Here is a 224379-nt window from a genome sequence, read left to right as displayed (position 1 = left end):
TGGGTCAAGGTCAACGGCGTGGTGGCGACCATGGGCCAGCAGGTCACGGCGGCCGACCGCATTGAGGTGGACAAGATTGCCCAGGGTTTCCAGGAGCAGCGCGTCACCATCCTGCTGAACAAGCCCATTGGCTATGTGAGCGGCCAGGCCGAGGACGGTCACACGCCCGCCGTGGCGCTGATCAACCCCCGCACCCACTGGCGCGATGACCCCAGTCGCAACCGTTTCTCTCCGCCGCAGCTGCGGGGCCTGGCACCTTGCGGGCGGCTCGATATCGACTCGGTGGGCCTCTTGGTGCTGACCCAGGACGGCCGCGTGGCCCGGCAGATCATTGGCGAGGACTCCGAGATGGAAAAGGAGTACCTGGTGCGCGTGGTCTACCAGGCCCCCGGTCAGGCGGTGCCACGCCACCCCGGCGAGCGCTCCGTGCCGCTGCAGGAAATCGACGAGCGTGACCCGGTCAGCACCAATGTGCAGGCGGTGTTTCCCAGAGAGTTGCTGGAACGCCTGCGCCATGGCCTGAGCCTCGACGGCGAACCGCTCAAGCCCGCCAAGGTCGATTGGCAAAACCCCGAGCAGCTGCGGTTTGTGCTCACCGAGGGCAAAAAACGCCAGATCCGCCGCATGTGCGAACTGGTGGGGCTCAAGGTGGTGGGTCTCAAGCGCATCCGCATCGGCCGGGTGACCTTGGGCAACCTGCCGGTGGGGCAGTGGCGTTATCTTTCGCCCAACGAGCGGTTCTGAGAGCCCCGGGCTCCCTGACATTTTTTTAACGGAGCCCTTTCATGCCCCCACCGTCCACACCCCGGCTGCGCAAGCCTGCTGCTTCTGCCCCTCCGGTCGACGGCGCCATTGCGGCGAAGGCCAACCCGCTGCGCCAGTTGCGGGCGTCCGACCTGCGCGGTGTCGCGCGCCTGGCCGCGCAGGCCACCACCGGCATCAGCCGGGTGGCCGAGGGGGTGCACCAGTCGGTGCTGGGCACGCTGGGGCTGCCGGGCGGTGCCCAGCCGGGTCGTACGCGGGGGCTGACCGGGTTGGTGTACCAAAGCATCCGGGGGGTAACGCAGCTGGTGGATGCGGGCCTGCAAGCCGGGCTGGCGCGGCTGGAACCGTTTTTTGCTCCGGCCACGCCATCCGACGCAGTGCATTGGGAGCGCGAGGCGGTCATCGCCGCGCTCAACGGCGTGATGGGCGACCGCCTGCAACGCGACGGCAACCCGCTGTGCACGCATATGGGCTGGTACCAGCACGGTCTGCCCCTGGACTTGCGCGCGCTGGCTGCACCGGGCGCCGCCACGGGCAAGCTCCTGGTGCTGGTGCATGGCCTGTGCATGAACGACCTGCAGTGGCTGCGCCATGGCCACGACCATGGCGCCCATCTGGCCGAGGTCCTGGGCTATACCCCTGTCTACCTGCGCTACAACACCGGCCAGCACACATCCACCAACGGTGCCGAGTTATCGGCCCTGCTTGCATCCCTGGTGGCTTCGTGGCCCGTGCCGGTGACGGAGCTGTCCATCCTGGCCCACAGCATGGGTGGGCTGGTGGCGCGCAGCGCCTGCCACCATGCCGCACAGGCCCCGGCAGGCTCCGGCGGCTGGCTGCCCCGGCTGCGCCACCTGATTTTTCTGGGCACCCCGCACCACGGCGCGCCCCTGGAGCGCGCGGGCCATTGGGTGGATGTGCTGCTGGGCAGCACCGCGTACTCACGCCCCTTTGCCCGCCTGGCCCAGTTGCGCAGTGCGGGCATCACCGACCTGCGCTACGGCCATGTGCTCGATACGGACTGGCAGGGGCGCGATCGCTTTCGCAAAAGCCCCGACCAGCGCACCCCGGTGCCGCTGCCTTCCGCAGTGGCGTGCCACGCGGTGGCGGCCACCCTGGCTGCGCGGCGCAGCCCGGTGGGCGAGCGGCTGGTGGGGGACGGGTTGGTGCCCTTGCACAGTGCGCTGGGCATCCACGATGATCCCGAGAGGACGCTGGGCTTTGCCAAGCCCCGGCAGGCGGTGTTCTACCGCCTGGGCCACCTGGACCTGCTGGCAGATGCGGGCGTGGCCCGGCAGCTGCAGGAATGGATGCAGGTATGAGTACCTGGGCGGCCTGCTTTTTGACGCAGGCGGCGCTTGCCAGGGGCCGGGGCGCGGCTACCATGTCGCGGTGCGCTACGTAACAAGGAGAATTTAGTGAGTGATGCGAAATATCGCCTGGTGACCCGCAGTGACTTTGACGGCCTGGTCTGCGCGGTGCTGCTCAATGAGCTGAACCTGATCGACGAGATCACTTTTGTCCACCCCAAGGACATGCAAGACGGCAAGGTGCCTATCACCAGCCGCGATATCACCACCAACCTGCCCTACGTGCCAGGTGCGCACCTGGTGTTCGACCACCACGAGTCCGAAACCATCCGCAACTCGGGTCGCCGCGACGAGAATCACATCATCGAGGCCCACGCCCCCTCGGCCGCGCGCGTGGTCTACAACCACTACGGCGGCAAGGCGGCCTTCCCGCGCATCACCGACGAGATGATGGCCGCCGTGGACCAGGCCGACTCGGCCCAGTACTCGCGCGAGGACATCCTCAACCCCCAGGGCTGGGTGCCGCTGAACTACCTCATGGACTCGCGCACCGGGCTGGGGCGTTTTCGGGAGTTCCGCATCAGCAACTATGCGCTGATGATGGACCTCATCCAGTATTGCCGTGACCACACCATCGACGACATCCTGGCCCTGCACGATGTGCAGGAGCGGGTGCAGCTTTACCGCGAGCATGCGGCCAAAGCCAAGGAGCAGCTGCAGCGCTGCGCCATCCGCATCGGCAAGCTGGTGGTGCTGGACCTGCGCGAGGAAGAGACCATCTGGGCCACCAACCGCTTCATGATCTATGCGCTGTTCCCGGAGTGCAACATCTCCATCCACGTGATGTGGGGGCTGCAGAAGCAGAACACGGTGTTTGCCACGGGCAAGTCCATCCTGGACCGCAGCAGCCACGTGCACATCGGCAACCTCATGCTGGAGTTTGGCGGTGGTGGCCATGCGGCTGCAGGCACCTGCCAGGTGTCCAACGAGAAGGCCGACGCCATCCTGCAGACCCTGGTGCAGCGCATCACGCTCGAAAACTGAGCGGTCTATCGCTCAGTCTTCGCCGAACAGGCCCCGGTAAATGGCGGCGCCCAGCAAGGCGCCCGCAATGGGGGCGGCCCAGAATACCCACAGCTCCGACAGCGCATAGCTGGGCCCAAACAGGGCGGGGCCGGTGCTGCGCGCCGGGTTGACCGAGGTGTTGGTCACCGGGATGGAAATCAGGTGGATCAGCGTGAGGCACAGGCCGATGGCCATGCCACCCACGCCTTCCGCCGCGCGCCGCGAAGTGACACCCAGGATCACGATCAGGAACACCGCCGTGAGCACGACCTCGGCCACCACGGCCGCCAGCAGTCCGTAGCCACCGGGTGAATGTTCGCCGTAGCCGTTGGTGGCAAACCCGCCAATGTCCGCCCCGGGCTTGCCCGTGGCGATGAGGTAAAGCACCCCGGCGGCCGCAATCGCGCCCAGCACCTGGGCCACCACGTAGCCGGGCAGCTCGGACACCTTGAACCGCCCGCCCAGCGCCAGGCCCACGGACACCGCCGGGTTGAAATGCCCGCCCGAGATGGGCCCCAGCGCGTAGGCCCCGGTCAGCACCGTCAGGCCGAAAGCCAGGGACACGCCCAGAAACCCGATGCCCAGCTGCGGAAACGCAGCCGCCAGTACCGCGCTGCCGCAGCCGCCGAAGGTGAGCCAGAACGTACCGAGTAACTCGGCAGACCATTTTTGCAAAGAGGTGGGCATGGGCTTGTCCAAAAAAGTAGGGGGCAGCTGCTGGCGCAGGCCCGCAGCCAATGCGGCATCTTAGGAGGGCAAAATGGGCTGAACAAGCGTTAATTGCGCGCAAATTGTCAACAATCCTCTTCCGGTTGCCGGGAGGGCGTTAAGCGCGTCAAAGCCGCATCAGATGGCGGAACTGCTGTCCATGCCCTCTCAGTCGCTGCTCACACTCCGCCGGTCTTGAAATCGCGCCATCCGCCCCGAGGTGAACACGCGCGAATGTCTTTTGCACCGCAGGTGCGCCCAAGACGTTTCTCAAGATCGCAAGAAGTAGCCCATTCCAAGACCAAGACACCATGAGCACAAAACAAACCCTGTCTTTCCAGGCCGAAGTAGCGCAACTGCTGCACCTGGTCACCCATTCGCTGTATTCCAACCAGGAGATCTTCCTGCGCGAGCTGATCTCCAACGCGTCGGACGCCTGCGACAAGCTGCGTTTTGAAGGCCTGAACAACTCCGCGCTGTTTGAAGACGCCCCCAACCTCGAAGTGCGCGTGACCTTCGACAAGGCCGCCAAGACGCTGACCATCACCGACAACGGCATCGGCATGAGCCAGCAAGAAGCCATCGACCACCTGGGCACCATCGCCAAGAGCGGTACCAAGGACTTCATGGGCCGTCTCTCAGGCGACCAGAAGGCGGATGCCCAGCTCATCGGCCAGTTCGGCGTGGGCTTTTACTCCGGCTTCATCGTGGCCGACAAGATCACCGTGGAATCGCGCCGCGCGGGCCTTGCGGCCGAAGAAGGCGTGCGCTGGATCAGCGGTGGCACGGGCGACTTCGAGGTGGAAACCATCACCCGCGCCCAGCGCGGCACCAGCATCATCCTGCACCTGCGCGACGATGCCGAGGAATACCTCAACGCCTGGAAGCTCAAGCAGGTCATCGCCAAGTATTCCGACCACATCAGCCTGCCCATCCTGATGGAAAAGGAAGAGTGGAAAGACGGCGAGCTGATCAACCCCAATGACGAAAACGGCGGCCGCCAGCCCGGCGGCATGGTCAAGACCGGCGAGTGGGAAACCATCAACAAGGCCAGCGCCCTGTGGACGCGCCCCAAGAAGGACATCACCGAAGAGCAGTACGCCGAGTTCTACAAAACCATCAGCCACGACCACGAGGCCCCGCTGACCTGGGCGCACAACCGAGTGGAAGGCAACACCGAGTACACGCAGCTGCTGTACATCCCCGCCAAGGCGCCGTTTGACCTGTGGAACCGCGACAAGAAGGCCGGCGTGAAGCTGTACGTGAAGCGTGTGTTCATCATGGACGACGCCGAGGCGCTGATGCCCACCTACCTGCGCTTCGTCAAGGGCGTGATCGACTCCGCCGACCTGCCGCTGAACGTGAGCCGCGAGCTGCTGCAGGAAAGCCGCGACGTGCGTGCCATCCGCGAAGGCTCGACCAAGCGCGTGCTCTCGATGCTGGAAGACCTGGCCAAGCACGACAAGCACGACACCGCAGCGGGCGCCGACGGCGTGACCGACGTGGTGGATGCCGACGACAAGGCCAAGGAAGGCAAGTACACGGCGTTCTACAGCGAGTTTGGCGCCGTGCTGAAGGAGGGCCTGGGCGAAGACTTTGGCAACCGCGAGCGCCTGGCCAAGCTGCTGCGCTTTGCCAGCACCACCAGCGACGCCGTGACGGTGGGCTTTGCCGACTACAAGGCCCGCATGAAGGAAGGCCAGGAGGCGATTTACTACATCACCGCCGACACCCTGGCCGCTGCCAAGAACAGCCCACAGCTCGAAGTCTTCAAGAAGAAGGGCATCGAAGTGCTGCTGATGACCGACCGCGTGGACGAGTGGGCGCTGAACTACCTGCACGAGTTTGACGGCACCCCGCTGCAAAGCGTGGCCAAGGGCGCGGTCGACCTGGGCACGCTGCAGGACGAAGCCGAGAAGAAGGCGGCCGAGGAAGCTGCCGAAGCCTTCAAGCCTGTGCTGGCCAAGCTGAAAGAAGCGCTCAAGGACAAGGCCGAAGACGTGCGCGTGACCACCCGCCTCGTCGATTCACCCGCCTGCCTGGTGGTGCAGGACGATGGCATGAGCACCCAGCTGGCGCGCATGCTCAAGCAGGCTGGCCAGCAGGCGCCCGAGACCAAACCTGTGCTGGAGGTGAATGCCGAGCACGCGCTGGTCAAGAAGCTCGATGGCAGTGTGCACTTCCACGACCTGGCGCACATCCTGTTTGACCAGGCCCTGCTGGCCGAGGGCGGCTTGCCTGAGGACCCCGCCGCGTATGTGAAGCGCGTGAACGCCTTGCTGGTATAAAAACTAAGGCCAAATCGGCATCTGGCGCTTGTCCATAAAGCGCTAAGTGCTATAAAAATAATAGTAAAAACCGGTGGTGCCTGGCACCACCGGTTTTTTTATGGACATTCCAAAGCCGCTCAATCTTCGGGCTGGGCCTGCTCCAGGATGCGGCTGTGTGCCTGGTTGCGTTCCTGCGAGGGGGTGTCGATCAGCTCCTTGAGCGCGCCCTCTGGCAAACGCAGTCCCTTGCGCCGGTCGTTCTTGACCGGCAGGTTGCGCCAGCCCGACAGCACCAGCCAGTCCCACAGCTCCCTGGGCAGCGGATGGGTGACGGCCATCTTGACCTGCCCCCGCAGGATCACGGTGCCCACGGCGGGCAAAGGCCCCACGGGAGCGGGCTTGCGCTTCTGGCGAATGGAGAGGAGCGTGCGAAACATGTCCTTCATGGGTGGGCCAACTCGCGGTAGATCGAAGATGGCGCAGCATAGCCCAGGGGCCCCCAGCCGGTCCACCACCCGTGCTGCCAACCGGGGTGGCGTGCACCCGTGGTGCAAACAATACGCAATACCGTTCGCAACCGTTAACGATTGTTGCCGCGCGGATTGCGCCCCCGTCCGTCGATAAATTCCAACCCAGCCTTGGTCCGTGGCGGCCACGGTACATCCACGCACTCCCTGCATTTTTTGCCAGCCCCTCGGGGCCTGGTGAGGTTGCGGCGTGGCCGGAAGTCGGAGCCATTCACCTCAGGAGTATTTTTGATGCTTTATCGATTGACGCGATCTTGGGAGGGCGCATGCGCCTTCTGGCGCGCGCGCACATCCAGTGGGCCCGCGCAGCCTGCTACAAGCCCTGCGCACAGCGCGGTACGCCGCTTTCGCTGGCTTTTGCTGGCGGGTGGCCTGTTTGCGGGTGCAGCCATGGCGCAGTCCGCCGACCTGGTGGTCAACCATGCGGATTCGCCGGACCCTGGGCCCGCAGGCGGCATCTTCACGTACACGCTGCGCATCGACAACAACGGCCCCAACGGCGCCACCGGCGTCACGCTGACGGACACACTCCCGGTGGGCTCCACGTTCGTGGATGTGGCCACCACAGCAGGCACCTGCAGCCAGGCGGCGGGTGTCGTCGATTGCACGTTGGGCAATATCCCGTTCAACAGCAACCAGACCGTGACCATCCGGGTGCGGCTGCCTTCCGCCGGGGTCTGGACCAACACCGCCACGGCTGGCAGCGCCACGTCCGACCCGAACACCAGCAACAACGTCAACAGCGTGCAGGACACCACCGCCACGCAGGCGGCCGACGTTGCGCTGGTGGCTACGCCCTCCACGGCCAACGTGGTGGCCGGCCAGGCCTACAGCTACGCGCTGCAGGCTGCCAACAACGGCCCGAACGCGGCCGATGGCAGCCAGCGCATTACCTTCACAGTGCCAGCCGGCGCGTCGATTACCTCTGTTCCGACAGGCACGGGCTGGTCCTGCACGCCATCGGGCGGCTATCCGCTGAGCAGCGGCAATGTGACCTGCACGCGCACGGGCACCCTGGCCAGTGGAGCGTCCGCCTCGGTGCTGACGGTTCCCGCCGTGTCCAACGTCAATGGCACGGTGACGGCAGCTTTTGCCATCGATGGCATCAAGCCCGACAACTCCGCCATGCCCGATGGCAACACCGCCAACAACACCACGTCGGCGGACGTGACGTCCACCTCGGGTGCCGACGTGTCCATCACCAAGACAGCCGCCAGCTCCAACGTGGCCCAGGGTGCCAACGTGGTGTACACGCTCACGCCGCGCCTCAACGGCGGGGTGTCGCTGGCGGGTCAGCCGGTCACCGTGACCGATACGCTGGGCGCCGGACTCAGCTTCGTATCTGCCGTCGGCACGGGTTGGGTCTGTGACGCCACAATCACCTGCACGCGCACCGAATACACCGGTGCCAACTTCAGCAACATGCCCACGATCACCGTGACCGCCACGGCCAACAGCGCAGGCACGCTGGGCAACACGGCCGGTATCAGCACGGGGCTGCCAGACCCGGTGTCCGCCAACAATTCGGCTTCGGTCAACGTGACGGCCAGCAACGACGCCGACATGCAACTGACCAAGACGGCCAGCATCAACCCCGTGGTGCCGAACCAGGCGTTCAATTACACCCTAACCGCGCGCAATACCGGGCCGCTGGCCGTGCCCAATGGCCAGACCATCACCATCACCGACCAAGTGCCGGCGGGCGTGAGGCTCGACAGCCTGGTCAGCGCGACGGGCTGGACTTGCGATGCTTTGCCGTTCACGGGCCCAGGCAACTGGACCTGTTCGCGCTCTACCGGACTTAACGCCAATACCAATGCCCCTGCCGTCACGGTGTCGGCCGTGCTGACAGGCACTGGCACCGCCACCAACAACGCCTGCGTGGCGCTGGGGGCGGGTGTGCGCGTGGACAGCAACGGTGCGAACAACTGCGTGGGCGTGGGCGTGACCTCCACGGCCACCGAGGCCGACCTGCGTGTCGTGTCCAAGACCGCTGCGCCCGACCCTGTGGTCGCGGGCCAGAACCTGACCTATGTCATCACGGTGGACAACGTCGGCCCGGCCGCTGCCACGAACGTGGTGGTGTCGGATACGCTGGGCAGTCTTGTGAACACCGGGGGGTTTCAATCTGCAGTGGCCTCGCAAGGCAGTTGCACGCCCAACGCTGTTACCAACGGCACCTCGCAGAACCTGAGCTGTAACCTGGGCACGCTGAACTCCGGCGCGCAGGCCACCGTGACCGTGGTGGTGCGCCCCAGCATTGCCGTCACTGGCCCGCGCAGCAACACCGCGACCGTGCGCTCTACCGACGTGGGCGACCCCAACCAGGCCAACAACAGTGGCAGCGTGACCAGCCAGGTCACGGCCATCGTGGATGTGACGGCTGCCAAGACGGCCACCCCGTCCACCGTTGCGGCCGGGGCACCCATCACCTTCGTGGCGACGATTGGCAACACAGGGCCTTCCACGGCACAGACCGTGCAGATGGTGGACACCCTGCCGTCCAATGCCGCCTTTATCGATGTGGTGAGCGTGAGCGGGGGCGGCAGCTGCGCGCCCATCGCCGCGGGCACGGTGGGCGGAACGCTCACCTGTAATTGGGCCAGCATCAATTCCGGATCGCAGCAGACAGTGAACTACCGCATGCGCCCCTTGGGCAGTGCAACGGGCAGCACGGTGGTCAACAGCGTGGCTGCAACCACGGCCACCGCCGAGTCGAACACCGCCAACAACAGCGCCACCACCAGCACCCCGGTCACTGCCGCGCAGCTGGACATCCTGGTGAACAAGGTGGACAGCTCTGACCCGGTAGACCTGGGCCAATCGACGACGTACACCATCACGGTGAACAACAGCGGGCCGTCGTTCGGAACCAATGTGGTGATGACCGACATCTTCCCCGCACCGGGCTCCTCGCCCACGGCCACCTTCAGTTACCAGGGCGCGCTCACGGTGAATGCAGGCGGCGCGTGCACCGAACCCACGATGGGGGCGACCAGCGGCACGCTGACCTGTAGCTTTCCGGGGCTGAGCAGCGGCCAGAGCGCCACCATCACCTACGTCATGCGCGCGGAGACCCTTACCGTCAATGGCGCCACCAGCGGCACGGCCTTCAACCAGGCGAGTGTGGTGGTGAACGAAACCGAGACCACGCTGGCCAACAACGTGGTGACCCATGACACCACCGCGCGCCGCTTTACCGTGGCCACGGATCTGGCACTGAACAAAACAGCGCCGGCAGGTCCTCTTACGCCCGGCGCTGCGCTCGCCTACACCTTGGTGGTCACCAACAATGGCCCGCTGGCCAGTGATGGAGCGCAGGTCGTGGACGTGCTGCCCGCCGGGGTGAACTTTGTTTCAGCGCCAGGTTGCGTCAACGCGGCCGGGACCGTCAGCTGCGGCGTCGGAGCGCTGGCGGTGGGGGCATCGCGCACCTTCACGATCAACACCACCCTGGCCACACCTTACACCGGTGCGAGTCCTCTGGTGAACTCTGCCACGGTAGATGCGCCGGGCGACACCAACCCCGGCAACAACACCTCCAGCGCCTCGACGACGGTGACGGGCAACGCCAGCAACATTCCGACGCTGTCGGAATGGGGCCTGATCCTGCTGGCTGCATTGCTGGGCTTGATGGCCTGGCAACACCCTGCCATGGGCCACCGCCGGTAGCCCGGCCGCCACCGCCGTCGCGATCACTTCGCTGCGGCGGGCTGAACGCCAAAAGGCCAGCACGCTGCAAAGCGTGCTGGCCTTTTTGTTGTTCAGGGAAGGAGCACGTGGCGCCTTGTGAGCCGTCGTGCGCGCGGCGTTTCAGCCGCGTGGGTCCGCCAGGGCCACCGTGTCTACCGTGTCCAGCCGGTACCCCATGCCATAGATGGCCGTGATCGCATAGCCGTGGGCCTGCTGCGTCAACTGCAGCTTGGTGCGCAGGCGCGAAACGTGGGTGTCGAGCGAGCGTGAAGGTGCTTCGCTGCGCTCGCCCCACACCGCTTCGCGCAGGTGCGCGCGCGACAACAGGCGGCCCGCGTTGCGGAACATGAAAAGGGCGAGTTCGTATTCCAGGTTCTTCAGCGCTAGTGTCTCGCCGTGCAGGGACAACAGCCGCTTCTCCGGATCGAACCGGTAGGGGCCGAAGACCAGCTGCTGGCCCATGGCCTGCGGGTATGCCCGCCGCAGCAAGGCTGCAACGCGGGCGACCAGCTCCCCCAAACGCAGGGGTTTGACCATGTAGTCGTCCGCGCCCCGGTTGAGCGCTTCGATCACGTCACGTTCTTCATTGCGGCGTGTGACCAGCAGGATGGGCAGTTGCTGGCCGGCCGTCTCACGCAGGCGCTGGATGACCTCGATGCCATCCATGTCCGGCAGGTGCCAGCCAGAGATCAGCAGGTCAATGGTTTCGTGCCGTGTGTCCTTGAGCAGGCTTGCACCGCTGGTATAGAAGTGGCACACATGGTGGTGGCGCTCAAGGGCGCCCCGGATCATGTCGGGCAAGAGGGGGTCGTCGTGCAGGACGGCAATGCGCATGGTGTCGGTCTTCGGGCGCAAGCGCCCTTCGCAAGTCAGAAAACGCCTTTCCAGTAAGGCGTCTCTGGATGTTGCGCGACATAGCGCCCCTGTGCACACGGGTTGACAATCGTTTGCAATGCCCGGGCGCTTCTGGCGCCCCTCCTGAGCACCGCAGCGGCCTGCACCACAACACACCGCAGCGCAGGCGGCGCAGGGGGCGTTCATCTCACGCCGCCAGGGGCTCTTCCTGCATGGCCTCAATCTGCTCGATCAGCATGTCCACCTGCCCGCGCCAGTAGTCGCTGGTGCCAAACCAGGGAAAGTTCACAGGGAAGATCGGGTCTTGCCAGCGGCGTGCGAGCCAGGCGCTGTAGTGGATCAGGCGCAAGGTGCGCAGCGGCTCGATGAGTGCCAGCTCGCGGCGGTCGAAGCTGCGGAACTGCTCGTAGCCGTCGATCAGCGCGCCGAGCTGGTGGGTGCGCTGGCGCCGGTCGCCCGACAGCAGCATCCACAGGTCCTGCACGGCCGGACCCATGCGCGCGTCGTCCAGGTCCACAAAGTGCGGGCCGCCGCGGCCCCATTCATCCAGCGGGGTCCAGAGGATGTTGCCGGGGTGGCAGTCGCCGTGCAGGCGGATCATGGTGGCATTGTTCAAGCCAAATTGGCCTGTAGCGCCAGTGGAATATGCGCTGGCAGCTATCAAATCAAGAGCTTTGTCGCACTGGGCCTTCCAGGCGGCTTGCATGTCGAGCGGAATGATCTCGTTCATCAGCAGCCAGTCGCGCGATGCCGTGCCGAAGGTGGCCAGGTCCAGCGTGGGCCGGTGTGCAAAGGGCTGGGCGGCGCCCACGGTGTGGATGCGGGCCAGAAAGCGGCCGATCCATTCCAGCACTTCAAAGTCGTCCAGCTCGGGCTGGCGCCCGCCGCGCCAGGGGCTGACGGAGAACGCAAAGCCATCGTGCTGGTGCAGGGTGGTGCCGTTCAGCACCAGCGGGCCCACGGCGGGCACCTCGGCGGCCATCAGCTCGGCGGCAAAGGCGTGTTCTTCGAGGATCTGCGCCTCGCTCCAGCGGCCTGGGCGGTAGAACTTGGCCACCACGCGCTCGCCGTCTTCCAGCGTGACCTGGTACACCCGGTTTTCGTACGACGACAGGGCCATGAGGCGGCCATCGCCGTACAGGCCCACGCCAGCCAGTGCGTCCAGCACCTGGTCGGGGGTGAGGCGGGCGTAGGGGTGCTGGTCGTTGGCGGGGTTGGTAGCGGTATCGGGGGGCAATGGGGTCATGCCCCATTGTCGCCGCCATGCCCTTCGCCGCCGGGGTGCGGGCTTTAAGCGGGCAGCATCGTCGCGATATGCCCTGCGCGCGGGTCGCCGCTGCCCGCCAGCACGCTGGCGAACAGGGTTTGCGTGGCCTGGGGGCCCGCATGGCGCTGCACCACCAGCCAGGGCTGTGGCCCCGACGACACGGCGGCGCTGAACTGGTTCCACGCCGCCACCAGGCGGTCGTTCAGGCCCTGGGCGCCCCAGTCGGCGTGGCGCTTCTTGACCTGGGCGGGCGCAAAGAACATCACCGGGCGCGGGCCGGGCAGCTGGCCTGCGCCGCCCAGGTCCTGCACGTGGCTGGCGCCCACCGAGCAGCTGTAGGCCAGGCCCGTGAAATGGGCGTGGATGCGCTGGCGCAGGCCCACGCTGCCCGCAAAGTCGATGTAGACGCTGGGTGTGGCGCCGTCGATCTGGTCCAGTGTGTCGTAGGTGACCACGCGGCTGTAGCAGCCCAGGCTTTCGCAAAACGCCACATTGCCCGGCGAGGTGAGGCCAATGACCTCGATGCCGTCGCGCTGTGCAAGCTGGAAGGCGGTGCCGTAGGCCGTTTTGCTCGACGCGCTGGACAGCAGCATGCGCTTGGCGCCAAAGAACTGCTGGTCGGCCAGAAAGTCGTCGATGAGCCACGAGGTGATGAACAGCGGCCGCAGCAGCGCCTGCACATCCTCGTTGTCGGCGCGGTACAGCCCGTCGGTGCTGGTGCGCAGGTAGTGGTTGTAGACCGCATGCAGGCCCGCGCGGTGCGGGGCGCCGTCGCTGAAGCCCGTGGGGTTGACACGCTGGGGCGACAGCACGGCCTGGCTGGCCATGGGCCAGTAGCCATACAGCCGCTCGCCCACCGCCACGGCCGGGTGCAGCGACTGCACCACGGTGCCGAAGCCCCACACGGGCACGATGCCCCAGCCGGCCTCGCCGGTGGGGAAGAACTGCCAGTAGTTCAGCATGTCGCCCAGCGCGGCATAGGTGATGTTGTTGGCCGTGAGGGCAAACGACTCGACCCGCACGCGGACCTGGCCCTCGGCCAGCGGGGTGTCGTCAGTGGTCAACAGGCGGGTGGTGGCCAGCTGGTCCTGGCGCACGAGAAGGGTGGTGGTGCTCATGTCGCGACGCTAAACCAAAGCGTGCCCGCGCTCAAGCGGCGCGCGCCGCCTGGGCGACAGGTGCGCGGCGTGGCGGTGCGCCGGAGTACCGGAATGCTGACGGGCTCAGTCCGCCGTGGGCTGGGCCAGTTGCTCGAAAGGCAGCGCCTGCTTGACCAGGATGACCGTGCAGGGCGCATCGCGCGCCACGCGCATGGGCACCGTGGCAAAAAAGCGCTGGGTTTGCAGCCCGTGGGTGGCGGCGCCCAGGATCATCATGCTCACGTGGTTGCTGGCCGCATAGCGCACCAGCGCCTGGGCCACGTCGCCCGCTTCGAGCACGTGGTAGCTCACAGCATGCCCGGTCAGGTCCAGCCCCTGGGCCCACTGGCGCAGGCGCGCCATGTGCTGGCGGTGCAGCGTGGTTTCGCTACGCTCGCTCTCGCTGGTGCTGCTGGCGCCGGGCGACACCACCGTCACGCAGGCCAGCCGTGCGCCGGGGCGGATGCCCAGGGAGCGCGCCACCGCCTGGCGCAGCGAATACAGCGTGGCGTCCGTCACGTCGGCATGGGGCACGGCCACCATGAGGATGGGCGTGTCCTCGATCTGCTGCGAGGGCAGGGGGCTGGGGGTGTAGTGCATGCCCGCTGCGCGCAGCCAGCGTCGCAGGTGCGTGCGCAGCGGCGTGCGCTCGGTCCGCTCGCCGCGTTCGGTGATGAGTACCTGCTCGGGGTTGGACAGGTCAAACGCCAGGTGCGCGGCCGAGGGGTAACGGCTTGCGGCCTCGGGCTCCAGGCAGCGCAGGATGACCTCCTGCAGCCAGGGCGGGATGCCGGCGCGGTGTTTGCGTGGCGGCGCGGGCGTCATCCACAGGCGCTGGCGCATGCCGCCGCTGGTGGTGGGGGCGCCAAAGGGCAGCTCGCCCGTGGCCAGCTCGTACAGCATCACACCGATGGCGAAGATATCGCTGCGCGGGTCGCCGCGCACGCCCACCACCTGCTCCGGTGCGATCCAGGCGGGCGAGCCCACGGCCTGGCGCATTTCCTCGGCCAGCAGGTCGGGGTAGTGCGCGTGGCACGACAGGCCAAAGTCCAGCAGCACGGCCGTGCCGTCTTCCTTGACAAGCACATTGGCAGGTTTGAGGTCCAGGTGGCACACGTTCTGCTGGTGCAGGCTGTGCGCGGCGCGCGCCGTGGCCGCGCCCAGGCGGGCGATGGTGGCGATGTCGCAGCGCCCGGGCGCATCCAGCCAGTGCTGCAGCGTCTGGCCGGGGATGTATTCCATGACCAGGTAGGGCAGCCGCACCAGGTCGCCCGCCGCGACAAAACGCGGCACATGCGGGCCGCTGAGCACGGGCAGGATCTGCAGCTCGACCTCGAAGCTCACGATGTTCTCGGCCCCGTCACCCGCCGTCATGCGCGGGATCTTCATCGCCATGGCAAAGCCGGGGCTGCGGTCGGCCTGCGCGTATGCCACGGCGTAGATGTGGGCCATGCCGCCCGCGTGGATGCAGTCCACCACGCGGAAGCCGTCGATCTCGGTGCCGGGCTCCAGCAGTTTCATGTCACTGGCCTTTTTCGAGGCGGTCGGCGTAGAAGCCGGGCAGGCCCGCCGCGCGGATGGCGGCGGCGGCTGCCAGGTGGTCGTAGGGCACGCGGTAGAACGTGATCTGCTTGGCGGTGTCGTCGAACAGCGCGTACATGGCGCGCGCATCGCCGTCGCGCGGCTGGCCCACCGAGCCCACGATGCCCAGCCACTGGCGGTGCGTCGGCACGGGCACGGGCACGCCGGGCTCGGGCGCAAAGCGCATCAGCTTGGCCGTGGGCGTGAGGAAGTACAGCACCTGCTCGTGCACATGGCCGCAGAACACATAGCGGATGGCGGGGTCGATGCCTTGCGCTGCGGTCATGCTGCGCTCGGCGGCGTTGGAGTCCTCCACATACCGCCACTGCGCGGGCATGTCGGCACTGGCGTGCACCAGCAAGGCGCTGCTGCCCAGCCGCGCCGTGAGCGGCAGCGACTGCAAAAAGGCGATGTGGCTGTTGCCGAGCTGATCGTGCGTCCATTGCGCTCCCAGCTCGCTGCGGTTGCGTGGGTTGGCAGGCGGGGCCAGGGCCATGGCGTCATGGTTGCCCAGCACACACAGGGCACCTTGCTGGGCCAGGTCGCGCACCTGCTCCACCACGGCCACGGGCTCGCCGCCGTACCCCACCAGGTCGCCCAGCAGCGCAAATTGTTCGGCGCCCTGTGCGCGGGCGTGTTGCAGGCAGGCGTCCAGGGCCTGGCGGTTGGCGTGGATGTCGGACAGCAGGGCGATTTTCATGTTGTTGTCTCCAACCCCATCATCGCGCGCATGGCTGAATGGCAGCTTGCAGGCGGCAGTACCTGCGTGGATTCAAAGAAAAAATAGCTGCCAGCGCTTATTGATCAAGCGCTGGCAGCTATGGTTTTGGTAGCTCAGAGGCTGCGCTGGGCGGCGGGTTTTTTGTCCAGCGCCAGCACCAGGCCCAGCGCAATGATCGCGGGCAGCGCCTGGCTGAAGAAGATCTTGGGCGCTGCGGTGGCGGCGCCAAACACCCCGGCCACGATCACGCAGGCCAGGAAGAAGATCTTGAACACCCGGGTGCCGGTGAACAGCCCCCAGAACAGGCCTGCCGCCAGAAAACCGTTGTACAGCCCCTGGTTGGCCGCCAGCGTGGTGGTGGCGTCGGCCAGCTCCTGGGTCAGGTTGAAGGTCTTCATGCCCAGGGCCTTGTTCCAGAAGAACATTTCGAGCACGAGGATGTACACATGCTCGATGGCCACCAGGGCCACCGCGATGCGGGGGATCAGCAGGCGGCCCATGGTCTTAGACGATCGTGATGGTCACGTCGATGTTGCCGCGCGTGGCGTTGGAGTAGGGGCAGACCTGGTGGGCTGCTTCCACCAGCTTCTGGGCGGTTTCCTTGTCCAGGCCGGGCAGGCTGATGGCCAGGCGGGCGGCGATGCCGTAGGCGTTCGGGATGGGACCCAGGTCCACTTCGGCGTCGATGGACACGTCCTGAGGCACGGGGATGCCGATCTTGCCACCCACAGCCTTCATCGCGCCGATGAAGCACGCTGCGTAGCCGGAGGCAAACAGCTGCTCGGGGTTGGTGCCGGTGCCGGACGTACCAGGCGAGGACAGCTTGACGTCCAGGCGGCCGTCATCGGTCTTGGCGGCGCCATCGCGGCCACCGGTCACGTGCGACTTGGCGGTGTACAGGACTTTTTCGAGCTTGGTCATGGTGTCTTCCTTGCGGTTGTTGCCCACTGGCGGGCGGTGGAGGGAATCGGTTCTTGCGTTGTCTGCAGGCCGTCAGCGTTGCTCGCTGAGCCGGTCTCGCAGCTGCTTGAGTTCGGTGGTCAAGGTGGTCAGCTCGGCAATCGAGCACTGGCTGCTTTGCAGCACGCACGGTGGAATGGCTTCGGCCTGGTTGCGCAGCGCGCGGCCTTGTGACGTGAGGGTGATGCGCACGCGGCGCTCGTCCTGCACATCGCGCAACCGGGCAATGTGGCCCTGCGCCTCCAGGCGCTTGAGCAACGGCGTGAGCGTGCCGGAGTCGAGGAACAGGCGCTCGCCCAACTCGGACACCGTCACGCCATCCTGTTCCCACAGCACCAGCATCACGAGATACTGGGGGTAGGTCAGGCCGAACTGGTCGAGCAGCGGTTTGTACAGCTTGGTCATCGCCAGCGAGGCGGAATACAGCGCAAAGCAGACCTGGTTGTCCAGCCGCAGGATGGCGGGGCTGGGAGTGTGGGGTGTGCTGTGGCTGGGCATGGGGTGAATTGTGGGTGTAAATTCAATTGCGTGCAATTGAATTGTGAAAAACTTTGTTAATGGGTGGGCTTGTGTGGGTGGGCGAGCGGCGCCGCGCCATCGGTGCTATTCGCGCGTGCCGCTCGCGCAGGCGGGGACGCTGTGCCCCTTTCACCCTCGGGAAATTGCTATCAATAGCAGAGCTGCTAGCGCATGATTCATATGCGCTATCGGCCGATTGGGCTTGAAACTTGGCATGTAGTGGTTCGGGCGACGACGAACCACCAGGCCCTCAGCGCCCGCTGAACTGCGCGGGCCGGCGCTCGACAAACGCGCGCACGCCTTCGGCCGCATCCTCGCTGTTGGCCAGTTCCTTCTGCACCGGGATGAAGTCCGCCACCGCAGCCGCCTGGCCTTGCTCGATGGCTTTGAGCACATTCAGGCGCGTGGCCACCACCGCGCGCGGCGCTTGGGCGGCAATGCGCTGGGCAATCGCCAATGCCTCGTCCAGCTCCTGGCCAGCCGGCACCACTTTCTGCACAAAGTTCAGGCGGTACGCCTCAGCGCTGCCGAACTCGTCGGCCGTCAGCAGGTGCAGCAGCGCATTGCCCGTGCCCGCGCGCTCGGCCATGCGCAGCGTGGCGCCGCCTGTGGCCATGATGCCGCGCTGCACCTCCATCTGCGAGAAGCGGCAGTTGTCGGCCGCCACCACGATGTCGGCGCCCAGCATCAACTCAATGCCCACGGTGAAGCAGATGCCCTTGACCGCCACCACCATGGGCTTGGTGCGGCGCCGGTAGCCGGGCAGGCCGTAGTCATGGGGCTCCACCAGGCCTTCGGGGATGGCTTTTTCGCCGCGCTGCATGTAGGCGCTCACGGCGGGCAAGTCCAGTCCGGCCGTGAAGTGGTCGCCCATGGCATGCAGCACACCGACGCGCAGGTCGGGGTCGTCATCCAGGCGGGTGTAGGCCTCGGCCAGCTGGCGGAACATGGGCGGCGTCCAGCCGTTGCGCTTGGCCGGGCGGTTGATGCCGATCAGCAGCACGTGGCCGAGCACCAGGGTGTCGATGCAGCCCTCGGGCGGGGGCGTGGTGGGGGGGATGTTTGTCATGGGCGCGGGTCTCCTGGCCCATGATTGAAAACGCTTCAAGCGTTGTGCGCCGTCTCAATCGAGACAGCGCAGCCGATTAACGCAAGCGGCCTCCAAACCGGCACGGTGTCTTACCAGTGCACCCGCGCAAGGGCCGCCACGACATGTGAATGTCGTATTCACTCCCTGCGCCGGGTGCGTCCCCCCTCTGGGGGGACGGCGCGAAGCGTCTCCGGGGGGTTAGTAGCTATACACGCCCTGGCCCGTCTTGCGGCCCAGGCGGCCTGCGGCCACCATTTCCTTGAGCAGCGGGCAGGGGCGGTATTTGCTGTCGCCAAACTCGGTCAGGTACACGTCCATCACCGCCAGGCACACATCCAGGCCGATCATGTCCGCCAGCGCCAGCGGGCCGATGGGCTGGTTGCAGCCCAGTTTCATGCCCGCGTCGATGTCCTCGGGCGTGGCCAGGCCCTCGGCCAGCACGAAGAAGGCCTCGTTGATCATGGGCACAAGGATGCGGTTGACCACAAAGCCAGGCGCGTTCTTCACGGTGATGGGGCTTTTGCCCAGGGCCTCGGCCAGGGCCTTCACGGCGTCGTGCGTGGCATCGCTGGTCTGCAGGCCACGGATGATCTCCACCAGCGCCATCATGGGCACGGGGTTGAAGAAGTGCATGCCGATGAACTTGTCGGCGCGGCTGGTGGCGGCGGCCAGCTTGGTGATGGAGATCGAAGAAGTGTTCGATGCGATCAGCACCTCGGGGCCCACCAGTGCGTCCACCTGCTTGAGGATCTTCAGCTTGAGCTCGTAGTTCTCCGTGGCGGCCTCGATCACCAGTTGCGCGGCCTTGAGGTCGTCGTAGCTGGTGGAGGTTTGGATGCGCGCCAGGGCCGCAGCCTTGTCGGCTTCGGTGATCTTTTCCTTCTTGATCAGGCGGTCCAGGCTGCCGGCCACGGTGGCCAGGCCTTTTTGCACTGCAGCATCCGAGATATCGACCATCACCACGTTGATGCCCGACACCGCACAGGCCTGTGCAATGCCGTTGCCCATGGTGCCTGCGCCGATGATGCCTACGGTCTGAATCGTCATATAGAGAGCCCTCTTCAAAGTGAAACGGATGGACGGAATGGTAAGGCGAATCGCACGACCGTTCGGTTATCGTGCGTCAAACCTGAACCAACAAGCCGCTGCGCAGCATGGCGGAGGAGACACAAAACATGTTTGACTACATCGTGATCGGTGGCGGATCGGCGGGCTCCGTGCTGGCCGGCCGTCTGACTGAGAACCCCTCCGTACGCGTCTGCCTGCTGGAGGCAGGGCCTGCCGACAAAAGCGTGCTCATCCACTGCCCGGCTGGGCTGGCCGTGATGGCCAAGTTCGAACTGAACGGCTGGGGCTTCAACACCACGCCGCAGGCCGCGCTGAATAACCGGCGCGGCTACCAGCCACGCGGCAAGGTGCTGGGGGGCTCCAGCTCCATCAACGCCATGGTCTACATCCGGGGCCAGCACGCCGACTATGACCACTGGGCCGCGCAGGGCAACCCGGGCTGGGGCTGGGAGGATGTGAAGCCTTACTTCGTGCGTGCCGAGAACAACGAACGCGGCGCCAACGCTTGGCATGGCCGGGGCGGCCCCTTCAACGTGGCAGACCTGCGTGCACCCAACCGGTTCAGCCAATATTTCACCGACGCAGGTGTGCAGGCCGGGCACCCGCACAACACCGACTTCAACGGCGCCACGCAGGAAGGTGTGGGCCTGTACCAGGTCACGCACAAGAACGGCGAGCGCCACAGCGCAGCCAAGGGCTACCTCACGCCGCACCTGGCGCGACCCAACCTGCAGGTCATCACCGGGGCGCATGCCACGCGCATCCTGTTCGACGGCACGCGCGCGGTGGGTGTCGAATACCGCCAGGGCGGCGCGATCAAGCAGGTGCGAGCGGGCCGCGAGGTGCTGCTGAGTGCGGGCGCGCTGCTGTCGCCGCAGTTGCTGATGCTGTCGGGCGTGGGGCCTGCCGCGCATTTGCAGCAACACGGCATCCCGGTGCTGCACGACCTGCCGGGCGTGGGCCAGCATCTGCACGACCACCCCGACGTGGTGCAGGTGCTGGACGCACCCGAGCTCAAGGACCTGTTCGGCCTGTCACTGTCGGGCATGGCGCAGACGCTGCGCGGCATAGCCGAATGGCGCAAGCACCGCACGGGCATGTTGACCACGAACTTTGCCGAGGCGGGGGGCTTCATCAAAAGCGACCCGTCCGAGCCCGCGCCCGACCTGCAGCTGCACTTTGTGATCGGCAAGCTGGTGGACCACGGGCGCAAGACCGTGTTCGGCCATGGTTACTCGGCCCACGTGTGCCTGCTGCAGCCCAAAAGCCGGGGCGCGGTCACGCTGGCCAGCCGCGACCCCATGGCCTTGCCTTTGGTGGACCCGAACTTCCTGGCCGATCCCGATGACATGGCGCGCATGGTGCGTGGCTTCAAACGCACGCGGGAGATCCTCATGCAACCGGCGCTCGCGAAGTTCGGCGCCAAGGAGCTGGCGGCCTCGGCCAGTGCGCGCAGCGATGCGGAGATCGAGCAGTTCATCCGCCAGTACGCCGACACCATCTACCACCCCGTGGGCACCTGCCGCATGGGGCCCGGGCCGCTGGATGTGGTGGATGCCGAACTGCGTGTGCATGGCCTCGCGGGCCTGCGTGTGGTGGACGCGTCCATCATGCCGCGCATAGTGAGCGGCAACACCAATGCGCCCACGGTGATGATTGCTGAAAAAGCGGTGGACCTGCTGCGCGCCGCGCCGTGAACGATTTCACGTTTGGCGCCCGGAACGCGATTTTTAAGGTTTTCAAAGGGTCTGTTTAAGGAGTTTTTAACAGGCAAAAGCGCGGCGAATTTCTACACTTCTTTGCATGGAAACGGGTGCATGGTGCACCCGGCCCGGCGCCAAAAAAAAAGGCGCTGAAAGAGCCCACCGGGGCCATGAAAGAACGTGATGAAGATTGATGCCCGCGAAATTGCCGCACTGACACAAGCCCAGCCCGCCGCCCCCCGCATGGATATGTACGCCAGCATCCACAAGGCGCTGCGCGCCTTCATGGCCGACACGCTGCTGGGCCTGGGCCGCATGGATGTGGACGACGACCTGGAGTTTGCCCACACCTGCGACTGCGTGATGCAGCTGCTGGACCTGTGCCGCGCCCACCTGCACCACGAGAACCAGTTCGTGCACGCCGCCATGGAGGCGCGCCAGCCCGGATCCAGCCAGAGCATTGCCGGTGAACATGTGGAGCACGAAGAGGCCATCACGGCCCTGGCAGACGGGGTGAACCACCTGATGGCCTGTGCCAAGCCCGCACGCCCCGCCGCCACCCAGGCCCTGTACCGCCAGCTGGCGCTGTTTGTGGCGCACAACTTTGAGCACATGCACGAGGAAGAGACTGCGCACAACCGCGTGCTCTGGCAGTGCTACACCGACGCAGAACTGGCGGGCGTGCACGACGCGCTGGTGGCCTCGATCCCGCCGCACGAAATGATGGTGGTGGCCCGCTGGATGGTGCCCTATATGTCACCCGCCGAGCGCACGGCCATGCTGTCGGACATGCAGCAACATGCGCCTGCCCCTGTGCTGGCAGCGGTGCTGGCGCAAGTGCAGCCGCACCTCACGCAGCCTGAGTGGACCAAGCTGATGCGCAGCCTGGGCCTGCCGGTGGTGCCGGGTCTGGTGCACTGAGTCTGAGAAATCAGTGGCGTGAAGGCGTCAGGCGTCTTCCAGCACCACGGGGCGCAGCACGCACAGCCGAAAGCGCCCGCGCCCCGTCTTTTCGATGTGGATGTGCGGGCAGTTCTCCTGCAGGCGGCGCTGCAGCAATAGCAGTCGGGCCTCCAGGTTGTCGGCCACATCGGGCAGGCGCAGGGCGGGGTCCAGCCGTAGTTCGCGGTTGGTGAAGTCCACACGCCCGCTGTGCTGGTGGTCGCGCAGCAGCTTCCAGACAATGGCGCCCGCCACCCCCTTGATCAAATAGTCGTCGTTGATGAACACGCTGTCGTTGGCCGCAAAGTGGCGCACCCGCAGCGCGCTGCCGCTCACCGGCGGTGCCGCTGTCGGAGTAGGCAGCGGCTCGGGCGTATCGGGCGCGGCCTGCAGCAGGTCGATGGCGGCGGCCAGCTGGCCCGCAATCGCCACCAGCAGGTCTTCATCCTCGAAGCCAAAGCGCATGTCCTCGGGGCTCTCGGCAAACAGCACGCCCAGCAGGCGCCCGGCCGACAGCAGTGGCACCGCCACCTGGCTGTGCGGCTCTGGCAGGCCGGGGTAGGGGATGTCCAGGCCGCGCAGCGGGGGCGCATCGGGTGTGGCATGTGCGTCCATGCTTTCGCGGATGGCATGGCTGTACAGGGCGGCGTGCGTCATGTGGCTGATGCGCACCGGCGTGCGCTCGCGCGCAGCCATGCCGATCACTCCCTGGCCCAGCCGGATTTCTGAACCCACGCCCGATGTGGCATAGCCGCAGCTGGCCACCGTGTAGAGCTGCTGGGCGCTGGCGTCCAGCATCAGCACCATGGCGTGCTGAATGCCCAGCTTGTCCTGCAGGCCCTGCAGCGCGCCTTGCAGCAATTCGTCCAGCCCCGAGCAGCGCGCGATGCTCTCGCTGCACAGGCGCAGCGTGTGCAGCAACCCGGAACGCGGCGCCGGTGCCGGCAGGCCTTCGCCCGCCACCGATTCGATGCGCTCCACAGCGTAGATGTCGGCCCCTTTGAGTTCAAACACCTCGGCCATGCCCGCATGCGACGCAATGCCCGCCAGCTGCGCGCGCATGCTCTCGAACACCGGGCCACTGTCCTCGGTGCGTTCGTACAGCAGGTGCAGGCGGTAGAAATGGGCGGTGAGCGGGTCCAGCACCAGCACGGACGCACGCGGGTTGCGCAGGATGTTCTGGCGGGTCTTGTTGAAGAACTGGAACGACAGCGCCACATGCCCGGCATCCACATAGACCACCTGCGAGATGTAGGCCACATTGGGGGTGCCGTCGGGGTCACAGGTGGCCATGATGGCGGGAATCGCCCCCTCCAGGCAGGGGCGGATGCTGTGCAGGGACGGCGCTGCGGTGCTCATGGCTGCGGCGTAGGTGGTGAGGGTGATGTGGGTGGCGAACACAACTCCGCGCCGGCGCGCGGGCCCGGTGTCTGGTCGAACGCGCTGGTGGGCGCGAAGCTCACGGCCACGACATCCTGCAGCGGTGCCGCCAGCATGGCGCCCACATACTGCGGCCCGTAACCGACCTGGCCCACCTCCTGCACCATGGACTGCAGGTAGGCCTGCAACACCGGCAGGTCACCGTCATGGGCCGGGCGCTGCGTGGCCCGGCGGGCCTTGAGCTGCAGCGTCTGGTGGGTGGACGGCACGCTGAACACCACGGCAATCTCGCCGGTGTGCGCAATGTCCTGCAGCAACTGTTCGGACTGGCTGCGCCGCAGGTACACCGTGACCTCCAGCCCATCGCCGCTGATGCGACTGCCCACGGCCCGCATGATGCTCGGCCGCAGGGCCGCATCGCGTGATGCCACGATGGCCGACACGCCCTTGGCCACCATGGCGATATGGCTGGGGCCTAGCAGCGCGGTCATGCCTTGAAGCGTTTGCGGGTCAGGGCCAGGGCCACCCAGAAGGCCACCACGGTGGTCACCACCAGCACCAGGCCGTGGCGCAGGGGGTGGGCAGGCCACTGGTCCATGAACAGCGGGCGTACCAGCTCCACGGCATTGGTCAGCGGCAGCCAGTCGGAGATGGCGCGCACGATGGGGGGCAACTGCTCGCGCGGGAAGAACACACCCGAGAGAAACATCATGGGCGTGAGCACCAGTGTGAAGTAGTAAGTGAAGAAGTCATACCCCTTGGCCAGCGCATTGAAGATGAGTGCGATGCTGGAGAACATCACCCCCACGAACAGCAGCACCGGCCAGGCCACCAGCAGCTTGGGGCTGTGGCTGATGGAGAGGGCCAGCATGACGCCCAGGATGGCGGTGACGGTGAATAGCGCCTTGAACGCCGCCCAAAGCATTTCGGCCAGCACCACATCGTCGAGGCTCACCGGCGCGTTCATGATGCCGTCCCAGGTCTTTTGCACGTGCATGCGCGAGAAGGCCGAGTACAGCGCCTCGAAGCTGGCCGCGTTCATGGCGCTCATGCAGATGGAGCCGCTGGCCAGGAACAGGATGTAGGGCACCTTGGTGTCGCCCGCCGCGCCGCCCACGTTCACCTGCCCCACCAGGGCCCCCATGCCGTAGCCAAAGGCCACCAGCCACATCAGCGGCTCGGCAATGTTGCCCACCAGGCTGGGGATGGCCAGCTTGCGCCAGACCAGCAGGTTGCGCATGAACACGGGCCACCAGCGCACGGACAGGCTGGGCGGGCGCCATACCGATGGCGGGGGCGGGGCCACAGTGGCCACAGAGGGCGGGTGAGCGGTTTGCATCCGCTTATTGTGCGATGTTGGCGGGCGGGCGCACAGTCCCCGATGTGTTCATCTTCGCCACCTGGGCACGGCCATTGCTTGGGTACCCCTATGTCCACCCACGTCCTGAACCTGCCCGCCGGTGCCAGTGCCCTCTGGCAGAACCGCCTGGGGCTGCTGCTGGAGTCCACGGGCGAGGGGGTGTTTGGCATTGATCTGGCGGGCAACTGCGTGTTCATCAACCGGGCGGGCGCGCAGATGCTGGGCTTTGCGGCCGATGAGGTGATGGGGCGCAACATGCACGCGCTCACCCACCACAGCCACCCCGACGGCAGCCCGTATGCGGACGGCGACTGCCCCATCTTCAATGCGTTCCGCCAGGGTCTGCCCTGTCGTGTGGACACCGAGGTGTTCTGGCGCCGCGATGGCTCGGCGTTTGCCGTGGAGTATTCGAGCCACCCCATTTTGGAAGGCGATCAGGTGCAGGGAGCTGTGATCGCTTTTGTGGACATCACCAGCCGCAAACGCGCCGCCGACGAGCTGCAGCGCGCGCATGACGACCTGGCCCGCGCCAATGACGAGTTGGAGCGCCGAGTGGCCGCGCGCACACAAGAGCTGTCGCAGGCGCTGGCGCAGTTGCGCGAGCTGTCGGCCTACTCGGAGCAGGTGCGCGAAGACGAACGCACCCGCATCGCCCGCGAAGTGCACGACGAGCTGGGCAGCCTGCTGGTGGCGCTGAAGATGGATGTGAACTGGCTGCACAAGCGCCTGGGCGAGCAGGGCGAGCGCACGCCCGAGGCCGCGGGCGACATGCGCACCCAGATGCGCTGCAAGTGCCAGAACATGAGCCGCCTGATCGAAAACGCCGTGGACAACGTGGGCCGCATCATCACCGACCTGCGCCCCAGCATCCTGGACCACCAGGGGCTATGGGCGGCGCTGGAGTGGCAGGCACAGGAGTTCGTGCAGTCGGCCGAACTGGAGCTGGCGTGGCAGATGGAGGTGCCTGCCACCTTGCACTTGCCCGAGCCTGCAGCCATCGCTGTGTTCCGCATCTTCCAGGAGATGCTGAGCAATGTGGGCCGCCACGCGCAGGCCAGCGCCATCGACATCGCCATCGACGTGCAGGACGAGATGCTGCAACTGCGCGTGCGCGACAACGGCGTGGGCGCCACCCGCCAGGCCCTGGAGGCGCCCACCGCCTATGGCGTGATGGGCATGCGCGAGCGGGCACGGCAGCTTGGGGGCCGGTTGAGCATCACCAGCGAGCCGGGGCAGGGCTCGTGCCTGCAATTGCTGATTCCTCTGGAGCTGTCATGAATTCCGTGGTTCGAGTTTTGATCGGTGATGACCACCGCATCGTGCGGGAGGGGCTCAAGCAGGTGCTGGGCGACCCGGCCAATGGCGTGCCCGAGATCACTGTGGTCGCCGAGGCCACCCAGGGCAGCGAGGTGCTGGAGCTGGTCGCCGCCCTGCAAGGGCCCACGAGAACACCGGGGCTGGACCTGGTGCTGCTGGACATCGCCATGCCGGGCATGGACGGTCTCGAAGTGCTGCAGGCGCTGCGCAAGGCCTGGCCTGCATTGCCGGTGCTGATGCTCAGCACCTACCCCGAGCGGCAATACGCGGTGCGCTGCATCCAGATGGGCGCGGCGGGCTACCTGCACAAAAGCGCCGATCCCGACGACATGGTGGCCGCCGTGCGCAAGGTGGCCGCTGGCGGGCGCTACCTGACGGAGGCGACCGCGCAAGCCCTGGCAGGTGCACTAGAACGCACCGGTGTGGTGCGTACCGCCCAGCAGGGCACGCCCGTCGGGGTGGATGCGCTCTCCTATCGGGAGCACCAGGTGTTCCGCCTGCTCACTGCCGGGCAGAGCGTGAGCGAAATTGGTGCGCAGCTCAAGCTCGCGCCCAACACGGTAAGCACCTACCGCGCCCGCATCCTCGAGAAGACCGGCGCGCGCAACGATGTGGAGCTTGCGCTGCTGGCACGTGGCGCACCGGCAGAGTGAATTCTGTGCGTTGCACGACCGATTTGTAGTGCTGGCCCTACACGCTGTAGACACCACACCCACGAATTCATGACAGCGGGCCGACACCGGTAAAAACTGGCCCGCGCTTTGCGTAACGCCTGGCACCAACTTCTTCGAGGTGTGCCATGTCCGAATTTTTCTCGCCCTACGATGCCGACCGCCCGTTGATGCTGAAATGCAGCTGTGGCCGCGACCACAGGGTGGCCGACCACCACGCCGAGGTGTCGGCCGATGCCGCCGCAGCCACTCTGCGCCAGCGCAGCGAGACCCGTGAGTTCGAGCTCTACAGCAACGAGTTCATCGAAGCCACGCTGGTCAAGGCGCTGTTTCCGCAAGACGCGGTGCGCCGCCGCTTCATCAAGGCGGTGGGCAAGGGCACTGCCATGGCGGCCATCGCGAGCGTGTTGCCTGTGGCCAGCATGCAGGCCATGGCGCAAGAGAAGCAGGGCGCACTGGAGAAGACCAACCTCAAGATCGGCTTCATCCCGATCACCTGCGCCACCCCGCTGATCATGGCCCACCCGCTGGGCTTCTACAGCAAGCAGGGCCTGAGCGTCGAAGTCACCAAGACGGCCGGCTGGGCACTGATCCGCGACAAGATGATCAACAAGGAGTACGACGCCACGCACTTCCTGAGCCCCATGCCGCTGGCGATCTCCATGGGCCTGGGCTCCAACGCCACGCCGATGAACGTGGCCACCATCCAGAACGTGAACGGCCAGGCCATCACGCTCAGCCTCAAGCACAAGGACAACCGCGATCCCAAGAACTGGAAGGGCTTCAAGTTCGCGATCCCCTTCGAGTACAGCATGCACAACTTCCTGTTGCGCTACTACCTGGCCGAGGCGGGCTTGAACCCCGACACCGACGTGCAGCTGCGCGTGGTGCCACCCGCCGAGATGGTGGCCAATCTGCGTGCGGGCAACATCGACGGCTTCCTCGGCCCCGATCCTTTCAACCAGCGCGCCGTGTTTGAGGAAGTCGGCTTCATCCACCTGCTCACCAAGGACCTGTGGAACGGCCACCCCTGCTGCGCCTTCGGCACCAGCACCGAGTTCATCCAGAAGAACCCCAACACCTTTGCTGCGCTGTACCGCGCGGTGCTCACCTCGGCCGCGATGGCGCGCGACCCGGCCAACCGCGAGCTCATCGCCAAGGTGATTGCGCCCCAGGCCTACCTGAACCAGCCCGAGGCCGTGCTCAACCAGGTGCTCACCGGCAAGTTCGCCGACGGCCTGGGCAAGATCCAGAACGTGCCGGACCGCGCCGACTTCGACCCCATGCCGTGGCAGAGCATGGCCGTGTGGATGCTCACGCAGATGCAGCGTTGGGGCTACATCAAGGGCGATGTGGACTACAAGCAGATTGCCGAAAAGGTGTTCCTCATCACCGATGCGAAAAAGCAGATGAAGGCGCTGGACCAGAAGGTGCCCGAAGGCGCGTACCCCAAGTTCAAGATCATGGGGCGCGAATTCGATGCCGCCAAGGCGAGCGAGTACGCAAAGAGCTTCCCCATCCGCAAGGCGGCATGACATGACTCCCGCCAAGAACCTCAACCTGCGCGCGGGCCTGTTGTCCGTGCTCATCTTCCTGGCCCTGCTGGGGATCTGGTACATCGCCACCGCTTCTTCGGGCGCGGGCAACAGCACGGCCGGCATGACCGCCGAGCAGATCGAGTACGCCAAGATGATGGGCAAGGACCCAGGCGCCAGCTCCAAGGGCAGCGGCTTCCCCTCACTGGCAGAGATGGGCCGTACCGTGTGGGGGCACGTGTCCAACCCGTTCTACGACAACGGCCCTAACGACAAGGGCATCGCCATCCAGCTCGCGCATTCGCTGGGCCGGGTCGCGCTAGGGTTCGGCCTGGCCTGCTTGGTGGCGATACCGCTCGGTTTCGTCATCGGCATGTCGCCGCTGCTGCGCCGTGCGTTCGACCCGTTCATTCAGGTGCTCAAGCCCATCAGCCCGCTGGCGTGGATGCCGCTCGCGCTCTACACCATCAAGGACTCATCCATCTCGGGCATCTTCGTGATCTTCATCTGCTCGGTGTGGCCCATGCTGGTGAACACGGCGTTTGGCGTGGCATCGGTCAAGCGCGAGTGGCTCAACGTGTCGGCCACGCTGCAGGTCAACCCGCTGCGCAAGGCCTTCCTGGTGATCTTGCCCGCCGCAGCGCCCACCATCCTCACGGGCATGCGCATCAGCATGGGCATCGCCTGGCTGGTGATCGTGGCGGCCGAGATGCTGGTGGGCGGCACGGGGATTGGCTACTTCGTGTGGAACGAGTGGAACAACCTGTCGCTCACCAACGTGATCTTTGCCATCCTGGTGATTGGCGTGGTGGGCATGTTGCTCGACCTGGCCTTCGGCCAGCTGCAGAAGGTGGTGACCTATGTGGAGTGATGTCGCCCAGCGCCCGGCTGTTCCAGCCCCTCTTGCCACTGACGCCCCGCAACGAAAGGCCTCTGCCGTGACCCAAGGCTTCCTCCAGATCGACCGGCTGAGCAAAGCCTTTGTGCCCGCCAAGCCCGTGTTTGCTGATGTGTCGTTCACGCTCGATAAGGGCGAATTCGTCTGCATCATCGGCCACTCGGGCTGCGGCAAGACCACCATCCTGAACGTGCTGGCGGGGCTGGACACCGCCACCTCGGGCACCGTCATCATGGACGGGCGCGAAGTGGCCGGCCCCAGTCTGGACCGGGGCGTGGTGTTCCAGAGCCACGCGCTCATGCCCTGGCTGACGGTGCGCCAGAACATCGCGTTCGCCGTGAAGTCGCGCTGGCCCGACTGGAAGAAGAGCCAGGTGGATGCGCATGTGGAGAAGTTCGTGGCGCTGGTGGGCCTGAGCCCGGCCATCGACAAGAAGCCCTCACAGCTCTCAGGCGGCATGAAGCAGCGCGTGGGCATTGCGCGCGCGTTCTCCATCCAGCCCAAGATGCTGCTGCTGGATGAACCCTTCGGCGCACTCGATGCGCTCACGCGCGGCACCATCCAGGACGAGCTGATGGCCATCGTGCGCCAGACGCAGCAGACGGTCTTCATGATCACGCACGATGTGGACGAAGCCATCTTGCTGGCCGACCGCATCCTGCTCATGAGCAACGGCAACGAGACGCCCGAGGGCTATCGCCCCGGCGGCATCGCCGAGGTGGTGGTGAACCCGCTGCCACGCGAACGTACGCGCACCAGCCTGCACCACCTGGACGGCTACTACGCACTGCGCAACCACATCGTGGACTTTCTGGTCACGAGAGCCAAAGCCCACTGATTTCCTGAATAACCCAGCACTGTCGTGTTGCCCCTTGGGGTGGCAGGGAGTGCTGCACCCTGAAGTTCCTGTTCCCTGTTCCAAAACCCATCCAACCGAAGGAGCCATCACCATGAACCGCAACGACGTTACCGAAAAGATCATTAGCACCAAGGTCGCCAAGGGCCTGCAATGGGAGGCCATTGCCAAGAAGGTCGGCCAGTCCAAGGAATGGACCACGGCCCTGTGCCTGGGCCAGATGACGGCCACGCCTGAGCAGGCCAAGATCGTCGGCAAGATCTTCGGCCTCACCGCCGAAGAGCAGAAGTGGCTGCAGGTGGTGCCCTACAAGGGCTCGCTGCCCACGCCAGTGCCCACCGATCCGCTAATCTACCGCTGGTACGAGGTGGTGAGTGTGTACGGCACCACCATCAAGGAGCTGATCCACGAAGAGTTTGGCGACGGCATCATGAGCGCCATCGACTTCAGCATGGACATCCAGCGCGAAGCCAATCCCAATGGCGACCGCGTGAATGTGGTCCTGTCCGGAAAATTCCTGCCGTATAAACAGTACTAACCCCCTGAGTCGCTTCGCGCCTTCCCCCTTTCTCTCGAATTGCTGCGCAATTCGGGAACGGGGACACCACCAGCGCCCGTCAGCGAAGCGCCGCCTGTGCGGCTTGGCGGCCCTTGCGCGGCGGTCGCTGGTATAGGCCGTGCTCGTTACACCGGCGTGGGCCTATGCATTGCGCCGAGTGGGGTAACGAAGACAGTCAGAGCACCTTGACGGCGCGGCCGATGAACTGGATGGGGCCTGTGGGCTTGCCAATCGGCGAGCCCGTGGGCGGTTCCAGCGTCAGCTCGAACAACTGATTGGGCTGCAGCGGCGGCAGCTTGTCCAGCGGGATCTGCAGGGGCTGACCGGGCTGCACCAGGCCCAGCGATACGGGGCCGCTCCAGCCGTCGGCCTTGGTCCAGAACTCCAGGGCCTTGTCGGCCGGTACTTCGGCCATACCCAGCGGAATCAGGCTGATCTGCCGGGGCGAGCTGGCCTGCACCACCCAGCCCGGAGCCTTGTCCTGCGGCGCGACCAGCACCACCATGAACTGTGGCGGCGCGGCCACTGGGGCGGTGCGGGTGACGAGCACTGCCGCGAGCACCGCTGCCATGGCAAAGCCCGAGCCGGCGAGGGCCCGCCACAGGCCCAGGTGGTCCCACCAGCGCACGGATGGCTTGCGCTCGGTTTTTGCGCGGGGTTGGGCGGCAACGGGTGTCGCAGCCGGCTGTGCGCTGGTGGCCTGCAGCGACTGGTCGATGCGCGCCCACAAGGCAGCGGGCGGCGCGATGGGCTCCGCCAGCTGGGTCAGCGGCAGCAGGCGGGCTTCCCATTCGGCCACCGCCTGTTGCAATGCCTTGTCGCCTGGCAGGCGTTGCTGCACGCCCTGGCGCTCGGCAGCGGGCAGGGTGCCCAGCACGTACTCGCCGGCCAGCACGCTCAGGTCTTCCGGCGAGGGGGTGGACGGTGTGTTGCGCACGTCGGTCATGCCATGCACTCCCGCAGCGAAACCAGGCTGCGCCGGATCCACGCCTTGACGGTGCCCAGCGGCGCGCCGAGGCGCTCCGCAATTTCTCCGTGCGAGCAGCCGTCCACATAGGCGTGCAGCACGCAGTTGCGGCGCGCGGGGTCCAGGGCCTCCAGGCAATGCTGCAGGCGGCCCAGGCTGGCGTTCAGCGCAAAGGTTTCCTCGACCTCATGGTGGGCCTGCACAGACATGTCGGCCTCCAGGGCTTGGGTGGTGGTGTCGTCCACATCAACGTGGCGGCCAGCGTCGCGAACGGCGTTCAGGGCCAGGTTGCGCACCACGCTGTAGATCCAGCCGCGTGCGCTGCCCCGGCGCGGGTCGTAGCTGGCGGCGCGGGTCCAGATGTTCACGCAGGCATCGTGCACGATGTCCTCGGCCAGGGCCCGCTGGCGCACGATGCGCAGCGCAACGCCCAGTAGCCGCGCGCCCTCCTGTTGGTACAGGCGGTGCATGGCCTGCCGGTCGCCCGCTGCGCAGGCGGCCAGAGCGGCTTCGTAGTCAAAATCGCCAGGGGTGTCGGGCACGGTGTGCAGGCAGCGGGGCCGCGGCTAAAGAGTGGGCGCATCGTAGCCGCAAACCCGCAGCCGCCTGGCGGTAGGGCAGGGGATTGCGTGTGCGTGGTTTACGCGGCCTTCCAGAAGATGTAGTCGGCCTGGTACTTCACGATCTGGCGCTCGCCCTTGTTGGCGGTGGTGCAGGCAGCAGCGGGTGCCACGCCGCCCTTGAGGGCCACACGCTGGATGAAGGTCACGCCGGTCATGGCGCCCGAACCCATAGCGGGGTTGGCCTTGACGAGCTGGTAGGGCAGGTTGCCCGTGCCCGATGGCGCCACGGCCAGCTGGGTGGCTGTCAGCTTGGACCCATCGCTCGACTCCCAGGTGGCCGGCGGGCCGTAGTAGGTGCCCACTTGTTTGCCACTGCGGTCATTCAGCACGGCCTTGGGGCCCACGAACACCCATTCGGTCTGGCCGGGCATGTTGGCCTTGTCGCGGCATTCGTAGGTGATCTCGCCCACGCCCACGGTTTCCATCGCCACCTTGTTGCCAGCCGGCACCTTGATGCTGTCGGGCAGGCTGTCCTGCGAATACATGGATTTGGAGGACGACGACATCATCGAACCGCAGGCGCTCAGCAGCACGGCGGCGGCAATGGCGCCCGTCAGGGGCAGCAGGCGGGAGATGGGGGACGTGTGGATGGTCATGGCGTTTCTCTCTGGTCTGTGGGTTGATAGGACAGCAGCAACAAGATGCGCTGCTGTAGGTACTACCCACGAAAACGCCGTTTGGATGCAGTGGATGCCAAAAATTTTTTGCCGATGCCAGCCCGGTCAAGATTGCCACCCGGGCCCGAGGCTGCCTCAATGCAGGGTCAGTGGCCGGGTGGTGGTCTTGACCCGCACCACGGCCGCCCGGTGCTCATAGGGGGTCACCGGTTGGCCCAGGATGGCGGCCGCCAGCGTGCGCGCCTGCCGGGCAATCGGTTCGATGTAGCGGCTGCACTGCCCGTCGATGCTGATGCAATCGCCCAGTGCATGGATGCGGGATACGCTGGTTTGCAGCGTGCCTGCGTCCACCGCAATGCCATGGGTCCAATCAAGCCCTGCACTCTGCGCCAGGCGGTGGGGGGGCAGTAGGCCTGCAGCCACCACCACTTCGTCCGCCGCAAAACGCCGCCCGCTGGTGGTGGAGACGCGGTAGCGCGAGCCCACGCGTTCCACCTGCTCCACCTGCAGACCGCCTTCAAAGCGGATGGACAGGTCTTTCCAGGCGTCCAGCAGCTGCGGGCCCGCCTGCTGGTCGTGCCAGCGCGCCAGTGGTTCGGTGGCCGTGTCCAGCAACGTGACGTGGTGGCCGCCCAGTGCCAGGTCGTTGGCCAGCTCACTGCCGACCAGGCCCGCGCCGATGATGAGCACGTCCTTGGGCTGCTCGCCCAGGTGCTGGCGCAGGCGCTGGTAGGCGTCCAGGTGGTTGATGCGCCAGCACAGGCTGGCGGGCAAGCCCGGAGGCAAGGCGGCCTGCGCACCGTGGGCCAGCACCAGGTGGCCGTAGCGCAGCACGCCCCGCGTGGTGCGCAATTGGCGGGTGTCGGCGCAGATGCGCACGGCATGGGTGTGGGCCAGCAGGGTGACGCCCAGGCGGTGCCCCGCATCGCGACCGGTTTCGGACACCAGGGCCAGCGGGTCCAGCTGGCGCGCCATGGCCACCGACAGCAAAGGCTTGTCGTACCGGTCGCCCGCGCAGGCCGTCACCAGGGTGATGGGCAGCGTGGCGCTGTGTTGGCGCAGGGTTTCGGCCAGTTGCCAGCCTGCACGGCCCGCGCCGACGATGACCACGCCCGGCTCGCCACGCACGCGAAGGGAGGCGGCTGGCGCTGCGCTGGCCTGCGCCCGCAGCGCCTCCAGCGTGGGTGCTTCGTACGGAGAAAAATCGGCCTTGGTCACTCCACACAGCGGGCAGGCCCAGTCGTCGGGTATGTCCGCCAGCCGCGTGCCCGGCGGCAGGCCGCCATCGGGGTCGCCGTCGGCCTCGTGGTAGACGTAGCCGCAGGCGTTGCAGATGTAGCTTTGCCAGGGCGCCTGGGTGGCCGCGTCGGCAAACGCATCGCACAGCGCCTGTGATGCCGCGCTCAACACGAACTCGGAGGCAACCGACGGCGTGGTGGCGGTGGGGAGGGCGGGCGTCATGCAGGCATCTCCTCGGTGCTGAGCCGGGCGATCTCCTTGCGCAGGTGCTTGATGGCGGGCGTGACGATGGCCACAAAGTGCGACTCGCGCACGCGCCGCTGCACGTCCGAGCTCATCAGGTAGCCGCGCGCGCCCTGGTGCATTAGGGCCGACTGGGCGGCGCGCAGGCACAGCTCCGCGCCGTGGGCGCGGGCGTCCAGCACGTCGATGAAGAAATCGGTGCTTGTGTCGAACGGAGTCTGGGCCAGTTGCATGACGCGTGCAGTCAGTGCATCCAGCTCGGCCTGCAGCCCGTCGGGCCGGTCTTCCAGGAACTGGTTGACGTGGCCCAGTTGGGCCTCCACCGCCCACATCGAGTCGATGGCGCCCTGCGTGATGCCCACGGCCATGCCACATTGCAGCATCACAAACGCAGCGCGGATGCGGGCGATGAAAGGCCGGGTAGGGTCGGCCATGGTGTCGGCCGTGCCGATGAAATGGTCCTTGAGCCGCAGTGCATAGGTGCCCGTGCCCTCCATGGCGGAGAAGCTGGGGCATTCGCGCATCTCCACGCCGGGGGCATCGCAGCGCAGCAGGAACATCACCTCGCGCTGACTGGCCGCACCGTCGGCCTCCACCACCGCCGCAATCGCGCCGCAGTAGTGGTCGGGCCCCAGGTTGCTCACCCAGGGCAGGGTGCCGTTGATGAGGTAGCCCCCCTCCACTGGCGTGGCCTTGAGCAGCAGGCTTTCGATCTGCGCATAGCTCTTCATGGGGTTGGACAGCGCCGTGCCGCCCATGCCTGCGCCGCTGGCGTGGCGCTGCAGCACATCGCCCATCAGCTCGGGGTTGCCCGATTGCTGCAGGTACAGCCCACACACCGCCTGGCACCACATCATGAAGCCGGTGGCGCCGCACACGCGCGAGGCCTCGGCCATGGCGCGGATGGCCAGGCCGTAGTCGGCCGGGCCGGCCGTGCTGTCCAGGTGCGCGCTCATCGCGCCCACGGCGGCCAGCTGCTGCAGCTCGGCGCAGGGGTAGTAGCCGGTGCGGTCAATCGCCTCCACCTGCGCGGCCAGCGGGCCCTGGGCGATCTGGCGCACAGCGGCCAGCAGCGCATCGCCCCGCAGGGCGCCGTCCAGGTGGAGTTGGGGAGGGAGGTCGGCGGGGTTCATGGGGCTCCTTGGGTGCGCGGGGAACGGTTGGTCAGGTAGGGGCGGCACACAAAACTCAGCGAAGCGGTTCTGGCTAGGCGCTGCGTCGCAGGCAGTACGAGTAGTACGACAAGACGCGGCAACGACGCCAGAAGAGTTTTGTGTGTCGCCCTCAGTCCGCGAGGCTGATCTCGAAGGGGATGGGGTTGCGCATGCTGTTGGCCACGGGCGAGTAGAAGTTGGCGTGCTGCACGATCTCGTCCAGCACCTCGCGCGGTGCATCGCCTTCCACCAGCACCTTCACGCGGATCGCTTGGAAGCCCATCTCCGGCGGCGTCTTCTGCAATGCGCCACCCGCACCCCAGGCGGCGGGGTTGCCGATGTCGCCTTCCATGAACACCTCGATCTTGCTGAGCTTGACCTGCTTCCAGGTGGCCACGGCCGTAATGCCCACGGCCAGGCAGCCGCCCAGGCCCGACAGCACGATCTCGCCGGGCGCAGGCGCCGTGTCCTGACCGAACAGGTGCAGGGGTTCGTCCACCACCACCGGCGCATGGTTGCCCACATAGCTCAGCGAGCGGTACTGCCCCTCCATCACCGTATGGACCTTGTTGGTACCCCGGCTGGCAGGGTTGTTGCGGCCCTTGTCGGCAAAGGCCATCAGCCCGTCGCGGTCGATGGGGCGCAGGTGCGTGTGCACGGTGGTGACGGGGGCAGAGGGTTCCAGCAGATCGGTGGACATGGTGTTCCTTGGAGAAAGAGAAGGGAATGCAAAAAAAAGGACAGGGTTCGCAGCGGGCCATGCCCGCTGCAACAACGCACGGGGCTCAGGCCGCCAGTGCCAGCGCAGGCTTTTTGGGGAACTTGACCAGCGGCAGCCCGCTTTCAATCGGCAACTTGTCGTCGCGCGACCATTCGTTCCACGAGCCGAAGTACATGCGCACATCGGCAAAGCCCGCCTGCTTGAGCGCCAGGAAGGTGTTGGAGGCGCGTGCGCCCTTGAAGCAATACAGGTACACCGTGTCCGCCGGGCTGATGCCCGCCGTGGCGCATTCGGCGCGCACTTCGTCGGGCGACTTGAACACCGGACCCTGGGGCGAGGGCTTCATGAAGCGGTACCACTCCAGCCACTTGGCGCCCGGCAGGCGGCCTTTGCGTGGAGCAAAGTCCTTGCCATAAGGGCTGGAGCTGTCGCCAATCCACTCGTCCACATCGCGCACGTCCAGCAGCACGGTGTCGGTGCCCAGGGCCTCGATCACATCCTCCTTGGTCAGCATCACATCGGTGGTGGCCAGCTGGGTGGGGAAGATGGCGGGCGTGGGCACCACGGCCTCGGTGGAGACGGGCAGCTCTGCCGCCTTCCAGGCCGAGTAGCCGCCATTCAATACCTTGACCTTGGGGTAGCCCAGCCAGGTCAGCAGGTAGTAGCCCCGGCACGACTGGCCGTAGCCGCTGTTGAGCGCATCTTCATAGAACACGGCCGTCTCTGCGCCCGACAGGCCGATGGCGCCCAGGTGCGCGGCAAAGGTGTCTTTCAGCTCCTGCAGGCCTTGGGGCGTGGAGGTGGCGAGATACGTGAATGTCTCGCGCAGGTTCACCGCGCCGGGGATGTGCCCCAGGGCATAGGTGTCGGCGTCGCGGGTGTCGATCAGCACCACAGGTTCTGCGGCTTGCAGGGCCAACAACTGGGTGGGTGAGATGAGGACGGCGTCGGAGGCGGTGGCGGTCACGGTGCTCATGGAAAACCTTTCGGTGCGGTGGTGGGCGGGATGCCTGCCTTCCTTATCGCAACAGGTGTGCCAGAGCGGGTGGAGATGGGTAAATTTGAATAGAAATGGCTGGAAGCGCTAGTGAAATATGCGCTGGCAGCTATTGATCTGATAGTGAGTGGGGTGTGGCCATGTGTCGGCAGCCAGGGTGAAGCAGACCGCGCCAGACACTGTGTCTACAAATTGTCGACACAGTGTCCGTCGTCACTTCAGACCCGCCTTGCGCAGCCGGTAGCTGAACTGCCGCAGCGTCAGCCCCAGGCTCTGCGCTGCACGCGACTGGTTGCCGTGGTGCTCGGCCAGTGCTGTCTGCAGCGCCACCACGCTGTGCGACTGGGCCGGCGCGTAGTCACGCACCAGCGGCGCCGGGGCAATGGCTGGGCGTTCTGCTGCCGCGATGGCTGCAGGAGGCTGTGGTGCGGGAGGCGAAGGCAAAGGCGCGGACGCAGCCGGCAGAAACCGGTCCAGCTCCGCCCGCGCCACCAGCGTGTCATTGGTCAGCAGCACCAGGCGTTCGATCACATTGCCCAGCTCGCGGATGTTGCCGGGCCAGGGGTGTTCTTCCAGCCGCGCCAGCGCGTCGGGCGAGAGGTTCACGTTGCGCTGGTGCGCCTGGTTGGCGCGGCTCACAAAGTGCAGCGCCAGCGCGCGGATGTCCTCGCGCCGCTCGGCCAGCGAGGGCAGATGGATCGGAATCACATGCAGGCGGTAGTACAGGTCCTGCCGAAAGCGCCCGGCCTCCACATCGGCCGCCAGGTCGCGGTGGGTGGCCGCCACCAGGCGCACGTTGACCTTGACCTCGCGCTGCCCGCCCAGGCGCACCAGCGTGCCCTCCTGCAGCGTGCGCAGCAGCTTGGACTGCAGGGCCAGCGGCAGCTCGCCAATCTCGTCCAGAAAGATGGTGCCGCTGTCAGCCTGCTCAAACCAGCCCGCGCGGGCTGTGCTGGCGCCGGTGAACGCGCCTTTCTCGTAGCCAAACAGTTCGGATTCGAACAGCGCGTCTGGAATGGCCGAGCAGTTGACCTTGATGAAGGGCCGATCGCGCCGCCCGCTGGCCAGGTGCACGGCGCGTGCGAACAGCTCCTTGCCCGTGCCCGACTGGCCCAGCAGCAGCACGGTGGCCTGGGTTTGCGACACACGCTCCAGCTCGCTCAAGGCCTGCAGCAGCGGTGGCGAGCTGCCAATGAGCCCGTATCGCGCGCTTTTGGTGTTGAGCGCATTGGCCAGCACGGCGTTGCGCGCCTGCAGCTGCCGCGTCTGCTCGGCCACCAGGGCTTCCAGCTGCAGCAGCTGCCCGACCAGCGTGGCCAGCACGCGCAGCACCGCCAGGTCGTCGTTCAGGTGGCGCTGGCGGCTGCGGATGCGGTGACAAGCCAGCACGCCGATGGGCGCGTTGTTGACCTCGACGGGCAGGGCGATGAAGGCCACCGTCTCGGGCGGCAGCTGGCTGCGCTCCACCGCGCGGGCCAGAAACAGCGGTTCGGCATCAATGTCCTGCACGATGGCAGGTTGCCCCGTGGCCAGCACGCGGCCGGTGATGCCCTCGCCCCAGGCGTACCGCCCGCGCTGCACCTCGGCCTGGGTGAGGCCGTAGGCGTGCTGGATGGAGGCGGTGCGCGGCGCGCCGGCTGGGGAGGAGGGAGCGTCGTCCACCAGCACGATGCGCCCCCGGTTCAGGCCCAGCAGTTCGCTCATCAGGTGCAGCATTTCGCGCAGCACCAGGCCGGGCGCCAGGCTGCGGCCGATGAGGCGCATCACCTCGCGCATCAGCAGCAGCTCCTGGGCGTGCCAGTCGGTGGGGCTGTGCGAGCGGGCCGTGCTGGAAGGGGAGGGCATGGGCGGTGGGGGCATGTCAGGGCGATTGCAAGTTCTGCGCCCGGGTGCATTAAAGTCGCCTGCGTCCCGCCATTTACCGACTTTTTCACCTTCTCGAAAGCCCCCACCATGACCACCCTCGGAACCCCTCTGTCCCCCCATGCCACCAAAGTCATGCTGCTGGGCTCGGGCGAGCTGGGCAAGGAGGTGCTGATCGCGCTGCAGCGCCTGGGCGTGGAAACCATCGCTGTGGACCGTTACGACAACGCGCCCGGCCAGCAGGTGGCCCACCACGCGCGCACCATCACCATGAGCGACCCCGCCCAGCTCAAGGCGCTGATCGAAGCCGAACGGCCCCACCTGGTGGTGCCCGAGATCGAAGCCATCGCCACCCCCATGCTCGAAGAGCTGGAAGCCGTGGGCACCGTGCGCGTGATCCCTACGGCCCGCGCAGCGCGCCTGACCATGGACCGTGAAGGCATCCGCGTGCTGGCCGCCGAAACGCTGGGCCTGCCCACCAGCCCGTACAAATTCTGTAATTCGCTTGAAGAGTTGCAGGCCGCGATTGATGGCGGGATTGGTTACCCTTGCATCGTCAAGCCCGTGATGAGCAGCTCCGGCAAGGGCCAGAGCAAGATCGACGGCCCGGCGGACGTCAAGAAGGCCTGGGACTACGCCATGGCCGGTGGCCGGGTGAGCCACGGCCGTGTGATCGTCGAGGGCTTCATCGACTTTGACTACGAAATCACCCAGCTCACCGTGCGGTCGGTGGGCGCCGACGGCCAAATCACCACCAGTTTCTGCGACCCCATCGGCCATGTGCAGGTGAGCGGCGACTATGTGGAAAGCTGGCAGCCCCACCCCATGCACCCCGCTGCGCTCGAAAAGTCGCGCCAGATCGCCAAGGCCGTCACCGACAACCTGGGCGGCCAGGGATTGTTTGGTGTGGAGCTGTTCGTCAAGGGCCAGGACGTCTGGTTCAGCGAAGTGAGCCCCCGCCCGCACGACACGGGCCTGGTCACGCTGTGCACCCAGCACCAGAGCGAGTTTGAGCTGCACGCCCGCGCCATCCTGGGCCTGCCGGTGGACACGAGTCTGCGCAACCCCGGCGCCAGTGCCGTCATCTACGGCGGTGTGGAAGCCCAGGGCATCGTGTTCGACGGCGTGGAAGAAGCGCTGCGCGTGCCGGGCACCGACCTGCGCCTGTTCGGCAAGCCCGAGAGTTTTGTGAAGCGCCGCATGGGCGTGGCGCTGGCGCGGGCTGAGAATGTGGACACGGCGCGTGCGAACGCCAAGCTGGCGGCGAGCAAGGTCAGGCCCCGCGTGGCCTGAAAGCCTGCGGCCGCTGTTGCGGCGGGCCGGTGCGACGACGGCGCTTCTGAAGGAGAAACCCCTGTGAGCCTGAGTGCGCGGATCCTGTGGCTGGTGCTGGCAGCCTCTTTGTTGCCTGTGCCGGCCCTGGTGTGGCTGCTGCTGGAGTTTCGGGTGACCACCACCGGACAGGCGCGCGACCGGCTGGTGGCCCGGGCAAGCATCATTGCCAGCAACCTGGACGACAAGATCGCTGGTACCGGGCAGCTCTTGTTTGGCCTTGGGCGCGTCCCCCTGCTGGCAGCGGGCGACAAGGCCGCCTGCTCTGATTTCCTGGCAGATGTCCTCAAGGAGCATCCTCAGTACACCGGCATCCTCACCATCCAGCCCGATGGCTCCTTGTTCTGTGATTCGCTGCGCAGTGGCCGTTCGCTGGACCTCCGGGATCGCAGTTACTTTCAGCGTGCGCTGACGGCCTCCGGGCCGGTGCTAGAAGCGGTCATAGGCCGCCTGACGGGCAAGGGAGTGCTGCAGGTGGCCTACCCGGTGCGCGATGCGGGAGGCGCGTTGCGCTTCATCCTGCTGGCCTCGCTCGACATGCAGGACTACGGGCAGGCCACGGTGCATGCACAGCGCTATGAGCGTATGCATCTGCAGGTATGGAATGCCGACGGTTCGGTGGTCATGGACTTCCGCCGGCCGGAGGTGGCGCCGCTGACCCTGGGGGACGCCGAACGCACTTTCATGTTGCAAGCGGTCGAAGGGCATGCCGTGATGGAGGGGGCCGATGGCGTGCGTCGCGTCTGGGTGCGCGCCCAGTTGCCGCGCGCACAGGGCTCGGATCTGCGTCTGGCCCTGGCCGTGCCCGAGGACGACCTGCGTGGCCCGGTGGAGCGCCAGTTCCGGAGCGCACTGCTGGGGGTGCTGGCACTGGCGGTCATCGTGTTCGTTGCTGCTTTTCTGCTGGTGGAATTTGCGGTGCGCCGCCATGCCATGCGCGCCATCCGCGCCATTGGCCGCATGGATGCTGGCAACTACGCCGAACCCATTGGTACACCCTATCCCCCGGGAGAGCTGGGGCAGGTGGCCCGGGCACTGGACCGGATGGCGGAGTCCCTGCTGCGCCAGCAGCAGTCCATCGCGCAACACACGGAGACGCTGGAGCGCCAGGCGCGGCGAGACCCCCTGACCGACTTGGCCAACCGCTACAGCCTCACGGAGCGGCTGGACGCGGCGTTGGACCGGGCGCGGGAGCAGGGCCACTGCGTGGCCGTTCTGGCCATGGACCTGGACCGGTTCAAAGGGGTGAACGACAGCCTGGGCCATGCCCGGGGCGATGCCTTGCTCAAGGAGGTGGCGGCCCGGTTGCAGGGTTGTGTGCGTCCTGGCGATGTAGTGGCCCGGCCGGGAGGGGATGAGTTTGTGGTGGTGCTGCCCGACCTGCCGGACCCGGCCGTGGTGGCGCCCATGGCGCGGCGCATTGTGCGGGCGCTGACCCTGCCTGTGGAGACCGGCACGTCCAGCTGGTTACTGGGCACCAGCCTGGGCATTGCGGTCTTCCCGCAGGATGGGGACTCCGGGGATCTCCTGCTGCGCAATGCGGATGTGGCCATGTACGACGCCAAGGACCTGGGTGGGAACCGGCTGGCTTTCTTCAGCCCGCACATGACGGAGGTGTTGACGGAGCGCCTGCGGGTGGAGGCGGGCCTGCGCCATGCCATCGAGCACGACGGGCTGCGCCTGCACTATCAGCCCATCATGGATGCGCGGACGGGGCGCGTGTCGTCGGTGGAGGCGCTGGTGCGGTGGGCGGACCCGGAGCGTGGGCTGGTGTCTCCGCTGCAGTTCATCGGCATTGCGGAAGAAACGGGGCTGATCGTGCCCCTGGGCGAATGGGTGCTGAACGAGGCCTGCGCGCAGGCACGCCGGTGGCTGGATGCCGGTTGGGGGGAGATCCCGGTGGCGGTGAACCTCTCGGCGCGCCAGTTCCAGGAGCCCGAGCTGGACCAGGTGGTGGACCGCGCCTTGCAAAGCACCGGGTGCCCACCCCGGATGCTGCAATTGGAGATCACTGAAAGCGCGATCATGGAGCCCGTGGAGGAGGCCCTGCAGACCATGCAGCGCCTCACCGCTCTGGGTGTGCAGCTGGCCATCGACGACTTCGGCACCGGCTATTCGTCACTCAGCCAGCTCAAGCGGTTTCCGGTGCGCAAGCTCAAGATCGACCGCTCTTTCGTCAACGACCTGGGGAGCAATGACCGGGGCGAAGCACTGGTGGACGCCATCGTGGCCCTGGCGCAAAAGCTGGGCCTGCGCACGGTGGCCGAGGGCGTGGAAACCGAGCACCAGGCACAGTGGCTGACCCGGCTGGGGTGCGACGAACTGCAGGGCTATCTGTTCTCGCAGCCTTGCGCACCGCAAGCCCTCGAAGGCTGGTGGCAGGGGCGGCTGGCAGACCGCCCTGCCGACCTCACTCCCGGATCTGCCGCCCCGTGAGCTTGAGGAACAGGTCTTCCAGATTGGCCGGCCGGTGCAGCGTGCGCAGGTGGCCGTGTGCGGCCAAGGCCTGCAGCAGCGGCTGGGCGTTCTGGGTGTAGAAAAACACGGTCTCGCCGCTGATTTCCACGCGGGCGGCCAGGGCGCGCAGCGCGGTGTCTTCGGCCATCTGGACGGCCCCCACGCCGAACACCTCCACCACATCCGGCTCCAGGTGCTGGGCGATCAGTTCGCGCGGGCGGCCTTCGGCAATCTTGCGGCCGTGGTCCAGCACCAGCAGGCGCGAGCACAGGCGCTCGGCCTCGTCCATGAAGTGGGTGGTCAGCAGGATCGACTTGCCTTGCTGCAGCAGCAGTTGCAGGCGCTCCCACATCAGGTGGCGGGCTTGCGGGTCCAGGCCGGTGGTGGGCTCGTCCAGCAGCAGCAGGCGCGGGTTGTTGACCAGGGCGCGCGCCAGCGAGAGGCGCCGCTTCATGCCGCCCGACAGCTCGCCCGGCTTGGCGTCGGCCTTGTGGGTGAGGGCCGCGAACTCCAGCAACTGGGGCACACGCTCGTCCATCACCGGGCCCTTCAGGCCGAAGTAGCGGCCGAACACGCGCAGGTTTTCGGCGCAGGTGAAGTCCGGGTCGAGGGTGTCGAACTGCGTGACCACACCCAGCTGCGCCTTGATGGCCAGTGCATCGCGGGGCATCAGCAGCGGGGCCGTGCCGGGCTGGGGCGTGAAATGCACTTCGCCCCCGTCTGGCGACGCCAGGCCCAGGCACATGCGGATGGTGGTGGTCTTGCCCGCGCCGTTGGGGCCGATGACCCCCAGGCATTCGCCGGGAGCAATGGCGAAGGACACGTCGTCCACCACCGTGGTCTCGCCATAACGTTTGCGCAGGTGCAGGGCTTCAAAAAGTGCGGTCATGGAGGGATTGTGTGCGACGAGTGCGTCCGTGGTGCTTGGGGACGGATTTTTGCCAGAATCTGCCGCAGGCGCTAGTGGGTATTGCGCCTGATGCTATCAAAACAGGACTGTTTGCCTCAGTCCGCCGCGACCAGCCGCCCCCGGCCCGCCGTCTTGGCTGCATAGAGGGCACCGTCGGCACGGGCCATCAGTTCGGCCAAGCCAGCTTCGCCCGGCTGCAGCACGGCCATCCCGGCGCTGTAGTCCAGCGCAAAGCCCAGCTCTGCCACGCTGACGGCATGCAGACGCCTGCGCAGTCGCCGGTCCAGGGCCAGTCCAGCGGGTGCGCTGTTGTGCAACAGCAGCACGCCAAACTCCTCGCCACCCAGGCGCCCGACCAGGTCGCCGCTGCGGCAGGTGTCGCCCAGCAGGCGGGCAAACAGTTGCAGTGCGCGGTCTCCGGCCTCGTGGCCGTGGGTGTCGTTGACCTGCTTGAAGTGGTCCAGGTCCAGCATCATTGCCGTCATGGGCAACTGGTGGCGTGCGGCGTGTGCCAGCAGGCTGCTGCCTTGGGTGGTGAAGCCTCGCCGGTTGAGCACGCCGGTGAGGCCATCGGTCATCGCCAGCGTGCGCAGCTTGTGTTCTGCCTCCGACCGCCACGCCACCAGCAGGGCGACGGTGCCCAGCACCAGGCTCACATTGGTGGCCACAGCAGCTGCCAGGTTGACGGGATGGGGCGTGCGAAAGCTCGGGTACTGGTCGGTGAAGGCGCCCAGCATGCCCCGCGCCAGCGTGAAAGCGGCCGACGTCAGCAGGCAGCCCATCAGCAGGCTGCGCCAGCGCAGGTTGGCCTCCACCACGGGCGCCAGGGTGGCGCGCGCAACGATGCACAAAATGGTGGCCATCAAAAAGTTGGCCCAGCCCACGCGCCAGGCGTAGTGCCCAAAACCCAGGGTGTAGCCCAGCGGGGCGGCAATCACCAACACCAGCAGCACGCGGCGCAAGGGGCGGGGGCCCAGCCATTCCTCCAGCGCCCGGTACAGCATCCACTGCGCGGCCGCGTTGCAGGCAATCGACAGGGTGGAGAGGGCCTGGTCCCACAGGGTGGCCGAGGCGATGATGGTCGACCAGGCCACCGCCTGCAGCAGCATGCTGGCCTGCATATTGCGGGCCGCGCGGCTCACGTCCCGGCCCATGATCAGCGGCAGCGCGGCCGAGATCATGAACAGGTTGGCCGCCATGACCGTCATGAGGGTGAGGAAATCCAGTGGCATGCGCAGCGGCCTCGGGCCTGTCGTTTACTGAAATGCGACCTCGGCAAAGCTGCGCAGCTTGCGGCTGTGCAGGCGGTCCACGCCGCCATTGCGCAGGATCTCGATGGCGCGCATGCCGATGCGCAGGTGCTGGTCCACCCGCTCGCGGTAGAAGTGGTTGGCCATGCCGGGCAGCTTGATCTCGCCATGCAGAGGCTTGTCGCTCACACACAGCAAGGTGCCATAGGGCACGCGGAAGCGGAAGCCGTTGGCGGCGATGGTGGCGCTTTCCATGTCCAGCGCCACGGCGCGGCTCTGGCTGAAGCGGCGCTGCGGCGTGTTGTCCGGCAGCAGCTCCCAGTTGCGGTTGTCGGTGCTGGCCACGGTGCCGGTGCGCATCACGCGCTTCAGGTCTGCGCCGCTGATCTGTGTGACATCGGCCACCGCCTGCTGCAGCGCCAGCTGGATTTCGGCCAGCGCCGGGATGGGCACCCACAGCGGCAGGTCTTCGTCGAGCACATGGTCCTCGCGCACGTAGGCGTGGGCCAGCACATAGTCGCCCAGCTGCTGGCTGTTGCGCAGGCCCGCACAGTGGCCCAGCATCATCCAGGCATGGGGGCGCAGCACGGCGATGTGGTCGGTGATGGTCTTGGCGTTGGCCGGGCCCACGCCGATGTTGACCATGGTGATGCCGCTCGCGTCCTTGCGCACCAGGTGGTAGGCGGGCATCTGCGGCAGGCGGGGTGGAGCGGCGCCCAGGTCGTCGCCAGCTTCGGCGCTCAGGCCCACACGGCGTGTGACCACGTTGCCGGGTTCGATGAAGGCAATGTATTCGCTGTCGGGTTTGGCCATCTCGGCGTGGCCCAGGCGCACGAATTCGTCGATGTAGAACTGGTAATTGGTGAACAGAACAAAGTTCTGGAACCACTCGGGCGCTGTGCCTGTGTAGTGGCGCAGGCGGTGCAGCGAATAGTCCACGCGCGGCGCGGTGAACAGCGAAAGCGGCTGCGCCTCGCCGGGCGCGGCCTGCCAGGTGCCGTTGGCGATGCCATCGTCCATGGCGGCCAGGTCGGGCAGGTCGAACACGTCGCGCATCAGCATGCGGCGGGCCTGTGTCAGCGTGCCCTCGATGTGGTCGTGCTCCGCAAATGAGAAATGGATGGGAATCGGGTGGGTGCTGGTGCCCACTTCCAGCTCCACGTTGTGGCTGGCACGCAGCAGGCGGAACTGCTCGGCGTAGTAGTTGGCAAACAGGTCGGGCCGGGTGAGGGTGGTCTCATACCGCCCGGGGCCTTCCACAAAGCCATAGGCCAGCTTGGTATCGGCCCGCGCCACGGTGGTGGTGTGCACCCGCACAAACGGGTAGAAAGCGCGCACCGGGCCCTCGGGCGTCTCGCCCGCCACAAAACGCTGCATGGCGTCGCGCAGGTGGCCAATTTGTTGCTGGTAGATGCGCTGCACCTGGGCCAGGGCGTCGGCCGGGTCGGTGTGGCGGGTGGGGGCGATGAAGTCGGGGATGAGGGGCATGCCGCTATTGTCCACAAGCCAGGGGGGCCAGTGGACAACTTGCCGCTATTGCGGTGGCTGGCGTTCCAGCCAGCTGCCGGTAGCCAGGGCATCCATGGGTACCGACACCACAAACCCCTGGATCACATCGCACCCCAGTTCCTTGAGCAATGCGATCTGCCCTTGCGTCTCCACCCCTTCCGCCACCGTCTTGAGCTGCAGGCTGCGGGCCATCTGGATGATGGCGGTGACGATGGCGACGTCGTCGGCACTGCCGGGGGTGTCGGTGACAAATGACCGGTCGATCTTGAGCTTGTCGATGGGGTAGCGCTTCAGATATGCCAGGGAGGAGTACCCGGTGCCGAAGTCATCGATGGAGATGCCGACGCCTAACGCCTTGACGGCGTGCAGGGTGTTCAGGGTCTGGCCAGTCTGGTGCATGAGCACAGACTCGGTCAGTTCGATCTCCAGGTATTGCGGTGCCAGCCCTGTTTCCTGGAGGACGGCGGCGATTTCAGCGGCCACATCCCGCTGGCGGAATTCGAGGGCCGAGAGGTTGACTGCCACGGGCACCTTGGCCAGGCCCTGGTCCTGCCAGGCTTTGAGCTGGCGGCAGGCTTCGCGCATCACCCAGCGGCCGATGGGCGTGATGAGGCCCCGTGACTCCGAGAACGCGATGAACTCGTCGGGCCCCACCAGCCCACGCTCGGGGTGGCGCCATCGCACCAGCGCTTCCAGGCCTTGCAGCGAACCGTCGGCCAGGCAAATTTGCGGCTGGTAGTGCAGCACGAAGTCGTTGCGTGCAATGGCGTCGCGCAGCAGGCGCTCCTGGTGCAGCACATCGAGGGCGCTGGCCTCCATGCTGGTGGCGTAGAACTGGCGGTTGCCGCGCCCGCTGTCCTTGGCATGCTGCATGGCCGCATCGGCGCAGCGCAGCAGCATGTCGGCGCTGCCACCGTGGTCCGGGTACAGGCTGATGCCGATGGACGGGGAGATGGTGAGCGGCAGCTGATCGACCGTAAAAACGCCGTGCATGGACTCCAGCAGCTTGTCGGCCACCATGGCCGCGTCATCGGGCGTCTGCACGTCGGTCAGCACCACCACAAACTCGTCGCCGCCGATGCGCGCGACCACGTCGGCATCGCGCACACCCTGGCGCAGTCGCTCGGCGACGTTGCACAGCAGCTGGTCGCCCGCATGGTGGCCGAGCGAGTCGTTCACGGTCTTGAAATGGTCCAGGTTCATGAACAGCACCGCCACACGGCCATGCCGCCGGCGCGCCAGCGACAGCACCTGCGACAGCTGCTCCATCAGGAAGTGCCGGTTGGGCAATTGCGTGAGGGGGTCGTGCAGTGCGATGAAGGCTTCGCGCTCCTGCGCTTGTTTGCGGGCTGTGATGTCGCGCACCACCACGATGCGGTAGTCGGCATGGTGCAGGGGCATGGTCTTGCCGACGACCTCGACGGGGATGGGATGCCCATCCTTGTGGCGGATGGTGACTTCGTACGGATCCTCCCGTCCGCTGCGGGTGTATTCCAGCGCGGTGGCGCGCCACTCGGGGCTGATGAAGTTGAAGATCGACAGGCCCAGCACTTCGTGCAGCGCAAATCCCGTCAAGCGGTACAGTGCCTCGTTGCCGTCGGTGATGATGCCGTCGCGATGGAACACGATGGCCTCGTCCGTGGCCTCGGTGAACTTGCGCATGCGTTCTTCGCTCTGGCGTACCTCGCGCTCGGCGCGCCAACGCTCGGTGATGTCGGTGATCAGCACAAAGGAGCCGAGCTGCAGCCCCGCGTTGCCAAAATGCGGGATCAGGTTGACCTCGATCATCCGCACCTCGCCGTTGGGCAGGGTTTGCTCGCGCGTGTATTTCACGCGCTCACCGTGTGAGCAGCGCTCCACGTACGGCTGGATGGCCTGCCAGGCCTTGTCGCCAATCGCCTCCTGCACGGTCAGGCCCAAGATGGATTCGGTGCTGTGGCCGTTGTAGGCGGCGTAGCCCTGGTTGGCGAACTGGCAGCGCAGGCCTGGGAGGTCGTAGTAAGCCATCAGGGCCGGGACCGAGTCGGCGATCAGGCGCAGCAGCGAGTCGCTGGAACCCCCTTGACCTGGCGTGTTGGCTGCGTTGGATGAGTCTGGCATGGACCGCTCGGTACGTATCTGTTTGTTATAGCCGATACACCTGACGGGGGCGTAAGGTAGTTGCCCGGATACCCCGCACCGGATAATCGGCCCATGACCTCCAAAGAAAACCAAGCCCGCACTGATTTCAGCGCGCTGGCCCTGAGCCCCGCCATGCTGGCCAACCTGCAGCAGCTGGGCTACACCACGATGACGCCCATTCAGGCGGCCAGCCTGCCGCCCGCCTTGCTGGGCAAGGACCTGATCGCCCAGGCCAGCACCGGCAGCGGCAAGACCGCCGCGTTTGCGCTGGCGCTGCTGGCCAACCTCAACCCCCGTCGGTTTGCGGTACAGGCCCTGGTGCTGTGCCCTACGCGCGAGCTGGCTGACCAGGTGACCACTGAAATCCGCCGCCTGGCGCGCGCCGAAGAAAACATCAAGGTCGTGACCCTGTGCGGCGGGGTGCCGCTGCGCGGCCAGATGCTGAGCCTGGAGCATGGCGCGCACATCGTGGTGGGCACGCCTGGCCGGGTGATGGACCACCTGGAGCGCCAGCACCTGACGCTGGAGGCGCTCAACACGCTGGTGCTCGACGAGGCCGACCGCATGCTCGACATGGGCTTCTTCGACGACATCGTCGTGGTGGCCAAGCAGTGTCCCAAAGAGCGCCAGACCCTGCTGTTCTCGGCCACCTACCCCGAGGGCATCGCCAAGCTGAGCGCCCAGTTCATGAAGTCGCCCGAGCAGATCACCGTGCAGGCGCAGCATGCCGAGGGTAAGATCGAGCAGCGCTGGTACGAGGTGAAGAACAGCGAGCGCCTGCATGCCGTGTCGCTGCTGCTCAACCACTTCCGGCCCGATTCGTCCATCGCGTTCTGCAACACCAAGCAGCAGTGCCGCGACCTGGTGGCCGTGCTGCAGGCCCAGGGCTTCAGCGCGCTGGCGCTGTTTGGCGAGCTGGAGCAGCGCGAGCGCGACCAGGTGCTGGTGCAGTTTGCCAACAAGAGCTGCTCGGTGCTGGTGGCCACCGACGTGGCCGCGCGCGGGCTGGACATTGCCAACCTGGCCGCCGTGATCAACGTGGACGTGACGCCCGACCCCGAGGTGCACATCCACCGCATCGGCCGCACGGGCCGGGGCGATGCCGAAGGGCTGGCGCTGAACCTGGCCAGCCTGGACGAGATGGGCAGCGTGGGCAAGATCGAACAACTGCAGGGCCGAGAGTCGCGCTGGTTCCCTGTGGCCGACCTGACACCGACCGGCAACGGCCCGCTGGTGCCGCCCATGGTCACCATCCAGATCATCGGTGGCCGCAAGGAGAAGATCCGTGCGGGCGACGTGCTGGGCGCGCTGACCGGCGAGATGGGCTACACCCGAGAGCAGATCGGCAAGATCAACGTGAACGACTTCTCCACCTATGTGGCGGTGGACCGTGCCATCGGCGCCCAAGCTGCCCAGCGCCTGAACCAGGGCCGGGTTAAGGGCAAGACCGTGAAGGCCCGCCTGGTGACGGGAACCCAGGACTTTGAGTAAAAAGCGCCGGATGCGCTAGTCAATCATGCGCCAATAGCTATCAATTTGATAGTGGATGCGCGTCCTGGACTGGCGGCATCAGCGCCGTGCTGCGGCAGCTTCCAGCATCCGCACCATCTCTCCAAAGCCCCGCTGGCGCGCCAGCTGCAGGGGCGTGTTGCCCTGCCGGTCGGTCAGTGCCTGGCTGGCCCCCGCCTGTAGCAAGGCTTGCAGTGTGGCCTGGTGGCGCGGACCGCCGTTGCCCAGCACGATGGACTCGATGAGCGCCGTCCAGTGCAGGTTGTTCACATGGTCCAGCGGCGCCCCGGAGGCGATCAACTGACGCACCACGCCGTCGTGCCCCAGGTGGGCAGCAGCGATCAGGGCCGTGCCGTCGTAGCGGCTGGTCACCTGTTTGGCGCTGGCGCCCAGCTGCAGCAGCACGCGCAGCGTGGCCTCGTCGTCGGCCACGGCGGCGATGGTCACGGCGTCGTAGCGGTCGTTCTCCAGCGCATTCAGGTCGGCCCCAGCCTGGGCAAGGGCGCGGATGGCATCGGCCTGCCGCGCATAGGTGGCCACATGCAGTGGCGTGCGGCCGTAGCCGTCGCGGGCATTCACGTCGGCCCGCGCTGCGATCAGCTGGGTGAGCCTGGGCACATCGCCCCGCGCCGTAGCGGCATGCAGGCCCTGGTAGGCCGCTGTTTCGGCCGCCGTGGGTGGCACCTGGGCCTGGGCCGGGGTGGCACAGGCCAGTGCGGCGGCCAGGGCGAAAACAAGATTCCACGGCTTCATGGGGGCCTCCGTTAAATGCTCAGTTGCCTGTGGTGGGGCTGGCTTATTTCAGCAAATCCTGCACCTTGGCGATGCCCGCCACCGCGCACTGCTCGTCCAGGTGGCCGCCGGGTGCACCGCCCACGCCCACAGCGCCGATCACTTCGTTGCCCACCTTCACCGGCACGCCGCCGCCCAGCAGCAGGTAGCCGGGGATGTTCACCAAGTTGGCCGCAGCGGGGTTCTTCTGCGCGCCTTCCATCATGGCCAGCGTGGTGTTCTTAGCCGATGCCGAGGTGTAGGCCTTGAGGCGGCTGGCTTCCAGCGTGTGGGGGCCGGCGTTGTCGGCGCGCTGCACAGCGCGTACGGTGCCTGCGCGGTCCACCACGGTGGCCGTGACGGCGTAGCCGTTGGCGGTGCAGGTGGCCACGGTTTGCGCGGCGATCTGCGTGGCCAGGTCCAGCGACATGTTCTTTTCGGTGCGCACGCCTTCGGCGCTGGCGGCGGTGGCGATCAGGGACAGGGTGAGGGCGGCGACGGTGGCGAGGCGGTTTTGCATGGTGTTCTCCGGTGTTTCTGGGTCGGTGCCACCCGTTGTGGCGCCGTGGGAGAACTGTAAAAATTGCCGCCGTTTTCGGCCATTCGGGCGGCTACGCGCGGGCCTCCGTAGAACTACGGAAGGCCTATGCCGGCCGATTCAGGATGCGGCATCCACCAGCGCCGCGTAGCGCCGGATCAGCTGCGCCAGCGACTCGGCCCCCAGCTTGGCGAACAGGTTGGCGCGGTGGGTCTCCACCGTGCGCGGCGAGAGTTCGAGCGCCCGGCCGATTTCCTTGTTGGTCAGACCCTCCACGATCAGCCCCAGCACCTCGCGCTCGCGGGCCGAGAGCTGCGCAAAACGCTCGCGCGCCTGCTGGTCTGCCTGGTGGCGTTCGCGCGAGCGCACATGCTGGCGCACGGCGTTTTGCAGGGCTTCGATCAGCACTTCGTCGTCCACCGGTTTTTCCAGAAACTCGGCCGCGCCAGTTTTGAAGGCGCGTCGGCACATCTCCACCGTGCCGTGGCCGGTGAGCAGGATCACGGGCTGGTCCACGCCCTGCGCCAGCAGTTGCTCCAGCACCGTGAGGCCGCTGATGCCCGGCATGCGCACATCCAGCACGATGGCGCCGATGCTGGCGCGGTCAAACCCGGCCATGAAGGACTGCGGGTCGGCCCAGGTCTGCACGCGCAGGCCCACGGTGCTGATGAGCAGCGAGAGGCCCTCGCGCACGGCAGCATCGTCGTCCACCAGGTGGATCAGGGGCGAGAGGGAGGGGGCGCTATCGGTCATCGGTGGGTGGTGCGACGTTGAGGGTCAGCACAAACTCTGCCCCCCGTTGGGCGGCGGATGGGGGCGTGGCCTCGGGCGCCAGGCTCAGCTGCGCGCCCATGGCCTGCGCCAGGCTCTCGCACAGCGTGAGGCCCAGGCCCAGGCCGCCGTTGCGTGTGGTGTAGAAGGGCTCGAACAGGTGCTGGCGTGCCTCAGGCGGGATGCCGGGGCCGTGGTCGCGCACCGACAGCGCCACCTGTCCAGCACCAGCCTGCGCCATTGCAAGGTGCAGCTGGCGTTCAGCGGGGGGCACTTGCTCCAGCGCCTGCAGCGCGTTCATCAGCAGGTTGTGGATGATCTGTTGCAGGGCCACGGGTTCGGCCAGCACCGGGGGCAGGTCTGCTGCGGCCAACACCTCGGGCACCACGCCGCGCTGTGCCAGCTCGGGCTCCAGCAGGTGCAGCACGTCCTGCACGGCGGTGGGCAGTGCCAGGGGCTGGGCCTGACCAGCCAGGTCGGGCCGCTCCACCAGGCGGCGCAGGCGGCCCACCACGGTGGATGCGCGGCGCGCCTGCTCCACGGCGCGGGCCATGGCGGTCTGTGCGGTGTCGAGGTCGGGTGGGTCGTCGGCCAGCAGGCGCTGGGCGGCCTGGGTGCTGGACAGCAGGGCGGTCAGCGGCTGGTTCAGCTCGTGGGCCATGCCAGCGGCCAATTCGCCCAATGTGTTCAGCCGCGCCACCTGGCCCAGGCGCAGCAGCTCTTCGGCCCGCTGGCGCGCCACGCGCTGGCGCCACAGTGCGCGGCCTGCGGCCCACAGCGCTGCGGTCAGCAGGCACCAGCCCAACATGCGCCACCAGGGCAGTTCGTGCATGCCCACGGTGCGGCGGGCCACCACGTCCAGCGGCTGGCTGGCGGCGGCCAGCAGTTTGTGAAAGTCGTAGGTGCGGATGCCCCTGCCCTGGTCGGCCTGGCCGGGCTGCACCACAAAGGCCGTGCCGCCCTGCTCCAGCGTCACGCGCACCGGGCTGGCGGCCATGTCCATGGGCCACTCGTCGGCGGGGATGGTGGTGCGCAGGTCGATGTGCAGCGCATAGCTGGCTGGCGTGCCCGCCAGCACCAGGTAGTAACGGCCTGCGGGCAGATTCAAGCCTGCCGTAGCGGCGTGACCGGTGCGCCGTGAGGTGGCCTCGGCGGCTGTCAGCTCGGCCTGCAGTGCGGGCGGCCAGTCGCTGTGGGCCGAGCGCTGCAGCACCGCCAGGATCTGCGGGTATACCGACGTGAGGCGGGGCAGGGGCGATGCCGCGTTGTGCAGGTCATCCACCGCAGCGGCTGGCTGCAGCAGCGCCAGCGTGGCCATGATGGCGTCGTGCTGCACAACGCGCTGGCTCAGCAGCCGGTGCACGATCCGCGCGTCGGTCTCAAACGCCGCGTGCAGTTGCTGCAGGCGGTCCACCACCAGCCAGCCGCAACCGATGCAGGCCACCGCCACCCACAACAGCAGGCTGGGCAGGTGCAGGGCGTGTCGGGGCAGAAGGCGGCGCCAGGCAGGGAGCATGCGCGGATTCTGGCATGGGGGCCTTAGAGCCTGTTCAACGTCTTTTTGGAGATCGCATTGGAGTGCAATCGGGAGGAGTGGATGCTTCGGATGCGCCGCATGGGCTCGTGCCCATGAAAGCAGCCGGGGCGCCAACACTCCGAGTTCATCGGCCCGATTTCACTCCAACCCTTCGGGCAAGGGCGTTGTGCGACTCCAAAAAGACGTTGAACAGGCTCTTAGCTGGGGCCTGCTGTTAAACGGCGCTCAGATTCTGAACAGGTTCTTAAGGTGGCTCTGGTGTAATTTCAGACTCGCCTGTTTCCGCTCCTTCGTCCACCCGCCATGTCAGCATCTTCTCCCGCATCCCACCCCTGGCTTTCACCCCGCAACCTGCTGTGGGCCTCGGTGGCCGTGGCGGTGGTCACCATTGCGCTCAAGACGCTGGCCTGGGTGGTCACGGGCTCCGTGGGTCTGTTGTCTGACGCGATGGAGTCGTTTGTGAATCTGGCCAGCGCCATGTTTGCGCTGGCCATGGTGACGGTGGCGGCACGGCCAGCCGATGACGACCACCCCTACGGCCACCACAAGGCCGAATACTTTTCCTCGGGCTTTGAGGGCATCCTCATCATGGGCGTGTCGGCAGGCATCCTGTGGGCAGCCGGGCACCGCTTGTTTGACCCACAACCCATCGAGCAGGTGGGCTGGGGCCTGGGCCTGTCGGTGCTCAGCTCGGCGCTCAATGGCTTTCTCGCATGGCTCATGTTCCGCTCGGCCCGCGAGTACCGCTCCATCGCGCTGGAGGCCGATGCGCGCCATCTCGTCACCGACGTGTGGACCTCGGCCGGTGTGCTGGTGGGCATTGCGGGCGCGGCCCTCACCGGGTGGTTGTGGCTGGATGCGGTAGCGGCCATTGCCGTGGCGCTGAACATCCTGAAAGAGGGCGTGGAGCTGGTGTGGCGATCCTCCCAGGGCCTCATGGATTCGGCGGTAGAGCCCGAGGTGCAGGCCACCATCGACGCCACGCTGCAGCAGTTTGTGGCCGCCCAGGCGCCGGGCGCTGTGCGGTTCGACCATGTCTCCACCCGCCGCGCGGGCCAGCGCCAGTTTGTGGACATGCACCTGCACATGCCCGCCGACTGGACCCTGCGCCACGCCGCCGAGCTGCGCGGCCAGGTCGAGCGCGCGCTGATGACCGCCGTGCCCGGCCTGCGTGCCACCATCGAGCTGCTGCCCACCGATGTGGAGGCGCATTTCGACGACCCCCGTGACGATGTGAAGGATGCCGTGAAGTGATCAGCGTATTGCAACGTGTGCGTGAAGCGCGTGTGGATGTGGACGGGCAGACCGTGGGCGCCATCGGCGCGGGGCTGCTGGTGCTGGTGTGTGCGGAGCGTGGAGACACCGAGGCCGAAGCCGACAGGCTGCTGGCCAAGATCCTGAAGCTGCGCATCTTTTCGGACGCCGCAGGCAAGATGAACCAGAGTGTGCAGGACATCGGTGGCGGCCTGCTGCTGGTCAGCCAGTTCACGCTGGCGGCAGACACCGCCGGCGGCAACCGCCCCAGCTTCACCCAGGCGGCTGCACCCGATGAGGGGCTGCGGCTGTACGGCTACCTGGTGGCCCAGGCGCGCAAGATCCATCCCGTGGTGGCCACCGGCCAGTTTGCAGCCGACATGCAGGTGCACCTGGTCAATGACGGGCCGGTGACGATTCCGCTGCGGATGCCGCCTGCAGTTCAACAAAATTGATAGCAGCTGACGATTGATAGATAGGCACTAGAGGCTATCTGGGTTCTGATGCTTGCGAAGAAACCAGTGGCGACACAGACAAAAACCGAAACGCCACTGACGCCAGCGCCAGCCAGGCCGCAATCGCCAGCATGACGGCCGTGTGGACATCCCTGCCCAGGTGCTGGGCGCCTGTGGCCACGATGCCGGTGAACCACTGCATTAGCGCCACGCCCAGGAACATTGCCATCGTGTAGGCCGACAGGGCCCGGCCGGTGAGTGCGGGCGGGTACGAGGCGCGCACGTCTGCGTACTGCAGCACGCCGTAGCCCGACAGCAGCCCCATCAGCAGGATCAGCACCACGCTGGCGGCAGGGTGCACCCGCAAAAATGCCAGCAGCGCGAACAGCCCGGCCATCAGCAGCGAGGCGTTGCCAATCCATCGCCGGCGGCGGCCAATGCCTGGGTCCAGCCGGCCCGCCAGACCGGGTGCAAACAGCGCAATCAACGACAGGCCCAGCGCGACGTTGCCGCTGTCCACCAGCGTGAGGTGGTACCGCTCCATCAGCAACGGCGCCAGCCACAGGCCCCGCAGCGACAAAAACGCGGCGTAGCCCGACATGCCCAGCAGCAGGATGCCCCAGGTGTGCGGCACCGTGAGCAGCTGGCCAAAGCCGAGCAGCGCCTGGCCCCAGGTTTCGCGCTGCGCCGGGGGCGGCACCAGCGGGGCAGGCTCGTGCACTCGCAGCCAGATCAGCAGCCACGACAGCCCGCTGAGCACCGCCAGCACGGCATAGCCTGTGCGCCAGCCGCCACCGTGCTGCACCAGCCAAGCCAGCGGCGTACCGGTGAATAGCAGGCCCAGACCGCCAACTCCCATCGCCACGCCCGACAGGTAGGCAAACCGGTCGGCAGGGAAATGCCGCGCAATGTACAGCGTGCAGGCCAGGAACGCGGGCGAGCAGCCCACGCCGATCATCAACTGGCCCACCATCAGCCACGCATAGCCGGGCGCTGCCGCCGACATCGCGGCCCCGCCAATCGCCAGCGGGAAAGCGGTCAGCACCGTGCGCCGCAGGCCCCACAGGTCAAGCCCCACGCCCATCAGCAACTGGGCCACACCGAACGACAGGCCGAACAGCCCGGCAAAGGCCCCCAGCGACCCGGGCGACAGCCCGAACTCGGCGGTCAGCCCCTGGGCCAGGATGGCAGTGGTGGTGCGAAACGCCTGGCTCAGCGCGAACCCGCTGAGCAGCGTGAGCAGCATGGCCCATAGCACGCGGGGCGGCGGGCGGCCGCTGCCTGCCGTTGGTGCTGGTGTGGGTGCCGGTACCGCCGCAGGTGTGGACCTTGGCGTTGGCGGCGAGGCCAAGGGGCTGCTGCTCACTGCCGCCAGAAGAACACCGCCGCCATCACCAGCCCGGTAGCCACGATGCCCCAGCGGAGCACGTTGGCAGGCAGCTTGCGCGCTACGCGGGCACCGCCATACCCGCCTGCGGTGGCGGCCACCATCATCATCAGCGCCTGCGGCCACAGCACGATACCGCCTGCTGCGTAGATGGCCACCGCAATCGCGGTGAGCAGCGCAGAGACCAGATTCTTCATGCCGTTCATGGCGTTGAGCTGGGTTTGCCCCAGCAGGCCGAACAGTGCCAGCAGCAAGATGCCCAACCCGCCGTTGAAGTAGCCGCCATACCCCGCCACGGCCAGCATGCCCAGGGCCGCCTTCCACGGCGCGGTGGGGCCATGGGCCGAGGCACCGGCCCACTGGCGCAGCCGGGGCCCCAGGGCAAACATCGCCGTGGCCGCCAGCAGCAGCCAGGGCACGACCTTGCGGAAGGTGGCATCGGGCGTGATCAGCAGCAGCGCCGCCCCGGCCGATCCGCCAATGAGGGCCAGCAGCACCACTGCCCGCATGGACAGGCCAGGCGGTGGTTGCATGTCTTCCCGAAACCCCCAGGCCCCCGCCATGTAGCCCGGCAGCAGCGCCACCGTGCCCGTGGCGTTGGCCACCACGGGCGGCACGCCGGTGAAGACGAGGGCAGGCAGGGTCAGAAAGCTGCCGCCTCCGGCAACGGCATTGAGGGCGCCGGCGACGAAGGCGGCGGTGAGCAGCAAAGAGGTTTCAAACATTCATCAATGGTAGGCGGTGGCGTGGACGCCGTTGGCGACAGCCTAGGTGCAACACCTTTGCCTGCAATGAACCTCTTCAGGGGTTTGCCCCCTCGCCAGTGAGGCTCCCACCGCCGATGTCATCAGTACAAATAAGCGGTGTCGGCTTTGATGGGTGCCGCGCCGTACGTGGCACGGCTGGTACCCACGGCCAGGGTGCGGGCATCACTGGACAAGGCGACGCTGGCACCGAAGCGCGCAAGTGTTTCCGATTGGGGAGCCTTGAGGTAGGCGCGATGGGCCCACGTAGTGCCGTCGCGGCGGTAGACATTGACGGACCCGGCTAAAGGCAAGGCTTCGTTGTTGGGGTTGCCATTGATGCCGGAGGCGTTGCTGGCTTCGTTGAAGTCGCCCAAGGCGAGCGTGCGGCCATCGGCAGAAAGCGACAACATCACATTGTTGGAAAAGCCCTGGTCGGCAAGCTTGACCGGCAGTGCAGGCTGCTGCGTCCAGGTGTCCCCCGTGCGAGTGAATGTTCGCAGCTGAACGTCAGGACCTGCAGAGCGGTCCAAGACCGCCAGTGTGCTTCCGTCCTTGGACATTGCGAAGGGATTGTGCGAACCCGGCTGCACACCGATGGTAGGAACGCGCCACACCTGTGTGGGTGCACTCCAGGTATCGCCGAGCTGTGTCAGGACCGAGATGTCCTTGTCGGTATTCGCCGCAAGCACTGTGCCGTCGCTGGACAGGGCTACAACCGCCCCGAAGCGAGCTATGGTTGGGTCAGCGCTGCTGCCTGGCAGGTGCGCCTGCTCGACCCAGCCGCCGTTCTTGCGGGCAAAGGTGTGAACGGCTCCCACGCCGCCCCCCAAAATGGTTTCGCCGGTGAAGGTGAGCCCGCCCAGCACGGCGGAAGTCCCCAGGGTGAAGTTAGCGCCTTCTTCAGGTGCTCCTACCGCCAGCAGGTTCCCGTCGGCGGACAGAGCCACGCTGAATCCAAAGTGTTGGGGGGTGCATGGAAATACGTATGTACCCGAGATGTCCAGGCGGCTGCAGGTCTCGACCTTCGCTGCCGTGTTGCGGGGCTTGATGTAGGCCCGTTGGATCCAGGTGCTGCCGTTGTCGATGAAGACATAAGCAGCCCCCGCGCCATACGCGTCGCGGTTGGTCGCATCTCCGTTGATGCCGCGCGCATTGCTTCTTTCCTCGGGCGCACCCACTGCCAGCGTGTGACCGTTGGCCGACAGCGCCAGGCTAGCGCCAAAGGCCATCTTTGCGGCGGGACTGCTGCCTTCCAGTCGCGCCCGCAGACCCCAGGCAGGGGCTGGCATGCCAATACCTGACTGGCTGCGGCTGAAGACGTACACCGCGCCCGCCCCTGCCAGGTCACCTGAACTGCCCTCGCGGGGCGAACCGACGGCCAGCGTTAAACCGTCGGCCGACAGGGCAATGGTGTTCTCGTAGGCCCCAAATCGCTTGGTCAGATCGCCGCCAGCAAGGTCGAAGCGTCCTATGGCCTGTGTGATGTCGGGTGTTACCGCGGCAGTGAACGGACCGCAGCCACTCCCGTCGCAGGCGCGCAGCCGGTAGCTGGCGTTCACCCGCTCGTGCAGTGGCACCTGAATCCGCACAGTGTCGCTGGTGACGTTATTGGCGGCGCCGGTGCTTTCGAGCGCCTCAGGCTTGGGGCCTGCTGCGCCATCAGGGTCCTCGAACAGTTCGTAGCGCGTTGCGCCCGGGGTGACGGCCCAGCCGAAGTTGTAGGTCTTGGGGCCGTAGCTCGCCACGCCGAAGCCGGAAGGGGCAGGGAGTCCGGCGGGCGTTGATTCGCCACTGCCGCCCCCGCAGGCCGCCAGAACGAGTGGCGCCGCCAGCAGCAATGCGCGATACAAGCATGGCAGGCACGAATTCGCTACGGGCGCAGGGGGTCGCTGGAAATGGATCACAGAGAAGACTCCTCAAAGAAAAGGGGGAGACAGGCGCTGCGCGCGGCGGGAGTGCCGACGGGTCTGCGAGACGCCCACTGGAGGAGTCAATCGTCGCTGATCAAAATGCCGCCAGGCCCCGGGAGATGTGAGCATTTTGTACCAAATGGTAAAAATTGCGCCACTGCCCTCGGCAGTCGGGATGGCGTTCAGGAGATCGCGTAAGGATCGGCGAAGCCCAGCTCTTGCAGGATGTCGGTCTCGTACGCCTCCATCTCCTCGGCGTCGGCCTCGCTCGTCTCGTGGTCCCATCCCTGGGCGTGCAGCGTGCCATGCACCAGCATGTGGGCGTAGTGTTGTTCCAGGCTCTTGTTCTGCTCCTTCGCCTCGCGCTCGATCACGGGGGCGCACAGCACCAGGTCTGCGGTCACCACGGGCTCTTGCGTGTAGTCGAAGGTGAGCACGTTGGTGGCGTAGTCCTTCTTGCGGTACTCGCGGTTGAGCTGCTGACCCTCTTCGGCACCCACGATGCGCACGGTGATCTCGGCGTCGGTGGCCAGCGCGTGGCGAATCCAGCGCGTGACCTTGTGGCGGGGCAGCACGGCCCGGTGGGCGGCAGCTTCATCAAAAGAGCCGAACTGCAGCGACAGGGAGAGTTGGTTTAAGGACATTTGAGGTGTTTTGGGCTACTAGTGCCCAATTTATAAGCGTAAGTAGCTATCAAATTAGGAGTTCAGTCGCGGGTACGGGCCGCTGCGGCACGGCGGGGGGCGTCGTAGGCGTCCACGATGCGGGCCACCAGCGGATGGCGCACCACGTCGGCGCTGGTGAAGTGGGTGATCGAGATGCCCTTGACGCGCTTCAATACGCGCTCGGCGTCGATCAGGCCGCTCAGGGTGCCCTTGGGCAGGTCGATCTGGCTGACGTCACCGGTCACCACGGCCTTGGCGCCAAAGCCGATACGGGTGAGGAACATCTTCATCTGCTCGGGCGTGGTGTTCTGTGCCTCGTCGAGGATGACGAAGGCGTTGTTCAGCGTGCGACCGCGCATGAAGGCCAGCGGCGCAATCTCGATGGCGTTGCGCTCAAACGCCTTTTGCACCTTGTCGTGTCCCATCAGCTCGTACAGCGCGTCGTACAGCGGGCGCAGATAAGGGTCCACCTTCTGCGCCAGATCGCCGGGCAAAAAGCCCAGGCGCTCTCCAGCCTCCACCGCCGGGCGGGTCAGCACGATGCGCTGCACGCTGCTGCGTTCCAATGCATCCACCGCACTGGCCACGGCGAGATACGTCTTGCCGGTGCCGGCAGGGCCGATGCCGAAGGTGATGTCGTGCGTGGCGATGTTCTGCAGGTACAGGTTCTGCGTGGGGGTGCGTCCGCGCAGGTCCGCACGGCGGGTGTTGAGGATGATGGCGTCGTCCGGGGCCTCCAGCAGTTCGCTGTCGCCCGCCAGCATCAGCTGGATATAGTCCTCGCCAATGGGGCGCTCGGCCATCTCATACAGTGCCTGCAGCAGCTCCATCGCCTGCGTGGCCTTGGCCTTGGGGCCGTCGACCTTGAACTGCTCGTGCCGGTGCGCAATGCTCACCTGCAAGGCCACCTCGATGGTGCGCAGGTGCGCATCGGCCGGGCCACATAGGTGGGTCAGCCGGGTGTTGTTGTGGGGTGTGAAGGTGTGGCGCAGGATCACGCGGATAATTCCAGTCAGGCAACGGAAAACAGCAAGAACGGCGGCGCGGCATGTCATGCCCGCGTCGTCAAAGGACATCAATGATAGGCAAATTGACCGGCACCCTGCTGGAGAAGAATCCCCCCGAGGTGCTGCTGGACTGCCACGGCGTGGGCTACGAAGTGAATGTGCCCATGAGCACGTTCTACAACCTGCCCGCCGTGGGCGAGCGTGTGAGCCTGCTGACACAGTTCATCGTGCGTGAGGATGCTCAGCTGCTGTACGGCTTTGCAACCGCCCCTGAGCGCCAGGCGTTTCGTGAGCTGATCAAGATCTCCGGCGTGGGGCCGCGCACGGCGCTGTCCATCCTGAGCGGGATGGGCGTGAGCGATCTGGCGCAGGCGATTACTCTGCAGGAGGCGGGCCGTTTGGTGAAGGTGCCGGGCATCGGCAAAAAGACAGCCGAGCGTTTGCTGCTGGAGCTCAAGGGCAAGCTGGGTGCGGACATGGGGGCTGTGCATGGCGCGGCCACCAGCGATGCGCAAGCCGACATTCTGCAGGCGCTGTTGGCTTTGGGCTACAGCGACAAGGAGGCGGCTGCGGCGCTCAAGGCGCTGCCAGCGGAGGTGGGGGTGAGTGAGGGGATCAAGCTGGCGCTGAAGGCGCTGGCAAAGTAGTCACGGTTGGCTTTCGTCGCGGCGCATTTCAGTGTTCAATGATGATTTGTTTGGGGCCAGGGGAAAAAATGAAATCTAATATGTTCGCTCGTTTGGGGTGGGGGTTTGCGGCAGCGGCTGCGCTGCTGGCGGGGTGTGGCGGCGGGGGCCAGGAAGGCCTTGCACAGACTTCCTCCGCCGTTCTGCAAGTAGATGGGTGGGTGCAGCCTGTCAGTGCCGACCAGGGGGTGTCCAACGTCAAGTCGCGCGGTATGCTGGCGTCCCCGCCTGTACCCTCATTGGTGAGCCTGGGCGCTTTGGCCGAGGCCAAGGCAACTCCCGCTGGCGGTGGCATCGGTCCGCGCCAAGTGGGCGTTGCGCGTGACGTAGCAGCTACCCGAGCCGCACCGCAAACATTGCGGCAGTTCCGTTGGACCCCCACTTCCAGCGGCGGTCAGGTGGCGGCTATCAGCTTCTCCGCCGAGGGGGCCTATGGCCTGCGCCTGGGGGTGGTCGCCCGAAAGCTGCCTCCAGGCGCTGTACTGCGTGTGTACAGCCAAGCAGATGCAGCCTCAGTTTTTCAGATTGCCGGGCATGAAGTGATGCAGCGCATTGAACGTAATGCGCAGGCGGGCGACACCTCGATCGACGGCCAGACCTGGTGGTCCCCGGACCTGGGTTCGCACGAGGTGACCCTGGAGCTGGAGTTGCCCGCTGGCGTAGCCCCGGACGCCGTGGATATCTCGGTGCCACGCGTCTCCCACATCTTCGAAAATCTGTCGATTCCCACAGAAGGTGAACTGACTGCCAAGATCAACGAATCGGCTTCGTGCCAGTTGGACGCCAGTTGCTATGAGGCCTATGCCAACCAGCGCAACGCCGTTGCCCGCATGATCTTTACGTCCGGTGGTGGGACCTATGTATGTACCGGTACGCTGCTCAATGACGCACAGTCTTCTGGCACGCCGTACTTTCTGACGGCCAACCATTGCATTTCCACCCAGACAGAGGCGTCTTCGCTGCAGACCGACTGGTTTTACCGTGCTCCGACATGCAACAGCCGCACCCTTTCCAGCGCAACCACCAAGCGTCTGAATGGTGCGGTGTTGCTCTACGCAACGGACGTTACCGACACGGCGTTGCTCAAGCTCAACGACACGCCGCCAGCGGGGGCCTTCTTTGCCGGGTGGGATGCCAGCACGCAGGCCACGGGCGCGTCGGTAGTGGGCCTGCATCATCCCCGGGGTGATTTGCTCAAGGTGAGTATTGGCGCATTGAACAGCTTGACTTCCTGCACGGCCACCAGTGGAACCCAATTCCAGTGCGTGGGTTCGTCGGGCAATTTCTATCGTGTGAACTGGAGCCAAGGTACCACCGAAGGCGGTAGCAGCGGTTCAGCTCTGTTCAAAGGCGGTACCCAGGTCATTGGGACACTGTACGGTGGCAGCGCAAGCTGCACCTCCATCTCGTCTCCCGAGTTCTATGGCCGCTTTGATGTCGCATACAACACGGCGCTGAAAAACTGGCTGTCGTCTGGCCAGCCGCAGACACCGTCATCCGGAGTGCGTGTGCCCGTCTACCGTTTTTTTAACGGCACCACGGGGGCCCACTTCTTCACCACCAGCGCAGCAGAGCGCGACAACACCGTCGTGAATTTTCCGGTGTTCAATTACGAGGGCATTGCGTTCTATGCCCAAGCGGCGCTGCAGTCGGGTAACAGTGCGGTGTACCGCTTTTATGGCCTCACCGGCGGGGCACATTTTTACACCATCAATCCTGCAGAGCGGGATAGTGTGCAACGCAGTAACCCGGATTTCCAGCTGGAGGGCATCGCTTGGTACGCAATGCCCAGTGCAGCAGGAGGTGGGATTCCTGTCTATCGGTTCTACCGTCTCTCGAAAGGCGTGCATTTCTATACGACCAGCCCCTCAGAGCGGGATTTCATCCAGGCCAGCATGCCTGACTACCGCTACGAAGGAGTCGCTTACTACGCCTGGGCGAACCAGTAAGTAAGCTACGGCAATGACCATCCAGACCGACGACTTCACCCCTGCCCCCGCCAAACGCGTCATCTCCGCAGTTCCCGTTTCCCCCCAAGAGGAGGCCATCGAACGTGCCCTGCGCCCCAAACTCTTGCAGGAGTATGTGGGCCAAGCCAAGGCCAGGGAGCAGTTGGAAATCTTCATCGGCGCGGCGAGGAAGCGGGGTGAGGCGCTGGACCATGTGCTGCTGTTCGGCCCGCCCGGCCTGGGCAAGACCACGCTGTCGCACATCATCGCGGCGGAGTTGGGCGTGAACCTGCGCCAGACCAGCGGCCCGGTGCTGGAAAAGCCCAAGGACCTGGCGGCGCTGCTGACCAACCTGGAAAAGAACGACGTTCTCTTCATCGACGAGATCCACCGCTTGTCACCCGTGGTGGAGGAAATCCTCTACCCCGCGCTGGAGGACTACCAGATCGACATCATGATCGGCGAGGGGCCGGCAGCGCGCAGCATCAAGCTGGACCTTCAGCCCTTCACCCTGGTGGGCGCCACCACGCGTGCGGGCATGCTGACCAACCCGTTGCGCGACCGCTTCGGCATCGTGGCGCGGCTGGAGTTCTACACGGCAGAGGAGCTGGCGCGCATTGTCCAGCGCAGTGCCGGGTTGCTCCATGCACCGATGGATGAGGAAGGTGGCTTCGAGATCGCCCGCCGCTCGCGCGGCACACCGCGCATTGCCAACCGGCTGCTGCGCCGGGTGCGCGACTATGCAGAGGTCAAGGGCGATGGGCGCATTACCAAACCCATTGCCGACAAGGCGCTGGCCATGCTCGATGTGGACCCGCAAGGCTTTGACGTGATGGACCGCAAGCTGCTCGAAGCCGTGATCCACCGCTTCGATGGCGGCCCCGTGGGGCTGGACAACATCGCGGCCAGCATTGGCGAAGAGGCCGGCACCATCGAGGACGTGATCGAGCCCTATCTGATCCAGCAGGGCTTCCTGCAGCGCACGCCGCGCGGGCGCATTGCCACGCTGGCGGCGTTCCGCCACCTGGGGGTTACGCCGCCGAAGGCGAGCGGGCAAGATCTGTTTGGGGTGTGAGGGGCGTGGCAGAGCTGGGCTCTGCGCGGGCTGTGCCCCGCAGCATGCCTGCCACGATCAGCGCCTGTGCAGCGTAATACGTCGCCAGCACCCAGACCTGCGCCATGGGCAGGGGCGTCACAAACCGGTTGGTGGCCAGCAGCGAGTCGCTGAGCATGAAAAATCCGGCGCCGATCGCGACACACAGCGAAGCGGCGTCGCGCAACACGGTGGCGCGGCCAATGGCCTGGGCCGCCATCAGCGCGATCACCAGCACATAGGCCGCGACGGGGGCGCGGAGTGCAGACGGCAGGCCGCCCGCCCACAGAAAGGCGTACATGGCCACGCCGATGCCCAGCGTGGCCACCAGCGCACCCCGGTGCGGAAACCACGCCTGTCCACTTTTGAACAGCGCCACATAAAACAGATGCGCCACCAGAAAGCTCACCAGGCCGGGGATGAAAAAGCCCTGGAACATGAGAAACACATCCCCCGCCAATGACCCGCCCAGGGCCGCGATCAGCAAGACCCAGGGAGTTTTTGCGCCTGGTGCACCTCTTGCGCTAGTCGAATATGCACTGGCAGCTACCAAAATAATAGCAATCGCGATGGTCAGCGGTTTGAACAGCCAATGCCATTGCGTGAACTCCAGCGCACTGGTGGCCGTGGCCAGTGCCGCGCTTTGCAGAATCAGCGCCATCAGCATGCGAAGGCGCCCCTGCATCACAGCGCCCAGCGACCATTGCACTGTCAGCAGCACGGCGAACCAGACGGCGTTGTGCGCCAGCGGCGCCGCATCGGCCTGCCACAAAAAGGCCGCCACGCCCCCGAGCAGCAGCACAAACTGCACCAGTGCAAACCATTGCACGGCGCGCGACATCGGTGGGTGGTAGAGCGCCATCTGCGCCATGCTGAAGGCCGGCTTGGGAAAGCGCTCCGCCACGTCCGCAGGCCGCCAGCCCGGCGGCTTGATCCAGACCTTGAGCTTGTCGAGCCAGCTGCGCGCGTGCCAGCTGTCGTGCGCCAGCCCCGCGTACACCTGGGCGTTGGCCCACAGTGGGTCCCAGCTATTGAGCAGGCCGCGCGTGCCATACACACATTTTTCCTGGTCGTCTTCGTCCTTGAAGGTGCCAAACAGTCGGTCCCATAGGATCAGGATGCCGCCGTAGTTTTTGTCCAGATAGGCATCGTTGACGGCATGGTGCACGCGGTGGTTGCTGGGGCTGCAAAACCAGCGGTCGAACCAGCCCAGGCGCCCCACCTGCTCGGTGTGCACCCAGAACTGGTAGAGCAGGTCAATCAGCGCCACGACGCCGAACACCAGCGGCGGAACGCCCGCCAGTGCCATGGGCACATAAAAGATCCAGCCCAGCAGTGCGCCCGAGCTGGTCTGGCGCAGGGCGGTGCTGAGGTTGTAGTCCTGGCTCTGGTGGTGCACCGCGTGCGCGGCCCACAGCACCGCCGATTCATGCCCCATGCGGTGCAGCCAGTAGTAGCAGAAGTCGTAGAACACCAGCGCCAGCAGCCAGCCGGGCAGGCTGGTCCAGAACGCGTCGTTGCGCCACAGCGCCACGTGCTCGAACAGGACGGTGTAGATGCCAATGCGCAGCAGCCGCGTGAACACTGCGCTGGTCTGGCTCAGCATGCCCAGGCTGATGCTGCTGACGGCATCGGCCAGGCGGTAGGTGTTGCGCTGGCGCTTGAAGCCAATGACCAGCTCAATGGCGATCAGCAGGAAAAAGACGGGTGTGGCAAGGACGATGATCTGGCTGGGGCTCATGTTGCCGGATTGTGGTCCAGCAGCCAGCTCACACCGGGGCAGGTGAACCCCTATAGCCCCGGCGTTTAGAGGGCTGCGCCTATGTCAGCGCTCCCCGTGCATCCACCCGGATGATGCGCTCCACCGTGCCGGCCGCCAAACCGCCGCGCACGCCGATCAAAAAGTCATGCAGATTGACCGTGGGGTCGCAATGGCCAGGGATGAGCCAGAGCATGTGTCCCAGGCTGGGCAGGCGGGCATCGGGAGCGTCCGCGTAGAGCAAGCCATGCTCGTCGCCCCCGTTGGCATAGCGCAGGGTGCGGTCGGCGGGCAGCAGGGCCACGGTGGGCAGGCCCGAGTCGATTGCATGGCTCTTGTGGCCTGCATCGCACACCGCGTGGGTGTCGCGCACCGACACCACCTGGGTCTTGACGTACAGCGCGTGCTCAAACGCGGGCTGGGCCGGGTCGCGTTCGTTGCGGGCGTAGTCGGCGTCCATGAACAAAAACGAGCCCGCCTGCAGCTCGCCAAACACGCCGCTGGCAGCCTCGTGCACCAGGGTGCCGGTGCCCGAGCCGGTGATCAGCGGCACGGCAAGGCCCTCGGCCTCAATGAGTTGGCGCGTGTGATAGGCCGCCTCCACCACCTTGGCGATGGCCTTGCGCCGACCCACGCTACTGGCCAGGTGCTGGGCGCGCCCATGGTAGGCCTGCAGCCCCGCAAACCGCAGGCGGGGGCTGCGCGACACGGCCAGAGCGAGAGGTACTGCGGCCTCGCCCGGCGGCACGCCGCAGCGGCCCTGGCCCACGTCGATCTCGACTAGCACATCAATGCCCGCGTCGCTGCCGTACTGCGCCATGGCTTCGGCCAGGCGTTCGATGCCATCGATGTGGTCCACGGCCACGCCCAGGCGACCGCCGCGTGCCGCCAGCAGCGCCGCCAGCCGCGCCACGCGGTGCAGCTTGGGCATGGCAATGACCTGGTTGGTGATGGTGATGTCATCCACCCCGCCAGCGGCCAGCGCCTCGGCCTCGGCCACTTTCTGCACACACACGCCCTGGGCGCCGGCACGTTGCTGCAGCAGCGCGAGTTCGGCGCTCTTGTGCAGCTTGGCATGGGGGCGCCAGCGCACGTGGTGCTTGCGCGCGAAGTCGGCCATGCGCTGGATGTTGCGGTCCATGGCATCCAGGTCCACCACCAGGGCGGGGGTGTCGATAGCGTCCACCCGCTGGCCGATGGTGGATTGCAATTCAGGCATGGTTTTCATCGCGCACGACAATCTGGTCAAGGTGTTGGGTGTCCGCCCAGCCGACGAGGGTGAGGCCGTCAGGCGTCCACAGCAGGCGGTTGATGGCGGCGTTGGAGAGTTGCCAGGTGCGCGGCGCCTGGATGTCCTGGCGCGTGGCCAGGCGGTACAGCACATCCAGCACGCCGCCATGCGCCACCATCACCACCTGCTCGCCCACATGCTGCTGCGCCAGCGCAGTCACGGTGCGCTCGATGCGATCACGCAAGGTGACGAGGGATTCGCCGCCCTCAGGCGTGTAGTGGGGATCGCGCTTGCGCCAGCGCAATGCGTCCTCGGGCAGTTCGGCCTCGATCTCGGCAAACGTGCGGCCCTGGAAGTGCCCGAAGCTGCGTTCGCGCAATCCCGGCTCGGTCTTCAACGGGGCGCCTGTGGTGTGGGCCACGGCCTGGGCGGTGGCGTGCGCGCGTTGCAGGTCGCTGGAGTAGATGGCTGCAATCGGTTCGCCCACCAGGGCCTGCGCGACCTGGGCGGCCTGCCACAGGCCGGTGTCGTTGAGCGGGATGTCCAGGTGGCCCTGGATGCGGGTGTCCACGTTCCAGGCGGTTTCGCCGTGGCGGATGGCAACGATGCGGGTGGCGTGCATGCAATAGACAGGCGTAGAGGGAATCAGTGTGAGGGCGGAACCAATGGCAGGCGTACTTGCCGTGGCCCCTCGGGCGGCTTCGGAAAGCCGTTGAGTGCGGCGTCGAACAGCACGCCATAGATGGCCGGATCGCTCACCCACACATCTTCGTGCACGGCGGAGGTTTCGTACACGACGGCCTGGGTGCTGGCGTCGCGCATCACGATGCTGACCGCGCGGCGGTGCAGGGGCGTGGGCTCGCCAAAACGCCACATGCCATGCACTCCCCAGCCCCGTCCATACCAGCCGCCCATGCCCCAGGGGCCGGGGCCGTAAGCGCCGTACGGGCGGAACGGGTCATAGCGCGGCACGGCGTCGGCCTGCACGCCCAGCTGCACCAGCAGGCGGGGCGCAGCATCGTCGCGCTGCAGGCCCGCGCGCGCCAGGGCCTGTTCGGCCAGTGTGGTGATAGTGTCGAACGAAGGGGCCTGCTGCGAAGGCAGGCGCTCAATGCGGTACGTGGCAGGTGCGGGCACGGCCGCCAGCGTTGAGAAGCTCTGCACCTGGCCCTCCACCACGCGGGTGGTGCTGCAGCCTGCGAGCAGGGTGACGGTGAGGCCCAGGAGCAGGGCGGGAATCCATCGGCGTTGTGTCATGGTCAGAGTGTCCTGAAACAAGGATCTCCGTGAGAGTGCCGCTGGCCCCGGCAGTTCACGACAGTTGCACCACCTGCACGCCGGGCAGCGATGGCGATGGCGCCGCAAACTCTTCCTTGTCAAAGGCCTTGTCGCCGTCTTCGCTGGCGATGCCGGTGGCCTTGGCGTTCTTGAAGTCGTACAGGCTGCCGTCCAGCAGGTGCGAGGGCACCACGTTCTGCAGGGCGTTGAACATGTTCTCCACGCGGCCGGGGAAGCGCTTTTCCCATTCGCGCAGCATCTCGCCCACCTGCTTGCGCTGCAGGTTCTCCTGGCTGCCGCACAGGTTACACGGGATGATGGGGAAGTTGCGGTGCGCAGCCCAGCGGGCGGTGTCTTTCTCGGCCACGTAGGCCAGCGGGCGGATCACCACATGCTTGCCATCGTCGCTGACCAGCTTGGGGGGCATGCTCTTCATCTTGCCGCCAAAGAACATGTTGAGCAGCAGCGTCTGCAGGATGTCGTCGCGGTGGTGGCCCAGCGCGATCTTGGTGCAGCCCAGCTCATCGGCCACGCGGTACAGAATGCCCCGGCGCAGGCGGCTGCACAGGCTGCAGGTGGTCTTGCCCTCGGGGATCAGCTTCTTGACGATGCTGTAGGTGTCCTCGTTCTCGATGTGGAAGGGCACGCCGGTGCTGGCCAGGTACTCGGGCAGCACATGCTCAGGAAACCCCGGCTGCTTCTGGTCCAGGTTCACGGCCACCAGGTCAAAGTGAATGGGCGCGCGGGCCTTGAGCTTGAGCAGGATGTCGAGCAGCGCATAGCTGTCCTTGCCGCCGGACATGCACACCATCACCTTGTCGCCTTCTTCAATCATGTTGAAGTCGACGATGGCCTTGCCGACTTCGCGGCACAGGCGCTTTTCCAGCTTGTGGGTTTCACGCTCGATCTTCATGCGGGCGGCGCCGCTGGCGGCTGCCTCTGCAGGCTCGTCGGCCCAGCCGACGGGGGCGGAGAGGGCGGGGTTGGTGGTCGGGGCTTCGTTCACTACGGTGCTCATGGGGTCACCACTGTCCTGTCTCGACGCGAATGGCCACTTCGCAGTCGTCAAAAATTTCGAGTTTGGCAATCTTCACGCGCACGCCCAGCACGCCGGGCAGTTGCATCAGGCGGTTGGCCAGCTTGCCGATCAGGCTCTCCAGCAGGTTCACATGCTCGGCCGTGCACTCGTCGATGACGATCTGGCGCACACGCCGGTAGTCCAGCACATGGCCAATGTCGTCGTCGCGCGGGGCCAGCGGCTGCACGCCCAGGCTCAGTTCGGCATCGACCTGGATGGGTTGCGGGTCGGTCTTTTCGTGGTCGAGGATGCCCAGGTTGGCATCGAAGCGCAAACCGGTGAGCGTCAGGATCTGCGTGCCAGTCATCTGGGAAGGGGTCTGTGTCATGGGGGGGGCTCGTTGTGTGCGCAAGCGCTGGGCTCACATCAACGAGAAATCGCGGTCAAACTTCATCAGGTGCTGGCCGCCATCGACCAGCAGCGTGGTGCCGGTGATGGAACGGTTCTCCAGCGCAAATTTCACCGTGGCGGCCACGTCCTCGGCGGTGGAAGAGCGGCCCAGGGGGCTGAGGGAATGCAGCTGGGCGAACTTTTCGTCGCTCAGCATATGGCTGGTCAATGTGAGGCCGGGTGCCACGCCCACCACACGCACGCGCGGCGCCAGGGCCAGCGCCAGCATGGTGCCGGCGGCTTCCAGCGCGGCCTTGGAGAGCGTGTAGCTCATGAAGTCGGGGTTCTGGTTCCAGAGCTTCTGGTCCAGCAGGTTGACCACGGCGCCCTGCGCGTCGGCCTCACCCGCCGCCACCCGGTCGGCCAAATGCTGGTGCAGGGCCTGGGCCAGCAGCACGGGGGCCGCGGTGTTGCTGCGCAGGTGCTTTTCGAGCGCGGCAAAGCCAAAGGTCTCTACGTTGTCGTGCTCGAACAGGGAGGCGCTGTTGACCACCGCGTCAACGCTGCCAAAGTGCGCCACCACGCGGGGCAGCAGGCCGCGCACGGCGGCTTCGTCATCAAAATCGGCCTCAAAATGGGCGCTTGCGCTAGTCAATCTTGCACATTCAGCTGCTGTATTGATAGCATCTTGCGCTGACGAGCGGTAGTGCACCGCCACCTGCCAGCCGCCGGCAGCCAGGGCCAGCGCAATGCTGCGACCCAGGCGCTTGGCGGCACCGGTCACCAGCACGGTGCGGGGGCGGTGGGGAAGGGGAGGGATGGACATGTGGGGGACAATGCGGGCCGTGACCCAAAGACCCGACAGTTTAACGACCGCCCTGCACCAGCACATCACCCAGGCCATTGCCGCCGAGGGTGGATGGCTGGGTTTTGATCGCTTCATGGCCTTGGCCTTGTACACGCCCGGCCTGGGCTACTACGCCAACGATTCCACCAAATTCGGTGCCATGCCGGAGTCGGGCAGCGACTTCGTGACCGCGCCCGAGATGACCCCACTGTTCGGCCAGACCCTGGCCGTGCAGGTGGGCGAGGCGCTGGCCCAAACCGGCACCGACGAGGTCTGGGAGTTCGGCGCGGGCTCGGGCGCGCTGGCGCTGCAGTTGCTGGATACGCTGGGCGACCAGGTGCAGCGCTACACCATCGTCGATCTGTCGGGCAGCCTGCGCGCGCGCCAGCAGGCCAAACTGGTGGCGCATGCCCACAAGCTGCGCTGGGTGGATGCCTTGCCTGAGAAATTCAGCGGCGTGGTGGTGGGCAACGAGGTGCTCGATGCCATGCCCGTGCAACTGCTCGCCCGCCACGGCGGCCAGCAGGGCGGTGTGTGGCATGAGCGCGGAGTGGCGGTAGCTCAGGACGGCAGTTTTGCCTGGGCCGACCGCCCCACCGACCTGCGCCCGCCCATCGACATCGAAGGCCCGCAGGACTACCTGACCGAGATCCACGCCCAGGGCGAAGGCTTCATGCGCATGCTGGCCGACCGGCTCACGCGCGGCGCAGCCTTCTTGCTGGACTATGGATTTGGCGAAGATGAGTACTACCACCCCCAGCGCCACATGGGCACCGTGATGTGCCACCAGGGCCACCTGGCCGATGGCGACCCGCTGGTGGCGGTGGGGCTCAAAGACATCACCGCCCACGTCAACTTCACCGCCATGGCACTGGCCGCGCAGGAGGCGGGCCTGAATGTGCTGGGCTACACCACGCAGGCGCATTTTTTGATCAATTGCGGCTTGTTACCCAAGATGGAGCAGTTACCGCAAGCCCAGCGGGCAACAGCGGCCAAATTGATCATGGAACACGAGATGGGCGAGCTGTTCAAGGTGCTGGCTGTGGGCGCGGGCGAGCCATGGGAGCCGCTGGGGTTCAGCCACGGAGACCGCTCGCACCGGCTGTAGGCGGCGCGATGGCGGCCTTGCCGTCCCGTCCTAGGGCAGAGATGGGAAGGCGTTGCTGCGCGGGTTCAGAGGCTCGCGGTCGGTTTGGGACTGCTTTGCGCGGTGTGCCTTGGGGGGGCTCAACGCAGCTGCGCTGCGTCGCCGCCTTGGTCTGCCGCTAGCGTCACCGCATCGCTGCGGTCCTTCAGCCCCACCCCCGTCAGCCCCAGTTGCCGCGCCTCCTGGCACAGCCACCACAGGCGCGCAGCGGCGGCGGCCGGGGGCAGGCCCTCGGGCCGCACGTTGGAGATGCAATTGCGCTGCGCATCGTGGCGCCCCACCTGCGGGTGCCAGGTGAGGTAGATGCCGAGGCTGTCGGGCGAGCTGAGGCCTGGCCGCTCGCCGATCAGCACCGCCACCAGGCGCGCGCCCAACAGCGCGCCCACCTCGTCACCCAGTGCCACGCGGGCCTGTTGGGCAATCACCACGGGGCCCAGCTGCCAGCCTGCGGGCGCCTGTTGGCAAATCGCGCCGATGAGCGGTGGCGCCTGCCGCGCCACGGCCAGGGACGAGAGGCCGTCGGCCACCAGCAGCAGCAGGTCCACGGGGCGGCCGCCGCTGTGCTGATCGCCCAGGTCGCGCAGCGCCTGCGCATCGGCGTCGCACAGGCGGCGGCCCAGGTCGGGGCGCAGCAGGTAGGTGGCGCGGTCGGGGGCGGCGCTGTGCACGGGGAGCGTCGCGCAGCCCTGGGCCTGCAGTTGGGCGGCCAGCGCTTCTGCGGCCAGCGGGATGTGCACGGCGTCGCGCGCCTGCGCATGGGCCAGGCCAAAACGCAGCAGCTCGGCCGTGGGCAGGGCTGCGCCCGCACGCCCCAGGGCCAGGCGCGCCTGGGTGTGGGCGCGCAGGTCGTCCCAGGGGTCGGGAGGGATGCCGTGTGGCGCTGGTTCGTGTGTCATGCGCCCAGCCTCCATTGCCGCATTTGTGCCAGCGCCGGGTGTTGATCGTGGGCAGGCAGCAGGCGTCCGCCTGCATCGGTGATGTGCATGCGCTGCAGCCAGGCGCCAAACTCGGGCGCGCACTGCAGGCCCAGCACCTCGCGCAGGTAGAGCGCGTCGTGGAACGAGGTGCTCTGGTAGTTGAGCATGATGTCGTCCGCACCCGGAACGCCCATGATGAAAGTCAGGCCCGCCGTGCCCAACAGCGTCATCAGCGTGTCCATGTCGTCGGAGTCAGCCTCGGCGTGGTTGGTGTAGCAGACATCGCAGCCCAGCGGCACGCCCAGCAGCTTGCCGCAGAAGTGGTCTTCCAGGCCCGCGCGGATGATTTGCTTGCCGTCGTACAGGTATTCCGGGCCGATGAAACCGACCACCGTGTTGGTCAGCAGCGGCGCAAACGCGCGGGCCACGCCGTAGGCCCGCGCCTCGCAGGTCTGCTGGTCCACGCCGTGGTGGGCGTTGGCCGACAGGGCGCTGCCTTGGCCGGTCTCGAAATACATCACGTTGTCGCCCAGGGTTCCACGCTGCAGTGAAAGCGCCGCGTCGCGCGCCTCCTTCAGCAGCGCCAGCGAAATGCCAAAGCTCGCGTTGGCCGCCTCGGTACCCGCAATCGACTGGAACACCAGGTCCACCGGCGCGCCTTGTTCCACCATCTGGATCGTGTTGGTCACATGCGTGAGCACACACGACTGGGTGGGGATCTGCAGCCGCTCGATCACATCGCCCAGCATGTGCACCAGCCCGGTGAGCGCGGCGATGCTGTCGGTGGCCGGGTTCACGCCAATCACCGCGTCGCCCGCGCCGTACAGCAGGCCGTCGATCATCGACGCCGCAATGCCGCGCAGGTCGTCCGTAGGGTGGTTGGGCTGCAGCCGCACGGCCAGGTGGCCCGGCAGGCCGATGGTGTTGCGAAACCGCGTGACCACGCGGCACTTGCGCGCCACGGCGATCAAGTCCTGGTTGCGCATGAGCTTGCTCACGGCCGCCGCCATCTCGGGCGTGATGCCGGGTGCCACGGCGGCGAGCATGGCGCTGTCGGTGCTGTGGGCCAGCAGCCAGTTGCGGAAGTCCCCCACGGTGAGATGGGCGAGGGGCGCGAACGCGGCGGCGTTGTGGGTGTCGAGGATCAGGCGCGTGACCTCGTCGCTTTCGTAGGGGATGAGCGCCTCGCTCAGAAAGCGCGTCAGGGGGATGTCGGCCAGGCACAGGCGCGCGGCCATGCGCTCCACAGCCGATGTGGCTGCCACGCCTGCCAGGGCGTCGCCCGAGCGCAGCGGCGTGGCCTTGGCCATCACTTCGCGCAGATCGCTGAACTGCCAGCGCTCGCCGCCAATGGTGTGCTGGTAGGCCATGGTGCGTTCTGCCCCCTGTGAATGCCTCAGGCCACTACGATGTGACAGCCCGCTGCCTGCAGTGCCGAGAAGGCGGGCAAGGACCGGGCACCTGCGTCGGTGACCAGCGTGCCCACGTCGGCCAGGCTGGCATAGGTCACGCGGCTGGCTTGTCCCACCTTGCTGTGGTCGGCCAGCAAGATCAGCTCCTTGGCCTGCGCAGCCATGGCGCGGGCCACGGCGGCCTCGTGGTGTTCAAAGCTGGTGGCGCCACTGTGCACGCTGATGCCCACGGGCGAGAGCAGGGCCACATCGGCGCGGTAGCGGTGGATTTCGGCCACGGTGGTGTCGCCGTGCGTGGCCTGCACGGCAGGGTCGGTGCGGCCACCGAGCAGGATCACGTCGTTGCGTGTGTTGCGCCCGGCGTCGGCTGCAGCGAGCTTGAGCGCCACGTTCAGCCCGTTGGTAATGATGGTCAGGCCCGACAGGCTGGACAACGCTTCGGCCAGCAGGGTGGTGGTGCTGCCCGCATCAATGAACAGCGTTTGCCCCGGCTGCAGCAGCTGCAGGGCGGCGCGGGCGATGGCGCGTTTTTCGCGCTCGCGCACCGCCTGGCGCACGGCCAGCGGGGGTTCTGGCTCTGGCCCCTGGGCCACCACGCCCCCGTGCACGCGCCGCAGAATGCCCTGCGACTCCAGCGCGAGGATGTCGCGGCGCACGGTCTCGCGCGACACATCCAGGTCTTGCGCAATGCGCTCCGTGCTCACCCGCGAGAGCGTGGACAGCAGGGTGCGGATGCGGAGGAAACGTTCTTCTTGCAGCATGGGGCGATGTTAGGCGGGCTTGGAGCCTGGGGCGCGTCGGACGCGGCGCTGCGTGCCAAAGTGCAGCAGCAGCGCCAGCGACCCCACCACCGCCATGATGCAGGTAGAGAACGCTGCCGCCTGCGAAGTCAGCCCCGCTTCATCCAGCCGCATCACCGTCACCGCCCCCATGGGCAGCGAGGGCGTGATGAGGAAGATGACCGCCGACAGCGTGACCATGGAGCGCATGAACAAGAACACCAGCACCGCCAGCAACGTAGGCAGCAGCGCGGGCAGGTACACATCGCGCAGCACGCGGGCGGTGCTGCCGCCCAGCACGGTGGTGGCGTCTTCCAGCGTGGTGGGCACGTTGCGCATGCCGGTCATCATGGTCATGAAACCCTGCGTGTGGTAGTGGTAGTAGTTGCACAGCGCCAGCAAGATGGCCGTGCCATACAGCATGCCCCAGGGCCAGGTGGCGGTGTTGAAGGTGAACACATAGGCCAGCCCCAGCACCAGCCCGGGCACGCCCACCGGCAGGGCCGACAGCGCCGTGGCCGCCTGCGCCAGCCGCCCCGGCAGGCGGCGGATGCCAAAGCACAGCACAAACAGCATCGCCGTGCCCACGCTGGCGGCGAGGGCCGAAACCCACACCGAGGTCCACAGCGGCGCATAGCCCCCCGCAATGGTGATGTCGTAGTGCTTGAGCGTGAGGTCCAGCCGGTAGGGCCACAGCCGGATGAAGCTGGCCACCACCACCGTGAGCACCAGGGCCACGATGCTGCCCGCAATGCCCATGCAGGCGATGAAGAATGCGGTATCGCGCCCCGGGCGGCGGGTGGGCGTGGGCGGCAGGGCCGATTCGGCACCTGCCCCGGCACGTTGTGCGGCCATGCGTTCGATGAACACCGACAACGCGGCGGGCGCCAGCAGCAGCATGCCCACCACCGCGCCCATGCCAAACCTCATCTGCCCGCTGACCTGGTTGTAGATCTCGGTGGCCAGTACGGCAAAGTTGCCGCCAATGACCACGGCGTTGCCAAAGTCGGTGATGGTGATGGTGAACACCACAAACCCCGCGCTCAGCAGGCCGTAGCGGGCCTGCGGCAGCGTGATGTCGCAAAACTGTCGCCACGGCGTGGCGCCCAGCACCTCGGCGGCGTCGTACTGCCGGGCATCGCCCTGGCGCAACGCGGTGCGCACGATGAGCACGGCCTGCGGCAGCGCATAAAGCACGTCCGCAATCAGCAGACCCCAGAACCCATAGATTTCGGGCCGCACGCCCAGCATCTTGCCCACGATGCCATTGCGCCCCAGCAAAAAGATGAGGCCCAGCCCCAGCACCAGCGAGGGCGCCAGCATGGGCAGCGCCAGCGCCCCGGCCACAAAGCGGCGGCCCGGCATGCCGGTGCGCTCCAGGCCAAACGCCACCACAAAGGCCAGCACCAGCGTGACGGCCGTGGTCACTGCGCCCAGCAGCAGGCTGTTGGCCAGGGCCCGCCACACGCCGGGGGTGTCGAGCAGCGCGGCGTAGTTGCCCCAGCCGATGCCGCCCGTGTCCTGCACCAGGCTGCGCCAGGCAATGGCCAGCATGGGCACGCCAAAGAACAGCACCAGCGCGGCCAGCGGCAGAAGCAGGCAGGCGCGCAGCAGCCAGCGCTCGCTGGCATGCATGGGTGGCAGTTGGGGGGTGACAGTGGTGCTCATGCGTGCACCCAGGCACAGTCCTGCGCGCCCACCGAGATGTCCACGCTCTGGCCCACCTCCCAGCTGCTGGCGCTGCTGGATTCGGCCAGCAGGTCCAGGTCGTTCCAGCGCAGTTGCACCCGCTGGATGCTGCCCAGGAACGTGGTGCCAGTGACGCGGCCCGCGCCCTGCGCGCTGGCCTGCAGTTGCAGCCGTTCGGGGCGGATGCACAGCAGGGCGGATTCGGGCGCCATGCCTTCGGGCGCATCGCCCAGCGCGGGCTGCAGCAGCCGGGCCTGGGCAGGCGGCAGCAGGTTGCTGTGCCCCATAAAGTTGGCAACGAAACGGGTGCGCGGCGCCAGGTACAGCTCGCGCGGTGAGCCCGCTTGTGCAATGCGCCCACCCTGCATGCAGACGATGCGGTCGGCCATGGCCAGGGCTTCTTCCTGGTCGTGCGTGACCATGATGGTGGGAATGCCAAGGCGGCGCTGCACCTCGCGCAGTTCGTGGCGCAGGTCGGCGCGCACGCGCGCATCCAGCGCCGACAGGGGCTCATCGAGCAGCAGCAGCGAAGGGTTCACCGCCAGTGCCCGCGCAATGGCCACGCGCTGCTGCTGGCCGCCCGACAGCTGCGCCGGGTAGCGCCCGCCATAGTCGGCCAGCTTCACCATGTCCAGCAGCTCGGCCGTCCGCGCCTGCACCACATCGGGCGGTGTGCGGCGGATGGCCAGGCCGTAGCCCACGTTCTGCGCCACCGTCATGTGCGGGAACAGCGAGTACGACTGGAACACGATGCCAAAGCCCCGGTCGCGTGCCGGCAGCGTGGCCAGATCGCGCCCACCCAGGGTGATGCGGCCGCCATCGGCAGGCAGCAGCCCCGCGATGATGCGCAGCAGCGTGGTCTTGCCGCAGCCGCTGGGGCCGAGCAGGCACACGAACTCCGAGGCGGCCACGGCGAAGTGGATGCGTTCGAGCGCGACCTGGCCGTCAAAGCTCTTGTGCAGGTCGGTGATCTGCAGGGACATGGTGTGTGGTCCTTGGGGAGTACGGTTCAGCGCAGCGGTTCGGTACAGCGGCTCAGCGGCCGATGGTCTTTTGCCAGGCGCCCAGGATCGCGTCGCGTTCCTTGGCGGACTTGGCAAAGTCCATGGGGTAGAGCACCTTGGAGAGGTCGGCGGGCAGGCCTGCCGCTGCAGCCGCCTTGGATTGCGGCACGCCGGGCACGGTGACGATTTCCTTGTACTTGGTGTAGAGCTGCGCCGCGCCGGGCGACAGCGTCCAGTCCAGAAAGCGCTTGGCGTCGACCTTGTTCTTGGAGCTGGCCATCAGGCCCGAGGCTTCCAGCTCATAGCCCGCGCCGTCGGTGGGGATCACCATCTTGACCGGGTAGCCCTCGTCCACCGACTGCATGGCCGCAAACGCCAGCGAGGTGCCAATTGCAAACTCACCCGCCCGCGCGGCCTTGCAGGGGCGGGAGCCCGACTTGATGTACTGCGCCACGTTGCCATCCATGGCCTTGATGAGCTTCCAGCCCTCGTCATTGCCGCGCGACTGGATCAGCGCGGCAATCTGCAGGTAGCCCGTGCCCGAGGACACCGGGTTGGGCATGACGACCTCGCCCTTGTAGACGGGGTTGGTGAGGTCCTTCCACGACGTGGGCATGGGCAGCTTCTTGGCCTTGAGCACCTCGGTGTTCACGCAGAACGCGGCCATGTAGCCGGTGGTGGTGAACCATTTGCCATCGGTGGCCTTGTCCTTGGCAGCCAGCTTGTCGCTGCCCTTGGGGCTGTAGGGCTCCAGCAGTGCGGTGATGCGCGGGTCCAGCGTGTTGGTCAGCGCCCAGCCCCAGATCACGTCGTGCTGCGGGTTGGCAGCTTCGGCCAGGATGCGCGCGCCCAGGTCGCCCGTGGACAGGCGCAGGACCTTCACATCCACATCGGGCAAGTCCTTTTTGGCGGCGGCCAGGTATTCCTTGATCTCGTCTTCTTCGAGCGCGGTGTAGGCCGTGACGGTGCCCGCCTGGGCGGCGGTCAGCCCGCAGGCCAAGGCGCCCAGCACGGGCAGCAGGCGCAGGTCGGCAAAGAGGGAGGAGCGTGTGCGCATGAATTTCTCCAGAACGGTGCGTTGCCAAAAAACAGTGCGGGGTCGCCGCAGGCCAGGGAATTTGTTCACCAAATGTGTGCCTTTTATTGCACTTGTGCAAATTATTGTTTTTGCACGAAAATACACAAGCACTAAATATGCCAACCCGTTCATGCCGAGCGGTAGGCCCTTCCCCATTGCCCAACCACTGCCCGCACCTCTTTCCTTGCACATTCCCATGAACACTTTGCCAACCCCCGTTTCCCCCTTCCTGGACCTGGCGCACGCCCTGGCCGATGCGGCCCGTGTGCACTCGCTGCGGTACTTCCGCACCCCGCTGGATGTGCTGACCAAATCGGACGAGAGCCCGGTCACCATTGCCGACCGCGAGGCCGAGGCCGCGATGCGCGCGGTGCTGCGGGCGCAGGCACCCACGCACGGCATCCTGGGCGAGGAGCATGGCCGCGAGCGGCTGGACGCCGAGTACGTGTGGGTGATCGACCCCATCGACGGCACCAAGAGCTTCATCACTGGATCGCCGCTGTGGGGCACGCTGGTGGCACTGCTGCACCAGGGCCAGCCCGTGCTGGGGCTCATGGATTTGCCGGTGCTGGGTGAGCGCTGGACGGGGCTGGCAGGCCAGCTGACGCAGTGCAATGGCCAGCCTGTGCGGGCCAGCGGGTGTGAACAACTGGCGCAGGCCCGCATCTACACCACGTCGCCGGATGCCTTTGGTGCGGCCGACTGGCAGTGCTTTGATGCGCTCAGCCGCCAGTGCGCGCTGCGGCGGTTTGGTGGCGACTGCTACGCCTATGCCCAGCTGGCGGGCGGGCATGTGGACCTGGTGGTGGAGGCAGGGCTGCAGCCGTACGATTACCTCTCGCTGGTCTGCCTGGTGGAGGGCGCGGGCGGGCGCATTACCGACTGGCAGGGCCGCGCGCTCACGGTGGCATCGGATGGTCGGGTGGTGGCGGCTGCCACGCCGCATTTGCATGCCCAGGCGCTGGCCCAACTGGCCGAAACCGCCATCGCCTAGTCGAATGCGGTGGCGCCTACACTGGGCGCACCATGTTCCGCTGGCTCCTCGTTATTCTCCTGGCCCTGATGTTCATCAGCTGGCTGTCGCCGCTGCTGCGGCGCATGGGCTTTGGGCGGTTGCCCGGGGACTTCCGGTTTCGCTGGCTGGGGCGCGATTGGGATGTGCCGCTGGCGTCCACGCTGCTGCTGAGCTTTGTGGTCAGCCTGATCACCAAGCTGTTGTAGGGCCGCCATCACCGCGGCCGCTGCGCCTGCTAGCCCGCCGTCTGCAGCGCGTCCAGAAACGCCTTGCGCCACCAGTGCACATCGTGCTCCCTGATGCGCGCCATGAGCTTCTGGTGGCGCGCCTGCCGTTCGGCCAGCGGCATCTGCAGGGCCTGCTGGATGCTGTCGGCCATGCCCTGGGGGTCGTAGGGGTTCACCAGCAGCGCCTCTTTCAACTGTTCTGCTGCACCTGCAAACCGTGACAGCACCAGCACGCCGGGGTTGTCCGGGTCTTGCGCCACCACGTATTCCTTGGCCACCAGGTTCATGCCATCGCGCAGTGGCGTGACCAGGCCCACGGCAGCGGCGCGGCACAGGCCCGGCACACGTTTGCGCGCCACCATGCGGTGGATGTAGCGCACGGGCATCCAATCCAGTTCGCCGTAGTCGCCATTGACCGAGCCGCACAGGCCCTCCAGTTCCTGGCGCAGGTCGGCATAGGCGTGTACGTCGTCGCGGCTGGGCGAGGCGATCATGATCATCGTCGCACTGTCGCGGTTTTCGGGGTAACGATCCAGCAGCTCGCGGAATGCGCGCACGCGGTGCGGAATGCCCTTGGAGTAGTCGAGCCGGTCAATGCCCAGCAGCAGCCGCCTGCGTGAATACTCGTCGCGCATGTTCTCGTAGGTCTCCACCGCGTCGGGGGCGTGTGTGAGGCGGGTGAATTCGTCCACGTCGATGCCGATGGGAAACGACTGCACCACCACGGTAGCCCCAAAGGCGCGCACGCGCTTTTCGTCCACCTCTTCGGCGCTGCCCTCGTTGCGCACGTAGCGCGTGAAATGCGACACGTCGGCCTCGCTCTGCAGGCCCACCAGGTCGTAGGCGAACAAAGAGCGCATCAGCCACTCGTGCTGCGGAATGGCCGCCATGATGAGCGGCGGCGGCATGGGAATGTGCAGAAAGAACCCGATGCGCTGCTTGCAGCCCATGGCACGCAGCTCGGCGGCGAGGGGAATGAGGTGGTAGTCGTGCACCCAGATCACATCGTCATCGCGCAGCAGGGGCAGCAGCTTGCGCGCAAACATCTGGTTCACACGCCGGTAGCCTGTGATGTAGCGGGCGTTGAAGTCGGCCAGGTCCAGCCGGTAATGGAACACCGGCCACAGCACGCTGTTGCTGTAGCCGTGGTAATAGCTGTCGTGGTCTTCGCGGCACAGGTCCACGGTAGCCAGGGTGACGGCGCCGGCCTGGCGGGTGTGCAGTTCGCTCTCGCCGGGTGTGCCGTCTTCGACCACGGTGCCGCTCCAGCCAAACCAGAGTCCTCCGGTCTGGTTCAGGGCTTCGCCCAGGGCCACAGCAAGGCCACCGGCGGCGGGCTTGCGCGGATCGGCAAGGCGGTTGGAGATGACGACAAGACGGCTCATGGGGGCAATCATCCGTGCTGACCGCCCCCGGCCGGTGTCGGACAGCGCCTCAAATCACGCTGTCCCAGGGCGCTGACAGGCGCACGGCGGCGTTGATCACACCCACCATCGAATAGGTCTGCGGGAAGTTGCCCCACATCTCGCGGGTTTCGGGGTGGGTGTCCTCCGACAGCAGGCCCAGCGGGTTGCGTGCGGCCAGCATGGTCTCGAAGATGGCCCGTGCCTCGGCCTTGCGGCCAATGCGCGCCAGCGCGTCGATGCGCCAGAAGGTGCAGATGTTGAAGGCCGTTTCGGGCTTGCCAAAGTCGTCGGCCGCCTCGTAGCGGCGCATGTAGGGCCCATCGCACAGACTCTTTTCCATGGCCTCCACGGTGCTCACAAAGCGTGGGTCCTTGGGGTCGATCAGGCCCACCTCGGCCATCAGCAGCACGCTGGCATCCAGCTCATGCCCGCCAAAACTCTCGGCAAACGCCTGGCGTTCTTCGCACCACGACTTGTCGAGGATCTCGGCGCGCATGCGGTCGGCATGTTGCTGCCAGTGGCTGGCACGGTCGGCCAGCTGCAGCGTGGCGGCGATCTTGGCCAGCCGGTCGCAGGCGGCCCAGCTCATCAGTGCGGACGAGGTGTGCACCCGGGCGCGCGTGCGCAGCTCCCACATGCCGGCATCGGGCTGACCGTACACACGCACTGCGTTGTCGCCCACCTGTTCCAGCCGCTTGAATTCGGCCAGGCCCGCGCGGTGCAGCAGGCGGTGGTCATGAAAGGCCTGGGCCGCGCCCAGCACGATGTTGCCGTACACGTCGTGCTGAAAATGCTCGGCCGCCTGGTTGCCCACGCGCACCGGGCCCATGCCCCGGTAGCCCGCCAGCTGGGGCACAAAACTTTCGGGCAGGTCTTTCTCCAGTCCGATGCCATACAGCGGCTGGATGTGGCCGTCGCCGCCTTCGACCACCACATTGCTCAGCCAGCGCAGGTAGTCCTCCATGGTGCCCACCTCGGAGATGCTGTTGAGTGCGCGCACCACAAAAAAAGCATCGCGCAGCCAGCAGTAGCGGTAGTCCCAGTTGCGGCCGCTGTGGGCCGACTCAGGGATGCTGGTGGTCATGGCGGCCACGATGGCACCGGTTTCTTCGTACAGCGACAGTTTGAGCGTGATGGCCGCACGGATCACTGCGTCCTGCCATTCCAGTGGAATGGCCAGGGCGCGGCTCCAGCTGCGCCAGTAGGCCGTGGTCTCCTGTTCAAAGCGGCGGGCGGTGTCGGTAATACCGTCCACCAGCGTCTCGTCGGCGCCCAGCAGAAAGTTGTGTTCGCGCGTGAGCACAAACGCCTGACCCGACAGCACATGCGACACCGGTGCATCGGTGGACAGGCGCAGCGTTATGCTCTCGCCCACGTAGCGTATGTGGTTGCTGCCGCGCGTGATCTCGGGGGTGGTCTGGCCCCAGTCGTAGCGCACCTTGAGCGCCACACGGATGCGCGGCGACCCCTGGATGGGGCGCACCCGGCGTACCAGCGTCATGGGCCGGAAGTAGCGTGACCGGCTGTAAAAGCGCGGCGCAAAGTCGGTGATCTCGATGCCGTGGCCCGCCTTGTCGAACAACTGCGTGCGCAGGATGGCGGTGTTCGGCTCGTACCACTGGTGGGCCGATGCCAGGTCTTCCAGCTCAATCGCAAAGTGGCTGCCCTCATCCCCGGGCTGCAGCAGGGCATTGAACACCGGGTCGCCATCAAAGCGCGGCAGGCAGCACCACACCATGCGGGCGTGGTCGTCGATCAGTGCGCTGATGGCGCCGTTGCCGATCATCCCGAGGTTGAGCGAGCCCGTCAGGGGGTGTGTGGCGGCGGTGTTCATCGTTAGCGCTCCAGCGTTGTGCGTGCAGACGACAACCAGCCCCGCAGTGCGGCCGATGTCATGCAGCGGTGTTGTGCCATGGTGGGCCCTTCGCCCACCTTGATGCCCCAGCCGCCGAGCGTCTGCACAGCGGCAAAGCCGGCCTCGTCGGTGACGTCATCGCCCACAAAGACCGGCGTGCGGCCCACAAAGGGTGGCTGTGTCATGAAGTCGACGATGGCCTGGCCTTTGTGAACGCCACGGGGTTTCACTTCAAAGACGCATTTGCCACGCAGCAGTTCCACACCTTCCACCTCGCGCATGGCCCGCACCAGCGTGTCATGGCACAGGGATTCGAGGTGGGGCGCCTGGCGGTAGTGCAGGGCCACGCTCACACGCTTGGTCTCCACCAGCAGGCCGGGGTGCCGTGCTGCAAGGTCTTGGGCGGCCTGTAACACGGGCTCCAGGGCGGGTGGCTCGGTGGCGGGAACGGAAGTCTCGCCCAGGCGGTATTGGGCCCCATGTTCGCTCGCCAGCGGCAGGCGCAGTGGCGCCAGAAATCCGTCGATGTCGGCCTCGGGCCTGCCAGTCACGATGGCCAGCGCGCCGCCCAGCTGGGTATGCAGCGATGACAGCGTGGGAATCAGCCCCGACGCGATGCGCACCGCCTCGGGGCGCGGTGCCAGCTCGGTGAGCGTGCCATCGAAGTCGAGAAAAAGCGCATGGGCAGTTGTCAGTGTGGGGAGCAGCTGCATGCACGAAACCATAGCAGACGCTGCAATGCAGATATGGCGACCAGGGGGATTCTGGACTGGTAAACGCGCGCAAGGTTTGCGACCTCTTGAAACGGAGAGCCAGTGCCGCAATGTGTTCAGTGATCCCAATGCCCCTGCCACGCCATGACCGAAGCCCTGCACATCGTCTGCCCTCATTGCCACACCACCAACCGCATGCAGAGTGCCGACCTGAGCAGCGCGCCCGACTGTGGCCAATGCCATCAGCCCCTGTTTGCTGGGGCGCCGCTGGAGCTGGATGCCACCAGCTTTGACAAGCATGTGGTGCGCAGCCACATCCCGGTGCTGGTGGATTTTTGGGCCCCGTGGTGCGGTCCCTGCCGCCAGATGGCGCCCGCCTTTGCGCAGGCTGCCCGTGAGCTGGAACCCCGCGTGCGCCTTGCCAAGCTCAACACCGAAGACCAGCAGGCCATTGCGGCGCGCTACGCCATCCGCAGCATTCCGACCATGATCCTGTTCCAGCAAGGGCGTGAGGTGGCGCGCATTTCGGGCGCGCTGGGGGCGGCAGACATCGTGCGCTGGGTGCGTACCACCGCAGGTTGATGTGCAGCAGTCAGCGGATTCCCAGAACGCGGTCCACCGACACGCTGCCGGCGCCGCGCCCCACCAGGTACAGCATCAGCCCCGCCCATGACAGGTGGGTGGGCCAGGCGTCGGGGTAGACAAACAGTTGAATCGTCAGCGTCATGCCCAGCAGTGCCAGCGCCGACAGGCGCGTGAACAAGCCCAGCACCAGCAGCACCGGAAACAGGTGCTCGGCCACGGTGGCCGTCTGCGCCGCCAGTTCGGGCGGCAGCAAGGGCAGCTTGTACTCGTCGCGGAACAGCGCATACGCGCTGTCGGAGATGGTGAACCAGCCCTCGACCTTGGTTCGTGCCGACATCCAGAAGATGCCCGCAATGGCCACCCGGTTGACCAGTGCCAGCAAGCTGTGCGGGGTGAGCCAGGTGGCGGTGTCGGCCAGGCGCGCCAAGAGCAAGCGTGGGCCTTTGGCAGGGGCCGAAGGGAAGTGTGTGCTGGTGGTCATGAAGGGCTCCTCAGCCTGTGCGTGATTCGGTGAGTATCAATGCGCCTGCGTCCAGCAAGGTGCTGATTAGGGCGGCGAAGTCGGCGGTGGGTTCGGCATTCAGGGCCGACGTGGCGGCGGCTTCCAGCGTGCGGCCATCAGCGCAGGCGTCCAAAAAAGCCGTGCCTGCCCGCGACAAGGGGTGCCACATCACTTCGGCATGGGGCCGGGTCAGCAAGGCGCCATCGCCCGTCCACTCCAGCGCCTCATTGGGATGCAGACCTTCACGGTGGCTCTGCCACAGGGCATAAGCCGGATGCTCGTCACACCAAGCCCAGCGTGCGGCGGGGTGGGGCCGCAGATGCACCAGGGGCAAAGTGTCAGGGGTCTGCTGTGCCAGCCAATGGCGGTCCACGGCGGCGGCGTCTGCCGCCAGATGGCATGCGGTCCAGCAGCAGTCCAGTTGCGCCACGGCGCTCAGGTAGGGCAGTTCGGCCGCCGGTGCAAAACCGGCCAGAAAGTTGTCAAACCCCGCGCCATAGTCCACCAGCAGGCCGTCACGCGGCGGCTGCGCGCGGGCAAACACAGCCGCAGCGGCGCGGAACCAGTCTTCGCCCACCAGCTGGCACACCGTGGGGTAATTGGCCTGCAGCGCATCGATGCAGCCCTTGAGCACGGTGTTGCGGTACACGGCAAAACCAGGCTGAGCTTCCAATGCGGACAGCCATGGTGCATCTGCCGCATGGCCGAGCAGAGCGGCAGAGAAGCCGTCCTGAAAGGTGCTCAGCTGCATGCAACCTCCCGGGGCTGTGCATGGGTGAGCGCGCGGTGGGCCTGCTCCCGCTCGGCCAGCAGTTCATTGAAGGTAGGCAACTGGTCGTCGCGTTCGATCAGGGTGGGTACGGGGCCGGTGCGCGCCATCACCTGCTCGTACAGCGCCCACACCGCTGGCGCGATGGGCGCATCGTGGCTATCGATCAGCAGAGCATTGCCATGCACCGGGTCGGCATGGTGGCCTGCCAGGTGGATCTCTGCCACGGCGTGCAGGGGGAAAGCTTCGAGGTAGGCTTGCGCGCTAAATCCCAGGTTGTTGGCGCTGATGTACACGTTGTTCACGTCCAGCAGCAGCGTGCAGCCGGTGCGCCGCACCAGCTCGGCCAGAAAATCGGTTTCCGCCCAGTCGTGGCCGTCGATGTGCAGGTAATGCGTGGGGTTCTCGATGGCGATGGGGCGCTGCAGCACATCCTGCGTGCGGGCGATGTTGCCGGCGATGCGGTGCAGTGCCGCGTGCGTGCGTGGAAACGGCAACAGGTCGGGCAGGTATTGCCCGCGCCAGGTGGACCAGGCCAGGTGCTCCGAAATGATGGCGGGCTCTATCCGTCTTGCGAGGGCCGCAAGCCGTGCCAGGTGGGCCTCATCAGGTGGTGCATCGGCCGCAAGCGATAGTGACACGCCATGCAGTGCCACTGGGTGGCACGCACGGATGGCCTCCAGCCAGGCCAGGCGCGGGCCGCCGTCGGCCAGGTAGTTCTCGGGGTGCACCTCCCACCACAGGCCGGGGGCAGTGCACCGCAGCGCCTCGTCGTAGTGCTGGGGCTTGAGACCCAGGCCGGCGGTGAGAGGGGATGCCATGGTCAGCTCTTCATGGGCGTCAGCATGCCCATGCCCTTGGGCGTCTTGATAGTGGTGCAGGTGCCTGCGGGCACAAACTTCCAGGCGTTGCCTTGGTAGTCCATCTTGGACGTGCCCGCGCAGGTGGTGCCGGGACCTGCAGCGCAGTCGTTCTTGCCAGCCATCGAGACGCCGTAGCACTTCTCCATGGCAGGCTTGGCGCCGTCCATGGGGGCGGCGTTCGTTTGGGCCATGGCGGCGCCAGAGGTCAGGGCAACAAGTGCGAGGGCGCCGAGGCTGAGGGTGCGAGTGGTCATGGTACGGTTCTCCGAGGGTTGGATAAAGGTTGAATCCGACCGGGTGGCGGCACTGAGGTCGCATTGAGTGGCCCGATCTGCGTTGTAATTCGGGCTGTGCATCAGGCGGGTTACAGCACTGCTCAAAAAATCGTGGCGGCGTTGCGCAAATATTTTTTGTGTTGCCTGTAACCCATTGGCTCCGGCATACGAATTCTTTGCAGGGAGACACCATGGAGATAGTGGAAGAGCGCCTGCGCGGCTTGCTGATGCAGGGGCTGGATGCCGATGCAGCCGCTTACCAGCGTTTTTTGAAGGAGCTGAGCGCTCACCTGCGCGCCTTCCTGCGCCGCCGCCTGGCGCAGCGGCCCGATGAGGTGGAAGACCTGGTGCAGGAGACGCTGCTGGCCGTGCACAACCAGCGCCACACCTACCGGCCCGAGATGCCGGTGACCGCCTGGGCGCATGCGATTGCGCGCTACAAGCTCATCGACTGGCTGCGCTCGCATGCCGTGAAGGAGGGCCGCAACGACCCGCTGGACGATGCCGACGAGTTGTTTGCCACCAGCGACAGCGAGGCTGCCGAAGCCCGGCGAGACCTGGGGCAACTGTTGCGCACGCTGCCAGACAAGCAGCGGCTGCCCATTGAGTATGTGAAGCTGGAAGGGTTGTCGGTGGTCGAGACGGCGCGCCTCACGGGGTTGTCGGAGTCGGCCGTCAAAGTCGGCGTGCACCGGGGGCTCAAGGCCCTGGCCGCCAAGATCAGGGGAATGGCATGAAAACCGATGAATTGATCCACCTGCTGGCCACCGATGACCGGCCGGTGCAGCCCGCCGCTATTGAGCGACGGTTTGCTGTCGCCAGCGCTGTGGGCATTGCCGGTGCCGGGGTGCTGATGCTGGCGCTGTTCGGCCTGCGCCCTGACCTGCTGGCGACCATGGCGTTGCCCATGTTCTGGGGCAAGCTGGTGTTTGCGGCCGCCCTGGCAGCCGCTGGCCTGGCGCTGCTGCGCCGCATGGCCCGCCCGGGCATGCCGCTGGGCCTCGCAGCCCTGTGGCTGGCGGTGCCGCCGCTGGTGCTGTGGGCCATGGCCCTGGGGGCTCTGTGGCAGGTGCCTGCGGCGGAGCGTGTGCCGCTGATTCTGGGCAGCACCTGGCGGACTTGTCCCTTCAATATCGCCTTGCTGTCGGTTCCTGCGTTCGTTGGGGGCTTCTGGGCGCTCAAGGGCGCTGCGCCCACGCGGCTGGCGTGGGCAGGAGCGGGCGCTGGCTTGCTGGCAGGCGCGCTGGGGGCGTTGGTGTATGCCCTGCATTGCCCCGAGATGGCCACCCCGTTTTTGGCGGTGTGGTATCTGGCGGGCATGGCCATCCCGACTGCTCTGGGGGCTGTGCTGGGGCCGCGTCTGCTGCGCTGGTAGCGCTGGTGGGGGAATGGAGCTTCAGGCGCTGACACGCTTGTTGTATGCGCGGAACACTGTGTCCAGCGTCCAGCCCAGCGATTCGTAGAGCTTTTGCGCCGTGGTGTTGGTGTGGGCCGTGGTCAGGTCCATGCGCACCTTGCCACGGGCGCGGGCCGTCGTTTCTGCCGCCAGCAGCAAGCTGCGCCCGGCCCCTGTCTTGCGCGCTGCGGGCGCCACGAACAGGTCGTACAGCGTGTAGATGGGCGCAGCCTCCACCGAGCAGAACGTGGGGTAGAGCTGGCAAAAGCCCACCGCTGCCTGTGCCCCATCCATCGCAAGCAAGATCACGGACTCCTCGCGCTCCAACCGCTCTGCAATGAAGGCCCGCGCTCCGGCCAGGTCTGCTGCCTGTTCGTAGAACTGCCGGTAGGCATCCAACAGCGGCGCGATGGTGTCGGCGTCTGCCGGAGTGGCGGGGCGGATGTGCACAGAGGTCATGGAGGCGTCGTGATCGCAAAAAAGCCAAAAGATGCACCCTTTCCAGAGTGCGAGCGGACGCGGATTGTAGGGAGGGTTGGACCGATCTTGGCGACGTAGCGCACGCGGTCAGGTGGTGGTACCGTGCGCCTGGGTGTGCAGCCACTGCGCCACGGCTTCGACCCGTGCCTGGTGGATCAGCGCACCCACCTGCGGGCCGCTTTGTCCCCTGGCGGCGGCCTGTGCCGCAATCTCGCGCGTGACGACCGATTGGACGGCTGCCAGCACGGCCAGCAGGCGGGGGCGCTGCGGATACGCGGCCTCTTCAAACCCCAGCCGCCCGCGCGCATCGCACTCGCAGGCCAACAGCACCTCGGCAAACCGCTCGGGCTTGCGGATGGCGTCGCAGCGCTCCAGCAGGCGCACCAGAGCAGCGGCAGACAGGTCGGCGCTGCGGTGGATGTGCCCGTGTTCACGCGCCACCACCTCGGCGGTCTCGCGGCAGTCCACGGGCACGCGCAGGCGCTCGGCCACGTCTTTCAGCAGCTCGGCACTGCGCTCCTCATGCCCGATGTGGCGCGGCAGCACATCGGCGGCCGTGGTGCCCTTGCCCAGGTCGTGCACCAGGCAGGCAAAGCGCACGGTGAGTGGCGCCTGCAGCCGCGCAGCCATGTCCAGCACCATCATCAGGTGCACGCCGGTGTCCACCTCGGGGTGGTACTCGGCCCGCTGGGGCACGCCCCACAGGCGCGCCACCTCGGGCAGCAGCACGGCCAGCGCGCCACACCCGCGCAGCACCTCGAACATGCGCGAGGGTTGTGCTTCCATCAGCCCGCGCGCCAGCTCTTGCCACACGCGCTCTGCCACCAGGTGGTCCACCTCGCCATGCGCGACCATCTCGCGCATCAGCTGCATCGTCTCGGGCGCCACCGTGAAGTCGGTGAAGCGCGCAGCAAACCGCGCCACGCGCAGGATGCGTACCGGGTCTTCGCGGAAGGCATCGGTCACATGGCGCAGCACGCGCGCACGGAGGTCTTTTTCGCCGTGGTAGGGGTCAAAAAGACGAGTAGTGCCGGATTCATCTGTGCTGGATGCTATTGAATTGATAGTGAGATCGCGGCGTGAGAGGTCTTCCTCCAGCGTCACATCGGGCGAGCTCTGCACCACAAAGCCCCGGTAGCCGCGCCCGCTCTTGCGCTCGGTGCGGGCCAGCGCGTATTCCTCGCGTGTTTCGGGGTGCAAAAAGACGGGGAAGTCGCGCCCCACGGGCAGGTAGCCTTGCGCCAGCATCTGCTCAGGCGTCGCGCCCACCACCACCCAGTCGTGGTCATTCACCGGTCGGCCCAGCAGCTTGTCGCGGACCGCGCCGCCCACCATGTAGATTTGCATCGGCGTAGTTTAGGACGAGGGTCGTATAGTCCCGCCACCATGTCCCTATCGTCCGACCTCACCATTGCCCAGCTCAACCCCGACGGCAGCGTGCCCGTGCCCCAGGCGCCTGACGCCGCCGCCAACGCGGCCGCCGAGGCCCTGCAGCGCGAGGCGCAATTCGAGGCCCTGAAGGCCCAGGTGGAGGCCCTGCAGGAGATCCTGACCAAGCCGCTCAACGACATCCTGGCTGAACACGACAAGTTCAAGGAGGTGGCGGCCGCATGGGATTCCTTCGGCGCGATGTGGATGCTGTCGCAGCGCGCCATGCGCCGCGTGGCGATGGACCTTGCAGCCACCCAGGGCGTGAGCGAGGAAGAGGTGGTGGCCCGTGCCATGGCCTACGCGAACCAGGTGCTCAACGCCGAGGACGAAGACCTGGGCGGCACCATCGCCCCCGCCCAGTTGGCCCACATCGCGCGGCACAAGGCGTTCTTGCGCAAGCAGTTCCGGTAACGGGGCTGCACGGCCCCGCCGGGTCAGTGGAACACGGGGCGGAAAAAACTCCGCTCGTAGCTCACGATGCACCCCGTCTCTTCGGCATAGCGGAAAGCCGCCTGGCACTCCGCGTCTTGCATCGACTGCTGGCGGTACACCTCGTAGGCGGCGAGGCTCTCGAACGTGAACAGCGCCAGCGCAATGTTGTTGGCCCCCTCGCTGGGCATGAAGTAGCCGTGGTGCTGGCCGCCGAACTTCTCGACCAGCGGAATCCACAGTTTTCCGTAGTGCTCAAACTCTTTCAGCTTGCTGGTGTTGAGCACGTAGCGCAGGTAGATGGTGACGGCCATGGTGGTGCTCAGCCTTCGGTATGGCGCAGGCGGTAGGGCTCTTCGAAGTCCAGAAAGTCCTTTTCGGCCAGTGCCTCGTCGATCCAGGCCTGCACGCCGGGCAGGGCGCGCACGCGATCCACATAGGCCTGGATGGTCGCAGGCACGGGCAGGGCGTAGGTATGCAGGCGCATGCAGACGGGGGCAAAGTAGGCGTCGGCCACGGTGAATTCGCCAAACAGCAGCGGACCGCCGTGCTGATGCAGCAACGCACTCCACATCTCCACCAGGCGCTGCACGTCGGCGCGCACGCCGGCCTGGTCGCGCCAGATCAGGGCGCCGGTGTCGGCAAGGTCCGCTTCGATGTTCATGGGGCAGTGGCTGCGCAGGGCGGTGAAACCGCTGTGCATCTCGGCGCAGACGCTGCGGGCGCGTGCGCGGGCCTTGGCGTCGGTGGGCCAGAGCTTTTTATCGGGATGGGTTTCGGCCACGTACTCCGCAATCGCCAGGGTGTCCCACACCACCAGGTCGCCGTCCACCAGCACGGGCACTTTGGCCGTGGGGCTCACGGCCCCGATGGTGCGCTTGAATTCCGACTGTGCGTCAAAGCTGTCAAAGCGCACGCGCACTTCTTCAAAGACGATGCCCGCCTGCTTGAGCAGCACCCAGGGACGCATGGACCAGGACGAGTAGTTCTTGTTGCCGATGTAGAGCTTGAGCATGTTGGGCACCTGAGATGAAGAGGTCAGCCCGCCATGCTAGCGGCTGCCGTGCGCGTCAGCGATGCCAAAAACTGGCCTGAATGATGCGCTGCCGGCATCACAGGCCATCGTGCAGGTCTGCCTGGCCGGGGATCAGATGGGCCAGACCACGCCGTTGTCGTTCAGGATGGCGTCGAGTGGCAGGTCGAACTCCTCGGGCTCGAAGTCGTCCAGGTAGCCATGGGTGAAGCCCAGGCCCACGGTGAACGGCTTGGGCTGCAGCGTCGCCAGCGTGCGGTCGTAAAAGCCGCCGCCATAGCCCAGCCGGTAGCCACCCGGTGCGTAGCCCACGCAGGGCACAAACAGCAGCGTGGGCACGATGACCTCGGTGTCCTTGGGCTTGGGGATGCCATAGGCGTCCTCTTCCATGGGGCAGCCGGGGTACCAGGCGTGGAAGGTGAGGGTCTTGTGCTGCTTGTTGACCACCGGCAGGCCGATGCGGCGGCGCAGGGGTTCGTCCAGCAGCTCGCCGTCTTCCTTCCAGCGGTGCAGGGCGGGCAGGGGGTCGAACTCGCCCTTGATGGGCCAGTAGGCGCCGATCACCGTATCCGGCCGGTTCACCAGCCAGATGCGCATCACCTGCTGTAACAGGTCGGCCCGCTGTAGGCGGTCGGGCAGGTTGAGGCGTTCTTCTATCAATGTGCGCCGAAGGGCTGCTTTGTCCATCAGATAATTCCCCCATGCAATTTCTCAGAGCGATTCTGACACCCCTTGTGGCCGCCACCCTGCTGGTTGCCACCGCGCCCCTTGTCATGGCGCAAAACCGTGGTGACGATACCCTGCTGGAGATGCAGCAGGCGTTCCGCAAGGGCGACCGCAACAAGCTCGCGCAGCTGCTGCCTGCGGCACGCGGCCATGCGCTCGAGCCTTGGGCCGCCTACTGGGAGTTGCGCGTGCGTCTGGGCGAGGCCTCGCCACAGGAGATTCAGGCCTTCCTGCAGCGCTACGCCGGCACCTACCAGGAAGACCGCCTGCGCAACGACTGGCTGCTGCTGCTGGGCCAGCGGCGCGACTGGGGCCAGTTTGCCGACCAACACCCCAGCTACCGCATGTCGGACGACCGCGAAGTGCGCTGCTACGCGCTGCTGATCGACCAGATCAAGGGCACGGCACCGGCCACCGTGGCCGAGGACGTGCGCAGCAACTGGTATGCGATCCGCGACGCCGACGATGGCTGCACCCACGCCGCGCGCGAGTCTTATGGCTACAAGAAGCTCTCGGCCCTGGACGTGTGGCGCAAGGCCCGCCTGGGCGTGGAGGCCAACCGCCCCCGCGTGGTGCGCTCGGCGGTCGAGATCGTTTCGCCCGAATCGCTGCCGCAGCTCAAGGATGTGCTCGATGCGCCCAGCAAATACCTGCTCTCGCGCGCCACGGCGGCCGGCAAGGCCCGGCAGGAACTGGTGCTGCTCGCCCTGTTGAAGCTGGCCACCAGCGACCCGGACGGCGCGGCCTATCAGCTGGAGAACAAATGGGGCGTGCACCTCTCGGCCGAAGAGCGCAACTGGGCCTGGGGCGTGATCGGCAAGACCGCTGCGCAGAAACTGGCCAGCAACGCCCACGGCTACTTCGCCAACGTGACCAAGGACAGCGACCTCAACGACGACCTGTTGGGCTGGAAGGTGCGTGCCGCCTTGCGCGCCGGCCAGTGGAAGGCCGTGGGCAAGGCGGTGGATGCCATGGGCCCTGAAGGCCGGCAGGACAGCACCTGGGTGTACTGGAAGGCACGCTCGCTGCTGGCGGGCCGCGTGAGCGATGCCGAACGCGCCGAAGCCCGGCAACTGCTCGAAGGCATTGCCGGAACGCGCGGCTTCTATGAGCAGCTGGCGCTTGAAGAGTTGGGCCAGCGCATCACCACACCCCCCGCTCCCGCGCCCCTCACCGCCGAAGAAAAGGCCGCCGCCCGCGCCAACCCGGGGCTCAACCGCGCCCTGTACGCCATCCTGCTGGGCCTGCGCAGCGAAGGCGTGCGCGAGTGGAACTACACCACCAACCTACACCAGAGCGGCGGCATGCCCGACCGCGAACTGCTGGCCGCCGCCGACTTCGCCTGCCAGCGCGAGGTGTGGGACCGCTGCATCAACACCAGCGAACGCACCAAGGGCGTGGTGGACGTGACGCAGCGCTTTCCCATGCCGTTTCGCAGCACCGTGGTGGAGCGTGCCCAAGGCATCGGCATCGACCCGGCCTATGTGTACGGCCTGATCCGCCAGGAAAGCCGTTTTGTGATGGATGCCCGCTCGCATGTCGGTGCCTCGGGCCTCATGCAGGTGATGCCCGCCACGGCCCGCTGGACGGCCAAGAAGATTGGCCTCACCAACTTCACGCCCGACCAGATCACCGATCGCGACACCAACATCACCATCGGCACGGCCTACCTCAAGCTGGCACTGGACGACTTTGCGGGCTCCATGCCCATGGCTGCGGCCGCCTACAACGCGGGCCCCGGCCGCCCGCGCAGCTGGCGCAACGGCCCGGTGCTGGACGCCGCCATCTGGGCCGAGAACGTGCCCTTTGCCGAGACGCGCGACTACGTGAAGAAGGTGCTCTCCAACACCACCAATTACGCAGCCATCCTCACCGGCCTGCCCCAGTCGCTCAAGAGCCGCCTGGGCACCATTGGCCCCCGCGACGCGAACCTGCCCGAGGTGAACAAGGACTTGCCCTGAGGCCCTGTTGCTCGCCGGCGGGGGCGAAAGGTATCTGGATTGCTATCAATAGAGGAGCTGAAGGCGCATATTCAACTGGCGCTTCAGTGGGTTTTAATTAAAAGAGAGAGGGTGTGATGGGCAAACTGGCATGGATGGCCTGTGTGGTCGCAGTGTGGGCGTGGGGCGTGGGTGCTCAGGCGCAACCCGTGTACAAGTGGGTGGATGCCGATGGCAAGACCCACTATGGCTCGCAGCCCCCGCCCGCCAAACAGGACGCCGAGCCGCTGAAGCTGCAAAGCAACAACGGCACCAGTGGCGGCAGCACCTCATCCGGCAACAAGGGCGCCAGCGCCAAGGCGGGCCAGCAGTACAACCCCGATGGCACCAAAAAGGTCTCCAAGGACGTGGAGGAGTTTGGCGAAGGGCTCAAGAAATCGCTGGGCACGGTGGATAGCCTGCAGGTGCCCCTGAACTGCGCCGTGGCCGTTGACAACATCCACTACCAAGCTGACCTGATGCTGGAGGTGGGCCAGAAGAACGTGCGCGATGGCTACATGACGCAGGCAGCGTTTGATTCCGCCGCCCCCAAAATCCGCGAGGCCAAGGGCAAGTACAGCGTGTCGGACTGTCAGGGCGCATCGGGCAACAAGAAGTCGTTTTACCAGTGCATGTCCAGCAGCAAGAACCACGTGACGGGCTGCGACAAGCAATACAAACACTGAGGGCGTTGTGCTGATCCGCCCAGGCGCTTTGCGCCAGTGGTGGGGTCCCTCCGTCAGGGCACGCACTGGCACCCAGCCATGCCGAGGCGCCAGGCCTCACACGTTGTGCAGCACCTCGCCCTGGCGCGCAGCGGCGCCTGACCGCACCAGTTCATCTGCCAGGCTCTCCAGCCATTCGGCCTCGGTCTGCGTGGCAAAGTGCCGTGCGCGCAGCATGCCGAAATACGGCGTGGCCTGCGCCCAGGCCGTGAGGTTGGGTATGCCGATCTGCTGCCATTCGAGCAGCTTGTACTTGAGCAGCACCTTGGCCGCATAAAGCGCGTGCTTGCCCGGGTTGCGCACAAAACCATCCAGGCGGCGACGGGCGCCGTCGATGGCGCGGGGCGCATCGGCAAACACCGGCCCGTGGCCCGGGATCACGATCTGGGGCGACAGCGTTTCAATCAGGTCCAGCGTGGCGCCCACCTGGGCGAAGGCATCGTCGCCCTCCAGCTCCGGGAACACCACGCCAAAGCCGTTTTCCCACAGCGCATCGGCCGAGATCAGCACGCGGCCCTGGGGTTCGAACAACACCACCGAGTGCGGGTCGTGCCCCGGCGCGGCATGCACCTGCCAGGGCTTGTCGCCCAGCAGCACGCACGAGCCCGGCACCAGCAGCGTGTCGGCCCGAAAGGGTGGGCACTCCTGCCCTGTGGGGGTGTAGCTCAGCGCGTAGGCATCCCACTGGCGCACATGGTCGGCCTGGCCGGGCGGTATGGCCGTGAGCACGCCGGGCCAGGCCTTTTGCAGCGCGGCATTGCCGCCGCAGTGGTCGCTGTGCAGGTGGGTGTTGAGCAGGCGGTCCAGCCTGCGGCCTGCGAGGGCATCGCGCACCAGCTCCACGGTTTGCTCGGCATGGCTGCAATAGCCGGTGTCCACGATGGCTGTGTCGTGTTGGCCGATGAAGAGGATGTTGTTGGCCGACAGCCAGCCGCGTTCGAGAACGGTGATTTCAGGGGGCAGCAGATTGTGGTAAGCGGTGGCGGGCATGAAGGCGAGTGTGGAGGCTTTGCGGCGGGCATCAAAACTAACGCTATGCCGCAGCATGCTGCCCAGCGTACTGCAGGTTTAGCGTGCCCGCAGTCCTCCAAAACCCGCATGCCCGCGCCAGCGATGCCGCTGGGTGGAAAAGCGGTGTCTGGCTCTGCGCCGCTACTGAGGCAAGGTCACTTGCGCCACCGCATTGTGGGTGGTGAAGAACAGTTTGGAATCTCGCACGACGATGCCCACCGGCGTGTGAATGATGCCAGGGGCCTCTCCGGCCAGGAAGCCCTTCCGTCCGGCTTGGCCAACTACAGTGCTGACTTGTCCGTCCTTCGCAATCTTGCGGATCACGCTGTAGCGAGGGTCGGTCAGGTACAGGTTGCCCTTGGCATCGGCGGCCAAGCTGGCCGTGCCACCCCATGTGGAGGGAAAGCCATCAAAATCCGTTCCCCACGGGATGGTCGCGGCGATCAGCAAGGTGGAGTAACCCGCCACAGTGAATTGCGCGCTGGCGGCCGGGCCATCGACATAGCCTGCGGGAAGGTCGGCGCGACCAGCCACGGTGCTGACGACGCCCGACGGCGTAATCTTGCGAATGGTGGGCCCGATGCCTGTGAAGGCGTCATGCAGTCCGTCGACCACGTACAGGTTGCCGTCGGGATCTGTTGTCATGTTGCCTAGAACGGAGAAGCGTGCAGCGCTGCCCAGTCCGTCCTGATGGCCGAGCACACCCGCACTGCCGGCCAGCAAGCTGACGATGCCTTGCGGGGTGATTTTCACGATGGTGCCGTTGACACCTGCTGCATAAACATTGCCTGCTGGGTCGGCGACCAGTCCGTTCACGGGGCCACCGTACTTGTACGAACGCCCCGCGTACTCGAAAGGCGGGAACCAGGGAGAAAGGTCCGCCAGCACCCTGATGGCGCCCTGGGGCGTGACCTTGTAGACGTAGCTGGGCTGGTTCGGCAACCAAGCGTTGGAGGCGGTGTAGAGGTTGTCGTTGCCATCGACGGCCATTGCCCGCCAGGACGGCCTGCTCTGCACTTCGTTCGGAACAGTGTCCCAGGTGAGTGGCAGGGTGCTGGTGCTGCCATCCGGTTCCACTTTGCGCAGGGTGGTGATGCTGCTTGCGTCTCCCACATACAGAGCCCCCGCTTTGGTGGAGGCCAGGGCGAGGGGAGCGATGAAACGGGCCTGCGCCCCTGCGCCATCGGCGGGCACCGGCTTGGGTTCGTACGGCGTGGCCTTGCCCGCAAGAACGGAAGTCGTTCCATCCAGGCGGAATTTCTGGATCCACGCCGACAGCGAGTTGCCCAAACTGACGATGAAGTTGCCGTTCGCATCGATGACGAGGCTTCGGGCCGTCTGCACATGGGGAATGTGCAGCACCGTCGAGACGGTGCCGTCCTCGCCAATGCGGCGCACGGCGATCGAGTGGTCTTGGGTCGTCTCATACGCCGGGGGGTATTGGTCGAGGGCGTACAGCTTTCCAGAAGCATCCAGCGCCAGGTCGAGCAAGGTGCCAAACCGGGCGGTGGCGGCATCGCCGTCCGTGTTTCCCTGGGCGTCTGCCGAGCCGGCGACCTGTACCAACCCCGTCTGAGGGGTGTATTTCTGGATGGTGCTGCCAGCGACAATGAACAGCGCACCCGATGCATCCACGACAAATGTGGAGGGCAGGTCCCATGTGCGCTTCAGCGGCAGGGTGCTGACCATGCCTGCCGGGGTGATCTTGCGGAATGGGCGGTCGCCACCACCGCTCAAAATGTAGAGGTTGCCAGCACCATCCAGCCGGAGGGCGATCACACCGCAGAGCGTTGCCACCTGCGTCGGGCCGTCGTCAAAGCCGCATTCCCTGGGCTTTCCGGCCACGGTGGAGACCACTCCCTGGCTGTCGATCTTGCGCACGGTGTAGTTGTCTGCCACGTACGTGTTGCCCGCGGCATCGACAACCACCGCCGAGGGGTTGTCAAAGCGTGCTGCCGGGCCCGGCCCATCGGCGTAGTTTGGGGGGTTGGCAAAGGAGAATGGGCGTGGGGGCTGCCCGCCCGCAACAGTGCCGACCGTGCCCGAGGCGGTCAATTTGCGCACCGCCTGGTTGGTGGAATCCGCCAACATCAGGTCGCCGGCAGGTGTCAATGCGAGTGCCGGAGGGGCTGCAAACAGTGCATCGGCGGCCGCACCATCCTGGTAGCCGGTACCCTGCGTGGCGCCCGCGACCATGCTGAGCACGCCTTTAGGTGCGGGAGGTGGCGGGGCTGCGTCTTCGCCGTTACCGCCGCCGCAGGACACGGCCAGAAGGGAGAGGCTCAGTGTGACCACAAGCCAGGAACGGACGGATGGGGTTTGTCGTGACTCGGTTTTCACAAATGAATGCTCCGCATAAAAGTAGACGTGGATTTCTTCAACACCGGGCTCTCCGGCTGCCAATTGATTTGCGCATGGATCCGAGAGTTTTATGTTTCAAACAGTTGCAAGCCAGCTCTGGGAGTTGGTCATTGCTATGGGGTCAATAACGCACTGCAGGGACCGATTTGATTGGTTCGGCTCCAAGGTTCTGGTTCTACAAAATGCCTCTCCAACATAAGCGGTTTCCAGTCGCCATGGCAGCGTAGTGTGGCGTACGCGTGGTTCGCGCGCAGTAGCGTCGCTCGCCTGCTGTCTTCGCCAAACGGCCGTGTTTTCGCTACTTCGGAAGGTTCACCTGCGTTACTGCATTGCGTGTCGCGAGGTACAGCTTTGAATCCCGCACGGCAATGCCGATAGGCGTGTGAATGATGCCCGGAAGATCCCCTCCCAGAAAGCCTCGCTGCCCGGCACGACCGACCAGCGTGCTGACTTGGCCTTCTGTGGAAATCTTGCGAACCACGCTGTTGACAGGATCCGTGACGTACAGATTGCCCTTGGCATCCATTGCGAGGCTGGCTGTGCCGCCGTTTTCTCCATTGAGAGAGCCAAAATCTTGCCCGATGTAAACCCCGCCAGCTGAGTAGCTGCTGTAACTGGCTGCCGCAAAGCGCGCGCTGCTGGCCGGCCCATCCACCAGACCCGCAGGCAAATCGGCCCTGCCGGCGACGGTGCTGACCGTGCCAGCAGGGGTGATCTTGCGAATGGTGGGGCCAATCCCGGTGAACGCGTCGTTGAGCCCATCCACCACATACAGATTGCCTGCCTGATCCAGGGTCATATTCCCCAGGATGGAGAAGCGCGCGGCGCTGCCCTGTCCGTCCACATGGCCCAACGCGCCGGGACTGCCGGCCAGCAAAGTGACCTCGCCTGCGGCGGTGATCTTGAGGATGGCGCCATTGACGCCTGCCGCATAGACAGTGCCTGCAGCGTCGGCGGCAACCCCATTGATGGCAGCAGCATATCTGTAGGTGGTGCCACCATGGACGAATGGGGGAACCCATGTGGACACATCTGCCAGAACCGAGGCTTGGCCGGTGGGGCTGATCCTGAAAACCAGATTGGGATCGCCAGGAAACGGTGCCATGGAGGCCGTGTAGATGTTGTCCTGCCCATCTACCGCCATGGCCCGCCAGGAAGGGTTCGCAAAGCCTGCAGGCCATTGGAGCGGGAGTGCGCTTGTGGTGCCGTCGGGGCGGACGATGCGCACCCTGCCAGCGTCGTAGTCGCCCACATACAGCGCTCCTGACTTCGCCAGAGCCATTGCCTGAGGAGCCTTGAACCGCGCATCTGTGCCCGGACCGTCTGCAGCGACGGCCTCGGGATTCGCCGCCGTGGGCTTCCCGACAAGGGTGGATCGGGTGCCATCGCGATGGTATTTTTGAATCCACGTGGATTGGACATTGGCGAGGCTGACGATGAAGTTGCCGCTGCGATCAACGACCAGGCTTCTACCCCCCGAAGCCGCAGGAGCTGTGAGGGTCAGGGTGGACACGGCCCCGCTCTTGGCGATATGGAGAATGGTGACCGGGTCATGTCCATCCAGCGCATAAAGCTCGTTGGTGGCATCCAGTGCCAAATCGTGGAGGATGCTGAACCTGGCCGTCACGGCATCGCCATCGGCAGCACCCTGGGTGTCTTGGTTGCCAGCGACATGGGTCACTTCTCCGGTGGGGGTAGATTTCTTGATGGAACTCCCGTGTGTGAAGTAGACGGTGCCGGAGGCATCCACAACGAACTTGGAGCGCTCCGGCTCCGGCAGCTCCATGGGCAGGGTGCTGGTGACGCCCGCAGGGGTGATCAGGCGAATCTTTGGATAGGCGTAGCTACCCTGGCCGACATAGAGATTCCCGGCGCTGTCCAGCCTTATTTCGCGAGGAGCGCAGAGCGTTGAGACCTGGGAGGGGCCATCGGCATTGCCACACACGCCGGGTTTACCTGCGATGGTGGTGACGGCATCGGTGCTGTCAATCTTGCGCACCAAGTGGTTGGCTGTATCCGCCACGTAGGTGTTGCCTGACGCGTCTGCAGCGATCGCTGTTGGATAGAAAAAACGTGCAGCTGGCCCCACGCCATCGGCGTAGTGGACAGTGACCGAGGGTGCAGGGGCCGGACTTTGGCCGCCTGCGACGGTGCTGACGAGACCGGAGGTTGCCCATTTCCGGATGGAATGGTTGCCTGTATCTGCCATCAGCAAGTCACCTGTGGACGAAAGCGAGAGTGCTGGTATCCCGGAAAAAAGCGCGTCGGCGGCGGCGCCATCCAGATAACCGGACCGGTGGGTGGCCCCCGCCAGCAGACTGAGTGCCGGTGTGGGCTCGGGGACGGGGGTATCTGGGCCGCTGGAGCCTGGACCACCACCGCTACCGCCCCCGCAGGACGTGGCAAAGATGGAAAGGCTGAGTAAGCCTGCCAGCCAGGGGAGGGCAGGCCGATGTTGTCGCGACATGGGTTTCAAAAGTGCTTCCTCCCTGATGAACTTGAAGCGGGCCTGCGCCAAGCATGGGCCTTCTTGCTGCAGGTTGATTATGTGTAGGGAGCATGAAAGTACGTGGTTGTTTCAACCCGTTGCAAATGCAGCGCCAGACCCGTGGTCCGGCGTTCTGGGGCGCGCCGACTAACTACCCAGGCCACGGCCAGCTTTGGCGCTAAGTCACAGAAGCCGGGTGTGGAAAAGGTGACTCCGCAGTCAATGGGGAAACGTATGGGTTGGCGGGACGTGGGCCGCACTTTTCCTGCTGCTGCAACTCCAGCTCTAGCTCCAGTTCGGGTCTACCGTGCTGGTTTAACGAACCCCGTGATGTGGCCTCAATGTCGTGAGGTCAGAACGTCACGCCCGCCACCAGAATCACATTGGCATAAGGCGTGCACTCACCCGTGCGCACCATCACGCGGGCCTGCTGGGTCAGGCGCTTGAACTCATCGTGCGATACGGTGCTAGGGACCACCGGAAGCTGGCACCACGTGGGCAACTGGCCACTGTTGCGCTCCATGGCTTCGGTGGCGATCACCGCTTTCTCGACCTGCATTTCTTCCAGCACCACCCGCAGCACATCGGCCACGGCCGGGATGCCGGGCGTGAGGGCCAGGTCGATGCGGCGCGGGCCGGGCGGGATAGGCAGGCCCACGTCGCCGATCACCAGCATGTCGCCATGGCCCAGGGTGGCGATGGCGTGGGAGAGTTCGGCGTGCAGCAGGGCGGTGCGTTTCACAGGGGGCTCCAGGCGGGCGGTTGGGGGCTGTGCGCCACGGCGGCGCGGGTGGGGATGGAGGGCTGGGCGCCGGGCTGGGTGACGCACAGCGCCGATGCGCGGATGCCTTCGCGCACGGCGGCGTCCAGTGGCTCGCCGCGTGCCAGCGCTACGGCCAGCGCACCCAGGAAGGTGTCGCCGGCTGCGGTGGTATCCACCGCCTGCACGACCAGGCCAGGGTGGTAGCGGTTGCCTGCAGCATCGGCGGCCACGGCTCCTGCGGCGCCCAGGGTCACCACCACCTGGGTGGGACCCTTGGCGCACAGGGCCTGTGCAGCCTGCGCGGCATCGGCGGGCGTGGCCACGCTCTGGCCTGCCAGCGCGGCGGCTTCCACCTCGTTCACGACCAGCGTGTGCACCAGCGGCCACATCGCATCGGGCAGGGGCTGGATGGGAGAGGGGTTGAGCACCACCGGACAGCCCGCCGCATGGGCCATCTCGGCGGCGGCCAGTACCTGGGGCAGGGGGGTTTCGAACTGCAGCACCAGGCTGCCTGCGCCTTGCAGCGCAGCGCCCAGCGCGGCGGCATCCAGCACAAAGCGGCCATTGGCGCCGGGCACGACCACGATGCGGTTTTGCCCGCTGGCCTCCACGGTGATGGCGGCGACGCCGGTGGTGGCTTCGATGTCGGTCTGTACGCCGCTGTGGTCGATGGCGTCGGCGTCGAGCCCGGCACGCAGCGTGTGGCCGTAGCCGTCGTCGCCCACGCGGCCAAACAAGGCCACCTCCGCGCCCTGGCGCGCGCAGGCCACGGCCTGGTTGCCGCCCTTGCCGCCGGGCACCAGGTGCAGGGCGTCGGCCAGCACGGTCTCGCCAGGGCCCGGTGCGTGTTGCACCTGGAGCACCAGGTCCATGTTCAGGCTGCCGACGACGGCGATGCGGGGCGTGTGGGTCGGGCTCATGCCGCACCTCCGGGCGCATGGGCCGTGGAGGCGCGCACGCGCAGCTCAGGCTGCAGCATCACCTTGCGTGCGTCCTGGCGCTTGCCGTCGATGCGCTCCAGCAGCATGTCCACGGCCAGGGCGCCGATGCGCTGCTTGGGCTGGGCCACGGTGGTCAGCGGCGGGCTGGTGAAGGCAGTGAGTTCGATGTCGTCAAAGCCGACGATGGACAGTGCCTCGGGCACACGCAGGTCGCGTTCGTGCGCGGCGCACAGCGCGCCCATGGCCATGAGGTCGTTACACACGAAGACGGCAGTGGGCGGCTCAGGCGCGCGCAGCACGGCGTGCATGGCTTCGTAGCCACCCTGGCTCGTGAAGTTGCCATGCCATAGCAGGCCCTCGCCGGTGCCGCAGCCCGCATCGGCCAGCACGGTGCGCCAGCCGGCAATGCGCTGCTCGCTGGGGGCAATGCCGTCGGGGCCGCCAATGCAGGCAATGCGGCGGTGGCCCAGCGACAGCAGGTGGCGCGTGGCCAGCAGGCCACCCTGCATGTGGGCGGTTTCCACCAGGTCGCAGGGCTGTTGCTCGGCGATGTCGATTTCGCGGTCCACCAGCACGGTGGGGATGGACAGGCCCGCCAGCTGCGTGGCCAGCGTGGCGTCGTGCCCGGTGGAGACCACGATGAGCCCGTCGATGCGCCGCTCGGCCAGCACCTGCAGGTAGGTGCCCTGGCGGTGCGCCTCGTCGTTGGTGTTGCACAGGATGACGTTGTAGCCCGCGCCAAAGCAGCGGTCTTCCACGCTGTGCACGATCTCGGCAAAGTAGGGGTTGGAGCTGTTGGGGATCAGCATGCCCAGCGTGCGCGTGTTGTTGCTTTTGAGGCTGCGCGCAATGGCGCTAGGCACATAGCCCAGTGCGCGGATGGCGGCCTCGACCCGCTCGCGCCCCTCGGGGCTCACGCGGCGTGTGCCGTTGACCACGTGCGACACCGTGGTGACGGACACCTCGGCGTGGCGCGCAACGTCCTTGATAGTAGCCATGCAGGAAAAAGAAAAATCGGTGTGTTGAAACAGGTTCAGCGGGCGGCGCGGCGCTGGCGCAGCGTGTCCACAATGACGGCCGCCACGATCACAAAACCCGTGATGATGCGCTTGCTGGGCTCGCTGGCGCCCACCTGGGCCAGGCCTGCCTCCAGCACCGCGATGATGAGCACGCCAAACGCGGTGTTGACCACCGAGCCGCGCCCGCCCATGAGGCTGGTGCCGCCAATCACCACGGCCGCAATCACCTGCAGTTCCATGCCGGTTCCGGCGTTGGGGTCGGCGGCTTCGAGCCGGGCCGACTGCATGAGGCCCGCCAGGCCCGCGAGCAGGCCGGTCATCGCAAACACGATGACGCGGATAGGGCGCGGGTCCACACCGGCCAGGCGCATGGCTTCTTCATTGGTGCCAATGCCCACCACGCAGCGGCCAAACACGGTGCGCGACAGCACCAGCTGTGCCACCACCACCAGCACCACGGCCAGCAAGAAGGCGAACGAGATGCCGCCAAAGAAGGGTGCCGACAGCCACGAGATCGCATCGCCCACGTACTGCGTGCGCGAGTCGGTCACCACATACGCGCTGCCACGCACGGCTTCAAGCATGCCCAGCGACACGATGAACGAGGGCAGCCGCCATGCGACGGAAATCATGCCGGTGATGGTGCCGCACACCAGGCCCGTGGCCAGTGCCAGCACTGCGGCGGCGGGCACCGTCCAGCCCCATTGCAGGATGGCGGCGGCCGAGGTCGCAGCGGCCAGCGCCATCACCGAGCCTACCGACAGGTCGATGCCCGCAATGATGAGCACAAAGGTCATGCCCACGGCCATCACGGCCAGGGCCGGGATCTCGTTGGCGATGGTGATGAAGGTCTCGGCGCTCCAGAAGTATTCGGACAGCGACGAGAACAGCGCCACCATGCCCGCCAGCACGGCCAGCAGGCCCAGGTAGGTGCCCAGCTGGCTGCGCCAGACCGAAGCGGAGGAAGGCGCCGCAGCGGGCGCGGCAGATGTGGTGGGGGCGTTCATGCGGTCACAGGAGAAGAAGTTGAAGGGGTGGTGCTGGTGCGCCCGCCGGGCTCGGAGAACGCGGCCGCCAGCAGCGATTGCTCGGACCACTCGCCGCGCTCGAACACGGCCACCAGGCGGCCCGCGCTCATCACGCCGATGCGGTCGGCCATGGCCATGAGTTCGCGCAGGTCAGACGACACCATGAGCAGCGCGCGGCCTTCCAGGGCCATGCGATCCAGCTCGCCATACAGCTCGGCGCGCGCGCCCACGTCCACGCCGCGCGTGGGTTCATCCAGCAGCAGCACGCGGCCTTCGCGGTGCAGCCAGCGGGCAAACACCACCTTTTGCTGGTTGCCGCCCGACAGCTGCCCCACCGGCTGCTCGGGGCTGCGGCAGCGGATGCCCAGCGTGCGCACAAAGCCCTGCACCAGGCGGCTTTCGAGCCCGCGCTGCAGCCAGCCGCCGCGCGACACGGCCGATAGGTCGGACAGCGTGGCGTTGATGCGGATGGGCTGCGAGAGCAGCAGACCCTGCGATTTGCGGTCTTCGGTGACCAGGCCCACACCGGCGGCGATGGCCTGCAGCGGCGATGCGAAACCCCGCTGCCAGGTGCGGGGGGCGGTGGGTGCTAGTGTGGGTGATTTTGCTATGTTTTGTGTAGCTGCTGGCGCATGATTCACTGGCGCTTGCGGTTGTTTTTGCTCAAAAGATTGGTGCAGCGTCACGCTGCCACGGTCTGCCCGGTCCGCGCCAAACAGCAGGCGGACCAGCTCAGTGCGGCCCGATCCAACCAGCCCGGCAATGCCAAAGATCTCGCCAGCGCGCAGCTCCAGGCTCACGTCCTGCACGGCGGTGCCCCGTCCCAGGTTTTCAGCGCTCATCACCACGGGGCCGATGGGGCGGCGCGGGCGGTGGTCCAGGTCGCTCACCACGCGGCCCACCATGCGCTGCACCAGGTCGTCTTCGCTCATGCCGGCCATGGGGCGCACGTCCACCAGGCGGCCATCGCGCAGCACGGCCACGCGGTCGGCAATGCGGCGCAGTTCTTCGAGCCGGTGCGACACGTAGATGATGGCCACGCCGCGCGCGGTGAGGTGCGCGATCTGCTCAAACAGGTAATTGGTCTCGCGCGGCGTGAGCATGGCCGTGGGCTCATCGAGCACCAGGATGCGCGTGTCGTCCTGCAGGTTGCGCGCGATCTCCACCATCTGCTGCTGGCCAATCCCCAGTTGCGAGACCGGGGTGGCGGGGTCGATGTTGTCGAGCCCGATCTTGGCCAGCTGTGCACGGGCGGCGGCGTGCAGCGCATCGCGCTGCAGCCAGCCCAGCCGGTGCGGCAGGCGGCCCATCAACAAATTCTCGGCCACGGTGAGCGTGGGCACCAGGCCCAGCTCCTGCATCACCATGCGCACGCCGTGGCGCTCGGCATCGCGGCGCGACGTGGGGGCGTAGGCCTGCCCCGCCAGCTGCATGCCGCCGCGCGTGGGCTGTTCCAGCCCGCAGAGGATCTTGGACAGCGTGCTCTTGCCCGCGCCGTTTTCCCCGGTCAGCGCCAGCACCTCGCCCGCAAACAGCTCCACGTTCACGCCATCGAGCACGGTGGCGGTGTAGTCCTTGCCCACGGCCTGGATGGCGAGCAGGGGCGTGGCTTGTCGGGCGGCGGAGGGGCTGAGCATGGTGGTGTGATGGGGGCGACTGCAGAGCGGGCTTTATGTTTTGAGCGGTGAACAAAGCTCAGCGAAGCGGTTCTGGCTAGGCGCCGTGTCGCAGGCAGTACTGGAAGTACGACAAGACACGGCAACAACGCCAGAAGAGCTTTGTTCTCCGCTCCGAGGCTTACTTGCTGTCTTTCGTCACCAGCACCACCTCCGTCTTCACCGTGGCGGGCAGCTGGTTCTGCGGCGTCTTGGCGGCCAGGGCCTTCTGGGCCAGCTCGATGCCGAACACGGCCTGCTTGGCGGCGTACTGGTCGGCGGTGGCCAGCACGCGGCCGTCGGCCAGCATGGGCTTGATGGCGCCGATGTTGTCGTAGCCCACCACCTGCACCTTGCCGGTCTTGCCGGCGGCCTTCACGGCAGCCACGGCGCCCAGGGCCATGCTGTCGTTGCCAGCCAGCAGGGCCACGAGGTCAGGGTGCTCGCGCATCATGCCGGCGGCCACGGTGTTGCCCTTTTCGATCTCCCAGTTGCCGGACTGCACGCCCACCACGGTGATGTTGGCGGCTTTCATGGCGTCCTGGTAGCCCAGGGTGCGCTGCTGCGCATTGAAGGTGGTGGACACGCCTTCGATGATGCCGACCTTGTCACCAGCCTTCAGCGTCTTGGCCAGGTGGTCGCCCACCAGCTTGGCGCCTGCACGGTTGTCAGGGCCCACGAAGGGTACGGTGATGTTCTTTTCCTTCAGCGCGTCGGCATCGAGTTGGTTGTCGATGTTGACCACGAGGATGCCCTTGTCGATGGCCGTCTTGACCACGGGCACCAGCGCCTTGGAGTCGGCAGGGGCCAGCACGATGGCACTGACCTTTTGGGCCACGGCCTGCTCGATCATCTTGATCTGGGCTGCCGTGTCTGTCTCGTTCTTGATGCCATTGGCCACCAGCGTGTATTCCTTGGCATGGGCCTTCTGGTGCGCCTTGGCACCGTCTTCCATGGTGCGGAAGAACTCGTTGGCCAGCGACTTCATGATGAGCGCGATCTTCGGCTTGTCCTGCGCAAAGGCAGGGCTGGCCAGCAGGCTGCCCACAACGGCGAGGGCGGCGGCGGTCTGAACGGAACGGCGGGTGAACTGCATGGGTGTTGTCTCCAGGTTGGAATGTGGACTGAGGCAACGCTGAACAAGCCTCTCGCGCCAGGCGCATCCCTGGCTCAGGACGGTCTGCAGCGTTGCAAATCCTCGCGATAGCTACGGCTATCACTCTGGTTTGCGCCTTGCAGTCCATCCCGATCCAGGGCCCGCCGCATCGCGGAGACTTATCCAGCATCGCCCTAAGGCGACCGACAGCGTGGAGGGAAATCCCCGGCACCGCCCCCAAAAAGGAGCGGCTACGGATGCCCGGTGCCTTGTCGCGATCGGGATGATAACGAAAGCAAACGTTTGCGCAAACGTTTGCTAATCAGTAAAAACCCGAAGATGCAGACATTCGATTACCGGCGCAGTGGGGCGATCTGCAGGGTTTACGCCCAAGAAAAAGGGCGCCGAAGCGCCCTGGGGGAGGTGATGGAGGACAGCGTTTGTCGCTCTGCCCTCAGGAACAACGGCCTCAGGCCTTGCGCAGCTCTCGGCGCAGGATCTTGCCCACATTGCTCTTGGGCAGCTCGTCGCGGAACTCGATGTACTTGGGGCGCTTGTAGCCGGTGAGGTTCTGGTGGCAGTAGTTGGCCACTTCGTCCTCGGTCAGGGCCGGGTCGTTCTTGATGATGAACACCTTGATGGCCTCGCCCTGCTTCTCATCGGGAACACCAATGGCCGCGCATTCGACCACGCCGGGGCACAGGCTGATGACCTGCTCCAGCTCGTTGGGGAACACGTTGAAGCCGCTCACCAGGATCATGTCCTTCTTGCGGTCGATGATGCGGGTGTAGCCCTGCGGGTCCATGATGCCGATATCGCCCGTGCGCATGAAACCATCGGCCGTGAAGGCCTTGGCGTTTTCTTCGGGCTGGTTGTAGTAACCCACCATCACGTTGGGGCCGCGGATGCAGATCTCGCCCGACTCGCCCTGGGGCAGGCTGTTGCCCTCGTCGTCCTTGATGGCGATGTCGATGCCCGGCAAGGGCAGGCCGATGTTGCCGCTGAAGGTGGTGCTGATCACCGGGTTGTTGGTGCCTATGGCGCAGGTCTCGCTCATGCCCCAGCCTTCGATCATGGTGCTGCCGGTCACTTTCTGCCACTGCTTGGCCGTGCCCTCGCTGGCCGCCATGCCCCCGGCCTGCGACACGCACAGGTGGGAGAAGTCCAGCGCCTTGAACTGCGGGTTTTGCAGCAGCGCGTTGAACAGCGTGTTCACCGCAGGCAGCATGTGGAAGGGGCGCTTCTTGAGTTCGGCTACGAACTTCGGAATGTCGCGCGGGTTGGGAATCAGCGTGAGGCTGGAGCCCTGGCGGATGGCCAGCAGGCACAGTGTGAGCGCGAAGATGTGGTACAGCGGCAGTGCGGCAATGCTGTTGGCTTTGCTCAGGTCGCCCACTTTGGACAGCGCGGGCGTGAACCACGCCTCGGCCTGCAGCGTGGCGGCCACGATGTTGCGGTGGGTCAGCACCGCGCCTTTCGACAGGCCCGTGGTGCCGCCGGTGTACTGCAGGAAGGCAGTCGAATCCAGCGTGGCCTGGCTGGGTGCGAGCGACTTGTGCTCGCCCAGCGACAGCGCCTTCTTGAAGCTGACGACCTTGCGACCATTCGACAGCGGCAGGTCATACGCAGGCACCATCTTGGCCAGGTGGCGCACGGCGAAGGTGATCCATTTGCCAAACCAGAAGCCCAGCAGGTCGCCCATGGAGGCCATCACCACATGCTTGACGGCCGTGTGGTCAATGACCTCAGCCAGCGTGTGGGCAAAGTTCTCCAGGATCACGATGGCCGTGGCGCCAGAGTCCTTGAGCTGGTGCTCCAGCTCACGGGCGGTGTACAGCGGGTTCACGTTCACGCAGGTATAGCCTGCGCGCAGCACGGCGGCCATGGTCACGCCAAACTGGGGGATGTTGGGCAACATGATGGCCACGCGCGCACCGGGCTCCAGGCCCAGGCTTTGCAGATAGGCACCCAAAGCGGCCGAGCGGCGATCCAGCTCGCCGTAGGTCATCCACTGGTCCATGCAGACCGAAAACGGGCTCGATGCGTGTTTGCGGAACGACTCTTCCAGCAGGTGGGCCACAGAGCGGTATTGCTCGGGCTTCACGTCGTGTGGGACGCCCGGGGGGTAGCTCTTGAGCCAGATCTTTTCCATGCGCTTGTTTCCTTGTGCTCGCCAAATGCCATTGATAGGTGGGCCCAGATTGTGGAAGGCGGGCGCGTTGCGGGCTATCGGGCTTGTCCTAGTGTGCTGGCGAGCTGGGTCTCGCAGGCGACAGGGTCGGCATCGAACAATTGCTCCATCAGCGCCCGCTCGCGCTGCTCGATGGTGGCCAGAAACTGCTCCACCCCGCCGCGCTGGCGCGCAAGCTGGCCGAAGGTGTCAAACCCCGCCTCCAGAAACTTCTGCAACGCGCCCATACCCGCAGCGTTGGCCGGGCCGCGCATCATGCGCAGCATCATCCGCAGGCCGGGGGTGCGCGTGAGGCGCGCCAGGTCATTCCCCATGGCCAGCACGCGCTGCAGCTGCTGCTGGCGCGCATGGCGCTGGCCCACAGTGCGCCAGGCGGCGGTGTAGCGGGCGGCAACGTTGGCCGCATCGGCTTCGTGCAGCAACCACGCGCGGCCCATGTCCTGGTCCAGTCCCTCGGTCTGTGCGTGCAGCACCGCCAGGGCCACGGCGGTGTTCACGACCGGTTGGGGGAACATGGTCTGCAGCGTGCCGGCGATGCGGCCAAACTGCAGATCGCGGTCGGTGTAGTCGGTGTCGCTGTACAGCTCTTCCAGAAAGAACTGCGCTGCGGGGCCGAACGCGGGCGAGTCCATCAGGTCCGCATAGGTGCCGCGAAAGCGCCGGGCCTGCAGGCTTTTGACGCTGCCCACCGCCGCCCCCAGCGCCGGGTCGCCCGTGCGGTGCAGGCGCAGGGCGGTCACGTCGGCGATGCAGTCGCGGATGGTCTGGGCGGCATCCATGGGGCGGGGTCCTTTCTGCGTTCTGCGTTCTGCGGGGTCGGGCGGTGGTCAGACCGCACAATGCGGCTGGTCAATTACAACATCTGCCCATCACCACCATGATCGCGCGCTGGCAACGAACCCTGCTCCTGTTCATCCTGCTGACCATGGCCGCCTGGCTGGTGTGGCAGTGGCCCCATTCACCGTTGCGTGCCGTGCTGGGGGCACTGGTGCCGCTCGGCATTTACCTGGTGGTGATGGCGGTGGAGTTTGTGCTGATGCACATCACCAACCGTGCCGATGCTGCGCCCCGCGCCCGCCTGTCGCAGGTGGTGGGTGCCTGGTGGGCCGAGGTGTGGGTGGCGCTGATGGTGTTTTGCTGGCGCCAGCCGTTTCGCCATGATTCCGTGCCCGACTGGCTGCCTGCACAGCCGACGGGAAAGCGCGGCGTGGTGCTGGTGCATGGATTCATGTGCAACCGGGGGCTCTGGCTGCCGTGGTTTGCGCCTTTGCAGGCGCGGGGGCATGCCTATGTGGCGGTGAATCTGGAGCCGGTGATGGGCTCGATCGACGAGTACGCGGACATCATCGAAGACGCCGTTCGCAAGGTGACGGCGGCCACGGGGCAGGCGCCGGTGCTGTTGTGCCACAGCATGGGGGGCTTGGCGGTGCGGGCGTGGCTGCGGGCGCACCAGGCGGATGGGCGGGTGCACCGTGTGTTGACGCTGGGTACGCCGCATGGTGGCACGTGGCTGGGGCGTTTCAGCCGGGCGGTGAATGGGCGGCAGATGAGTTTGGCGGGGGATTGGGTGGTGGCCTTGCAGCGGGCGGAGCCTGCGGGGCGTGCGGCGCTGTTTACCTGCTGGTATTCGAACTGCGACAACATCGTGTTTCCGGCGACCACAGCGGCGTTGGTGGGGGCGGAACACCGGTTGGTGGAAGGGGTTGCGCATGTTCAGATGGCGTTTGACCCTGGGGTGATGAAGGCTTGTCTGGAGGAGGTTGGGCGGGGGTAATGTTTTGGTTTTTGGGCTGGATGCGCTAGTGGGATATGGGTGGGTAGCTATTGATTTTGCAGTGTTGGTTCTTGTGCGCTGATTGGGTGGCGTGCCTTTGTTGAGGGCGGGAGCCGGGAGTCGCCCGGCGTGCGAGTAACTTTCTTTTGCTTCGCCAAAAGAAAGTTACCAAAGAAAAGGCGACCCCCAGTCTGCGACCCCTTCGCGTTGCGAAGGGGCAAACCTGCGGCGGGGCGGCTGCGGGGTGCGCCGTGGAACTCGCTTTGCGCTGCGCGCGCCGCTCAGACATCCACGGCGAGTCAGAGCACGAAGCACGCGCGCTCCGACGCGCGTGCCACCCCACAACCGCCCCGCCGCAGGCGCAGCCAGCAGGGGTGGAACAGCCGAACATCCCAACAGCCCCACGGGCCATTGCTTCGCTCGGCCCAGGCTGCGCAGCGCGTGGCGCTTGCGCCCGCTGCCCCTGTGGATGCGCCGAGGAGCGCAGGGTTTGGCGGATCAGGGCTCGCGTGTGTCTGAGCGACGCGCAGCGGCGCGAGTTGAGCGAGACCCCGCCACACCCGAGCACCGCAGGTTGCCCCGTAGCGAAGCGCAGGGGACGCAGACAGTGGGGTCGCCTTTCTTTTGGGTACTTTTCTTTGGCGAAGCAAAGAAAAGTGCCTCGCCAGCCGGGCGACTCCCGGCCCCCGCCCTCAACCCAGGCACAGAGACCGATTCATCCAAAAGGCCCAACAACCCCAGCCCAGCCCCGCATTCCTGGATGCAAGTTGCTATTAAAAGCGTAGCTTTCAGGGCATGATTCACTAACGCTGGCAGCCAGTTTCTTCAAAACATCAAGCCGCAACAGCCTCCCGCTCATCCGCGGCAAACTCCGGCAACCCCCGCAGCCGCTGATAGATCGGCGCAAAGTCCGCCGCCGTCATCTCAAACAGCTGCTCAAAACTGTCAATCACAAAATACGTCTGCTGGTACGTATCGATCTTGTAGCGCGTGCGCATGGTGCGCTCCAGTTGCAGCGGAATGCGCTGCGGCTCTGGGCTCTGCACCGAGTACGCCAGTTCGCCCGACGAACTCAGGATGCCCGCGCCATAGGCCCGCAACTGCCCCGCCTCGCGGATCAGCCCGAACTCGATCGTGTACCAGTACAAGCGGCTCAGCATCTCGCACGACCCCAGCCCCTGCGCCTTCAGACCGCCCTGGCCGTAGCGCTGCACGTAGTCCGCAAACACCGGGTTGAACAGCAGCGGCACATGCCCGAACAGGTCATGAAAAATGTCGGGCTCGACGATGTATTCGAACTCCTCGGGCTTGCGGATCCAGTCCGTCACCGGGAACTTGCGGTTGGCCAGCAGGGTGAAGAAGGGCACCTCCGGGATCAGCCCGGGCACGCCCACCAGCTCCCAGCCGGTCGCTTTGTAGAGGCGCTCGTTGACCTCTTCAAAACGCGGGATGCGGTCGCTCGCGCCCAGTGAGGGCAGGGCGTCGATGAACGCTTGGCTCGCCAGGCCCGGCAGCAGGGCGCGCTGGCGCTCGTACAGGCGGCGGTAGGTGTCGTGGTCGGCGTCGGTGTAGCTCGCGTAGTCCTGCGGGCAGGTGTAGTCCGCGTTGGCACGCGAGTAGTCGCCACGCGGTGGGCGGGTGGATTGGCCATAGACGACAGGGGCTTGTCCCATTTTTTTCTCCTTTGCCGCCATGGTCGGCGCACCGCGACGGGGGTGCGCACCAGCCCACGCGGCTGCTAATCGATCTTGATCTTTGCGGCCCGGATCAAGAACTCGTACTTGCTGTTTTCCGAGCGCACAAACTGCGCAAATCCGTCGAGCGTCAGCTCTTCGGGCGTGATACCCATCTTCTTGAACTTCTCCTTGCCCGCAGGCGAGTGCATTGCGGCGCTGAACGCGTTGGCATAGCGGCGTGCGTCCGCATCGGGCAGCGAAGCCGGCGCGAACAGGCCGAACCAGGTGGACACGTTGAAGCCCTGCACGCTGTCGTTGATGCTGGGCACGTTGGGTAGCGCCTCGTTGCGGCTGAGGGTGGTCACACCCAGCGCCAGCAGCTTGCCCGACTGGATCTGCGGCAGCGCCGAGGCCAGGTTGTCAAACACCATCAGCACTTGGCCTGATTCCAGCGCGGCGAGCGCTGGCTTGGAGCCCTGGAAGGGCGTGTGGCCCATCTTGGTGTTGGTGAGCGACTTGAACATCTCGGCCGAGATGTGGCCGATGCTGCCGTTGCCGCCCGAGCCGTACTTGGCCTGGTCCGGGTTCTTCTTGAGGTACTGCACCAGGTCGGGCGTGGTCTTGATGCCCAGCTTGGCCGCCTGTTCCGCGTTCACCACCAGCACATTGGGCGTGCGCGCCACGAGGACGAGGGGTTTGAAGTCCTTGAGTGCGTTGTAGGGGAAGTTCTTGTACAGCCAGGGATTGACCGCGTGCGTGGCCACGGCGCCCATCAGTACCTGGTTGCTGGCCTTGGGTGCCTTGGCGACTTGGTCGGCGCCGGTATTGCCACCTGCCCCCGGTTTGTTCTCCACGGTGATGGAGCCCAACTGGGCTGCGGCACCGTCGGCCACGATGCGGGCCGAGGTGTCCAGCGGACCACCAGCGGGGTAGGGCACCACGATGGTGAGCGGGGCAGACGGGTTCTGCGCCAGCGCGGCAGTGGCCGCGCCGGCCAGAAGGGTGCTGAACAGGGTGCTACGGAGCGACATCGGGATCCTTTTGAGTTCCGGGGAGCGCGCAGTATAGGCACCTGTGCAGGGTTAACCCTGGATGTCCGATGTCTTATGTGTTCAGCACGCCACGGCGGATCTGGTCGCGCTCCAGCGATTCGAACAGCGCCTTGAAGTTGCCTTCGCCAAAGCCGTCGCGGTAGTCGCCTTCGCGCTGGATGAATTCAAAGAACACCGGGCCCAGCATGGGGGTGGAGAAGATCTGCAGCAGCAGGCGGGGCGTGCCGTCGGCCGTGGTGCCGTCCAGCAAGATGCCGCGCGACTGCAGCTCGGGCACCGGCTGGCCGTGGCCGGGCAGGCGGGTGTCCAGCATTTCGTAATAGACCTCGTTGGGCGCGGTGGCCAGCTGCACGCCGGCCATGCCCAGCTTGTCCACCACGTCCAGCAGGTTGTCGCAGATCAGCGCGATGTGCTGAATGCCCTCGCCGTTGAATTGCATCAAAAATTCTTCGATCTGGCCGCCACCCTGCTTGGATTCTTCGTTCAGCGGGATGCGGATCTTGCCGTCGGGCGCGGTCATGGCCTTGGACGTGAGGCCCGTGTATTCGCCCTGGATGTCGAAGTAGCGGATCTCGCGGAAGTTGAACAGCTTCTCGTAGAAGTTGGCCCAGAAACCCATGCGGCCGCGGTACACGTTGTGCGTGAGGTGGTCGATGAGGTTCAGGCCGTGGCCCACGGGGCGGCGTTCCACGCCTTCGATGAATTCAAAGTCGATGTCGTAGATGGACTTGCCGTCTTCAAACCGGTCGATCAAATACAGCGGCGCACCGCCAATGCCCTTGATGGCGGGCAGGCGCAGTTCCATGGGGCCGGTGGGGATCTCGATGGGCTGGGCGCCCAACTCCAGCGCGCGGTTGTAAGCCTTGTGCGCATCCTTCACACGGAAGGCCAGGCCACAGGCGGAGGGGCCATGCTCGGCACCAAAGTAGGCGGCCTGGCTGTGGGGCTCGCGGTTCAGGATGAAGTTGATGCCGTTCTGGCGGTACAGCACCACATCCTTGGACCGGTGCTTGGCGACCAGGGTGAAACCGAGCTTTTCAAACACCGCCTCCAGCACGCCGGGCTGGGGCGAGGTGAATTCGACGAACTCGAAGCCCATCAGGCCCATGGGGTTGTCCCAGGCAGCGAGCTGGGCGGTGGTTTCTTGCGGCAAGGCGGCGTTCATGGGGTGTCTCCGGCATTCGTTGATGAATGTCATGGACTGTAGGCGCGGCCTGCCTCATGTTTCTGGCGAAATCAAGAGGCTTTGGCCTTTGATTTGCAGGAATCTTGTGAATGGTCAAAATTTCGCGCAGTCTGGCGGCGCGCTGGGCAGGGCTGGCCGCCGCAGCGCTGCGCGGTCGACAGAAGGTCCCTATAAGCCCGAGGTGCCCGCGTTGAGCTGGCGCAGCGCCAGGGCGGCGTCAATGCGTTGTTGCTCCTCGGGCGAGAACAGCTGCTGGCGCAATTGCTGCAGGCCGGGGCCCTCGCCCTGCTGGGTGCGGGCTTGGCTGTACTGGTCGAGGCGCTGGTTCCAGTGCTGTTCGTCCCTGTCCAGCTGCGCCATGGCCTGGGCGGCTGCCGGGCCGTACTGCGCGCTGCGGGTGGCGTAGCGGCTGCGCTCGTCGGCGTTGCTGGCGTTGAAGGCGGCCGTCTGCGCGGCGGCCGCCATGTGAGCGGTGGCGGCACTGCGTTCGGCGCGGCGCTCGGTGGAGAGTTCGTTATCGGCCGCCTGCAGCGCCTGGGCGCGCTGCTCAGGGCTGAGCTGGGTGTTGCGCTCAATCTCCAGGCGCGCCAGGGTGTAGCGGTCCAGCTCTGCCTCGCGGGCAAACAGGGCGTCGTATTCGGCGTCGTCAAAAAACTGCAGGCGCACCTTGTGGCGCGCCTCCAGCGCGTCGCGCAGTGCGCGTGGGTCGGTCAGGTCCTGCGGCGCACGCAAGCGGCCCAGGGCCACACGGTAGTCCACATAGCGCTCGGCCAGTGCCAGGGCTCGCGTGGCCAGGGCGGCGGGGAAATGCTGGTTGACCAGTGCGGCCAGGCGCTGTTTGAGCGTGGCTGGGTCGCTGGCGTCGCCCGCTTCCATCAGCAGGGCTTCCAGCGTGTCGCGCAGGCCGTGCACCAGCAGGGGGTCGGCCAGGCCGTCGGTGGTGATGGCGCGGCGGCGTGCAAAAAAGCTGTGGTCCGCGCCCTGCGCTGGCGAGGGTTGTACCTGGGCACCGGCGGAGGCTGCGGCCGCCCCCGCTGGTGATGGGTTGGTATCCCCCGCGCCCAACCCGGCAGGGCCCCCCAGCCACCACACCACGGCGACCGTGGTGAGGGCCAGGACTGCGGCGGCAACCGCCCAGGTGCGCGAGGGCTGGGCCATGGCTTACAGGCCTTGTTGCTTGAGGCGGTTGGCGTGCTGGCGGTACAGCGTCACCGGGTCGGTGGAGAACCAGTCGCGCAGGCCCAGCAGCTGGTTGACTTCGTCGAGGTGGTTCTGGCGGTAGTCGCCCAGGTGTTTGCCCAAGCGCGACGAGCAGGCCGACACCAGGCCATCGTTGGCTTCGCCAAAGGTCAGGCTCAGCGTGGCCAGGAGCGCGTCGCTGGCATCGAGCACGTTGGTCAGGGGCAGGGTGCCGGTCCAGGAGTAGTAGCGCACACCGTTCACCAGCTCGGCGCCGCTGCCGCAGCCGGAGGTGGGCACGCCTTGCGGAAAGCGGCTGTTGAACTTGGCCGAGCCGGCCGTGGTCAGCGAGTCCAGCGCCGCCGTGGGCATCTGGGGCAGGCCGGTGCCGCCGGAGGTCAGGTTGATCAGGCCCACCAGCGCCTTGGCGGCGGCGCTGGCCACAGCTTCGGACACCGAGCCTGCGGGCGCTACGCCGCGCAGGATGTCGGCTACGCGCGAACCCCGGTTCACGCCGCCAATCGAGGTGACCGATGCCACCAGCTGCGGCACCACGCCCGCCACATAGCGGGTGGTGGGGCCGCCGTGCGAATGGCCTACCAAGTTCACCTTGGGGGCACCGGTCAGCGCCAGGATGGTCTTGACCTGTGCCAGCAATTGCTCGCCGCGCACCTCGGTGCTGTTGGCGGCCGAGACCTGGGCGACGTAGACCTTGGCGCCGTCCTGGCGCAGTGCGTCGGGGATGCCGTAGAAGTAGTCGATCCCAAGGGCCGAGTCAAAGCCGAACAGGCCATGCACCAGCACGATGGGGTAGCGCGTCTGGGTGTAGCCCGTCTGCGCCTGCGCGCCCACGCCCAGCAGCAGCAACCCCGCCGTTGCTGCCAGCACCAGTCGCCGCAAAAAGCGGCTGAAAAATCCGGTCATGTGTTTGTCTCCGTTGGTATGGTTTCTTATGCTCGCAAAAACGAACGACCGTTCTTTTTTGCGAGATCAATTTTTGTATTCGGGCCATGGAGTCACTATCGGGACATACCCGTGTGTGCAGCGCACCATGCAGAAATCACTCAGTTGTTCGTAAAATCCTGCGTCATGAAAGCATTTGACGCACTCGACAAGCTGGACCGCGCCATCCTGCGCCGCCTGCAGGACAACGGCCGCGAGACGTACGACGTCATCGGAGAACAGGTGGGCCTGTCGCCCAGCGCGGTGCTGCGCCGCGTCAAGCGGCTGGAAGACAGCGGCGTGATCCACCGCTACGTGGCCCTGGTGCAGCCCGAAGCGGTGGGGCTGGGACTCACGGCGTACCTGAACGTGCGGCTGGAAAAACACACGGAAAGCCACAAGCGCAACCCCATGGACCTGTTCCGCGCCAGCGTGCAGACCTGGCCCGAGGTGGTGGAGTGCGCATCGCTCACCGGCGAAATGGACTACCTGCTGCGCGTGGTGGTGGCCGACATGGCGCACTACAGCCGCTTCATCATGGACACGCTGCTCAAGCATCCCAGCGTGCAGGACTGCAAGACCAGTTTTGTGCTCGACCGCGTGAAGGCGACGACGGCTGTGCCGGTGTAGTCCAACACAGGCCTTCACTCGTTGACAGGGCCTGTGCAAGTCACGGGCGTGACTCCCTGTGGCGTCTGTTGATGCGGTGGAGGTTGCTGTAAGGCGGTCCGCGCTTTACGCTCCGCCCCGTGCAGAGAAGGCTTGGCGCAGACGGGGGTGCAGCCACCCCAGCCGTCGCGTCTGCGACCCGTGCAAGGGGGATCTGGGGCTTGAATACTCTCAAATTGATAGCTATTGAGGCATGATCTTCCAGCGCTTGGAGCCGATTTTTCCGCGTTTTGAGTAGGATCACTATTTTGTTGCGGCGCAGCAATTTGGACTGGAAAAGATGAGGGAAAACCCTTATATTTGGCGACATGTTCGCAACCAAAGACTGGCTCAAGGCATCCTGGTACGCAGGCCGGGACCTGCTGCGCCCGGTAACCAGCGGCTCTTCTGCCTCTGACATTCACATCCACCAGCAGGAGACGCCCGTGATGGTTCCTATCCGCTCCCTGGGCCCCTCCTACCGGGAGCGGATCACCCAGCACCTGCTGCAGCTGGAGCCTGCAGACCGCTACCTGCGCTTTGGCTATGCCGCCAACGACGAACAGATCCGCCGCTACGCCGAGCAGCTCAACTTCGAGCGCGATGAAATCTTTGGCATCTACAACCGCCGCCTTGAGCTCATCGCCATGGCCCACCTGGCGTTTTCGGAAAACCCCGAACACAAGCCGTGTGCTGAATTCGGTGTGTCCGTGCTCAAGCAGGCACGGGGTCGCGGCTTTGGCGCGCGCCTGTTCGAGCGTGCCGTGATGCATGCGCGCAATGAGGGCGTGAACATGGTGTTCATCCATGCGTTGTCTGAAAACACCGCCATGCTCAAGATCGCGCGCAACGCCGGTGCCACCGTGCGCCGCGACGGGTCCGAGTCCGAAGCCTATCTGCAGATCCCACCCGCCAGCCTCGACACGCGCATGACCGAGATGGTCGAGCAGCAGTTCGCCGAGGTGGACTACCAGCTCAAAAAGCAGGCCAAGCAGTTCTGGGACTTTCTGGCCAATGTGCAGGAAGTGCGCAGCGGCGTGCAACACGCGCGCCACCAATCGGCCGAGTGAGCCATGGCGGTCACGCCCCCGGCCGTGACGCCGGTGGTGGCCGGCTGTCACGGCAATCCGCTATCCTAGGGGCCTGATTCACTACCGCACGTCCTGCACTCCAGACAGTGTCTGACCCGCACCCCGCGCACCCCGGGCGACCGCCCGAGAGGGAAGACAAGCGCACCTTCCTGCAGAAAGTGGCCGAGTTCATCCATCCTGGGCCGGACTCCACGGAAGAACTCATTGAAACCCTGGCCGAGGCCGAGGACAACGAGGTCATCGGCGCCGAATCGCGCGTGATGCTGGAGCGCGTGATCCGCATGGCCGACATGACGGCGGGCGATGTGATGGTGGCAGCACCGCGCATGGACCTCGTCAACATTGACGCGCCTTTCGATGAGCTGCTGCATCTGGTGATCAGCACCGCGCATTCACGGTTTCCGGTCTACCAGGGCGAGCGCGAGAACATCATCGGCATCCTGATGGCCAAGGACTTGCTCAAGCTGCAGCGGGCGCCCGAGCTGAACATCCGTGCGTTGCTGCGCCCGGCAGCGTTTGTGCCCGAAAGCAAAGGCCTGAACGACCTGCTGCGCGAGTTCCGTGGCAACCGCAACCACCTGGCCATCGTGATCGACGAGTTTGGCCGCGTGGCCGGGCTCATCACCATCGAAGACGTGCTGGAGCAGATCGTCGGCGAGATCGAGGACGAGTTCGACATCCCCGAAGACGATGGCGACATCTTTGGACTGGCCGACCGGACCTACCGTGTGAGTGGTGACACCCCCATCGAGCGTGTGGCCGAGGCCTTTGAGGTGGCCATCGTGGGTAGCGACCCCAACGAGCATTTCGACACCATCGGCGGCCTGATTGCCCACGAAATGGGCCATGTGCCCAAGCGCGGTGAGCATCTGCAGCTCAGCGGCCTGCATTTTGTGGTGCTGCACACCAAGGGCGGGGCGGTGCGCTGGTTCAAGGTGTCCAGGGTCGAAGACACCCCCGCCGACGGCTGATGTCGCGGCGCTCTTGGATGGCGGGCGGGCCGCTGCTGCCGCAACTGCTGCTGGCACTGGCGGCGGGCCTGGCCCAGGCGGCCTCGCTGGCCTGGCCGGGCAGCGGCCAACCCTTGTGGTGGCTGCAGCTGGCTTCGATGGCTGCACTCGCCTGGATGGTGCGGCCTTTCGCTGTGGAGCACCAGCGCGTCGCTGCGCCCTGGCGGCGCGGTGCGCTCGTGGGTGGGTTGTTTGCCACCGCCTGGCTGGCAGGCACTTTCTGGTGGCTGTTCATTTCCATGCATTCCTATGGCGGCCTGCCCGCGCCTTTGGCTGTGGCAGCGGTGCTGGGGCTCGCTGCCTTTCTGGCCAGCTACTACGCGGCGGCTTTGGCTTTGTTTTGCCGGTATGTGCCTGTGAATCGTGCCGGGAGTGCTCTTCTTTTCGGAGCGCTGTGGCTGCTGGCCGAACTGGCACGGGGCGTCTGGTGGACGGGGTTCCCGTGGGGTGCAGGCGGCTACGCGCATGTGGATGGGCCGCTCGCCGTGCTGGCCCGCCACATGGGGGTGTATGGCATCAGCGCGGTGGCTGCGGCGTTGGCGATGGGCGTGGTGCAGGTGCGTGCCACCGATCTGCGCAACGCGCGCTGGTGGGCGCTGGTGCTGGCGGCGGGCGGCCTGCTGGCCTGGGCCACGGTGGACCGGCTGTGCGCGGTCAATCTGTGCCACACCCCGGCACGGCGCGCAGCGCCCGCCCTGAGCCTGGAGCTGCTGCAGGGCAATATCCCCCAGGACGAAAAGTTTCAATCCGGCAGCGGCGTGCCCGTGGCCCTGCAGTGGTATGCCGAGGCCCTGCGCAACGCCCAGGCTGACCTGGTGGTGGCGCCCGAGACCGCCATACCGCTGCTGCCGCAGCAGCTCATTCCGGGGTATCTGGAGGGCATGCAGCAACGCTATGCGCAAGGGGCTCAGGCCGCCATGGTGGGCATTCCGCTGGGGGATGAAGCGCAGGGCTACACCAACTCCGTGCTGGGCATGAGTGCTGCCACACAAGCCGCGCCCTACCGCTACGACAAGCACCACCTGGTGCCGTTTGGAGAGTTCATTCCGCCGTTTTTCAAGTGGTTCACGGCCATGATGAACATCCCTCTGGGCGATTTCAACCGGGGGACCGTGGGCCAGGCGTCGTTTGCCGTGGCGGGGCAGCGCATCGCGCCGAACATCTGCTACGAAGACTTGTTCGGCGAGGAGCTGGGGGCGCGATTCATCGACCCCGCCCAGGCCCCCACGGTGTTTGTCAACTTCAGCAACATCGGCTGGTTTGGCGACACCCTGGCCATCGACCAGCATCTGCACATCAGCCGCATGCGTGCGCTCGAATTCGAGCGGCCCATGGTGCGCGCCACCAATACGGGTGCCACGGTCATCATCGACCACCGGGGCGTGGTCACGCACCAGCTGGCCCGCTACACGCGCGGCGTGCTCAAGGGCGAGGTGCAGGGCCGGGGGCTGGACGCACAAAGTGGCTGGGCCATCACGCCTTACGCGTGGTGGGTATCCCGCTGGGGGCTGTGGCCGCTGTGGGCGCTGGGGGCTCTGGTGCTGATAGGGGCCATGGTCGCCAGCAGGGGCCGCAGGCCACGTGGCAATTGATCCAGGTCAGGCATTGCGCCCGACGGCGCAGGGGCCTGCGCACCCCCGTGTTTAGAGGCGGCTCCCTATGCCTTGATAATAGAGGCCCGCAACCGGGGGCTGGTGTTGCGTAAAACGATGATTTGAGGCGGGCCATCCGCCGTTCTGGAGCACGACTGAAAATGGCAGATTCCTTTTCCTACGAACAACTGATCGCCTCCGGCGAGGGCCGGCTGTTCGGCGCTGACAGCGGGCGTCTGCCGCTGCCACCCATGCTGATGTTTGACCGCATCACGCACATCGACAGCGATGGTGGCGCGCACGGGCTGGGAAAGATCCGCGCCGAGCTCGATGTCAAACCCGACCTCTGGTTCTTTGCCTGCCACTTCCAGGGCGACCCGGTCATGCCTGGCTGCCTGGGGCTCGACGCCATGTGGCAGCTCATCGGTTTTTACCTGACCTGGCTGCAACTGCCGGGCCGGGGCCGCGCGCTGGGTGCGGGCGAGGTCAAGTTCACCGGCGAGGTCGGCCCTGACGTGAAGCTGGTCACCTACGAAATCGATATCAAGCGCGTCATCAAGCGCAAGCTGGTCATGGCCATTGGCGATGCCCGCCTGCTGGCCGACGGCAAAGAAATCTATGTGGCCAACGACCTTCGCGTGGGTCTGTTCAAGCGCGAGGAAGACGGTAAGGACGCAGCATGACCACCAAGAAGCGCGTAGTCATCACCGGCGCGGGCATCGTCTCGTGCATTGGCAACGACCTGGCCTCCGTGGAAGCTTCGCTGCGTGCGGGCACCAGCGGCATCAAGGCCGTGGAGAAGTTCAAGGAACTGGGCCTGCGCAGTCAGGTGGGCGGCGCCCCGGAGATCGATATCGAAGCGCGCATTGACCGCAAGCAGCTGCGCTTCATGGGCGATGCGGCGGCCTATGCGCAGATCGCACTGGAAGACGCTATCCTGCAAGCAGGCCTCACGCCAAGCCAAGTCAGCCACCCGCGCACCGGCCTCATCATGGGTTCGGGCGGTGGCTCGCCCGCCAACCAGATCGAAGCGGCCGACACGCTGCGCGAAAAAGGCATCCGCCGCGTGGGGCCCTATCAGGTCACGCGCTGCATGAGCTCCACGGTTTCTGCGTGCCTGGCCACCAACTTCAAGGTCAAGGGCATCAACTACTCCATCACATCGGCCTGCTCCACGTCCGCCCACTGCATCGGCGCGGCCGCGCAGCAGATCGCCTGGGGTGTGCAGGACGTGATGTTTGCGGGCGGTGGCGAAGAGCTGAGCTGGGGCATGTCGCTGCTGTTTGATGGCATGGGCGCCATGTCCAGCAAGTACAACGAAACGCCCGAGAAGGCCTCACGCGCCTACGACGCGAACCGCGACGGCTTCGTGATCGCTGGCGGCGGCGGTGCCGTGGTGCTGGAGAGCCTGGAGCACGCCCAGGCCCGTGGCGCGACCATCCTGGCCGAAGTGGTGGGCTTTGGCGCCACCAGCGACGGTGAAGACATGGTGGCCCCGTCGGGCGACGGTGCCATTGCCTGCATGCAGCAAGCCATGGAAGGTCTGGACGCCCCCATCGACTACATCAACACCCACGGCACCTCCACCCCCGTGGGCGACATGCAGGAAGTGCGCGCCATGCGTGCCCTGTTTGGCGACAAGGTGCCACCGTTCTCGTCCACCAAGTCGCTCACCGGCCACTCGCTGGGCGCCACGGGCGTGCAGGAGGCCATCTACTGCATGATCATGCTGAACAAGGGCTTCATCGCTGGCTCTGCCAATGTCGAGACACCTGACCCGGCCCTGGGCGACATGCCTCTGGTCACGCAAACGCGTGATGCGCAGCTGAACACGGTGTTGTCCAACAGCTTCGGCTTTGGTGGCACCAACGCCAGCCTGGTGCTGCGCCGCTGGAACCACTGACCGCGGACTCCCCACCGCAACGGCCTGCCTGTCTCTGGACATGCAGGCCGTTTTTCATGGGCTCTATCGGCCCGTCAGCGCCTGACGGGCCTTGGGGTTGGGCTGCAGGGCCTCGTGCAGCAAGGCTGGCAACATGCCCAGCATGCGGGTGGCCTGCAGACCGGGCGGAAAGGCGCGCGCGTGATAGCTGTACAGCGACATGGGGGCCAGCTCGTGCAGCTCCTGCGCCACCATCTGTGCAGGGTCCAGCCCCTTGGCGGTGAGAAAGTCCACCACCGTCCAGCCCATGCCCCGGCGCACCAGCTCCAAAGCGAGGCGTGATGTCTGCACCTGGATGCCGGGCCCGGCGGGGGAACCGAGGCGGTGTGCGATTTCGTCAATCGCCTGGCGCATGGGGTCGTCGCCCACCAGGCGGATCACGGGCACCTGCGCCAGCCGCGCACCGGGGCTGGCGGCACGGGGAGCACGCGCCCACACGCTGGTCGCGACCGCCAGGTACAAGCGACCACTGACCAGCAGGTCGCTCGCGATTTGTGGGTGGGGGTGCTTGTAGAAACCCAGGCAAAAGTCCACGCTGCGCGTGAGCAGGGCCTGCGTCATCTGGTCCTGGTGGATGGTGCGCACCTCCACACCCACCTGCGGATGCTGCTCGGCATGGTGCTGCAGCAGGCGCGGCAGAAATTCGTGCGTGATGGACGGTATGGCGCCCAGCCGCACATCGCCCGAATCACTGGTGGCCAGGTTGCGCGCGGTGCGCTTTAGCGCATCCAGCTGCCGGTAGATACCGGTGGATTCGGTGGCCAGCACCTGGGCCTCGGGCGTCGGGGTCAGGCCTGCGGGCGAGCGGTTGAACAGCCGGTAGCCCAGCTGCAGCTCGGTGTGCGCCACGGCCTTGCTGATTGCTGAGGGGGTGATGCACAGCAACCGCGCCGCTGCGCTCATGTTGCCGGTTTGCAGCACGGCCTGAAAAACTTCCAGTTGTCTCAAGTTCATGGCGGAGTTGTCTTGTGGCGGTGGCCGAGGGGCACTTCACGGCCTTCGAACGGCAGTTCTGGGGTGTGAACTGAATTCATAAGGGTGGGTCAATTATTCCGCATGACTGTGTTCTGGTTTCTCATAGGATGCTGCACCGCTTCACCGGCGGTTTTGAATAAAGCGGCGCAACGCGCGCTGCCACCCAAAAAAAATCAGGAGACTTCTTCATGCACATTTCTTCCTCCCCCACCGCCAGCCGCTGGCTCGCGGGTTTGCTGTTGTCTGCTGCCTCCGCCGTTGCCATGGCCCAGGCTGCCAAGCCCAACGTGGTGGTGCTGGCCACGGGCGGCACCATTGCCGGTGCGGGCGCCTCGGCCGCCAACAGCGCAACCTATGCCGCCGCCAAGGTGCCGGTGGACAAGCTCCTGGCAGGCCTGCCTGAGCTGGCCAATGTGGCCAAGGTGTCGGGTGAGCAGGTGTTCCAGATCGCCTCCGAGAGCTTCACCAACGAGCACCTGCTGCGCCTCGGCCAGCGCGTGTCGGCCCTGGCCAAGCAGGCAGACGTGGACGGCATCGTGATCACCCACGGCACGGACACCCTGGAAGAAACCGCGTACTTCCTGAACCTCACCGTGCGCACCAACAAGCCCATCGTGGTGGTCGGCTCCATGCGTCCCGGCACGGCCCTGTCGGCTGACGGCGCGCTGAACCTGTACGACGCCGTGACTGTGGCTGCCAGCAAGGACGCCGCCGGCAAGGGCGTGCTGGTCACGATGAACGACGAGATCCAGAGCGGTCGCGACGTGAGCAAGACCATCAACATCAAGACCGAGGCCTTCAAGAGCCAGTGGGGCCCGCTGGGCATGGTGGTGGAAGGCAAGAACTACTGGTTCCGCGCCCCGGTCAAGCGCCACACGACCAACTCCGAGTTCAACATCGACGACATCAAGGCGCTGCCCGCCGTGGACATCGTGTACGGCTACGGCAACATGAACACCACGGGCATCGAGGCCTACGGCAAGGCCGGCGTCAAGGCGCTGATCCATGCCGGCACCGGCAACGGCTCGGTGGCCGCACAGGCGGTCGATTCGCTCAAGGCCTTGCGTGGCCAGGGCGTGCAGATCATCCGTTCGGCCCGCGTGCCCGATGGTTTTGTGCTGCGCAATGCCGAGCAGCCCGACGACAAGTACGACTGGGTGGTGGCCCATGACCTGCGCCCCCAAAAGGCCCGCATCCTGGCCATGGTGGCCCTCACGAAGACCAATGACAGCAAGGAACTGCAACGCATTTTCTGGGAGTATTGATCCCTGTTTTCGAGGTTAGAACGCCATGCTTTGACGCGATGCATGCGTTGACGGCCACACCCCTGTGGCCACCGGTACGCACCGGCTTATAGCTCGCGTGACTGGTTGGGAAGGCTGGGGCTCCAAAAGGGCTCCGGCCTTTTTTCATGGGCGCGGGCCGGTGTTGCTGGCGCTGCCGCAGCACGCGCGGCTGCGCGCCGTAAAATCACCGGTTTGCGCGCGCGATGCCCGTCCTTGTTGCCCATGGGGCGGCGGGCGCTGGGTTTGCTCACGCACCGCGTTTTCTTCTTTTCCCCTTACTTGCCCGGCCCTGGCTTGCCAGTGCCTCAGCCACAGACGCCATGTTGACATTCCAGCAAATCATTTTGAAGCTGCAGTCCTACTGGGACGCGCAGGGTTGCGCCCTTTTGCAACCCTATGACATGGAAGTGGGCGCCGGCACCTCGCACACCGCCACCTTCCTGCGCGCCATCGGCCCCGAGCCCTGGAAGGCCGCCTACGTGCAGCCCAGCCGCCGCCCCAAGGACGGCCGCTACGGCGAGAACCCCAACCGCCTGCAGCACTACTACCAGTACCAGGTGGTGCTCAAGCCCGCACCGGCCAACATCCTGGAGCTGTACCTGGGCTCGCTCGAAGCCCTTGGCTTCGACCTGAAAAAGAACGACATCCGCTTTGTCGAAGACGACTGGGAGAACCCCACGCTCGGCGCCTGGGGCCTGGGCTGGGAGGTGTGGCTCAACGGCATGGAAGTCACGCAGTTCACCTACTTCCAGCAGGTCGGTGGCATTGACTGCAAGCCCGCCACCGGCGAGATCACCTACGGCCTGGAGCGTTTGGCCATGTACCTGCAGGGCGTGGACAACGTCTACAACCTCAAGTGGACCGACACCCTGAGCTACGGCGACGTGTACAAGCAAAACGAGGTGGAGCAGTCCACCTACAACTTCGAGCACAGCGACGCGGACTTCCTGTTCACGGCCTTCAACGCGCACGAAAAGCAGGCCAAGTACCTCATGGAGCAGCAGCTGGCGTTGCCTGCGTATGAGCAGGTGCTCAAGGCCGCACACAGCTTCAACCTGCTGGATGCGCGCGGCGCGATCAGCGTGACGGAACGCGCTGCCTACATTGGCCGCATCCGCAACCTGGCCCGTGCCGTGGCGCAAAGCTACTACGAGAGCCGCGAGCGCCTGGGCTTCCCCATGGCGCCGCGCGAGTGGGTGGAACAGATGACGAAGAAGGCTGCGTGAGAGAAATGACGATGACAACCCAAAACCTCCTCGTTGAACTGTTTGTCGAAGAGCTGCCGCCCAAGGCGCTGCAGAAGCTGGGCGATGCTTTCGCCACCGTGCTGGGCGACCAGCTCAAGGCCCTGGGCCTGGCGTCTGCCGCCTCGGTGGTCACGCCCTTCGCCTCGCCCCGCCGCCTGGCCGCGCATGTGACCGCCGTGGCCGACAAGGCCGCCGACAAGGCCGTACAGCAAAAGCTGATGCCCGTGACCGTGGGTCTTCAAGCGGACGGCAACGCCACGCCTGCGCTGCTGAAAAAGCTGCAGGCGCTGGGCGCCGATGTGTCCAACCCCGCAGCCGCTGTAGCCGCCTTGAAGCGCGCGCAGGACGGCAAGGCCGAAGCCCTGTTCTACGACAGCGTGGTGCCCGGTGCCACGTTGGCGGCGGGCCTGCAAAAGGCGCTGGACGAAGCCATTGCCAAGCTCCCCATCCCCAAGGTCATGAGCTACCAGCTCGAAACCGACTGCGAGCTGCCCGGCTGGACCAGCGTGAACTTTGTGCGCCCCGCACACGGCCTGGTGGCGCTGCATGGCAGCACCGTGGTGCCCGTGAAGGCGCTGGGCCTGACCGCTGGCAACAGCACCACCGGCCACCGTTTTGAAGCCGCCGTGTCGCCCGTGGTGCTGGCCGATGCCGACAGCTACGCCGCCACGCTGAAGAAGGACGGCGCCGTGATCGCCAGCTTTGCCGAGCGCAAGGCCGAGATCGCGCGCCAGCTGGCTGCGGCTGCTGCGAAGGTGGGCAACGGCGCCCGCCCCATCGAAGACGAAGCCCTGCTGGACGAAGTGACCGCGCTGGTGGAGCGCCCCAACGTGGTCATCTGCCAGTTTGAAGAGCAGTTCCTGGGTGTGCCACAAGAGTGCCTCATCCTCACGATGAAGGCCAACCAGAAGTACTTCCCGCTGCTGGACGCCGCGGGCAAGCTCACCAACAAGTTCCTGGTGGTCAGCAACATCAGCCCCGAAGACACGAGCTTTGTGACCGGCGGCAACGAGCGCGTGGTGCGCCCCCGCCTGGCCGATGCCAAGTTCTTCTTTGACCAGGACCGCAAGAAGACCCTGGCCTCGCGTGTCGAGGGCCTGGGCAAGGTGGTTTATCACAACAAGTTGGGCACGCAGGGTGAGCGCGTGGAGCGCGTGCGCGCCATCGCCAAGGCGATTGCATCCCAGCTGGGCGACGCGCAACTGGTGCAGGACGCCGACCTGGCCGCGCAACTGGCCAAGACCGACCTCGTGACCGATATGGTGGGCGAGTTCCCCGAGCTGCAGGGCATCATGGGCGGCTACTACGCCCTGAACGACGGCCTGGGCGAGACCGTGGCGAACGCGATCGAAGACCACTACAAGCCCCGCTTTGCGGGCGATGCACTGCCGCGCAACACCGCCGGCGTTGTGGTGGCGCTGGCCGACAAACTCGAAACCCTGGTCGGCATGTTCGGCATCGGCAACCTGCCCACAGGCGACCGCGATCCGTTCGCGCTGCGCCGCCATGCACTGGGTGTGATCCGCATGCTGGTCGAAAAAGACCTGCCGCTGGACTTGAGCGCGCTGCTGGCCGGTGCCGTGCCTGCCTTTGGCGACAAGATCACCGACGCCACGCCCGCTCTGGCCGACTTCATCTACGACCGCCTTGCCGGCAGCCTGCGTGAGCAAGGCTACAGCGCGCAAGAAGTGGACGCCGTGCTGGCCCTGCGCCCGCAGCGCCTGGCCCTGGTCGAGAAGCAGCTGGCTGCAGTGCGTGCCTTTGCCGCCTTGCCCGAAAGCCCCGCCCTGGCAGCCGCCAACAAGCGCGTTGGCAACATCCTGAAAAAGGCCGAGGTCGAAGGCCCGGTGGATGCCCACGTCAACCCCAACCTGCTGCAGGAAAAGGCCGAGCAGGACCTGTACGCCGCGCTGCAGCGCTTTGTGCCCGAGGCCAATGCCCAGTTCGACGCGGGCGACTACACCGCCAGCCTGCAGACCCTGGCCGTGCTGCGCGCGCCCGTGGATGCGTTCTTTGACGACGTGATGGTGAACGCCGAGCAACTGGACCTGCGCCTGAACCGCCAGGGCCTGCTCAAGACGCTGCACGAAGCCATGAACCGCGTGGCCGATTTGTCCCGTCTGGCGGCCTGACCCCTGGTGCTGGTAGGCTGGTGGTTCTCACAAGGCAAACCCCTCCTATGAAACTCGCCATCCTCGACCGCGACGGCACCCTCAACCCGATGGGGGATGAATACATCACTTCGGCCGACGAGTGGGCGGCGGTGCCCGGCGCGCTCGAAGCCATTGCCCGCCTCAACCATGCCGGCTGGCATGTGGTGGTGGCCACCAACCAGCCGGGACTGGGGCGGGGGCTGTTTGACGTGGTGGCGCTCAACGCCATCCACGCCAAGATGCACCGGCAGGTGGCGGCGGTGGGCGGGCGCATCGACGCGGTGTTCTATTGCCCCCATGCGGCCGACGAGGACTGCAGCTGCCGCAAGCCCGCCCCGGGCCTGCTGGAGCAGATTTGCGACCGCTACGGCATGGAGCGCAACGAGGTCCGCGTGGTCGGCAGCTGCGAGGCCCACCTGCAGGCGGGTGCCGCCCTGGGGGCCCAGTTGCACCTGGTGTGCACCGGCCGGTCTGCCGCGTTGCGGCCAGGCGGGGCGTTGCCTGCGGGGTTGCCGGCGGGTACGCAGTTGCACGCCAGCCTCGGAGATTTTGTGGACCAGTTGCTGCCGGTGGTGCCAAGCGCAGCAGCCGCCGTGGCCGCAGCGCCCTTGCCGCTGTCGTGACAGGGCGCAGCAGCATCTTGATGCTATTTAATTCATAGCTGTTGGCGCATATTTCACTAGCGCTTGCGGCCAAAAAGACATCCCAATGGCTCTTATCCGTTCTGTCATTCACCTTCTCTGGATGGGCATCACCGTGGTGCCCTACGCGCTGGCCATCATGCTGGGCACGCTGCTGGGCGTGCGGGGTGTGCCCCTGTACCGCATCGCCCGGGCCTGGCTGTCGCTGTGCATCAGCGGCGCGCGGGTGGTTCTGGGCATCCGCGCCGAGGTGACCGGCATGGAGAACCTGCCGCAGGGCGCCAACGAAGGCGCGATCCTGCTGGTCAAGCACCAGTCCACGTACGAGACCTTCCTGATGCCGGTGATCATGCCGCACCCCCTGGCCTACGTGTTCAAGAAGGAGCTGCTGCACGTGCCCTTCTTCGGCTGGGCCATCGGGCGGCTGGACATGATCCACATCGACCGCAACCAGCGCACGCAGGCCTTCAACAAGGTGGTGCAGCAGGGCAAGGACCTGCTGGCCAAGGGCATCTGGATCATCATGTTTCCCGAGGGCACGCGCATCGAGCGGGGGCAGAAGGGCAACTACAAGACCGGCGGTACGCGCCTGGCGATTGACACCGGTGCGCCGGTAATTCCGATCGCCGTGACCTCGGCCAAGGTGTGGCCGCGCAAGGCGTTCGTCAAGCGCCCCGGCGTGGTGGATGTGTCGATTGGCAAGCCCATCTCCAGCGTGGGGCGCCAGCCCGACGAACTGATGCGCGAGGTGGAGGCCTGGATCGAGGCCGAGATGCGTCGCCTGGACCCAGAGGCTTACCCAGCCCCTGCGGCCAACATCGCGGCCCCCAGCGGGAAGTAAACCGACCGTGATGCAGCGGCTTGTGCAACTGGCGCTGGACCTGTTCGACCCGCCCGGGGCCCCTGCAGCAGGCCCCAGTCCTGTGGCTGCAGGTTTCAAGCCCAATCAGCCACAAGCGCTAGTCGATCAAGCGCCAGTAGCTCCTAAAACTATAGTGAGCCGGCCTGCGGCGCCAGCGGTGCCGCTGCCCTCGCTGTTGTCGCCCGCCGAATTCCGCCACCCCCAGGCCAGCCGCGAGGTGCTGCTGGGAGATGCCGTCGTGGCCTATGCGCTGCAGCGCGCGCGCCGCCGCAGCATCGGCTTTACCGTGGGGGCCGACGGCCTGTCGGTGCGGGCCCCCAGCTGGGTGACGCTGGGCGCTGTGGATGCCGCGCTGCGCGAGAAGTCCGACTGGATCCTGCGCAAGCTGTCGGAGGCGCGCGAGCGCCAGCAGCGCATGGAAGGCGGTCGTATCGTCTGGGTCCATGGCGCAGAGCTGCCCTATCTGGGAGAGCCGCTGAGGCTGGTGCTGGACCCGAGCCACGGCTTTGCGGGCAAAGGTGGAGCGCTGGTGGCGGCGGTGGAGCAGGGCGGCGCAGCCACGACGCCCAGCCTGCACATTGGCCTGCCGCACAGCGCCAGCCCCGCACAGGTCCGCGATGCCGTCCAGGCCTGGTTGATGCGCGACGCGCGCCGCCACTTCACCGAGCGGCTGGACCACTTTGCCCCGCTGCTGGGCGTGCGCTGGGCCAGCCTGCGCCTGTCGAGCGCCAATACCCGCTGGGGCAGCGCCAAGGCCGACGGCTCCATCCGCCTGAACTGGCGCCTGCTGCACTACCGCCCGGCCATCATCGACTACGTGGTGGCGCACGAACTGGCCCACCTGCGCGTGATGGACCACAGCCCCCGCTTCTGGGACACCGTGGCCACCGTGGTGCCGGACTACGCGCAGCTGCGCAGCCATCTCCGTGACGAACCCGCCCCTTTATGGTGAATCCCCCTGAGTCGCCTTCGGCGCCTTCCCCCAAGGGGGACGACGTCCTCGCTGCGGGGCGGCCCTTGGCTTGCGTCCCTCGCGCCGGTCGCGCCCAGTCCAAACGTTTTGCCTAGTGCCCAGAAAGGATCGAAACCATGACAAATACGCTCTCCTCCGTTACTCCCGCCGAAGGCTATGCCGGTGACGTGACGCCCCAACAGGCCTGGCAATGGGTGCAGGCCGGTGACGCCGTGCTGGTGGATGTGCGCAGCGACGCCGAACGCGAGTGGGTGGGCCACGTGCCCGGCGCCGCAGCGGTCGCCTGGAAGCAATGGCCGGGCATGGCGATGAACGCCGACTTCGATGCCCAGATGCGCGCCGCCGTGCCCGAGGGCGCGCGGGCCGTGCTGCTGTGCCGCAGCGGTGTGCGCTCCATTGCCGCCGCGCGCCGCGCCACCGAGTTGGGTATCACCGCTTACAACATCCTCGAAGGGTTCGAGGGCGATGCGGATGCGCAAGGCCAGCGCGGCAAACGTGGTGGCTGGCGCTTTCATGGCCTGCCGTGGAAGCAGGGCTGATTTGCTATCAAAAAAAGAGCTGCCAGCGCTCTTTCTACTAGCGCTGGCAGCTCAGAGGGCTTGAATCTGCGAGAGATTACTTGGTCAGTGGCGGAATCCGCAGCTTCTGGCCTGGATAGATCTTGTCGGGGTGGCTCAGCATGGGCTTGTTGGCCTCGAAGATCACGGGGTACTTGTTGGCGTCGCCATAGAACTTCTTGGCAATGGCGCTCAGGGTGTCGCCGCGCACCACGTCGTGGTATTGGGCCTCGGGCTCGGGGTTGGTCACCTCCATCAGGTTCTCGACGCTGGTCACGCTGGCCACGTTGCCGCAGCACAGGGTCACTTTTTCCTTGGCGGCCTGCGTGGGTGCGGTGCCTTTGACGGTGACCTTGCCTTGCGTGCCGTCGAATGCCACCTGTACGTTGCTGGCGCCCAGGTTTTGGGACGCGATGTAGGTCTCGATGGCCTTGGATGCCTTGGCGTTGAGCTCATCCTGCGTGGGGGCGGCGGCCGTGGCGGCCTGCGCTTCTTTGCCGCCGAACAGCTTTTCGCCGGCTTCCTTGATGAAACTGAAAAGACCCATGTCGTACCTCCTAATGTTGCAGAAACAGGAGGGACCACTGTAGCGGGTACGGGCGGCTGCGTCGTGTCGGACAGGGGCGCGACACGATTTTTCACAATTTGGGGGCCGGGGAGGGTTGGTGCTGCAGTGGCTGTCGCGCTCGGGCAGGGGCGCATCGCAAAACTCGGGATAATCCTCCGCATGACTTTTCTGGCCATCGACGTCGGTAACACCCGTCTCAAATGGGCGTTGTACGACGCTCCCCGCCCCGGGGCTGCGCTCATTGCGCATGGCGCCGAGTTTCTCGACCACATCGACCGCCTGGCCGAAGGCAGCTGGGCCTCGCTGCCCCATCCGACACGCATGCTGGGCTGTGTGGTGGCTGGAGATGCCGTCAAACGCCGCGTACAGGAGCAGATGGAAATCTGGGACGTCACCCCCTCGTGGGTGGTGTCATCGGCGCAAGAGGCGGGCTTGACCAACGGCTACGACCACCCCTCGCGCCTGGGCTCGGACCGGTGGGTGGCCATGATCGGCGCACGCCACCATGTGCTGGCAAGTGGCCCTGCACGGCCGCTGGTGGTGGTGATGGTGGGCACGGCCGTGACGGTGGAGTGCATCGACACCGAGGGCCGCTTCATGGGCGGCCTGATCCTGCCCGGCCACGGCATCATGCTGCGTGCGCTTGAATCCGGCACCGCCGGCCTGCACGTGCCTACGGGCGAAGTGCGTCCGTTCCCTACCAACACCAGCGATGCGCTGACCAGTGGAGGCACCTACGCCATCGCGGGGGCCGTGGAGCGCATGTACCAGCACCTGTTGCAGCACTGCGGCCAGGAGCCTGCCTGCATCATGACCGGCGGCGCCGGCTGGAAGATGGCGCCCAGCATGACACGGCCGTTTGAGCTGGTGGACAACCTGATTTTTGACGGACTTCTGGAGATTGCAGCGCAGCGGTTTGGGGGCTGAGGGCTTTTGAGCTCCGCATCCATAGCAGCGCGACACGGCAATCTACTGCAAACCTCTGTGCAAAACTGGCGCTGCGCAAGCCAGAGACACCGAGCAAGGGCCGTCCCGCAGCGAGGGTGTCGTCCCCCTTCCCGAATGGCGTAGCCAGTCGAGAGAAGGGGGAAGCGGCAAAGCCGCTCAGGGGGCTGCCTCTTACTCTTCTTCCAGTTCCGCCCGTGCCATCTCCACATCCAGCCGCTCCATGGCATCCATGGGTTCTGCGGTGGCGGCCTTTTCGTAGAGCGCAGTGGCTTCCTTCATCTTCTTGTCGCCCTCCAGCATGACGAGGGCATTGGCGTACTCAATCATGGCGATGGCCGATCCCGGGTTGAGCTTGAGGGCCTCCTGGAACAGCTTGAGGCCCGTGTCCTTCTTGGCGCCATAGGTCATGCCGCCAATCAGCGAACCCACCTTGTCGATCACCTCCGCATGGAAGGCACCCAGCGCAATGCGCGCATCGGCGTGTTTGGGCGACAGGGCGATGGCTTTTTCCAGCGACTCCTTCACCTTGCCGCCCAGGCCCTGTGCCAGCGCCTTGGCCACGCTGATGCCCTGGCTGTAGCGGCCCAGCGCATACGCATGCCAGTACCAGGCGTTGGCGTTGTTCGGTTCTGCGGTTGCCTGGGCCTCGGCCCTTTCGGCCACCTGCATGAACAGGTCCAGCCGCGTCTTTTCCTTGGGCTCCAGGTAGTTGGCGTAGATGGAGGTGGCCTTGTTGGCCGCAGTAATGCCCGCGCCACCGGCCGCCAGGCCTGCAGCCGCCGCTCTCTCAAAGTCGCCGTTGTGGAACAGCGCCCACGCTTCCAGTGCGGCTGCGTCCTTGGGGCAGGGTTCGGCATCACCGCCATGCAGTCGTGCCCATTGCTTCTTGACGCTCGCAGCGTCGAACTGGTAGTCGTCGGCGTGGGGGAAGGGGGTCCATTTGGCCATGGTGTGTGTCTCCGGAAGTTCTTGTGGTTGGGTGTCTGTGGTGGGCCGTCTCTGTGTCTCTGTATCAGCCAGGCACTGCGGCGTAGGCGCCGACCAGCTCCAGCAGGTGGGCCCGCTGGCCGCTTTCGAGGTAGGGCATGAGCAGGTTCAGCACATGGTGGGCTCCGCGCAGCAGCGCGGCCTGGGCGCTTTCAGGCTCCAGCGCGCGGCGCGGGTCGCGCACGTATTCAAAACTGAGCCAGTAGGTGAGCACCACGACCATGCTGGTGGCGGTGGCCTCCAGCTCGCGCGAGTCGATGTGCAGCGCGTCTGCGCGTCCCATGCCATCGAGCATGGCGCGCACGGCGCGGGTCTTGTTCTTGAGGATGGCCTGGAAGTGCGTCTCCAGGCGCCGGTTCTTGGACAGCAGGTCGTTGAGATCGCGGTACAGAAAGCGGTACTGCCAGATCAGCTCGAACAGCGAGTGCATGAAGAACCAGGCGTCCTCCACATTGCGCACACCATCTGCTGCGGCCAGCAGCTCGGTGAGCGAGCCTTCGTAGCGATCAAACAGCGCGTTGATCAGCTCGTCCTTGGCGGGGTAGTGGTAGTAGAGATTGCCAGGGCTGATGCGCAACTCGGCCGAGATCAGGGTGGTGGAGACGTTGGGTTCACCGAACCGGTTGAACAGGTCCAGCGTCACTTCCAGAATGCGTTCTGCGGTGCGGCGTGGCGCTTTCTTCACCATGTGTGTGGGCCCCTTCGCGTCGTTGTGTGTCGTTGTTGCGTTGTCTCTGATGGCTACTCTAACCCACGCAGTCATGCTGCAGTGCGACATGAGAAGAGGGCGCGCGTGCCGCTCCCAGATCGCTTTTAGCGCACTTCACGGGTTTCACCAAAAAAAGAAAAGCGGTCCAGGCGCCGTGGCGCGCGGACCGCTTGGTGCGGGCTGGGTGCTTGCCGCCGGCAAGCCGTGATCAGCTGGCCGACGGCGTGCTGGTGGCTGCGTCGGCAGCGGCACGTGTTGCGGTCTTCTTGGCCACAGCCTTCTTGGCGGGGGCCTTGGCTGCAGGCTTTGCCGCTGCCTTGACAGGCGCGGCCTTCTTTGCAGCCGCCTTCTTGGCAGGGGCCTTGGCAACAGGCTTGGCGGCTGCCTTGGCAGCAGCTTTGGCGGGGGCAGCCTTGCTGCCCTTGGCCAGGGCGTCCACACGGGCGCTCAGGGCTTCCAGGTCGCGGGCCGAGGGCACGCCCAGCTTGGCCAGGGCCTTGGCCACGCGGTCTTCAAAGATGTTTTCGAGCTTGTCCCACTGGCCCTGGGCCTTGGAGCCGATGTCGCTGGCCATGGTGGTCACGCGGCTGGTGGCTTCGGTGATCTTTTCTTCGGCCACGGCCTGGGTCTTGCGCTGGATGGTCAGGCCTTCCTTGACCAGGGCTTCAAACACCTTGCCACCTTCTTCCTGTGCCTTGGAGAAGGCACCCAGACCGGCCAGCCAGATCTGCTGGGCGGAGTCCTTGACGGTGCTGGACAGTTGGGCGTTGCTCTTCTTCTTGTCAGCGCTGAGTTTCTGCAGTTTCTTGACCATAAGGCCTCCATGGTGCGGTTGGTTGGGGTTGCCGGGGCGATTTTGCCTTCGACGCATGGCCGCACTGTACGCCGCGCGGTGCGCGAGGTGTAGGCGCGCGCTCCTAAAAATGTAGAGCGTGCCATCTAGCCCGCCTGCCGGCTGGGCACCTAGCATCGGCGCGGGTTTCTGCTGAATCGGGGTGTGCAGGCCTTGGGCAAGAATGAAGCTATCTCAGAGGAGTTATCCATGCAGTATTTCGTGACGGGGGCAACAGGGTTCATTGGCAAGCGGCTGGTCAAGAAGCTGCTGGAGCGCAAGGGGGCGGTGGTGCATTTCCTGATCCGCAAGGAAAGTGCGGACAAGGTGGCCGACCTGCGCAGCTTCTGGGGCGTAGGCCCTGCACGCGCCGTCCCCGTGTTTGGCGACCTCACCGCCAAGAAGCTGGGCGTCTCGGCAGACGACGTGAAGAAGCTCAAGGGCCAGATCGACCACTTCTACCACCTGGCCGCGGTGTATGACCTGGCTGCCGATGAGGAAACCCAGGTGGCCGTGAACATCGAGGGCACGCGCAACACGGTCGACCTGGTCAAGGCGATTGATGCCGGGCACTTCCACCATGTCTCCTCCATCGCCGCCGCAGGTCTGTATGAAGGTGTGTTCCGCGAAGACATGTTCGAGGAAGCCGAGGGCCTGGACCACCCGTACTTCCAGACCAAACACGAGAGCGAAAAGATCGTGCGCCAGGACTGCAAGGTGCCCTGGACGGTGTACCGTCCGGCCATGGTGGTGGGAGACAGCCAGACCGGCGAGATGGACAAGATCGATGGGCCCTACTACTTCTTCAAGCTCATCCAGCGCCTGCGCCAACTGCTGCCGCCCTGGATGCCCACCGTGGGCCTGGAAGGAGGGCGCGTGAACATCGTGCCGGTGGACTTTGTGGTGAACGCACTGAACGTCATCAGCCACCAAAAAGACATCACCAAGAAGTGTTATCACCTGGTGGACCCAGTGGGTTACCGCGTGGGGGATGTGCTCGACATCTTCAGCCGCGCCGCCCATGCGCCGCGCATGAATCTGTTCGTCAACGCCGCGCTGCTGGGCTTCATCCCCAAGAGTGTGAAGAAGAGTCTGATGGCACTGGCGCCCGTGCGCCGCGTGCGCAATGCCGTCATGAAAGACCTGGGCTTGCCTGAGGACATGCTGACCTTCGTGAACTACCCCACCCGCTTCGACTGCCGCGAGACCATGGCAGCTCTCAAGGGTTCGGGGGTGGCCTGCCCCAACCTCAAAGACTACGCCTGGCGCCTGTGGGACTACTGGGAGCGCAATCTGGATCCTGAGCTTTTCATCGACCGCACCCTCAAAGGCACGGTAGCGGGCAAGGTGGTGCTGATCACCGGTGGATCGTCTGGCATCGGCCTGGCGGCGGCGCACAAGTTTGCCGAGGCGGGCGCCACCACCATCATTTGCGGGCGCGACCAGGACAAGCTGGACGAGGCCTGTGCCGAGGCAAAGGCGAAAGGCTACAGCTTCATCGCGTACTCGGCCGACATCGCCGACATGACCGATTGCGATCGCTTTGTGCAGCTGCTCATCGACAAGCATGGCGGTGTGGATTTCCTGATCAATAACGCGGGCCGCTCCATCCGCCGCGCCATCGAGTCGAGCTACGACCGCTTTCACGATTACGAGCGCACCATGCAGCTGAACTACTTCGGCTGCCTGCGGGTGACCATGGGCTTCTTGCCTGGCATGGTCGAAAAGCGCAAGGGCCACGTGGTCAACATCAGCTCCATTGGCGTGCTCACCAACGCACCCCGCTTTTCGGCCTATGTGGCCAGCAAGGCAGCACTGGATGCCTGGACGCGTTGTGCCTCCAGCGAGTTCGCGGACCAGGGCATCACCTTCACTACCATCAACATGCCCCTGGTGCGCACGCCCATGATCGCGCCCACCAAGATCTACAACAACGTACCTACGCTGAGTCCTGAAGAGGCAGCGGACATGATCGCCCAGGCCTGCATCTTCAAGCCGGTGCGCATCGCCACGCGCCTGGGCATTACCGGCCAACTGCTGCACGCCCTGGTGCCGCGCGTGGCGCAGATCACCATGAACACGAGCTTCCGCATGTTCCCGGATTCCACCGCCGCCAAGGGCGCCAAGGATGCCAAACCGCAGTTGTCCGCCGAGGCGGTAGCGCTGCAGCAAATGATGCGTGGCATCCACTTCTGATGACCCGCCGGCCCAGACAGAAATACCCGCGTTGAACTCTGTTACCCGGGGGCCGGGCGGGGTGGGATAATCATGGGTTCTGCCGAGCTGGCATTTCACACGGCCCTCCCTATGATTCTGGTTACTGGCGGCGCGGGTTTCATCGGCGCCAACTTCGTTCTTGACTGGCTTGCTGCCTCCAGCGAGCCCGTCGTCAACCTCGACAAGCTCACCTACGCGGGCAACCTGCACAACCTGGACGGCATCCAGGGCGACCCCCGCCACATCTTCGTGCAGGGCGACATCGGCGACACGGGCCTGCTGGAGCGCTTGCTGGCAGAGCACCGGCCCCGCGCGGTGGTGAACTTCGCGGCCGAGTCGCATGTGGACCGCTCCATCCACGGGCCCGAGGATTTCATCCAGACCAACATCGTCGGTTCGTTCCGCCTGCTCGAAGCCGTGCGTGCCTACTGGAGCGCGATGCCCGAGGGCGAGCGCGCGGCCTTCCGTTTCCTGCACGTGTCCACCGACGAGGTGTACGGGTCGCTGGCGCCCACCGACCCGGCCTTCGCGGAGACGCGCGGGTTCGAGCCCAACAGCCCCTACAGCGCCAGCAAGGCGGCCAGCGACCACCTGGTGCGCGCCTGGCACCACACCTATGGCCTGCCGGTGCTCACCACCAACTGCAGCAACAACTACGGGCCCTACCACTTCCCCGAGAAGCTGATCCCGCTGATGATCGTCAACGCGCTGGCCGGCAAGAACCTGCCGGTTTACGGGGACGGCATGCAGGTACGCGACTGGCTTTACGTGAAGGACCACTGCAGCGCCATCCGCCGCGTGCTGGAAGCCGGTGCCCCTGGCGAGACCTACAACGTGGGCGGCTGGAACGAGAAGCCCAACATCGAGATCGTGAACATGGTGTGCGGCCTGCTCGACGAGCTGCGCCCCCGCGCTGACGGCCAGAGCTACCGCACCCAGATCACCTACGTGAAGGACCGTCCTGGTCATGACCGTCGCTATGCCATCGATGCGCGCAAGATCGAGCGGGATCTGGGCTGGAAGCCCGCCGAGACCTTCGATACCGGCATCCGCAAGACTGTGCAGTGGTATCTGGACCATGCTGACTGGGTGGCCAGCGTGCAGACGGGGGCTTACCGCGCCTGGGTGCAGACCCAGTATGCGCAGGAGGCCGCCACTGCAGCCGTCACGGACGTTGCTGCATGAACATTTTGCTTTTTGGCAAGGGCGGTCAGGTAGGCTGGGAGCTGCAGCGCAGCCTGTCGGTGCTGGGCACGATCACGGCGCTGGACCACGACAGCACGGACCACTGTGGCGACTTTGCCAACACTGCGGGTGTGGCTGAGACGGTGCGCACCCTGAGCCCCGACGTCATCGTCAACGCCGCAGCCCACACTGCCGTGGACAAGGCCGAGAGCGAGGCCGATTTCGCTCGCACGCTGAATGCCACCACTCCCGGCGCTATCGCGCTGGAGGCGGCGAAGCTCGGCGCATGGCTGGTGCACTACAGCACCGACTACGTCTTTGACGGCAGCGGCAGCCGCCCCTGGGTCGAGACCGACATGCCTGCTCCCTTGAGCGTGTACGGCCGTACCAAGCTCGAGGGCGAGCAGCTCATCGCGCAGGCGTGCCCCAAGCACCTCATTCTGCGCACCAGCTGGGTCTATGCGGCGCGCGGCGGCAACTTCGCAAAGACCATGCTGCGCCTGGCGCAGGAGCGCGATCGCCTGACCGTGATCGACGACCAGTGGGGGGCGCCCACGGGGGCCGACCTGCTGGCCGACGTGACGACGCATGCGCTGCGTCACCTGCAGCAGCGCCCGCAGGACGCAGGCCTGTACCACTGTGTCGCAGCCGGTGAAACAAACTGGAACGAGTACGCAAAATTCGTGATTGCGAAGGCGCAGCAAGCGCAGCCTGCTATCAAAATAAAAGCAAATGAAGTTGCGCCCGTCCCGACGAGCGCATTCCCCACTCCTGCCGTGCGCCCGCACAACTCGCGCCTTCATACCGGCAAGCTGCAAGCCACCTTCGGCCTGCAGATGCCCCACTGGCAAGCGGGCGTGGCGCGCATGCTGGCTGAAATTCTCTGATCGGCACCCTCACATGACGCAACGCAAAGGCATCATCCTTGCCGGAGGCTCCGGTACCCGGCTGCATCCGGCCACCTTGGCCATCAGCAAGCAACTGCTGCCGGTGTACGACAAGCCCATGATCTACTACCCGCTGAGCACCCTGATGCTCGCGGGCATCCGCGACATCCTGGTCATCAGCACGCCGCAGGACACGCCGCGGTTTGAGCAACTGCTGGGCGACGGCAGCCAATGGGGCCTGAACCTGCAATATGCCGTGCAGCCCAGTCCGGATGGCTTGGCGCAGGCATTCATCATCGGAGAGGCTTTCCTGGCCGGTGCGCCCAGTGCGCTGGTTCTGGGCGACAACATCTTCTACGGCCACGACTTCCACGAACTGCTGGGCAACGCGCAGCAGCGCACTGATGGCGCCAGCGTGTTCGCCTATCACGTGCATGACCCGGAGCGCTACGGTGTGGCCGAGTTCGATGCGAGCGGCAAGGTGCTGTCGCTGGAGGAAAAGCCCGCACATCCCAAGAGCAGCTATGCCGTCACCGGCTTGTACTTCTACGACAGCCAGGTGGCGCAGATGGCCAGGAGCCTCAAACCGTCTCCGCGCGGCGAGCTTGAAATCACTGACCTGAACCGGCTGTACCTGGAGCAGGGGCAGCTGAATGTAGAGATCATGGGCCGCGGCTACGCGTGGCTGGACACGGGTACCCACGAAAGCCTGCTGGAGGCCAGCCAGTTCATCGCCACGCTGGAGCACCGTCAGGGCCTCAAGATCGCATGCCCGGAAGAAATTGCCTGGCGGTCACAGTGGATCAACAGTGCGCAGCTGGAGCGTCTGGCCAAGCCTCTGGCCAAGAATGGCTACGGCCAGTACCTTCAGCGCCTGCTGAACGACAAGGTTTATTGATCTGCCATGCAAGCTATACGGCAATCCATCCCAGACGTGGTACTGATCGAACCCAAGGTGTTCGGTGACAGCCGCGGATTTTTCTACGAGAGTTTCAACGAGAAGGCCTTTCGCGAGGCCACCGGCGTGCAGGACGCGTTCGTGCAGGACAACCACAGCCGCAGCAGCCAGGGCGTGCTGCGCGGCCTGCACTACCAGCTGCCGCCCCGCGCTCAGGGCAAGCTGGTGCGTGTGGTGCGCGGGGCTGTATTTGATGTGGCGGTTGATATCCGGAAAGACTCACAGACCTTTGGTCAATGGGTGGGGGCGCTGCTGACGGAGGACAACCATCGTCAACTCTGGGTTCCCCCAGGCTTGGCACACGGTTTTTTAGTGCTCTCCGAGTCTGCCGATTTCCTGTACAAAACCACGGACTACTACAGCCCCGAACACGAGCGCTGTATCCGTTGGGATGATCCCAGGCTTGCGATTGCATGGCCCACGCTGGACGTGCAGATTCAGCTGTCGGCTAAGGACCAGTCCGGCCGTCTGCTCGCCGAGGCCGACCTTTGACATTGTTGTTGGAGGCAGGTAGCTCGGAGGGGCGTCCAGCCCCGCTGCGCATTGCCGTTCTGGGGGCAAAAGGGATACCGGCGAGCTACGGGGGGTTTGAGACGTTTGCCGAACAGCTGTCCGTTCGCCTCGCAGAGCGGGGACACTCGGTTACGGTGTATGCCGAGTCCGATCAGGATGCTGTGGCGGATAGCCAGTTCCAAGGCGTTCGGGTGCGTTATCGGCGTCGCCCGCAATGGGGGGCCGCCTCCGTGTTAGCCTACGACTGTGCATGCCTTTGGGATGCCCGCCACGGATACGATCTGGTTTACATGTTGGGCTACGGTGCCGCTTGGGCTTGTTGGTGGCCCCGGGTCAGCGGGACCCCTGTGTGGATCAATATGGATGGCCTGGAATGGGCCCGCAGTAAGTGGGGCTGGGCGGCGCGCGCGTATCTGCGCTGCATGGAATGGGTGGCGACATTGACTGCTACACGCCTGATTGCCGATGCCAATGCTATTGCGCAGAGGCTGCAGAACGTTTATCCCAAGGGCGCGCCTTCCAGTTTTATTGCCTATGGTGCTGAGCCCGTGCGCGAGGGCTCGCTGGATTCTTCAGCGCTCTCGGCTTGGGGGCTGGTGCCGTTTCAGTATATGGTCGTAGTGGCGCGTCCCGAGCCGGAGAACCACCTCCTGGAGATCATTGAGGGCTATATCTTGCATGGCGGCGAGTGGCCCCTCGTGATCGTGGGAGACGTCTCCGGTGCCACCCCTTATCAGCAGCGCTTGCTTCAGTACACCAGTGAATGCGTGCGGTTCGTCGGCGGCATTTACGATCCCCGGCAACTGGCGTGCGTGCGCGCGCATGCGGCCTGCTATATCCATGGCCATTCGGTCGGCGGTACCAACCCCTCTTTGCTAGAGGCCATGGCCTGCGGCAACTGGGTGGTGGCCCACGACAATCCGTTCAACCGAGAAGTGGCACGCGATGCTGCAGACTACTTCGGATCGCCGGAGGAGCTGGCGCGCCGTTTGGATCAATTGGTAAGCCAGTGGCAACTGGCTTACCCTGAGCGCAGTCGACGTGCCCGGGACATCGTGGATACCTATTACACATGGGAGCGCATCACCGACGCCTATGAAACGTTGATGTATGCGCAGTGCCGGTCCTCCGCTGCGTTGCCCCACCCGGCGGAGGGTCTGTGACGGCTGTGTGGGGAGCGCGCGATCCTGTACGACCTAGCGAGGGGCTGCAGCCCCTAGCGGGGCAGCCCTTGGTCGATATCCTTATGGCCACATACAACGGCGCAAAGTATCTGGCTGACCAGTTAGATTCTCTGTTGGCGCAGACGCATCAGAATTTTCGTCTGCTGGTTAGCGACGATGGTTCTACAGACGGCACCCTGGCCCTGCTAGAGACGTATCGTTCCCGTCTCGGGGATCGTTTGGTCGTGGTGCCCCATCCTGGGATGGGACAAGGGGTTGTCAAGAACTTTGAAAATTTGATGCGAGCCAGCCTGCAAGGCTGCCATGCGCACTGGATCGCTTTCTCCGACCAGGACGACGTCTGGCTGCCAGAAAAAGTTGAGCGCTGCCTGCATGTATTGATGCAGTTGGAGCAAGCCACGGGCGTCCATCAACCTTGCTTGGTGCATTCCGATCTGACCGTTGTGGACGAAGAGCTGAACGTCATTGCGCCTTCTTTTTCGCAGCACCAGCGCATGGATCCAGCGGCATGTTCTCCTACCGCGCTACTCAGTATCAATCAGGTCACGGGTTGTACGATGATGATCAACCGCGCGCTGTTGGAGATGTCGCTGCCTCTGCCTGATCAGACCGTCATGCATGACTGGTGGTGCGCTCTGTTGAGCAGCAGCGGGCGCCGCACCTTCCTTGACGAACAGCTGATCCTCTACCGGCAGCATGGATTCAACCAGCTCGGTGCCAAGGATCGAAGGCTGAAGATGCGTCTTTTACGCCTTGTCACGAATGGGCCCGGAGTGCTGCGGCGCGTGCTCAACCTCGGCCGTGCAACAAAAGCCCAAGCCGAGGCCCTGCAATCGCGTCTGGATAGCCGAGGCTATCCCGGGGGCTACGTGTCAGAATACCTTGCTTGGCGCGGCGCGCCCCTCCGGAGCAGGCTCCTGGGGTACCGCAGTTATTACATCGGCCCTGAGCTGGATCGGTTGAGCCGTTGTCTGCTGTGGTGCAGATGACGGTTGTGCCGGGTGGCGCGAAGCGCAGCCAAGCACTGTTGGGTGGGAAATTGTTCAAAGGCGTTGGTCATGAAGTTCTCGGCGGAAGTAGGTGAAGTGGAAAGCGTTGACGTCGCTGCGCCCCGGCTGGGAGAAATGTTGCTCGCAGAGCAGAAGTTGTCGCGCAATGACTTGGAGCGGGCGCTGGAAGTCCAGCGCTCCATGGGAGGGCGCCTGGGGCGGCTGCTCATCAGCCTGGGTCTAGTATCTGAAGTGGATGTCTATGCCGCTTTGGCAAGGCAAGCGGGTTTGCCTCTTGTCCGTCAGGACGCCTTTCCCAAGGAGAAGCCCGCCACCTCGCGGATGAACACCAGCTTTTTGCTCGTCAACAACCTGTTGCCTCTGGGCGAAGCGGGCGATGCGGATTCGGCGCCAGATTTCGCTTCGGTGGACCCTCAAAGCGGTGCTTTGCGCGACGCGCTTCGGCTTGTATTTGGCGAGGTACCCAGGATTTCTTTCGGCTTGGAGTCGGAGATCGCTGCCCAGCTCAATGCCTGGTATGTGGAGGATCCCGAAGCTCAGGGTGACGGCGTAGCCGACCAGTTCGAGGCGTCTGAATTCATCGAACACCTGCGGGACATGGCGTCCGAGGCGCCCATTATCCAACGCGTGAGCCAGATCCTCTCCCAGGCCGTGGCAGCGCAGGCTTCGGACATCCACATTGAGACGTACGAGGAAAAGTCGGTCGTTCGCATCCGCGTGGATGGCGAGCTCTACCCGATCGATGAGATCGACAACAAGGACGCACCTGCTGTCGTTTCTCGCATCAAGATCCTGTCTCAGCTTGATATTGCTGAGCGCCGTATGCCGCAGGACGGGCGTACCAAGCTGCGGGTGCACGGCAAAGAAATGGACTCCCGCGTCTCCACCATTCCCACCATGTTCGGCGAATCGGTGGTGATGCGCTTGCTGGAGAAGAATTTTGACCTGCTCTCGTTGGAAAGTCTGCACTTCACTCCGGCGACTCTGAAGGCCATGCGACAGCTTTTGAGCGTGCCGCACGGGATATTCTTAGTGACGGGTCCCACGGGTTCGGGCAAGTCCACTACGCTGTATGCGTCTATGCAGGAGTTGGAAGGCGAGAACCTCAAGATCCTCACAGTGGAGGACCCTGTCGAATACCGGCTGCAATGGCTCAATCAGGTCCAGGTACAGCCGCAGATTGGACTTACCTTTGCCAAGGTGCTTCGTTCCTTTCTGCGTCAGGACCCTGATGTCATCATGATCGGGGAAATGCGTGACGGTGAAACGGCAGAGATCGCTGTCCAGGCCGCGCTGACGGGACACTTGGTGATGTCCACGCTCCACACCAACAGTGCGCTGGGGGCCATCGTGCGGTTGATCAATATGGGTGTCGAGCCATATCTGATTACTGCCTCGGTAATCGGCGTACTCGCCCAACGGCTGGTGCGAAAGCTGTGCGAAGAGTGCAAGCAGGCGCTACCTGCCGAGCAGGCGGATGCGGCAGCGGCTTCGCTTGGGGTGATCCTCGATAAAGGCCAAACCCTATACAGGGCGGTAGGTTGTCCTGCATGCCGGGGCACAGGGTATCGTGGCCGCCTCGCGGTCCACGAACTGCTGCTGATGACGGAAGATGTCAAAAAAGGCGTACTGGAGCGAGGCTCTTCTCTGGGGGGCGGCGATGGCTCTTATGCTGGCGGGAACTTGTTGCAGGATGGAGCTACCAAGGTATTCCAGGGACTGACGACCGCTGAAGAAGTCTTACGCGTTGCACGTCAAAATGATTGAATTTCAATATGACGGTATTGCGTCGGACGGTAAGCCCTGTCGGGGTGTGATGCGCGCGCAGAATGTCGAAGCCGCCCGATTGAGGCTGATTGGCCAGGGGGTGACGCCAGTGCGCATTACCGATAGTTTGGCTGCGGCTGTGCAGGCTGATCCGCAGGCCCGGGGCAGCAAGCTGCGGCGCAGCGAGATCCTGCTGTTCAGCCGCGAGATGGCTCATCTCAAGCAGGCGAACATGCCCTTGGACAGGGCGCTGGTCATGCTCAAGGAAACTGCCAATACAGATCGGCTGAGAGCCTTTGTCGGGAAGGTGGAGGAGGGCGTAAGGGGGGGGAAGTCGCTCTACCAGTCGTTACTGCCATTTGAGCGTGATCTGGGACGGCAGTATCTGGTCCTGATCCGTGCGGGCGAAACCTCTGGCTCATTGCATGTGGTTCTCAAGGAGCTCACCGTGCAACTGGAGGCAGAAGACAAGCTGCGCAACTATGTCATCTCGTCCATGACCTATCCCGTCATTTTGCTGATAGTCGCCGTGCTTTCGGTGGTTCTGCTGTTGGCGTTCGTGGTTCCTCAGTTTCGTGAAATCTTCGATTCCATGGGTGACAAGCTGCCATCTTCCACCAGACTTGTCGTTGATCTCAGCGACATGATTCGCCTGCATTGGATGGCAATTCTCCTGGGCTTGGCCGTCATTTTGTTTCTGGGCTCGCGCTGGAGTGCTACCCCATCGGGGCGGTTGCGCTTGGACAGCATTCTGCTGGATCTGCCTTTATTCGGCAAAGTACTGCGCAACCTTCAGTTTGCCATTTACTTTCGTACATTCGGCATTTTGTTGCAGAGAGGCGTTCCGATGGTAGACGCCTTGCGCATTGCCGTGGATACCTTGACCAATACGGCCTTGCGCAAGGATATCGAGCCCCTGGTCGGGATTGTGAAGGCGGGTAAGCGACTCTCGTCCGGATTTGTTTCCCCGTATCTGGGCAGATCAAGCACTCCCCAGCTGATCCGGGTGGCGGAAGAGACAGGTCAGCTGGATGCAACCCTGTTGGGGTTGGCTGATCGCTATGAGGATGAAGGGCGACGCACTATGGGGCGCGTGCTGGCTGCCATGGAACCCTTAATTATTATTGTTTTAGGCGCCTTGGTCGCGTTCATCATTATTGCGATCTTGGGCGGTGTTTTGTCTATCAATGACACTATTTGATTCTGAATCCTCTGGAAGATATTGAAATGAATATGAAAGAGCTGCAAAGTCCACTCCATGCGCGAGCGCGTAATAACTCCGGTTTCACTCTCATTGAATTGCTGGTGGTGTTGGTGATCTTGACTTTGTTGGCGGGTTTAGTGGGCCCGAAAGTCCTTGATCAGCTTGGTGGCGCCAAATCCAAGACGGCACGCATCCAAATTTCTGAAATTGAACAGAGTCTGGATTTGTTCAAACTGGACGTGGGTCGGTATCCCAACGATGCAGAGGGCTTGCGTGCACTAGCTGAGCGCCCTGCGACGGCGCAAGGCTGGAACGGCCCGTATCTGAAGAAGGGGTTGCCAGCGGACCCGTGGGGCGCTGCTTACCTGTACAAAAATCCCGGCCGCAATGGCAGCCCCGATGTTTTCACTCTGGGATCTGATGGCAAGCCAGGTGGTGATGGCGAAAACGCAGACGTTTACAACTGACGTTTCGGTGGATGCCTGGGGTCCATTTGTGTCTATTGGCGGTATTTCCTGCCTTAGTGCGCGCGTCGTAGTCATGCGTCGCGGCGCCTACGGGTTCACCCTGCTGGAGTTGCTGGTAGTGCTGGTGCTCGCGAGCATCACCACGGCGGTCGTGGGTGCGGGTGGTCAAGCATTTCTGGAGCGTGCGCGCTACACCCAAGCAGTGCGAGACGTGGCAAGTCAGCTCAACAAGGCGCGTGTGCTCAGTGTGCAGGAGGGGAGGCCTGTATCGGTGACCTACCTGCCGGACGCGCGTAGGCTGGCGGTGGACGGAAAGCTGTTTCTGGACCTTCACGAAGCCGTCAATATCCAGTGGGAAGCAATGCGCGGTGATGGGCGGTCAGGAAAATCCGTCGTTCCGGCTGGCGAGCTTTTGTTTATCTTCAATCCGGATGGTGGTGCTCGCGGAGGACGTATCTCAGTACTGAGGGGTAGCAGCGGTGTTGCCTTTCGCGTCAATTGGCTCCTCGGAACGGTTGAACAATCTGTGGCCGTGGCGCAGCCATGATGCGGCCGATTAACCGCTTGCGTGCCCCTTGCGCGAGCTTTGTTTGGCAGCGGCGCTGTCTCACAAAGCCTTTAGGCTTCAGTCTGCTGGAGGCATTGGTCGCGATGGCGATCGCTGCCATCGCACTGGCAAGTCTGTACCGCAGTGTGGGGCAGGGCTCGCAAAGCGTGATGGGGGTGCAAGCGCGTGTGGAGGCCGCATTGGTGGCGAAGTCCGTGCTGGCTGCGGGTATTTTTGCTGAAGACCTCATGCGGCAAGATTCTGGTCAGGCAGGTGGGTGGAACTGGCGAGTGGACGTAACGCCAGAGCCGATTTTTCTGAGCGATGAGGCAGGGCGTCCTGCACCCTCGGGTCCGTTGCGTGCGGCCAAAGTCACGGTGCAGGTCAGCAGGGATGGCGTCACGGCCATGACCTGGATCACCTGGAAGCCCTACAGGTCTGCACCATGAGTCGTGCACCTCGCAAATTGACCCAGGGCTTCACGCTGCTGGAGTTATTGATTGGTCTGGCAGTGACCGCTGCAGTGGTGGCTTTGATTTTTGCAGCCTTAGGATTGATTGGCCGCACCGAGGAGCGCAATCAGCGTGTGGGCGAGCGGGCCGAGCGCATGTTGGTTGTGAGCCAATGGTTGGGCCGTAAATTCGATACGCTGCGCTTGCTGAGTCGTCGCGAAGGCAGTGTCTTCGTCAATTTCTTTAGTGGAAATGCCGCGGGTGCCATTTGGGTTGCACCCTTGCCCGAGCGCGGCGATGCCGGGGGGCTTTATGTTTTCCGCACCACCCCTTTGCGCCATTCAGACGGCCGGGTGGATTTGACTGTGGAGGCCATTCCCTATGATGGTGCTTTGATGGCTATGGACTGGAGTCGTGCCTTGCGCGAAACGCTCATTTCGAACGTTCGTACTCTGCAGTGGCACTACCAGGATGGTCGTACCGGCCAATGGACTCAGGACTGGGACGCGTCCAAGGGTCAGTACCCTGCACGCATCCGCCTTGAAATAGGAGACACCCTCGGAGATTGGCCTTCCCTGGTGTTCCCGCTGGTGAGAGCGAAATGATGATACCGGCTCTAAAGGGTGGTCGGGGGGCCGCGTTGATCCTCGTGCTGTGGCTGGTGGCAGCGTTATCGCTCGTCGTCATGGCGAGTGCACGGAGTGTTCGCCAGCAGACACAGCGGGTAGGGCTGGATCTTGAGCGCATGCGCGTTGAGTCGGTGTTGGACTCCGCGATCGAGTTGACTGCTCAGCAGATGCTCGCCGATAGAAATGCTGGGAGTGCTTATCGCTTTCAGCGTCTGTCCATGGGGGGGGGCGACGTGTGGGTGGAGATCACGCCTTCTGGGGGGCTTGTTGATGTCAACGTTGCCAGCGATGCTCTGCTGCAGACCTTGTTCCAGCGAGCTGGAGGGCTGTCCGCCGGCGAAGCGTTGATTCTGACGTCGAGAGTGCGTGATTATCTCGATCCGGACGATTCGCCAGGTGGCGTAGGAGGAGCAGAAGCACCTCAGTACCGAGCTGCAGGCTGGCCGTCCATGCCTCGCAATGGGGCTCTGGATGATCTCTCCGAGCTGCGTTCGGTCCTTGGAATGACCTCTGGCCTCTATGAGATAATCGCGCCCCATTTGGGTATCAATGGGCAGCAACGCATCGAGATCGATTCGGCTCCCCCCGCACTGATTGACGCGCTGACGGGTCAGCCGGGATTGGGAGCGCGCATTCACAACTCTCCACCAGAAACGAGGGGCAGTGTGCTCATGACCGGGCCCGCAGCCGATTTTTTTTCGCCTGCGCGCGGCGGCGGAACGACGGTGCGCCTGAAAGCTGCGGTAAGGCTGGAGGGTGAGCGCTGGTGGCAGCGGGAAGCGTGGGTTGATCTGAGTGAGCGCCCGGGTAACCTGACGCCTTGGACCATGCTCTCCCTGGAGCCCACACGCCGTCTCAACACGCAAGAACAGGAATTGAAGCCATGACAGCTTGGAGGCAGTTATCTCTTCGTGCGCACGCGGCGCTGGACCGATTGGCTTGGGGTCTGGGAGACCTTAAGCGTGCACTTATGGAGCGCGGAGGGTGGCCGGCGACGTCGTGCACGGCGATTGCGCTGGATGGTGGTCGCTGGTCCGTCACTGGGACACGTGCCCGCCGACTGAAGGGCGACCGCAGGGCCAGTGCTTTGCTGGTTCCGGAGCCCGAATGCCTTTGGGGCAATGTGCAACTTCCTGATATGCCGCGGCGGTCTTTGCCGAACGGCGTAGAGGAGACGCTCTGGCGAGTGTCGCCCTTACCTCCCGACCAGATTGTTGCAGCCTGGCAGGCGGAGCCTCTTGCGCAGGGTGGGTGGTCTGTGCAGTGGGGAATGTGCCGGCGCAATACCCTGGTGGAGCACTTGGGGCGGCAGGGGCTTTCCGAGACGGCGCAGGTATATCTAATGCGCAACGGATTTGTCTTTCCCGTGCGAGGCGATGCCTGGCGAAAGCAGGACCGACGTCAGGGATTGATGGATTGTGCAGGTGTTGTTGTACTGTTGATTTTGCTAGCTGCGTTGGCCCTGCCAGCCCTCATGCCGCTGGTGCTCAAGCGCCAAGCGGTGGTACGCGCCGTATCGCATGTCAGCGCTTTGGAGCCCCAGGCGGCACCCTTGCGCCAAAAGATGGACGAGTTGCGTCGGCAAGCCCTGCTGGCCGAAGAGCTGCGCAAGAACATCAGCGCGGATGTCCCGCTCGCCAGCGTGATTGATGCACTGTCAGGCGCTATCCCCGCCGATACTTGGCTCGATCGTATCGAGGTCAATGGCAGCGAAATTCGGATAACGGGTCTTACGGCCAATGCGACCGAGCTTACCTCCTCGATTGCGCGTGCGCCGGGACTGGTTGACGTTCGGTCAACAGGGGCGAACGTGCGTGACGGCACACTGAATAAAGAGCGCTTTACTTTTGAAATGCGCTGGCGGGGTGAAGGAGTCAAGCCATGAAAATGAATGTATGGCGAGCTCGATCTTTGACCCTCATATTGGTAGTGCTGATCGGTGCCATGGCAGGGACTGCTTTGGTCTACCGGGCTCTGTGGGTACGTTATGACAATGCCTTACTGCAACTTGAGCCTCGTAGCGAGCGCCTGGAGGGCGTGGTCAACGCCGGCAGCCAAATCGAAGAGCTGCTCGGAGTAGCCAGCTCTACGGTAGCCCCCTTGTTGCATTCGGGAGGGGAGGCTGCACAGAACGAAGTGCAGCAGAAGTTGCGCCAGATGATCATGGCTTCGGGCAGTACGCTCGTCTCGCTGCAGGTTGCGTTGGAGCCTGGTGCGGACGACAAGATCCCGCGAATCCGCTTGACTGCTACGGTCAGTGGCGAATGGGTCAAGTTGGTGAACTTTATGGAAAGCCTCCAAGTTCACCGTCCCCCTTTCTGGGTGCGTACCGCCAACGTTACCCGCGAAGGGATGAGCTCAGGCCCTGGCCCCCAGAATGCCCGACTGACCTTGCAACTGGAGGCACCTCTGGTTCCGGAAAAGGCCAACCCATGATGAAAGCTTGGTATCTTGGGCCATTGCTGGGGGCTGCAGCGTTGGCGGCCAGTGCGTATTGGTGGGATGTTGAGAAGGAGCGCTGGACTCCTCCGCCCCCTCGAAAACCTGATCTTCCCAAGGTGGAGCCTATGCCGTCAGTCGTTCCGATACGGGCTAGGCAAGCGATTGAGCACCCATTGTTCTGGACCTCCAGGCGACCTGTAGTGGTAGATGAAAAGAAGAGCAGTCTTGTCTCGGAGTTGATGCAGTCGCGCTTGACGGCCGTCTTCGAGTCCGGGCCTGAGCGTGTGGCGATCTTGCTGCGTGCGGATGGCAGCACCCTCAAGATCACCGGGGAAACCAAACCCTGGCGTATGGAGTCCTTTGATGGACGTAGGGCCTTCTTCATATCTTCGGACGATCAGCGAGTGGAGCGTCCTCTAGAGGCAGGAAGTGTGGCTGCGGCGCGGCCAGGAGCGCCCGTTGGTGATCGTCTGCGCAGATCCCCTGCAAATCAGTGAGCCACTGCGGCCTACCCCAATATTGGAGCTATCTATATGAACATTCGGCCATCCGTCCTTTTGCTGGCGTTGCTAGCGTCAGGTTGCGCTAGCACGCAAGGCGCTCCTGCCGCACCCAAACCGGCGGAGCCTACACCGGCGGTTGCTGTAGTCCCTGTTGTCATGCCTGCGGTAGCCACCACAGCGCCAACGCCTGCCGTTTCGGTGCCCAAAGCGCAGGGGCAAAAGGAAACGTCTTCGAGTACGAAGCTGTTTCCCGGCAATGATCAGTTCATTAAGCGCGATGTGTCGCCGCGTGTGGATCCAGTCCTCGCCACAGGGGACAAGGTTGCGCTCAATTTTGAAAATGTCACTGTGAGTAACCTCGCAGTGGCATTGCTGGGAGACCTGCTTAAGCTCAACTACACGATTGACGCAGGGGGCGATACGGTGGTGAGCCTCAATACGCGCCAGCCCTTGATGCGAAACCAAGTACTGGATGTACTGGATGCGGTATTGCTGCCACATGACCTCGCGATTGTTCGGGATAACGCTGGCGTGTATCACGTGACGAAGCGCACTGTCACGTTAGGGGCTCGCCCGGTAGTGGGTTCGTCAAAATTCAAGGATCTCTCAGGCGCAGGGACGGTCATAGTTCCACTGAACCATATTGCTGCGGCCGAGATGGCCAAGATCCTTGCGCCTCTCGCGCCTCGTGAGGCGATCGTATACGTGGATTCCATGCGTAATCTGCTCGTGCTGCAGGGCAGCAAAGCACAGCTTGGTGGTTGGCTGGAGATGGTTGAGGCGTTTGACGTGGACTTTCTCTCTGGCATGTCGCTGGGGGTGTTCGTGTTGGAGAACGCGAACGTGAATGTGGTGCGAGACGCGCTGCAGGCGATGCTTGGCAACGAGAAATCCTCCGACCCTTATGGCGGAACCGGTGCTGTGGCATCTCCTGGTGGTGCGCCGAGTGCAACAGCAGGCAGTAGCGCGGCTGGTTCGACGTCCGGCGGCGCTGGAGCGAGCGGCGCGGGCGCGCAGATGGCAACACCCTTGGGCGGCTTGATTCGAGTATTCCCCGTGGAGCGTCTGAATGCATTGGTGGTTGTAACGCCGCGCAGCCATTTATTGGCCCAGGTCGAAACCTGGATTCGCCGACTGGATCGCCCTACGGATACTCTGGAGGCCAGCCTGTTTGTTTACCCTGTGCAGAACGGATCTGCGCTGCAATTGGCGGAAATGCTCAACGGCTTGTTCGGTGGGCAGGCGGGGCAAGGCAAGACAGCTGGTGTGGCCGCGGGTTCTGCACCCACGCAGTTTTCTCAGGGAACCGGTCTCGGGGCGAGCGCAAGTACGGGTAGCTCAGGGGCTTATGGCAGTAGCGCTGGTACTTTGGGCTTAAGCGGAGGAGCAATGGGGTCGGCATTGGGAGGTGCGGGCAAGACATCTGCTAACAACACATCCTTGACGTCGACCAGTCAGCTGGATGGCAATGTACGCGTCGTAGCAGATGAAAAGCGGAATGCGCTACTGATCCGCGCTCCGCGTACTGAATACCGTCGGATTGAGCAGGCTCTCCGTGAACTTGACAAGGCTCCGTCTCAGGTGCTGATCGAGGCAAGCATCGTGGAGGTAACGCTGACGGGCAATCTGGAGTATGGGGTGGAGTGGTATTTGCAGAATGGTCTCAGCAATGGTCGTGAAGGGCAGGCATCACTGAACATGAACACATCGGGGGGCATTAGCGCCAGGCAGCCCGGGTTCTCTTACACGATCGTCAACAAGGCGAATGTAGTGCGTGCGACGCTGAACGCTCTGGCAGAGAAGTCTCAGGTGCGTTTGTTGTCCAGTCCGTCGGTGCTGGTTCTCAACAATCACAATGCAACCATACAGGTCGGTCAGCAGCAACCCATCAAGTCGTCTACCGCAGTAACTACTGGCAACCTTGTGACCGAGTCAATCACCTACAAGGATACGGGGGTGATGCTATCTGTCACGCCTTCTGTCAATGCGGGAGGGTTGATCACGATGGACATTTCTCAGCAAGTAACCGATGTTGGCGAGCGGGACACTGCAACAGGGCAGCGCGCCTTTCAAACTCGTCAGATCCAAACGCGAGTAGCGGTGCGTTCTGGGGAGCCAATCGTCCTGGGTGGTTTGATTCGTGAAAACGACACCAATACTCGCAGTGGTGTGCCGGGGTTTGCCGATATCCCTTTGCTGGGTGCACTGTTCTCCACGACGTCAAACTTGCGCAATCGCACAGAACTGCTTGTCCTGATGACGCCTCGTGCGCTTGAGGATGATGATCAATTGCGCTCTGCAAGCGCCGAAATGCGTCAGCGCATGCGCAGCATGTCTTTGGAGTCGCAGCCCTTCAAGCTGCGTGCTGATGATGTGCCTGCTGTGCCAAGGCAATGATGTTGCGCAGTTTGCTCCTTGCTGCCTGTTTTTCGTATCGTATTTAGTCCACAGGAGATTTCGAGCATGACAAAATTCATGGGTCGCCGCCAGTGGGTCGCTGGCTTTGCGGTGCCGGTAGTTACCCTCTTGCTTGCGGGATGTGCTGTAAACGGCGGTGGGGCGAGGTCGTCAGATGATGACCAAGCCACTTTGCTGCAGCGCGCCCAGGCGTACTGGGCGTTGGTGCGCAGTGGTGACAATGTAGGCGCCTGGAAGTATGAAGAGGCATCCAAAGACCCGAAGGCCACTTTGGAGGAATACCTCAAGCGAGGTGGTGTTGCCTACGAGGCGCTGGAAGTGCGGGACGTGCGTAGTGTGGAAGGCGACCGCGCCATCGTGAATGTGTGGATGCGCTATTCGGTCCCCATCCTGCGCATCAAAAGACAAGAGGCGGTTGCCGAAGACGAGTGGCGCCGTATCGATGGTGTCTGGCACCATGTGCTGCGCCGCAGCGTGATGTTCTCCAAGGATGCCAAATAAGTTCGTTGTTTGAGTGCAACAAACCAACGCATGCCGGGTTTCTGTCGGAAATAGGTTGAAAAATTCAAAGGTATCAGTATAAGATTGCATCAACCCAAACGGAGTACGGATGGGTTGCAGATCCCGCACAGGGTGGGAAAGCTTCCTTCAATTATCTAAGGACTGAGAAGATGAAAAAATTTGCAATGGCAGCCGTTGCAGCCGCTGCGCTGAGTGCTGGTGTGGCGCAGGCGTACACCGTGGGTACGTTCAGCAACGGTTTCGTGGTTCCTAACGTGATTCACAACGGCCCAACCGACACCACTGCTGTTGGCTTGATCAACCAAACCGGCCAAAGCGTTGCTGTGTACTGGACGTTCTTCGATCAGAACTCCACTCACATCACTGACGGCTGCTTTGCTATGACCAACAAGGACTATGAGCCCTTCATCTGGTCTTCGCAGTCCGGTGGCGGTCTGTCCGGCACCCGTGGTTACCTGGTGTTCGCCGTTGGTGCTACCACCGAAGGCGGCACAGCACAAACCGCTTGCGGCGGCGCTGCTTTCCTGGCTTCCACCGCTTCCGCAATCTCTGGCAATGCATTCCAAGTGAACAGCGTTGCTAAGGATGTGGCTTTCGTGCCCGTTATCGACGGTGCTCTGACGATCGCGTCTGGCGTTGATATCACCAAGATGAACAACGTGAGCTTGGTGTCTGTTGCTGGTGCTGCTCAAGTTGGCGCTACCGGTGCAGCTCCTCAGCCAACCTTCAGCATGCGTTACGCTATCGACCAAGCCGCTGGTGGTACGGACACTGCCGTGGTGGTGTGGTCTACTGGCAACCACAGCGGTACGCACACTGTCAACATTTATGATGACAAGCAAAACCGTAAGTCTGTGAACTTCAAGCTGGTGAAGGCTGAGCTGGACTGGTTCGATCCTGAAGGCATCGCTGGTCTGCCTGCTACGTTCACCGACGGTTTCATCGAATGGCAACCAGGTTTGGCTGCTCCTTCTGATGCAACTGCAGCTCTGGGTACCACGCTGTACGCACTCGGCGGTTCCGTGTTCACGTACTCGGCTATCAGCTCCACCGCTTTCGGTGCTGTGCAAACCGTTCTGGGTTCGTACAAGTAATCATTCGATTTGATGGGTGTTTGGACACTCATCAGTCGAATAAATTACAAATTACTATCGCCGAACAGGCGGTAAAAAAAAATAGCGCCGCAAGGCGCTATTTTTTTGCTTTGTGAGATTGGCAATATGACTTTGAAAATTCGCTTCTCCACATTCTTTGCGCCCATGCTTGTCGTCATGGCGGCAATATCGGGATGCCAATCCCAGTCCTTGCTTGAGGGGGCTGGAGGCGTTGCTCCTGTGCCAACGTCTGCGCAAATGGCGGTGCCTGTCCCTTTTGCATGGGGAGGAGAAGTGCGTTGCGGGGCGGCTGGGTGTCTGTTGGCTGCTGTCGAGCACGAAAATAATATGCTTGCTCTGCATCGCATTGATGGCCGCAAGTCCACTCTTCTGGATCGCGTACAGGTCGGTTACCACCCGGACTCTGCCGCGTGGCTTGCCGATGATTTGTTGGTTGCGGCTGTGGAGGGTACCGCGAGCCTGGATGTTTTCCGTGTCAGCGGTTCAAAGCTTGATCGTTTGCAGCAGATCAAAGTCGGATTTTCCCCGCGCGACGTCATGGTGGTGAAGGCTGATGGGGGGCGTTACACGCTTTTGGTCAGTCCGTACAACGGTAAAGAAGTGGCCTGGGTTCTGGACTGGGCGGTTGATGATCAGCAGGCGCCTAACGTCAAGAAGGTGTCTTGGTGTGAGGTGGCATGGCACCCGACGAGACTGAAAAAGGTCGTAGGTATCAACGGCTCGGCTATAGCCGCGGCATGCTTGGACGACAAGCAGTTGGTGGCGGTTCCGGAATCAAATTTGCTCTCTGCACCTGTTGTTGTGGCAAGGTTCTCTGCGGTATCTCGGAATGCCCGTCCTTCGCCGCAAGGGAACTGGGTTTACGTGTCTCTGGAGACTGGGGGGCGGAATGCCCGTGTGAATGCGGAAACGGGGGAACTCCAGATGATCGCATCGCCTCTCACCGGGAGTGTGTCGGTGGCGCCGCTGGATGAGCATGTCGTCATTTGGGGGGAGGATCGAGAGCTGTATTTGCAGCGCTTGGATGAGAAAGGCATGGTTGTAGAAACACGCTGGCATGCGGTGAGTGGTTTTGCGACGAGTTTGCAATTGTTGGACATAGATGGAGACGGCGAGCGTGACGTAGTCGCGTTCAACTCGGGCGGTGAGGTGATCGACGTTGTTTACGGCCCTTTGTGGGATCGTGCGAGTCAGAGTAGGTTGTTGAAGCAGCGAGCGCAATAAAGGAGTATGGGCAATGCGTGAACGTTCTGTGGGTGCGGGTCGATTTTTGGGTGTTTGCCTTTTATCTGCTCTGGTGATTGGGGGGGCACCGCTGGCTACCGCAGCAGATCTGGTTCAGTTAAAGAGTGGAGAGGTCATAACGTCGTCTGATCTGTCTCAATACCTTGAGCGCCGGGTTGACCTGCGCGCCAGCTCCCGTAGCAAGTGGGGTGTGGAGCAAGTACTGCGCGAGATGGCGATGGGAAGGGCGCTTGTGCAAGAGGGAGAGCGTCTGGGTGAAAAACGGCAGCCCGGGAAAGAAGGCGACCGATTTGATGATGCGTATGCAATGTCGGTATTTCGCAAGCTGATGCCACCTTGCGATCCGCCCGCAGATGCCACAGCGGCAAGAAAGTTCTTTGACGAAAATCCGCAGGCGTTCAGAGTTCCGCCCATGGCACGTTTGAATCGCGTGATGCTGCCAGCCTCGGAAACGGTGGACAGCATGGCTGCTATGGATTGGATGATGGCGCAAGCCAAATTGATTGCGTCAGGTGCCCAGCCTTTCGAGGCCATGGCTAAGCGTGTTGAAGGAATCTATCGCCTGGAAGCGCAAGGTGACATCGGTTGGGCAGTTCTGGTTGATGAGAATGTAATTTTGCGTACCCTCGCTGCGGCGAAGCAAGGCGATATGGTGGGGCCCGTGCGTGAAGGGGATTTTGTGTACCTTTTCTCCATTGACGACAAGCGTGATAGTCGTCAGCTGGCATGGGATGAAGTGGCGGTTTCGGCTGCGGCTAGAGCTGTGAACTATTGCCGGCAGACTGCCACAAGAAAGCTGGAGCAAGACCTCCTCGCGAAGTACGGCGTGGTGATGAACTCGGCTGCCATCAGTGGGCTGTTCGAAAAGGCGCAATCAAAGTAGAGGTGCCTGGATTGTTGTAGCGGCCTGTTACAGCGCTTCTTGCGGTGCCAGTAGGCGACGGTACAATGTACGGTTGCCTAGATATTGCTTTCCGCTTTGGATGCCCAGATGATTCCTGGGGGCGATGGGCGATGCAGCAGATTTTCTTTTCGAGCGATTGCTTCGCCGCCTCACTGAATGACCCACGTTCGCGCTTCCGTATTAATTCCTGTCAAAAACGGCGGCCCACTGCTTGGCGAGGTGATTGATGCGATCCTGCAGCAGCAAACTCCATGGCCCTTTGAGGTCATCGTTGTTGATTCTGGCTCAACGGATGACTCCGTAGCACTGGTGCGCACGAAGGGGGTTCGTTGTGAAGAGATTTCTCCACAAGAATTTGGTCATGGGCGCACACGCAACTATCTAGCTTCTTTGTCGGTGGGAGAGTTTTTGGTGTTCATTACTCAGGACGCCAAGCCCGCAACCACTGACTGGCTATACAACATGGTAAAGGGGTGTGATGCCGAGCCTGCTGTGGCAGGTGCATTTGGGCCGCATCGTGCTCATCCCGAAGCCCGCCATGTTACGCATTGTGAACTGAGTCAGCACTTCGCGGGCTTCGGTTGCGAGTTGGCTGTGGTCCGGCTTGACGACCGTGCTCGTTTTGCCGCAGACGTCGGCTACCGTCAGTGGTTGCATTTTTTCTCAAGCAACAATGCCTGTATTCGTCGCTCGGTTTGGCAGCAACTTCCGTTGCCAGAAGTCGCGTTTGCCGAGGATCAGACTTGGGCTTTGCGTGTGATTGAGGCTGGCTATGCAAAGGCCTTCGTGCCGAATGCAGTTGTCTACCATTCACACGACTTCGGTATATGGGAAACACTTCAGCGCAATTTTGATGAGGCGCGGTCGTTTAACCTTTACTTTGGCTATCGAATTCAAGACAGCCTTGTGCAGGCCATCAAATCGGGTTTTTACTTGGCAAGACGCGATCTTGGTTGGCTTCGCGATGGGGGGTTGAGAGGGTGGCGTCTGTTGAAGAATGCTGCATACATGGGTTTCATTGAAATGGCTCGTGTTGCCGGGCAATACCTTGGTACCAGGCACGACCAATTACCCCCTTGGCTGCTGCGTTCGGTATCGCGCGATGAGCAATTACAGCGTGCTGGGACTGCTTGATCATGGCGTTGAATCTTGCAAAAAAAGTATGGCGCGTTAAAGAAATGGCGCGCAAAGAGGGCGTGCTTGCAGCACTGCGGGCTGTAGTGCGTCGTCTGAGGCAAGGGCCTGGCCGCCATGTCGATGTGTTCCGCCACTACGGATTTGCAATGCCCTACGTGCTGCCTGCTCGGCCAGGTGAGGCTAAGCAGGGAACGCTTCTGTGGTTTATCCCGGATTTCAATGTGGGTTCAGGTGGCCACCTGAATATCTTTCGCACGATTTGGCATCTCGAGCAGATGGGGTATGTTTCTAGCATCGTCATCGCAAATCCTGTCATGCACCACGACGCCCATGAAGCACGCAATGCCATCCGCAAGCACTTCTTCCCGTTGGAAGCGGCCGTGTTACTTGGGCAGGACAAGCTTCCACATTGCGAGTTTGCAGTCGCGACGGGCTGGGATACCGCGTACACAGTGCGCGCATTTGCCGGCGCTCGATCCAAACTTTATTTCGTGCAGGACTACGAGCCACACTTTTATCCTGTGGGCTCGGAGTCGGTGCTTGCACAGAATACTTACCATTTCGGCTTCTTTGGGATCACTGCGGGTGCTTGGCTTGCAGAAAAATTGGCCAAAGAGTATGGGATGGCCACTCGCCCGGTGGGCTTTGGTGTGGAGCTTGAGCGCTACCGCCGATTGCCACGTAGAGAGCCAGAGATCCGCCGTGTTTTCTTCTATGCGCGCCCGCCCACGCCACGGCGTGCATTCGAGTTGGGACTCCTCGTGCTCAATGCCGTTTGGCAGCGCATGCCGGACACGCAGTTCGTACTGGCGGGTTGGGATACCGCTGGTTATCACATCCCATTTCCTCATCTTCCTTGCGGCACGGTTGCGTTGGATGATTTGCCGGATCTTTACAGTCAATGCGATGTGGCTCTGGTGTTGTCGTTGACCAATGCGTCGCTGCTACCACTTGAATTAATGGCCAGCGGGTGTGCCGTGGTGTCTAATCGGGGCCCAAATGTAGAGTGGCTGCTGCACGAGGACGTTGCGGTGCTTGCAGAGACTTCGCCCGAAGGTCTGACCGCAGCCATATGCGGCTTGCTTGAGGATGACGAGCGACGTCATGCCCTCAGTGCCAGGGCGGAAGCTTTTGCGCGTGCGCACACTTGGGAAATGGTGGCACAAGAGTTTGAGGTGGCTTTGCTGGATGCGCGGGCTCAGGTGCATACGAAGGGCCTTTCCTGATGCGCTGTGTTATTTTGGGCGGGGGAGGCTTTCTGGGGCGTCATATTGGACGTGCTATGGCCGGAGAAGGTGCTGAGGTATGGTCCGTTGACCGGTCCTTGCTGGCGGCTAGGATTGCTCCATGGCTTGCCGGTGAGGTTCAAGCGGATTGTTTTGATCTGTCTACTTGGTGGGATATGGTGGGGGGGGCGGACGTGATTGTCCATTTGGCGTCCTCAACGGTGCCCGCAACGGCGAGTGAAGACCCTATTGGTGATGTCCAGGCCAACCTTGTGGGGACGCTGAGGCTACTCCATGACTTGCGTGGCAAAGCGGCGCGCCCGAGGTTGTTGTTTGCATCTTCTGGTGGCGCCGTTTATGGCCGCCCCTTGTCGGTACCCTTGAGCGAGCTACATCCGACAATGCCCATGGGTGCATACGGGGCCACCAAGCTGGCCATCGAGCATCACCTGCGCATCGAAGAGGCGCAGTATGGCCTGCCCATACGGATCCTGCGCTTGAGCAACCCCTATGGCGAATGGCAGCAACCTCATGGCGTGCAAGGGGTCATTGCTGTTTTTGCGCACCGTGCACTCCATTCCACGCCGGTGGATGTGTGGGGGGATGGGTCTGTCGTGCGAGATTTTGTTTATGCTGCAGATGTGGGGCGTGCATTTGTGGCTGCAGCACGTCATCAGGGGGAATCACGCATCTTCAACGTGGGTGGCGGCTTGGGAACCAGTGTCAACGACATTCTGGTCACCCTGGAGCGATTGCTAGGGCGCACGGTAGAGCGCCGCGTGTTTCCTGCGCGGTCATTTGACCCCCCGGTCAACGTGCTGGATATTCGGCGTGCCCAAGATGAGCTGAAATGGAAGCCTGAGATGGCTTTTGGAGAGGGCGTAGCTAAGGCGGTCGATTGGCTGCGGACTGTGGCATGACGGACCCGACATCCCGTTCCCATGCCATTTCGTCGGCATCGTCTCGCAATACACGTCAAGTGTGGGTGCTTTGGCGCTATTGGATGGCGCGTGAGTTCAAGACCCGTTATGCCGGTTCAGTGCTCGGATTTGCTTGGGCATTTGTCCAGCCCGTAGCTACTCTGGCAATTTTTTATGTCTTGTTTGGTCTGGTACTGGCAGTGCGTGTGCCCGGACTGGATGTGGACAACGGTTATCTGTTGCACCTGTTGGCGGGGCTGGCCGTGTGGCTTCCATTCACCGATGCAATTGGTCGTGGTGTCGGGAGTCTTGCTGCATATGAGGACTTTCTACGCAAGCAGCCCATGCCAGCTGAAATACTCCCGGCTGTGTCTGTGGGGGGGAGCCTACTGGTCTTGGGTATAGGCTACGGATTGCTGCTTGCTCTGTCGATAGCGCAAGGTGTAGGGCCGTTTATGTCTTTGGCCTGGCTGCCCGTACTGGTTTTGGCGCAGATTGTCCTCACGTTTGGTCTGACGCTATTGCTCAGCATGGCGCACTTCCTCTGGCGCGACGTCGGATCGATGGTTGCCTTTGCGCTGCAGCTTTGGTTTTACCTAACGCCAGTCGTGTATCCGCTGTCCCAGGTGCCTGAAAAGTTCCATGGGTTGTTTCTTTTGAATCCCTTGGCATGTTTGGTGTTGATGGTGCAGAGCTCGGTATTGCACATGCCGGTGCCGGCAGGTACGCCCTTGGCGTTGGTGATTTGGGTTGTGTTGCTGGGCGGAGGCGGTTGGTGGTTTTTCCGTTCGATGAAATCTGCCTTGGGTGAGGCCCTGTAACGCCATGACGATCCGCTTCGAGGGTATCGAAAAAACATACACGGTATATGGCCGCCCTCAGGATCGGCTATGGGAGTGGGTCACCCGCAAGCCCCGTCACCGCGTGCATGTAGCGCTGACTGGTGTGGACTTCGAAGTCAAGGCGGGTGAGACCTTTGGTCTCATCGGCGAGAACGGGGCAGGTAAAAGTACGTTATTGAAAATTGCAGCAGGTACGATCGGACCGACTCAGGGGCGGGTGTCTCGGGAAGGGCGCGTCGCGGCGCTTTTGGAATTGGGCGCTGGATTTCACCCCGAAGAGTCGGGCTACGACAATATTCGCTTCATGGCCGCCTTGCATGGTCTGGAGGGTGAGACGATGGAGGAATTCACCGTCAGAGCGACTGCGTTTTCGGAACTTACCCGTGAGACGTTAGAACGCCCGGTGAAAACTTACTCATCAGGCATGTTTATGCGCTTGGCATTTGCTGCCGCTACGGCTATCGATCCCGACGTTCTCATTGTGGACGAGGCGCTTTCGGTCGGCGATTTGCATTTCCAGAAAAAGAGCTTGAATCGCATTTTGGAATTGCGCGAACGCGGTGCCACAGTTCTTTTTTGCTCACACAATCTATATCAGGTTCGAAGCTTATGCCAGCGCGCCGCATGGATTCACAATGGCCGAGTCCAAGCGATCGGCGCAACGGAAGGTGTAGTAACAGCTTACGAGGCACATGAACGCCGCCGGTACGCACACCTGAGGGTCGAGGTTGCCGAGAATGTGCTAAATGCCCCAGAGCCTTCCGCTGCAGAGGCTCCCACAACAGCACCACTGGTCAAAATTTCGCATCTGATCACTGAGACCAGCGATGGCATCAATCCCGCGCAGGTGGATTCCTTCCAAGATCTGACCGTCGAAATTCAGGTCGAATCGTACTGTAAAGACAAGTTTCACATAGGTTTTGCCTTGGTCAGGCCAGACAAGGACAACGTGTTCGGGACCAGCACCCAATTTCAAGATCCGCCAACACCGTTGAGTGGGGTTGGGACGCATAGCTTGCGCGTTAGATTTCCTTCTCTTCCACTCCTCTCCGGGGAATATCTCTGGAATGTTTACGTGCTCGATGATTCCGGGCTGCAGGTGTTGGACATGGCGGAATTAATTCAACCCTTTACGGTTTTGAATCAAAAGAACCGTGAGGTGGGATTGGTGTGGCTCGACCATGAGATGTTGTTGGCGGCATGATGAGCGAATGGCGCTTGCGCTACGCGTTCCCGGCCTTGAGCCGCATGCCGACTACCGTGCCGTGGTACCTGGCTGCGGCAGTGGGACGTGAGCCATCTGCTGCACGCCGACTGACAGAGCAGTTCCTCGTCAGGCGTTTCGAACAGGTGTTTCCGAGCGCAACTGCGATTGAACGTCGCCAGTGGGCACGTACGCATTTGTCGATGCTGGCGCGGGAAATGATGGACGCGTCAGCCCTTCACCGATTGGGTCGATCAGGCGGTCCAGAGATCGATGTGCAGGGATGGGAGCATGTCGATACGCTGATCCGTCGCAAGCAAGGGTTCATCCTTGTGCTTAACCACTATGACCGACTGTTGACATCAGCCTTGGCGTTGGCCCTGAGAGGCCTGTCGCTGAACACATTGACCATGCCCGTGTTGGGGAATCCTGGGCTCACTGCCGTTCAAAGAGATTTCCTGGTTCGTAAGGTAAAGAGTTTTTCTGAGATAGCTAGAGGCGAATGGCGCACAACAGATCAGGGGATGCGCCCCGTTTATGCGTCCTTGAAGGCAGGCCAGGCATGGGGAATACTTGCCGACGCCTGGGCTCCTGAATTTACAAGGTTACGCAGTCACCCCTTTCTCGGTGGGCAACTGCATCTGCCCACCGGGATCGAACGCATGGCGGAGTCCGCTGGGGTTCCCATGCTGCATGCGGTGACGTACTCCGATGGTGCGACGCGTCTCAGAGTCGAAGTTGAGACATTGCCGGATAATGCTAGGCTGGCTATTGATTCGGTGATCCGGCGTTTGGAGCGGGATGTCCGTAGCCGTCCGTGGGCCTGGTGGCACTGGGGGCAATGGGAGCAAATGTGGACACCTTCGTCCGCCGAGGCGATATGAGCAAAATTGAGCGTTACGACTACGCATTCGACCCTGACGGTGGGGAGTGGGCAGCCCGGTTGCTGCGTCGTGTTCCGCCTGGCCAAGGCTCTGTTCTGGAGTTGGGGCCTGGCCCAGGTGCCATGACGCGTGTCTTGTTGGACCGTGGTCACCGCGTCACGGTGGTGGAGAACGACCCTCAGGCCCTTGAAGTCCTCAAGACAATGGATGTGGAAGTCATCCCCGGAAACCTTGACAGCACGGATTGGCAAGATGCAATTGACGGGCGCCGTTTTGACATGGTGCTGGCTTGTGATGTGCTTGAGCACTTGCGAAAACCCGAGGATGTGCTGCAACGGTTGAGCGGGTTGCTGGCCCCAATGGGGCAGCTACTGATTTCCGTGCCGAATATCGCCTACGCCGGTGTCCTGGCTGCCATGCGCGGTGGCGTCTTCGATTATTCGGACAAGGGGCAATTGGACAGGACGCATGTTCGATTTTTTACCAAGCGCAGTATCGAGAAGGTGCTGCTTGATGCGGGATGGGCGCCGCGAGTATGGGAGGCCAACCGCGTGCCCGTGGAATGCAGCGAATTTGCCGGGTATTGGCGTGCACTTTCTGGTGATCAACGCCAGGCATTGTTGGCAGGTTGGCAAGACTTTGACGTTTACCAATGGATGGTGGTTGTCACTCCCAGTGTCGAAGCACCTATCTGGGAGCTGAAAGAGGCTCGGGGAATGGTGGACGGTTTGCGTGACGAGCTTCAGGCACTGACTCTGGTGCACCAGCGTGAACGAGCCTCGTTGCTAGAGCACCAGAAAGCCTTTGCGGAAGCCAAAGAACTCATTGCGAAGCTACAACAGGAGGTCGGTGAGTTGCGAAAGAATGTGGACTTGCTGCGCTCCGAGAAGATCAGGTTGGACTCTGAGCTGGTGACAGCGCGCGGCGAGCTGCAGGCGAGGACTATGGAGCTGAGCGATCGCGCATGGCGAAGCCGCTGGCGCAGGTTCATGGGTTCGTACCTTAGCCGTTGAGGGCTAGAAAAATGCTGCTGGGAATTCCAGACTTTGTGACGTCACACGCCGGTGTGGACACGATGGGTGAAGGATGTCGGATTGATTCGTCTGTCTCTGTAATGCGTTTTGGGCAGCGCTCCAACGTGCTGTGCCTAGCTGATGGGGTCAGTCTCTACGCCCAGACGCGACTGGTGCTCGGAGATGTGGGTGCTGATCCTTGCGTAGGCATGCATATTGGCGCCCGCACCATCGTGAACGTCGGTAGCTACCTGTCGGGAGAGGGCGGGTTGGAAATTGGTGAGGATGTTCTGATCGGGCCGCATGCCAAGCTCTTGTCGGCGGGGCATGCGATTGATGAGGGGGATGTCGTCATCGCACGTAACCGTATTACCCGGGCGCGAATCGTTATTGAGGATGGTGCCTGGATTGGTGCCGGGGCCATTGTTCTTGAGGGGGTGACTATTGGTCGCGGAGCGGTTGTTGCGGCTGGGGCCTTGGTACGGCAGGACGTGCCTGCGGGAATGGTCGCAGCGGGCATGCCTGCGCGTTTGATCCGTTCCAGGCGGGGTGCGGCTTGGCCTAGCTCCTCACCTGCCCCAATTCCATGGCACGGCAAGTTCGCCTCAACACTGAAAACTATCTTGTCTATCGCAGGCAAGAGGATATGACGATGAAAGCCACTGTGCTTGGCGGTGTGGGCGGGCGCATCCGCTCTGGATTTTTCTCTTGCCGTGGTGTGGTGTTGCTCGTGGTGCTGTTCGTGGGCTTGCAGTCTGCCCCCCGGGCAAATCAGATCTGGGAGTTCGTGGATAAGGACGGCGTAACCCATATAGGCAATGTACCCCCATCGGCGCAGTCGCGCGGGGTGATCTGGCTCAACCGGGTGCCGCCCGCGTCGGAGCTGAAAGGCAAAGAGCGCAGTGCTTCCGCTTTGCAATTGCCCGGTTATGAAGATGCCAAATTACACCTAGAGGAAGCGGCCGCAGCTCAATCGTTGGACCCCGCATTTGTCATTGCGGTCGCCGCAGCGGAGTCGGCCTTTAATGCGAAGGCCATATCACGCAAGGGGGCCCTTGGATTGATGCAAGTCATGCCCGCCACCGCTGAGCGCTATGGTGTGGCAGCTCGCCCGTCCTCTGGTGGAGAGCATGCGGCCATGGAGCCTAAGGTAAATGCCCAAATTGGTACGCGTTATCTGGCAGATCTGCTGCGTATGTTCGACGGTGACAAGGAATTGGCACTGGCGGCCTACAACGCGGGGGAGGGTGCTGTGATCAAGTATGGCCGACGAATTCCGCCTTATCCTGAAACGCAGCAGTATGTTGAGAAAGTGATGCGCTTTTACCGTGGCCTGCTTCGGTAGTGGCTAAGTGGGCGAATGAGTGAGCCGTACTGTGAGTCACGTTATGTCGTCACGAAGCGAGTGGTGTCAATTTGCTCGCGTGCAGTGCGCCGTGTCCAGGCGCCGAGGGTGCCGAGGCCCGATTTTTCGCACGGATTGTCTTCGTTCGAGTGTCCTTGGCGCTGCTGACAACGGTTTCTTGCAGGTACCTCTGGCGAGTGCGGGTACCATCGGCCGCTCATGATTTGGTTATCCGTGGTGGCATTTATCGTGGCTGCGTTGGCAGCAGGGTTCATCGTGCGGTGGATGCGTAGCCATGCTCTTGTGTATGGCGATGGCATGCCACAACGTTTTCATCTGGGGGATATACCCAGACTCGGCGGTGCTGCGCTGTTTATTGGGATTGGGTGCAGTTGGGGGCTGGGAGTTCTTCAATCGACTCATTGGGGAGATCCGGGTTCGCTCAAGTTGGGCGCGTGGGTCGGCGGGTGGTTGGTGGCTTTGCTACCGGCGGTCGTCGGAGGTATTGCTGAAGACATGACCCAGCGTCTCTCGGTACGCTATCGCTTGAGCCTGACGGGCGCTTCTGGCGTTCTCGCTGTCATTCTTCTGGGCCTCAGCTTGCCACGTTCAGGCTGGCCCTGGTTGGACTCGGTGCTGATAGCTGCTCCTTGGTTAAGCATCGCGATTGTGGTTCTTGCTGTTTCTGGGCTCCCACACGCCTTCAACATCATCGATGGATACAACGGTCTAGCCGGCATGGTTGCACTTATTGTCTGCTTGGCTCTGGCTCACGTAGCATTGCAGGTGGGTGATCGTGCGCTGGCCGCCTTGTTGGTGTCCACGGCCGCTGCCACGGGGGGGTTTCTTGTCTGGAACTATCCGCGTGGCATGCTGTTTGCAGGGGATGGTGGTGCTTATGTTTGGGGGGGCGTGATCGCTTTGGCCAGCATCTCGCTGGTGCAGCGCAATGCGGACGTATCGCCTTGGTTCCCGATGCTCCTGCTGATCTACCCGGTGTGGGAGACGATTTTCTCCATTTACCGCAAGGCGGTGCGGGGCGTTTCACCGGGCGTGGCCGATGCGCTGCATTTTCACCAGCTCATCTACCGCCGCATTGTTCGTGGGGTGTTTCACGATGATGAGTCCCGCCGGGTGCTGATGCGCAACAACCGTACGTCGCCCTATCTGTGGGGCTTTACGCTCCTGACGGTGGTGCCTGCAGTGCTGTTCTGGAACAACACGCCCCTGCTCATGGCGTTTTGCGGGCTTTTTGTGGTCAGCTATGTCATGGCCTATCTGGCCATCGTGCGGTTCAAAGTGCCGAACTGGCTGCGCCACTGAAGCCTTCTTGTGTTCGCGCGCCTGGCGAATGCGGCACAATTTGCGCCTCACAGTTTTCTCCGGATGGCACGCCCCCATGACCGACCTTCTTTCGATTGCCCCACGCGACAAGGCTGAAATCCTGGCCCAGGCGCTGCCTTACATCCGCAAGTTCCATGGCAAGACCATGGTGATCAAGTACGGCGGCAACGCCATGACGGACCCGGCCCTGCAGGCCGACTTTGCCGAGGACGTGGTGCTGCTCAAGCTGGTGGGCATGAACCCGGTGGTGGTGCACGGTGGCGGCCCGCAAATCGAAACCGCGCTCAACCGACTGGGCAAGAAGGGCGAGTTCATCCAGGGCATGCGTGTGACCGATGCCGAGACCATGGAAGTGGTCGAATGGGTGCTGGCCGGCGAGGTGCAGCAGGACATCGTGGGACTGATCAACCAAGCCGGTGGCAAGGCCGTGGGCTTGACCGGCCGTGACGGCGGCATGATTCGCGCACAAAAGCTCAAGATGGTGGACAGCAAGGATCCCACCATCGAACACGACGTGGGCCAGGTGGGTGACATCGTTTCCATCGACCCCAGCGTGGTGAAGGCGCTGCAAGACGATGCGTTCATTCCCGTCATCAGCCCGATTGGCTTTGGCGAGAACAACGAAAGCTACAACATCAATGCGGATGTGGTGGCCAGCAAGCTGGCCACGGTGTTGCAGGCTGAAAAGCTGATGCTGCTGACCAACACCCCCGGTGTGCTCGACAAGGCCGGCAACCTGTTGACCGACCTGACAGCCCGCCGCATCGACGAGCTGTTTGCCGACGGCACCATCTCGGGCGGCATGCTGCCCAAGATTGCCGGTGCGCTGGATGCCGCCAAGGCGGGCGTGAATGCCGTGCACATCATTGACGGGCGTGTGCCCCATGCCATGCTGCTGGAGATCCTGACTGACCAGGCCTACGGCACCATGATTCGGTCTCACTGACCCCGCGTGAGGTCTCCATGCGTCTGCTGTTGGTCGAAGACGATGTGATGGTGGCCAGCGGCATCAAGCTGGGGCTCACCGATGCGGGTTATGCGGTGGACTGGGTGGGCAGTGGCGAGCGGGCCGAAGAGGTGCTGCGCGCCGAGTCGTTTGATGCAGCCATCATCGACATCGGGTTGCCCGCCATGGACGGCCTGGAGCTGACACGCCGCCTGCGCCGCCCAGACATGGCAAGCCCCGCCATGCCAGTTTTGATCCTGACGGCGCGTGACGCGCTGCATGACCGGGTGCAGGGGCTGGATCTGGGGGCGGATGACTACATGGTCAAGCCGTTCGAGCTGCCCGAGCTGCTGGCGCGCCTGCGTGCGCTGTTGCGCCGTTCCCAGGCCGCGACCACGGCCGTGCTGAGTTTTGGCCCGCTGGAGCTGGACACGGCCGGGCGCCGGGCCAGCATGCGCACACCGGCTGGTGAGCAGGTCATCGAACTGGGCCCGCGCGAGTGGACGGTGCTCGAATACCTGCTCATCAACGCCCCCAAGCCTGCTAGCAAAGACAAGCTGCTGCAGGCGCTGACGGGGTGGGACAAGGAGATCACCCCCAACGCGGTGGAGGTGTATGTCTCGCGCCTGCGGGGCAAGCTGGAACCCCACGGTGTGGCGCTGCGGTCCATACGGGGCTTTGGCTACCGGCTTGAACTGCAGGCAACCTGAGCAGGAATTTTCCGCGCCCAGCTCGCCGCCTCGCCATGCTTTGGAAAAACTCCTCCCGGCGGCCCGGCCTGCGCGCCATGACATCGGACCTGCGCACCCGGCTGCTGCTGATGCTGGTACTGCCCCTGTGTGTGCTGGTGCTGGCGGGGGTCTGGCTGGACTACCGGTCGGCCGATGAGGCAGCTGGCCAGCACGACCAGCGTCTGGTGCGGCTGCTGCCCGCGCTGGCCGATTCGGTGCTGGCGCCGCCCATCCACGACAACGACCCACCGCTGCTGCTGCTGGCGCCGCCCATCGAAGAGTTTTTGCGCCAGAACGCGGGCTTTGCGGCCTATAGCGTGCGCGATACCTCGGGGCGCCTGTTGCTCGGAGAGGGCTGGGTACACGGCGCCGTGCCCACCACACAGGCCCCGGAGTTCCACAGCGTGGAGTTCGGCGGCGTGACGTACCGGGTGGCGGCGCAACGCGGGCGCACGGGGGCGGGCGAACTGGTCGTGGCCCTCGCCGACGGGTCGGACCCTCGCCAGAAATGGGCGCAGCAACTGCTCCTGAGGGTGTTGTTGCCCAACCTCGTATTGCTGATTGCCGCGGGTTTTGCGATCCATTGGGCGGTGCGGCAGGCCTTCAAACCCCTGGTGGGGCTTGCGGAGGCGGTGGAGCGCCGCTCTCCCCGCGATCTCAGTCCCATCGACGAGGCCGCCTCGCCCGACGAGGTGCGGCCCCTGGTGCACTCGCTCAACCGCCTGTTTGCGCTGGTCAACGCACAGGCCGAAGGGCAGCGGCGTTTTGTGGCCGACGCGGCGCACCAGTTGCGCACGCCGCTGGCGGGCTTGCAGGCCCAGGTGGAGGCCTGGGCCATGATGGCCAAGGCGGCAGCGCCCCCACGCACGTCATTCCCGGATTTCGACCGAAAAATGCCGCTAGCGCATGAAGATCGTGCACAAGGTGCTATTGTTTTGGGAGCGGATCAAATCGAGAAGCTGCGCAACGCTACGCGCCGCACCTCTCAGCTGGCGCACCAGCTGCTGGCGTTGTCTCGCGCGGACGCCCGCAGCCTGGACGCGCAGCCGCCGCAGCGGGTGGACCTCAAGGATCTGTGCGAGTCGCTGCTGGAAACATTTTTGGACGCAGCCACCGGCAAGGGCCTGGACCTCGGGCTCGATGTCCAGTTGGTGCATGTGACAGGCCATGGCTGGCTGCTGCGCGAGCTGCTGTCCAACCTGGTGGACAACGCCATCAAATACACGCCTGCGGGGGGCGTGGTGACCATCCGCTGCGGACTGCGCCAGGGGCGCGCGGGCCCGCCCCGGCCCTACGTGGAGGTGGAGGACGACGGCCCTGGCGTGCCGGAGTCTGAGCGTACCCGCGTGTTGCAGCGGTTCTACCGCGTGCCCGGCGCGGGAGGCGAGGGCACGGGCCTGGGCCTGGCCATTGCGGACGAGATTGCCCGGGTACACCGTGCCGCACTGACGCTGGGCACGGGCCCCCAGGGGCGCGGGCTGCTGGTGACGGTGGTGTTTCCGCTGTAGTCGTGCGGGGTCCCCGGGCCGTCCGGACCGACAAGGGGCCTGTGCGAGAATCATTTCCACACACGATTGACTTGTGCAAACAGGTGGCGGCCCGGCCCCTCCTGGCTGCGGCAAGATGTGACATCGTGATCCACGCCCTGCAGTGATCCGACCATGCCCAGTGGCATGCGCACCGGGAGCAGGGCCCCACCGGAGTCCCTGTCCTGCATGTCTGAAATCTCGCCCCTCCCCGAGCCTGCCAGTACCGCCGAAGCGGGTGATGTTGCGGCTGCACGCAAGCGGCCCAAGCCCGGGGAACGGCGCGTCCAGATCCTGCAGGCCCTGGCCGCCATGCTGGAGCAGCCTGGGGTCGAGCGCATCACCACTGCCGCACTGGCCGCACGCCTGTCGGTCAGCGAGGCGGCGCTGTACCGTCATTTCGCCAGCAAGGCGCAAATGTTCGAGGGCTTGATCGATTTCATCGAGCAGTCAGTGTTCACACTGGTGCAGCAGATCACGGGGCGCGACGTGCCCGACCCCACACAGCCTGCCGACGTGGGCGCGCGCCAGGCGGCGCGCATCGTGGCGCTGGTGCTGCAGTTTGGCGAACGCAACCCGGGCATGGTGCGGGTCATGGTGGGCGACGCACTGGTGTTCGAGCACGAGCGCTTGCAGCAGCGCATGAACCAGTTCTTTGACCGCATCGAATCCACCCTGCGCCAGTGCCTGCGCGCGAGTGCAGCCGCATCCAGCACGCCCACAGTCGATGCCCAAGTGGCGGCCAGCGTGTTGACGGCCTTTGTGGTCGGGCGCCTGCAGTGCTACGCCCGCTCGGGGTTTCGGCGCCTGCCCACCGAGCACCTGGAAGCCAGCCTTGCGCTGATGTTGTAGCGGTCCGCGCTGTTGAGGCGGCGCATCACGGCGGGGGTGGCGCGGCTGCAACGGGTGGTTTGGATGGGTCTCCCTATTTTTTCCGGGGGCTTGGGGGCTGCAGGGAATTTGCTGCAGAATAGAACGAACGTTCGTTTTTATTCGTGCCCATGTCCTCCATCCCCGAATCCCGCCAGGTCACCCGCATCCCGCGCGCTCGCAGTGGTACCGGCCGTGCCTTGCAAAAAGGCCAGCAGACTAAGGCGGCCATCGTCGAGGCCGCGCTGGGCTTGGCCACGCACATCGGGCTGGAAGGCCTGTCCATCGGGGCGCTGGCAGACGTCACCGGCATGAGCAAGTCGGGCGTTTTCGCCCACTTTGGCTCCCGCGAAGAGCTGCAGATCTCCGTCATCCGCGAATACCACACCCGCTTCGAGCAGGAAGTGTTCTACCCCGCCATGTCCGCCCCCCGTGGCGTGGCGCGTTTGTCGGCGCTGTTCGACAACTGGATGAAGCGCACCTCCATCGAAATCGACTCGGGCTGCATTTACATCAGCGGCGCGGTCGAGTTCGATGACCGTACCGGCCCCGTGCGCGATGCGCTGGCCAGTTCGGTGCTGACCTGGCATGCCGCCATGCGCCGCGCCATCGAGCAGTGCAAGGAACTGGGCGAACTGCGTGCCGACACCAAGGAAGAGCAGATGCTCTTCGAGATCCACGGCCTGATCCTCGCGCTGCACTACGAGGCGCGGTTCCTGCAGACCCCGGGCTCCATCGACCGGGCCGTCGTGGGCTTTCACAACATTCTGGCGCGCTACAGCGCGCCGACAGCGGCAGCCAAGGCACCCGCAGTGGCGCGCCGCAAAGTTTCCAACCAAACCACCACATCCAAGGAGTAAACCCATGCCTACCTATACGCCGCCCCTGCGCGACATGCAATTCGTCATGCACGAAGTGCTCAAGGTCAGTGATGAATTCAAGGCGATGCCACCCCACGCCGAAGTGGATGTGGACACCATCAATGCCGTGATCGAAGAGGCCGGCAAGTTTGCTTCCGAAGTCGCGTTCCCGCTCAACATCAGCGGCGACACCGAAGGCTGCGTGCTGAACAAGACCACGCACGAAGTGAAGACCCCAACCGGCTTCAAGGACGCCTATGCCAAGTACGTCGAGGGTGGATGGGCTGCACTGAGCTGCGACCCCACCTATGGCGGCCAGGGCCTGCCCTTCGTGCTGAACCAGTGCCTGTACGAGATGCTGAACTCGGCCAACCAGGCCTGGACGATGTACCCCGGCCTGTCGCACGGCGCCTACGAAGCCCTGCACGCCCATGGCACCGACGCCCAGAAGGCCCTGTACCTGCCCAAGCTGACCAGCGGCGAATGGACCGGCACCATGTGCCTGACCGAACCCCACTGCGGTACCGACCTGGGCCTGATGCGCACCAAGGCCGAGCCTCTGCCTGACGGCACCTACAAGATCACCGGCAACAAGATCTTCATCAGCGCCGGCGAGCACGACATGGCCGCCAACATCGTTCACCTGGTGCTGGCCCGCCTGCCCGATGCGCCCAAGGGCAGCAAGGGCATCAGCCTGTTTGTGGTGCCCAAGTTCAACGTGAATGCCGACGGCTCGCTGGGCGAGCGCAACCCGATCTTCTGCACGGGTCTGGAGCACAAGATGGGTATCCACGGCAACGCCACCGCGCAGATCGCACTGGACGGCGCCATCGGCACCATGGTGGGCCAGCCCAACAAGGGCCTGGCTGCCATGTTCGTGATGATGAACGCCGCCCGCCTGGGTGTGGGCAACCAGTCGCTGGGCCTGACGGAAGTGGCTTACCAGAACGCTCTGGCCTATGCCAAGGACCGCATCCAGTCGCGCAGCCTGTCGGGCCCCAAGGCCAAGGACAAGGATGCTGACCCCATCATCGTGCACCCCGATGTGCGCAAGATGTTGCTCACCGCCAAGGCCTACGCCGAAGGTGGCCGCGCGCTGCAGATCTTCTGCACGCTGTTGCTGGACAAGGTGCACAGCCACCCCGATGAAAAGGTGCGCAAGGATTCCGAAGAACTCGTGGCCCTGCTGACCCCCATCGTCAAGGCCTTCATCACCGACAACGGCCACATCAGCACCAACGCGTGCATGCAGGTCTTCGGCGGCCACGGCTTCATCAAGGAATGGGGCATGGAGCAGTACGTGCGGGACAACCGCATCAACATGATCTACGAAGGCACCAACACCATCCAGTCGCTCGACCTGCTGGGCCGCAAGGTGCTGGGCAACAACGGCGCCACGCTGAAAAAGCTGGGCAAGCTGATTGGCCAGCTGGTGGAAGAAGAGGGCGTGAACGAGCGCATGGCCGAGTTCATCAACCCGGTGGCCATGCTGGGCGACCAGATGACCAAGTTCACCACCGAGATCGGCTTCAAGGGCATGCAAAACCCCGACGAAGTGGGCGCTGCTGCGGTGGACTACCTGCGCGTGGCCGGCCACCTGGTGTTCGGCTACCTGTTCGCCCGCATGGCCCAGGTCGCCCTGCGCGAGATCGCAGCCGGCAACACCGACCCGTTCTACGGCGCCAAGCTGCAGACCGCGCGCTTCTACTTCGCCAAGCTGTTCCCCGAAACCGCCACGCTGATGCGCACCGCCCGTGCCGGCAGCAAGGTGCTGATGGACACCGATCTGGCCCTGGCCTGATCGGTGCCGGATGCGGATTTCAAGCCTTTTTGCCAGGGAGCGCAGATGTTCAAAGCGGTAGCAGCTATTGTTTTGGTAGCGGGTGCGCTGCCGGCCTGGGCGCAGATGACGCCCGAAGGCCTGTGGCGCAACATCGATGACAAGACCGGCGAGGCCAAGGCCGAGATCCGCATCCGCGACATTGGTGGCGGCGTGCTGCACGGAGCGCTGGAAAAGCGCCTGTCCAAAGACGCCAAGCCCGACGAGGTCTGCGACGAATGCTCGGATGACCGCAAGGGCAAGCCCATCTTGGGCCTGGAGATCATCCGCGGTGCCAAGAAGGCCGACGGCAAAGAGGTGTGGGAGGGCGGCAAGATTCTCGACCCCGAGAACGGCCGCAACTACACCCTGCGCATGACCCCCGTCGAGGGCGGCAAGAAGCTCGAAGTGCGGGGCTCCATCGGCCCCTTTGGCCGCACGCAAACCTGGATCCGCGTCCAGTAAACCCCATTCCCGTGGCCTTGCGCGCCCCCTGCGGTGTTGCGCAAGGCCCCAACCAGGAACCCAACCCATGTCCCGATTCCAAGTGAAAAAAGTCGCCGTGCTCGGCGCAGGCGTGATGGGCGCGCAGATTGCCGCCCACCTCGTCAACGTGAAGGTGCCCGTGGTGCTGTTTGACCTGCCCGCCAAGGAAGGCCCCAAGAACGGCATCGTCACCAAGGCCGTCGAAGGCCTCAAGAAGCTCAAGCCTTCGCCCCTGGGCGTGGCCGACGACGCGGCGCAGATCCAGCAGGCCAACTACGAAGAGCACATGCACCTGCTCAAGGAATGCGACCTCGTGATCGAGGCCATTGCCGAGCGCATGGACTGGAAGCTCGACCTGTACACCAAGATTGCTCCCCACGTGGCCAAGCACGCCATCCTGGCGTCCAACACCTCGGGCCTGTCGATCACCAAGCTGTCCGAAGTGCTGCCTGAGAGCATCAAGCCCCGTTTCTGCGGCATCCACTTCTTCAACCCCCCGCGCTACATGACGCTGGTGGAGTTGATCAACACCCCCACCACCCAGCCCGAAGTGCTGGACCAGCTCGAAGCCTTCGTCACCAGCGGCCTGGGCAAGGGCGTGGTGCGTGCGCACGACACGCCCAACTTCGTCGCCAACCGTGTGGGCATCGCCGGCATGCTGGCCACGATGAAAGAGGTTGAGAACTTTGGCCTGACCTATGACGTGGTGGACGACCTCACGGGCAAGAAGCTCGGCCGTGCATCCAGCGGCACCTTCCGCACCGCCGACGTGGTGGGCCTGGACACCATGGCCCACGTCATCAAGACGCTGCAGGACAACCTGAGCATCGAGACGGATCCGTTCTACGAAAGCTTTGGCACGCCCGCCGTGCTGAAAAAGCTGCTGGAGCTGGGCAATCTGGGTCAGAAGACCAAGGCCGGTTTCTTCAAGAAGGTCGGCCGCGATGTGATGCGTTTCGAGCTGGAAAGCGAAGAGTACGTGCCCGCCGGCCAGAAGGCCGACGAGGTGTATGCCCGCATGCTCAAGAAGCCCGCTGCCGAGCGCCTGCGCCTGCTGCGCAACGCCGAAGGCGCGCCCGGCCAGTTCCTCTGGGCCATCCTGCGCAACAGCTTCCACTACGCCGCCGTGCACCTGGGCACCATCGCCGACAACGCCCGCGACGTGGACCAGGCCATGCGCTGGGGCTTTGGCATGAAGCAGGGCCCCTTCGAGCTGTGGCAGGAAGCCGGTTGGCTCGAAGTCGCGAAGATGATCCAGGAAGACATCGACGCGGGCAAGGCGCTGTGCAAGGCACCGCTGCCCGAGTGGGTGTTCAAGGGCCCCGTGGCCGACGCCGGTGGCGTGCACACCGCGCAAGGCTCGTGGAGTGCATCGCAGAACAAGTTTGTGCCCCGCCGCCAGCTGCCCGTGTACGAGCGCCAGATCTTCCCCGAGGCCCTGTTGGGCGAAACCAGCCTGCCCGACTGGCGCACCGCTGGCACCACCATTGCTGAATCGAAGGCGCTGCGCACTTGGACGCTGGACGGCCAAGTGCTCATCGCCAGCATCAAGAACAAGATGCACGCCATCAGCCCCGAAGTGATGGAAGCGCTGATGGAAGCGCTGGAACTGGCCGAGTCCGAATACCAGGGCATGGTCATCTGGTCCGGTGACGCGCCGTTCAGCGTGGGCGCTGACCTGGAAGCCACGATGCCCGCCTTCATGGTCGGCGGCGCCGATGCGGTGGAAAGCATCGAGCAGGAGCTGCAAAACCTGATGATGCGCATCCGCTATGCGCAGGTGCCTGTCGTCGCAGCCATCCATGGCATGGCGCTGGGCGGTGGCTGCGAACTGGCCGTGTACTCGGCCAAGCGCGTGGCCCACATGGAAAGCTACATCGGCCTGGTCGAAGTGGGCGTGGGCCTGGTGCCCGGCGCTGGCGGTCTGACCTACATCGCCCGCCGTGCGGCCGAGAACATGGCAGCTTCCACATCCAAGGACATCCTGCCTTTCCTGACCGAAGGCTTCACCGCCGCCGCCATGGCCAAGGTGGGCACCAGCGCGATCGAGTCGCGCAAGCTGGGCTTTTTGCTGGACAGCGACGTCATCGTGCCCCACAAGGATGAGCTGCTGTTTGTCGCCATCAACGAAGCCAAGTCCATGGCCGCGAGCGGCTGGCGTGCACCGCACAAGCGCCTGTTCCCCGTGGCGGGCCGCAGCGGCCTGGCCACCATCAAGGCCCAGCTGGTGAACATGCGCGACGGCGGCTTCATCAGCGCCTATGACTTCAAGATCGGCGCCATGATCGCCGAGGTGGTCTGTGGCGGCGATGTGGATGCTGGCTCGATGGTGAGCGAGGAATACCTGCTCACGCTGGAGCGCAAGGTGTTCTGTCACCTGATCGCCCAGCCCAAGACGCATGAGCGCATCCTGGGTATGTTGTCCACCGGCAAGCCGGTTCGCAACTGATCCGGACGTCGATGGATAACCGGTAGACCGACATGAGCGAACACGCCCTCAACAAATTGCAGCGCTCGCTGATGCGCCTGGACGAGGCCCCCGCCTTCATGCGCGGGTTCGTGCAGAACATCATCCTGCGCCGGGCTGTGCCCTTTACCGGCACGGCCGGGGTGAAGTTCGTGTCGCTCACGCCTGAGCGGGTCGAAGTGCATCTTGCCAACGAGCACCGTGTGCAAAACCACATTGGTGGTGTGCACGCCTCGGCCATGAACCTGCTGGCTGAAACGGCCACCGGCATGGTTGTGGGCATGAACGTGCGCGACGACTGCCTGCCGCTGGCCAAGGAGCTGAGCATGGCGTTCAAGAAGCGCGCCACGGGCGGCCTCAAAGCCGTGGCCACGCTCACCGCCGAGCAGCGCGCCGCCATGCGGGCCCGCGACAAGGGCGAGGTGCAGGTGAAAGTCACCGTGACCGACGAAGCCGGTGTGGAGCCGGTCGAATGTGTATTTACGTGGGCCTGGGTTCCTTCCAGCCGCCCCCCCAAGAATTGAAGGAGTTTCACCATGGCTCAAAAACAAGTCCAGGACGCCTACATCGTCGCCGCCACGCGCACGCCCATCGGGCGCTCGGGCCGCGGCTATTTCAAGAACACCCGCCCCGACGACCTGCTGGTCGCCGCCATCAAGAGCGCCATGCTGCAGGTGCCCACGCTGGACCCCAAGGCGATTGAAGACGCCATCATCGGCTGCTCTTTCCCTGAAGGCGAGCAGGGCATGAACATGGCCCGCATCGCCGTGGGCCTGGCGTTCGACCACCCCGTGGGCGGCGTGACCGTGAACCGCTTCTGCGCATCGGGCATCACCGCGCTGCAGATGGCAGCCGACCGCATCCGCGTGGGCGAGGCTGACGTGCTGATCGCCGGTGGCGCCGAGTCCATGAGCCTGGTGCCCATGGGCGGCAACAAGCCCTCGTTCAACGCCGAGATTTTTGCCAAGGACGAAAACGTAGGCATCGCCTACGGCATGGGCCTGACCGCCGAAAAGGTGGCCCAGCAGTGGAAGGTGAGCCGCGAAGCGCAAGACGCGTTCGCCCTCGAATCCCACCTGCGCGCCATCAAGGCGCAAAAGGCCGGTGAGTTCAGCGACGAAATCACGCCCTTCGAAATCGTGGAGCGTTCGCCCAACCTCGCCACCGGTGAAGTGATGGAAAAGCGCCGTACCGTGAGCCTGGACGAAGGCCCTCGTCCTGATACGTCCCTGGAAGGCCTGGCCAAGCTCAAGCCCGTGTTCGCAGCACGTGGCAGCGTCACGGCGGGCAACAGCTCGCAGACCAGCGACGGTGCCGGTGCACTGATCGTGGCCAGCGAAAAGGCCGTGACGCAGTTTGGCCTGACGCCCCTGGCGCGTTTTGTGAGCTACGCAGCGCGCGGCGTGCCGCCCGAGATCATGGGCATTGGCCCCATCGAAGCGATTCCTGCGGCCCTGCGTTATGCAGGTCTCAAGAGCGATGACATTGGCTGGTATGAGCTGAACGAGGCGTTTGCGGCGCAGTCGCTTGCGGTGATCAATACGCTGGGCCTGAACCCTGCGAACGTGAACCCCATGGGGGGCGCCATTGCGCTGGGGCACCCGCTGGGGGCTACCGGTGCGATCCGTGCGGCGACGGTGGTGCATGCGCTGCGTCGGCACAAGCTGAAGTACGGCATGGTCACGATGTGTGTAGGTACCGGCCAAGGCGCCGCCGGCATCATCGAAGCTTTGTGAGTTAGCTGGCTACTGCGCGGGCCATCTGCGTCGTTGGGCGGTGCTCGGAATCCTCACGTACAGGAAGTACGTTCCGGTTCCTGTGCTCCGTCCGCCTAGCAGCTGATCCCGCTCGCTACGCCCTGGGGTGGGGTGATAAGGCAGGGGAACGGTCGGGGTAAGGCTTGAATCGCTCCCACTCAAACCGCTCGGGCTGAGCTTGTCGAAGCCAGGGTTCTGCCCTCAGCGATAGTTTTCTTTTCAAGCCGACGCAGATCGGTTTCGACACAAGGAGACAGACATGAACAAGCAAACCTTGCAGGTCAACGGGGCGGTGTCTTTGGCACTGCGTGTCTACGAACCCGAGGGCGCACCGCGCGCCAGCGTTGTCATCGGCGGCGCGATGGGGGTGCGGCAGTCGTATTACGAGGCCTTTGCGCTGTGGATGGCGCAGCAGGGGTTTCGGGTCACCACGTTCGACTACCGGGGCCATGGCGACTCTCTGCAGGGCGCCATGCGCGATGTGAAGGCGGATCTGTTTGATTGGGCGCAGGACTATGAGGCGGTGATCACAGTCGCCAAGGCCGCGCTGCCGTCGCAGCCGCTGTATTTGCTGGGCCACAGCCTGGGCGCGCAATTGCCAGGGCTGCTCAAGAAGCCCGAACAGGTGGCGGGCCTGCTCAGCGTGGCCGCAGGCAGCGGCTACTGGCGTGACAACGCGCCGCAGCTCAAGCGCATCGTTCCGTATTTCTGGTGGGTGCTGGTGCCGCTGGCCACGCGGCTGTGCGGGTACTTTCCGGGGCGCACGCTCAAGAAGGTGGGCGATCTGCCTGCGGGGGTGATCCTGCAGTGGCGGCGCTGGTGTCTGGACCCCGCTTACAGCGTGGGGGCCGAGGGGCCTGCGGTGGCTCGGAGTTATGGCGCGGTGCGGTTCCCGGTGCTGGCGCTGTCGATGGCGGACGACGAGCTGATGACCTTGCGTGGCACGCACAACCTGGTGAACCTGTACGCCAACACCGAGCGCCGGGTGGAGAGCATCACACCGGCCGACCTGCAGGTGCGGCGCATTGGGCACTTTGGTTTCTTTCGCGACCAGTTCCGCCAAAGCCTGTGGCCGCGCGCAGCGGCTGCGCTGGCCGCACTGGGCGGTGGCGGAATGCCCCATGGCGAAGTCTCCGGTACGACGGCCTGAGCGGTCGTTTCGCGGCACACTTGCAGCATGACTTCCTCTTCATCCACTTCTTCGTCTGCGTCTTCGTCCTCCGCTACCCACCCGCTGGACGAGGCGCTGCAACTGACGGCTTCGTCCGCTGCGACGGGCCAGTACGAAGGGCAGACCCACCCCGGCTACTGGAACATGGTCGGCCCGTTTGGCGGCATCACCGCTGCCACGCTGCTACAGGCCATCTTGCAGCACCCCGACCGGCTGGGCGATCCGCTGTCGCTCACTGTCAACTATGCGGGCGCTTTGACCGCTGGTGCGTTCACGGTGCAGGCAACTCCTGTTCGCACCAATCGTTCCACCCAGCACTGGACGCTGTCGATCCTGCAGGCCGGTGCCGACGGCGCGCAGGTGGTTACCACCACGGCCACCGCCGTCACGGCCGTGCGCCGCGAGACCTGGAGCGTGGGCGATGTGCCCATGCCGCAGGTGCCCCCGCCTGTAGAGCAAAAAGCCATCGTCGCCCCTTTGGGCGCTGTGGAATGGCTCAATCGCTACGAGATGCGCCCCATCGCTGGCTTCATCCCGCGCACCTGGGACGGCAGCGGCGACCACAGCCTGACGCAGCTGTGGATGCGCGACACACCACCGCGGCCGCTCGACTTCGTGGCGCTGTCCGCATTGGCCGATGTGTTCTTTCCCCGCGTGTGGCTGCGCCGTGCGCGCCAGGTGCCTGCGGGCACGGTGTCCATCACCGTGTACTTTCACGCCACGGCAGAGCAGTTGCAGGCCACGGGCACGGGCTTCCTGCTAGGCCAGGCGCGCGGGCAGGAGTTCCGCAACGGTTTCTTTGACCAGACCGTGCAGCTGTGGAACGAGGCTGGCACCATGCTGGCCACCAGCCATCAGATCGTTTACTACAAGGAATAGGAAGTCGGCCTGTTGCCCTGTGCCGTACCGCATTCCTCTCGTCCCAATCCATCCGACCCGGAACCTTCACCACCATGACCGAAGCCACCCAAGACATCCTCGTCCACTCCGAAGCGGGCGTGACCACCATCACCTTCAACCGCGTGGACAAGAAGAATTCCATCACGCGCGACATGTACGCCGCCATGGCCGATGCGCTCGATGCCGCCAAGGCTGATGCCAGCGTGCGCGTGGTGGTGTTCCAGGGCGACGTGGCCATCTTCAGCGCGGGCAATGACATCGGCGACTTTTTGCAGCAGCCGCCCGCTACGCAGGATTCGCCCGTGTTCCGTTTTCTGCGCGGCATCGCTACCTTCCCCAAGCCCGTGATCGCCTCGGTGTGTGGCCCGGCCGTGGGCATCGGCACGACGATGCTGTTCCATTGCGACCTGGTCTATGCGGGCGACAACGCGGCGTTCTCCATGCCGTTCGTGAATTTGGGCCTGTGCCCCGAGGCCGCATCCAGCCTGTTGGTGCCGCAGATGCTGGGGTACCACCGCGCTGCGGAAGCCTTGCTGTTGGGCGAGCCGTTCATGGCAGAAGCCGCGTTGGAAGTGGGGCTGGTCAACCGCGTGGTGCCGCCGACCGAGTGCAATGGCGTCGCACAGGCGCAGGCCAAGAAGCTGGCGGCCAAGCCGTTGTCGTCGCTCATCGAAACCAAGCGGTTGATGAAGGGCGGGCAGACGGCGAAGGTGCTGGAGGTGATGGCGGAAGAGGGCGAGAGCTTTGGGCGCATGTTGCGTGAGCCTGCAGCGCGGGAAGCGTTCTCGGCGTTTATGGAAAAGAGAAAGCCAGATTTCAGCAAGAGCTGAAATCTGGCCGCCGCGATAGCGGTGCAGACCGCCTAGCGGGCTGAGCGATCTTTCGCTAAAAGCGCCGTCCCGACTTCAGCGCGGTTTGAGTCGTTGGTTCTGAGGGTTTTTTGGCTGCTGGCGCTTCTACATAAAGCGCTGGCGGCTATTGTTTTTATAGTTCGTTCTCGCCCCATCCGTTCGGGTTGAGCCTGTCGAAGCTTTTTGCGGTGGCTACTGCATGCCCTTGTGAAGTGCGGGAGCCGGGAGTCGCCCGGCGTGCGAGGTACTTTTCTTTGCTTCGCCAAAGAAAAGTACCCAAAAGAAAGGCGACCCCCAGTCTGCGACCCCTGCGCTTCGCTCCGGGGCAAACCTGCGGCGGGGCGGTTGCGGGGTGCGTCGTGGAACTCACTGCGCTGCGTTGCAGCTTCGTTCAAACATCCACGGCGAGTCAGAGCACGAAGCACGCGCGCTCCGACGCGCGTGCCACCCCCCAACCGCCCCGCCGCAGGCGCAGCCAGCAGGGGGTGGACATCCGAACATCCAAACAACCGAACAGCCGGACATCCATTCGGGCCATTGCTGCGCTCGGCCGTGCCTGCGCAGCGCGTGGCGCGTGGCGCATGCGCCCGCGAGACGGGGCCGAGCGCAGCGTAGCGAAGCAATGGCCCGAGTGGATGTCCCCTACCCGGGTTCCCTTCTGCGCGTGCCGAGAAGCGCAGGGCAGGGGGTGCGTGCGCGTGCCGAAGGACACACGCACTTCGTGCTCTGACTTGCCGCAGTTGTTTGAACGGAGCGCGTAGCGCGCAGTATGTTCTGCGGCGCACCCCCTGTGCGAGCATCGCAGGTTGCCCGTAGCGCAGCGAAGGGACGCGCGCAGTAGGGTCGCCCTTTCTTTGGTGACTTTCTTTCGGCGACGCGAAAGAAAGTTACTCGCACGCCGGGCGACTCCCGGCCTCCGTCCTTCGCATAGGCACGCGATCTGCTTCCAAATGAACAGCAAATCAGGCAGTGAATACTGGCGCTCAACCTCAAAAAGCACCCGTAGCAATCACGATCAGACAAGCTATCTATTTTTACAAAGCACTTGCTTGCTAAAAATAAACAGTTTTGCTATCGTGCCTGCATGGATTCACCCGTGCCGCGCACCAGCGCCATCGCCCTCGCTCCCAAGAAGCCACCGGCCCGCACTGGCAGCAAGGCCGTAGCTTCCTCCGACGCCAACGCAGCCGCTGCAGAGGCAACCCCCACCCGCCGCCCCCGCGGTCGCCCCCGCAAAACCGCCGAAGAACTCGACGACGGCAATCGCCGTCGCAAGCTCATGGACGGCGCGGCCAAGCTCTTCCGCACCCAGGGCTTTGCCGCCACCAGCACGCGCGACATTGCGGCGGCGGCGGGCATGCACAGCGGATCGCCCTTCTACCACTTCGAAAGCAAAAGCGCGCTGCTCTACGCCGTGATGAGCGAGGGCATGACCATGGCCACGCAAAGCCAGCAGCAGGCACTCGATGCGTTGCCGGCCACCGCCACACCACGCGAACAGCTGCACACGCTCATTCGCCACCATTTCGAGATCCTGCTCGGGCCCCGCAGCAGCTTCATCCCGGTGATGCTGTACGAGTGGCGCTCGCTCACGCCTGCGCAGCGCAAGGGCATTGCCCGCATCAAGGACAGCTACGAGGCCACCTGGATGCCCGTGCTGGAAGCGCTGGCACAGCAGGGCGCGCTGCAGGCAGAGCCCGGTGTGGCGCGGCTGTTCATTTTCGGGGCGCTCAACTGGGCGGTGCAGTGGTTCTCGCCCAAGAAGGGCAAGTCGCTCGACGCGCTCACCGACGAGGCGCTGGCCTTGTTCATCCGTTCATAACAAACAACCCCATCAAGGCAGAGTCACCATGGCCCCCACCGCGCGCAGCGCCTACCAGTCAGTGTTTGCTCCGGGCCTGTTCCAGGGCCAGGTGGTGGTGGTCACCGGCGGTGGCTCGGGCATTGGCCGGTGCACGGCACACGAACTGGCACACCTGGGAGCGCATGTGGTGCTGGTCGGGCGCAAGCCTGAAAAGCTGCTGGCCGTGGCCGAAGAGATCACCGCCGATGGTGGCCGCGTGTCATGCCAGGTGTGCGACATCCGCTCCGAAGAAGGTGTGGTGGCGCTGGTGCAGACAATCCTTGCTGCGCAGGGCCGTATCGATGCGCTGGTCAATAACGCGGGCGGGCAGTTCATGTCGCCGCTTGAATCCATCAGTGCCAAGGGCTGGGAGGCCGTGCTGCACACCAACCTCACCGGCGGCTTTTTGATGGCGCGAGAGTGCTACCGGCAGTGGATGGCGCAGCACGGCGGCTCAGTAGTCAACATCGTGGCCGACATGTGGGGCTCCATGCCCGGCATGGGACACAGCGGCGCCGCACGTGCCGGCATGGTCAGCTTGACGGAAACGGCTGCGCTGGAATGGGCGCACAGCGGCGTTCGGGTGAACGCGGTGGCGCCGGGCTACATCGCCTCCAGCGGCATGGACAACTACCCGCCCGAGGCTGCAGACATGCTGCGTGCCATGCCGCGCACGGTGCCGCTTGGGCGCTTTGGCAACGAGGCCGAGGTGTCGGCGGCCATCACCTTTTTGCTCAGCCCGGCAGCCAGCTTCATCAGCGGTACCACGCTGCGGGTGGATGGCGCACGGCCCCAGGTGCGCATGGGCTGGCCGCAGCGCCCGCCTGGTGCCACCGCCGCAGCACACCCGGCCGTGCGGCCGTTTGACGGCTTTCACCGCGCGCAGGTGCCGCAGGTGTTTGCACCTTCCCATACCCCCAAGACCGAGGCCGCATGACCGCCGTCTTCACTTCCCGATTCAACCCAGGCAGCGCCGAGGCCACGCAGCGCCGCGCGGCGCTGCAGGCCCGGCTGGACGCCCTGCGCGCGTTGGAAGAGCGTGCCGCCGCCGCCTCGGCCCGGTCGCTGCCCCAGTTTGAAAAACGCGGCCAGCTGCTGCCGCGCCAGCGCGTGGCACTGCTGCTGGATGCGGGTGCGCCCTGGCTGCCGCTGTGCACGCTGGCGGGCTACCTGCAGGATGTGAAAGACCCTGAGAAGTCCGTGCCCGGTGGCGGCATGGTCGCGGGCATTGGCTTTGTCAGTGGCGTGCGCTGCATGGTGGTGGCCAGCGATTCGGGCATCGAAGCCGGTGCCATCCAGCCAATGGGCCTGGAAAAGATCTTGCGCGTGCAGGAGATCGCGCTGCAAAACCGCCTGCCGTTCATCCACCTGGTGGAGAGCGCGGGTGCCAACCTGATGCGCTACCGGGTGGAGGGCTTCGTGCACGGCGGCACGCTGTTCCGCAACCTCGCGCGGCTGTCGGCGGCGGGCATTCCGGTGATCACCGTGCAACACGGCTCGGGCACCGCAGGCGGCGCTTACATGCCCGGCTTGTCGGATGTGGTGATCATGGTGCAGGGTCGCTCGCGCGCCTTTCTGGCCGGGCCGCCGCTGCTCATGGCTGCGACGGGTGAGATTGCGACGGAAGAAGAACTGGGCGGCGCCGAGATGCACACCGCCGTCTCGGGCCTGGGCGAATACCTGGCCCAGGACGACCGTGAGGCCATTGGCCTGGCGCGCGATGTGGTCGCGCAGCTGGGCTGGCACATGCCCCGACGACCCAGCGCGCCCGCACCTCTCTTGCCGGCAGACGACCTGCTGTCCCTGATGTCTGCCGACCTGCGCCAGCCCGTGGACATGCGCGAGGTGATGGCGCGGCTGGTCGATGGCTCGGAGCTGCTCGAATTCAAGGCCCGCTACGGCATGGCCACTTTGTGCGCGCAGGGCCACATCGGCGGGCATGCCGTGGGCTTCATCAGCAACAACGGGCCTATCGACGTGGCAGGCGCCAACAAGGCCACGCACTTCATTCACTGGATGTGCCAGCTGGGCCACCCCATCATCTACCTGCAGAACACCACGGGCTACATGGTCGGCAAGGACAGCGAGCAGGGTGGCATGATCAAACACGGCAGCAAGATGATCCAGGCCGTGACCAACGCCACCGTGCCGCAGATCACCATCCAGTGCGGCGCCAGCTTTGGTGCGGGCAACTACGGCATGTGCGGGCGCGGCTATGCGCCGCGCTTCCTGTTCAGCTGGCCCGGTGCCAAGACGGCGGTGATGGGCGGCGAGCAGGCTGCGCGCACCATGCAGATCGTGACCGAGGCGGCGCTCGCGCGCAAAGGCATCACGCCCGACCCGGCCGAATCGCAGGCCCAGTTCGACAAGATCGTCGCCATGTTCGAGGCCCAGGCCGATGCGTTCTACACCAGCGGCCTGCTGCTGGACGACGGCGTGATCGACCCGCGCGACACGCGCGCCGTGCTGGCGTTTTGCCTGGACACCTGCGCCGAGGCGCAGGCCCGCACGCTGCGGCCCCTGAGCTTTGGCGTGGCGCGGATGTAGGCGCTGCGCACGCAATCTCCACGATGGCCGAGCCTCTCAAACACCTGCTCAATGATTCCGTGCCGCCGCGCATCGCGGCCATGGTGCGGCGCGCGTGGCGCAAGTTCGACACCACCGCGTTTCTGCAGCAAGTAGAGCCTGGCTACGAATCGCTGGAGCTGATGGCGCGCGGTCAGCGCATTGCCGAGGCCCTGCAGGCACACCTGCCGCAGGACGTGCCGCGCGCGCTGGGTGTGCTGGTCGATTCGATGGACCCGCCCATGGGCCTCGATGCGGCGGGCGAGCCTGATGCGGGTGACCGCCCTTACAGCGCCTTTCTGTACCTGCCGCACAGCATGTACATCGGCGCGCAGGGGCTCGCGCATTTCGAGGCAGCCATGGCCGCGCAACACGCGCTCACCCAGCGGTTTACCGCCGAGTTCTGCATACGCCCCTATCTGCTGCACCACCAGCAGGCCACGCTCGCGCGGCTGCGTGACTGGGCGCACGACGATAACGCCCATGTGCGCCGTCTGGTGAGCGAAGGCACGCGGCCCCGCCTGCCTTGGGCGCCGCGTTTGCCTGCATTCCAGGCCAACCCGCAGCTGGCTCTGCCGTTGCTCGATGCGCTCAAGGACGACCCATCGTCTTATGTGCGCCGCTCCGTGGCCAACCACCTGGGCGACATCGCCAAGGACCACTCCGACCTCGCCGTGGGCGCCGCGCGCGCCTGGCTGCAGGGCGCACCCGCCCCGCGCGAGGACCTGGTGCGCCACGGCCTGCGTTTTCTTATCAAACGCGGTGACGCTGGCGCGCTCGATGCCCTGGGCGTGGGCCATGCCGTAGCGCTGGATGTGCGGGCCGCGCGCGTGCTGCCCGCCCGCGCACGCATTGGCGACAAGGTGCGCATCGAGGCCGAACTGCACAACCCCACACCCCAGGCCCAGCGCGTGCTGGCCGACCTCAAGGTGCACTACGTCAAGGCCCACGGCGGCGCGGCGCCCAAGGTGTTCAAGCTGCAGACGCTGGACATACCGCCCGGCGCCACCGTAGCGGTGGGCAAGACGCTGTCGCTGCAGCAGATGACCACACGCACCCACTACCCCGGCGCTCACCAGGTGGAGCTGGTGCTCAACGGGCGGCCCCAGCCGCTGGGGCAATTTCAGCTTTCGTGATCGAGGTTTGCAGGCATACAAACGTACAAACGCAACAGCAGGAGACAAGCACCATGCAGTTCACACACGAGCACCGCGAGATCCAGAAGACCCTCAAGCGCTTCATTGATGAAGAGATCAACCCCCATGTGGACGAGTGGGAGGCGGCCGAGATCTTCCCCGCGCACGAGGTCTTCAAGAAGATGGGCAACCTGGGCCTGTTGGGCCTGTGCAAGCCCGAGGAATATGGCGGGCAGGGGCTGGACTACTCCTACAGCCTGGCCATGGCCGAGGCACTGGGCCACATCCACTGCGGCGGTGTGCCCATGGCCATTGGCGTGCAGACCGACATGTGCACACCGGCGCTGGCGCGCTATGGCAGCGAAGAACTCAAGCGCAACTTTCTCGCCCCCGCCATTGCGGGCGACATGGTGGGCTGCATCGGCGTGAGCGAGCCTGCGGCGGGCAGCGATGTGTCGGGCATCAAGAGCGTGGCGCGCAAGGACGGCGACGACTACGTGATCACCGGCCAGAAGATGTGGATCACCAACAGCCTGCAGGCCGACTGGATGTGCATGCTGGTGAACACGGGCGAAGGCCCTGTGCACAAGAACAAGAGCCTGGTGATGGTGCCCATGCGCGACGGGCCCGGCGGCAAGCTCACCAAGGGCATCGAGGTGGCGCAGAAGATCCGCAAGATCGGCATGCACAGCAGCGACACCGGCTTGATCTACTTTGACGAGGTGCGTGTGCCGCAGCGCTACCGCATCGGTGCGGAGGGGCAGGGCTTCATCTACCAGATGCAGCAGTTCCAGGAAGAGCGCCTGTGGTGCGCCGCCAGCACGCTCGAATCGCTGAACCACTGCATCCAGTGGACCATCGACTACGCGCAGGAGCGCAAGTTGTTTGGCAGCACGCTGGCCGACCAGCAGTGGGTGCAGTTCAAGCTGGCCGAACTCAAGACCGAGGTGGAAGCCCTGCGCGCACTCACCTACCGCGCCTGCGACCTGTACGTGAACGGGCAGGACGTGCTGGAGCTGGCCAGCATGGCCAAGCTCAAGGCCGGCCGCCTGAACCGTGAGGTGCCCGACACCTGCCTGCAGTTCTGGGGCGGCATGGGCTTCACGCTGGAGAACAAGGTCTCGCGCATGTACCGCGACGGGCGGCTGGCGTCCATCGGCGGCGGGGCGGACGAAGTGATGCTGGGCATCCTCGCAAAGCTCATGGGCATCGCCAAGAGATGAGCAACACCCCCCTGAGCGACTTCGTCGCTTCCCCCCGCTCTCGCATTGCTGCGCAATGCGGGCAGGGGGACGCAGCCCTCGCTGCGGGGCGGCCCTTGCTCGGCTGCCCTGGCACTGGGCCGCGCCAGTTTCGTATGTCGTGCGTAGCGCGCAGCACGGTGGAGACCTGACATGCCTTTACAGATAACCCGCGCGCCGCTGGCTAGCGGCTGTGTGGAAACCTGGACGCTCAACGACCCGGCCAGCCGCAATGCGCTGTCAGAAGCCATGGTGGACGCCCTGCTGGCCGCGTGCGAGCGCGCTGCGACCGATGCCGACCTGCGTGGCGTGGTGCTGCGGGGTGCCGGTGGGCACTTCTGCGCGGGTGGCAGCCTGGGCGGTTTTGCTAAGACCATTGGCCAGCCCCTGGCCGCCGGCGAAGCCGACCCGCTGGTGCCGTTGAACCGCCGCTTTGGCGCGTTGCTGCAGGCCCTGTGTGCGTTGCCGCAGTGGCTCGTCGTGGCGGTGGAAGGGGCGGCCATGGGCGGCGGCTTTGGTCTGGTGTGCTGCGCAGACCAGGTGTTGGCCCATACCCGCGCGCAGTTCGCCACGCCCGAGGTCACGCTGGGCATCGTGCCTGCGCAGATCGCGCCCTTTGTGGTGCGGCGCCTTGGCCCGTCTGCTGCGCGGCGGTGTTTGCTGACCGGCGAGCGCTGGGATGCCGCTGCCGCCCAGCGCTTGGGCCTGGTCGATGACCTGGTGGAGGGCGACATGAATGCCGCTTTGCAGGCCGCCATTGCACGCCACGCTGCCGCAGCGCCGCAGGCCGTGGCCGCTACCAAACGTTTGTTGCTGGCCCAAGCCGAAACGCCGTTGCCCGGGCTGCTGGACGAAGCGGCAATTGCTTTTTCGCAGGCGCTGCGTGGCCCCGAGGCTCCGCAAGGGCTGGCGGCGTTCGCTGCGCGCAAGGCGTCGCCCTGGAGTGCGAAGCTATGAAAAAGATACTGATCGCCAATCGCGGCGAGATCGCCAGCCGCATCATCCACACCGCCCACCGCATGGGCATCGAAACCGTCGCGGTCTATTCCGACCCCGATGCCAACGCCCTGCACGTGCGCGAAGCCACTCAGGCCGTGGCGTTGGGTGGCGCGGCCAGCGCCGACACCTACCTGCGCATCGACAAGCTGCTGGGCGCCGCCCGTGCCACCGGCGCAGATGCCGTGCACCCCGGCTATGGCTTCCTCAGCGAGAACGCTGACTTCGCCCAGGCCGTGGTCGATGCGGGCTTGACCTGGATCGGCCCGCCGCCCGGCGCCATCCGCGCGCTGGGCAGCAAGGCCGGGGCCAAGGCGTTGGCCCAGTCGCAGGACGTGCCCTGCCTGCCCGGCTATGCGGGCGACGACCAGAGCGACGAACGCTTTGCCGCCGAGGCAGCCCGCATCGGCACGCCCCTCATGGTCAAGGCCGTGGCGGGTGGGGGGGGGCGTGGCATGCGCTTGGTCACCGACCTGGCGCAGTTGCCTGCTGCCCTGGCCGGTGCGCGGTCGGAGGCGCTTGGGGGTTTTGGCTGTGGCGACCTGCTCATCGAACGCGCACTGATGCAGCCGCGCCACGTGGAGGTGCAGATCTTTTCCGACGCTCACGGCGGATGCATCCACCTGGGCGAGCGCGATTGCTCGGTACAGCGCCGCCACCAGAAAATCATCGAAGAGTCCCCCAGCCCCGCCGTGGACGCCGCGCTGCGCGAGCGCATGGGCGCCTGCGCCGTGGCGCTGGCACAGGCCGCTGGCTATGTGGGTGCGGGCACGGTGGAATTCCTTCTGGATGGGGCTGAATTCTTCTTGATGGAGATGAACACCCGCCTGCAAGTGGAGCACCCTGTGACCGAAGCGCTCACGGGGCTGGACCTGGTGGAGTGGCAGATCCGAGTGGCTCGGGGCGAGCCGCTGCCGCTCACGCAAGATCAGGTGCATCTGCAAGGCCACGCCATCGAAGTGCGCCTGTGTGCCGAAGACGCACATTTCCGCCCCCACACGGGCCGCGTGCTGCACTTCAGCGCGCCGCCTGCCACCGCGTTTGAGCGGGCCGTGCCGGGCGTGCTGCGTTTTGACCACGCGCTGGAAGAGGGCGCCGAAGTCACCCCCCACTACGACGCCATGCTGGGCAAGCTCATCGTGCACGCGCCCACGCGGGCCGAGGCCATTGCTGCCCTGTTGCGCGCGCTGCAGGGCACCCGCGTGCTGGGCCTGCCCACCAACCGCGCGTTTCTGGCGGCGTGCCTGCAGCACCCGGTGTTTTCCAGTGGGCAGGCGCTGGTGCCGTTCCTGGCGGAGCACGCCCAGGAGCTGCAGCGGTTGCTATTAAATAGTGAGCTATCAGTGCATATTCCTTCGGCGCTATCGGCCATTTTTGCTTCAAATACGCCGTCGGACCTGCCTTGTGCGATGGCCAGGCCCCTGCGGCTGCGCCACCAGGGCGAGGTGCACTCCGTCGCCGTGCGCGAGCTGGGCGGTGGGCGGCTGCTGGTGGAACAGGCCGGGGCAGAGCCTGTGACTTTGCAGCTGCCCCAGCGCGGTGTGCATTGCGTGGCGGTGGGCCCCCGGCGCTGGCACTGGCAAACCGGCGGCGTGGACGGCTGGGTGGAAGACGCATCGTGGGAGCCCGCTGCGCGCGCGGGTGCGGCGGGCGGTGCGACGGAGTTGCGCGCCCCCTTCAACGGCAAGGTGGTTGCGCTGCCTGTGGCAGCAGGCCAGGCGCTGGCGGCGGGCGATACGGTGGTGGTCATCGAATCCATGAAGCTCGAACACAGCCTGGCCAGCCCCGCCGCCGCCACCGTGGCCGAGCTGCTGGTGGCCCCCGGCCAGCAGGTGTCGCCCGGCCAGGTGCTGGCCCGCTTTGCACCCGCCACGCAAGGAGCGCCCGCATGACCGCCACATCCGACGCAACCCCTGTGAGCGACGAAGACCGCACCGCCCTCGCCGACACCGTCACCCGCTTTGCCCGCACCGAGATCGCGCCGCATGTGGACGCGTGGGATGCCGCCGGTGAATTCCCCCGCAGCCTGTACCGCCGCGCGGCCGACCTGGGCCTGCTGGGCCTGGGCTACCCAGAGCAGTACGGCGGCACACCCGCCAGCTACCTGCTGCGCCTGCCGCTGTGGCGCGCGCTCAGCCGCCACGGGGCCAGCGGTGGCGTGCTAGCCAGCCTGCTGTCGCACAACATCGGCCTGCCGCCCGTGCTGGCGCATGGCAGCGACGCCGTGCGTGCCGAGGTCATCCCGCCCGTGCTGGCGGGCGAGCAGATTGCCGCACTGGCGATTACCGAACCCGGTGGCGGGTCCGACGTGGCCCAACTCAAGACCACCGCGCGGCGCGAGGGCGATGAGTACATCGTCAACGGCGAAAAGGTGTTCATCACCTCCGGCATGCGGGCGGACTGGATCACGGTAGCTGTCAGAACGGGAGATGCTGGCAGCAAGGGCAGCGCAGGCATCTCCATGCTGCTCATCCCTGGCCACAGCCCAGGCCTGTCGCGCAGCAAGCTCGACAAGATGGGCTGGCTCTGCTCCGACACCGCCCACCTGCGCTTCGACAATGTGCGCGTGCCCGCGCGCTACCTGCTGGGCGAAGAGGGCGCGGGCTTTCGCATCATCATGGCCAACTTCAACGGTGAACGTTTTGGCTTGGCCGCATCGGCCCTGGGCTTTGCCGAGGCCTGCTACGACGAGGCCCTGGCCTGGGCCCGCCAGCGCAAGACCTTTGGCGCCGCGCTGGTAGAGCACCAGGTCATCCGCCACAAGCTGGTGGACATGCAAATGCGCATCCAGTCCACCGCCGCATGGTGCGAAACCGTGGCCGCGCAGGCCGACGCGGGCCGCACCGGTCCCGAGTGGGTCGCGCAGGTATGCATGTTGAAGAACCACGCCACCCAAACCATGCAGTTCTGCGCCGACCAGGCCGTGCAGATCCTGGGCGGCATGGGCTTCATGCGCGGCACCGTCAGCGAGCGCATCTACCGCGAGGTCAAGGTCATGATGATCGGCGGCGGTGCGGAAGAAATCATGAAGGACCTGGCTGCACGTCAGCTCGGCATTTGAAGGAGACAGGCACCATGCACAGCACCGACCACAGCAACAAAGCCATCATCACCTGCGCCATCACCGGCGTGCTGACGGACCCCGGCCAGCACCATGTGCCCGTCACGCCCGAGCAATTGGCCCAAGAAGCCCGCCGTGCCTACGACGCAGGCGCCGCCGTGGTCCATGTGCACTTTCGCAACCAGGAGCCCGGCAAGGGCCACCTGCCCAGCTGGGACCCGCAGGTGGCGCGCGACTGCGTGTTAGCCATGCGCGAGGCCTGCCCAGGCCTGATCATCAACCAGACCACCGGCGTGGTCGGCCCCAATTACCAAGGCCCGCTCGACTGCCTGCGCGCCACCCGCCCAGAGATGGCCGCGTGCAACGCCGGCTCGCTCAACTACCTGAAGGTGCGCAGCAACGGCACCTGGGCCTGGCCGCCCATACTGTTCGACAACCAGCCCGCCAAGGTCAAGGACTTCATCGACGTGATGCTGGAGACCGGTACGCTGCCCGAGTTCGAATGCTTCGACGTGGGCATCGTGCGCTGCGTAGAGATGTATGTACAGACCGGCATGTACACCGAGCGCTTGCCCGAATACAACTTTGTGATGGGCGTTGAATCCGGCATGCCTGCCGACCCGGACCTGTTACCCATCTTGCTCAAGCTAAAAATTAAGGATGCCCCCTGGCAAGCCACCGTCATCGGCCGCAGCGAGATCTGGCCCGTGCACCAGCGCGTGGCCGAGCTGGGCGGGCATTTGCGCACGGGGCTGGAAGATACGTTCTATCTGCCGGATGGGGCGAAGGCGGATTCGAACGGGCCGTTGATCGAGAAACTGGCGGAGTACGCGCGCAACGCGGGGCGGGAGGTGGCTTCGCCGCAGGAGGCGCGGGGGATGTTGGGGTTGAAGGGGGTGGCAGCTGCTTCGATTGCCTGAGTACTACATGAGGGAGCTCATTCCGGTGCTCTCCTCAGATCCTTGCAAATTGATCGTCTCGCGATCAATTTGCAAGGTAACCCTATCTGAGCTCTGACCGTAGAGTCGGTCGGCACTCTGCGCTTCATAAGCATGCAGCTTGACGCTGGAAAGCTATTTCCCCCGCTGTTCTTGTTCAACCACCGCTTTTGGCAGGAGCCACCAAGAGCCTTTCCTGACGGGAACCAGCCTCTCAAGCGCCAGGTTGTCCAACTTTTCGCTGGGAAGTTGTGCTACGTCTGGCGCAGTTGGCGCCTCCGAATATTTTTTAAGTTCTTCCACTAGCTTGCGCTCTGCTGTCGGATCAATGGGCTCCTCAAGCAGGGGCTTTCCTCTTTTTGGGGAGTGCTTTTCCCACATTGATACAACTACGTTGCTGGCATTGCCACGGGGTCTCGGCGCGATTTTGTGCAGACCTTGCTCGCGTTCCTCTTGGGGGATTGAGGAGAGTTCAGAGTTGATGCTTGAAAGCGAGGCTTTCAGATCAGGACCCCATATGAAGTCTTGGGCTGGGGCCAAGAAAGGTGGGGTGCATAGCTTGTGCAATTTATCGCCCGAGACAAACAAGTTGCAAAACGGCAGATAGAAGAGATACGCAATATCGGCCCGATTCGATGCTCGATCGGCAGAGATCAGGTTGGCTGCCAGAGCTATCTGAAAAAACATCTCAACTTTCAGAACGTGCGCTGCATAGGGCGCGTAGTTGGCAAGTGGAGGGAAGCCTGCAGAAGACCAGCGATGGAGAATTTCCCCCTGAAGATGGACCGGTACATGAACAAATTCAAAGAGCAGACCGATTTGCTCCAATGGAGCAGCTTGGGAGTGCATGAGTCCGTGAGCTAGTCCCCATGCCTCTTTGACAGATTTGCAATTTTTTGGTGTGACACCGAGGGCCCTCATTCTTTGAGCGACCTCGGGCAAGTTCAAGCTAGAGAGCATTGCCCGCCATGCGGACGCAGCATCGCGTTCGACCTCCATAAATTCGTGACGTTGCCAACGAGCAAACGATTCCGCTTCAGGGGAGGGCTTGAACACAACCCCAGCCTTGTTGTCTTTGGTTCTTATGGGGCGGCCGCCAGCGAGGGGGACTTGGCCCAATCTTGGTGCTTGGTGACCCAAGAGGTTGGCGATACACATATCCATGTGATGTACGCATGGAGCGCCAGACAACACAGGAGATTTGTCTGCAAGTATTCGGACTTCATCCTGAGGGGTTCTTGAAGAGTTTGAACGCTTGGTTTTTGCCAGATCTGCTAGTGTTTCCACATAAAAAACTGGGCATATGACGGCCAGAAAGAAGTGATCAAACCAGACCGATTCGTCAAGCGTCAGGGACTGTAAAAACGATTTGTCGAAGAGTGCGACGGGACCCATTTTTCCCTCGTGAGTAACTAGTGAACCGGGCGGTGGACATCCTTAGTGCATTCTCGATACCTCGATTGCATTTCTAGCGCACTTAGATATCCAGCGACCAACACTACCGCATCTCACTAGTAGGAGGGTTGAAGTCGTTCGACTGCCTGCTTGACTGTCTCGGAAGCTATGAAGCCGGCGCCGTGTTTAGTGGCAAGTTCTCGGGATCGCCGCCAAAACGCTTCCACGCCCATCCCATAAATAAACTGCATCGCCCCCCCCGTCCACGCCGGAAACCCAATCCCAAAAATCGACCCAATGTTCGCGTCATGCACGCTGGTCAGCACGCCCTCGGCCAGGCAACGCGCAGTCTCGATAGCCTGGCGGTATAGCAAGCGGTCCTGGATCTCCTGCACGCTCCATTCCACGCCGGGCTTTTCGAACAGGGGTTTCAACTCCGGCCACAGATGCTTCTTGGCGCCTGCGGGGTAGTCGTAAAAGCCGCCGCCACCGGCGCGGCCGGAGCGCTTCAGTTCCTTGACCATGCGCTCCACCAGCAGCTCGCCGGGTGTGGCGGTGTAGGTCTTGCCCTCGGCGGCGAAGTCGGCACGGGTCTGGTCCAGCACATGCACGCTCAGGGTCAGCGCGGTTTCGTCCAGCACGGCCAGGGGGCCTACAGGCAGGCCCGCTTGCATGGCGGCGTTTTCAATGGCGGCGGCGGGGATGCCTTCGCCCAGCATGGCGGCGCCTTCCATTACAAAAGTGCCGAAAGTGCGGCTGGTGTAGAAGCCGCGTGAGTCGTTGACCACGATGGGCACTTTGCCCAGGGCCTGCACGTAGTCGAACGCGCGGGCCACGGTTTCGTCATCGGTCTGCTTGCCCCGGATGATCTCGACCAGCTTCATCTTGTCCACGGGGCTGAAGAAGTGGATGCCGACAAACTTCTCGGGCCGGCTGCTGGCGGTGGCCAGGCCGCTGATGGGCAGGGTGGAGGTGTTGCTGGCAAAGAAGCCGCCGGGCGCCAATTGCGGCTCGGCCTCTTGCGTGACCTTGGCTTTCAGGTCGCGGCTTTCGAACACGGCTTCGATGATGAGGTCGCAGCCCGCCAGGTCGGCCGCGCTGGCGGTGGGCGTGATGCGGGCCAGCAGCGCCTGCTGCGTCTCGGCTGTCATGCGGCCCTTGTCCACACGGGCCTGGGTGAGTTTGGCGCTGTAAGCCTTGCCGGCTTCGGCCTTCTCCGTACTCACGTCCTTGAGCACGGTGGCGATGCCCCGGCTGGCCTGGGCCCAGGCGATGCCTGCGCCCATCATGCCGGCGCCCAGGATGCCGACCTTTTGCGGCTTGTAGCGCGGGGCCGTGCCTGGGCGCGACTTGCCGCTCTTGATCGCGTTCATGTCGAAGAAGAACGTGTTGATCATGTTGCGCGCCACGGGGCCGGTCATCAGGCGGGCGAGGTAGCGGCTTTCGATGCGCAGTGCGGTGTCGTAGTCCACCATTGCGCCTTCGACCATGGCGGCCAGCGCCGCCTCGGGTGCGGGGTAGCGGCCTCGGGTGGTCTTCTTGAGCATGGCGGGCGCCACGGTGAGGGCGCCAGCGATCTTGGGGTTGGCAGGTGTGCCGCCGGGCATCTTGTAGTTCTTGTCGTCCCACGGCTGCACCGCGTGTGGGTGGGTGGCGATGTGGGCCAGCGCGGCGGGCAGCAGTTGCTCGCGCGTAGCGACCAGCTCGTGCACCAGTTGCAGCTCCAGCGCTTCGGCGGGGTTGAAGAGCTTGCCTTCCAGGATGTAGGGCTGTGCGCCCATCAGGCCCAGCAGGCGCGTCATCTTGGTCACGCCGGTGGCGCCGGGCATCAGGCCCAGTGTGACCTCGGGCAGGCCGAACTGGATCTTGGGGTCGGCCACGGCGATGCGGTAGTGGGCGACCAGCGCCACCTCCCACCCACCGCCCAGCGCTGCGCCGTTGAGGCAGGCCACCACGGGGATGCCCAGCGTTTCGAGCGTGCGGAAGTGCTTCTTCATGCGCTCGATCTCGCCAAACACGCTGGGCGCATCGGCGGGTGTGAGGCGCATGGTGGCCTTGAGGTCGGCACCGGCAAAGAAGCTGGTCTTGGCTGATGCGAGCACGATGCCCTTGAGCGCAGTGCCCAGGCGTTCGCGGTCGCCCAGCACTTGGGCGGTGACCTCGCCCAGCTCTTGCTGCCACTGGCGGCACATGGTGTTGACGGGGGAGTTGGTTTCGTCAAACGTTATGACGGCGACCTGGCCTTCGGTGCCCTGGGCGGGGATGAGTTCGTAGCGGATGGTTTGCATGTTCTTGTCTCCTACCCAGTCCATCAAATGCGTTCAACAATCGTTGCGATGCCCATACCGCCGCCCACGCACAGCGTGGCCAGGCCGTAGCGCTGGCCCCGGCGGTGCAGCTCGTCAATCAGGGTGCCGAGGATCATGGCGCCCGTGGCGCCTAGCGGGTGGCCCATGGCGATGGCGCCGCCGTTCACGTTGACCTTGTCGTGCGGCACGCCCAGCTCGCGCATGAAGCGCATGGGCACGGCGGCGAAGGCCTCGTTCACTTCAAACAGGTCGATCTGGTCGATGGTCATGCCTGCACGGGCCAGCGCCTTTTTGGCGGCGGGCACGGGGCCGGTGAGCATGATGGTGGGGTCGGCCCCGCTGAGCGCCGTGGCCACAATGCGCGCGCGGGGCGTGAGGCCGTGGGCCTTGGCAGCGGCCTCGTTGCCGATGAGCACGGCAGCGGCACCGTCCACGATGCCCGACGAGTTGCCCGCGTGGTGCACGTGGTGGATGCGCTCCACCTGCGGGTAGCGTTGCAGCGCCACGGCATCAAAGCCCATGCCGCCCAGTTGCTCGAACGAGGGCTTGAGCGCGCCCAGGCCTTCGAGCGTGGTCTTGGGTTTGATGAACTCGTCTTCGGCCAGGATGGTCTGGCCGATGAAGTCGCGCACGGGCACGACGGAGTTCTTGAAGTAGCTCGCTGCGCGCGCGGCGGTGGCGCGGCGCTGCGATTCGAGCGCGAAGGCGTCCACATCGGCACGGGTGTAGCCGTCCAGCGTGGCGATCAGGTCGGCGCCGATGCCCTGGGGGACGAACAGAGTGGCGGAGTTGGTGGCGGGGTCTTGCGCCCAGGCGCCGCCGTCGGAGCCGATGGGCACGCGGCTCATGCTCTCCACACCACCGGCCACCACCAGGTCCTCCCAGCCGCTGCGCACCTTCTGCGCGGCCAGATTCACGGCTTCCAGGCCCGAGGCGCAGAAACGGTTGACCTGCACGCCCGCACAGCGAAAGTCCCACCCGGCCTTGAGCGCCGCGACCTTGGGCAGCACCGAGCCCTGTTCGCCCACAGGCGAGACGATGCCCATGACCACGTCGTCCACTGCCGCTGTGTCAAAGCGGTGGCGCGCTTGCAACTCGGTCAGCAGGCCTGCCAGCAGGTCGATGGGCTTGACCTCGTGCAGGGTGCCGTCCTTCTTGCCCTTGCCGCGCGGGGTGCGCAGCGCATCGAATACATAGGCTTCGGTCATGAATGGTCTCCGGTGGTTTCTCTAAACTTCAAGCAGTGCGGCGGTAAAGCCGCTGGGCTGGCTCACGCCACTACAAGGTGCTTTCTGACGCGGGTGCAGTGGTTTTTGCACTATCTTTCGGCGGTTGCTATCTACATTTCTGGCTATGGAACGAAATACATCCCCTGCATTGCAGCGCATCGCTCGCAGCGCCATCGAATACGACGACACGCGCGAAGGATTTGCGCTGGAGCACCATGTCGTGCTGGCGGCATCCAGTGCGCTGGCGGTGGCGGCCTTCATGGCGCCCAGCCGCAGCTCAGCAGCCATACGCGGCATTGGTGCCGGCTTGCTGCTGATGCGTGCGCTGAGTGGCAGCCAGGGTGTACGCTCCTGGCTGAATGTCACCGACCGCCGCCCTGGTGCGCCGCTGAGCCCCGAAGAAGCCCGCGCCGCCTGGTATCTGTAGCGGCATTCGGCGCCCACTTGTGCGTTGTGAAGGGCGTTGTGCAGGGCATCGTGCACTGCGTTATTCACGGTGCGGTGCATTCCGTTATTTGCCCAGGCCCATGGCCCGCGCAATCACTTCTTTCATGATCTCGTTGGTGCCGCCATAAATGCGCTGCACGCGTGCATCGGCGTAGGCGCGCGTGATGGGGTATTCCCACATGTAGCCGTATCCGCCAAACAGCTGCACGCATTCGTCCATCACCTTGCATTGCAGGTCGGTCGTCCAGTACTTGGCCATGCTGGCGGTTTCTGTGTCGAGCTGGTCGCGCACGATCAGCTCACAGCACTTATCCACGAACACGCGGGCCACCTGCACCTGCGTTTGCAGCTCGGCCAGGGTGTGGCGGGTGTTTTGAAATGACGCCACGCTCTGGCCAAAGACCTTGCGCTGCTTGACGTAGTCCAGCGTCCAGTCAATGGCGGCCTGGGCGGCGGCCACGGCGGTGATGGCGATCTGCAGGCGCTCCCAGGGCAGCTGCTCCATCAGGCAGATGAAGCCACGCCCTTCCATGGCGGGGCCGCCCAGCAGGTTGCCCACCGGCACCTGCACGTCGTTGAAGAACAGCTCGGACGTGTCCTGCGCCTTCATACCCATCTTTTTGAGGCGCTGGCCTTTTTCAAAACCGGGCATGCCGCGCTCCACCAGCAACAGGCTGGTGCCCTTGGCCCCGGCCGCCGGGTCGGTCTTGGCGACCACGATCACCAGGTCGGCATGCCAGCCGTTGGTGATGAAGGTCTTGCTGCCATTCAGCACATAGTGTGATCCGTCCGCACTTTTGATGGCCGTAGTCTTGATGCCTTGCAGGTCGCTGCCCGCAGCCGGCTCGCTCATGGCGATGGCGCCCACCACGGCGCCGCTGGCCATCTGCGGCAGGTACTTCTGTTTCTGGGCTTCAGTGCCGTAGTGCAGGATGTACGGCGCCACGATCTCGCTGTGAAGGCCAAAGCCGATGCCGGTGGTGCCTGCACGTGCCAGCTCTTCCATCTGCGCCACCGAGTACAGCTTGTCGGCCCCGGCGCCGCCGTACTCCTCGGGCAGGCTCATGCACAGAAAGCCGTTGGCGCCCGCCTGGCTCCACACCTCGCGCGCCACATAGCCCTGGTCTTCCCAGGCGGCGTGGTAGGGCGTTACCTCTTTGTCGATGAAGCGGCGAAAGCTGTCGGCAAAGGCCTGGTGGTCGGGCTGGAAGAGGGTGCGTTCGATCATGGTGGGGCAACCAGGTTATTTATGCAAAGTTACTGCTTGGTTAAATTCTGCCACCGACTGAGCCCGGATGCACCCCCTGAAACGCAAAAGCCGCCCGAAGGCGGCTTGAAGGAGGCGGGTCAGGCGCTCATGGCTTGACGTAGTCGGAGACCACCTTCCACTTGCCATCGGTGATCTGCGACAGGCGAGAAAGATCGCTGCCCAGGCGCTTTTGTGGGCCAAAGGTGCCCTCGGCGCTGCCGAACATGTCGGGCGGAATCACCATGGTGTCCATGGCCTTGATGAAACTGTCGGTGCTCAGGTTGGGACCTGCCTTCTGGGCCGCCTTGATGAAGGCGTCGATGGCGTTGTAGCCGTAGACCGAGAACACGGTGGGGTCTTCGTTGAACTTGGTCTTGTACTTGTTGGCCCAGAAACGGATGGGCTGGCTGGCTTCATCCAGGTAGGGGTGTTGCACCGTCATGGTGGCGTACAGCCCGTCCATGGGCTTGCCGCCCAGCTTGTGGATGAGGTCGGTGTAGGCGGCGCTGGAGCCCAGGAAGGTGGGGTTGAAGCCCGTCTTGCGCGCCTCGCCAATCGTGCCGATGGTCTCGCGGATGATGGTGCCCAGGATCACGAAGTCGCATTCGGACGACTTCATCTTGGCGACCTGTGAAGAGAAGTCGGTGGCGCCGCGCTTGTACGAGGTCTTCTCGGTGAAGTCCATGCCCATGGACTTGAGTGCCGCCTCGCCCCCGCGCATCACCTCCAGGCCAAATTCATCGTCCTGGTAGATGGTGCAGATCTTCTTGGCGCCCTTTTCCTTGATGAGCTTGGGGGCTGCCAGGCGGATCTGGTCATAGTAAGTGGCGGCAAACGAATACTTGAGCTTGTGGAAGGGCTCGTACATTTCCCGCGCGGCCGTCACCGGGAAGAAGTTGATCACGTTCTTGCTGAACTGCACCGGCATAGCGGCCAGGTTTTGCGCCGTGCCGATGTGCGCCACCATCATGAAGATCTTGTCCTGGTTGACCAGCTTCTGCGCGGCCAGCACGGCTTTCTTGGGGTCGTAGCCCGAGTCCTCCACCTTCAGGTCCAGCTTGCGGCCATTGACGCCGCCTTGCTCGTTGGCCTCGTCCACGCGCAGCATCATGCCCAGCCGCACCTGCTTGCCAAAGCCCGCCAGCGGGCCGGACAGATCCTGGATGGAACCCAGCGTGATGGTGTCCTTGCTCACGCCCTGGCTGGGCTGGGCCTGTGCAGCACCTCCGGCCATGGCCACGATGGCCAGCGCGGCAATGTGATGAAACTTCATGGCACGTCTCCTTTGGTTGGATCGAACTCGGTTGCTCGTTATAGAACGATGCCCGGGGTGGGGCACCAGCACTTTCCCTATCCTGATGGGCGTGGCCTGTGGTTGCGTGACGTGCGCACCTACCGGTACATCGCCTCAATCTGCGGTGCGTACTTCTGCTGCACCAGCTTGCGCTTGAGCTTCATGGTGGGTGTCAGCTCTTCGTCCTCAGCCGTGAGCTGTGTGTCGAGCAGGAAGAACTTCTTAATCTGCTCCACGCGGGCGAACTTGGCGTTCACGCGGTCGATTTCGCCCTGGATCAGCTCTTGCACCTCGCGCGTGCGGGTCAGGCTGGCGTAGTTGGAGAACGGCACGTCGTTGTCCTGTGCGTACTTTTCCACGTTCTCCTGGTCGATCATGATGATCACCGTGAGGTAGGGCAGCTTGTCGCCAATCACCACCGCGTCGGTGATGTAGGGGCTGAACTTGAGTTCGTTCTCCAGCTCGCTCGGCGTGATGTTCTTGCCGCCCGCCGTGATGATGATGTCCTTCATGCGGTCGGTGATGCGAAGGTAGCCATCGGCGTCGATCAGGCCCACATCCCCCGTGTGCAGCCAACCTTCGGGGTCGATGGTTTCGGCGGTTTTCTCGGGCTGGTTGAGGTAGCCCTTGAACACATTGGGGCCACGCACCAGGATTTCGCCCGTGGCGGGGTCGATGCGCACCTCGTTGTAGCTGGCCGCCGGGCCGATGGAGCCCGGTTTGATGCGGCTGGCCGGCACACCGGTGGAGGCGCCGCAGGTCTCGGTCATGCCCCACACCTCCAGCATGGGCACACCCAGCGCCAGGTACCACTTCACCAGATCGGGCGAAATGGGCGCTGCGCCCGTGACCAGAAAGCGCGCACGGTGGATGCCGATGAGCTTGCGCACATTGTTGAGCGCCAGAAAGCGCGCCAGCATGAACTGCGCCTTCAGCAAACCGCCCACCGGCTGTCCGGCCAGCACCCGATCTGCGATGCGGGTGCCCACGCCAATCGACCAGGCATAGGCCGCCTGCTGCATGCGTGTGGATTCCTTGAGTGCGATCATCACGCCCGAATAGAACTTCTCCCACACCCGGGGTACGGCGGTGAACACCGTGGGCGCGATCTCTCGCACGTTCTCGGGCACGGTGTCGGGGTTCTCGACAAAGTTCAGGCGCGCGCCGGTGTAGAGCGAGAAGTATTCACCCCCCATGCGCTCGGCGATGTGGCACAGCGGCAGAAAACACATGGTCTCGTCGGCCTCGCTGCGCGAGATCAGCGTGTTGTAGCCGCGAACGGTGTAGGTGAGCGCGGCGTGCGTGTGCATGGCACCCTTGGGCTTGCCGGTGGTGCCCGAGGTGTACACCAGGATGGCCAGGTCTTCGGGTCGGCAGGCCTTGACGCGCTGCATCAGCGCGTCGGGGTGTTGTGTATTCCAGGCCCTGCCCAGTTCGCGCAGAGCTGTGAGGCTCAGCACATCGGGGTCGTTCAGGCTGCGCAGGCCTTCCATGTCGAACACCACCACCTTGCGCAGCAGGGGCAGGCTGCTGCGCACTTCCAGGGCCTTGTCGAGCTGTTCATCGTCTTCCACAAACAGCACGGTGGTGCGGGAGTCTTCGCTCAGGTAGTGCACCTGCGCCGCCGCGTCTGTGGGGTAGATGCCGTTGGCCACGCCGCCGCAGCTCAGCACGGCCAGATCGGCCAGCACCCATTCGATGTTGGTGTTGGACAGGATGGATGCACATTCGCCGGGCGCAAAACCCAGCGACAGCAGGCCGCCCGCAATCTCCCGCACGGCTTCGGCCGTCTGGTTCCAGGTCCAGCTCTTCCAGATGCCCAGCTCCTTCTGGCGCATCCACACGCGCGGGCCGCGCTCGGCCACGGCGTTCCAGAACATGGCGGCGATGGTGTCGCCTGCGAGCACGTCGGTGCCTGCGGGCTGGATGTGATCGAGGTCCCAGAGGTTGGACATTTGCGCTTATCTCCAGGTCTTCTTTTTCTTCCAGCGCCGCTCTCCGCGCACGCCGACATCTTTCATCCCAAGGTAGAACTCCTTGATGTCGTCCTTCTCGCGCAGGCGCTCGCAGCTGTCTTCCATCACGATGCGGCCGTTTTCCAGCACATAGCCGTAGTCCGACGCGTTGAGCGCCATGTTGGCGTTCTGCTCGACCAGAAGGATGGTGGTGCCGCGCTCACGGTTGATGCGCACCACGATCTCGAAGATCTCCTTGGTGAGCTTGGGGGACAGGCCCAGGCTGGGCTCGTCGAGCAGGATGAGTTCGGGGTTGGCCATGAGCGCACGCGAGATCGCGAGCATCTGCTGCTGCCCTCCCGAGAGCAGGCCCGCGTCCTGCGCGGCGCGCTCCTTCAGGATGGGGAAGTAGCCGAACACGGTTTCGATGTCGCGCGCCACCGCGTCCTTGTCGGCGCGCGTATAGGCGCCCATTAGCAGGTTGTCGCGCACCGACAGCAGCGGGAACACCTCGCGCCCCTCGGGCACATGCATGAGGCCCCGGCGCACGATGGCTGCCGGGTCGTTGGCGGTGATGTCGGCGCCCTGGAATTCGATGGAGCCCTTGCGCGGGTCGATGATGCCGCTGATGGTTTTGAGGATCGTCGTCTTGCCCGCGCCGTTGCTGCCCAGCACGGCGGCGATCTCGCCGCGCCGCACCTGCAGGCTGACGCCCCGGATGGCCTTGATGGGGCCGTAGGCACTTTCCACGTTCTGCAGGCGCAGCAGGGGTTGGTCAGCTGCTGCAGCAACTGGTGTGCTGGTAGCGGCAAGTACGGCGCTCATGCCCGAACCCCCATGTGAGACCCCGCCGGGCGGCGCAGGTTGCTCACATCGTCGATGGTGCCCAGATACGCCTCGATCACCCCGGGGTGCGTCTGCACCTCGCGCGGCGTGCCCATCGCCACCACCTCGCCCTGGTTCATGGCCAGCACGCGGTCGGATACCTTGGAGACCAGCGACATGTCGTGCTCTACCATCAGCACGGTGATGCCCAGCTCGTGCTGGATGTCCTGGATCCAGAAGGCCATGTCGTCCGTCTCCTCCACGTTCAGGCCCGACGAGGGCTCGTCGAGCAGCAGCAACTGCGGCTCAGTGCACAGCGCACGTGCCAGCTCCACCACCTTGCGCACGCCGTAGGGCAGGCCGGCCACCATGGTGTCGCGGTAGTGCTGCAGGTCGAGAAAGTCGATGACCTGCTCGGCCTTCTCCCGGGCCTGAACTTCGCCTTCACGCACCTTGCGCGTGAAGAACATCTCGGCCCACAGGCTGCTGTGTTGTCGGGTGTGGCGGCCGATCAGCAGGTTGTGCAGCACACTCGCGTGCTCGAAGAGTTCGATGTTCTGGAAGGTGCGTGCAATGCCTAGGCCTGCCACCTTGTGCGGCGGCTGGTCGGTCAGTGGCAGCAGGGACCCGCCCGGGCCCGCGTAGGCGATGGTGCCGGTGGTGGGCGTGTAGATGCGGCTGATGAGGTTGAACACCGTCGTCTTGCCCGCGCCGTTGGGGCCGATGAGGGTGAACACCTCGCCGCGCCGCACGTCAAAGCTCACGTTGTTGACCGCCAGCACGCCGCCGAAGCGGACGCTGAGGTTCTGCGCCGAAAGCAGCACGTCTTGGTTCATAGTGGTCGCCGCGCTCATTTCAAGCGATCCGATTTCTGGAACGACTTCTGCCGCTTGAACAAGCCCTTGCGGTAGAACGGGAACATCTGCAGCCAGGTGCGCACCTTGAGCCAGCGGCCATACAGCCCCATGGGCTCGAACAGCACAAACGCGATCAGCACGACGCCGTACACCACCGCCTGCAGGCCGGGTGACTGGCCGATGGAGTCCGGCAGCCAGTCCTTGCCCAGGGAGATGAGCTGTGGCATGGAGATCAGGAAAATTGCGCCCAGAAAGGCGCCATGCACCGAGCCCAGCCCGCCGATCACGATCATCAGCAGCAGGTCGATGGACTGCAGGATGTTGAACTGGTCGGGCGAGATGAACTGCAGCTTGTGCGCGTACAACGCACCGCCGATGCCTGCCAGTGCGGCCGATATGGAGAACGACAGCGTCTTGTAGCGCGCGAGGTGGATGCCCATGCTCTGTGCGGAGATCTCTGAATCACGGATGGCGACAAACGCGCGGCCCGTGGGCGAGCGCAGCAGGTTCAGGATGGCCAGCGTGCTGACTACCGCAATCACGAGGCACAAAAAGTAGAACGACTCCGTGGTCTCGAACGAGTAGCCCGCGATTTGTGGCGGTACCAGGTGCTTGCCGGAGTTGCCGCCGGTCACCGACTCCCAGCGCGCAAAAACTTCTTCCACAATGAACCCGAACGACAGCGTGGCCATGCCCAGGTAGATGCCCTTGACGCGCAATGCGGGCAGGCCCACCACCACACCCACAGCGGCCGACAGCCCCGCCGCGCAGGCCAGAGACAGCGCAAACGGCCAGCCCATTCCCGTGAGCACTGCCTGCGTATACGCCCCCACGCCCAGAAACGCGGCATGCCCCAGCGAGAACAAGCCGGTGAAGCCCGCCAGCAGCATCAGCCCCAGGCCCACGATGGCGTAGATGAGCACAAAGGTGAGCTGTGCCAACCAGTATTCAGGCGCCACCCAGGGCGCGGCGACCAGGGCCAGGCACAGCAGGCTGTACCAGAACACATGCCCGCCATGCTTGGCGAGGCGAATGTCTTGCTCGTACGAGGTCTTGAAGAGAAAGCGCATGGGTCAGACTTTCTTTCTCAGCTTCTCGCCGAACAGTCCGTTGGGTTTGACCATCAGCATGATCAGCACCACGATGTATGCGGCCGTGTCCTTGAACCCATCGGGCAGATAGAAGCCCGAGAGCGATTCGACGATGCCGATCACCAGTCCGCCGACGATGGCGCCCGGCAGGCTGCCAAAGCCGCCCACCACAGCGGCCGGGAAGGCCTTGAGGCCGATCAGCCCCATGTTGGCGTGCACGAAGGTAATGGGCGCCAGCAGCAGGCCTGCCACCGCCGCCACGGCGGCGGCCAGGCCCCAGGCCAGACCGTTGAGCCGCTGCACCGGAATGCCCATGTAGTAGGCGGCCAGCTGGTTCTGCGACGACGCCTGCATGGCGATGCCCAGCTTGCTGTAGCGGAACATGGCAAACAGCAGCACGCACAACACGCCTGTGGCGCCGATCACCACCAGCTGCTCGGCGTTGAGCACCAGTGCACCGAGGCGAAACGACAGGTCCTTGTAGGGCACGGGCAGCGTGTGCGTCTCGGTGCCGATGTTGGGGATCATGGTCACCAGCCCACGCAGCACGTAGCCGATGCCGATGGTGAGCATGACGATGGAGAAGGCGGGCTGGCCCAGGATGGGACGGATCACGGCGCGCTCCAGCACCACGCCAAAGCAGCCCATGGCCAGGATGCTGGCGAGCACGGCCACCCAGAAGGGAAAGCCCAGCACCGTCATGAGTGCCAGCCCGCAGAAGGCGCCGAGCATCATGAGTTCGCCCTGGGCGAAGCTCACGGTCTCCGTGGCCTTGTAGATGAGCACGAAGCCCAGCGCGATCAGGCCGTAGATGCACCCCTGGGAGACACCGCTGATCAACAGTTGCACAAATTGCACACTGGCTCTCCAGAATAAGTGATACGCAAAGCGGGTAAGAGCGGGGCATATGCCTTGTGGGCATGTGCCAGGTGCATCGTTGCTTGCGCAGGTCCTGCAGATTATTTTTACAAAGCGATTGCTTTGCATAAATAATGGTGCACGCGTGCTGTGCATACCGCACTCGGGGCTAACCCTGATGGGGTGGGCGAGCGGGTAGCGGCGGATATTGACGCAGCGCTGCACCCTGCGCAATAGGAGTAACGTCGGGTGGGTGAACAAGTTCTGAGCACCGGACCACAGGAGAGCCGCATGTCCGTAGAGGTTGAAACGCAAGGCGGTGTCACGCTGGTGACATTGCGCCGGCCTGATGTGCGCAACGCGGTGGATGCCGACACCGCCCGCGCACTGCATGCGGCCTTTCTGGCCTTTGAGCACGATGAAAGCGCCAATGTGGCGGTGTTCCAGGGCGCTGGCGGGCATTTTTGTGCGGGCTGGGATCTGCAGTCGGGCGCGCGTCTCCTGGCCGACGGCGTTGCGCCCGAAGCGCTGGCAGAGACGCTCGACTTCCCCCCCGACGCGGTCCACCCGCCGGGGCCTATGGGACCGAGTCGCCTGCATCTGTCCAAGCCGGTGATCGCAGCGATCGAAGGCGCCGCTGTGGCCGGCGGCATGGAGCTGGCACTGTGGTGCGACCTGCGCGTGATGGCGGAGGACGCCTACATGGGCGTGTTCTGCCGCCGTTTTGGCGTGCCGCTGATCGATGGCGGCACCGTGCGCCTGCCGCGCCTTGTCGGGCTGTCACACGCGCTCGACCTGATCCTGACCGGGCGCAAGGTGGAATCTGCCGAAGCCCTGCGCATGGGGCTGTGCAACCGCGTGGTGCCTGCCGGACAGGCGCTGGAGGCCGCCCTGGCGCTGGCACATCAGTTGGCCGCCTTCCCGCAGGCCACCCTGCGTGCAGACCGCGCCAGCGCGCTGGCCGCCGAGGGCTTGCCTTTGCAGCAGGCCTTGCTGCAGGAGTGGGCGGGTGGCCGCGAATGCCTGGCCGACGCGCTGCGTGGCGCCTCGCGGTTTGCGGCTGGGCAGGGACGCCACGGACAGTTTTAAGTCAAAATGCCTCCAGGTGCTTGTGTATCAAGCGCCAGCAGCTATAAAAACAGGAGTCATCGGACCGGTGGGCGCAGCGCGCTGCAGGTCCGCACACAGCACACCATGAGCAAAACCACTTCCCCCCAGCCACAGGCTTTTGAGCCCGAGTTCATCGCCGGGCTCAAGTCCATCTTTGAAGAAAAGATCGTGTTCAACCAGGTCCTGGGGCTCAAGGTCACCGCCCTGGCGCCTGACGGCGTGGTGGGACGCATCGACATGAAGCCCGACCTGGTGGGTCACTACGCCTACAACCGCATTCACGGTGGCGTGATCAGTGCGGGGCTCGACGCCATGGGCGGCCTGGCCGTGATGGCTGCGATTGGCGCCAAGCACCTGGACGAGCCGCCCGAGCAGCGCCTGCACCGCTTTGCCAAGCTGGGCACCATCGACCTGCGCATCGACTACCTGCGCCCGGGCATTGGCAGCCACTTTGAGCTGCGCGCGCAGGTGTTGCGGCTGGGCTCGCGTGTCGCAACGACACGCATGGAGTTTCTGGGGCCGGACGGGCAGATCATGTCGGCGGGGGCTGCGGCTTACATCGTTTCTTGATCCGGGCGTGCTGCCGTGCACGGGATGTGTGATCCCGCAAGCCTTGCAAGCGCATGCTACGAGAGAACCGTTTGGTTACCGTTCTTGCGTAACGAAGGCATCTTTCCAGGGACACGAAACCTACGATGACTCTCTTTTCAAGGAGATCTGATGGCCGTGCAAAACCCTTTCTTTGGCAAGCGTGAACCCGAGTCGTTCCAACCCCGCAGCAGCACCACCTCAGGCTCCGTATTGGGCGGCACGGCGGCCAGCAGCGCCGCACCTGCGCAGCCGGTGCCTGCTCCATCTGCCCCCAAGTCGGCCAGTGCCAGCGACAGCTCGGGCAGCAAGCTCACGGTGGGCCCGAACATCAAGCTCAAGGGCGTGGAGATCACCGACTGCGACACGCTCGTGGTCGAAGGCACGGTCGAGGCCACGATGGATTCGCGCGTGATCCAGATCTCGGAGCACGGCGCCTTCAAGGGCTCGGCTGAAATCGACATTGCCGAGATCCACGGCGAGTTCAACGGCACGCTCACCGTGCGGCAAAAGCTGGTGATCTACAGCACCGGCAAGGTCAACGGCAAGATCCGCTACGGCAAGCTGGTGGTGGAAGAGGGTGGACAGCTGGCGGGAGAGATCGAGGCCGGTTTTTCCGCATCGTCGTCCAGCAGCACACAGCGGGCAGCAGCCCCCTTGAGGGCTGAGCCAGCCGCGCTGGCAGCCTGACCTGCACTCACAGCCGCGCCCCGATAGGCGCGGTCAGTCCGTTCGATTCCGTTCGGCGGCTCACGCAGGCGCGTTGTGCTTGGGCACCGGGCGCGGCCTGCCCTGGTGGTCGATGGCCACATAGGTCAGGCGCGCCTCCGTCACTTTCACATACTGCCCCTGGGCAGAAAAACGCTCGGCATACACCTCCACCTCCACGGTGACCGAGGTGTTGCCCACGCGCGTGATGGCCGAGAAGAACGACAGGATATCGCCCACGCGTACGGGCTGTTTGAAGATGAATTCATTGACCGCCACCGTGGCCATGCGGCCCTGGATGTAGCGCGCGGGCAGCACGGAGCCCGCCAGGTCGACCTGCGCCATCACCCATCCGCCAAAGATGTCGCCATTGCCGTTGGTGTCGGCGGGCATGGGGATGACCTTGAGCACCAGCTCCTTGTCGGTGGGCAATGCGGCGGGTGGTGGGCTGAAAACGGCAGACATGGGCACAATCTCGGTTGGGGCTGAGCCAATCCTTGGGGAAACCGGTGGTTTCACAAGGCCTCGCGCCCTGAAAAAGCCACCTGGGCAGCAGCCAGGTCGGTAAAAACAACAACCGGAATTGTCCCCCATGCGCCACCACGGCGAAACCTCCCCCCCTGCCGCCGCCAGCGCGCCCGGTGCCACCGCCAGTGGCACGGCCGCCAGTCCCGCACCGGTCCAGTCGGACTGGGCCACCCTGCACCGATTGCTGCCCTACCTGTGGCAATACAAATGGCGCGTGATAGCCGCCATCGTCTTCATGGTGGGCGCCAAGTTCGCCAACGTGGGCGTGCCCATCCTGCTCAAGACGCTGGTCGATGCCATGAGCCTGAAGCCGGGCGACCCCGCCGCGCTGCTGGTGGTGCCGGTGGGGCTGCTGGTGGCCTACGGCGCGCTGCGGCTGTCCACCTCGCTGTTCACCGAGCTGCGCGAGCTGGTGTTTGCCAAGGCCACGCAGGGCGCAGCGCGCTCGATTGCGCTGCAGACCTTTGAGCACCTGCACGCCCTGAGCCTGCGGTTTCACCTGGAGCGCCAGACGGGTGGCATGACGCGTGACATCGAGCGCGGTGTGCGCGGCATCGAGTCGCTGATCTCGTTCACGCTGTTCAACGTGGTCGCCACCCTGGTCGAGGTGGTGCTGGTGCTCTCGGTGCTGGCCATCAAGTTCGACGCCTGGTTTGCGTGGATCACGCTGGCGGCGCTGGCGCTGTACATCCTCTTCACGGTGCTGGTGACCGAGTGGCGCACCCAGTTCCGCCGCGAGGCCAATGAGTTCGACTCGGCCGCGCATTCCAAGGCCGTGGATTCGCTGCTCAACTACGAGACGGTGAAGTACTTCAACAACGAAGGCTTCGAGGCCCGCCGCTATGACGAAAGCCTGGAGCGCCTGCGCCGCGCGCGCCTGAAGAGCCAGACCACGCTGTCCCTGCTCAACACCGGCCAGCAGCTCATCATTGCCGTGGGCCTGGTGGCCATGCTGTGGCGCGCCACACAGGGCGTGGTCGATGGCCGCATGACGCTGGGCGACCTCGTCATGGTCAACGCCTTCATGATCCAGCTGTACATCCCGCTCAACTTTCTGGGCGTGATCTACCGGGAGATCAAGCAGAGCCTCACCGACCTGGACAAGATGTTCACGCTCATGGACAAAGAGCGCGAAGTGGCCGACGCACCCGGCGCCCAGCCGCTGGCGGGGCTGAGCCAGCCCACCGTGCGTTTTGAGAACGTGCACTTTTCCTACGACGTGCGTCAAGGCAGCGACTTCAGCAGCGGCCGGCCCATCCTGCAGGGCATCAGCTTCGAGATACCGGCGGGCAAGACGGTGGCGGTGGTGGGGCCTTCGGGTTCGGGCAAGTCCACACTGGCCCGGCTGCTGTTTCGCTTCTACGACATCCAGCAGGGGCGCATCACCATTGCGGGGCAGGAGATCCGCAGCGTGACGCAGGCGAGCGTGCGCCAGGCGATTGGCATCGTCCCACAGGACACGGTGCTGTTCAACGACACGGTGGCCTACAACATCGCCTATGGCCGCACCGGTGCCAGCCAGGATGAGATCGAAGCCGCCGCCCGTGCCGCACGCATCCACGACTTCATTGCCAGCACGCCCAAGGGCTACGCCACCATGGTGGGCGAGCGCGGGCTCAAGCTCTCGGGCGGTGAAAAGCAGCGCGTGGCCATTGCGCGCACCCTGCTCAAGAACCCGCCGATCCTGATCTTTGACGAGGCCACCAGCGCGCTGGATTCCGCCAACGAACGCGCCATCCAGGCCGAGCTGCAGGGAGTGGCGCAGAACAAGACCACGCTGGTGATTGCCCATCGCCTGTCCACGGTGGTGGACGCGCACGAGATACTGGTCATGGACGCGGGCCGCATCATCGAGCGCGGCACGCACGCGCAGCTGCTGGCCCTCGGCGGCCGCTACGCCAGCATGTGGTCGCTCCAGCAAAGCGATGCTGCCGCCTGAGCGGCATCCCTCTCTCTTTCATTTGTTTCGCGATTTGCAATCCATGAAGCCCGTCCTTCTTGCCCTCATGTTTTTGTCTGAAGAGCACATCGCGCAGATGGCCCAGACCTTTGAAGTGATCTACGCCCCCGATGCACCGCAGGCCGCCACCGCCATCGCGCAGCACGGCAGCCGCGTGCGTGTGGTGCTCACCATCGGGGCGGTGGGCCTGAGCCCGGCGCAGATCGATGCGCTGCCCGCGCTCACACTCATCTGCGCACTGGGCGCAGGCTACGAGAACGTGGCGGTGGCCCATGCCAAGGCGCGCGGCATTGTGGTGGCCACCGGTGCAGGCACCAACGACGACTGCGTGGCCGACCACACCTGGGGCCTGCTGATCGCGGCGCAGCGCCGCATCCTGCCGCTGGACAAGGCCACCCGCGCCGGCATCTGGCGCACGGCCTTGCCGCTGCCGCCCAACGTGTCGCACAAGCGGCTGGGCATCATCGGCCTGGGGACCATCGGCAAGAAGATTGCCCAGCGCGCGCTGGGCTTCGAGATCGAGGTGGGCTACCACAACCGCAGTGCGCGAACCGATGTGCCTTACTGCTACTTTGCCGATGTCACGGCGCTGGCCGAATGGGCGGACTTTCTCGTGGTCGCCACGCCGGGCGGCGCGGGCACCAGGCACCTGGTCAACGCAGACGTGCTGACGGCGCTCGGCGCGCGGGGCGTGGTGGTCAACATCGCACGCGGCAGTGTGATCGACACCACCGCCCTGGCCGCAGCGCTGCGCGACGGCCGCATTGCCGCCGCAGGGCTGGATGTGTACGAGAGCGAGCCCGCCCCTCCGGCCGAGCTGCTGGACCTGGACAACGTGGTACTCACGCCCCATGTGGCGGGCTGGTCGCCCGAAGCCGTGCAGGCCTCGGTTGACCGGTTCATGGAGAACGCCCGGCGCCATCTGGCAGGTGAGGCGCCGGTCACGCCGGTGTGACCGGTTTGGGGTTGTACAGGTCGATAGCGCTAGTGGAATATGCGCTGTTAGCTATTGAATCAGGAGCAATGGAATGTCTGTCGATCTGACGGCGCTGCAGACCCGGTTGCGCGCGTTTGCGGCGGAGCGGCAGTGGCAGCCGTTCCACACCCCCAAGAACCTGGCGATGGCGCTGATGGTCGAGGCGGCCGAGCTGGCCGAGATCTTCCAGTGGATGACGCCGGAACAGTCGCTCGCCGTGCGTGAGGACCCGGCGCTGAAGGAGCCCATTGCCGACGAGGTGGCCGACGTGCTGCTGTACCTGCTGCAGCTCGCGGACCATGCGGGCGTGGACCTGGCGGAGGCAGTGGAGCACAAGCTGCGCAAAAACGCGGTCAAGCACCCAGTTCCCGATGATTTGAAGTGAAAGCGGCCGGTAGCGCTAGTGCAATATGCATTGGGTGCTATCAAATAAATAGTGAAATCGCGGGCGCTTCCCCAGCTGTCGCTTTCGCGCCCGCCCAGCAAAAAGCCCCGCCATGGCGGGGCTTTGGCAAACACCGGGCGACTGCTCGCACCGGTGACGGACGGGCCCGCTCAAGGGTCAGTTCTTGCGTGCAGCAATGGCCTTCTCGGCAGAGCCCACGAGGTCGGCGCCGATCTGGCCCTTCCACTTTTCGTACACGGGGCGCGTGGCCTTCACGAACGCGTCGCGCTCGGCGGCTGACAGCTGCGTGACGGTCACGCCGTTGGCGGCGATTTCCTTGAGCAAGGGCTTGTCGGCCTCGACCATGCCCTTGCGGGCGATGGCGATTTCTTCCTTGCCGGCGTCGATGGCGGCCTGCTTCACGATCTCGCGGTCTGCAGGGGTCCACGAAGCCCAGATGTCCTTGTTCACCACGAACACCAGCGGGTCGTTCACGTAGCCCCACATGGTGATGTGCTTCTGCGCCACGGTATGCAGCTTGGCGGCCTGGTACACGGCGATGGGGTTCTCCTGGCCGTCCACGGCGCCGCTGGCAAAGGCGGGCTGCGCGTCGGCCCAGCTCATTTGCGTGGGGTTGGCGCCCAGCGCGGTGAAGGTGTCCAGGAACAGGGGCGAGCCCACCACGCGGATCTTCAGCCCCTTGAGGTCGGCGGGGCTCTTGATGGCCAGCTTGGAGTTGGAGATTTCGCGGTAGCCGTTTTCTCCCCAGGCGAGCGGCACGACGCCTGCCTTCTCCAGCGTGGTGAAGATCTGCTTGCCCACGTCGCCTTGCGTCACTGCATCGACGGCCGCGTAGTCGGGGAATAGGAAGGGCAGCGAGAACAGGTTGAGCTGCTTGACCTGGGGCGACCAGTTGATGGTGGAGCCCACGGCCATGTCGATCACGCCCTGGCGCAGGGCGCTGAACTCGCGCGTCTGGTCGCCCTGGATCAGCGACACCCCGGGGTAGAGCTTGATGTTGATGCGGCCCTGGGTGCGCTCGCGCACCTTGTTGGCCCACAGCTCGCCGCCCTTGCCCCAGGGGAAGGCCGTGCCCAGCACCAGCGACATGCGGTACTCGCTCTTGTACGCAGTCTGCGCGATGGCGGCTGGGGCGGTGAACGCCAGGGCGACGGCAGCGGCCACGGCGGAAGTGAGGAAGGTGCGCAGTTTCATTGTTTCAGTCTCCTGGTTAGAAATTCGTCGGCAAGGGGTCAGTAGCCCAGTTTGGCGGGCAGCCACAGGGCCAGTTGCGGGAAGGCGATCACGGCCACCATCACAAGGAACATGGCGAACAGCATCCAGCCCACCCAGCGCACGGTCGATTCCATGCGCACACCGGCAATGCGGCAAGACACCATCAGGTTCACGGCCAGTGGCGGGGTGAACTGGCCCAGGGCCACCTTGAGCGTGAGGATGACGCCAAACCACACCGGGTCCCACTTGTAGTGCTGCATGATCGGCAGCAGCAGCGGCACAAAGATCAGGAAGATCGAGATGCCGTCAAGGAACATGCCCACCGTGATCAGCAGCACGATGAGCAGCGCCAGCACGCCGTACTCACCCAGGCCCGAGTTCACGATGGCGTTGGCCACCGGGTCGATCACGCCCAGTGTGGACAGAGAATACGCAAAGATGCCCGCGAGCGACACCACGATGAGGATCACGGCGGACAGCTCGCCCGATTCGCGCAAGATGGGGAACAGGTCGCGCACAGAAATCGTGCGGTGGATCACCATGCCCACGAACAGGCCGTAGAACACCGCGACCACGGCGGCTTCCGTCGGCGTGAACCAACCGGCCCGCATGCCGCCCAGGATCAGCACTGGCGCGGCCAGGCCCCAGGTGGCCTCGCGCAGGCTCTTCCAGAATGGGGGGCGGGGCATGGTGGCTTCGAGCGCGCCCATCTTGTGCTTGCGCGCCATCCACACGGCGGGCACGATGAGCGCCACGCCTGCCAGGATGCCGGGGATCATGCCAGCCGCAAACAGCGCGGGCACCGATGCGCCGGGCACCAGCACCGAGTAGATGATGAACGCGACCGAGGGCGGGATCAGGATGTCCGTGGCCGCAGCGGCCCCCACCACGCTGGCCGAGAACGAGGGCGGGTAGCCCGCGCGCGACATGGCCGCGATCATCACCCCGCCCACAGCGGCGGCATTGGCCGGGCCCGAGCCCGAGATGCCGCCCAGGAACATGGCCACGGCAATCGCCACCAGCGGCAGCATGCCCGGGCCACGCCCGACGATGGCCACGGCGAAGTTCACGAGGCGCAGCGCCACGCCCGAGCGGTCAAAAATGGAGCCCACCAGCACGAACATCGGGATGGCCAGCAGCGGGTATTTGCCCAGCCCGGCGTAGAAGTTTTGTGGCACGGCCAGCAGGCCGAACCACTGGCTGTCGGCGTTAGCCAGCGCAATGGCGGCGGCACCGGCCAGGCCCAGCGCGGCGCCAATCGGTACGCCCACAAACATCAGGCCCAGAAAGGCCACAAACAGCAGCGTGGCGATCATGGTTGCGCATCCTTGTGCGCCGGGGCGGCATCGCTGACCGTGCCGCGGCTGCGGCGGATGAACAGCCCGATGGCGCGTGCCGTGATGAGCGCAGAGAACACGGGCAGCCAGATCGAATACCACCACTGCGGCACGCCGATGCCGGGGGAGGTTTCGCCAAAGCTGTAGTCGTCCCACACCACGCGCACGCTCAGAACGGCGATGACGCCAAACAGCAGGGCCACAGTGGCCGCGCCCAGCATGGACAGGCGCTTGCTGCGCAGGGCAGAGCCGCCCTCGGCAAAGTACTCGATGCGGATGTGCTGGTCGCGCGCCACGGCGGCCGAGCCTGCGATGAGCGCCAGCGCGATCATCAGGAACACCGAGATTTCTTCGGTCCAGGCGAACGAGGAGTTGGTGAAGTAACGCACCAGCACGTTGGCAAAGGTGATGAGTGCGAGGGCCGCCATGACGATGACGGTGAGCCAGTCTTCAAGGCGCAGCGAGCGGGGCTCGGCCTCGGGACTCGCGGCGCCGGGCAGTGCGTCGGTCGCAGGCCCTTGGGGGGAGGAGGAGGACATGGGGCAGGGGAAGGAGGAGAACAAACACGGGAGCATGCGGGTCGCCCTGCCCGGCAGTGTTGTGCACCAGGGGCCTCGACGCTGAGCGCTGTAGGCGCCGCTTTCTATTATGCGATGGGTTGCTATGCATGCACACCATTGGTGCGCCGCGTCAGCACTGTGTAAACCCTCATGCCAGCGGCCAGCACGGTGTAGCCCGCGCGCGGATAATGCACCGATGGAAACCAAGTGGCTTGAAGATTTCGTCAGTCTTGCGGAAACCCGCAGCTTCAGCCGGTCAGCGCAGCTGCGGCATGTGACCCAGCCAGCGTTCTCGCGGCGCATCCAGGCGCTGGAGGCCTGGGCCGGCACCGACCTGGTGGACCGCAGCTCCTACCCCACCCGGCTGACCCCGGCCGGCAAGACCCTGTACGACCAGGCCCTGGAAATGCTCCAGTCGCTGCAGAACACGCGTGCCATGCTGCGCGCGCACACCAGCGCAGGCAAGGACATGATCGAGTTTGCCGTGCCCCACACGCTGGCGTTCACGTTCTTCCCGGCCTGGGTGTCCAGCCTGCACGACAAGTTCGGCCCGTTCAAAAGCCGCCTGATTGCGCTGAATGTGCACGACGCGGTGATGCGCCTGGTCGAAGGCGGGTGCGACCTGCTGATCGCCTACCACCACCCCTCGCAGCCCTTTCAGCTCGATGCCGATCGGTATGAGATGGTCAGCCTGGGTCAGGAAGTGTTGTCGCCCTACAGCAAGGCCGACGCCGATGGCCAGCCCGTGCACCGCCTGCCCGGCCGCGCAGGCCAGCCGCTGCCCTACCTGGGCTATGCGCCCGGCGCCTACCTGGGGCGGGTGACCGAACTCATCCTCAAACAATCGCAGACGCCCATTCATCTGGAGCGCGTGTACGAGACCGATATGGCCGAAGGTCTCAAGGCCATGGCGCTGGAAGGGCATGGCGTGGCCTTCTTGCCCCACAGCGCCGTGAAGAAGGAGCTGCGCTCGCGCCGCCTGGTCAGCGCCGCGCCCCCCGATACCGAAGGCCTGCAGATGACCATGGATGTGCGTGCCTACCGCGAAAAGCCCAATGGCAAGGACACCCCTAAAGGCACGGCGCAGGCGCTGTGGACCTACCTGCAGGCCCAAGCGGCCTCATGCTAAGGGTAAATACGGACATAAACACTTTGCATAGTTGTGCGCGCAAACGGCATTGGAATTTCACCGTAACGACACGTACAGTCTGCGCCATCGCCGGATCGGTGGATAGCAGCGTGTGCCTTGGCAGGGCCCCACGGTGGCACGAAGATTGCAAACCCGGTTCATTCCTTCACAGAGGCATCGTATGAAAGTTCAGCATTGGGGATTGGCCTGGGGCCTCGCAGCACTGTGCTGTGCGGTCGGTGCGTCTGCGCAGGCCAGCGTGCTGGAGCGCGTGGCTGGCGGTGGCAAGCTGGTCATTGCCTACCGTGAATCCTCGGTGCCTTTCTCGTACATCGACAGCCAGTCGGGCAAGCCCGTGGGCTATGCGCTGGACCTGTGCCTGCGCATGGCCGAGCTGGTGCGCAAGAAGACCGGCAAGAAGGACATGGAGATCGAGCTGGTGCCTGTCACGCCGGCCAACCGCATCGCCATGATCGAGCAGGGCAAGGCCGACATGGAGTGTGGCTCCACCACCAACAACGCCGAGCGGCGCCAGAAGGTGGCCTTCACCATCCCCCACTTCATCACCGGCGCGCGGCTGCTGGTCAAGTCCTCCAGCACCATCGACAGGGTGGAGGATCTCAACGGCAAGAAGCTGGTGTCCACCAAGGGCACGACGCCCCTGAAGGCGGCCGACCAGGCCAACCGCGAGCGCCTGATGGGCATCACCATCGTTGAGGCACCCGACCATGCCAAGGCGGTCGAGATGGTCGAGAAGGGTGAGGCCGATGCGTTTGTGATGGACGACGTGCTGCTGTACGGCCTGGCGGCCGGGCGGCCCGACCCCAAGGCGCTTAAGGTAGTGGGCCGCTTCATGACCACCGAGCCACTGGCCATCATGCTGCCCAAGAACGACCCTGAGTTCAAAAAGCTGGTGGACGAGGAAATGCGCCGCCTGATTACCAGCCGCGAGATTTACCCGATTTACGACAAGTGGTTCAACAAGGCCATTCCGCCCAACAACACCGTGCTGAGCCTGCCGGTCAGTTACTTGTTGCGCGACTTCTGGAAATACCCTACCGACCAGGTCCCGTTCTGACTAATATCCCTGGTTGCGTGCTACCCCTTTTTGGAGTGCGGTCCTGACCGGTTACCCCCGGCTGGCCCCTGTCTCTAAAATTCCCCCCTTTTTCGTTTTCAACACAAGGAGATCCCTATGAAGAAACATTTGCTCGCGGTTGCCGTGACCGCCTTGGCTGCAGGCAGCGTATTTGCCCAAGCCAATGACACTCTGGCCAAGATCAAGGCCTCCGGCAGCGTGACGCTGGGCGTGCGCGAGTCTTCGGGTCTTTCGTACACGCTGGGCAACGGCAAGTACGTGGGTTTCCACACCGAAATGGGCGAGATCGTTCTGCACGACATCCAGAAGCAACTGGGCTTGCCCAAGCTGGATATCAAGTACCAGCCCGTGACCTCGCAAAACCGTATTCCGCTGGTGACCAACGGCACCGTGGATCTGGAGTGTGGCTCCACCACCAACAACGCCGCACGCCAAAAGGACGTGGCGTTTGCCGTGACCACCTATGTGGAAGAAGTGCGCACCGTGGTGAAGGCCAACTCGGGCATCACCTCGATCAAGGACCTGAACGGCAAGACCGTGGCCACCACCACCGGCACGACCTCCGTGCAGACCCTGCGCAAGCACGAACGTGCTGGCGGCATCGACTTCAAGGAAGTGTTCGGCAAGGACCACGCCGACAGCTTCCTGATGCTGGAAACTGGCCGTGCTGACGCATTCGTGATGGACGGCTCCATCCTGGCTGCCAACATCTCCAAGTCCAAGAACCCTGCCGATTACAAGATCGTGGGCGAAGTGCTGTCGGTGGAACCCATCGCCTGCATGCTGCGCAAGGACGACCCCGCGTTCAAGAAGGCTGTGGACGACTCCATCAAGCGCCAGATCGCCGACGGTTCGCTGGCCAAGCTGTACGACAAGTGGTTCATGCAACCTGTGCCACCGACCAACACCAAGATCGGCCTGCCGATGTCCGACGCTACCAAGGCAGCCTGGGCATCGCCTAACGACAAGCCCATGGAAGACTACGCCAAGAAGTAAGCTCTGCAACGCTTGTGCCCCTTCGGCCAGCTGGTTTGAAGGGGCTTTTTTGTTGGGTCGGCCCAGTGGGTCCCCCAGCGCAAAACCAAAAATTAAAGGGGTGCTCCTATGAGTTGGGATTGGCAGGTGTTCTGCCAGGACACCATGGACCGGGATGTGGTGCAGGGCTGCTTTGGCAAAGGCGGCGAGATCACCTACCTGGACTGGATGCTGTCGGCCTGGGGCTGGACGGTGTCCGTTTCGCTGCTGGCCTTGCTGCTGGCGCTTGTGTTGGGTTCATTCATCGGTACGCTGCGCACCTTGCAGGATCGCCCGATGATCGTTCGGCTGGGCAACGCCTGGGTCGAGCTGTTTCGCAATATTCCGCTGCTGGTGCAGATTTTCCTGTGGTACCACGTGCTGCCCAGCCTGTTCCCGGTGCTGCGGGGCGTTCCCGGTTTTGCGCTGGTGGTGCTGGCGCTGGGCTTTTTCACCTCGGCACGTATCGCCGAGCAGGTGCGTTCGGGCATCCAGGCCCTGCCACGCGGCCAGCGGTATGCCGGCATGGCCATGGGTTTCACCACCTTCCAGACCTACCGCTATGTGCTGCTGCCCATGGCGTTTCGCATCATCATTCCGCCACTGACCAGCGAGACGATGAACATCTTCAAGAACTCGTCCGTGGCGTTTGCCGTGTCGGTGGCTGAACTCACCATGTTCGCCATGCAGGCGCAGGAAGAAACCTCGCGCGGCATCGAGGTCTATCTGGCGGTGACCACGCTGTACATCATCTCGGCGTTTGCGATCAACCGCATCATGGCCTTCATTGAAAAGCGCGCACGCATCCCTGGCATGGTCGTGAGTGGCGCGGCCGGAGGGGGGCATTGATATGAATCTCGATTTCTCCTTCTACAACTGGGACCTGATCTCCAACTTCGTGCTCAAGGGGCTGTACTTCAGCCTGATCCTCACGCTGGTGGCCACCATCGGGGGCGTGCTGTTCGGCACCGTGCTGGCCCTCATGCGCCTGTCGGGCAAGAAGTGGCTGGATGTGCCCGCCACCATCTACGTCAACGGCATGCGCTCCATTCCGCTGGTGATGGTGATTCTGTGGTTCTTCCTGCTGGTGCCCGCCATCATCGGCCGCCCCATTGGCGCGGAAGTGTCGGCAGTCATCACCTTCATTGCCTTTGAGGCAGCGTACTTCAGCGAAATCATGCGCGCTGGCATCCAGTCCATCCCACGCGGCCAGGTGTACGCCGGCCAGGCATTAGGCATGACCTACGGCCAGAACATGAAGCTGGTGGTGCTGCCCCAGGCGTTCCGCAACATGCTGCCCGTGCTGCTCACCCAGACCATCATCCTGTTCCAGGACACGTCGCTGGTTTACGCCATTGGCGCCTACGACATGCTCAAGGGCTTTGAAGTGGCGGGCAAGAACTTTGGTCGTCCGATCGAGGCGTACCTGGCCGCTGCGGTTCTGTACTTCATCATGTGCTACGCGCTGTCCTGGGCGGTCAAGCGCCTGCACCAGAAGATCGCGATCATCCGCTGATCGAGGCTGGTGCAAAAGAGATTGGATTGAGGAAAAAGAAATGATCGAACTCAAAAACGTATCCAAGTGGTATGGCCCGGTGCAGGTGCTCAACGAGTGCTCGGCCACCATCAACAAGGGTGAAGTGGTCGTGGTCTGCGGGCCCTCGGGCTCTGGCAAGTCCACACTCATCAAGACCATCAACGCGCTCGAACCCTTCCAGAAGGGCGAGATCACGGTCGATGGCGTGAAGCTGCACGACCCCAGCACCAACCTGCCCAAGCTGCGCAGCCGCGTGGGCATGGTGTTCCAGCACTTCGAGCTGTTCCCCCACCTGTCGGTGACGGACAACCTGACCATTGCGCAGATCAAGGTGCTGGGCCGCAGCGCGGACGACGCCAAGAAGCGCGGCCTCAAGATGCTGGAGCGCGTGGGCCTGATCGCCCACAAGGACAAGTTCCCCGGCCAGCTCTCGGGCGGCCAGCAGCAGCGCGTGGCCATTGCGCGCGCGCTGAGCATGGACCCCATCGTGATGCTGTTCGACGAACCCACATCCGCGCTCGACCCCGAAATGGTCGGTGAAGTGCTGGACGTGATGGTGGGCCTGGCCAACGAAGGCATGACCATGATGTGCGTGACCCACGAAATGGGCTTTGCCCGCAAGGTGAGCAACCGCGTGATCTTCATGGACGTGGGCGGCAAGATCCTGGAAGACTGCTCCAAGGACGACTTCTTCAACAACCCCGACGCACGCCAGCCGCGTACCAAGGACTTCCTCAATAAGATCCTGCAGCACTGAACGGTGCCTGCACCCCCGTGCCGCAAGGGTTGGGGGCTACAAAAGAAGCGCTCTCCGGAGCGCTTTTTTCATGGGGCTACCCAAGGCTGAACGTCTGCCGCGCGCAGGCTAGCGCTTGCTCCGCCGACCGGCTGGCGAGGGGCTTTCCACGATGAGTTGCGACTCGAAATCTGTCCACAGATCGTCGCGCCGCTTCAGTGCCTCGGACACCGCCTTGTGCCGCAGCTGGGCCACGGCCGACACCAGCGCATTGCACAGGAAGAACGCGGCGGTGTAAGAGTCGAACGGCGACGCATTGGACGTGCGCACCTGCAGCC

Annotated in this window: 208 protein-coding genes (2 of these 208 cut by a window edge); 111 read left to right on the top strand and 97 right to left on the bottom strand. The window is 64.7% G+C overall.

Translation table 11 applies throughout. The features are described 5' to 3' along the window. The 3 genes from ASD75_RS11120 to ASD75_RS11110 all read left to right on the top strand — a co-directional run. Positions 1-744, top strand: the 3' portion of a protein-coding gene (locus tag ASD75_RS11120) for a pseudouridine synthase (protein ID WP_056745906.1). 117 nt of this gene lie to the left of the window's left edge; the window shows 744 of its 861 coding nt (coding positions 118-861); the start codon falls outside the window, past its left edge; its stop codon occupies positions 742-744. Between the two features lie 41 nt (positions 745-785). Beyond that, positions 786-2087, top strand: a complete 1302-nt coding sequence (locus ASD75_RS11115) for a triacylglycerol lipase (protein WP_082564997.1) — start codon at positions 786-788, stop codon at positions 2085-2087. Positions 2088-2183: 96 nt separating this feature from the next. Further along, positions 2184-3119, top strand: a complete 936-nt coding sequence (locus ASD75_RS11110; protein ID WP_056745627.1) for a hypothetical protein — start codon at positions 2184-2186, stop codon at positions 3117-3119. A 12-nt stretch (positions 3120-3131) separates the two neighbouring features. On the opposite strand, the gene aqpZ is transcribed toward ASD75_RS11110, so the two are convergent. Continuing rightward, a complete protein-coding gene (gene aqpZ / locus ASD75_RS11105) occupies positions 3132-3827 on the bottom strand; it encodes an aquaporin Z (RefSeq protein WP_056745902.1) in 696 nt (231 codons plus the stop codon). A gap of 332 nt (positions 3828-4159) precedes the next feature. Between aqpZ and htpG the strand changes: the two genes are divergently transcribed. Continuing rightward, positions 4160-6136, top strand: coding sequence for a molecular chaperone HtpG (gene htpG, locus ASD75_RS11100; RefSeq protein WP_056745626.1), 1977 nt, complete (start codon positions 4160-4162; stop codon positions 6134-6136). 119 nt (positions 6137-6255) lie between these two features. On the opposite strand, the gene ASD75_RS11095 is transcribed toward htpG, so the two are convergent. After that, positions 6256-6564 (bottom strand): hypothetical protein, encoded by a 309-nt coding sequence (locus tag ASD75_RS11095; RefSeq protein ID WP_055400148.1) that lies wholly within the window; start codon positions 6562-6564, stop codon positions 6256-6258. Positions 6565-7035: 471 nt separating this feature from the next. Here ASD75_RS11095 and ASD75_RS11090 point away from each other — a divergent pair, with 471 nt between their 5' ends. Next, on the top strand, positions 7036-10317 hold the full coding sequence (locus ASD75_RS11090; protein ID WP_235511600.1) for an S-layer family protein: 3282 nt from the start codon (positions 7036-7038) through the stop codon (positions 10315-10317). Between the two features lie 141 nt (positions 10318-10458). On the opposite strand, the gene ASD75_RS11085 is transcribed toward ASD75_RS11090, so the two are convergent. From ASD75_RS11085 to ASD75_RS11040, 10 genes are all read right to left on the bottom strand, one after another. Next, positions 10459-11172 carry a response regulator transcription factor gene (locus ASD75_RS11085; protein ID WP_056745898.1) on the bottom strand — a complete coding sequence of 238 codons (714 nt, stop codon included), beginning with the start codon at positions 11170-11172 and terminating at the stop codon, positions 10459-10461. Between the two features lie 208 nt (positions 11173-11380). Beyond that, on the bottom strand, positions 11381-12439 hold the full coding sequence (locus ASD75_RS11080; protein WP_056745623.1) for a serine/threonine protein kinase: 1059 nt from the start codon (positions 12437-12439) through the stop codon (positions 11381-11383). A 44-nt stretch (positions 12440-12483) separates the two neighbouring features. Further along, complete coding sequence (locus ASD75_RS11075) at positions 12484-13578, bottom strand: DUF2855 family protein (RefSeq protein ID WP_056745621.1); 1095 nt, start codon at positions 13576-13578, stop codon at positions 12484-12486. Between the two features lie 105 nt (positions 13579-13683). Further along, positions 13684-15120, bottom strand: coding sequence for a bifunctional serine/threonine-protein kinase/universal stress protein (locus tag ASD75_RS11070; protein ID WP_056745619.1), 1437 nt, complete (start codon positions 15118-15120; stop codon positions 13684-13686). Position 15121: 1 nt separating this feature from the next. After that, positions 15122-15880, bottom strand: a complete 759-nt coding sequence (locus tag ASD75_RS11065) for a metallophosphoesterase (protein ID WP_056745617.1) — start codon at positions 15878-15880, stop codon at positions 15122-15124. A 134-nt stretch (positions 15881-16014) separates the two neighbouring features. Continuing rightward, positions 16015-16401, bottom strand: coding sequence for a DUF1304 domain-containing protein (locus ASD75_RS11060; RefSeq protein ID WP_056745616.1), 387 nt, complete (start codon positions 16399-16401; stop codon positions 16015-16017). A 4-nt stretch (positions 16402-16405) separates the two neighbouring features. Continuing rightward, on the bottom strand, positions 16406-16822 hold the full coding sequence (locus ASD75_RS11055; RefSeq protein WP_056745896.1) for an organic hydroperoxide resistance protein: 417 nt from the start codon (positions 16820-16822) through the stop codon (positions 16406-16408). Positions 16823-16894: 72 nt separating this feature from the next. Further along, positions 16895-17359, bottom strand: coding sequence for a MarR family winged helix-turn-helix transcriptional regulator (locus ASD75_RS11050; protein ID WP_056745613.1), 465 nt, complete (start codon positions 17357-17359; stop codon positions 16895-16897). Positions 17360-17630: 271 nt separating this feature from the next. Then, positions 17631-18449 (bottom strand): crotonase/enoyl-CoA hydratase family protein, encoded by an 819-nt coding sequence (locus ASD75_RS11045; RefSeq protein ID WP_056745611.1) that lies wholly within the window; start codon positions 18447-18449, stop codon positions 17631-17633. A 219-nt stretch (positions 18450-18668) separates the two neighbouring features. Further along, positions 18669-19517, bottom strand: a complete 849-nt coding sequence (locus tag ASD75_RS11040; RefSeq protein WP_056745609.1) for a 3-hydroxybutyryl-CoA dehydrogenase — start codon at positions 19515-19517, stop codon at positions 18669-18671. A gap of 128 nt (positions 19518-19645) precedes the next feature. Between ASD75_RS11040 and ASD75_RS11035 the strand changes: the two genes are divergently transcribed. Continuing rightward, positions 19646-21235 carry a GMC family oxidoreductase gene (locus tag ASD75_RS11035; RefSeq protein ID WP_056745607.1) on the top strand — a complete coding sequence of 530 codons (1590 nt, stop codon included), beginning with the start codon at positions 19646-19648 and terminating at the stop codon, positions 21233-21235. 189 nt (positions 21236-21424) lie between these two features. Beyond that, complete coding sequence (locus ASD75_RS11030) at positions 21425-22162, top strand: hypothetical protein (protein WP_056745606.1); 738 nt, start codon at positions 21425-21427, stop codon at positions 22160-22162. Positions 22163-22189: 27 nt separating this feature from the next. On the opposite strand, the gene ASD75_RS11025 is transcribed toward ASD75_RS11030, so the two are convergent. From ASD75_RS11025 to ASD75_RS11015, 3 genes are read right to left on the bottom strand one after another with little or no spacing between them, the layout of a single operon-like run. Next, a complete protein-coding gene (locus tag ASD75_RS11025; RefSeq protein WP_056745893.1) occupies positions 22190-23542 on the bottom strand; it encodes a GAF domain-containing protein in 1353 nt (450 codons plus the stop codon). Further along, entirely contained in the window at positions 23539-24054 is a 516-nt protein-coding gene (locus ASD75_RS11020) for a hypothetical protein (RefSeq protein WP_056745603.1), read from the bottom strand. Before ASD75_RS11020 ends, ASD75_RS11025 begins: the two co-directional genes overlap by 4 nt. Further along, positions 24051-24902 carry an ABC transporter permease gene (locus ASD75_RS11015; protein ID WP_056745601.1) on the bottom strand — a complete coding sequence of 284 codons (852 nt, stop codon included), beginning with the start codon at positions 24900-24902 and terminating at the stop codon, positions 24051-24053. Before ASD75_RS11015 ends, ASD75_RS11020 begins: the two co-directional genes overlap by 4 nt. A 90-nt stretch (positions 24903-24992) precedes the next feature. Between ASD75_RS11015 and ASD75_RS11010 the strand changes: the two genes are divergently transcribed. The 6 genes from ASD75_RS11010 (at position 24993) to cynS (ending at position 30738) form a co-directional block, all read left to right on the top strand. Beyond that, entirely contained in the window at positions 24993-26201 is a 1209-nt protein-coding gene (locus ASD75_RS11010) for a PAS domain-containing sensor histidine kinase (protein WP_056745599.1), read from the top strand. Then, positions 26198-26893, top strand: coding sequence for a response regulator transcription factor (locus tag ASD75_RS11005; protein ID WP_056745597.1), 696 nt, complete (start codon positions 26198-26200; stop codon positions 26891-26893). Before ASD75_RS11010 ends, ASD75_RS11005 begins: the two co-directional genes overlap by 4 nt. A gap of 146 nt (positions 26894-27039) precedes the next feature. Beyond that, a complete protein-coding gene (locus ASD75_RS11000) occupies positions 27040-28446 on the top strand; it encodes a CmpA/NrtA family ABC transporter substrate-binding protein (protein WP_056745596.1) in 1407 nt (468 codons plus the stop codon). 1 nt (position 28447) lies between these two features. Then, positions 28448-29317 carry a nitrate ABC transporter permease gene (gene ntrB / locus ASD75_RS10995; RefSeq protein WP_056745594.1) on the top strand — a complete coding sequence of 290 codons (870 nt, stop codon included), beginning with the start codon at positions 28448-28450 and terminating at the stop codon, positions 29315-29317. Further along, on the top strand, positions 29307-30182 hold the full coding sequence (locus tag ASD75_RS10990) for an ABC transporter ATP-binding protein (RefSeq protein ID WP_056745592.1): 876 nt from the start codon (positions 29307-29309) through the stop codon (positions 30180-30182). The genes ntrB and ASD75_RS10990 overlap by 11 nt, the downstream gene beginning before the upstream one ends. A 112-nt stretch (positions 30183-30294) precedes the next feature. Continuing rightward, a complete protein-coding gene (cynS, locus tag ASD75_RS10985; protein ID WP_008905293.1) occupies positions 30295-30738 on the top strand; it encodes a cyanase in 444 nt (147 codons plus the stop codon). A 196-nt stretch (positions 30739-30934) separates the two neighbouring features. Here cynS and ASD75_RS10980 read toward each other — a convergent pair whose 3' ends face one another. The 8 genes from ASD75_RS10980 to ASD75_RS10945 all read right to left on the bottom strand — a co-directional run bounded on the left by ASD75_RS10980 (position 30935) and on the right by ASD75_RS10945 (position 39165). Then, positions 30935-31705: an anti-sigma factor domain-containing protein gene (locus ASD75_RS10980; RefSeq protein WP_056745590.1), complete on the bottom strand. Its 771-nt coding sequence runs from the start codon at positions 31703-31705 to the stop codon at positions 30935-30937. Next, positions 31702-32268, bottom strand: coding sequence for a sigma-70 family RNA polymerase sigma factor (locus ASD75_RS10975; protein ID WP_055396332.1), 567 nt, complete (start codon positions 32266-32268; stop codon positions 31702-31704). The genes ASD75_RS10980 and ASD75_RS10975 overlap by 4 nt, the downstream gene beginning before the upstream one ends. 98 nt (positions 32269-32366) lie before the next feature. Continuing rightward, positions 32367-32945, bottom strand: coding sequence for a DUF3455 domain-containing protein (locus ASD75_RS10970; RefSeq protein ID WP_055396334.1), 579 nt, complete (start codon positions 32943-32945; stop codon positions 32367-32369). A 156-nt stretch (positions 32946-33101) separates the two neighbouring features. Further along, a complete protein-coding gene (locus ASD75_RS10965) occupies positions 33102-34427 on the bottom strand; it encodes an FAD-dependent oxidoreductase (protein WP_056745588.1) in 1326 nt (441 codons plus the stop codon). Continuing rightward, positions 34424-35581 carry an acyl-CoA dehydrogenase family protein gene (locus tag ASD75_RS10960; RefSeq protein ID WP_056745586.1) on the bottom strand — a complete coding sequence of 386 codons (1158 nt, stop codon included), beginning with the start codon at positions 35579-35581 and terminating at the stop codon, positions 34424-34426. The genes ASD75_RS10965 and ASD75_RS10960 overlap by 4 nt, the downstream gene beginning before the upstream one ends. A gap of 151 nt (positions 35582-35732) precedes the next feature. Next, a complete protein-coding gene (locus tag ASD75_RS10955) occupies positions 35733-36302 on the bottom strand; it encodes an OsmC family protein (protein ID WP_008905298.1) in 570 nt (189 codons plus the stop codon). A gap of 85 nt (positions 36303-36387) precedes the next feature. Continuing rightward, entirely contained in the window at positions 36388-37299 is a 912-nt protein-coding gene (locus ASD75_RS10950; protein WP_056745584.1) for a sulfurtransferase, read from the bottom strand. A 234-nt stretch (positions 37300-37533) separates the two neighbouring features. Continuing rightward, positions 37534-39165, bottom strand: coding sequence for a sigma-54-dependent Fis family transcriptional regulator (locus ASD75_RS10945; RefSeq protein WP_056745582.1), 1632 nt, complete (start codon positions 39163-39165; stop codon positions 37534-37536). Positions 39166-39273: 108 nt separating this feature from the next. On the opposite strand from ASD75_RS10945, the gene purT reads away from it, so the two are divergent. After that, on the top strand, positions 39274-40476 hold the full coding sequence (purT, locus tag ASD75_RS10940) for a formate-dependent phosphoribosylglycinamide formyltransferase (protein WP_056745579.1): 1203 nt from the start codon (positions 39274-39276) through the stop codon (positions 40474-40476). Between the two features lie 63 nt (positions 40477-40539). Next, entirely contained in the window at positions 40540-42951 is a 2412-nt protein-coding gene (locus tag ASD75_RS10935) for a bifunctional diguanylate cyclase/phosphodiesterase (RefSeq protein ID WP_056745577.1), read from the top strand. On the opposite strand, the gene ASD75_RS10930 is transcribed toward ASD75_RS10935, so the two are convergent. The 4 genes from ASD75_RS10930 to ASD75_RS10915 all read right to left on the bottom strand — a co-directional run bounded on the left by ASD75_RS10930 (position 42926) and on the right by ASD75_RS10915 (position 48741). After that, positions 42926-43861, bottom strand: coding sequence for an ATP-binding cassette domain-containing protein (locus ASD75_RS10930; protein WP_056745575.1), 936 nt, complete (start codon positions 43859-43861; stop codon positions 42926-42928). The two genes, ASD75_RS10935 and ASD75_RS10930, sit on opposite strands and share 26 nt — an antisense overlap. A gap of 116 nt (positions 43862-43977) precedes the next feature. Further along, positions 43978-45114, bottom strand: coding sequence for a GGDEF domain-containing protein (locus ASD75_RS10925; RefSeq protein ID WP_056745573.1), 1137 nt, complete (start codon positions 45112-45114; stop codon positions 43978-43980). A gap of 24 nt (positions 45115-45138) precedes the next feature. Further along, a complete protein-coding gene (locus tag ASD75_RS10920) occupies positions 45139-46620 on the bottom strand; it encodes an AMP nucleosidase (RefSeq protein WP_056745571.1) in 1482 nt (493 codons plus the stop codon). Positions 46621-46665: 45 nt separating this feature from the next. After that, positions 46666-48741, bottom strand: a complete 2076-nt coding sequence (locus tag ASD75_RS10915; RefSeq protein ID WP_056745569.1) for a bifunctional diguanylate cyclase/phosphodiesterase — start codon at positions 48739-48741, stop codon at positions 46666-46668. Positions 48742-48834: 93 nt separating this feature from the next. Between ASD75_RS10915 and dbpA the strand changes: the two genes are divergently transcribed. Beyond that, positions 48835-50253, top strand: a complete 1419-nt coding sequence (dbpA, locus tag ASD75_RS10910; RefSeq protein ID WP_056745567.1) for an ATP-dependent RNA helicase DbpA — start codon at positions 48835-48837, stop codon at positions 50251-50253. A gap of 78 nt (positions 50254-50331) precedes the next feature. Here the strand turns inward: dbpA and ASD75_RS10905 are convergent, their stop codons facing one another. The 4 genes from ASD75_RS10905 to ASD75_RS10890 all read right to left on the bottom strand — a co-directional run bounded on the left by ASD75_RS10905 (position 50332) and on the right by ASD75_RS10890 (position 53867). Continuing rightward, positions 50332-51024, bottom strand: coding sequence for an ankyrin repeat domain-containing protein (locus ASD75_RS10905; protein WP_056745565.1), 693 nt, complete (start codon positions 51022-51024; stop codon positions 50332-50334). Positions 51025-51067: 43 nt separating this feature from the next. Further along, the gene (locus ASD75_RS10900) at positions 51068-51562 is read right to left on the bottom strand and encodes a heme-binding protein (RefSeq protein WP_056745563.1); all 495 of its coding nucleotides are present in this window, start codon (positions 51560-51562) and stop codon (positions 51068-51070) included. A gap of 138 nt (positions 51563-51700) precedes the next feature. Further along, complete coding sequence (locus ASD75_RS10895; RefSeq protein ID WP_008907145.1) at positions 51701-52333, bottom strand: response regulator transcription factor; 633 nt, start codon at positions 52331-52333, stop codon at positions 51701-51703. Continuing rightward, complete coding sequence (locus ASD75_RS10890) at positions 52323-53867, bottom strand: sensor histidine kinase (protein ID WP_056745561.1); 1545 nt, start codon at positions 53865-53867, stop codon at positions 52323-52325. The genes ASD75_RS10895 and ASD75_RS10890 overlap by 11 nt, the downstream gene beginning before the upstream one ends. A 324-nt stretch (positions 53868-54191) precedes the next feature. On the opposite strand from ASD75_RS10890, the gene ASD75_RS10885 reads away from it, so the two are divergent. Next, positions 54192-55142, top strand: a complete 951-nt coding sequence (locus ASD75_RS10885; protein WP_056745560.1) for a cation diffusion facilitator family transporter — start codon at positions 54192-54194, stop codon at positions 55140-55142. Next, positions 55139-55597 (top strand): D-aminoacyl-tRNA deacylase, encoded by a 459-nt coding sequence (dtd, locus tag ASD75_RS10880; protein ID WP_056745558.1) that lies wholly within the window; start codon positions 55139-55141, stop codon positions 55595-55597. Before ASD75_RS10885 ends, dtd begins: the two co-directional genes overlap by 4 nt. Positions 55598-55631: 34 nt before the next feature. Here dtd and ASD75_RS10875 read toward each other — a convergent pair whose 3' ends face one another. The 5 genes from ASD75_RS10875 to ASD75_RS10855 all read right to left on the bottom strand — a co-directional run bounded on the left by ASD75_RS10875 (position 55632) and on the right by ASD75_RS10855 (position 61303). After that, on the bottom strand, positions 55632-56843 hold the full coding sequence (locus ASD75_RS10875; RefSeq protein WP_056745556.1) for a nitrate/nitrite transporter: 1212 nt from the start codon (positions 56841-56843) through the stop codon (positions 55632-55634). Positions 56844-56959: 116 nt separating this feature from the next. Further along, positions 56960-57709 (bottom strand): sulfite exporter TauE/SafE family protein, encoded by a 750-nt coding sequence (locus ASD75_RS10870; RefSeq protein WP_056745554.1) that lies wholly within the window; start codon positions 57707-57709, stop codon positions 56960-56962. Positions 57710-57831: 122 nt separating this feature from the next. Then, entirely contained in the window at positions 57832-59634 is a 1803-nt protein-coding gene (locus tag ASD75_RS10865; protein WP_156401001.1) for a hypothetical protein, read from the bottom strand. A 188-nt stretch (positions 59635-59822) separates the two neighbouring features. Then, positions 59823-60284 (bottom strand): rRNA maturation RNase YbeY, encoded by a 462-nt coding sequence (gene ybeY / locus ASD75_RS10860; RefSeq protein ID WP_056745551.1) that lies wholly within the window; start codon positions 60282-60284, stop codon positions 59823-59825. A gap of 62 nt (positions 60285-60346) precedes the next feature. Beyond that, positions 60347-61303 (bottom strand): PhoH family protein, encoded by a 957-nt coding sequence (locus tag ASD75_RS10855; RefSeq protein ID WP_056059579.1) that lies wholly within the window; start codon positions 61301-61303, stop codon positions 60347-60349. Between the two features lie 80 nt (positions 61304-61383). On the opposite strand from ASD75_RS10855, the gene ruvA reads away from it, so the two are divergent. The 3 genes from ruvA (at position 61384) to ruvB (ending at position 65022) form a co-directional block, all read left to right on the top strand. Further along, the gene (gene ruvA, locus ASD75_RS10850; RefSeq protein ID WP_056745549.1) at positions 61384-61959 is read left to right on the top strand and encodes a Holliday junction branch migration protein RuvA; all 576 of its coding nucleotides are present in this window, start codon (positions 61384-61386) and stop codon (positions 61957-61959) included. 227 nt (positions 61960-62186) lie between these two features. Beyond that, complete coding sequence (locus tag ASD75_RS10845; RefSeq protein ID WP_235511599.1) at positions 62187-63947, top strand: trypsin-like peptidase domain-containing protein; 1761 nt, start codon at positions 62187-62189, stop codon at positions 63945-63947. Positions 63948-63960: 13 nt separating this feature from the next. After that, positions 63961-65022: a Holliday junction branch migration DNA helicase RuvB gene (gene ruvB, locus ASD75_RS10840; RefSeq protein WP_056059575.1), complete on the top strand. Its 1062-nt coding sequence runs from the start codon at positions 63961-63963 to the stop codon at positions 65020-65022. Here ruvB and ASD75_RS10835 read toward each other — a convergent pair. From ASD75_RS10835 to ASD75_RS10805, 7 genes are all read right to left on the bottom strand, one after another. Then, the gene (locus ASD75_RS10835; protein WP_056745545.1) at positions 64979-66781 is read right to left on the bottom strand and encodes a lysoplasmalogenase family protein; all 1803 of its coding nucleotides are present in this window, start codon (positions 66779-66781) and stop codon (positions 64979-64981) included. The genes ruvB and ASD75_RS10835 overlap by 44 nt on opposite strands. Before the next feature lie 79 nt (positions 66782-66860). Then, complete coding sequence (locus ASD75_RS10830) at positions 66861-68027, bottom strand: DSD1 family PLP-dependent enzyme (protein ID WP_056745543.1); 1167 nt, start codon at positions 68025-68027, stop codon at positions 66861-66863. Beyond that, the gene (locus ASD75_RS10825; protein ID WP_056745541.1) at positions 68011-68652 is read right to left on the bottom strand and encodes a histidine phosphatase family protein; all 642 of its coding nucleotides are present in this window, start codon (positions 68650-68652) and stop codon (positions 68011-68013) included. Before ASD75_RS10825 ends, ASD75_RS10830 begins: the two co-directional genes overlap by 17 nt. Before the next feature lie 23 nt (positions 68653-68675). Next, entirely contained in the window at positions 68676-69287 is a 612-nt protein-coding gene (locus ASD75_RS10820) for a DUF4136 domain-containing protein (RefSeq protein WP_056745538.1), read from the bottom strand. 55 nt (positions 69288-69342) lie between these two features. Next, positions 69343-70326 carry a tRNA 2-thiocytidine(32) synthetase TtcA gene (gene ttcA / locus ASD75_RS10815; RefSeq protein ID WP_199227596.1) on the bottom strand — a complete coding sequence of 328 codons (984 nt, stop codon included), beginning with the start codon at positions 70324-70326 and terminating at the stop codon, positions 69343-69345. 4 nt (positions 70327-70330) lie between these two features. Next, positions 70331-70714, bottom strand: coding sequence for a dihydroneopterin aldolase (locus ASD75_RS10810; RefSeq protein ID WP_200947583.1), 384 nt, complete (start codon positions 70712-70714; stop codon positions 70331-70333). A gap of 33 nt (positions 70715-70747) precedes the next feature. After that, complete coding sequence (locus tag ASD75_RS10805) at positions 70748-71542, bottom strand: SDR family oxidoreductase (RefSeq protein ID WP_056745533.1); 795 nt, start codon at positions 71540-71542, stop codon at positions 70748-70750. A 10-nt stretch (positions 71543-71552) separates the two neighbouring features. Here ASD75_RS10805 and ASD75_RS10800 point away from each other — a divergent pair, with 10 nt between their 5' ends. Beyond that, positions 71553-72671 carry a class I SAM-dependent methyltransferase gene (locus ASD75_RS10800; protein WP_056745531.1) on the top strand — a complete coding sequence of 373 codons (1119 nt, stop codon included), beginning with the start codon at positions 71553-71555 and terminating at the stop codon, positions 72669-72671. A gap of 119 nt (positions 72672-72790) precedes the next feature. Here ASD75_RS10800 and eutC read toward each other — a convergent pair whose 3' ends face one another. The 6 genes from eutC to ASD75_RS10770 are packed head-to-tail and all read right to left on the bottom strand — an operon-like array spanning position 72791 to position 79568. Beyond that, positions 72791-73606, bottom strand: a complete 816-nt coding sequence (gene eutC, locus ASD75_RS10795; protein ID WP_056745891.1) for an ethanolamine ammonia-lyase subunit EutC — start codon at positions 73604-73606, stop codon at positions 72791-72793. Beyond that, entirely contained in the window at positions 73603-74997 is a 1395-nt protein-coding gene (locus ASD75_RS10790) for an ethanolamine ammonia-lyase subunit EutB (RefSeq protein ID WP_056745529.1), read from the bottom strand. The genes eutC and ASD75_RS10790 overlap by 4 nt, the downstream gene beginning before the upstream one ends. Before the next feature lie 26 nt (positions 74998-75023). After that, a complete protein-coding gene (locus ASD75_RS10785; RefSeq protein ID WP_056745527.1) occupies positions 75024-75800 on the bottom strand; it encodes a DeoR/GlpR family DNA-binding transcription regulator in 777 nt (258 codons plus the stop codon). A gap of 9 nt (positions 75801-75809) precedes the next feature. Continuing rightward, positions 75810-77486: an ABC transporter permease subunit gene (locus ASD75_RS10780; RefSeq protein WP_056745524.1), complete on the bottom strand. Its 1677-nt coding sequence runs from the start codon at positions 77484-77486 to the stop codon at positions 75810-75812. After that, positions 77483-78490, bottom strand: coding sequence for an ABC transporter ATP-binding protein (locus ASD75_RS10775; protein ID WP_056745522.1), 1008 nt, complete (start codon positions 78488-78490; stop codon positions 77483-77485). Before ASD75_RS10775 ends, ASD75_RS10780 begins: the two co-directional genes overlap by 4 nt. Positions 78491-78542: 52 nt before the next feature. Further along, positions 78543-79568, bottom strand: a complete 1026-nt coding sequence (locus tag ASD75_RS10770) for an ABC transporter substrate-binding protein (protein ID WP_056745520.1) — start codon at positions 79566-79568, stop codon at positions 78543-78545. A gap of 217 nt (positions 79569-79785) precedes the next feature. Here ASD75_RS10770 and hisN point away from each other — a divergent pair, with 217 nt between their 5' ends. Both hisN and ASD75_RS10760 read left to right on the top strand, forming a co-directional pair. Continuing rightward, positions 79786-80583: a histidinol-phosphatase gene (hisN, locus tag ASD75_RS10765; RefSeq protein WP_056745518.1), complete on the top strand. Its 798-nt coding sequence runs from the start codon at positions 79786-79788 to the stop codon at positions 80581-80583. Between the two features lie 32 nt (positions 80584-80615). Continuing rightward, the gene (locus tag ASD75_RS10760; RefSeq protein ID WP_056745516.1) at positions 80616-80810 is read left to right on the top strand and encodes a DUF2905 domain-containing protein; all 195 of its coding nucleotides are present in this window, start codon (positions 80616-80618) and stop codon (positions 80808-80810) included. Positions 80811-80839: 29 nt separating this feature from the next. Here the strand turns inward: ASD75_RS10760 and otsA are convergent, their stop codons facing one another. From otsA to otsB, 3 genes are read right to left on the bottom strand one after another with little or no spacing between them, the layout of a single operon-like run. Next, positions 80840-82216 carry an alpha,alpha-trehalose-phosphate synthase (UDP-forming) gene (gene otsA, locus ASD75_RS10755; RefSeq protein WP_056745889.1) on the bottom strand — a complete coding sequence of 459 codons (1377 nt, stop codon included), beginning with the start codon at positions 82214-82216 and terminating at the stop codon, positions 80840-80842. Positions 82217-82265: 49 nt separating this feature from the next. After that, on the bottom strand, positions 82266-84071 hold the full coding sequence (locus ASD75_RS10750; protein WP_056745513.1) for a glycoside hydrolase family 15 protein: 1806 nt from the start codon (positions 84069-84071) through the stop codon (positions 82266-82268). 2 nt (positions 84072-84073) lie between these two features. After that, the gene (gene otsB / locus ASD75_RS10745; RefSeq protein ID WP_056745512.1) at positions 84074-84805 is read right to left on the bottom strand and encodes a trehalose-phosphatase; all 732 of its coding nucleotides are present in this window, start codon (positions 84803-84805) and stop codon (positions 84074-84076) included. Positions 84806-84949: 144 nt separating this feature from the next. On the opposite strand from otsB, the gene trxC reads away from it, so the two are divergent. Beyond that, a complete protein-coding gene (trxC, locus tag ASD75_RS10740) occupies positions 84950-85387 on the top strand; it encodes a thioredoxin TrxC (RefSeq protein ID WP_056745510.1) in 438 nt (145 codons plus the stop codon). Between the two features lie 10 nt (positions 85388-85397). Here trxC and ASD75_RS10735 read toward each other — a convergent pair whose 3' ends face one another. The 4 genes from ASD75_RS10735 to ASD75_RS10720 are packed head-to-tail and all read right to left on the bottom strand — an operon-like array spanning position 85398 to position 87778. Then, positions 85398-85871, bottom strand: coding sequence for a DoxX family protein (locus tag ASD75_RS10735; protein ID WP_056745508.1), 474 nt, complete (start codon positions 85869-85871; stop codon positions 85398-85400). 10 nt (positions 85872-85881) lie between these two features. After that, the gene (locus ASD75_RS10730; RefSeq protein WP_056745506.1) at positions 85882-86643 is read right to left on the bottom strand and encodes a DNA-binding domain-containing protein; all 762 of its coding nucleotides are present in this window, start codon (positions 86641-86643) and stop codon (positions 85882-85884) included. Beyond that, entirely contained in the window at positions 86634-87482 is an 849-nt protein-coding gene (locus ASD75_RS10725; RefSeq protein ID WP_056745504.1) for a DUF692 domain-containing protein, read from the bottom strand. The genes ASD75_RS10730 and ASD75_RS10725 overlap by 10 nt, the downstream gene beginning before the upstream one ends. Before the next feature lie 2 nt (positions 87483-87484). Next, the gene (locus ASD75_RS10720; protein WP_056059544.1) at positions 87485-87778 is read right to left on the bottom strand and encodes a DUF2282 domain-containing protein; all 294 of its coding nucleotides are present in this window, start codon (positions 87776-87778) and stop codon (positions 87485-87487) included. A gap of 212 nt (positions 87779-87990) precedes the next feature. Here ASD75_RS10720 and ASD75_RS10715 point away from each other — a divergent pair, with 212 nt between their 5' ends. Beyond that, positions 87991-88536, top strand: a complete 546-nt coding sequence (locus ASD75_RS10715; RefSeq protein WP_056059542.1) for a sigma-70 family RNA polymerase sigma factor — start codon at positions 87991-87993, stop codon at positions 88534-88536. Further along, positions 88533-89174 (top strand): DUF1109 domain-containing protein, encoded by a 642-nt coding sequence (locus tag ASD75_RS10710; RefSeq protein ID WP_056745502.1) that lies wholly within the window; start codon positions 88533-88535, stop codon positions 89172-89174. Before ASD75_RS10715 ends, ASD75_RS10710 begins: the two co-directional genes overlap by 4 nt. 21 nt (positions 89175-89195) lie before the next feature. Here ASD75_RS10710 and ASD75_RS10705 read toward each other — a convergent pair whose 3' ends face one another. Together ASD75_RS10705 and ASD75_RS10700 are read right to left on the bottom strand one after the other, a co-directional pair. Beyond that, positions 89196-89654 (bottom strand): GNAT family N-acetyltransferase, encoded by a 459-nt coding sequence (locus tag ASD75_RS10705; protein ID WP_056745500.1) that lies wholly within the window; start codon positions 89652-89654, stop codon positions 89196-89198. A 108-nt stretch (positions 89655-89762) separates the two neighbouring features. Continuing rightward, on the bottom strand, positions 89763-91022 hold the full coding sequence (locus ASD75_RS10700) for a multifunctional CCA addition/repair protein (protein WP_056745498.1): 1260 nt from the start codon (positions 91020-91022) through the stop codon (positions 89763-89765). Positions 91023-91061: 39 nt separating this feature from the next. On the opposite strand from ASD75_RS10700, the gene ASD75_RS10695 reads away from it, so the two are divergent. Further along, entirely contained in the window at positions 91062-91517 is a 456-nt protein-coding gene (locus ASD75_RS10695; protein ID WP_056745497.1) for a hypothetical protein, read from the top strand. 23 nt (positions 91518-91540) lie between these two features. Here ASD75_RS10695 and ASD75_RS10690 read toward each other — a convergent pair whose 3' ends face one another. From ASD75_RS10690 to ASD75_RS10680, 3 genes are all read right to left on the bottom strand, one after another. After that, positions 91541-91849, bottom strand: a complete 309-nt coding sequence (locus ASD75_RS10690; RefSeq protein WP_056059532.1) for an NIPSNAP family protein — start codon at positions 91847-91849, stop codon at positions 91541-91543. Between the two features lie 8 nt (positions 91850-91857). Further along, on the bottom strand, positions 91858-92550 hold the full coding sequence (locus ASD75_RS10685) for a glutathione S-transferase family protein (protein ID WP_056745887.1): 693 nt from the start codon (positions 92548-92550) through the stop codon (positions 91858-91860). A gap of 132 nt (positions 92551-92682) precedes the next feature. Then, positions 92683-93255: a 5-formyltetrahydrofolate cyclo-ligase gene (locus tag ASD75_RS10680; RefSeq protein WP_056059531.1), complete on the bottom strand. Its 573-nt coding sequence runs from the start codon at positions 93253-93255 to the stop codon at positions 92683-92685. 14 nt (positions 93256-93269) lie between these two features. Here ASD75_RS10680 and ASD75_RS10675 point away from each other — a divergent pair, with 14 nt between their 5' ends. Both ASD75_RS10675 and ASD75_RS10670 read left to right on the top strand, forming a co-directional pair. Continuing rightward, entirely contained in the window at positions 93270-95255 is a 1986-nt protein-coding gene (locus ASD75_RS10675) for a lytic transglycosylase domain-containing protein (protein ID WP_056745495.1), read from the top strand. Positions 95256-95371: 116 nt separating this feature from the next. Further along, a complete protein-coding gene (locus tag ASD75_RS10670; RefSeq protein WP_056745492.1) occupies positions 95372-95959 on the top strand; it encodes a DUF4124 domain-containing protein in 588 nt (195 codons plus the stop codon). 96 nt (positions 95960-96055) lie between these two features. Here the strand turns inward: ASD75_RS10670 and ASD75_RS10665 are convergent, their stop codons facing one another. The 11 genes from ASD75_RS10665 to ASD75_RS10615 all read right to left on the bottom strand — a co-directional run bounded on the left by ASD75_RS10665 (position 96056) and on the right by ASD75_RS10615 (position 111330). Next, positions 96056-96988, bottom strand: a complete 933-nt coding sequence (locus ASD75_RS10665) for an MBL fold metallo-hydrolase (RefSeq protein WP_056745490.1) — start codon at positions 96986-96988, stop codon at positions 96056-96058. A gap of 162 nt (positions 96989-97150) precedes the next feature. Next, a complete protein-coding gene (locus tag ASD75_RS10660) occupies positions 97151-99349 on the bottom strand; it encodes a hypothetical protein (RefSeq protein ID WP_162251090.1) in 2199 nt (732 codons plus the stop codon). A gap of 319 nt (positions 99350-99668) precedes the next feature. Next, positions 99669-101888 (bottom strand): hypothetical protein, encoded by a 2220-nt coding sequence (locus ASD75_RS10655; protein WP_156400999.1) that lies wholly within the window; start codon positions 101886-101888, stop codon positions 99669-99671. A gap of 322 nt (positions 101889-102210) precedes the next feature. Then, on the bottom strand, positions 102211-102600 hold the full coding sequence (rbsD, locus tag ASD75_RS10650; protein WP_056745484.1) for a D-ribose pyranase: 390 nt from the start codon (positions 102598-102600) through the stop codon (positions 102211-102213). Next, positions 102597-103541: a ribokinase gene (gene rbsK, locus ASD75_RS10645; RefSeq protein WP_056745482.1), complete on the bottom strand. Its 945-nt coding sequence runs from the start codon at positions 103539-103541 to the stop codon at positions 102597-102599. Before rbsK ends, rbsD begins: the two co-directional genes overlap by 4 nt. Next, complete coding sequence (locus ASD75_RS10640) at positions 103538-104560, bottom strand: LacI family DNA-binding transcriptional regulator (protein ID WP_056745480.1); 1023 nt, start codon at positions 104558-104560, stop codon at positions 103538-103540. The genes rbsK and ASD75_RS10640 overlap by 4 nt, the downstream gene beginning before the upstream one ends. 35 nt (positions 104561-104595) lie before the next feature. Continuing rightward, on the bottom strand, positions 104596-105588 hold the full coding sequence (locus ASD75_RS10635) for an ABC transporter permease (protein WP_056745478.1): 993 nt from the start codon (positions 105586-105588) through the stop codon (positions 104596-104598). Then, on the bottom strand, positions 105585-107246 hold the full coding sequence (locus ASD75_RS10630; RefSeq protein WP_056745476.1) for a sugar ABC transporter ATP-binding protein: 1662 nt from the start codon (positions 107244-107246) through the stop codon (positions 105585-105587). The genes ASD75_RS10635 and ASD75_RS10630 overlap by 4 nt, the downstream gene beginning before the upstream one ends. Positions 107247-107406: 160 nt before the next feature. After that, on the bottom strand, positions 107407-108360 hold the full coding sequence (locus ASD75_RS10625) for a sugar ABC transporter substrate-binding protein (RefSeq protein ID WP_056745474.1): 954 nt from the start codon (positions 108358-108360) through the stop codon (positions 107407-107409). Positions 108361-108829: 469 nt separating this feature from the next. Then, positions 108830-110512 carry an AMP-binding protein gene (locus ASD75_RS10620; protein ID WP_056745473.1) on the bottom strand — a complete coding sequence of 561 codons (1683 nt, stop codon included), beginning with the start codon at positions 110510-110512 and terminating at the stop codon, positions 108830-108832. A 74-nt stretch (positions 110513-110586) separates the two neighbouring features. Continuing rightward, on the bottom strand, positions 110587-111330 hold the full coding sequence (locus tag ASD75_RS10615; protein ID WP_056745471.1) for a hypothetical protein: 744 nt from the start codon (positions 111328-111330) through the stop codon (positions 110587-110589). Between the two features lie 98 nt (positions 111331-111428). Here ASD75_RS10615 and ASD75_RS10610 point away from each other — a divergent pair, with 98 nt between their 5' ends. Then, the gene (locus ASD75_RS10610) at positions 111429-112325 is read left to right on the top strand and encodes a triacylglycerol lipase (protein ID WP_056745469.1); all 897 of its coding nucleotides are present in this window, start codon (positions 111429-111431) and stop codon (positions 112323-112325) included. An 833-nt stretch (positions 112326-113158) separates the two neighbouring features. Here the strand turns inward: ASD75_RS10610 and phhA are convergent. The 5 genes from phhA to ASD75_RS10585 all read right to left on the bottom strand — a co-directional run bounded on the left by phhA (position 113159) and on the right by ASD75_RS10585 (position 118342). After that, a complete protein-coding gene (phhA, locus tag ASD75_RS10605; RefSeq protein ID WP_056745466.1) occupies positions 113159-113998 on the bottom strand; it encodes a phenylalanine 4-monooxygenase in 840 nt (279 codons plus the stop codon). A 65-nt stretch (positions 113999-114063) separates the two neighbouring features. Next, positions 114064-115032: a tripartite tricarboxylate transporter substrate binding protein gene (locus ASD75_RS10600; protein ID WP_056745463.1), complete on the bottom strand. Its 969-nt coding sequence runs from the start codon at positions 115030-115032 to the stop codon at positions 114064-114066. A 73-nt stretch (positions 115033-115105) separates the two neighbouring features. Then, the gene (hppD, locus tag ASD75_RS10595; protein WP_056745461.1) at positions 115106-116218 is read right to left on the bottom strand and encodes a 4-hydroxyphenylpyruvate dioxygenase; all 1113 of its coding nucleotides are present in this window, start codon (positions 116216-116218) and stop codon (positions 115106-115108) included. A 189-nt stretch (positions 116219-116407) separates the two neighbouring features. Further along, positions 116408-117397: a lipase secretion chaperone gene (locus ASD75_RS10590; protein ID WP_056745459.1), complete on the bottom strand. Its 990-nt coding sequence runs from the start codon at positions 117395-117397 to the stop codon at positions 116408-116410. 3 nt (positions 117398-117400) lie between these two features. Beyond that, positions 117401-118342 carry a triacylglycerol lipase gene (locus tag ASD75_RS10585; RefSeq protein WP_156400998.1) on the bottom strand — a complete coding sequence of 314 codons (942 nt, stop codon included), beginning with the start codon at positions 118340-118342 and terminating at the stop codon, positions 117401-117403. A gap of 165 nt (positions 118343-118507) precedes the next feature. Between ASD75_RS10585 and ASD75_RS10580 the strand changes: the two genes are divergently transcribed. From ASD75_RS10580 to fabB, 6 genes are all read left to right on the top strand, one after another. Further along, positions 118508-118990, top strand: a complete 483-nt coding sequence (locus tag ASD75_RS10580) for an Lrp/AsnC family transcriptional regulator (protein ID WP_015012403.1) — start codon at positions 118508-118510, stop codon at positions 118988-118990. A 347-nt stretch (positions 118991-119337) separates the two neighbouring features. After that, the gene (locus tag ASD75_RS10575) at positions 119338-120078 is read left to right on the top strand and encodes a GNAT family N-acetyltransferase (RefSeq protein WP_056059504.1); all 741 of its coding nucleotides are present in this window, start codon (positions 119338-119340) and stop codon (positions 120076-120078) included. 107 nt (positions 120079-120185) lie between these two features. Further along, on the top strand, positions 120186-121070 hold the full coding sequence (locus tag ASD75_RS10570) for an HlyC/CorC family transporter (RefSeq protein ID WP_056745456.1): 885 nt from the start codon (positions 120186-120188) through the stop codon (positions 121068-121070). After that, positions 121070-122701, top strand: a complete 1632-nt coding sequence (lnt, locus tag ASD75_RS10565; protein ID WP_056745454.1) for an apolipoprotein N-acyltransferase — start codon at positions 121070-121072, stop codon at positions 122699-122701. Before ASD75_RS10570 ends, lnt begins: the two co-directional genes overlap by 1 nt. 161 nt (positions 122702-122862) lie before the next feature. Beyond that, the gene (fabA, locus tag ASD75_RS10560; RefSeq protein ID WP_008907199.1) at positions 122863-123384 is read left to right on the top strand and encodes a 3-hydroxyacyl-[acyl-carrier-protein] dehydratase FabA; all 522 of its coding nucleotides are present in this window, start codon (positions 122863-122865) and stop codon (positions 123382-123384) included. Then, positions 123381-124604 (top strand): beta-ketoacyl-ACP synthase I, encoded by a 1224-nt coding sequence (gene fabB / locus ASD75_RS10555; RefSeq protein WP_056745452.1) that lies wholly within the window; start codon positions 123381-123383, stop codon positions 124602-124604. Before fabA ends, fabB begins: the two co-directional genes overlap by 4 nt. A 63-nt stretch (positions 124605-124667) precedes the next feature. Here the strand turns inward: fabB and ASD75_RS10550 are convergent, their stop codons facing one another. Further along, complete coding sequence (locus tag ASD75_RS10550) at positions 124668-125597, bottom strand: LysR family transcriptional regulator (protein WP_056745449.1); 930 nt, start codon at positions 125595-125597, stop codon at positions 124668-124670. 209 nt (positions 125598-125806) lie between these two features. Here ASD75_RS10550 and ASD75_RS10545 point away from each other — a divergent pair, with 209 nt between their 5' ends. The 7 genes from ASD75_RS10545 (at position 125807) to ASD75_RS10515 (ending at position 133319) form a co-directional block, all read left to right on the top strand. Next, on the top strand, positions 125807-126883 hold the full coding sequence (locus ASD75_RS10545; RefSeq protein WP_056745447.1) for a type II asparaginase: 1077 nt from the start codon (positions 125807-125809) through the stop codon (positions 126881-126883). 341 nt (positions 126884-127224) lie between these two features. Continuing rightward, on the top strand, positions 127225-128130 hold the full coding sequence (glyQ, locus tag ASD75_RS10540) for a glycine--tRNA ligase subunit alpha (RefSeq protein WP_010462637.1): 906 nt from the start codon (positions 127225-127227) through the stop codon (positions 128128-128130). A gap of 11 nt (positions 128131-128141) precedes the next feature. Then, the gene (gene glyS / locus ASD75_RS10535) at positions 128142-130283 is read left to right on the top strand and encodes a glycine--tRNA ligase subunit beta (RefSeq protein WP_056745445.1); all 2142 of its coding nucleotides are present in this window, start codon (positions 128142-128144) and stop codon (positions 130281-130283) included. A 47-nt stretch (positions 130284-130330) separates the two neighbouring features. Next, positions 130331-130927, top strand: coding sequence for a D-glycero-beta-D-manno-heptose 1,7-bisphosphate 7-phosphatase (gmhB, locus tag ASD75_RS10530; protein ID WP_056059492.1), 597 nt, complete (start codon positions 130331-130333; stop codon positions 130925-130927). A gap of 85 nt (positions 130928-131012) precedes the next feature. After that, positions 131013-131786, top strand: a complete 774-nt coding sequence (locus ASD75_RS10525; RefSeq protein ID WP_056745443.1) for a 1-acyl-sn-glycerol-3-phosphate acyltransferase — start codon at positions 131013-131015, stop codon at positions 131784-131786. Positions 131787-131796: 10 nt separating this feature from the next. Further along, entirely contained in the window at positions 131797-132759 is a 963-nt protein-coding gene (locus ASD75_RS10520) for a M48 family metallopeptidase (protein WP_056745442.1), read from the top strand. Between the two features lie 137 nt (positions 132760-132896). After that, positions 132897-133319: a rhodanese-like domain-containing protein gene (locus tag ASD75_RS10515; protein WP_056745439.1), complete on the top strand. Its 423-nt coding sequence runs from the start codon at positions 132897-132899 to the stop codon at positions 133317-133319. 76 nt (positions 133320-133395) lie between these two features. Here ASD75_RS10515 and lysM read toward each other — a convergent pair whose 3' ends face one another. After that, a complete protein-coding gene (gene lysM / locus ASD75_RS10510; protein ID WP_056745437.1) occupies positions 133396-133884 on the bottom strand; it encodes a peptidoglycan-binding protein LysM in 489 nt (162 codons plus the stop codon). A gap of 180 nt (positions 133885-134064) precedes the next feature. Between lysM and ASD75_RS10505 the strand changes: the two genes are divergently transcribed. Continuing rightward, positions 134065-134832, top strand: coding sequence for a type III pantothenate kinase (locus ASD75_RS10505; protein WP_056059481.1), 768 nt, complete (start codon positions 134065-134067; stop codon positions 134830-134832). Between the two features lie 192 nt (positions 134833-135024). Here ASD75_RS10505 and ASD75_RS10500 read toward each other — a convergent pair whose 3' ends face one another. From ASD75_RS10500 to ASD75_RS10490, 3 genes are all read right to left on the bottom strand, one after another. After that, complete coding sequence (locus ASD75_RS10500; protein WP_056745435.1) at positions 135025-135801, bottom strand: hypothetical protein; 777 nt, start codon at positions 135799-135801, stop codon at positions 135025-135027. 64 nt (positions 135802-135865) lie between these two features. Continuing rightward, entirely contained in the window at positions 135866-136528 is a 663-nt protein-coding gene (locus tag ASD75_RS10495) for a TetR/AcrR family transcriptional regulator (RefSeq protein ID WP_056059478.1), read from the bottom strand. 229 nt (positions 136529-136757) lie between these two features. Further along, complete coding sequence (locus ASD75_RS10490) at positions 136758-137363, bottom strand: phasin family protein (RefSeq protein WP_056059476.1); 606 nt, start codon at positions 137361-137363, stop codon at positions 136758-136760. Between the two features lie 228 nt (positions 137364-137591). Between ASD75_RS10490 and ASD75_RS10485 the strand changes: the two genes are divergently transcribed. The 53 genes from ASD75_RS10485 (at position 137592) to ASD75_RS10230 (ending at position 195611) form a co-directional block, all read left to right on the top strand. Then, entirely contained in the window at positions 137592-139577 is a 1986-nt protein-coding gene (locus ASD75_RS10485) for an SDR family oxidoreductase (RefSeq protein WP_056745433.1), read from the top strand. Between the two features lie 111 nt (positions 139578-139688). Further along, a complete protein-coding gene (rfbB, locus tag ASD75_RS10480) occupies positions 139689-140783 on the top strand; it encodes a dTDP-glucose 4,6-dehydratase (RefSeq protein WP_056745430.1) in 1095 nt (364 codons plus the stop codon). Then, positions 140780-141670 (top strand): dTDP-4-dehydrorhamnose reductase, encoded by an 891-nt coding sequence (rfbD, locus tag ASD75_RS10475; RefSeq protein ID WP_056745428.1) that lies wholly within the window; start codon positions 140780-140782, stop codon positions 141668-141670. Before rfbB ends, rfbD begins: the two co-directional genes overlap by 4 nt. Before the next feature lie 13 nt (positions 141671-141683). Further along, positions 141684-142568, top strand: coding sequence for a glucose-1-phosphate thymidylyltransferase RfbA (gene rfbA / locus ASD75_RS10470; RefSeq protein ID WP_056745426.1), 885 nt, complete (start codon positions 141684-141686; stop codon positions 142566-142568). A 6-nt stretch (positions 142569-142574) separates the two neighbouring features. Further along, entirely contained in the window at positions 142575-143120 is a 546-nt protein-coding gene (rfbC, locus tag ASD75_RS10465; RefSeq protein ID WP_056745424.1) for a dTDP-4-dehydrorhamnose 3,5-epimerase, read from the top strand. Next, entirely contained in the window at positions 143117-144304 is a 1188-nt protein-coding gene (locus ASD75_RS10460) for a DUF1972 domain-containing protein (protein WP_056745422.1), read from the top strand. The genes rfbC and ASD75_RS10460 overlap by 4 nt, the downstream gene beginning before the upstream one ends. Positions 144305-144387: 83 nt before the next feature. Continuing rightward, positions 144388-145314 carry a glycosyltransferase family 2 protein gene (locus ASD75_RS10455; RefSeq protein ID WP_056745883.1) on the top strand — a complete coding sequence of 309 codons (927 nt, stop codon included), beginning with the start codon at positions 144388-144390 and terminating at the stop codon, positions 145312-145314. Between the two features lie 69 nt (positions 145315-145383). Then, positions 145384-147102 carry a GspE/PulE family protein gene (locus ASD75_RS10450; RefSeq protein ID WP_056745420.1) on the top strand — a complete coding sequence of 573 codons (1719 nt, stop codon included), beginning with the start codon at positions 145384-145386 and terminating at the stop codon, positions 147100-147102. Beyond that, positions 147095-148303, top strand: coding sequence for a type II secretion system F family protein (locus ASD75_RS10445; protein ID WP_056745418.1), 1209 nt, complete (start codon positions 147095-147097; stop codon positions 148301-148303). Before ASD75_RS10450 ends, ASD75_RS10445 begins: the two co-directional genes overlap by 8 nt. Before the next feature lie 32 nt (positions 148304-148335). Beyond that, on the top strand, positions 148336-148773 hold the full coding sequence (gene gspG / locus ASD75_RS23325) for a type II secretion system major pseudopilin GspG (RefSeq protein ID WP_199737524.1): 438 nt from the start codon (positions 148336-148338) through the stop codon (positions 148771-148773). Beyond that, positions 148706-149320 (top strand): Tfp pilus assembly protein FimT/FimU, encoded by a 615-nt coding sequence (locus tag ASD75_RS10440; protein ID WP_235511598.1) that lies wholly within the window; start codon positions 148706-148708, stop codon positions 149318-149320. The genes gspG and ASD75_RS10440 overlap by 68 nt, the downstream gene beginning before the upstream one ends. Before the next feature lie 17 nt (positions 149321-149337). Then, a complete protein-coding gene (locus ASD75_RS10435) occupies positions 149338-149769 on the top strand; it encodes a prepilin-type N-terminal cleavage/methylation domain-containing protein (protein WP_235511608.1) in 432 nt (143 codons plus the stop codon). Further along, positions 149766-150377 (top strand): prepilin-type N-terminal cleavage/methylation domain-containing protein, encoded by a 612-nt coding sequence (locus tag ASD75_RS10430; protein WP_056745416.1) that lies wholly within the window; start codon positions 149766-149768, stop codon positions 150375-150377. Before ASD75_RS10435 ends, ASD75_RS10430 begins: the two co-directional genes overlap by 4 nt. Before the next feature lie 44 nt (positions 150378-150421). Then, complete coding sequence (locus ASD75_RS10425; protein ID WP_235511607.1) at positions 150422-151288, top strand: general secretion pathway protein GspK; 867 nt, start codon at positions 150422-150424, stop codon at positions 151286-151288. A 455-nt stretch (positions 151289-151743) separates the two neighbouring features. Further along, positions 151744-152286: a PilN domain-containing protein gene (locus ASD75_RS24095; protein ID WP_235511597.1), complete on the top strand. Its 543-nt coding sequence runs from the start codon at positions 151744-151746 to the stop codon at positions 152284-152286. Next, complete coding sequence (locus ASD75_RS10415; protein ID WP_200947582.1) at positions 152283-152837, top strand: GspMb/PilO family protein; 555 nt, start codon at positions 152283-152285, stop codon at positions 152835-152837. The genes ASD75_RS24095 and ASD75_RS10415 overlap by 4 nt, the downstream gene beginning before the upstream one ends. 665 nt (positions 152838-153502) lie before the next feature. Continuing rightward, a complete protein-coding gene (gene gspD / locus ASD75_RS10410) occupies positions 153503-155743 on the top strand; it encodes a type II secretion system secretin GspD (protein WP_233584183.1) in 2241 nt (746 codons plus the stop codon). 66 nt (positions 155744-155809) lie between these two features. Further along, complete coding sequence (locus ASD75_RS10405) at positions 155810-156265, top strand: hypothetical protein (protein WP_056745410.1); 456 nt, start codon at positions 155810-155812, stop codon at positions 156263-156265. Between the two features lie 170 nt (positions 156266-156435). Further along, positions 156436-157380: a hypothetical protein gene (locus tag ASD75_RS10400; protein ID WP_056745408.1), complete on the top strand. Its 945-nt coding sequence runs from the start codon at positions 156436-156438 to the stop codon at positions 157378-157380. A 126-nt stretch (positions 157381-157506) separates the two neighbouring features. Continuing rightward, complete coding sequence (locus ASD75_RS10395; protein WP_156400997.1) at positions 157507-158625, top strand: hypothetical protein; 1119 nt, start codon at positions 157507-157509, stop codon at positions 158623-158625. A gap of 13 nt (positions 158626-158638) precedes the next feature. Next, positions 158639-159529, top strand: coding sequence for a peptidylprolyl isomerase (locus ASD75_RS10390; protein WP_235511596.1), 891 nt, complete (start codon positions 158639-158641; stop codon positions 159527-159529). Positions 159530-159706: 177 nt separating this feature from the next. After that, positions 159707-160684, top strand: coding sequence for a glycosyltransferase family 2 protein (locus tag ASD75_RS23315; protein ID WP_082564990.1), 978 nt, complete (start codon positions 159707-159709; stop codon positions 160682-160684). A gap of 2 nt (positions 160685-160686) precedes the next feature. Next, positions 160687-161913 (top strand): glycosyltransferase family 4 protein, encoded by a 1227-nt coding sequence (locus ASD75_RS10380; RefSeq protein ID WP_082564989.1) that lies wholly within the window; start codon positions 160687-160689, stop codon positions 161911-161913. Beyond that, positions 161913-162833: an NAD-dependent epimerase/dehydratase family protein gene (locus ASD75_RS10375; RefSeq protein WP_056745400.1), complete on the top strand. Its 921-nt coding sequence runs from the start codon at positions 161913-161915 to the stop codon at positions 162831-162833. The genes ASD75_RS10380 and ASD75_RS10375 overlap by 1 nt, the downstream gene beginning before the upstream one ends. Next, entirely contained in the window at positions 162830-163654 is an 825-nt protein-coding gene (locus ASD75_RS10370) for an ABC transporter permease (protein ID WP_056745873.1), read from the top strand. The genes ASD75_RS10375 and ASD75_RS10370 overlap by 4 nt, the downstream gene beginning before the upstream one ends. A gap of 4 nt (positions 163655-163658) precedes the next feature. Continuing rightward, entirely contained in the window at positions 163659-164879 is a 1221-nt protein-coding gene (locus ASD75_RS10365) for an ABC transporter ATP-binding protein (RefSeq protein WP_056745398.1), read from the top strand. 44 nt (positions 164880-164923) lie between these two features. Next, on the top strand, positions 164924-165763 hold the full coding sequence (locus ASD75_RS10360; protein ID WP_235511594.1) for a hypothetical protein: 840 nt from the start codon (positions 164924-164926) through the stop codon (positions 165761-165763). Next, positions 165760-166776, top strand: coding sequence for a class I SAM-dependent methyltransferase (locus ASD75_RS10355; RefSeq protein ID WP_056745394.1), 1017 nt, complete (start codon positions 165760-165762; stop codon positions 166774-166776). The genes ASD75_RS10360 and ASD75_RS10355 overlap by 4 nt, the downstream gene beginning before the upstream one ends. 11 nt (positions 166777-166787) lie before the next feature. Continuing rightward, entirely contained in the window at positions 166788-167426 is a 639-nt protein-coding gene (locus tag ASD75_RS23310) for a DapH/DapD/GlmU-related protein (RefSeq protein ID WP_082564988.1), read from the top strand. Beyond that, on the top strand, positions 167423-168121 hold the full coding sequence (locus ASD75_RS10345) for a lytic transglycosylase domain-containing protein (RefSeq protein WP_082564987.1): 699 nt from the start codon (positions 167423-167425) through the stop codon (positions 168119-168121). Before ASD75_RS23310 ends, ASD75_RS10345 begins: the two co-directional genes overlap by 4 nt. 219 nt (positions 168122-168340) lie before the next feature. Continuing rightward, positions 168341-169444 (top strand): glycosyltransferase family 4 protein, encoded by a 1104-nt coding sequence (locus tag ASD75_RS10340; protein ID WP_056745385.1) that lies wholly within the window; start codon positions 168341-168343, stop codon positions 169442-169444. 76 nt (positions 169445-169520) lie between these two features. Then, the gene (gene argB, locus ASD75_RS10335) at positions 169521-170411 is read left to right on the top strand and encodes an acetylglutamate kinase (RefSeq protein ID WP_056059422.1); all 891 of its coding nucleotides are present in this window, start codon (positions 169521-169523) and stop codon (positions 170409-170411) included. A 17-nt stretch (positions 170412-170428) separates the two neighbouring features. After that, positions 170429-171121 (top strand): response regulator transcription factor, encoded by a 693-nt coding sequence (locus ASD75_RS10330; RefSeq protein WP_056059420.1) that lies wholly within the window; start codon positions 170429-170431, stop codon positions 171119-171121. A gap of 77 nt (positions 171122-171198) precedes the next feature. Beyond that, complete coding sequence (locus ASD75_RS10325; protein ID WP_056745383.1) at positions 171199-172650, top strand: sensor histidine kinase; 1452 nt, start codon at positions 171199-171201, stop codon at positions 172648-172650. A gap of 207 nt (positions 172651-172857) precedes the next feature. Beyond that, complete coding sequence (gene slmA / locus ASD75_RS10320; RefSeq protein WP_056745381.1) at positions 172858-173520, top strand: nucleoid occlusion factor SlmA; 663 nt, start codon at positions 172858-172860, stop codon at positions 173518-173520. Positions 173521-173669: 149 nt separating this feature from the next. Beyond that, positions 173670-174398, top strand: coding sequence for a TetR/AcrR family transcriptional regulator (locus ASD75_RS10315; protein ID WP_056745379.1), 729 nt, complete (start codon positions 173670-173672; stop codon positions 174396-174398). 4 nt (positions 174399-174402) lie between these two features. Further along, positions 174403-176199 (top strand): acyl-CoA dehydrogenase C-terminal domain-containing protein, encoded by a 1797-nt coding sequence (locus ASD75_RS10310; RefSeq protein ID WP_056745377.1) that lies wholly within the window; start codon positions 174403-174405, stop codon positions 176197-176199. Positions 176200-176244: 45 nt separating this feature from the next. Then, positions 176245-176682 carry a DUF2147 domain-containing protein gene (locus ASD75_RS10305; RefSeq protein WP_056745869.1) on the top strand — a complete coding sequence of 146 codons (438 nt, stop codon included), beginning with the start codon at positions 176245-176247 and terminating at the stop codon, positions 176680-176682. Positions 176683-176749: 67 nt separating this feature from the next. After that, complete coding sequence (locus ASD75_RS10300) at positions 176750-179152, top strand: 3-hydroxyacyl-CoA dehydrogenase/enoyl-CoA hydratase family protein (protein WP_056745375.1); 2403 nt, start codon at positions 176750-176752, stop codon at positions 179150-179152. A gap of 32 nt (positions 179153-179184) precedes the next feature. After that, complete coding sequence (locus ASD75_RS10295) at positions 179185-179694, top strand: DUF4442 domain-containing protein (protein WP_056745373.1); 510 nt, start codon at positions 179185-179187, stop codon at positions 179692-179694. A gap of 12 nt (positions 179695-179706) precedes the next feature. Next, positions 179707-180906: an acetyl-CoA C-acyltransferase gene (locus ASD75_RS10290; protein ID WP_056745371.1), complete on the top strand. Its 1200-nt coding sequence runs from the start codon at positions 179707-179709 to the stop codon at positions 180904-180906. A gap of 280 nt (positions 180907-181186) precedes the next feature. Then, positions 181187-182077 (top strand): alpha/beta fold hydrolase, encoded by an 891-nt coding sequence (locus tag ASD75_RS10285; RefSeq protein ID WP_056745370.1) that lies wholly within the window; start codon positions 181187-181189, stop codon positions 182075-182077. Between the two features lie 27 nt (positions 182078-182104). Then, a complete protein-coding gene (locus ASD75_RS10280) occupies positions 182105-182977 on the top strand; it encodes an acyl-CoA thioesterase II (RefSeq protein WP_082564986.1) in 873 nt (290 codons plus the stop codon). Between the two features lie 74 nt (positions 182978-183051). Continuing rightward, positions 183052-183828 carry an enoyl-CoA hydratase gene (locus tag ASD75_RS10275; protein WP_056745366.1) on the top strand — a complete coding sequence of 259 codons (777 nt, stop codon included), beginning with the start codon at positions 183052-183054 and terminating at the stop codon, positions 183826-183828. 1105 nt (positions 183829-184933) lie between these two features. Then, positions 184934-185671 (top strand): TetR/AcrR family transcriptional regulator, encoded by a 738-nt coding sequence (locus tag ASD75_RS10270; protein WP_056745364.1) that lies wholly within the window; start codon positions 184934-184936, stop codon positions 185669-185671. A gap of 28 nt (positions 185672-185699) precedes the next feature. Beyond that, on the top strand, positions 185700-186629 hold the full coding sequence (locus ASD75_RS10265; protein ID WP_056745362.1) for an SDR family oxidoreductase: 930 nt from the start codon (positions 185700-185702) through the stop codon (positions 186627-186629). Beyond that, positions 186626-188239 (top strand): acyl-CoA carboxylase subunit beta, encoded by a 1614-nt coding sequence (locus ASD75_RS10260; RefSeq protein WP_056745360.1) that lies wholly within the window; start codon positions 186626-186628, stop codon positions 188237-188239. Before ASD75_RS10265 ends, ASD75_RS10260 begins: the two co-directional genes overlap by 4 nt. 23 nt (positions 188240-188262) lie before the next feature. Next, positions 188263-189393, top strand: a complete 1131-nt coding sequence (locus ASD75_RS10255) for a hypothetical protein (RefSeq protein WP_056745358.1) — start codon at positions 188263-188265, stop codon at positions 189391-189393. A 53-nt stretch (positions 189394-189446) separates the two neighbouring features. Next, positions 189447-190616, top strand: coding sequence for an acyl-CoA dehydrogenase family protein (locus ASD75_RS10250; protein ID WP_056745356.1), 1170 nt, complete (start codon positions 189447-189449; stop codon positions 190614-190616). A gap of 171 nt (positions 190617-190787) precedes the next feature. After that, positions 190788-191591 carry an enoyl-CoA hydratase/isomerase family protein gene (locus ASD75_RS10245; RefSeq protein WP_056745354.1) on the top strand — a complete coding sequence of 268 codons (804 nt, stop codon included), beginning with the start codon at positions 190788-190790 and terminating at the stop codon, positions 191589-191591. Beyond that, entirely contained in the window at positions 191588-193522 is a 1935-nt protein-coding gene (locus ASD75_RS10240; protein ID WP_056745345.1) for a biotin carboxylase N-terminal domain-containing protein, read from the top strand. Before ASD75_RS10245 ends, ASD75_RS10240 begins: the two co-directional genes overlap by 4 nt. Beyond that, positions 193519-194691 carry an acyl-CoA dehydrogenase family protein gene (locus ASD75_RS10235; RefSeq protein WP_056745343.1) on the top strand — a complete coding sequence of 391 codons (1173 nt, stop codon included), beginning with the start codon at positions 193519-193521 and terminating at the stop codon, positions 194689-194691. The genes ASD75_RS10240 and ASD75_RS10235 overlap by 4 nt, the downstream gene beginning before the upstream one ends. A 14-nt stretch (positions 194692-194705) precedes the next feature. After that, positions 194706-195611, top strand: coding sequence for a 3-keto-5-aminohexanoate cleavage protein (locus ASD75_RS10230; RefSeq protein WP_056745340.1), 906 nt, complete (start codon positions 194706-194708; stop codon positions 195609-195611). Positions 195612-195764: 153 nt separating this feature from the next. Here ASD75_RS10230 and ASD75_RS23700 read toward each other — a convergent pair whose 3' ends face one another. The 3 genes from ASD75_RS23700 to ASD75_RS10220 form a co-directional block, all read right to left on the bottom strand. Further along, positions 195765-197024 (bottom strand): hypothetical protein, encoded by a 1260-nt coding sequence (locus ASD75_RS23700; RefSeq protein ID WP_156400996.1) that lies wholly within the window; start codon positions 197022-197024, stop codon positions 195765-195767. 116 nt (positions 197025-197140) lie between these two features. Next, entirely contained in the window at positions 197141-199312 is a 2172-nt protein-coding gene (locus ASD75_RS10225) for a 3-hydroxyacyl-CoA dehydrogenase NAD-binding domain-containing protein (RefSeq protein WP_056745867.1), read from the bottom strand. Positions 199313-199335: 23 nt separating this feature from the next. After that, the gene (locus ASD75_RS10220) at positions 199336-200541 is read right to left on the bottom strand and encodes an acetyl-CoA C-acetyltransferase (RefSeq protein ID WP_056745338.1); all 1206 of its coding nucleotides are present in this window, start codon (positions 200539-200541) and stop codon (positions 199336-199338) included. A gap of 145 nt (positions 200542-200686) precedes the next feature. Between ASD75_RS10220 and ASD75_RS10215 the strand changes: the two genes are divergently transcribed. After that, the gene (locus ASD75_RS10215; RefSeq protein WP_225581100.1) at positions 200687-200989 is read left to right on the top strand and encodes a hypothetical protein; all 303 of its coding nucleotides are present in this window, start codon (positions 200687-200689) and stop codon (positions 200987-200989) included. A gap of 84 nt (positions 200990-201073) precedes the next feature. Here the strand turns inward: ASD75_RS10215 and ASD75_RS10210 are convergent, their stop codons facing one another. The 7 genes from ASD75_RS10210 to ASD75_RS10180 all read right to left on the bottom strand — a co-directional run bounded on the left by ASD75_RS10210 (position 201074) and on the right by ASD75_RS10180 (position 209138). Then, positions 201074-202237 (bottom strand): acyl-CoA dehydrogenase family protein, encoded by a 1164-nt coding sequence (locus tag ASD75_RS10210; protein WP_056745337.1) that lies wholly within the window; start codon positions 202235-202237, stop codon positions 201074-201076. 127 nt (positions 202238-202364) lie between these two features. Then, positions 202365-203531 (bottom strand): ABC transporter substrate-binding protein, encoded by a 1167-nt coding sequence (locus ASD75_RS10205; protein WP_056059375.1) that lies wholly within the window; start codon positions 203529-203531, stop codon positions 202365-202367. Between the two features lie 119 nt (positions 203532-203650). Continuing rightward, entirely contained in the window at positions 203651-205507 is a 1857-nt protein-coding gene (locus tag ASD75_RS10200) for a long-chain fatty acid--CoA ligase (RefSeq protein ID WP_056745335.1), read from the bottom strand. A 6-nt stretch (positions 205508-205513) separates the two neighbouring features. Beyond that, positions 205514-206332, bottom strand: a complete 819-nt coding sequence (locus ASD75_RS10195) for an ABC transporter ATP-binding protein (RefSeq protein ID WP_056745332.1) — start codon at positions 206330-206332, stop codon at positions 205514-205516. Then, the gene (locus tag ASD75_RS10190; protein WP_056745330.1) at positions 206329-207168 is read right to left on the bottom strand and encodes an ABC transporter ATP-binding protein; all 840 of its coding nucleotides are present in this window, start codon (positions 207166-207168) and stop codon (positions 206329-206331) included. The genes ASD75_RS10195 and ASD75_RS10190 overlap by 4 nt, the downstream gene beginning before the upstream one ends. Positions 207169-207182: 14 nt before the next feature. Then, a complete protein-coding gene (locus tag ASD75_RS10185) occupies positions 207183-208259 on the bottom strand; it encodes a branched-chain amino acid ABC transporter permease (protein ID WP_015012487.1) in 1077 nt (358 codons plus the stop codon). A gap of 3 nt (positions 208260-208262) precedes the next feature. Further along, a complete protein-coding gene (locus tag ASD75_RS10180) occupies positions 208263-209138 on the bottom strand; it encodes a branched-chain amino acid ABC transporter permease (RefSeq protein WP_056059365.1) in 876 nt (291 codons plus the stop codon). A gap of 291 nt (positions 209139-209429) precedes the next feature. Here ASD75_RS10180 and ASD75_RS10175 point away from each other — a divergent pair, with 291 nt between their 5' ends. The 3 genes from ASD75_RS10175 (at position 209430) to ASD75_RS10165 (ending at position 211526) form a co-directional block, all read left to right on the top strand. Further along, the gene (locus ASD75_RS10175; RefSeq protein ID WP_056745328.1) at positions 209430-210227 is read left to right on the top strand and encodes a crotonase/enoyl-CoA hydratase family protein; all 798 of its coding nucleotides are present in this window, start codon (positions 209430-209432) and stop codon (positions 210225-210227) included. Between the two features lie 105 nt (positions 210228-210332). Continuing rightward, entirely contained in the window at positions 210333-210818 is a 486-nt protein-coding gene (locus ASD75_RS10170; protein ID WP_056745327.1) for a thioesterase family protein, read from the top strand. Between the two features lie 150 nt (positions 210819-210968). Continuing rightward, positions 210969-211526: a polymer-forming cytoskeletal protein gene (locus ASD75_RS10165; RefSeq protein WP_056059359.1), complete on the top strand. Its 558-nt coding sequence runs from the start codon at positions 210969-210971 to the stop codon at positions 211524-211526. A gap of 60 nt (positions 211527-211586) precedes the next feature. Here ASD75_RS10165 and ASD75_RS10160 read toward each other — a convergent pair whose 3' ends face one another. Further along, the gene (locus ASD75_RS10160; protein WP_015012492.1) at positions 211587-212009 is read right to left on the bottom strand and encodes an acyl-CoA thioesterase; all 423 of its coding nucleotides are present in this window, start codon (positions 212007-212009) and stop codon (positions 211587-211589) included. 127 nt (positions 212010-212136) lie between these two features. Between ASD75_RS10160 and ASD75_RS10155 the strand changes: the two genes are divergently transcribed. From ASD75_RS10155 to ASD75_RS10145, 3 genes are all read left to right on the top strand, one after another. Beyond that, the gene (locus ASD75_RS10155; protein WP_056745326.1) at positions 212137-214011 is read left to right on the top strand and encodes an ABC transporter ATP-binding protein/permease; all 1875 of its coding nucleotides are present in this window, start codon (positions 212137-212139) and stop codon (positions 214009-214011) included. Positions 214012-214054: 43 nt separating this feature from the next. Further along, positions 214055-214987 (top strand): 2-hydroxyacid dehydrogenase, encoded by a 933-nt coding sequence (locus tag ASD75_RS10150; RefSeq protein WP_056745324.1) that lies wholly within the window; start codon positions 214055-214057, stop codon positions 214985-214987. 73 nt (positions 214988-215060) lie between these two features. Continuing rightward, positions 215061-215393 carry a nucleotide pyrophosphohydrolase gene (locus ASD75_RS10145; protein WP_056745322.1) on the top strand — a complete coding sequence of 111 codons (333 nt, stop codon included), beginning with the start codon at positions 215061-215063 and terminating at the stop codon, positions 215391-215393. Positions 215394-215570: 177 nt separating this feature from the next. Here the strand turns inward: ASD75_RS10145 and ASD75_RS10140 are convergent, their stop codons facing one another. The 3 genes from ASD75_RS10140 to ASD75_RS10130 are packed head-to-tail and all read right to left on the bottom strand — an operon-like array spanning position 215571 to position 218505. Then, positions 215571-216608, bottom strand: a complete 1038-nt coding sequence (locus ASD75_RS10140; protein WP_056745319.1) for a DctP family TRAP transporter solute-binding subunit — start codon at positions 216606-216608, stop codon at positions 215571-215573. Positions 216609-216646: 38 nt separating this feature from the next. After that, the gene (locus ASD75_RS10135) at positions 216647-217945 is read right to left on the bottom strand and encodes a TRAP transporter large permease (RefSeq protein WP_056745317.1); all 1299 of its coding nucleotides are present in this window, start codon (positions 217943-217945) and stop codon (positions 216647-216649) included. Further along, on the bottom strand, positions 217942-218505 hold the full coding sequence (locus ASD75_RS10130) for a TRAP transporter small permease (protein WP_056745316.1): 564 nt from the start codon (positions 218503-218505) through the stop codon (positions 217942-217944). The genes ASD75_RS10135 and ASD75_RS10130 overlap by 4 nt, the downstream gene beginning before the upstream one ends. A 217-nt stretch (positions 218506-218722) precedes the next feature. On the opposite strand from ASD75_RS10130, the gene ASD75_RS10125 reads away from it, so the two are divergent. The 6 genes from ASD75_RS10125 (at position 218723) to ASD75_RS10100 (ending at position 224062) form a co-directional block, all read left to right on the top strand. Continuing rightward, positions 218723-219655: a LysR family transcriptional regulator gene (locus tag ASD75_RS10125; protein WP_056745314.1), complete on the top strand. Its 933-nt coding sequence runs from the start codon at positions 218723-218725 to the stop codon at positions 219653-219655. 181 nt (positions 219656-219836) lie between these two features. Further along, on the top strand, positions 219837-220733 hold the full coding sequence (locus ASD75_RS10120; protein ID WP_056059343.1) for an amino acid ABC transporter substrate-binding protein: 897 nt from the start codon (positions 219837-219839) through the stop codon (positions 220731-220733). A 117-nt stretch (positions 220734-220850) separates the two neighbouring features. Next, on the top strand, positions 220851-221750 hold the full coding sequence (locus tag ASD75_RS10115) for an amino acid ABC transporter substrate-binding protein (protein WP_056745312.1): 900 nt from the start codon (positions 220851-220853) through the stop codon (positions 221748-221750). Positions 221751-221858: 108 nt separating this feature from the next. Further along, complete coding sequence (locus ASD75_RS10110) at positions 221859-222617, top strand: amino acid ABC transporter permease (protein ID WP_056059340.1); 759 nt, start codon at positions 221859-221861, stop codon at positions 222615-222617. 1 nt (position 222618) lies between these two features. Further along, complete coding sequence (locus tag ASD75_RS10105) at positions 222619-223284, top strand: amino acid ABC transporter permease (RefSeq protein WP_056059987.1); 666 nt, start codon at positions 222619-222621, stop codon at positions 223282-223284. Positions 223285-223324: 40 nt separating this feature from the next. Next, the gene (locus ASD75_RS10100) at positions 223325-224062 is read left to right on the top strand and encodes an amino acid ABC transporter ATP-binding protein (RefSeq protein WP_056059339.1); all 738 of its coding nucleotides are present in this window, start codon (positions 223325-223327) and stop codon (positions 224060-224062) included. Between the two features lie 108 nt (positions 224063-224170). Here ASD75_RS10100 and ASD75_RS10095 read toward each other — a convergent pair whose 3' ends face one another. Continuing rightward, on the bottom strand, positions 224171-224379 hold the 3' end of the coding sequence (locus ASD75_RS10095) for a MurR/RpiR family transcriptional regulator (RefSeq protein WP_055400817.1). It continues 712 nt past the right edge of the window; 209 of the gene's 921 nt are visible here — the last part of the coding sequence; its start codon lies off the right edge, out of view — the gene reads right to left on this strand; it ends in the stop codon at positions 224171-224173.

Origin of the sequence: Acidovorax sp. Root568, assembly GCF_001427445.1 — a bacterium.
GTDB classification, from domain to species: domain Bacteria; phylum Pseudomonadota; class Gammaproteobacteria; order Burkholderiales; family Burkholderiaceae_C; genus Acidovorax; species Acidovorax delafieldii.
The sequence above is the reverse complement of the archived record's forward strand: the minus strand, read 5'-3'. Positions and strand labels throughout refer to the sequence as shown.

What these genes read in the sequence shown, in the direction of transcription:
- ASD75_RS11115 (WP_082564997.1), top strand. Translation starts at nt 786, where the DNA reads ATGCCCCCACCGTCCACACCCCGGCTGCGCAAGCCTGCTGCTTCTGCC.
- aqpZ (WP_056745902.1), bottom strand. Translation starts at nt 3,827, where the DNA reads ATGCCCACCTCTTTGCAAAAATGGTCTGCCGAGTTACTCGGTACGTTC.
- htpG (WP_056745626.1), top strand. Translation starts at nt 4,160, where the DNA reads ATGAGCACAAAACAAACCCTGTCTTTCCAGGCCGAAGTAGCGCAACTG.
- ASD75_RS11095 (WP_055400148.1), bottom strand. Translation starts at nt 6,564, where the DNA reads ATGAAGGACATGTTTCGCACGCTCCTCTCCATTCGCCAGAAGCGCAAG.
- ASD75_RS11090 (WP_235511600.1), top strand. Translation starts at nt 7,036, where the DNA reads ATGGCGCAGTCCGCCGACCTGGTGGTCAACCATGCGGATTCGCCGGAC.
- ASD75_RS11085 (WP_056745898.1), bottom strand. Translation starts at nt 11,172, where the DNA reads ATGCGCATTGCCGTCCTGCACGACGACCCCCTCTTGCCCGACATGATC.
- ASD75_RS11080 (WP_056745623.1), bottom strand. Translation starts at nt 12,439, where the DNA reads ATGACCCCATTGCCCCCCGATACCGCTACCAACCCCGCCAACGACCAG.
- ASD75_RS11075 (WP_056745621.1), bottom strand. Translation starts at nt 13,578, where the DNA reads ATGAGCACCACCACCCTTCTCGTGCGCCAGGACCAGCTGGCCACCACC.
- ASD75_RS11070 (WP_056745619.1), bottom strand. Translation starts at nt 15,120, where the DNA reads ATGAAACTGCTGGAGCCCGGCACCGAGATCGACGGCTTCCGCGTGGTG.
- ASD75_RS11065 (WP_056745617.1), bottom strand. Translation starts at nt 15,880, where the DNA reads ATGAAAATCGCCCTGCTGTCCGACATCCACGCCAACCGCCAGGCCCTG.
- ASD75_RS11060 (WP_056745616.1), bottom strand. Translation starts at nt 16,401, where the DNA reads ATGGGCCGCCTGCTGATCCCCCGCATCGCGGTGGCCCTGGTGGCCATC.
- ASD75_RS11055 (WP_056745896.1), bottom strand. Translation starts at nt 16,822, where the DNA reads ATGACCAAGCTCGAAAAAGTCCTGTACACCGCCAAGTCGCACGTGACC.
- ASD75_RS11050 (WP_056745613.1), bottom strand. Translation starts at nt 17,359, where the DNA reads ATGCCCAGCCACAGCACACCCCACACTCCCAGCCCCGCCATCCTGCGG.
- ASD75_RS11045 (WP_056745611.1), bottom strand. Translation starts at nt 18,449, where the DNA reads ATGACAAACATCCCCCCCACCACGCCCCCGCCCGAGGGCTGCATCGAC.
- ASD75_RS11040 (WP_056745609.1), bottom strand. Translation starts at nt 19,517, where the DNA reads ATGACGATTCAGACCGTAGGCATCATCGGCGCAGGCACCATGGGCAAC.
- ASD75_RS11035 (WP_056745607.1), top strand. Translation starts at nt 19,646, where the DNA reads ATGTTTGACTACATCGTGATCGGTGGCGGATCGGCGGGCTCCGTGCTG.
- ASD75_RS11030 (WP_056745606.1), top strand. Translation starts at nt 21,425, where the DNA reads ATGAAGATTGATGCCCGCGAAATTGCCGCACTGACACAAGCCCAGCCC.
- ASD75_RS11025 (WP_056745893.1), bottom strand. Translation starts at nt 23,542, where the DNA reads ATGAGCACCGCAGCGCCGTCCCTGCACAGCATCCGCCCCTGCCTGGAG.
- ASD75_RS11020 (WP_056745603.1), bottom strand. Translation starts at nt 24,054, where the DNA reads ATGACCGCGCTGCTAGGCCCCAGCCATATCGCCATGGTGGCCAAGGGC.
- ASD75_RS11015 (WP_056745601.1), bottom strand. Translation starts at nt 24,902, where the DNA reads ATGCAAACCGCTCACCCGCCCTCTGTGGCCACTGTGGCCCCGCCCCCG.
- ASD75_RS11010 (WP_056745599.1), top strand. Translation starts at nt 24,993, where the DNA reads ATGTCCACCCACGTCCTGAACCTGCCCGCCGGTGCCAGTGCCCTCTGG.
- ASD75_RS11005 (WP_056745597.1), top strand. Translation starts at nt 26,198, where the DNA reads ATGAATTCCGTGGTTCGAGTTTTGATCGGTGATGACCACCGCATCGTG.
- ASD75_RS11000 (WP_056745596.1), top strand. Translation starts at nt 27,040, where the DNA reads ATGTCCGAATTTTTCTCGCCCTACGATGCCGACCGCCCGTTGATGCTG.
- ntrB (WP_056745594.1), top strand. Translation starts at nt 28,448, where the DNA reads ATGACTCCCGCCAAGAACCTCAACCTGCGCGCGGGCCTGTTGTCCGTG.
- ASD75_RS10990 (WP_056745592.1), top strand. Translation starts at nt 29,307, where the DNA reads ATGTGGAGTGATGTCGCCCAGCGCCCGGCTGTTCCAGCCCCTCTTGCC.
- cynS (WP_008905293.1), top strand. Translation starts at nt 30,295, where the DNA reads ATGAACCGCAACGACGTTACCGAAAAGATCATTAGCACCAAGGTCGCC.
- ASD75_RS10980 (WP_056745590.1), bottom strand. Translation starts at nt 31,705, where the DNA reads ATGACCGACGTGCGCAACACACCGTCCACCCCCTCGCCGGAAGACCTG.
- ASD75_RS10970 (WP_055396334.1), bottom strand. Translation starts at nt 32,945, where the DNA reads ATGACCATCCACACGTCCCCCATCTCCCGCCTGCTGCCCCTGACGGGC.
- ASD75_RS10965 (WP_056745588.1), bottom strand. Translation starts at nt 34,427, where the DNA reads ATGACGCCCGCCCTCCCCACCGCCACCACGCCGTCGGTTGCCTCCGAG.
- ASD75_RS10960 (WP_056745586.1), bottom strand. Translation starts at nt 35,581, where the DNA reads ATGAACCCCGCCGACCTCCCTCCCCAACTCCACCTGGACGGCGCCCTG.
- ASD75_RS10955 (WP_008905298.1), bottom strand. Translation starts at nt 36,302, where the DNA reads ATGTCCACCGATCTGCTGGAACCCTCTGCCCCCGTCACCACCGTGCAC.
- ASD75_RS10950 (WP_056745584.1), bottom strand. Translation starts at nt 37,299, where the DNA reads ATGAGCACCGTGACCGCCACCGCCTCCGACGCCGTCCTCATCTCACCC.
- ASD75_RS10945 (WP_056745582.1), bottom strand. Translation starts at nt 39,165, where the DNA reads ATGCCCTCCCCTTCCAGCACGGCCCGCTCGCACAGCCCCACCGACTGG.
- purT (WP_056745579.1), top strand. Translation starts at nt 39,274, where the DNA reads ATGACCACCCTCGGAACCCCTCTGTCCCCCCATGCCACCAAAGTCATG.
- ASD75_RS10930 (WP_056745575.1), bottom strand. Translation starts at nt 43,861, where the DNA reads ATGACCGCACTTTTTGAAGCCCTGCACCTGCGCAAACGTTATGGCGAG.
- ASD75_RS10925 (WP_056745573.1), bottom strand. Translation starts at nt 45,114, where the DNA reads ATGCCACTGGATTTCCTCACCCTCATGACGGTCATGGCGGCCAACCTG.
- ASD75_RS10920 (WP_056745571.1), bottom strand. Translation starts at nt 46,620, where the DNA reads ATGCCCCTCATCCCCGACTTCATCGCCCCCACCCGCCACACCGACCCG.
- ASD75_RS10915 (WP_056745569.1), bottom strand. Translation starts at nt 48,741, where the DNA reads ATGCCAGACTCATCCAACGCAGCCAACACGCCAGGTCAAGGGGGTTCC.
- dbpA (WP_056745567.1), top strand. Translation starts at nt 48,835, where the DNA reads ATGACCTCCAAAGAAAACCAAGCCCGCACTGATTTCAGCGCGCTGGCC.
- ASD75_RS10905 (WP_056745565.1), bottom strand. Translation starts at nt 51,024, where the DNA reads ATGAAGCCGTGGAATCTTGTTTTCGCCCTGGCCGCCGCACTGGCCTGT.
- ASD75_RS10900 (WP_056745563.1), bottom strand. Translation starts at nt 51,562, where the DNA reads ATGCAAAACCGCCTCGCCACCGTCGCCGCCCTCACCCTGTCCCTGATC.
- ASD75_RS10895 (WP_008907145.1), bottom strand. Translation starts at nt 52,333, where the DNA reads ATGACCGATAGCGCCCCCTCCCTCTCGCCCCTGATCCACCTGGTGGAC.
- ASD75_RS10890 (WP_056745561.1), bottom strand. Translation starts at nt 53,867, where the DNA reads ATGCTCCCTGCCTGGCGCCGCCTTCTGCCCCGACACGCCCTGCACCTG.
- ASD75_RS10885 (WP_056745560.1), top strand. Translation starts at nt 54,192, where the DNA reads ATGTCAGCATCTTCTCCCGCATCCCACCCCTGGCTTTCACCCCGCAAC.
- ASD75_RS10875 (WP_056745556.1), bottom strand. Translation starts at nt 56,843, where the DNA reads ATGCTGCTCACGCTGCTCAGCGGGTTCGCGCTGAGCCAGGCGTTTCGC.
- ASD75_RS10870 (WP_056745554.1), bottom strand. Translation starts at nt 57,709, where the DNA reads ATGTTTGAAACCTCTTTGCTGCTCACCGCCGCCTTCGTCGCCGGCGCC.
- ybeY (WP_056745551.1), bottom strand. Translation starts at nt 60,284, where the DNA reads ATGTCCTTAAACCAACTCTCCCTGTCGCTGCAGTTCGGCTCTTTTGAT.
- ruvA (WP_056745549.1), top strand. Translation starts at nt 61,384, where the DNA reads ATGATAGGCAAATTGACCGGCACCCTGCTGGAGAAGAATCCCCCCGAG.
- ruvB (WP_056059575.1), top strand. Translation starts at nt 63,961, where the DNA reads ATGACCATCCAGACCGACGACTTCACCCCTGCCCCCGCCAAACGCGTC.
- ASD75_RS10835 (WP_056745545.1), bottom strand. Translation starts at nt 66,781, where the DNA reads ATGAGCCCCAGCCAGATCATCGTCCTTGCCACACCCGTCTTTTTCCTG.
- ASD75_RS10830 (WP_056745543.1), bottom strand. Translation starts at nt 68,027, where the DNA reads ATGAAAACCATGCCTGAATTGCAATCCACCATCGGCCAGCGGGTGGAC.
- ASD75_RS10825 (WP_056745541.1), bottom strand. Translation starts at nt 68,652, where the DNA reads ATGCACGCCACCCGCATCGTTGCCATCCGCCACGGCGAAACCGCCTGG.
- ASD75_RS10820 (WP_056745538.1), bottom strand. Translation starts at nt 69,287, where the DNA reads ATGACACAACGCCGATGGATTCCCGCCCTGCTCCTGGGCCTCACCGTC.
- ttcA (WP_199227596.1), bottom strand. Translation starts at nt 70,326, where the DNA reads ATGAGCACCGTAGTGAACGAAGCCCCGACCACCAACCCCGCCCTCTCC.
- ASD75_RS10810 (WP_200947583.1), bottom strand. Translation starts at nt 70,714, where the DNA reads ATGACACAGACCCCTTCCCAGATGACTGGCACGCAGATCCTGACGCTC.
- ASD75_RS10805 (WP_056745533.1), bottom strand. Translation starts at nt 71,542, where the DNA reads ATGTCCATCCCTCCCCTTCCCCACCGCCCCCGCACCGTGCTGGTGACC.
- ASD75_RS10800 (WP_056745531.1), top strand. Translation starts at nt 71,553, where the DNA reads ATGCGGGCCGTGACCCAAAGACCCGACAGTTTAACGACCGCCCTGCAC.
- eutC (WP_056745891.1), bottom strand. Translation starts at nt 73,606, where the DNA reads ATGACACACGAACCAGCGCCACACGGCATCCCTCCCGACCCCTGGGAC.
- ASD75_RS10790 (WP_056745529.1), bottom strand. Translation starts at nt 74,997, where the DNA reads ATGGCCTACCAGCACACCATTGGCGGCGAGCGCTGGCAGTTCAGCGAT.
- ASD75_RS10785 (WP_056745527.1), bottom strand. Translation starts at nt 75,800, where the DNA reads ATGCTGCAAGAAGAACGTTTCCTCCGCATCCGCACCCTGCTGTCCACG.
- ASD75_RS10780 (WP_056745524.1), bottom strand. Translation starts at nt 77,486, where the DNA reads ATGAGCACCACTGTCACCCCCCAACTGCCACCCATGCATGCCAGCGAG.
- ASD75_RS10775 (WP_056745522.1), bottom strand. Translation starts at nt 78,490, where the DNA reads ATGTCCCTGCAGATCACCGACCTGCACAAGAGCTTTGACGGCCAGGTC.
- ASD75_RS10770 (WP_056745520.1), bottom strand. Translation starts at nt 79,568, where the DNA reads ATGCGCACACGCTCCTCCCTCTTTGCCGACCTGCGCCTGCTGCCCGTG.
- hisN (WP_056745518.1), top strand. Translation starts at nt 79,786, where the DNA reads ATGAACACTTTGCCAACCCCCGTTTCCCCCTTCCTGGACCTGGCGCAC.
- ASD75_RS10760 (WP_056745516.1), top strand. Translation starts at nt 80,616, where the DNA reads ATGTTCCGCTGGCTCCTCGTTATTCTCCTGGCCCTGATGTTCATCAGC.
- otsA (WP_056745889.1), bottom strand. Translation starts at nt 82,216, where the DNA reads ATGAGCCGTCTTGTCGTCATCTCCAACCGCCTTGCCGATCCGCGCAAG.
- ASD75_RS10750 (WP_056745513.1), bottom strand. Translation starts at nt 84,071, where the DNA reads ATGAACACCGCCGCCACACACCCCCTGACGGGCTCGCTCAACCTCGGG.
- otsB (WP_056745512.1), bottom strand. Translation starts at nt 84,805, where the DNA reads ATGCAGCTGCTCCCCACACTGACAACTGCCCATGCGCTTTTTCTCGAC.
- trxC (WP_056745510.1), top strand. Translation starts at nt 84,950, where the DNA reads ATGACCGAAGCCCTGCACATCGTCTGCCCTCATTGCCACACCACCAAC.
- ASD75_RS10735 (WP_056745508.1), bottom strand. Translation starts at nt 85,871, where the DNA reads ATGACCACCAGCACACACTTCCCTTCGGCCCCTGCCAAAGGCCCACGC.
- ASD75_RS10730 (WP_056745506.1), bottom strand. Translation starts at nt 86,643, where the DNA reads ATGCAGCTGAGCACCTTTCAGGACGGCTTCTCTGCCGCTCTGCTCGGC.
- ASD75_RS10725 (WP_056745504.1), bottom strand. Translation starts at nt 87,482, where the DNA reads ATGGCATCCCCTCTCACCGCCGGCCTGGGTCTCAAGCCCCAGCACTAC.
- ASD75_RS10720 (WP_056059544.1), bottom strand. Translation starts at nt 87,778, where the DNA reads ATGACCACTCGCACCCTCAGCCTCGGCGCCCTCGCACTTGTTGCCCTG.
- ASD75_RS10715 (WP_056059542.1), top strand. Translation starts at nt 87,991, where the DNA reads ATGGAGATAGTGGAAGAGCGCCTGCGCGGCTTGCTGATGCAGGGGCTG.
- ASD75_RS10710 (WP_056745502.1), top strand. Translation starts at nt 88,533, where the DNA reads ATGAAAACCGATGAATTGATCCACCTGCTGGCCACCGATGACCGGCCG.
- ASD75_RS10705 (WP_056745500.1), bottom strand. Translation starts at nt 89,654, where the DNA reads ATGACCTCTGTGCACATCCGCCCCGCCACTCCGGCAGACGCCGACACC.
- ASD75_RS10700 (WP_056745498.1), bottom strand. Translation starts at nt 91,022, where the DNA reads ATGCAAATCTACATGGTGGGCGGCGCGGTCCGCGACAAGCTGCTGGGC.
- ASD75_RS10695 (WP_056745497.1), top strand. Translation starts at nt 91,062, where the DNA reads ATGTCCCTATCGTCCGACCTCACCATTGCCCAGCTCAACCCCGACGGC.
- ASD75_RS10690 (WP_056059532.1), bottom strand. Translation starts at nt 91,849, where the DNA reads ATGGCCGTCACCATCTACCTGCGCTACGTGCTCAACACCAGCAAGCTG.
- ASD75_RS10685 (WP_056745887.1), bottom strand. Translation starts at nt 92,550, where the DNA reads ATGCTCAAGCTCTACATCGGCAACAAGAACTACTCGTCCTGGTCCATG.
- ASD75_RS10680 (WP_056059531.1), bottom strand. Translation starts at nt 93,255, where the DNA reads ATGGACAAAGCAGCCCTTCGGCGCACATTGATAGAAGAACGCCTCAAC.
- ASD75_RS10675 (WP_056745495.1), top strand. Translation starts at nt 93,270, where the DNA reads ATGCAATTTCTCAGAGCGATTCTGACACCCCTTGTGGCCGCCACCCTG.
- ASD75_RS10670 (WP_056745492.1), top strand. Translation starts at nt 95,372, where the DNA reads ATGGGCAAACTGGCATGGATGGCCTGTGTGGTCGCAGTGTGGGCGTGG.
- ASD75_RS10665 (WP_056745490.1), bottom strand. Translation starts at nt 96,988, where the DNA reads ATGCCCGCCACCGCTTACCACAATCTGCTGCCCCCTGAAATCACCGTT.
- rbsK (WP_056745482.1), bottom strand. Translation starts at nt 103,541, where the DNA reads ATGAGCCCGACCCACACGCCCCGCATCGCCGTCGTCGGCAGCCTGAAC.
- ASD75_RS10640 (WP_056745480.1), bottom strand. Translation starts at nt 104,560, where the DNA reads ATGGCTACTATCAAGGACGTTGCGCGCCACGCCGAGGTGTCCGTCACC.
- ASD75_RS10635 (WP_056745478.1), bottom strand. Translation starts at nt 105,588, where the DNA reads ATGAACGCCCCCACCACATCTGCCGCGCCCGCTGCGGCGCCTTCCTCC.
- ASD75_RS10630 (WP_056745476.1), bottom strand. Translation starts at nt 107,246, where the DNA reads ATGCTCAGCCCCTCCGCCGCCCGACAAGCCACGCCCCTGCTCGCCATC.
- ASD75_RS10625 (WP_056745474.1), bottom strand. Translation starts at nt 108,360, where the DNA reads ATGCAGTTCACCCGCCGTTCCGTTCAGACCGCCGCCGCCCTCGCCGTT.
- ASD75_RS10620 (WP_056745473.1), bottom strand. Translation starts at nt 110,512, where the DNA reads ATGGAAAAGATCTGGCTCAAGAGCTACCCCCCGGGCGTCCCACACGAC.
- ASD75_RS10615 (WP_056745471.1), bottom strand. Translation starts at nt 111,330, where the DNA reads ATGGATGCCGCCCAGACCATCCGCGACTGCATCGCCGACGTGACCGCC.
- ASD75_RS10610 (WP_056745469.1), top strand. Translation starts at nt 111,429, where the DNA reads ATGATCGCGCGCTGGCAACGAACCCTGCTCCTGTTCATCCTGCTGACC.
- phhA (WP_056745466.1), bottom strand. Translation starts at nt 113,998, where the DNA reads ATGGGACAAGCCCCTGTCGTCTATGGCCAATCCACCCGCCCACCGCGT.
- ASD75_RS10600 (WP_056745463.1), bottom strand. Translation starts at nt 115,032, where the DNA reads ATGTCGCTCCGTAGCACCCTGTTCAGCACCCTTCTGGCCGGCGCGGCC.
- hppD (WP_056745461.1), bottom strand. Translation starts at nt 116,218, where the DNA reads ATGAACGCCGCCTTGCCGCAAGAAACCACCGCCCAGCTCGCTGCCTGG.
- ASD75_RS10590 (WP_056745459.1), bottom strand. Translation starts at nt 117,397, where the DNA reads ATGGCCCAGCCCTCGCGCACCTGGGCGGTTGCCGCCGCAGTCCTGGCC.
- ASD75_RS10585 (WP_156400998.1), bottom strand. Translation starts at nt 118,342, where the DNA reads ATGACCGGATTTTTCAGCCGCTTTTTGCGGCGACTGGTGCTGGCAGCA.
- ASD75_RS10580 (WP_015012403.1), top strand. Translation starts at nt 118,508, where the DNA reads ATGAAAGCATTTGACGCACTCGACAAGCTGGACCGCGCCATCCTGCGC.
- ASD75_RS10575 (WP_056059504.1), top strand. Translation starts at nt 119,338, where the DNA reads ATGTTCGCAACCAAAGACTGGCTCAAGGCATCCTGGTACGCAGGCCGG.
- lnt (WP_056745454.1), top strand. Translation starts at nt 121,070, where the DNA reads ATGTCGCGGCGCTCTTGGATGGCGGGCGGGCCGCTGCTGCCGCAACTG.
- fabA (WP_008907199.1), top strand. Translation starts at nt 122,863, where the DNA reads ATGGCAGATTCCTTTTCCTACGAACAACTGATCGCCTCCGGCGAGGGC.
- fabB (WP_056745452.1), top strand. Translation starts at nt 123,381, where the DNA reads ATGACCACCAAGAAGCGCGTAGTCATCACCGGCGCGGGCATCGTCTCG.
- ASD75_RS10550 (WP_056745449.1), bottom strand. Translation starts at nt 125,597, where the DNA reads ATGAACTTGAGACAACTGGAAGTTTTTCAGGCCGTGCTGCAAACCGGC.
- ASD75_RS10545 (WP_056745447.1), top strand. Translation starts at nt 125,807, where the DNA reads ATGCACATTTCTTCCTCCCCCACCGCCAGCCGCTGGCTCGCGGGTTTG.
- glyQ (WP_010462637.1), top strand. Translation starts at nt 127,225, where the DNA reads ATGTTGACATTCCAGCAAATCATTTTGAAGCTGCAGTCCTACTGGGAC.
- glyS (WP_056745445.1), top strand. Translation starts at nt 128,142, where the DNA reads ATGACAACCCAAAACCTCCTCGTTGAACTGTTTGTCGAAGAGCTGCCG.
- gmhB (WP_056059492.1), top strand. Translation starts at nt 130,331, where the DNA reads ATGAAACTCGCCATCCTCGACCGCGACGGCACCCTCAACCCGATGGGG.
- ASD75_RS10525 (WP_056745443.1), top strand. Translation starts at nt 131,013, where the DNA reads ATGGCTCTTATCCGTTCTGTCATTCACCTTCTCTGGATGGGCATCACC.
- ASD75_RS10520 (WP_056745442.1), top strand. Translation starts at nt 131,797, where the DNA reads ATGCAGCGGCTTGTGCAACTGGCGCTGGACCTGTTCGACCCGCCCGGG.
- ASD75_RS10515 (WP_056745439.1), top strand. Translation starts at nt 132,897, where the DNA reads ATGACAAATACGCTCTCCTCCGTTACTCCCGCCGAAGGCTATGCCGGT.
- lysM (WP_056745437.1), bottom strand. Translation starts at nt 133,884, where the DNA reads ATGGGTCTTTTCAGTTTCATCAAGGAAGCCGGCGAAAAGCTGTTCGGC.
- ASD75_RS10505 (WP_056059481.1), top strand. Translation starts at nt 134,065, where the DNA reads ATGACTTTTCTGGCCATCGACGTCGGTAACACCCGTCTCAAATGGGCG.
- ASD75_RS10500 (WP_056745435.1), bottom strand. Translation starts at nt 135,801, where the DNA reads ATGGCCAAATGGACCCCCTTCCCCCACGCCGACGACTACCAGTTCGAC.
- ASD75_RS10495 (WP_056059478.1), bottom strand. Translation starts at nt 136,528, where the DNA reads ATGGTGAAGAAAGCGCCACGCCGCACCGCAGAACGCATTCTGGAAGTG.
- ASD75_RS10490 (WP_056059476.1), bottom strand. Translation starts at nt 137,363, where the DNA reads ATGGTCAAGAAACTGCAGAAACTCAGCGCTGACAAGAAGAAGAGCAAC.
- ASD75_RS10485 (WP_056745433.1), top strand. Translation starts at nt 137,592, where the DNA reads ATGCAGTATTTCGTGACGGGGGCAACAGGGTTCATTGGCAAGCGGCTG.
- rfbB (WP_056745430.1), top strand. Translation starts at nt 139,689, where the DNA reads ATGATTCTGGTTACTGGCGGCGCGGGTTTCATCGGCGCCAACTTCGTT.
- rfbD (WP_056745428.1), top strand. Translation starts at nt 140,780, where the DNA reads ATGAACATTTTGCTTTTTGGCAAGGGCGGTCAGGTAGGCTGGGAGCTG.
- rfbA (WP_056745426.1), top strand. Translation starts at nt 141,684, where the DNA reads ATGACGCAACGCAAAGGCATCATCCTTGCCGGAGGCTCCGGTACCCGG.
- rfbC (WP_056745424.1), top strand. Translation starts at nt 142,575, where the DNA reads ATGCAAGCTATACGGCAATCCATCCCAGACGTGGTACTGATCGAACCC.
- ASD75_RS10455 (WP_056745883.1), top strand. Translation starts at nt 144,388, where the DNA reads ATGGCCACATACAACGGCGCAAAGTATCTGGCTGACCAGTTAGATTCT.
- ASD75_RS10450 (WP_056745420.1), top strand. Translation starts at nt 145,384, where the DNA reads ATGAAGTTCTCGGCGGAAGTAGGTGAAGTGGAAAGCGTTGACGTCGCT.
- ASD75_RS10445 (WP_056745418.1), top strand. Translation starts at nt 147,095, where the DNA reads ATGATTGAATTTCAATATGACGGTATTGCGTCGGACGGTAAGCCCTGT.
- gspG (WP_199737524.1), top strand. Translation starts at nt 148,336, where the DNA reads ATGAAAGAGCTGCAAAGTCCACTCCATGCGCGAGCGCGTAATAACTCC.
- ASD75_RS10440 (WP_235511598.1), top strand. Translation starts at nt 148,706, where the DNA reads ATGTTTTCACTCTGGGATCTGATGGCAAGCCAGGTGGTGATGGCGAAA.
- ASD75_RS10430 (WP_056745416.1), top strand. Translation starts at nt 149,766, where the DNA reads ATGAGTCGTGCACCTCGCAAATTGACCCAGGGCTTCACGCTGCTGGAG.
- ASD75_RS24095 (WP_235511597.1), top strand. Translation starts at nt 151,744, where the DNA reads ATGCGCAACGGATTTGTCTTTCCCGTGCGAGGCGATGCCTGGCGAAAG.
- ASD75_RS10415 (WP_200947582.1), top strand. Translation starts at nt 152,283, where the DNA reads ATGAAAATGAATGTATGGCGAGCTCGATCTTTGACCCTCATATTGGTA.
- gspD (WP_233584183.1), top strand. Translation starts at nt 153,503, where the DNA reads ATGCCTGCGGTAGCCACCACAGCGCCAACGCCTGCCGTTTCGGTGCCC.
- ASD75_RS10405 (WP_056745410.1), top strand. Translation starts at nt 155,810, where the DNA reads ATGACAAAATTCATGGGTCGCCGCCAGTGGGTCGCTGGCTTTGCGGTG.
- ASD75_RS10400 (WP_056745408.1), top strand. Translation starts at nt 156,436, where the DNA reads ATGAAAAAATTTGCAATGGCAGCCGTTGCAGCCGCTGCGCTGAGTGCT.
- ASD75_RS10395 (WP_156400997.1), top strand. Translation starts at nt 157,507, where the DNA reads ATGACTTTGAAAATTCGCTTCTCCACATTCTTTGCGCCCATGCTTGTC.
- ASD75_RS10390 (WP_235511596.1), top strand. Translation starts at nt 158,639, where the DNA reads ATGCGTGAACGTTCTGTGGGTGCGGGTCGATTTTTGGGTGTTTGCCTT.
- ASD75_RS23315 (WP_082564990.1), top strand. Translation starts at nt 159,707, where the DNA reads ATGACCCACGTTCGCGCTTCCGTATTAATTCCTGTCAAAAACGGCGGC.
- ASD75_RS10380 (WP_082564989.1), top strand. Translation starts at nt 160,687, where the DNA reads ATGGCGTTGAATCTTGCAAAAAAAGTATGGCGCGTTAAAGAAATGGCG.
- ASD75_RS10375 (WP_056745400.1), top strand. Translation starts at nt 161,913, where the DNA reads ATGCGCTGTGTTATTTTGGGCGGGGGAGGCTTTCTGGGGCGTCATATT.
- ASD75_RS10370 (WP_056745873.1), top strand. Translation starts at nt 162,830, where the DNA reads ATGACGGACCCGACATCCCGTTCCCATGCCATTTCGTCGGCATCGTCT.
- ASD75_RS10365 (WP_056745398.1), top strand. Translation starts at nt 163,659, where the DNA reads ATGACGATCCGCTTCGAGGGTATCGAAAAAACATACACGGTATATGGC.
- ASD75_RS10360 (WP_235511594.1), top strand. Translation starts at nt 164,924, where the DNA reads ATGCCGACTACCGTGCCGTGGTACCTGGCTGCGGCAGTGGGACGTGAG.
- ASD75_RS10355 (WP_056745394.1), top strand. Translation starts at nt 165,760, where the DNA reads ATGAGCAAAATTGAGCGTTACGACTACGCATTCGACCCTGACGGTGGG.
- ASD75_RS23310 (WP_082564988.1), top strand. Translation starts at nt 166,788, where the DNA reads ATGCTGCTGGGAATTCCAGACTTTGTGACGTCACACGCCGGTGTGGAC.
- ASD75_RS10345 (WP_082564987.1), top strand. Translation starts at nt 167,423, where the DNA reads ATGACGATGAAAGCCACTGTGCTTGGCGGTGTGGGCGGGCGCATCCGC.
- ASD75_RS10340 (WP_056745385.1), top strand. Translation starts at nt 168,341, where the DNA reads ATGATTTGGTTATCCGTGGTGGCATTTATCGTGGCTGCGTTGGCAGCA.
- argB (WP_056059422.1), top strand. Translation starts at nt 169,521, where the DNA reads ATGACCGACCTTCTTTCGATTGCCCCACGCGACAAGGCTGAAATCCTG.
- ASD75_RS10330 (WP_056059420.1), top strand. Translation starts at nt 170,429, where the DNA reads ATGCGTCTGCTGTTGGTCGAAGACGATGTGATGGTGGCCAGCGGCATC.
- ASD75_RS10325 (WP_056745383.1), top strand. Translation starts at nt 171,199, where the DNA reads ATGACATCGGACCTGCGCACCCGGCTGCTGCTGATGCTGGTACTGCCC.
- slmA (WP_056745381.1), top strand. Translation starts at nt 172,858, where the DNA reads ATGTCTGAAATCTCGCCCCTCCCCGAGCCTGCCAGTACCGCCGAAGCG.
- ASD75_RS10315 (WP_056745379.1), top strand. Translation starts at nt 173,670, where the DNA reads ATGTCCTCCATCCCCGAATCCCGCCAGGTCACCCGCATCCCGCGCGCT.
- ASD75_RS10310 (WP_056745377.1), top strand. Translation starts at nt 174,403, where the DNA reads ATGCCTACCTATACGCCGCCCCTGCGCGACATGCAATTCGTCATGCAC.
- ASD75_RS10305 (WP_056745869.1), top strand. Translation starts at nt 176,245, where the DNA reads ATGTTCAAAGCGGTAGCAGCTATTGTTTTGGTAGCGGGTGCGCTGCCG.
- ASD75_RS10300 (WP_056745375.1), top strand. Translation starts at nt 176,750, where the DNA reads ATGTCCCGATTCCAAGTGAAAAAAGTCGCCGTGCTCGGCGCAGGCGTG.
- ASD75_RS10295 (WP_056745373.1), top strand. Translation starts at nt 179,185, where the DNA reads ATGAGCGAACACGCCCTCAACAAATTGCAGCGCTCGCTGATGCGCCTG.
- ASD75_RS10290 (WP_056745371.1), top strand. Translation starts at nt 179,707, where the DNA reads ATGGCTCAAAAACAAGTCCAGGACGCCTACATCGTCGCCGCCACGCGC.
- ASD75_RS10285 (WP_056745370.1), top strand. Translation starts at nt 181,187, where the DNA reads ATGAACAAGCAAACCTTGCAGGTCAACGGGGCGGTGTCTTTGGCACTG.
- ASD75_RS10280 (WP_082564986.1), top strand. Translation starts at nt 182,105, where the DNA reads ATGACTTCCTCTTCATCCACTTCTTCGTCTGCGTCTTCGTCCTCCGCT.
- ASD75_RS10275 (WP_056745366.1), top strand. Translation starts at nt 183,052, where the DNA reads ATGACCGAAGCCACCCAAGACATCCTCGTCCACTCCGAAGCGGGCGTG.
- ASD75_RS10270 (WP_056745364.1), top strand. Translation starts at nt 184,934, where the DNA reads ATGGATTCACCCGTGCCGCGCACCAGCGCCATCGCCCTCGCTCCCAAG.
- ASD75_RS10265 (WP_056745362.1), top strand. Translation starts at nt 185,700, where the DNA reads ATGGCCCCCACCGCGCGCAGCGCCTACCAGTCAGTGTTTGCTCCGGGC.
- ASD75_RS10260 (WP_056745360.1), top strand. Translation starts at nt 186,626, where the DNA reads ATGACCGCCGTCTTCACTTCCCGATTCAACCCAGGCAGCGCCGAGGCC.
- ASD75_RS10255 (WP_056745358.1), top strand. Translation starts at nt 188,263, where the DNA reads ATGGCCGAGCCTCTCAAACACCTGCTCAATGATTCCGTGCCGCCGCGC.
- ASD75_RS10250 (WP_056745356.1), top strand. Translation starts at nt 189,447, where the DNA reads ATGCAGTTCACACACGAGCACCGCGAGATCCAGAAGACCCTCAAGCGC.
- ASD75_RS10245 (WP_056745354.1), top strand. Translation starts at nt 190,788, where the DNA reads ATGCCTTTACAGATAACCCGCGCGCCGCTGGCTAGCGGCTGTGTGGAA.
- ASD75_RS10240 (WP_056745345.1), top strand. Translation starts at nt 191,588, where the DNA reads ATGAAAAAGATACTGATCGCCAATCGCGGCGAGATCGCCAGCCGCATC.
- ASD75_RS10235 (WP_056745343.1), top strand. Translation starts at nt 193,519, where the DNA reads ATGACCGCCACATCCGACGCAACCCCTGTGAGCGACGAAGACCGCACC.
- ASD75_RS10230 (WP_056745340.1), top strand. Translation starts at nt 194,706, where the DNA reads ATGCACAGCACCGACCACAGCAACAAAGCCATCATCACCTGCGCCATC.
- ASD75_RS23700 (WP_156400996.1), bottom strand. Translation starts at nt 197,024, where the DNA reads ATGGGTCCCGTCGCACTCTTCGACAAATCGTTTTTACAGTCCCTGACG.
- ASD75_RS10225 (WP_056745867.1), bottom strand. Translation starts at nt 199,312, where the DNA reads ATGCAAACCATCCGCTACGAACTCATCCCCGCCCAGGGCACCGAAGGC.
- ASD75_RS10220 (WP_056745338.1), bottom strand. Translation starts at nt 200,541, where the DNA reads ATGACCGAAGCCTATGTATTCGATGCGCTGCGCACCCCGCGCGGCAAG.
- ASD75_RS10215 (WP_225581100.1), top strand. Translation starts at nt 200,687, where the DNA reads ATGGAACGAAATACATCCCCTGCATTGCAGCGCATCGCTCGCAGCGCC.
- ASD75_RS10210 (WP_056745337.1), bottom strand. Translation starts at nt 202,237, where the DNA reads ATGATCGAACGCACCCTCTTCCAGCCCGACCACCAGGCCTTTGCCGAC.
- ASD75_RS10205 (WP_056059375.1), bottom strand. Translation starts at nt 203,531, where the DNA reads ATGAAGTTTCATCACATTGCCGCGCTGGCCATCGTGGCCATGGCCGGA.
- ASD75_RS10200 (WP_056745335.1), bottom strand. Translation starts at nt 205,507, where the DNA reads ATGTCCAACCTCTGGGACCTCGATCACATCCAGCCCGCAGGCACCGAC.
- ASD75_RS10195 (WP_056745332.1), bottom strand. Translation starts at nt 206,332, where the DNA reads ATGAGCGCCGTACTTGCCGCTACCAGCACACCAGTTGCTGCAGCAGCT.
- ASD75_RS10190 (WP_056745330.1), bottom strand. Translation starts at nt 207,168, where the DNA reads ATGAACCAAGACGTGCTGCTTTCGGCGCAGAACCTCAGCGTCCGCTTC.
- ASD75_RS10185 (WP_015012487.1), bottom strand. Translation starts at nt 208,259, where the DNA reads ATGCGCTTTCTCTTCAAGACCTCGTACGAGCAAGACATTCGCCTCGCC.
- ASD75_RS10175 (WP_056745328.1), top strand. Translation starts at nt 209,430, where the DNA reads ATGTCCGTAGAGGTTGAAACGCAAGGCGGTGTCACGCTGGTGACATTG.
- ASD75_RS10170 (WP_056745327.1), top strand. Translation starts at nt 210,333, where the DNA reads ATGAGCAAAACCACTTCCCCCCAGCCACAGGCTTTTGAGCCCGAGTTC.
- ASD75_RS10165 (WP_056059359.1), top strand. Translation starts at nt 210,969, where the DNA reads ATGGCCGTGCAAAACCCTTTCTTTGGCAAGCGTGAACCCGAGTCGTTC.
- ASD75_RS10160 (WP_015012492.1), bottom strand. Translation starts at nt 212,009, where the DNA reads ATGTCTGCCGTTTTCAGCCCACCACCCGCCGCATTGCCCACCGACAAG.
- ASD75_RS10155 (WP_056745326.1), top strand. Translation starts at nt 212,137, where the DNA reads ATGCGCCACCACGGCGAAACCTCCCCCCCTGCCGCCGCCAGCGCGCCC.
- ASD75_RS10150 (WP_056745324.1), top strand. Translation starts at nt 214,055, where the DNA reads ATGAAGCCCGTCCTTCTTGCCCTCATGTTTTTGTCTGAAGAGCACATC.
- ASD75_RS10145 (WP_056745322.1), top strand. Translation starts at nt 215,061, where the DNA reads ATGTCTGTCGATCTGACGGCGCTGCAGACCCGGTTGCGCGCGTTTGCG.
- ASD75_RS10140 (WP_056745319.1), bottom strand. Translation starts at nt 216,608, where the DNA reads ATGAAACTGCGCACCTTCCTCACTTCCGCCGTGGCCGCTGCCGTCGCC.
- ASD75_RS10135 (WP_056745317.1), bottom strand. Translation starts at nt 217,945, where the DNA reads ATGATCGCCACGCTGCTGTTTGTGGCCTTTCTGGGCCTGATGTTTGTG.
- ASD75_RS10130 (WP_056745316.1), bottom strand. Translation starts at nt 218,505, where the DNA reads ATGTCCTCCTCCTCCCCCCAAGGGCCTGCGACCGACGCACTGCCCGGC.
- ASD75_RS10125 (WP_056745314.1), top strand. Translation starts at nt 218,723, where the DNA reads ATGGAAACCAAGTGGCTTGAAGATTTCGTCAGTCTTGCGGAAACCCGC.
- ASD75_RS10120 (WP_056059343.1), top strand. Translation starts at nt 219,837, where the DNA reads ATGAAAGTTCAGCATTGGGGATTGGCCTGGGGCCTCGCAGCACTGTGC.
- ASD75_RS10115 (WP_056745312.1), top strand. Translation starts at nt 220,851, where the DNA reads ATGAAGAAACATTTGCTCGCGGTTGCCGTGACCGCCTTGGCTGCAGGC.
- ASD75_RS10110 (WP_056059340.1), top strand. Translation starts at nt 221,859, where the DNA reads ATGAGTTGGGATTGGCAGGTGTTCTGCCAGGACACCATGGACCGGGAT.
- ASD75_RS10105 (WP_056059987.1), top strand. Translation starts at nt 222,619, where the DNA reads ATGAATCTCGATTTCTCCTTCTACAACTGGGACCTGATCTCCAACTTC.
- ASD75_RS10100 (WP_056059339.1), top strand. Translation starts at nt 223,325, where the DNA reads ATGATCGAACTCAAAAACGTATCCAAGTGGTATGGCCCGGTGCAGGTG.